The sequence below is a fragment of the Ignavibacteria bacterium genome (assembly GCA_017303675.1).
Classification (GTDB): Bacteria; Bacteroidota; Ignavibacteria; order Tepidaquicellales; family OLB5; genus OLB5.
In genome coordinates this window covers 1,036,790-1,267,475 of sequence record JAFLBX010000002.1, presented here as the reverse complement: position 1 = coordinate 1,267,475, position 230,686 = coordinate 1,036,790, and the positions used below count along the sequence as shown (strand labels likewise).

Genomic DNA, 230,686 nt, shown 5'->3' with positions numbered 1-230,686 from the left:
GAATTATACAAGTAAAATAGACACAGCCTCATTCTTAAAAACATCTGCATTGAAAAATGTTAAGATAACTTTCGGAACAACACAAAAAGCGTACAGGTACAGAGGAAGCAGTATTAATGCTCCTTACCAGGACTATGTAGATGTTCCGTTTAAAGTAGAATTAGATGATCCATTAGATACAAATTCCACGGTTCCGCGTCAGTTAAACGTTGCTTTCTATGACTATGACTCAAGCGGTACATGGAATCCAAAAAATACACCTGATGGCGGTTATGAATTTGTTTATATAATGTATTCAACATATGATGCTAACCCGAATACATTCTATACAACAAAGAATATCCAGGTCGGTGTACAATTCAGGTTAATGGATATTTCTTATATCTGGCAGCCAAGATTACTTACAAGCGGACCTGCTTACAATAACGGTGATGTTCTTGAAATTGTACCATATACAAGGTTACAGTATCAGCAGTCACCCGGAACAGTTACTGTTGTGGAAACCGGAAGTTCAACAGCTCCAACAATTGGAAGTACTGAATTAGCATCACAAAGAGGTGAGTTATCAGGCGTAAGAGTAGTACCAAATCCATATTATGGCGGTCATGCTCAGGAATCAAGCCCGTTTGACAGATTTATTAAATTCATGAATATGCCAAAAACAGCAACTATCTACATTTATTCATTGAATGGAAATCTTGTAAGACAAATCAATAAAGATGATAACTCAACAACGATCAATTGGGATCTATTAAATACTGACAGAATTCCAGTAGCTAGCGGAATTTATATAGCATTTATAGATGCACCGGGTATTGGAACCAAGACCATAAAGCTTGCGATATTTACTCCGCAGGAAAGAATTGATTCGTTCTAAACAGTATTGTAAATAAATCAATAAGGAGCTTAAAAAAATGAAATTATATCATAAAATAAAAACAGCTGCTAAATCAGCATTGATATTTACATTGCTGTTAGGCAGTATTAGTTTTGCAGGAGACCGCAGCAGATACGGTACTTCTGCAGCACCGGAATTACTTATTCCGGTCGGATCGAGAGGCACTTCTTTAAGTGGCTCAATGATCTCATCAATTTCCGGTGTAGACGCAATGTATTGGAATCCGGCAGGTCTTTCTTTAATGAATAATAAAACTGAGGTGCTGGCTTCTCACATGAAGTACATTGCAGATATCAATATAAATTATGTTGCAGGTGCAGTAGATATGGGTAATTTAGGTGTAATAGGGGCAAGTTTAAAATCACTCAGCTTTGGTGATGAACTTGTAACCACACTTGAAAGTCCCAACGGAACAGGTGAAGTATGGTCGCCAACATATCTTACTACATCAATTTCCTATGCTAGGAAAATGTCAGATAAGATTTTGTTCGGTGCAACTGTAAAAGTAATTTATGAGCAGGTTCTGACTGTATCATCTACAGGTTTTGCTGTAGATTTTGGTCTTCAGTATCTCGCGGGTAAATCTGGTCTTAAATTCGGTGTAGCGTTAAAGAATTTCGGCCCATCAATGACATTTGACGGTAGTGGTCTTGATGCTTACTATGAACCATATGGAACCCCTTCAGGTTCTACACCTGAGCCAAGAAGAATTGTTCTTAATGACTTTTCTTTGCCAACTACACTGGAAATAGGTATTTCCTATGATGTGCCTATTGGAAAGAAAAACAACGTACAGCTTTCTTCAACATTTCAGAATAATAACTTTTCAAGTGATGAATACAGAGTTGGTCTAGAATACAACTATAACAACTATGTATTTTTAAGAGGTGCTTATGCATTTACACCTGATTACAAAACTGAAGATGGTATTACAAAGAAAGATCAAAATCTCTTCGGTCCTTCATTTGGTGTAGGCTTACAGTATCCTTTTGGAACAGTAAAACTTGGACTGGATTATTCATACAGAATGACTGAACGTTTTCAGCCTAACCAGTGGTTTTCTTTCACGATGGGCTTTTAGTTCTGTGAAAAAATAAACTTTTTAAACGAAAATGCCATTTACAAATGTAAATGGCATTTTCTGTTACTTAAATTTTTTCTTATTATGTCGAACCCGTTAAAAAAACTCTCAATTCTATTTTTTTTAGTCTCAACAGCTATATTTGCTCAAAATGATTTTTCATTTGATTACGATTATGCAATTTTCAGGGATGAAGGAACAAAAGTATTTCTTGAACTATATTACTCATTTTCACCCCAGGAGATGTTATTTGTAAAAACTACAGGCGGATTTGAAGCCAGTGGGAAATTACAGCTTGATGTATCGGAAAAGAACACCGGCAAGATCTACGTCGCAAAAGACTTTAAAGTACCTGTCATTCTTGATGATACATCGGGAAATAAAAAGGATTTTAAATTAACCGGGCAGATAAACCTGCTGCTTGATTCCGGAACGTACATCGTAAAAATGACAGCTTCTGATTTTAATAACAGTTCAAAAGTTAATAAAGCTGAAGAGGAAATCATTTTAAAGCCATTTCCATTAAATAAAGTAATTATGAGTACGGTTGAACTGAGTACAGGTATATCCAAAAGTACCGATGAAAGTAATATCTTTTATAAAAACACTTTGGAAGTAATTCCAAATCCTTCCAATTTATTCGGTAACAACTTATCTAAGCTTTATTATTATATAGAGCTGTATAACCTGAATAATGCGGAGCTTGGTGATAAATATTCAATTGTTACCGTTATTGCCAATAAGGATGGCACTGAAATAAATTCAGAAACTAAAAAATATGAACTAAAATCCAGTTCAAAAGTTGAATACGGTTCAGTAGATATTAAAGGTTTACCTTCGAATACTTATCAATTACTGATAAAATTGCTGGATAGCGGTGATAATGAATTAATGAGGGCTTATAAATATTTTTACGTATTTAGCAGTGATTCTATAAGTTCCAATCAAAATTTAACCGAGCTTGAAAATCAATACTTGTTAAGTGAATACCCCAAGCTTTCCGAAAAGCAGGTTGATGATGAATTCAACAAAGTTATTTATTTAATGAGTGATCAACAGAAGGAAAACTATGAATCACTAAAAACATTAGATGAAAAAAGAATGTTCATGTTCAATTATTGGAGAGGTATTTCTGCATATATTTCCAAAAAAGAGTACATGTCCAGAATTGATTTTGCAAATAAGAATTTCAAAAGCGATCTTCGTGAAGGCTGGAAAACTGATAGAGGAAGAATTATGGCATTATTCGGAAAATATGATGAAATTGAAAGATTTCCCTATGAAGGTTCAACCAGGGCATATGAAATATGGACTTATAATAAGCTTCAGGGCGGTGTGATTTTCGTATTTATTGATAATAGCACAGGATTTGGCGATTTTATTTTGGCTCACTCAACTGCCCAAAATGAAATTAGTGATGAGAATTGGCGGGATAAGATAACTATCAGATAAATTTTAAAAAGCCCCTCTTAAGGGGCTTTTTTTATGAGATAATTTTAGGATTTAAACAAATAAATATAATACTGATATTTGTGAATATTCAATTTTATATAAAAAAGTGTTTAAATTCAGATACCATATAGTAATAGCTTCATTTATACTTTCGGCAGTCCTGTGGCTAAGCCTGAATTTAAACCAGGTGTATGAAATTGAAAAAACAGTACCTGTTAAGATCATTGTCAATAAGCCATATGCAGTATCCGGTAATATTCCCTTATACCTTGAGGTAAAATTCAGAGGAACAGGCTGGAACTTGATCAGGCTGTTTACTTCATTTAATCTGGAATTTAATTATGATGTGAATGCCAAAAAGAAGGATCAGTTCACTATCTTGACGAAGGAGTACCTTGATAATAATTTGGGTTTAAGCCAAAATTTACAGATAACTGCTGTTTTCCCTGAAACTCTGAATGTAAAGATAGATAATTATGAAGAAAAATACGTTAAGCTTAACCCCAAGCTTCAGATTAATTGCATGGAAGGTTACCAGGTTGTTGGAAAACCATTACTTGAACCAGATAGTATAAAAATAGGTGGAGCATTTGAAATTTTAAGGACACTTGACCATTTAAATACCCGCAATCTGATATTTGAAAATGTAAATGCTGGAATCACACGGAAGATCAATGTTTCTGACAGTCTTTCAAATATATTATGGTTTTCGCAAAACGAAATTAATCTGAAAGTTGAAATTGAGCCGACAGCTGAAAAAGTATTTAGTAATATAGAAATTAAAGTTTCAGAATTACCGGATGATAAAGAAGTACTCTTAATTCCCCAGGCAGTTACCATTCAGTTGAAAGGCGGAGTTAATCAGCTTGCTAATACAGATCCGGCTACAATTTCAGCTCAAATTGATTTCAGGAAAATTCTTGCAGATTCTACAGGTTCTCTGACGCCGGTATTTGAAATTCCACCCGGTTGTACTGTAATTTCAGTTAAGCCGGAAACCATTCAGTATGTTATTAAAAAGAAATATTAAATAATTATCAGAAATTCTTGAATTCCTTCAAACTTGAACTTAAATCCCTATTAGAAGCTGTTAAAACGCTCAGCTTCAAAGAAACTTTTATTTTTCTTTCAGTATCTGTCATTACTTTTCTTTCTATGCATTATGCTTCACCAAATTTCTTCAGGAAGGTATTTGATACCAGTGATGATAAGTTCTATTCTTTTTTGTATTGGTGTACAGCAGATGGTTTCCTGATGTTTATTATTCCCATTATACTGATACCACTTGTACTTAAAGGTAAACTTTCTGATTATGGTTTCAGGCTCGGTGACTATAAGTTTGGTTTAAAATCTTCACTTCTGTTTGTTGTCGTGATGCTTCCGTTTTTGTGGATAGTATCAGGTAACGAAAGCTTTGCCAGAACCTACCCGCAGGGCGGACCATTCGTAAGGGAAAATATTTCCGTATTGTTTTACTACGAGCTTTTTGTTGGATTTTATATGCTCGCCTGGGAATTTTTCTGGCGAGGGTATATGCTTTTTGGCTTAAAACAAAAATTCGGTTACTATGCAATTTTTATCCAAATGATTCCGTTTTTTATATTACACAGGGGAAAGCCGGATATAGAAACCTTTGCTTCAATATTTGCCGGGCTTATATTAGGTGTACAGGCTTGGCGCTCTAATTCTTTTATTTATTGCTTTCTCGTTCACTGGGCTGTTATGATCTTTGTTGATGTTATATCGGTATTAAGATATAAATCGCAGTCCTATGGTATCGGAATTGATGCATTTATTAAACTTTTTGTAAATTAATATTTAATAATTATGAGACTTTGTATAAATATTGATCATATAGCAACTTTAAGGCAGGCTAGGCTGGAAAAAGAGCCCGATCCTGTATTTGCAGCATCAATCTGCGAGCTTGCAGGGGCAGATGGTATCGTATGCCACCTGCGGGAAGACAGGCGGCATATGATAGACAGGGATATTTATATCCTGAAGGATACTGTACAAACAAAGCTTGATCTTGAAATGGCTGCAACTGATGAAATGGTTAAAATAGCCTGCGAAGTGAAGCCATATATGGTTACTTTAGTCCCTGAAAAAAGGCAGGAATTAACAACTGAAGGAGGATTGGACCTTAATGCAGTTGAATTTAAGATTACACCCGCAATAGAAAAGCTTAAAGATGCAGGTATAAAAACCAGCCTGTTCATTGAACCAAATCCGGAAAGTGTAGACCAGTCATTAGAGTTCGGCGCAGATATGATAGAGATACATACTGGAAAGTATGCGCGAATGACTTCCCCTGATGATATTATCGCTGAATTAGAGAAAGTAAGACAAACGGCTTCTATTGCCAAAGAACTTGGCTTAGGGGTAAATGCCGGTCATGGATTAAACTACCGTAATATAACTGCTATTGCCAATATTCAGGAAATTGATGAAGTTAGTATCGGGCATTCAATTATTGCAAGGGCTGTATTTTCGGGGCTTGATTCTGCTGTTAAGGATATGATAGAAATTATTCGAAGAATAAGACAATAATGAAATTTTCCGATACATTATTGAATCGTTTGAAATCAGCGGAAAATGTTACTGTTTTAACCGGTGCAGGGGTTTCGGCTGAAAGCGGAGTCCCGACCTTCAGAGATCCGGGCGGTATTTGGGAAAAATTCAAACCTGAAGAACTTGCAAATTTTGAAGCATTTATGCGGGACCCGGATTTTGTCTGGAGCTGGTACCAGCATCGCCGTGAAATAATGAGGGATGTTGAACCTAATCCTGGTCATTATGCACTTGCCGAAATGGAAACACTATTCAGCAATTTCAATCTTGTAACTCAAAATATTGATAATCTGCATTTCAGGGCAGGAAGTAAAAAGGTAACAGAGCTTCACGGTAATATAGAAAGGAATTTTTGTATATCATGCCGAACTTTTTATAGTGAAATAGATATTAAAGAAAAACAAGTATTAAAATGCGAAGCTTGCGGAGGATTGATAAGACCTGATGTAGTCTGGTTCGGTGAAATGCTGCCTTACAATGCCCTTCAGTTTGCAAATGAATGCGCCGAAAATTCAGATGTATTTTTTTCCATAGGTACTTCAGCTGAAGTTTACCCGGCAGCAATGCTGCCGGTTATTGCAAAAAGAGCCGGCGCATATACTGTGGAAATAAATATTAATCCAACAGCAATTTCATTTGAGCTTAATGAAACTTTAAAAGGCAGAAGCGGTGATATACTTGTTGAACTTGTAAATAAAATTAAAATACTAAGGAATTAAATGCCATCAATTTTAAAAGCTACTAACCTGGTAAAACAATACAGTAAAAGAACTGTTGTTGATGGCGTAAGTGTTTCCGTTAAACAGGGCGAAATAGTAGGTTTGCTTGGACCTAATGGTGCAGGCAAAACCACTACATTTTACATGATTACCGGCATGATCAAGCCAAATTCAGGTGAAATTTTGCTTGATAATGAAGATATTTCACTCGAACCTATGTATAAAAGAGCAAGGCTCGGCATCGGTTACCTTCCTCAGGAAGCATCTATTTTCAGAAAAATGAGCGTTTACCAGAATATTTATTCTGTTCTTGAATTCATGGCAATGGATAAAAGTGAAAGGGAAGATAAAGCAAATGAGCTGATGAAGGAGTTCGGAATAACTCATATTGCTTCCAGCAAAGGATTTGTTCTCTCAGGCGGAGAGCGCAGACGCACTGAAATTGCTCGTGCTATAGCAAGCGACCCAAAATTCATTTTGCTTGATGAACCTTTCGCTGGTATTGACCCTATTGCAGTAGAAGAAATAATGAAAATTGTTGCCAAGCTTAAAAATAAAGGTATTGGTGTTTTAATTACAGACCATAATGTCCATGAAACTCTTTCTATAGTGGATAGGGGCTATATCCTGATTGAAGGAAAGATCTTCAGGCAGGGTTCATCTGATGCCCTTGCAGGTGATGAGATGGTAAGAAAATTATATTTAGGAGAAACATTTAAGCTTGACAGATATAAAAGTTAAGAAAACTATTCTGGCTGTTTCTGCTCACCCGGATGATATTGAGTTTTCCTGCGGCGGTACTATGTTCAAGTATAAGCAAGAAGGTTATGAAATATATTTTGCTGTTGCCACTAATGGTGAAAACGGATTTAAAATAGATCATAAGCCGAGGGCTGAAAGAGTAAGGATCAGGCATGCAGAACAGCTAAGTGCAGCGAAAATATTGGGGGCTAAAAAGGTTTTTTTCCTGAATTATAAAGATTGTTTTCTTAAATATGATGATAACCTGAGAAAAAAACTTTCCATGATCATTAAACAGGTGAAACCTGAAATAATATTTTCCTTTGATCCTGCAAACAGATCTTTTGAAAGTGTTAACCTGCTGCATCGTGATCACAGAGTTATAGCTGAGGCGGTGTTTGATGCAGTTTTTGCAGCAAGGAACCGGTATTTATATCCGGGGCAATCCTTTGCAGTAAAACAGTTCAGGTTTTTCGGCTGCGATAAGCCTAATTATTACGAAAACATCACTAAGTTCATTAATGACAAGATAAGACTGATTGCAGCACACAGATCTCAATTCAGTGATCATGATTCAATGAGTGAATGGGTAAGAACCCATCTTTCAAGCTATACCGGGAAATACAAATACAGCGAAAAATTCAGAGTTGTAAATATAACGCAGCCTTTCATAAAATAAATATTTAAAAATATAAAGTTAGAATATGTATTCAGTAAGTGAAGAAAAATTCGGTGAAATGATGGAGGAAGCGCTGCATGATATACCAAGCCCTTTCAAGGAAAAAATAGAGAATCTTGCATTTATGGCTTTACCATATCCTTCTGAAAGTGACCTGGGAAGAGTTGGATTAGATGATAAATATTCGTTGCTGGGAATTTATTCAGGAGTACCTTATACTCACAGAAATACATACTATATGAATACTACCCCGGACAGGATCATTTTATTCCAGAAGAATATCGAAAGATTTTGTGACAATGAGGCTGAGCTTAAAGAAAAGATCAGGGAAGTATTAATACATGAAATTGCACATTATTTCGGAATGGATGAAGACCAGGTAAGGGCTGCAGGATATTAACAGCAACTAAATTTCAATTTGTGAACCGACCTCAAAAACCCTGTCGTTAGGAATATTAAAAAATTCAGTAACTCTTTGTGAATTTCTGGAAAGAAGAATAAAAAGCTTTTTGCGCAGCCTTGTAAATCCATATTTTTCTTTAGCTACAATTAATTCCCTTCCCAGGAAAAATGTTGTTTTATTGATATTAATTTCAATGCCTTTAGAATTAAGCGCTTCAATTACCTGCTGAATATTTGCATTATCCATAAACCCATACGAAGCAATAACCCTGTAAAACCCTTCGGTTGGATTTTCAATTTGTATTCCTTCTTCAATGCTGATGTGCGGTATTTTTTTGAAAATAATACTGAGCACTATTATCTGTTTATGAAGTACCCTGTTATGTTTCATGTTCTTAACCAGAGCCGGGGGAGTACCTTTTGGGTTACTAGACATATATATAGCTGTTCCCGGTGTAGTGACCAGCCTAACGCTCATTACTTCATTTATAAAGTTTTCAATAGGCTGAGTTTCCTCTTCAATTTTTTTCAGAAGCAGCTTTCTGCCCCAGTTCCATGTAGTCATGACGAGGTAAATGCCCATGCCAATTACAAGAGGTACCCATCCACCATGGAGGATCTTCAAAAGATTCGCTCCCCAAAAAGCCAGGTCAATTATTATGAAAAATACAGAAATAACTACGGCAAGAGGAAATGACCATTTCCATAATTTAGTCATTGCAACAAATGCCAAAACTGTTGTTATAACCATTGTTGAAGTAACGGCAATACCATATGCAGCAGCGAGGTTGCTTGATGTTTTAAAGCTCAAAACAAGCCATATAGTACCAATAAACAGCAGCCAGTTAAGCTGAGGAATGTAAATCTGGCCTCGTTCTTCCTGTGATGTATGAATTATTCTTACCCTTGGCAAAAATCCCAATTGCAATGCCTGCTGAGTGATTGAGAAAGCCCCTGAAATCAGCGCTTGCGAAGCGATTACTGTGGCCATTGTTGAAATAGCAACCATTGGATATAACGCCCATTCAGGTGCAAGAAAGTAAAAAGGGTTTAAAGCTGCTTTAGGGTCTTGAAGCATCATTGCACCCTGGCCAAAGTAATTCATCAATAAACATGGAAGGACAAGTGTAAACCATGCAAATCTAATAGGACGAGGACCGAAATGTCCCATATCAGCATATAATGCCTCACCACCTGTTACAACAAGGAAAACCGAACCTAAAATTACGAATCCATGAAAGCCATTTTCTATAAAAAATTTATAAGCGTATACCGGATTAACTGCCTGCAGAACTTCAGGGTTTTTAATAATAGCTCCAACCCCTAACAATGCAATTGATAAAAACCAGATTATCATGATAGGCCCGAAAACTGAGCCAACTTTGCCTGTTCCTCTTTTTTGAAAATAAAATAGCAGGAATAATATAATGATCGTAATAGGGATAACATAATGTTCAAGGGCGGGCGTGGCAATTTGTAAACCTTCTACTGCTGAAAGAACCGAAATTGCCGGAGTAATGATACCATCACCATAAAGTAAAGCTGCTCCGAACAAACCCAGGCTGATAATTATCATAAATCCGAGACCCTGTTTCTTGGGTCTGACAAGTTCCATTAAAGCTAAAATTCCGCCTTCTCCTTCATTATCTGCCCTCATCACTATCAGTAGATATTTAATACAAATAACAATGATCAAAGCCCAGAAAACCAGAGACAGAACTCCTAACACATTATCATGGTCAGGTTTTACACCATGAAGCGGTGAGAAACATTCTTTTAAAGCGTATAAAGGACTTGTACCAATATCACCATAAACAACTCCTAATGCGCCTAAAGATAAATAAAGAAGATATTTTAAGCTTTTCTTAGACTGGGTATTTTGCCCCGAATTACTATGTGTATGCTCAGTACTTATTACTTTAAAGTTTAGTTAGAAATAGTGTTAATTGAATAACACAATCAGTAAAGTTAACAAATTCAAATTCATTAAAAAACTTAAAATTATATACATATTTTTTGACTGTAAAAACAATAATTGTAATTAAACAATTACCTAAAAATTGCACTTTCAATTAAAAAATCATAAAATTATATTGCATTGCTATGAGCAGAATATTATTTCAAATAAATTACGATGTATATCCCGAGAAAAGGGATGAATACCTGGCAGCTGCCAAAGAACTTGAAGCTTACATGAGATCAAATACAGACCATAATTATATGGTTGTTGAAGATAAGAACAAAGCTAATAGTTTTACAGAAGTTTATATACTTAAAGATGAGGCTGAATTTGAAGGTCTGGAAGATGAAATGGATGATACCATTTACGGTCTTACCACTAAGATACTTAGCCAGTATGTAGTAGACGGAAAAACCAGGTATTTTACTTTTTACGAAGTTAACTGATAACTTAACTGTTTTTTCCGGAGATATTTGCAGAATTGGCTGAAATTGCTGCTATACCTTTATATCTGGACACATAAAAAATATTTTTATCATTAATTTAGTCCGGAAGTATCTATATAAATTTGGCAAAACTCAGCAAAAATAAAACGGATTTTAAAACCGATAAGACGGTAAAGTTCTTTATTGCCTTTATTACTGTGATCCTTATTACAGCTATGTTCCCTAAAACCGAAACTATTGAAACTGATTATATGACCGGTATGGTCTGGAGCAAAGAGGATCTCATTGCTCCTTTCAGCTTTCCTGTGTATAAAAGTGAATCTGTTTACCGTAAAGAGGTTGATGAAGCCAGGAGCAAGGTTTACCCTGTCTTTGATGTGAACATAAGTAAAGCTGCGGATAATAACTGGCTAGATTCACTTAACATTCAATTTGCTCGGCTGCTTAGGATCAGCGAATACGAAAATGAGCTTGAAAAAGAAAAAAGCCTTCCTGAAGAAAAAAGAACTACAAGTGAACAGGCACTGAACAAGCTAAAATCAGAGTTAAGCTTTACTTTGACTGAAGCGGAATGGAGCAGCCTTAAAAGTACATTAAGTAATCCACAAGCCGCAGATGCTTTCAAAAAAAAGATCATTCAGTCCATTAACCAGGTATACGATAAAAAGATAATTGACCTTTCAAAATCAAAAATAACATCAGGCAAAATTTCTTTTATTAAGAATAAAATAGAAGAAAGTGTTGACCTTGGTGAAGTTAGAGATCTTACTGAAGTAGAGAAAATATTAAATAACGATTTTTCCAGTTTCTATAAAAATCCAGAGCTTGTAAGTATATCACAGAAAATAGCCAGGCTTTATATCTACCCTGATTATGTATATAACGAAGCTGAAACTCAAAAGATCCTGTCATCAGTTACAGAGGCTGTTCCGAAAACATTTGGTTTAGTAAGGGAAAATGAAAGGATCATCAGCAAGCATGAACCAATCAATGAAGCAGCTAAATTAAAGCTCGAATCATACAAGAAGATCCGTAATGAACAAATGGGATCCCGTGATTTTTACCTTCAGCAGGTAGGCAGGTTTTTGTTCGTTACTTTAATGATTTTTCTGCTTGGAATATTCCTGTATAAAATGCGTTTTTCAATATTCGAAGATAACCTTAAGCTTATCCTGATTTCTACAATAGTGCTACTGCAATGCCTGCTTTCATATTTAAGCCTGCAGCTCCAGATAAATTATCCAATAGAATACATAATCTTTGTACCTGTAGCAGCTATGCTGCTTACAATAATTTTTGATTCACGTGTTGCCGTTTATGCCATTATGATAATATGTATACTGGTATCAGCTGTAAGGGGAGGAGATTATGATATCCTAATACCGAATTTTGCTGCTTCAGTACTTGTTGTTTATTCGGTAAGGGATATTAAAAAACGCTCGCAGATATTTGTATCCATGATCTACATTTTGGTGGGATATTATGCTGCAATTACTGCAATTGGACTTGAGCGATATGAGGATATCAATATGATAAAGAACCAGCTTATTGGTGCCGGTTTGAATGCAATGCTTTCACCAATATTAGCCTACGGTCTGCTGATATTTTATGAAAAAGTATTCAGGGTTGCTACTGACCTGGTTTTCCTTGAGTTAAGTGATTTTAATAATCCATTACTGCGTGATCTTTCATCAAAAGCTCCGGGAACATTTCACCATTCTATAATTATGGGAAATCTTTCAGAACAGGCAGCTAAAGAGATAGGGGCAAACCAGATCCTTGCAAGGGTAGGTTGTTATTATCATGATATAGGTAAAATCGTAAATCCCGATTATTTTGTCGAAAACCAGATGGATTCCAATAAACATGAGGAGCTTAATCCATCACTCAGCGCAAAGATGATCATCGCTCACGTTAAGAACGGGATAAAGCTTGCTGAAAGATACAGGCTGCCAAAGGAAATTATCAATTTTATCCCGATGCATCACGGTACAAACCTCGTTTCTTACTTCTATGAAAAAGCCAGGACAGAAGAAGGTGAAATTGATACAACGCATGAATATATATACCGTTACCCGGGACCAAAGCCGCAAACCAAGGAAACCGGTATTGTAATGCTTGCTGATTCTGTTGAAGCAGCAACACGCTCCATTGAAGACCCCACACCTGCAAAGCTTGAAACCCAGATAAGTGAAATTATCAGGGCAAGATTTCTTGACGGAGAGCTTGATGAATGCGACCTGACATTAAAAGACCTCATCAAAATAAAACAAAGCTTCCTGAAAACCATAGTCGGAATTCATCACCACAGAATAAAATATCCTGAATCCGCTGATGATGAAGAATGAAACGGTCAATAATAATGATTTAAAAAAGCGGCAAATTCAAAGCTTTATGCTTTTCCTCGAGCTGGAAAGATCCCTTTCTCCCAATACGATCAACTCATATAACTTTGATCTCGAAAAATTCCGGGATTTCCTGGACGGGCTGGATATCAGGGGATTTGAAGATGTTAATGATACACATATTGAAAAATTCCTTGCAAAGCTTAAAAAGGAATTAAGAGCTGCATCGACTGCAAGGCTGCTTTCAGCCTTAAGGCAGTTCTATGATTTTTTGATCGATTCCAAAACATGTGAAATTAAAATAAATCCGCTTAAATTTTTCGATTCACCCCGCCTGGCAAGAAAGCTGCCGGATGTTCTTACTGTTGAAGAAACCGAAACGCTGCTGGCGCAGCCTGATGAAAATTCAGTGCTGGGCTTAAGGGATAAAGCAATTCTGGAACTAATGTATGCCTGCGGCTTAAGGGTTAGCGAGGTATTGACCGTAAAGACCACAAATATTCTGTATTCAGATGAAGTTATACGTGTAACAGGTAAAGGCTCCAAGGAAAGAATTGTTCCTGTTGCATCATCTGCGCTTGAATGGATAAAGCTATATCTTGAAAAAGCCAGGGTAACACTGGCAAAACCATATTCTGAAGAATATTTATTTCTTAACTGGCGCGGCAGAAAGCTTTCAAGGATGGCTATTTGGGATATAATTAATAAATATACCAAAATGGCAAAAATACAAAAGCAGATTCACCCCCATATTTTAAGACACTCATTTGCTACGCATTTGCTTGAAGGCGGGGCAGACCTGCGTTCTATTCAGGAAATGCTTGGCCATGCCGATATCAGCACTACACAAATATATACTCATGTTGATATAACGTATCTTAAGCAGGTTCATAAGGAATTTCATCCCAGGGGATGATCATATACATCCAAAACGAAGTGGAAATTTTCAATTGTAAGCCAAAGTTCGCATTATCTATCCTTCAAAATATCATCTTTTATTTCATACAAATATTTTAATGCAGCATCGTAATCATTAGGAATAATACCGTCAAGAATTGCTTCTTCGATAGCTGTTTTAAGCATGCCTACAGCCCTTGAAGGCTCTAAATTACATATCTTCATTATTTCTTCACCGCGGACAGGTGACTGGAAGTTGCGAATCTTATCACGCTCTTCTACTTCAGCTACTTTCTTTTCAACAATATCAAAATTTTCCAGGTATTTTTTGACTTTAGATGGATCCTTGGAGGTAATATCAGCCCTGCACAATGTGAACAGGTCATTTATATCATCACCGGCATCAAATATTAGTCGGCGAATTGCGGAATCAGTTACCTTTTCATTTACCAGCGCTATTGGCCGTAAATGCAGCCTGACGAGCTTTTCTACATAGGGCAGCTTATCAAATGGAAGCTTGAGCTTTGTGAAAATTTTTTTCTGCCATCTTGCTCCAAGATCCTCATGCCCGTGAAATGTCCACCCAGTTCCTTCGATGAATTTTTTAGTAGGCGGTTTTGCTATATCATGCATTAATGCCGCAAACCTTAGCCATAAATTATCTGTCTTTTCAGATATATTATCAACAACCTGTAGTGTATGCCAGAAAACATCTTTATGATGAAAATCCTTGCGCTGGTCAATTCCTTCAAGGTTATGCACTTCGGGGAAAATAATTTCCATTAACCCTGATTTAAAAAGCAGCTTTAATCCAACAGAAGGCTTTTTTGATGCCAGTATCTTCAGGAATTCATCAGTAATGCGTTCCTGGGAAACAACATTATCACTGTTTTTTGAAATTCTAATCCGCTCACGCATCTGTTTTATTGCGTGGAAAGTATCGCCGGCTATTTCAAATCCAAGCTGTGAAGCAAACCTGCAGGCACGCATCATTCTGAGCGGGTCATCGCTGAAAGTTTTTTCAGGCTCAAGCGGTGTGCGCAGAATTTTTTCCTTCAGATCCGTAAGGCCGTCAAAAAGATCAATTACTTCATTGGTACCACTGTTTAGTGATACAGCCAGCGCGTTTACAGTGAAATCACGCCGCGAAAGATCAGCTTCAAGATCTGCGAACTTAACTACCGGTTTACGGGACGTGCTTTTGTAGCTTTCTTTTCGGGCAGATGCAAATTCAATTTTGGTATCATCAAGCTCCAGAAGAGCTGTTCCGAACTTTTTGTAAATTGCTGAAAGAGGTTTGTTCAGATCGCGGCTGACAATTTCAGCAAATGCTATACCATCACCTATAACTGTTATATCAATATCAGTTTTATCAAGCTCAAGCAGCTTATCACGTACATAACCGCCTACTACATAAGCGGTAATATTGTTTTTTACCGCTATGCGTGATATTCTGGCAAGATATTTATTTGAGCCTGTAAAATCCATCAATTGCTGTTAATTTCCTTCTTTAATTATCTGTATGATCTTATCGGCAACTTCGACAGCTTCTTTGCCGGCGCTTAAAGTTACTTTTACCGGCTGATTATTTATAATGCTGCTGAAGAACGATTCAAGCTCATTCTTTATAGGGTTGATATTTTCCGGGTTATCAGGTTTTGGTTCATCATATACTATTTTTTTTGTATCAGAAATATCGAATGTCATGCCTGAGGTTTCTGTATCTTTACCTGTTAGCCTGAAAACTTCTGATTTGTTGTTAAGAAAATCCACTGAAATATAAGCATTGTTCTGAAAAATTCTCATTTTTCTCATTTTTTTCAGTGAAATTCTGCTGGAAGTTAAATTAGCAACACATCCGCTTTCAAGCGTTAAGCGCGCATTTGCAATATCTATTTCATCTGATATGACAGCAACACCGTTAGCATCAATTTTCTTTACTTTTGATTTAGCAAGATGAAGTATAATATCAATATCATGTATCATCAGGTCCTGTATCACAGATACATCTGTACCGCGCGGATTGAACTGTGAAAGCCTGTGTGATTCAATGAACATAGGCTTGATCTCGAATTTATCAAGCGCAACCAAAGCGGGGTTAAACCTTTCAACATGCCCGACCTGTATCTTTACCTGCTTGCCTTCAGCTTTTTGTATCAATGACTCTGCTTCTTTCAGCGAGCTGGTAACAGGCTTTTCTATGAAAATATTTATATTCTTTTCAAGAGCTTTTACAGCAGTTTCATAATGTGTTGAAGTTGGCGTCACTATTACAAGGGTATTTATTTCTGAAAGCATTGCGTCAAGTGATTCATATGCCTTTACGCTGTATTGGGAACTCACTGATTCTGCTATGCTTTTATCCAGGTCATAAATACCCATAAAGTTAACACGGGGATCAGTGAGAGTGATTTCATTTATTAATTTTGAATGGATCTTCCCAAGATGGCCGCAGCCTGCTAAACCTATATTTAATCTTTTTTCTTCCAATTTAATAAGAAATTCGTTATGAAATATCGATGCTGACACGGTGCATAATAAACACTCCAAGAAGTGTTATTACTGAACCTATAATGAAATATAAAGAAATATACTCACCAAGAAATATAATAGAAAATAAAACCGTAAGCAGTGGAGAAATATTTGAGAGTGTTGTAAGCTTGCTTACGGCAATGCTCCGCAAAGCATAGTACCATACAAAATAAGCCAGGTATGCAACAACAACAGAAAGGTATATAAACCCAATTATCCCTTTGTAAGTTAAGTTTTCAAGCGTAAAATTCGGAAGATCGTATATAAAAAGGGGAATGTAAAAAACGCTTCCAGCCAAAAAAACGAACGTAGAAGTTTTAAGTGCGCCGTATTTTTCAATGGTTTTTTTGCCTAATGTAAGGTACATCGAAAAAGTCAAAACAGCGAACAAAAGCAGAATATCCCCTTTAATAACGCTGCTGTCAACATTCGCCTGCGTTAAGCCCTCGTAAAATATAAAAAAGATACCTGCGACAGTCAACAATATTGAAAACAGCTTGGAATAATAGAATTTTTCATATCGGAAAATTACAGCGATTACATAAGCATAAACAGGGTTTAATGAATATATTATTCCGCTATGCGATGCATATGAAAGCTTGATGCCGCTTAAGAAAAAGAACTGGTTTAGCGGAATGCAAAGCAAAGCCAGCAGTATTAACCTTGGATAATCTTTTTTTTCGAATTTAAGGTTTAGCTTCCGGAATTTTAATGTTAAATAAAACAAGACTGCTGCAAGTGAAAAACGGAAAAATCCCAGCGAAAGCGGGGATATTTCTGCAACACTTAGCTTGGCAAATATGGGTGTAAAAGTTGCTGCCAGTGTTATAAACACCAGCAGCATAATGTTTTTCATTATTTTTTGGTTGCTTTAGCTTTTGATTCTTTTATTTTTGCTTTAGCTTTTGCCTGTTTTTTCCTGTGTTTGCCTGCTACTTTTTTTAATTTTTTGTTCATTTTAATTTTATGGTTTATAAAAAAATTATTCTAAGCAATGGTTACATCTTTATCAATATAAACATCCTGTATTGCATGCAGTAATTCAACACCGTCTTTCATAGGTTTCTGGAAAGCTTTTCTGCCTGAAATAAGTCCCATACCGCCTGCGCGTTTATTAATAACTGCAGTTTTAACTGCTTCCTTCAGGTCAGAATCGCCCTTGCCTGTTGAAGCGCCGCCTGAATTGATAAGCCCGCATCTGCCCATATAGCAGTTTGCAACCTGGTAACGTGTCAGGTCAATCGGGTTATCGCTTGAAAGCTTATCATAAACCAGCTTGCTGGTTTTACCGAATTTCAGAGCATTGTAACCGCCGTTGTTTTCAGGCATTTTCTGTTTTATAATATCTGCGCCAATGGTAACACCTAAGTGGTTTGCCTGTCCGGTTAGATCAGCAGAAACGTGATAGTCTTTATCGCCCTTCACATTAAATGCTGAATTCCTTAAATAGCACCATAATATAGTAACCATTCCGAATTCATGCGCATACTGGAATGCTGCGGATATTTCCTGAATCTGTCTTGCTGATTCATCACTGCCGAAATAAATTGTAGCACCAATTGCTGCTGCACCCATGTTATAAGCCTGCTCAACACTGGCAAAAAGTATCTGGTCATATTTATTGGGGTATGAAAGGAATTCATTGTGATTAATTTTAAGCACAAAAGGAATTTTATGCGCATATTTACGGGAAACAGAACCGAGAACTCCAAGCGTAGAAGCTACTGCGTTGCACTCGCCTTCAATTGCCAGCTTTACGATATTTTCAGGGTCAAAATATATTGGATTTGGTGAAAAAGATGCTCCTGCAGAATGTTCAATTCCCTGGTCAACGGGTAAAATTGATAAATATCCTGTGCCTTTAAGCCTGCCTGCGTTAAAAATAGTCTGCATATTCCTTAAAACCTGAGGTGAGCGGTCTGAATCCTTCCAGATCCGGTCAACAAAATCGGGACCTGGTAAATGAAGTTCATCTTTGGAAATAGTTTCGCATTTATGTTCAAGAAGCGATGCATCGCTTCCCAATAGTTCTTTAATATTTACTGCCATTGTAGTATCTCTCCTGCTGTTATATATTTACATTGTAAAAGGCAGCCTGGTAAGTTTGCACTCAATGCTGCTTTCATTAATTTTTATTAAATAAGTTTTATCGTAGTTCAAAAAAATAGTTTTTACAAATCCTAATGCTATGCTTCCGAATTTTTCTGAATATGCAGAGCTTGTAATAAAGCCGCATTCTTTGCCCTCTATATATATCTTCCCGGAAGCTTCAGACAATACTTTATCCTGTGAATCAAGCCTCAGGCCGATAAGGTGTTTGCTTATTTTGTCATATGCATCAAGTCTTGCAATAACTTCCTGCCCTATGTAACATCCTTTTGTGAAGTTTACAAATCTTTCCATGCCGCATTCAAGCGGATTTGTCAGGTCGCTCATTTCTTTACCAAATGCCGGTATCCCAAGCTCAACTCTTAAGGTTTCATATTCATTATCACTTAATTCTTTTAGCGTATATTTACTGAAGTTTTCAGGGGTAAATAGAACTGAATCCCAGTATGCTTTATCATTTAATGAATAAATGAATTTGAAGCCGCCCGCAGCATTATTATTTTTAACAATTATGGCATCATGTGATGCTGTAACTGAAAATACATTTTCTCCCTGTTCAGAAACTTTAATCCCGGTTATATCTTCTAAAAAAGATGCTGCATTATTGCCGATAAAAAGTACAGCTTCATGAGAGCCGCTTAAATTCTCAGCATTAAAGTCATCCATTATAGTATACTTTTCAAGGTGAGTAATGACATTTGCCGAATTCCTAAAAGAACATTCTGCGAAAACCAGATCTCCAAGATCAAAAATCCCAAGCAGGTCTATAAATCTTCCTTTATCGGATGTTAAAACAGTATTAACATATTGAAATTTGCCGGCCGGTTTTACCAGGTTAGTTGAAAGCCTGTTAATAAGATCAAGCCTTTCATTTCCTGTGAATTTTAAATAATCCTGAGATAATCTATAAAAATTAAGCATTAATCTGTAAATATACCTGTTTTTGATATGTTATTCAATTTATTAAATTATATCGTTTATTCTGCATTGGTATTTTGTCAGATCGAATAAAAATTATCCTGAGGAAAAGGTAATTAGGTAACCTGAAAAAATTCTTTAAAAGTAACGATTTTCTCAATTAATCAATTGAAATTAAAATAAAGTTGCGTTATTTTTACCAAATTGATATTTTTTAAACTCCATCAAAAGTAATGAATGCTTAAGGAATTTGGACTGGATCTGAAAAAACTGCGCGAGCTAAAAGGTATTTCAATAGCTGAAATATCCGCAGAAAGCAGAATTAATACCAAATTCCTGCAGCAGCTTGAAGCCGGCAATTTTGATTTCCAGCCTGAAACATATATCCGTTCATTCATTAAAGCATATGCCAGAGCCCTTAACGAAAATGAAAACCAGATACTTAACGATTACGATAAAGCTAAAGCAGGTTTCTATGCTAGAAGGAAATTTGCAACCGATGATGCCAAGGATATCAGCGCACCTGATTCAAAGCTGCGCATTTCTGTTTTAGATCACCCGGTAAAAAAAGAAGATGAAACCGGCGATGAACCGGTTTATTCAAAAAGTATTGAGCAGGATAAGCCTGACTACATGAAGCCAAAGGCAGAAAGATCTTATGAAGACAGCTCACCGGAATTTTCAAACAGATCGATAACCCAGAAAATTTTACTGGGTGTACTTATTGCAGCAATTGGCGTAGGCATATATTTCCTCATAGATTATCTGAATAACAGCGGAGATAAAAAAAGTGATGTTAAGCCTAAAACATTCAACGAGATCTCCAGTGATTATGAAAATAAAATAAACAGCAAGCTTGTTGATTCTGCAAGGATCAAGGATTCACTTAAGACCCTGGCGGCTATGGATTCGCTTACTCTTGTAATAAAAGCTGTTAAGGATATTAAAATTAAGCTTTATATTGATGACGGCGCAGAACCTTATGATGAGAATATTTCAGCCAAAGATTCAATTGTTTTTACCGCTAAAGATAAATTCCGTTTCAGCGCAAATACCAGCCAGAATGTAGACCTGTACTTAAACGGCAAATACCTTAAAAAATCCGGTATCACACCGGGTTCTTCCATTAAAAATCTCATAATAACCAAAGAAGGCATCCAGCCGCAGTAAGCTTATTTGGGGATGCTTTGAACTAAACTCCTGAGCTAAACCTATGCCTGCAGATAAAAAGACCGCTGATAAAGCCGCGAAGCTTAAACAAAAGCTGATAGATGCTGATTATAAATATTATATACTTGCACAGCCTGATATTGATGATTATTCATATGATATGATGATGAAGGAGCTGCAGGATATTGAAGCTGAATATCCGGAGCTTAAAACACCTGATTCACCTACTCAACGAGTAGGAAGTGATCTCTCCAATGATTTCCCGACCGTTATTCACGATATCCCGATGCTCTCGCTTTCAAATTCTTATGATGAAAATGACCTGGATGAATTTGATAAGCGCATTAACAACCTGCTTAAAGGTGAAAAATATAAATATGTTTGCGAGCTTAAGTTTGATGGCATTGCGGTATCGTTAACTTATAAAAACGGACTCTTCGTACAGGGGGCAACCCGAGGGGACGGCTTCAGAGGAGATGATATAACTACAAATCTTAAAACTGTCCGTTCAATACCGCTTCAGCTTGATAAAAAAATTGATATTGAAGTGCGCGGTGAAGTATTTTTTATGCTTAAAGATTTTTTCCGTATTAATGAAGAGCAGGAAGCAGACGGCAAGCCCCGTTACGCTAACCCGCGTAACACTGCCGCAGGCAGTCTTAAGCTTAAGGATTCCCGCGAAGTAGCTGCCCGGAGGCTGAATATGTTCTGCTACTATATGCGTTACCTTGATGATAACCTTCAGAAAAAGCTTAAGACACATTCAGCAAACCTCGATTTCCTGAAGTCACTGAAATTCCCGGTCAACACATCAACAAAGGTAGTGAATAATATTGCTGAAGTGAAAGCGTTCTGTGCTGAAATAGAAGCACAGCGTGACAGCCTGCCTTACGAAATTGACGGTGTTGTTATAAAGCTTGATTCACTGGAACAGCAAAATAAAGTGGGGGCTATTGCAAAGAGCCCAAGATGGGCAATTGCATATAAATTCAAAGCCAAACAGGCTGTAACGAAGCTAAAAAGTATTACATTACAGGTTGGCAGGATAGGAACAATTACACCTGTAGCGGAGCTTGAACCGGTTTTTCTTGCCGGTTCAACGATATCACGCGCAACACTGCACAACAGCGATGAAATTGAACGCAAGGATATCCGCGAAGGCGATTATGTTAAAATTGAAAAGGGCGGCGATGTTATTCCCAAGGTAGTTGAAGTAGTATTGGAGCGAAGACCCAAAAACAGCAAACCTTTCAAAATGCCGGAGAAATGCCCGGTTTGCGGCACAGCACTGCACAGACCCGAAGGCGAAGCGAACCATTACTGCACAAATTCACTTTGCCCGGCACAGGTACAGGGCAGGATGGAGCATTTTGTAGCCCGCACTGCTATGGATATTGAAGGGCTGGGATTCCAGATCTTAGAAAAATTCATACAGCTTGGTTATTTAAAGGATATAACCGATATATATAAGCTAAAGGGTAAGATAAAAGAGCTGAAATCACTTGAGCGTTTTGGCGAAAAAAGCATTGATAACATTTTAAATTCCATAGAACGCTCTAAAGAGCGCCCGTTTGAAAAAGTCCTTTATGCTATTGGTATAAGACATGTTGGTGATAGAACTGCAAGAGTTCTTGCCAAACATTTTAAAAGTGTTGATAATATAATTGCTGCTTCTAAGGAAGAAATTGAAAGCATTCATGAGATTGGTCCAAGAATAGCTGAGAGCGTGTATGATTTCTTCCATACCAAAAGTAACCTTCAGATGGTAGAAAAGCTTCGTAAAGCGGGGCTGAATTTTGAAATGGAAGTTACTCCTAACGCTTCGAATAAGCTCGAAGGGCTGACCTTTGTAGTAACAGGGACACTGGAAAAATATAAGCGTGAGGAAGTCGAGGAATTAATCGAAACTCTCGGCGGCAAAGCCGCTTCAAGTGTGAGCAAAAAAACCAGCTATGTGCTTGCGGGAGCTGAAGCCGGCAGCAAATTGAAGAAAGCGGAATCATTAGGTGTAAAAGTGATAGATGAAGCTGAGTTTGATAAGATGATTAAGAAGTAAGGCAAAAGTAAAAAGACAAAAGTAAAAAGACAAAAGTAAAAAGACAAAAAGAAGCACTGTGACCGCCTTAAAAAGGTAAACATTCTCTTTTTTTGTGATTCCTGCGAAGGTAGGAATCTTTAGAAAATGTTCAACAAATCTTTTTGAATCTGAGCTTTTAATTAAGTATTTCTTTTAAACTCAAAATTCTCTTACTTCACAAAATTATAGCTGAAAACAAAAAATATCCCCCCGAAGCTTTTCATCTCAGCGGTGGATATACTCTGAATACCCTCCCCGAATAATCTTAAATAATAGTAGCGAAGGTTAAAGCTGAGACCCGAGGTACGGCTTGTCATGTAATCCAGGCCAACACCGGCGTATCCGCCAAGTGTATACTTGGCTCTTGCATATTTGAAGCTTGAAAAAAATGATTCATTATACGGAGTGTAAACAATTGCAGCCGGTGATACACCGAAATTTATAAACGGTCTCATATCAGAGGTGACTTCATCCCTGAACAGCCTGTACTGCATACCTATATTTAAAACCGGGAACATAAAAAGCCTGTTTACCTTGAATGGTGTAACTGAATTTCCAAAAAAATCAGACTGTTCAAATTCCCTGTCATCCTTAGCTCCTGAAAATAATATACCTGCCTGAAGAGAAATATCCCTTGATAAATTAAAGTATTTGGTAGCTCCAAGTCCAAATCCGTTATCAGAAAATGTTAAATTAATTGACCAGCTGTTCTGCGGTTCTTTTCTGAATTTAACTTTGGGCTTAAGTGAATCAGATGTTTGTGCAAAAACTGATGCTGAGAGGGCAAAAAATACTGTTAATAAAATTAATTTTTTCATATTAACTTTTTACTAATTATGTGATGAATGAATGTTATTTTAATGAACTAAGTTTGTAAAAACAATCCCTATATAAGGGTTATCGCAAAATAAATTGCGTTGTTAAAATAGCGAATAATCTTTAATTTTGGGTCTAAAATAAGAATACATTGAAGAATAAACCCGGCAGCAAATCAGCTAAACCGCTGTTAAAAAAGCAGGATATAAAGATCACTAACGGTTCAAAGACCTTTACTTTAAATAACACCAAAGATCTTTTTTTAATTGCAGGTCCATGCGTAGTTGAAACAGAAAAGATAACTTTTGAAATTGCCAAAAGGCTGAAAGATATTACAGCCCGTCTGAATATGCCGTTTATTTTCAAGGCATCATATAAAAAAGCCAATAGGACAAGCGGTTCGTCATTTCGTTCAATTGGTGTGATGGAATCACTCGATATCCTGGGTAATATACGCCAAAAGCTTAATATACCCGTACTTACAGATGTACATTCAGAAATTGAAGCGGAAATTGCTGCTGAATATGCAGATGTACTGCAGATACCTGCTTTTCTTTGCAGGCAAACCGAGCTGCTGGAAGCTGCTGCGGAAACCGGGAGGATAGTGAATATCAAAAAAGGCCAGTTCCTTGCACCTGAAGATATGCTGTACCAGTACAAAAAAGTTACCGCAGCAGGCAACAGCAAGGTTATGGTTACTGAACGCGGCTCAACATTCGGTTATAATAATCTTGTTGTTGATATGCGCTCGCTTGAAATAATGAAAAAATTCGGCTGTCCCGTAATTTACGATGCTACACATTCAGTGCAAATGCCTTCCAAAGAAGGCGGTGTTTCCGGGGGCAATCCGGAATTCATCGAGCCGCTTGCAAAAGCAGCGGTAGCAGTCGGAATAAACGGAATATTTATTGAAACACATCCAAATCCCGCAAAAGCATTAAGCGATGCAAGCAGTATGTTAAAGCTTGATAAGATACCGGCTTTGCTGAAGAAGCTTATTGCCATACATAAACTTTCACGCGGAGCTTAAATGTACAGCAAGGTAACTCCACAGATCATAGAAATGCTTTCCGGAATTGTTGGAAGCGAAAATATATTAAGCGATGATGAATCCCTTAAGCTCCATTCAAAAGATGAAACCGAAGATCTCAGCTTTCCCCCGGAAATAATTGTTAAGCCTGTTAGCGCCGAGCAGATTTCAGTTATTTTTAAAATTGCCAATGAGTATAATATTCCCGTTACTCCAAGAGGCGGGGGAACCGGACTCTCAGGTGGAGCCTTGCCGGTTCACGGCGGTATCTGCCTCAGTATGGTACGCTTCAATAAAATAATTAATATCGATACTCAGAATTTCCAGGCAACAGTTCAGCCAGGTGTTATCACTCAGGTGTTCCAGGAAGAAGTCGAAAAGCTTGGGCTGTTCTACCCGCCTGACCCGGCTTCAAGAGGTTCCTGTCATTTAGGCGGCAATCTGGCGGAGTGTTCCGGGGGTCCAAGGGCTGTAAAATATGGGGTTACCAAAGATTACGTGCTGGGTCTTGAAGCCGTGCTGCCCACAGGTGAAATTATTAACACCGGCGGGAGGGTATTAAAGAATGTTACCGGCTACAATTTAACGCAGCTTATTGTTGGCAGCGAAGGTACACTTGCTGTAATAACAAAAATAAATTTCAGACTGATACCTTTACCAAAGTACAAAAAAGTTATACTTGCTGCTTTCGGTACGCTTGAAGATGCAACCGATGCGGTTGCAAGGATCTTCCAGAGGGGGATAACGCCTTCGGCAATTGAGTTCATGGAAAAAGCAGCAGTCCGTGCAGCAGAAGAGCGGCAGAATAAAAAATTCCCCAACAGCGATGCTGAAGCGCAGCTTTTCATAGAAGTTGACGGCAACTACCCCGAACTGCTGGATAAGGATATAGAACAAATTGCAGAAGTAGTTGAAGAGTTCAACCCGCTTGATATGGTGCTTGCCGAAGATGAACAGAAGGTACAGGATGTGTGGTCACTCAGGCGCGGAATAGGCGAAGCGGTGAAGTCAATTTCAGCCTATAAGGAAGAAGATACAGTTGTCCCAAGGGCTAATATGACAAAGCTTATCCGGGGAGTTAAGGAAATTTCAGCACGTTACGGAATAACCACTATCTGTTACGGACACTCAGGGGATGGTAATATACATGTAAATATTTTAAAGGATAAGCTTGATGAAAAAAGCTGGGAAGAGAACCTGGATAAAGCAATACGTGAAATTTTCACGCTTACTGTATCGCTTGATGGAATGATATCCGGTGAGCATGGTATAGGTTATTCTCAAAAGTCATACCTGCCTATAGCAATATCAGAAGCAGAGCTCGGACTTATGCGTAATATCAAAAAAACCTTCGACCCGAATAATATTTTAAATCCGGGCAAGATATTTTGATGTGGATTGCGAAACAAAAGCATTAACCACAGAGGACACAGAGTACACAGAGAAAATATTGGATCATTTTGAAATTTAAAACAACTTTAGCTTAATCAGTTTTAATGAAAATTTATTTTTTAAGAGTTTTTTCAGGTCACAAGTGATTGCCAGATTAACGGTAAGGCCCTCCGTGGCCTCTGTGCTCTCTGTGGTAAAAAAACAGAACTTCGTAAAAACATAAATGCACGACCAGAAAAAAATACTAACAGATAATGAACTTACTGAATTAGTTATAGGACTGGCTATAAAGGTTCATAAAGAACTAGGTCCCGGACTCCTTGAATCAGTTTATGAGGCTTGCTTGTTTTATGAATTGATCAAAGCCGGTTTAAAAGCTGAAAGGCAGAAGCCTGTTCCAGTTAAATATTATGATGTTGTTATCGATGTTGCTTATAGAGCAGATCTGTTTATTGAAGATAGATTGATTGTTGAGTTAAAAGCAGTTAGAGCATTTTCACCTATTGATCCGGCTCAAATTCTAACTCACATGAAATTGATTAAATGCAATTTGGGTTTGTTAATCAACTTCAATGTAACTCTATTGAAAAACGGACTTAAAAGGTTTGTTCTTTGATCAATTCAGAAAACGGGCGAAAGTCAAAAGTATAAACCACGGAGAACACAGAGTACACAGAGAGCTTATTTGATCTTTAAAAATGAAAGAATGCATTAATTGTAAAGGATTAATGAAAATTTTTTTACTTGAGTTTATTCAGGTAAAAAAACTATGCAAACTAAAAGTAAAACCTCTGTGCCCTCTGTGGTAAAGTATTTTTATCTTTTAAAATGCGAATTATATGATAAAATCTGAAGTAAATATAAGAGTACTCTATGCGCATACCGATAATATGGGTATTGTGAATAACGGGCGTTACCTTGAATACTTCGAAGCAGGAAGGAATACACTGCTGCGTGAGCTGGGCTATCCTTACACTGAGCTTGAAAAGCTGAATTACGGACTGCCCGTTATCGAAGCGCACGCAAATTACATTTCCACAGCTAAATATGATGATATAGTTACCGTTAAAGCTATGCTGCAGGCCATGCCAGGCGTGCGCGTTAAAATAGATTACGGGCTTTATGTGAATGAAAGGCTGATAGTAACAGGTTATACCGTGCATTCTTTTATTAATCTCGGCACTATGAAGCCTGTTCGCCCTCCTAAGGATTTTGTTGAAATCGTTTCGCCGCATTTTAAATAAATATATGAACGAAGTAAAATTTACTGATGACCTGGTTTGCCCGCTCGGAAAGTATCCGCTGAAACCTGAAGGTGACTTTCTTGAATGTACCAATTGCGGCGCTAAATTTCCCGTAGCTGAAGGCATCCCATTGCTGCTGATAGATGACGCAGTACTGCCGGAAGGCGTAAGCAGAATTGAAGAACTTAAGTGTTATAAAAGATCATAATGGAATTAAAGCAGTATTACAAAATTAATGCCGGTGAAATTGAGACAAAAATAAAACAAGCGCTGGCTGAAGATAAAATAACCCGCGATGTTACAACAGAGCTTTTGCTTTCCGGTAAACCGGGTAACAGCAGGCTTAAAGCGGTTTTGCTTTGTAAGCAGGAGTGTATCTTAGCAGGTATTGAAATATTCAAACAAACATACAGGCTGATAGATAAAAATGTCAGGTTCATAGATTTTGCCAAAGACGGGCAGTTTATAAAAAAAGGGAAGAAGGTTCTGGAATTGACCGCAAGCAGGAGCGTTTTGCTGCGGGGTGAGCGTACCGCTTTGAATTTCCTTCAGCGAATGAGCGGTATTGCATCAATGACGAACTTTTTTGTAACGAAACTGAAAGATAAAAACGCAAAGATACTTCACACCAGAAAAACCACACCAAACTTCAGGGTTTTTGAAGCTGCTGCGGTTAAAACCGGCGGCGGTGATTTCCACAGGCTGAATTTAGGCTCAGCTGTAATGATTAAAGATAACCACATTGAAGCGCTTGGCGGAATGGCGAACACAATTGACTTCCTGCTGCGTAAAAATATTCCATACAGGCTGAAACAAAAATTTGAGATCGAAGTAAAAACAATGAATGAGCTTGAATTGGTAATAAAATTTGGCAGGGGAATCATAGAAATTGTAATGCTGGATAATTTCAAGCCTGCACAGCTTAAAAAGGCTATAGAGTTGCTTAAGGCAAATAAGTTTAAAATTGAGCTTTCCGGGGGCATAAATGCTTCAAATTTTGCAAAATATCAGCAAAAAGGGGTCGATTTTTATTCTCTGGGCGCTTTAACACATTCATACAAAAGCTGTGACTTTTCGCTCGAATTTTAATAAATCTGAAATTTTACTAAATATTACAATTCATTATTGATTATTTTCCAAAAAATGCATAATTTTGATTAGAATTCAAATCATTAACTCACATTTCTATAACGCATCACTTGGGGTATTTGCAAATTTTTAAATTATTTCAATTCAAAACAACTTTTCTAAAGGAGAAAACAAAATGTTAAACAACCACAAGTTAAAGTTTTTAATTGCTTTAATGGTTATGTTTGCGGTTGGCTATGTATGCAGCTCAAACAAAGATGACAAAAAAGAGGACAAAAAGGAAGATACAAAGAAAGAGGATACAAAGAAGGAAGATACAAAGAGCGATGAGAGAAAAACTGATGAAAGAAAGACCGATGAAACTTCATCAAGTGATGTAAAGCTGTATTTTGTTGAAGAATACACCGGCGGTAAAGAGATCGGCAGATCAGATGAGTTCATTATCGGAAAGAACGGCGGATATTTTACATGTATGATCGATATGAGAGGCACTGGCAAGAAGATCGGCGTAGGCAAGCTTGAGCTCAGAATTACAAAGCTTGGACCAAGCGAAAAAATTATTGCAACAGAAAAATTTGATGTACAGCCTGACTGGGATTATATCTTCTTCGATAAATTCCATACATTCTATTCAGCAGGCGACTACAAAGTTACAGCTTTAAAACCTGACGGCACACCGGTTGCATCAGGCGAAGTGAAAATTTCAATGAGGTAATAAGTTCGTATATTAACTGCAGGCATCTTTTAAAAAGGGATGCCTGTGGTGTTTAAACGGATAAAGTTTTACAACGAAACATATTAAAAAGGAAATTAATTCAGAAGGAAAGGATCATTTAATAAAATGATTAAAAAATTACTCACAGCTTCATTATTCGCGCTGGCGCTTATGCTTGTTGGGCAGAGCTCAAACGCGCAGTCAATCTATTTCTGTGAAGGCGTTACCGATGACGGTTACCCGATAACAGAAAGCTCCACATTCAATATCGGTTCAGGCGGCGGTTATGTTTACGTGCTCGTCAGGCTGCCGTATGAAGTTGCTTGCCGCTCAGTCAGATTTGAGATCTACAAAGACGGAAATTACGATAACACAGTTTATGTTGATACAGAAAAGAACTGGGTTTGGTTCTGGAAAAAGATCACATTTTATGATGCAGGCAGGTATTCATTTGATGTATATGACTGCTTCGACTACAGGCTTACATCAGGCAGTGTAAGAATTAACTGGAGATAGTATTTAAGTTTAGCTTATATTTCACAGCCCCGCTTGCGGGGCTTTTTTATTGGCAAAAAAAAACAAATGGAACTCTGATAACGCAGATTGTGCTGATAAACACTGATTAAATCCGCAAAAATCAGTCTAATCAGTGTCATCCGTGTTCTGTTTCCGGCTTTTTTGTATTTGCTTTCTGCATAACATCATCTTATATTTGAATAATAAAATTACCTAAAACCAGTATGATATTTACCCACAAAAATATCAACATCAAGAAATTCTTACAACAAATAAATTCTATTATTATTGTATTATTAGCATTATATACTTGCGCCTGCGGTGATGACTCTGTTACGGTCGTAGACGAAGAATTCGACCCGCCGAGATTTATCTGGAGGAGTGTTGATATTCCATATCATGGTTTTGCCGGGCTTTGGGGAACAGATACGAATAATATTTTTTTATTAAATAATAACAATAATTCATTATACAAAGTAGATAATGGCGTAACTACAGTAAACATTGTAAGTCCTGATTATTATCTAACAGATTTAAAAGGAATTTCAAATAATGAAATTTATTTATTTGGCACTAAATTCCCAGGTCGAAAATTATCTATCATTAAATACAACGGGGCAAGCTTTGAGTTTATTGATTCAGAAATTGATGCAATTGATGAATATCCTGTCAGAGGTTGCGTAAGAAATTCGAACGAGGTTTGGGCAATTTCTAAAGGAGGTATAATAAAATATGACGGCAGTAAATTACATTATTACTTATATGATGATCCGACATTAATTCCGGATTTGTTTTATGTCTCAAATGAAAATATGATTGAGTATATAGGTATTAGATTTGATACAGCATATACAAAACAATCACTTTACAGATTAAAGGATACCACTTTCGAAAACGTGTTTACTCAATATTTATATTCTTATGACACACCACATACTTATCTAGCTCATTTAAACGGTATGAAAATTGGTCTCCAATTCAATTCCAGTGAACAAACAATATGTCTGGATGGTTTTAACGGTATGAACTTTTATGATGCTATTTGTTTTAATAAGAAAATTGTTTATGTAGCCCCAACTTACGGAATTAACCCAGTAGGTGCAAATTTACAAAATTTTTTGTTTTTAGTGGAAGTTTCGGAGGATTTCCTTTTCGTACCGCCATACAGGAGAGGAATTACGCATTGGAATGGAAGTAAATTAAGTTTGGAAATGGGACTGAGTTATTATGCTAGCCCATCTCCATTTTTAAACTTTTTATCAAATATTATTGATGAAAATACATATACAGTATTACAAGCTTATTCAGAAATTAACATTGAAAATTCTACTTTATGGATTGGTAATAAAAAATGAAATTTCCCGCCGTCGTTGGTGTTTTCACCAACGACAAAATACTTAAGAGTTCTTTAGGATTTCGACTATCAAAAACTTTTGCTATTTTACTGCCACAAAATCTTAAAATCCAATATGTCAACAAATCTCTTTTTCTTTACTGCCACAATTCTTGAATGGAAACATCTATTAAAAAACGATGAATATAAGGAGATTATCACCCACAGCATGAAATTTCTTGTCAAAGATGAAAGAGTAAAGATCTATGCTTTTGTTATTATGCCGAATCATATCCATCTTGTCTGGCGGATCCATGAACCTCATTTACTACAAAATGTTCAAAGAGATTTTCTCAAATTTACTGCGCAAAAGATGAAAGCAAAGCTTGTAACAGAAAACCCTGAAAATTTGGAATCTTATAGGGTCAATGCGAAGGACAGGGAGTTTCAATTCTGGGAAAGAGATCCACTATCAGTTGAGCTGTTAAGTCTAAATGTGATTAAACAAAAGATCGATTACATCCATTCTAATCCAATTCATCCCAAGTGGAATCTTGCACAGACGATAGTTGATTATAAGTATTCGTCAGCTCGGTTTTACTATGAAGGTATAGATGATTTTGGTTTCTTGAGCAATCTTGGTGCAGAATATGTTTAATCGTTTACGGGTTAAAAACAACGGTTGCAACCTTGCATAAATGACGGTATATTCTGGTCGTTGGTGAAAACACCAACGACGGCGTAATAAACGACGAATACTTTTGGTCGTTGGTGAAAACACCAACGACGGCGAAACTGAATAAATCCGCGAAAATCAGTCAAATCAGTTCAATCCGTGTTCTAAATCCCTCCCGCAAAAACCGGCAACTTATAAAAAACCATAATTTTAGCTATATTTGTAGCTGAATGCTCGATAAAATTAAAAGTCTTTCCAAACAAACCCTGATATACGGCACAAGCACTATTATTGGCCGCTTTCTGAATTTTATTCTCGTACCGTTTTATACCAATGTTTTTCCGCCGGCGGAATACGGCGTTGTTGCCGTAGTGTTTGCCTACATTGCATTCCTTAATATCGTGTATTCTTTCGGATTCGAAGCCGGCTATTTCCGTTTCGCTTCTGCCAAAGAAGTTGGCGATGAAAAGCAAAACTTCACACACCCGTTTTTTCTCATCACAATAAACAGCCTCATAATATCGGGTCTAATACTTATCTTCCACAGCAGCATAGCTGCATTGATAGGGGTTAAGGATGAATCCATTGTTATATACTCAGCGTTCATTTTATTCTTTGATGCGCTTGCGCTGATACCTTTTGCATACCTCAGGCTTAAAAATAAAGCAAAGGTATTCGCTTCTATTAAACTTATAAATATTACAGTAAATGTAACCCTGAATCTTGTACTTATACTTATATTTAAATTCGGGCTCGAAGCTGTATTCATAAGTAACCTCGCTGCATCGCTGGTTACCCTGCTTATACTGCTTCCTAATATATTAAAGAACATTTCATTCAGTTATCACAGGCAGCTGTTCAATGAGCTTTGGAAATTCTCTATACCTTACCTGCCCGCTGCGCTTGCATCAATGGTGGTGCAGACCCTTAATATCATTATTCTGCGATACCTTGTTGATGTCAAAACAGTGGGAATCTATAACGCTAACTATAAGCTTGGCATTTTTATGATGCTAATTGTATCAATGTTCGAATATGCATGGCGGCCTTTCTTTTTGAATAATGCCAAAGACCCCAATGCCAAAGCGCTCTTTGCAAGGATCCTTACACTGTTTACCGGCGGAGCTTCGGTGGTTTTGATACTGCTTACATTCACGATCCAGGATATTGTGAAAATCCCGCTGCCATTTAAAGGGTATATTATTGGACCCGGTTACTGGAGCGGTGTTGTAATTGTGCCGATAGTGCTTTTTGCATATTTATTCCTCGGTATTTATACCAATCTTATTGCTGGAATTTACATTGAAAAGAAAACCAAGTACCTGCCGTTAATTACGGGATTAGGCGCGGTGCTGAATATCGCTTCAGCCTTTTTGCTTATCCCTGTTTTGGGAATAACCGGCGGTGCGGTATCAACACTTATCAGCTACATTGCAATGGCAGTGTATATCTATATAGTATCGCAAAAATTCTACCCGGTACAGTATCAAATCAACAAGGTTTTGCTGATACTTGCTATAGATACCGCGGCAATAGCAGTGTTCTTTTACACCTTCGGTGGACTTGATCTTATTTACAGGATAATTTTTGCGGCAGTTCTGGCAGGCGCGGTTATATCAATAGCAGAATTGTATAAGGTGAAAAGAGTTTTTAAAGCAAATAACAAATAACAAATAACAAATATCAAATATCAAATATCAAAATATCTCTACATCCAACTCACCTACTCAATCACTCACCAATTCCACAACTATACCATTTCACTTTCTCACTATTTCATTATCTCACCACTCAGTGGTGATGATCATGATGCTCATGATGAATTTCATCAAGCAGCTCGCGTTTATTGGCTTTTGAGCCTGCATTAATTGATACAATGTAACTTGGTACACCTATATCATTAAGTACACATGGTATCAGTACTGATACGACAAGTATCGGAAGGAAAATTAGAGCTTTTAGCGATATTACTTCTACTCCGTATGTTATCAGGTACATGCCTGCTGCTGTTGAGCTCAGGAAAATATGCAGTCCGTGTGTGTAGCGCGAGAGTTTCCTAACAGAATTTGAAAGCAGGAACCCCAACAGGGCTCCGCCAATAACAAAGCTCCATGCAGTTACCGGCTCTTCGATTATACAAACATGAAAGTGCATGTCATAGCCCAAAGCAAGCCCGCCAAGATAGGGCAGTACAATATCACTGAGGGTACAGGTTACAGAAGAGGTTGCAATAGCCACAAAAACCCCGAGCCAAAGCGCTTTTTTATATTTAGCCAGCAGTGATGCAGGTGTAAGCGCGGCAAAAAATAAGTGAGAGATAAAAAATCCTTCGAAAAGGTGTTCGGTTTCAGGCGCTGCTTCGGGGAAAATGGTGAGCTTTAATAAAGCAATAATTATACCTGAAATTACAACAGCTCCTGCTGTGAATTTCCAGTGTGTGCTTAACTCATCAATGAATATGTTATTGTGTGTGTGTTCCAAGGCGAGAAATTGTTTGTGAAACGTGAAACGTGAAACGTCAAAAGTGAAACGAAAGAATTTTTGAGTCTTTAACGAATTAATAGACTAATCAATTTATTAACTGATTAACTTGAAACCTGAAACTTGTAAACTTTAACTTATGGAGTATAATCCTTTAACTTTTCCTTTATAGCCGCTTTTTCGACGGTATTGCCCTCGTTAAGCTGTTTAACAATATCTTCGATTATCTGTTTTGCTTCTTCTTTTTTGTAATCTTTAATAAAGCCATCGAAGTAGCTTTCGCCCGCAAGCGCGCGGTTTATTTCAACATGCTTATTGTGCTCATTAAGTTCTGTATAATATACCACGTGGAATTTTTCGTTGTACTGCTTATCGCGGTATATTTCGAACATTATTTTATCTGATTCATACATAGGTATTTGACGGATGAAGAATTATTAATTTTTTGCTGTTTTTTATGATTTAGCTACAAATTTAGCGTAAAGTATGGATTTAGACAAGGCATTTACTTTAGAGCGGGTGAATACCGTTTTTTTATCAAAAGTATTATTTATATTAGTACATGGAAAGTACTAAACTAAAGGAATCACTTTTAAAGATCGCAGAAAGGGTTGAGCCAGAGACTACCCTTGAAGATATTTACAAACAACTTGCTTTCCTCTCAGATATTGAAGAGTCCGAAGAGCAGGAAGCCCGTGGTGAAGTAGTCACTCAGGAAGAGGTTGAGAAGATATCTAAGCAATGGCTCAGGTAATATGGACTAAAAAAGCTTTATCTCAGCTTGAAAGATCAGTAAAGTATATTGTGGAAGAACAAGGTCCTTCTTACGCTGAAATTGTTTTGAATAAAATTCTCACAGCCACAAGAAATCTAAGCGATTTTCCGAAAATGGGTCAAGCTGAACCCTTTTTATCACACAAGAAATTTGAATACAGGTATGTTGTTGCGTGGAGTTATAAAATTGTATACAGAATAAAGGGTACAAAAGTTACAATATCGAGAATATTCCATACTTCACAAGACCCCAAACAAATTCTTTCCTGATTTCCATTTTACGCACCTGCTATTGCCACAGCAATGGTTGTGCCTTTGATTTCAACAGCTTTTGTCCCCTCCTTACCAAGGAGAGGTGCATGCAGGGCGGGGTGGTCTGAAGTTAAATTATTTTGTTCATTGTTAAACTCCTCTTTCAACTCATCCCACTTCATGCCGATTTCAGTCTGATTCGGTACAAGCAATTCATCTGTTATCTCATCGCCATCTGAAAAGTTCAGCTCGCATGCATGTACGTTTTTGGGATTTTTATAATCATAAATCGGCATTCCAAATCTGCGGCAAATTACAGGGCGTGCTTCGTAGATTGTACATTCGCCTTCGGTGCCAAGAGCGGGGCAGGGGAGATTATTGCTCCCCTCCTTTTTTAAGGAGGGGTGGCTCGAAGAGCCGGGGTGGTCTGAACTAATTACCCCCTCTGCGAACATACCTGCGGTATGTTCTTTTTCTCCCCCTGTCAGGGGGAGATTTGTTAAATAATCCCTGGCCTTTTGCTGAAGTTCTTCACGCCGCTTTAGCGGCAGTGACCGGATGTGCTCCTTAATAATATAAGCGTCAATTAAAGTGATATGAAAAATCTGCGAGCAGCATTTGCTGCAGCCTTTGCGGCACTGGATCTTTTCGCCGTAAAGCTCCATATTGCGGTCAAATTCCTGCTGTATCAGCGAGGTAACATCATAGAATTTTTGTTTATAGTCCGGCATATATTGCGGAACAAATATAGCTATTTATGATATAATGATATATTCTATGTTTTACGGGTAGTATTCAAAATTATGTTAACAAACCTCTTCGCAATTGCATAAATGCAATTGCTCTTCCCCTCTCATAAGGGGAATCTGAATCTTAATTCTCCTCTCGAGAGGGGTGGACGCCGAAGGCGGACGGGGTGTGTTTCACCAATTTTAATTAATTTTACAGTTTACTCAGGAATTATCTATCATATTAATATGGTTTGAAATAGTGAGGAATTTAAAGTAAATTTACGGTTCTAATTTAAAAATATGTTAAAAAAGTCTTCAAAATTTAAGTTTTTCAGCATTTTTACGGTAATTATACTGGCAGGGCTTCTGTATACACAGGCTGATTACGGCCAGGAAGCCAATAAGTCCACAAAGATCACTGAACCGGAAGTAATTACAAACACTTCAAATGTTAAAGGTTATCAAAAAGTAACCCTGCCTATAGAAGATGTTGAAAACATCGATGCGCAGATTGAAGACTATTTGTTCGATCTCTGGCCTATAATGAGCGATGAAGAGATAGAAGCTATTAAAGGCAGCAAGGATATTTCCAAAAAGCTTGTTAACGATACATTGGGACATGTTGAGTTCAGCTTAACAATTAATGTGCCTGAGCATTACCTCGATCCAGCACCAACGATGCTGTGGGAGCTTAACATCCCCGAATTTACATCACGTATTTACCAGATATATAATAGCGATACAATATTAATAACAATCTGGCCAAATGTGGTTGGCGCACCTTCAACCAAAACCTATACCGGCTATTATAATATTTTCAGGCTTCGCAACTGGCCAACATGGAAGGACCCCGAAAGCGACCCGCTTGAACCGGGAACTCCGCCCGGACCGGGCAACCCGCTGGGTTTATTTGCCGCGCACTATGATGAGAACTCACTGCGCTATTTCCACGGCACAAATAAAAACGGACTGCTTAAGAATGAATACCGCGCTCTTTCTCATGGCTGTGTAAGGAATGATAACGGCAATATTGATAAGATGAAGAAGTTCATAGTGAAGAAAATGGTCACAAGCCAGGACCTCAGCTTTTGGGCTAACAGCAAAAAATCCATGATGTATAACTTCACCGAAGAAGAAAAACAGAAATTCCCGGTAAGGATAAAGTATAAAACTTTTGAGATAGGCACTGATTCATACGGTGATTATATTATTTTCTTTAAGGATGTTTACGGCTATGCCCGCGGAAACCGCTGGAGCAAGTTTGACAGGGAAGAACTTATGATATTTTCTACTGTTGAAAATATTGTTGCAGAATATAAAGCAGAACATAAACCAAACCAATTCCAGCTAAGTGATGATAAACTAATACCAATTGTTGAAAGCCTGATCTCAGATCACAAGGATTACGAAAAATACTATTTTGCTGATCTTCTTCAGGGTTCACAGACAAAATAAAAGGTAATTTTACATAACGGAATTACCTCAATTATCCGCTGGTATTATTTGAAGCAAATTCCCAAAATTGCGTTTTTTTTCTTTTTTATCATATCTGGAATAATCTATTCTCAGCCAAATACCTTTGGCGATATTAATTATAAAAAATTTGTAACTACCGTGGCGGGTGAAGATTCACTTATCTCGCTCCCAGATAAGTTCATTAAGTTCGGAAGCCTTACCTTGTATTCTGATTCTACCGAGGTCAGTCCTTCGAACTTTTACGTAGATTACCGCTTCGGGAAGATCAGGCTTTATAAATCTTTCATTGATGATATTATCAAAAGCGGTCAGCCTGAAAGGCTGCAGCTTATAATTACATACAAAAATTACCCTTTCGATATTGCCGATTCGTATTCGAGGTTTGAAGTTCTGAGCCGGCTTGATACTGCTACCGGCGACAGTGTTAAAGTAGCAGAAATCAAAAGTGATTTTGTTGAAGATATATTCGCAGGAACTGACCTGCAGAAATCAGGCAGTATTTTCCGCGGGTTCACCCTTGGTAATAACAGGGATCTATCCCTGCAGTCAGGCTTCCGCCTGCAGTTGAACGGCAAGCTCTCAAATGATATCGATATAACTGCCGCATTGACCGATGAAAATACTCCCATACAGCCGGAAGGCAACACTCAAAAACTGCAGGAAATTGACAAAGTATTCGTTGAGCTTCGCTCAAGCAATATTACCACAACACTTGGCGATATTGAAGTGAATTTTTCAGGAAGTGAATTTTTTAATTTCAATAAAAAGCTGCAGGGTGCAAAAGGCTTTGCGGGTTTTGATAAGACCGATATTTTCTTAACCGGCGCCTTAAGCAGGGGCAGATTCAACAGTAACTCGTTTAACGGGCAGGATGGCGTCCAGGGTCCCTACCGTCTTATCGGCGCTGATAATGAAGTTAATATCGTTGTTATAGCGGGAAGTGAGCGTGTTTACCTTGATGGTATTTTAATGACACGCGGCGAAAGCAATGATTACACCATCGATTATTCCAACGGTCAGATAAAGTTTACAAACTACAGGCTGATTACCAATGCTTCGCGAATTGTTGTAGATTTCGAATATTCCGATAAAAAGTATTCCCGAAGCTTTATAGCGGGTCAAACCCGCACTGCTGTAATTAATGAAAGGCTTAAACTCTCGTTTTCTTATATACGCGAGCGTGACGACCCCGATAAACCAATTGATTTTGTACTTTCTGATACCGATAAGACAATTATATCTGATGCCGGTGATAATAAATTTCTTGCATCAAAAAGCGGGGTGGTATTTGTTGGCAGAGATACTGCCGGAAATTCACTTGGATTATATATTCAGCGTGATACACTAATAAACTCACAAAGCTACACAAAATATATATATTCCCCGGGTGATACAAATGCCCTTTACCAGGTTACTTTTTCGTTCGTAGGCATTGGAAAAGGTGACTATAACAGTTTAAGCAGCAGTGCTTATGTATTTGCCGGATTGGGACAGGGAAGTTACCTTCCTTTAATATTTTTCCCCCTGCCTGTGGCATACCAGTCAGCGGATGTTGGCCTTAATTTCAAAATATCAAAGGACCTTTCACTTGTGATGGAAGGTACAGCCAGTGATTTTGATGCTAACCTGCTAAGCGATGCTGACGATACTGAAAATAAAGGCGGGGCATTTTCTTCAACACTTATTTTTAATCCCAAAAACCTGAAATTAGGAAAGCTTTCACTTGGTGAAGTTCAGCTGAACGTAAGGCAGCGTGTTGTGAATAAGCTCTATAATGCCGTTGACAGGCTTAACAGGGTTGAGTATAACAGGGTATGGGATATCCAGGATTCGAGTAAGCTGACAGAAGTTACTACAGAAGCAGGCTTAAGCATAAATCCCGGAAAGTATTTCCGTGTTGTTACCTCGGCAGGAAGGATCAAAAGGGGAGATACATTTAATTCATTAAGGGGGGCGGTTGATCTTAAGTTCGCAGGCGATAGCCTTTTGGTGCCATCGGTAGTTTATTATGCTGATTATATCACAAGCAAAGATAACTCACTTGATTACGGCGGCAAATGGATAAGGCAGTACGGTTCAGTTGATTATAAATTCAGGCTGTTCAAAGACCCAAGACTTGGAAAGTATAATCTAGCCGCTGAATTTAACGGGGAAGATAAACAAACACGTTCACTGAGTTTTGATACCACAAACACCGGCAGTTTCAGGTTTTATGAATTCAAGCCCCGATTTATAATTTCTGATCTGTTTAACATTGATCTTATTTACCAGTTCAGTTACAGGTTTGATGACCAGTTTTCAGCCGGCTCTCTTGCCAGGCAATCAAATTCTTACACCAGTACAGCCGGCATTAGGCTTAAGAACCTGGATTTTATTTCTGCAACAGGTGATGTGATAGTTTACGATAAAAAATATACTCCTGAGTTCCAGAGCAAAGGATTTGCAGATAGCCGCACAATTCTTGTTACCTCGCAAAGCAACTTATGGTTCCTTAACAGGGGATTTAATACTAACCTTTTTTATAAAGTATCCAGCGAGCGTACTGCTAAACAGGAAGTGGTATTTATTTCCGTGCCGCTGGGGCAGGGTAATTATAAATACATCGGAGATCTGAACGGCAACGGATTGCAGGATGAAAATGAATTTGTATTAACCAGTTTCGACGGAGATTATATAAAAATTTTAAGGCCAACCGATCAGCTCTTCCCCACAACAGATCTGCAAAGCTCGGCATCATTAAACCTTGTGCCTTCGAGATTTTTAGCTTCTATGGGAAGCGGAGCGGTGAAAACAGTACTTAATAACATAACCTCTGATACTTATGTAAGCGTATCAGAAAAGAGCAAAGATCCTTTGCAGAGAAATATATACCTGCTTAAGTTCAGCACTTTCCAGAATGATGAAAATACGATCACAGGCTCAACAACGGTTCAGCAGGATATAGGGATATTTGAAAATTACGATTACTTTGGCATTAAGCTGCGCTTTGTTCAGCGCAGAGGATTTATACAGTATTTTTCGGGGAATGAAAGGGTATTAAATGTTGAAAGAACCGGCAGGCTGCGCCTTTCATTTACTCCGGACCTGGCTCTTATTACCGATTATGTTACACAGATCGAACGCAATGCAGCCCCTGATGTTGAAATACGCAACTGGAATATCAACACAGAAGGTGTAACTTCGGAAATAATTTACAAGCCTAACCAGCTGATTGAAACCGGTTTTAAAGTTCAGATAAAAAGGGCAAATGATTTTTACCCGGCTTCGCCAACCCAGGCAGATATTAATGTGCAGACTTTCAGGCTTACGTACTCTCTTTCAGGCAAAGGAACATTGCGCAGTGAAATATCAAGGAATGAAGTAATATTAAATTCCAACCCGGCGTTTATTCCGTTTGATCTAACAAAAGGGCTGGTTGCAGGTAAAAGCTATTTCTGGTCAGTGAATTTTGAATACAGGATAAGTAATTTTATCCAGGCAACAATTAACTATTTTGGCAGGGCAGAAGACAGGTCAAAGGTAATTCACACCGGAACTGCTGAGATCAGAGCTTATTTCTAGAAATTTTATACACTTCAGCTTGTTAAAAGCAGAACACCCTTTTTTTTTGAGGGTAATTAAATTATTATTACATGAGAAAACTTACACACGAAGAAGTTGGGAAAAAACGAATTTCTCTAGATGAAACAAGGACAATTAAAAGGCATCCGATATATGCGGTGGCTGATAATATCCGCAGCATTTATAATGTCGGTTCCATTTTCCGCACAAGCGATGCAGCGCTTATCGAGAAGCTTTATTTAACCGGGTATACTCCATACCCCCCACGTCAGGAAATTGAAAAAGTCGCGCTTGGTGCAACAGAAGCTGTGCCATGGGAATATGTAAGAGATCCTGTTGAAGCAGTAAAAAAGATAAAGGAAAATGGAATTAAGATAGTTCCTCTTGAAATTACAAATAACAGCAGGAATTATTCAGAAATAGAAGCAGGTGACTTCCCGTTATGCCTGGTTTTGGGAAATGAACTTACAGGCGTATCTAATGAAATCATTGAAATGGCAGATTTTTCAATTGAGATACCTCAATACGGCTTTAAGCATTCAATTAATGTATCTGTTGCATATGGTATCGCTGTAATGGAGCTGGTAAGGAAGTGTCATCATCATAAGATTTTAGTCTAGATTCTTCACTCGCTTCGCTCGCTCAGAATGACAAAAATTATTTGTCATGCTGAACGAAGTGCTTGCCTTATAGTGCGAAGCACGAGAAGGAAGCATCCAGACGATAATTAAAGAAAACCTATTTATCAAAGATTTTAGTTTAGATTTAGAGGGGCATTTCGTGTCATAGCTTGCTTAGATTGGCAGAATTTTTTAGTAAACGGATTTACCCCCAACATACGTTTCCAAAACTTTAATTGTACTTATAGTTTCATCTTCCATTTCAAAAATATCCTCATTTAAGACTATAAAATCAGCAACTTTTCCTTTTGTTATACTCCCAGCGGCATATTCATTATGGCTTGCAAAAGCATTGTTGATAGTATATGCACGCAGGCATTCTTGAAGCGGTATACTGTGTTCAGGAGTGAATTCTCCATGCTCCGTATTACGGGTTACCGCAAGCCTTATGTTTTCAAACGGGTCAGCTTCAACTATTGGGAAATCAGTGCCGAAATTCATTACCCCGCCGGATTTTAATATATGAAAGTAATTATGTGTAAACGGGATCAATTTCGCAGGAATCTTCTCAAAAACAGTACGGGCATCATATTTAAGGTGCAATGGCTGCACCGATGCGATTATTCCATACTTCCCGAATTTTTCCATATCCTCCGGTTGAATATGCTGTGCGTGTTCAACTCTGTGCCGCAGCTTTTTAGTATTTGGCAGCCCCGCATATAACTCAAGTACTTCACTTACTGCTTTATCACCTATTGCGTGAATTATCATCTGCATACCTGCTGCATCTATTTTTTGGGCAAGTTCATAGATCCTTCCCGATCTGACAATTTCCGTCGTATATCCGTTATGATCTCTGCCTTTGTAGTTACGGGTGAACAGCGCGGTTTCTGAACCAAGAGCCCCATCCCAGAAAGCTTTAAATCCTTTAATGGAAAAGTAATCTTTATCTATTTCTGCTGTTTTATCCAGGAAATACTGCAGGTTATCAAATTCATCAAACGGAATGTAGGAGTTTATCCTTATATTCAGTCTGCCCTGTTTGTACAGATTTACATAAACATCAATATCTTCGGGTAAAGTAATATCACCTACTGAAGTAATGCCATATGAATGCAGCATCTTTATGCAGTCATATACCGCATCACATTTAACATTGAGTGAAGGCGGAGTAATGGTATTATAAACCCTGTACATTGTACCTTCTGTAACAAAGCCGGTAAATTTCCCCGTTGATGAAATTTCAATTTCATCTTTCGGCAAATTGTTATCGTTCACGTCAATGCCGGCCAAAGCCAAGGCTTTGCTGTTGCAAATTGCTGAGTGATAGTCGTAATTTGTAATATATAAAGGCAGCTCACTGAATATATCATCAATGATATTTCCCCGGGTTGTATCATGTCCGGTGAAAACTTTGTTAAGGTCCAGGTTTCCCCCAATAACCCAGCTTACTTTATTTCTGCTGGTATAATCGTTAATTGCATCCTTTAGCTCTGTTACTGAACTGATCAGGGAGCAATCCAGCCTTTTCATCATTATACCGCCGTTAACCAGGTGAAGGTGGCCGTCAGTTAATCCTGGTAACACAGTTTTCCCGTTAAGATCGATAATTTTTTTATAATTTTTCTTAAGGGTATCAGCTTCTTTATTTGAACCGGTAAAATCGAAATGCCCGCTGTTCACACCAAAGCATTCGGTGAATATACCATCGGGCTGCCATACTTTCGCATTTATATATAAGGCTGAAACAGGGGAGGGAGTTTTATTTTTCATCCTTCAGGTTTCGGGTCATAAGCTTTTCTGTTGCATGATGCGGGTCTTTACCCTGGAACAGTACTTTGTAAACCTGTTCAATTATTGGAAGCTCTACTCCCAGCTTTTTTGCGAGCTCGTGTGTCGATTCTGTAGTAGCAACTCCTTCTGCCACCATTTTCATTTCTGCCAGAACCTGCTTCAGCTTTTTACCTTTGCCAACTTCTTCGCCAACAAAGCGGTTGCGTGAGTGTTTGCTCATGCATGTTACAATAAGATCGCCTATGCCTGAGAGTCCCATGAAGGTATGTTCCTGTGCGCCGAATCTCATGCCAAACCTTGTAATTTCCCTTAAACCTCTTGTCATTATTGCGGCTTTTGTATTATCTCCGAACCCGGCACCATCGGCAATGCCTGCGGCTATTGCTATTACGTTCTTTAAAGCTCCGCCAAGCTCAACTCCAACAACATCGCTGCTTTTGTAAACTCGGAAATATTTATTGGAAAATGCCTTCTGAACTATTTCGGTGTTTTTTTCGTCAAAGCCTGCTGCTGCTACTGCAGTAGGTATCTGTTTAGCGGCTTCTTCTGCATGTGAAGGACCGGATAGTACTGTGATGTTACGTTTATCTATATTGTTAAAAACATTCTGAAAGATCTGTGAAACGGTCATTAAAGTATGATTTTCAATGCCTTTGGATACACTTAGTATCACCCTTCCTTTAAAATCAATATCTTTTATTTTTTCAATTACGCTGCGGATGTATTGTGTAGGGGTTGCTACCACTATTAATTCTTTACCTTCAATAGCTGAGTGGATATCACTGGTTATTGCAATTTTTTCGGGGATCTTTATCTTTGGAAGGTAATAAAAATTTTCGCGGAATTCACTTAAAGTATGGGCATATTCTTTATCGAACTCCCATAAAGTCACTTTATGCCTGTTATTGTGGAGTATAATTCCAAGGGCAGTACCCCAACCGCCTGAACCGAGTATGCAAATATTCATAAGCAAATTTATCTATAAAAATTTACTTATAAAATGTTAAATTGCGGCTCAAAAACTGCTATAAAGCCTATCAGACTGCTTTTCGTACAGCAGGATCAAGATGTTCAGTTTTTGAAAGGAGCCAGCTTCTCGAGGTAATATTTCTGCATTTTTTAAGCTGGAGAGCCAATGCAGAAAGATCTGTCTTGGAATTGGACCCCTGGTAATTTATAAGCTTTATAATGTATGTACAAAGGTTATCGTAACCGGTTCTTCTTTCATCGCTTATCATCTGGTTTTCTTTAAGGAATTTTTTGAATGCTTTAGCAGCCGATAAGGCTGATTCGTATTCTTCAAGCTCATAATAAATCATAATGTAAAGGCTTCGTATATCAAGATGAAAAGCGAACTCTTCCATACGGATCTTGCTCAGCCACTTTAATGAATCGCGGAAGTTGCCGCGGGCAAAATTCAGGAATGCATGGCTGTAGTTCTGAATATCCGTTTTCCTTGAAGGATGGAGCTCATTGCTGTATTCATCTATAAAATCTTCAAGCCATCTCAGCTCTTTCATTTTTACTGCCTGAAGCAGGATATTGCGGTAAAGATCTACAGGTACGTATTTATTAGCTTCGGTGGTATAATATTTATTCTCAAGCAGTATTTTGTATATCTCAAACAGCTCACCTTCATATCTCATATCATCGGGGTCAAGCTTTTCGCGCTTTAATATGCAGTACCCGCTGAGCTTTGAAAAAAGGAAATGTTTATCGGTCTGGCTGAACTTATCAAGATTTCTGATAACGGATTCTTTCAGCTCTCTGTATATATCGTCATTTTCAAAATAAAGATAAGCCTTTAATGAATTTATATAAGCGCGGACTATTTCTGATCCCGCCATTGAATGGGTCTTCATGAAGATCTCAAGCCTCTGGAAATCAAACAGGTTGAGAAACTGTGATATGAATTTCTTATTCCTGTTTATATTGAATGAACGCGAGTAGTTTAGCAGTGTATCATTATGCTTAATTGCCTCAAGCATAAAATAGCTGATAAAATAAGTGATCCCATTTATCAGTTTGCCTGCTTCGGTATCAACAAAGCTCTTTTTGGTTATTTTATCATTTATCATTCCGAAATAGAACTTTTCGGTCTCAAGCTTGAAATTATTAAGACATGTATCGGCATCAACAAGCTGAACCGATGATAGAAGCTTTTCAGCTTCGCGGATAGTTATTGCATGCATCCTCTCAGAGCCCCTTATTGCAAGCTCTTCAATGGTGTAAAGGGTTGATTCAGCCTCTTTGCGCTCAATATACTGCTGGCGGATAAATTTGGAGATCAATTGCTGCAGGTCATACAGCAGCCTTCTCATTGTAACTTCATTATATGGCAGCTCAGGGGATACTTTTTTATGTAGTTCCTCTTTTTTCAGCCTTGGATTTTCATAATTCGGGTGATATTTGATGATTGCATCAAATAATTTCACTACTTTAGCGCTTTTGTTAAAATAGGGCGAAATTATGAATTTTCTTAAAGATTTTATTTCTTCTCTGGTAAGGGATTCCAGCAATTCAATAAACGCGTAATCAAGCATTTTTAATTTTATTTATATGTAAATATAAGCAACTCAAATTCAGGAATCAATAGTAAATATTGTTAAAAATAATGATGAAATCAGCAAAAATTCGATAAAATTGTGTTCGTAATAGGAAAAAATAAGCAACTTAAGGTCTAAAAAGTGGTGGCAGGGTCAATCTTTAAGAGTTATGTTTGAACAGATAAGAAATTAAACAAACAAACAAATAATAAAACCCTATAATAACAAAAAAAATGAAAAAGACATTATTAACACTCGCTTTAACCCTTAGCCTTTTAACCGGATTTTCAGCAGTTAACACATTTGCATCAGAAACTAACGCAGCAAATACAGAATATTCAAACGGTTCAAGGATCTATGTAAAAGTATATGAAGACGGAGCAATATGGGTTTATGTTTATGAAGAAGACGGCACATTTGTAACAAAATATGTAGAAGAAAACTTTTAAATTAAAAAGATAAACTGATTTGTCAAAAATTAAATTCAGCATAGATAAGCCCGGAAATGTTACCCTTGAAATTTACAACCTGATTGGCTTAAAGATAGATGAACTTCCGGCCGGACATCTTGAAGTGGGGGATCACACGGTGTTCTGGAAGCCGAAATACAATCTTTCGGGCAGTGTGCTGAACTACAGGATAGAACTGAATAAACAGGTGATAAAAGAGAATATGTTCATTGTAAGATAATTTCTCTTAAAATGATTCAGGCCTTAATTAAACAAGTATTAGCAGTAATTATTCCGGATATATCGGATGCACCCGAAGAAGGCCTAGCAAGAAAAAAAGTCTCTTATGTGATAATTGACCAGACAGAGCAGTAAATGAAAATTTATTGCTCTGTTTTTATTTATATGCAGCAAATAAAAAGCCCGGTTTCCCGGGCTGTATATTTTTATAAATCCTTTACTTTTTTCTTTCGCTTAAACGGCGCGTCTATTTGTATCCAGCGGACCTTCCACCATTTTTCAAACCTGTTCTCTTCACCATACAGCAGCCTCTTTATATTTGCCCTGTGATTGTACGTTAAAAATATGCACACGGCAAGGCTAAAGTAAATAAGCGTATGGTAGCCGTCAATATCAACCCCGAAAACATTTTCCCTTATAAACATCGCGCTGGGGAAGGAATATGCGGCTACTATTGAACCAAGCGATACATATCCTGAAAACATAAGCACCACTATGAACATTCCAATAGCAATTGTCGCGTCAACCGGGGCAAGACTAAGCAGCATCCCCGCAGTTGTATTAATACCTTTGCCGCCTTTAAATCCCGCAAAGACTGTCCACACATGCCCAATGATGGCTGAAATACCTGCAATTAATTGTACTATTGTAATATCCTGGAACGGTGTGCGGTTTTCAAATGGAAGGCTTCCATAAAATAATTTGGATATCAAAAGTGTTGCTATGAATCCTTTGGCAATATCAACCAGCTGAACAAGTACGCCGATCTTCCAGCCAAGCACACGGAAAGCATTGGTGCTGCCCATGTTCTTGCTGCCATGCTGCCTGATATCAACACCTTTAAAAAGTTTGCCGAAAACAAGGGCTGTGGGGAAAGAACCCACAAGATAACTTAATGCAATTATTATAATTAAATATAACATACTCTAATATACAATACTCTTTAATTAAATAACAGTCTTAATATCACTAAAACGTTAGTTAAAACACTCAATTCTTTTAATTTCCGGGATTTCATGCATTAAAGCACGTTCAATTCCCGCTCTTAGTGTCATGGGTCTAAGCGGACAGGTATTGCAGGCACCAAGAAGCTTTAATTCTACAATTCCTTCATCACTTATCTTATCAAGCATTACATCACCGCCATCGATCTGCAGGTAAGGTCTGATACGCTCCAGCACTGAATTTATTTTAGCTTCAATTTCCGCTGTTTTTTCAGTCACTAACATTTAAAAGACCTTTGCTCCATCAGAGCATTAGCTCCGCAAAAATAAGAAAACTTTATTAAAAAATCATTAATGTAAATATACCTTATCACTCATGCTGCCAAATAAAACCAGTTATAAAATTTGCGAGCGCAGCGAAGCAATCTCAATCCAATATTAAATCAGATCTCTATAACCGGCAGCTTAGGCTGCAGCTTCGCTTTGGAAATAATATCATCTGTAAGGCGTTTTGCTATTGTTGTGAACTGCCATGCTTCTGCAGAATCAGGTTTTCCCAGTACAATAGGCTTTCCTTCATCTCCGCCAATCCTTACATCTGTATTAACAGCAATTTCTCCAAGGAAGTTTAACTTCATTTCTTCAGCAAGCTTTTTGCCGCCTCCTTCGCCAAAAATGTATTCCTTGGAACCATCCTTGTTTGAATAATAACTCATATTTTCAATGATTCCCAGCACGGGAACATTAACTTTCTCAAACATCTTTGCACCTTTGCGGGCATCTATCAGGCTGATCTCCTGGGGAGTAGTAACTATCACCGCGCCTGTAAGCGGCAGCGATTGTGTTAAAGTAAGCTGAATATCACCGGTGCCCGGAGGCATATCATATAACAGAAAATCCAGTTCATCCCACTCAACATCGCTCATAAACTGCTTTAACGCACTGGCTGCCATGGGTCCGCGCCAAACTACTGCTTCTGCTGCATCAACCAAAAAACCGATTGACATCATTTTAAGACCGTATTTTACTACCGGCAGAAGCCTGTTCTTTTCATTTATTTTTACCAGCTTCGGTTTTTCTTCAGTAACACCGAGCATTGTAGGAATTGAAGGTCCGTAAATATCAGCATCAATAATTCCCGTTTTATATCCTTCTTTTATCAAAGCGGCAGCAAGATTTACTGCAACTGTTGATTTACCAACTCCCCCTTTGCCTGAAGATACCGCTACATTATACTTAACTTTTGGTAATAAGCTCACTTTATACTGCTTTCAAATTAAATTTAAAACATAAAGCACAAATATAACAACAAAAAACCTCATTTTTGGGGTAAAAATGAGGTTTAAAAATCATTCCTAAATATGATAATTTACATATTCTTAAAAAAAAAGATATTCATTATTTTTCTTCCGGCGGAAGAGGTTCTTCCATATCTTTTGATGAACAAATATAATCTTTTACATAATTCCATGGATCAATGTAATCGCTGGATGCTTCTGAAATTCCCCTTGGTATCACTTTGTAAGCCCCATACTCTTCTGTATATTTAAATACCAATAAATGCTGCCATGATGAACCGCCAATAGTAGCAATGCAAACATCGCCGCCGGAATATATGATCTCGTAAAATTCAGGTGAGTAATTATTTATGAGATATTTTTTAACATTTAGCCTTTTGGATTCCAGCCAGTCTTCAGAAATATACTTGCGGAGCTTTTCTGAAGCGTTATCACCTTTAACCATCATTTCGAGGATTTCTTTAGTAGCCTGCTCCATCTTTTTTTTGTTCAGGTCATCTGCTTTTATATTCACATTTACAGCGAATATCAAAAGCAATAAAGCAATTGTAAATTTATACAGTTTCATATTTACCTTTCGTTTATTGTATATGATTTATTTTAATTTTTGTGCTATAATGAATTCCATACCTTTTAGCTTTTCTGAATGAATTAAATCTAACTCCGCAGTTTTTAGCATTTCTGATATTTCACCGGCTGAAAGCTTCAGCTTGCTGTATGAGCTTACCTTCATTTCCCACCTGCCATCAACAAATTCATGCAGAATGTCATTAACATTTACTTTTTCTTTCCCGAATTCCAGGAAACAGGTTAATATCCTCGTGGGTTCACTTTTTACGGGAATAACCCTTGATACTCCCTTTAACTCATTTGATAGATCCCTGAATGATAACACCAGCTTTCCGTTAATTATCAGGTTTTCTGCAGCATTTTTTATCATTTTGCGCACATCATCCGCAGTAGGAAGGTGAGTGATGGTATCACCCATGCACACTATCAATTCAGGCTTAATATTACCGGGATAGCTGAATTCTGCAATATCCCCGTTTATTGTTTTTACTTTATTTGATGAATTTTGTTTCAGCTCAGCCAGCAGTTTTTCACTTTGGTCTACGGCAGTTACATTAAATCCAAGTTCTATTAAGGCGGCTGACTGGATGCCGTGGCCTGAACCGAGATCTATAGCTGAGTGAGTTTCGGAGGGTTTTATATTATTTTTGATGAAATATTCGCGGGTTTGGTTTACCTGTACCCGGAAATCACCTGACATCCAGCTGTAAATATCTGAAAGTAAATAATCATAGTGATGTTTTACGCTGTTATTATTAGCAGATTTTTCTTCAGGATTTATTTCATTTTTCTCCATTCGATCTCACTTTCAGATTTATTATATATCTTGAATCCGCATTTTTCCAATACTTTTTGAGATGCGAAATTATTAATTTCTGTAAAGGCGTTAATAATTTTAACATTTTCATCAGAAAATGCCCATTGAATGATTAAACCCAAAGCTTCTGTTGCATAACCATTATTTTGAAATTCATCATATATCCTGTACCCAATCTCTGTCATTCCGTCTTTATCAGGATTCCCTTTAAAATGAAAATGACCGGTTATCCTGTTCAGTCGTGAATCAATAACCAGCCAGATAACCGCAAAAAGTACATAGTCAGGGTTTTCATCAATATATTTCAAAATCGGATCTTTGAAAGAATTCAAAAGACCCCGGGAGATAACCCGTTTGCCGGGATTTAAACTAAGCTTATCGGTAAGTTCATTATCATCTTTTATGTACAAAAACATTTCATCTCTGCTTAGCGGAAGCAGTTTGATCCTGCTGCTGAAGGGAATATCATTATTCAATCGCGTTCCCTTATATGCCAAAGCATTTTTACATCACTCATCATAGATGCAAGATGCGCAGGCTCAGGCGTTTTGGTATGTTTGAACTCATAAAACCCGTTCTTCTTTAACGCTTTAATTGAGGCTATATTATCTTCACGGGTTTCTGCAATTACAGCTTTTACTTCCGGGTGGGTGAATGCCCATTCAACCATTTGCCCGATTGCCTCTGTGATGTAACCCTGTACCCTGAAGCGCGGCTGGGTTGAATAACCTATTTCAATATAACCGTTACTATCAGCTTTTCTTTTGAACCCGATATCGCCGCAGATTGTGTTGCTTTGTTTTTCTGCAATTACCCATATGGTTGAAAATAAATAATTATCAGGGTCTTCTTTCATCCAGTTCAAAGTGTACTTTCTTATGGCATCACGGTACTGCAGGGTCAGCTCACGCTCTGCCCGCTCCAGCCCTAAGGAATCTTCTAGCCGGCTGTCTAAATGCGTGAACATTTCAGCCTGTTCAAGCGTCAAAGGGATAAGCTTCAGCCTTTCAGTTTCAAGTGTGATCATCTGCCTGCTGAAAATGTTATTGTCTCTATAACATCACCTAACTGGATCTTATCAACAACATCAAATCCATCCACAACTTTCCCGAACATTGTATACCTGCCATCCAAATGCGGCTGCGGTGAATGCGTGATAAAGAACTGGCTGCCTTCGGTATCTTTGCCGCTTGAAGCCATTCCCACCGTGTACTCATCAAAGGGCAGGGGGGAGAATTCGCTGCGTATTGAATAACCCGGACCCCCATAGCCTGTTCCCGTAGTGTCGCCGCCCTGTATCACAAAATTAGGCACAACTCGGTGAAATATTGTATTATTGTAATAACCTTTTTCTGAAAGCTTTACAAAATTCTGCACGGTGAAAGGTGCGAAAGTTTCATTTAGCTCAATTACAATATTACCCTTATTTGTTTTAATGGTTGCGAATTTTTTTTGATCAAGCTTTTCTATGAAAGCCCAATCAAAATCAGTTCGGTATTTGGGGGCTGTTATAATTTCGGATTTATCTTCTCCGGTAATTTTCTGCAAAGCGTCGCTTGACGCTTTGGCAATATCGTAGTCGCTGCTTTTTAAGTTTGCTGTCAGAATATCCTTTGCGCCGTCATACTTCACGTTACCCCAGGCTTCTATATACATCAGCATTACATCTTTATCTTTTGGCAGTGTAAATGATTGCCAGTCAAATGTCATTATCTGAGAGGTTTCTGCACGATACTCAAGGTAAATGGAATCCTGAAGGTTTGATAAGCAAATATCGGTTAACGGAGCGTCTTTTGATGAAGCGAATTCAGATAATATTAAACGTATAATATTTCGGTTTTCCTTATCCATTTTATCATCCAGCTCTGTAAGCGCGCTAACAAAAGCGCGGTACATTTTAGCAAGGTCATTAGAGCCTATCATAGAGCCGTCTTTATTCGGGTTAACTTCATTATACTCCATAACATCATTGCTGACATTTTCGCGCAGCTCTTTATATACCATCGGATCATCAAACGAGCCAAATGAACCAACTACCGCTGATTTTATATCGTAATTATCCGTTGCGTTGAATATCGCGAACATATCAGCTTTAGCTTCATCCTTAAAAATCTTAGCGTATGTTCTGATAGCTTCGGCTTTTATCTGCCAGTCATACGCCTTGCCGGGTGCTGTAATAAATAATATTTCCTGCTGAATTTTTCGTGCAAAGGGATTGCGTGTATCAGCTCCGGCAAAGATTTTACCCAATGCCTGCCAGCTTACTATTGATACATGGACCGAAGGATCTTTTACAGCAAGATCAACCAATGCGTTAACGGTTTTATCAAGAAGGGGAGAGTTCATATCAATTTTGTAATTCCCAAGCGCATTTATTATGCTGACCTTTACCCGCCAGTCGTTATCTTTAGCGAGTGCCTCGAGCAAAAATTCAATCGAGGATGTATCCTGTTGTTTCCCCAGTGATGAAAATGCCCACATTCTTGCGATCGGGTCAGGCGAGGTTGCTGATATAACAAGTTCAGTATTGTACGCTATCAATGCATCCTTATCGCCAATGCGGTTGAATGCAAAAATTACATTTCTTCGCAGAGTGGAATCAGCAGACTGTTCAAACAACTCAGCAAGTTTTCTAAAACCCGCATCATTTTTTATTTTGCGCATTCCAAATCTTGCAATTGCCATTGCAATCGCTGAATTTATCAGCCGATTTTCTGAATTCAATTTTACGAGTATATTCAGATCTTCTTCATTTCCTGTTTTACCCAGACTGTTAATGATTTCTATAATTAACAGTGTCTTGTTATCCTCATAAATAATTTCATTTAACTTCTTTTTAAGAAAAACCGGAGATTTGGGGCTGTAAATTTGTCCCAATGCAAAAGCTGACATTTTTGCTGCAAACTGGTCTGTTGAGGGATCCAGGAGTTTTTCACCAAGTATATCAATAATAGAGGTATCGTTGATGTTTGTAAGCGCAAACGCAGCCAGGGAAGCCTTATCATTATCAGAAGATCTCAGCATTTCAAGAAGTTGATTGTCTTTCCCGAATGTTCTGGTGTCTTTTAATTCGAGTATTAATTTTTCGTCACCATTTAGCTTTTGTGAAAATGCCGAAATACAGGTTAGTATTGTTAGTAGAAGGAGATACTTAGCTGCGCTCAGAAACAGGCTATTTTTTCTTAACATCACTTTTCTTTTTAGGTTCAGTTTTCTTTTTATCAACCGGTTTTTTTACATCAGTTTTTTTCTTTACGTCAGTCTTTTTCTTAATATCGGTTTTCTTTTCTGTTTTCTTATCAGTTTGCTTTTTTTCAATAATTTTCTTTTCGTTAAGTTTCTTCTGCTGTTCTTCTTTTATCTTTTCCTGCTTTTCGTTTTCTGCTTTTTCAAAAGCATCTTTTTTGGCTGAAAACTCAGCGAAGTTATAGAATTTGTAACCAAGCTTTTTCAGCTTTAGTACTTCATCATAAAATTTTTCAAAATCATCTTTATTTACTGAAATTGAAGTTACTATACTTTTTGCAAGACTTCCTTTTGTTCTTAGGTTTGATGCAAAAGCGCCGTATTTATCTTCGGCTTCTTCTTCGGCTTTTTTGAAAAGAGCTGAAAGCTCGTGATCATTTATGACACGGATCTTATATGAATTCAGCTCATTTTGAACCATGGTTAAAAATGCGGGATTTATATCGTTATCTTTCCTTGTTAATATAACCGTTGTAACGGTTGGGAAATCCACACTGAAGCTTTTAACACGCTCGCGAATTGCTTTTTCATCCATTGAAGCATTGAAATCAGTTTCGTAATTCTCTTTTTGTCCAACAGTCAGATTGATTATCACATCCTTTTTATGATGCAGCAACTTGTTCTGCAGGTCTATTTCATCCAGGTTCCGGGGGAATACAAAGCTGAACTCCTGCTTGTTCATAAGGAGCTTATCAATTTCTTCATTTTCATAATCAGTGATATTATTGATTATTACACAAACAATTGCGCTTTCCCTGTGAACTTTATCGGAGTGAATTATATTTAACTTTATAAGAGGCAATTTACCGGAAGTAGTATCTTTTTCGTTAACACTTATCATTACATCTTTTGTAATGATATCCTCGTAAACTGATGTAACAAAGCCATAATGATTAAAAAATGAGTTAAGTTCTGCATTTACTTCTATTGAAGTAAGATCATTTGGAATAAGTATGTTTTTAGAAAACAGTGATGCATCTTTAGACTCATTTTTTGCAGGTTTTTTCTGTGGTTTTTCTTCGTTGTTTAAAGTTACCCATTCACTTTTTACACCGAAATTCCTTAAAACTGAATCCACTCCCTGTGATAGAAAACTTTTAAGATGTTCAGGGTCTATTTTGCCGTTTGAATTCTGTTTATTTTCACCAGGAATATTAATAGAATTCGGTTTTTGATCAGTGCTTTCTGAAAGCATGTATTTTGAAATCAGAAGAGAACCTGTTACAGCAATTAAAGCAATAATTACTATTACTTTGTTACGGAACGATTTAAAGAAATCTTTTATTTTAGATATTATCACTATAATTAACTGAAATTACTACTTTTTAAATATAAATATGGCAGTTTTATATAACTAAAAATATTTATATTTTGTCATTAATACTACATAATTTTCAGTCTTAAATCAATTTAGAGGAGATTTTTATTATGGAACCAATTCCTGTAATGCAGGATTCATATACCGGGGCACAGGATTCAGCCAGAACATTCATACTTAAGGTATATATGTGGATGTCTTTGGGTCTTTTTATTACAGCTGGTGTTTCAGTTGCACCATTTTTAATACTTTCTGAAACACAATTTATTAATCTTATATCGGAGTATATATATGTATTCTACGGATTAATGATAGTTGAATTCCTTATTGTACTCGGGCTTTCTTTCCTGATAAATAAAATGCCTGCGATTTTGGGACTACTTGCATTCCTGTTCTATTCGTTCTTAAACGGAGTAACACTTTCACCTATCTTTATAATTTATACGGGTGCATCAATATTTTCTACATTTTTGATCTGCTCAATGATGTTCGGCGGAACAAGTATTCTTGGGTTCATTACTAAAATGGATCTTACTAAGTTCGGCGGATATTTGACTATGGCTCTCATCGGACTCATAGTTGCCATGGTTGTTAACCTGTTCTTGAACAGCAGCATGATGAGCTGGATTATTTCATTCGTTGGTGTCGTACTTTTTGTGGGCTTAACGGCTTACGATACCCAGAAGATCAAAAATATGGCTGGCGGAATTGACGCAGCTTCCGAAGACGGTAAAAAAGCATCCATCATGGGTGCATTAACACTTTATCTTGACTTCATTAACCTGTTCCTCTTCCTGTTAAGGCTGCTGGGCAGAAGGAACTAAAATTTTATTCTGAAAACAAATTAATTAACTATTTATACTAAATGATAAAAAATATTAAATTACTGCTTATCCTGTTGTTTTTCGCGGCGGCGCAGGTTTACTCTCAGGTAAACTTTGTGAATGCGTTCCCGAATCTTTCCTTTTCGCTTCCTTTGTTTTTAACTCATTCCGGTGATGGAACAAACCGCATATTTGTTGTTCAGCAGCGCGGACTTATCAGAGTTTTCCCGAATGATTCAATGACAACAAATGTGCAGACATTTTTGGATGTAACCAACTTAGTAAGCCAGTCCGGAAATGAAAGAGGCTTGCTCGGGTTAGCATTCCATCCCAATTATACATCAAACAGGTATTTTTATATTTACTATACCCGCTCAAGCGATGGAGCGTTAAGGATCTCAAGGTTCACAACCCAGTCAGGTAACCCGAATAAAGCTGATTCATTAAGCGAGCTTAACATGCTTACTATACTGCATCCCACATATACCAATCATAACGGCGGATGCCTGATGTTTGGCGGAGAAGGTAACCTTTACATCGGGACAGGTGACGGCGGCTCAGGCGGTGACCCGAACAATAATGCGCAGAATGTAAATTCACTATTAGGTAAAATATTAAGAATTGATGTTAACACTCCCAGCGGCGGAAACAATTACAGCATTCCGCCTACAAATCCGTTTGCAACAGGCGGCGGAGCGCCGGAAATTTATGCTACTGGTATGAGAAATCCATGGCGTTTTTCACGAGATGCAGTTACAGGCACAATTTACTGCGGTGATGTTGGCCAGGATGCCGTTGAAGAAGTGGATACTCTGGCAGTAGGTAAAAATTACGGGTGGAGATGTTATGAGGGCAATCAGCCTTATAATACCAGCGGCTGCCAGGCTATAGGTACTTATACTTTCCCGATAGCTACATATCCCAACTCGGGTTCTGATATATCCATTACCGGCGGTTACGTTTACCGCGGGTCCAGAGTTCCCTGGCTGGTAGGAAGATATATTTATGCAGATTACGGCAGCAGAAAAGTATGGAAATTATTGCTGAACGGCGGAACAGTAAGTGATAATTCAATAATAGGTATTGCTCCTCAGGGTGTTCCTTCTTTTGGTGTTGACCAGAATAATGAACTATATATTGTAGGTTCAAGCGGTACTATTTTTAAGCTGCAGGATGCTTTAATAGGCATAAACGGCAATTCAAATGAATTGCCTGCCGGATTTTCACTGGAACAGAACTACCCGAATCCGTTCAATCCCGCAACAAGCATTAACTTCAATATTGGTGATAATGCATTTGTTAATATCGCTGTATATGATATGACAGGAAAAGAAGTATCCGTGCTGCTTAATGAAACCAAAGCTGCAGGCAGGTATTCAATTGAATGGAATGCGCTTAATATGCCAAGCGGTGTTTATTTCTATAAGATGACAATTAATGGCAGCCAGTCTGTTGAAAAGAAAATGGTGCTGGTAAAATAATTTGTAAGTATAAGTAGTAATTATAAGCTACTAAACAAAAAAGCGTTCAATCCCTTTGAACGCTTTTTTTATTAATAAATAATCTGTATTTTATCCGAATTATTTATCTATATGCCAAAAATTTTTCACGGAATATTTCTTTTATTTATTCATTACTGTGTTTTTTCGCAGTCATATTCTATCGATACCCTGATCACAGGACTCCCAAAACCTGTTGCATTTTCCTTTATGGATTCAGATAAATTGTTAATAACTTTAAAAGACAGTACGGTAAGAGTATATAATCAAAACGGTTCCTTCATTAAAACCTTCTGGAATTTCAGAGATTCACTTTATTTTTCCGGCCAGGAAAGCGGAGTGCTGGGTGTCTGTACTGACCCCGGCTTTAACTCAAACCATTACGTATATGTTTATTATACACATCTCTCGCCGCCATCAATAAGGGTGATAAGGTTCACAGAAAATAATAATACCGGTACATCACCGGTAATAATACTCAATATTCTGCAGGCTCAATCGGGAATTCATTACGGGGGAAATATGCACTTTGGAGCTGATGATAAATTATATGTTTCTGTAGGTACCGGCAGCAATAACAATGATGCGCAGCTTTTGAACTCTCCGCGTGGTAAGATACTAAGAATAAACAGGGACGGTACTATACCTGTCAACAATCCGTTTTATGATGATGGTAATCCTTTGACCGGAAGTGATGACAGGATATGGGCTCGCGGCTTAAGAAATACCTTTGATTTTTGTTTCAGTCCTTTTAATGATTCTTTATATTCAACGGAAAACGGAAGCTCAGTAGATGAGCTGAATTTCATCAGAAAAGGGAAAAATTACGGCTGGCCTGTTTGCCAGGGGTATTGCTCACCTTACATTGATTCATTGAAACAGCCGATGTTCGCATTGAATGCTTACGTGCCTACAGGTATAATTATATATAATGGTACACAGTTCCCCACGCTTTCCGGTAAAGTGATATTCGGCAGCTATAGCTTTCAATCGTTATATACAGCCACTTTAAATTCTTCACTTGATTCTATTGAATACATAACTCCCTGGGCTGCTACAGGCAGGCCTGTTTCTGTTTCACAGGGGACGGACGGAAATATATATGTTCTTAATTATGGTTTTACAAATGAAGGCACTTTTATCAGGGTCAAGCCTTATATAACTTCAATTGGCAATAATAACTATATAATAAACTTTTCACTTTCACAAAACTATCCTAACCCGTTTAATCCTGTAACAAATATCAAGTATGAAATTCCTGTGAGTTCATTTGTTACAGTGAAGATTTATAATTCACTTGGAGTACAAATTAGTACCATTGTTAATGAAAACAAAAAGCAGGGCAGTTATGATGTTAATTGGGATGGCACCAATTTCCCAAGCGGTGTATATTTTTATGAGCTGAGTGCGGGTGAATTTACAGAAAGAAAAAAAATGGTATTGGTGAAATAAAATTTGTCGTTATTGCGGAAGCAGGAATCTTCTGTTTTAATGTTTAAAACCGCCTGCCGTATTTATGGCAGGCTTTTTATTTTTATGATGGGTATATTTGTAGATTATTATGGAAAAATCAACAAAATACAACAGGATCTTAGTTACAGCTGCTTTACCTTATACCAACGGAAATATCCATTTAGGGCACATAGCGGGAGCATACCTTCCGCCGGATATGTATGTCCGTTATTTACGGGCTGCAGGCAGAGATGTAGTTTTCATCTGCGGCTCCGATGAACACGGCACAGCCATTGAAATGTCTGCGCTGCAGGAAGGTGTTTCACCAAAAGAGATAATTGATAAGTATCACTTTGCCAATAAAAAGGCTTTTGAAGATCTGGGTATCGCATTTGATATTTATTCCCGTACTTCAACAGAAATGCATAAAAAAACCGCACAGGATTTTTTCCTTAATCTTTACAGTAAAGATCTTCTTTACAAAAAAACTGAAAAGCAGCTTTATTCCGAAAAGGAACAGCGCTTTCTGGCTGACCGTTATGTAATCGGCACATGTCCGGTCTGCGGCTTCGAAGAAGCCAGGGGAGATGAATGCGAAAATTGCGGAAGCGCGCTTTCACCGCTGGAGCTCATTAATCCGCGTTCCAAAATTACTGGTGATACACCTGTTGTAAAAGAATCAACTCATTACTTTTTCCCGCTGTCAAAGTTCCAGGATAGATTAAAGGAATGGATTGCTTCACACGGTGAATGGAAGCCAAATGTTGTGAATTACTGCAATGGCTGGTTTAAAACGGGACTTCATGACAGGGCAATTACACGTGATATGGCATGGGGAGTTCCTGTACCCGTTGAAGGAAACGATGGCAAAGTGATTTATGTCTGGTTCGAAGCGCCTATAGGTTATATATCTATCACAAAGGAATATTTTGAAGAACTGGGTACTCCTGAAAAATGGAAAGATTACTGGTGTAAGGATGATACTATGCTTGTTCACTTTGTTGGTAAGGATAATATTATATTTCACGCTATTTTTTTTCCGGCCATGATAATGGCGCATGGTGATCTTATTCTTCCAGATAACGTTCCGGCGAATGAATTCCTCAATTTTGAAGGCGGCAAGCTTTCAAAAAGCAGGGGACACTCGATAGATGTAGCTTATGCTGTTGGTAAATATAACCCCGATAGCGTCAGGTACGCTCTTGCAACAAGCCTGCCTGAGAATAAAGATTCCGATTTCTACTGGAAAGACCTGCAGGCTAAAAATAACAACGAGCTTGGTGCAATTCTCGGAAATTTTGTTAACCGTACATTCGTATTCGCGGAAAAATACTTTGAAGGAGTAGTTCCTGAAGCCGGTGAATACAAAGAAATTGACAGTAATATTATAAACAGCATAAAATCATATACATCAAGTATTGCATCTTATTATGAAAATTACAAATTTAAGGACGCAGTAAGTGAAACTATGAATCTTGTCCGCGAAGCGAATAAGTATTTTAATGATACAGAGCCATGGAAGGTAATTAAAGATGATAAAACAAGATGCGGTACAATTATAAATACCTGCCTTCAGCTTTGCAGAGCATTTGCCGTTTTATTCAACCCGGTTTTGCCTTTTGCATCAGAAAAGCTGTTCAGAATGCTGAATATATCTCCTGAAGGTAACAGCTGGAACAGCTCATATGAAATGCTTCTTAAAGGCGGCCATAAGCTGAACAAACCGGAAATTTTATTTACAAAAATTGAAGATACTGAAATTGAAAATTAATACAATAATCTAAATATAAAATCATTTAATGAACGATAATTATTCATATACATTCGGTAAAAAAGTTTACGATCTGAGCGCAAGGACCCATGTAATGGGTGTTATAAATGTTACACCTGATTCATTCAGCGATGGCGGAAAATTTATGGATCCTGCAGCAGCAATCGCTCATGGCAAAGAAATGGAAAAGCTTGGCGCTGATTTTATCGAAGTTGGCGGGGCTTCCACTCGACCCGGTGCAGATGAAGTATCCGCTGAAGAAGAATTAAAAAGGGTCTTACCTGTGATAACAGCACTTGCAAAAGAGGTAAGCATTCCCATAAGTGTTGATACCTATCGCGCTGAAGTCGCAGATGAGGCTCTGAAAGCAGGCGCGTTAATTGTAAATGATATCAGCGCATTCGGGTTTGAAAGCGTTATGGCTGAAACAATTGCAAAGCATAAAGCCTCAGCAATTGCGATGCACATCAAAGGTACACCTAAAGATATGCAGAATGACCCAAAGTATGATGACCTTATGGCTGAGATAATAACTTATTTTGAAAATGTTGCATGGAAAGCAAATGTAGCTGGTATTAAACAGGTAATTATCGATCCGGGAATTTGTTTCGGTAAAACGGTTGAACATAATCTGCAGATACTTAAAAATCTGAGTGACTTAAAAAGACTTGATACTCCTATAATGATAGGTGTTTCAAGGAAAAGCATGATTGCCAAGATACTTGATAACGAGGATGTTAATGACAGGCACGAAGGTACTATTACGCTCAATACAATTGGAGTATTGAACGGTGCTCATATTATCAGGGTACATGATGTAAAAGAAGGAGTTAGAACAGCAAGAATCATTGACGCATACAGAAAAGCATAGTAGTATATTTAAATTCAGATAACTAACCCGTTGAATATTTTCAACGGGTTTTTTATTTTTTTTCCCACTTCCAAATTAAACATGTTTCTTTCGAATTTAACTCTTATTTGAATTTCTACCGTAAAACTGTCATTTGAAATAAATCACGAAAAAAGCTAGGGTAAACTGTTGCTATCTGATACATAAAATATTATGTTTACATAAATCAGTTAGTGAATAACGTTACTTAGTATAGTATTATTCAGTAGTAATAATCAGTATAAATTTCTTTATAGGGGGAGAAATTTTATGAAAAAGTCTACAATCTTTGTTTTAGTTTTTTTTATTTTAGCATGTGTTAAACTTTATTCTCAGCCTTACGGATGGTTCACGCAGACTAGCGGAACAAGTAATAATTTAAACGGAGTTTATTTTGCCAGCGCATCAACCGGAATTATTGTAGGTCAATCCGGTACAATTCTGCGAACCACCAATGGTGGTACGAACTGGGCTGCAGTATCCAGCGGTACAAATGTCCATTTGTTCGCTGTATATTTCATTAACGGAAATACCGGCTGGGTTGTTGGAGATGTGGGTGTTATTCTGCGCACAACCAACGGAGGCTCAAGCTGGAACAATCAGCCGACAGGTGTGGGGTACCAGCTTCGTTCAGTAAGCTTTATTAACTCAGCCACCGGCTTTGCAGCAGGATGGTATGGTACTTTCCTTCGTACCACCAATGCCGGAACTAACTGGGTTTCTTACTCAACCGGTTTAACAACAAACCTGACAAGCGTAAGCTTTGCAGATGCAAGTAATGGGTTTGCAGCAGGGCAGTTCGGCAAGCTTATAAGAACTACAAACGGCGGTGTTAACTGGTCTGAGATCTCAAGCGGTACATCATCACAAATTGAAATGGTAAACTTTACGGCAACTAATGAAGCCGTTATAATTGGTGAAGGCGGATTTATTCGTAAATCAACTAACCTTGGCAACACATGGAGTGGCCAGTCCAGCGGAACAAGTAACTGGCTTATGGCTAATTCTGTAAAGAATCAGAATTTTTATGTACTCGTAGGTGATTACGGTACTATCAGGAAAACTTCCAACGGTGGTACCAACTGGTACAGCCAGACTAGCAATACATCTAGTATGTTAACTGCCGTATCATTTGTAGATACAAGTATAGGCTGGGCTGTTGGAATAAACGGAACGATCATTAAAACCACAACAGGGGGCTGGTTATTACCGGGTGCGGCATCACTAAGTGCTCCTTCAAACGGTGCAACATGTTTCAGTACTACAGGTACTCTTGATTGGTCTGATGTTTTCCCGCCGGTATGTAATTACAGGCTGCAGATAGCAACTGACCAGAACTTTACGAATATAGTTTATAATGTTGCAGGTATAAATGTTTCACAATATGTTATGCCTCCGGGAGTTCTTGCATACAACACTCAATATTACTGGCGTATCAGAGCTACCAACCAGGTGGGTGAAAGTGCAAGCTGGTCAAGCGTTCGCAATTTCAGAACAGCTTTGCCAGAAGTTTACGCGCCGAATCTGTTACTGCCTGCTAATAATTCTACAGTTAATATCACGCCTGTTTTAAGATGGGATACAATAACTATTGCTTCATCTTACAGGGTCAGAATTGCTACTGACACAGGTTTTACAAATCTTGTGCTTGATTCAAACAATATTGTTAACAGGCAGATAACAGTACCGGCAGGAAGACTGCAGTCAAATACAAGATATTACTGGAAAGTTTTATCAAATAATGTATGTATGTCAAGTCCGTACAGTACCAGGTGGAGCTTTACTACAGCAATTACAGGGCTAAGCCAGAATAACAGTGAAATTCCTGCAGAATTTAAGCTTTATAATAACTATCCGAATCCGTTCAATCCAAATACATTAATATCGTTCGATATTCCCAAAGCATCGAATGTTAAGCTAACTATATTCAATGTTCTGGGTGAAGCAGTTAATACTGCAGTAAATGAAGAATTAACTCCCGGTAAATATTCATTTACATGGAATGCATCAGATATGGCAAGCGGATTATATATATACAGGCTTGAAGCAAGCGGAAATGACGGAGAAAAGTTTGTAAAGACATTTAAAATGGTTTTAGTTAAATAATAATTTCAATTTGTAAAAGGTTTATATAAAAACTTGGTTTTTTAATGTTTAATTCAAACAATTGTATCTAAAACTACAGGGGGAAAGAAATGAAAACGATAATAAAAATAACAGTATTAACAATGCTGTTTATTACATCAGTTTCATTCAGTCAGTTGGTTACAAAGGTTCTTGTTTACAACGGTCCGGGCGGACAAATTGATAAATGTACCGGTATAACCCAGGATAACTTCGGGTTTGTATATGCAACCGGTGTCAGCTGGGGTTCAAACAGTACAAAAGAAGATTATGCAACCATAAAGTTCGGAGAGGATGGGGACTATATCTGGGCAGTCAGATATGACGGTCCAGGACATAACCTTGATTATGCTTCTGCTACAACAATAGATAATGCGGGAAATGTATATGTGACGGGCTGGAGCCGTTCAGGTGGAGATTACGGAAGTGAAGATTACTGTACGATAAAATATAACAACAACGGCCAGCAATTGTGGGTCGCAAGATATGATGGAGCAGTCGGTTCAGAATGCTATTATTATGATTATGCGAATGCAATTGTTGTTGATAATGCAGGTAATGTATATGTAACAGGTGAAAGCTGGGGAAATGATGATCTCAATGGTGATTACCTGACAGTAAAATATAATTCAAACGGTGTGCTTCAGTGGGCAAAGAGGTATAACGGTCCTTCAAGCAAAAATGATAAAGCGCTTTCAATAAATCTTGATGCAAACAGTAATGTTTATGTTACAGGCGGCAGTGAGCAGCAGGGTAAGGGCTATGATTACTTAACCGTTAAATATAATGCAAGCGGTCAGCAGCAATGGGCATCAAGATATGATGGTCCTGCATATCTTAATGATATAGCAAGTGAGCTTAGAGTTGACGGTATGGGTAATGTATTTGTAACAGGTTCTTCTCATGGCGGAAATTCAAAGCTTGATTACGCAACTATAAAATATAACACCTCCGGACAGCAGCAGTGGTTGAAAAGATATACAAATACTCCAATTAATGATACTGATGCAGCAACCGGAATTGACCTGGATGTTTACGGACATGTTTATGTTACCGGGTACAGCAAATCATCAGGAACAGCAAGCTATGATTTTGTTACAATTAAATACAATAATTCAACAGGCAACCAGGATTGGCTTAAAAGAAATGACGGCGGACTTTCTGATAAAGCCCGGGATATAAAAGTTATAAATAAAACCTGTATAGCTTCCGGTTCACCGGGCGGCGAAGGCGATGTACCTTGCTGGGATGTATACGTTTATGTTACAGGCGAAAGCTTTAAAACAGGACAGCAGAATGATTTTTTAACCTATGGTTACGGTGAAACCGGCAACCAGAGGTGGGAATGCAGGTTCAATGGTCCGACAAATGCAGGTGATGGAGCGTATAGTATTTCAGTAAAACCCGCATACCCGATAATATATGCAGGTGGTTTCTTTGGAAATGATTATGGTGTTATCGGGATAACTGAACTTACAAGGAATGGCTCAGGTGATTTTAAGGGACTCTCAACTAACTATCCCAACCCGTTCAATCCTTCAACAAATATCAGTTATAACCTTGTAAAAGAATCATTTGTAAAGATAAGTGTATATGATTTACTAGGAAGAACAGTTGCAGAGCTTGTTAACGGTAAAAAGCCGGAAGGTTTACATTCAGTTACCTTAGACGCTTCAAACCTGAACAGCGGTGTATATTTCTACAGAATTGAAACCGATTTTGCTTCAGAAACTAAAAAGATCGTTTTGATTAAGTAATATTACCAGAAATACCTCCGATTGAATTTTCCCGGAAAATGGCCGGGAAAGCTCTTCGAAAAAGGCGTTACCTGAAAAAGTAACGCCTTTTATTGTTAAAAACTGAATGTGAAGCAGAAATTATGTTACTGTTTAAGTATCTGCCTTAACATAGCGTTCATCCCTGAAAAGAAATACCCGTTTGGCTCTTCTGCCAGCTTTCTTTTTGCTTCGTTCTGCGCAGCTATTGGTGAATTTTTCACATCTGCATTAAACTGAGGCATGTTAAACAATGCTGTGTAAGGATTAAATACGGTATAGCTGTATTTATTAATTACATCCGCATTTTCAGGTGTTCTTTTAAGAAATAAAAATGAAAGATCATCAAAGTAGACAAGTGCCCACTCTTTGTTGCGGAATAAAAACTCGGTGATGTTCTGTTTGATCACATTCGGGAACCGTGTGAGCAACGGGTCAAAAAACATTACCTGGTTTATCCCGTACTTCTCAAGTTTGTTCTCAAAACCAGGCTGCATTTTAAGTATGGAATTATATTCATTGTATAACTCATCGCTAAGATTGCGGCTGTCGATAAATATATTCTCCTCTGGAATTTCCCATTTCAGGTAGCCGCCGGTATCAAAATTATTGAACGGTACACCTTTAATCTTATTTTCTTTAATGAATTTGTAAAGACCCAGAGGAAAATATCTGCCGCTGATCCCTGTTCCCGCTTCACGGTTATACTGGATAGATATGTAAAATTCATCCCTCTGGAACTGTACAGCTAAATAAATAAAAATTATCATCAAAACAATTAATGAAGGATACCCGTTTATTATTTTTCTGTACATGCTGCTTTTTATTCCGGATAGCATTCCATCAATGCTTATTATTAGTAAAGGAACAACAATAAGCTCAAAATCGACTGTGAATCTTATAGCGGTAACTGAATAAAACCCAAATACCAAAACCAATAATGCAAACAGGATATCCTTTTTTTTGTATGCAAAATATAGAACAGCAATAGAAGAAAACAATAATATTTTGTATATGGTTATAACAAACGTAGCATTTATTTTACTGCTGAAAGGGCTTATCCATTCCGCGATATTTTCCAGCATTTTCATATTTGTGTGCTGATAAATATATTGATATGTCGAAAAGCCATGCGGGTTTACAAGCAGTACTAACAATGAAATGAGTGTTATTATTACAAGTATTTTCAGCCTGCCGGCTTCTTTTATTTTATCAAAGCTTCCCAAAGCGGGTGAAGGAAATTTATATGTGAGTAATTCCGAAGATGTAAAGATAAGAAGAAAAATAATGCCTGTAATTACTCCCGGATGCAAATTGCCCCATAATAAAAAAATTACAGGCAATAGATACAGCCTGTTGAAATATTTATCACGGTCTATATACCTGTAAGTGAGCAACAGGTACAGCATTATTGCTAAAAACAAATATGTGAATAAATGCGGCCTGGGTGAAAACCTGTTAAACATCCCTGCAAGAAGAATGAATGACCCTAACAGATATATAATTAAATTGATCCTGAACTTTGAATATAATCTGAACAGGATAACAAAGATTATACAAAATACCACTGAACGGAAGATATAAATTCCGTTGTAACCAAAAGCCTGGAAAATTTTGTAAAATAGAATGTCAGAACCCCATTCAAACGGGATCCATTTTGTTTCCGGTGCTACATACCCGAAAACATCAGTAACAGGAATGCTCCCGCTTTCAGTAATATACTTACCGGTAGAAAGATGCCAGAAAAAATCATCATCTTCGATTTTATGTGTTGTTGCAGAAACAACAAGTATCATAAAAATAAAATATGAAAGCCATATGACATATTTATTCGTTTCTGATAAGGGTATTTTGACGGTCTTATTTTTATTTATATTTTTAGTATTTTTTCGCAATTAATCCAATAAAATAAACTACAATTTAATAAATTCTAAATTTAATTAAACCGATTAAAAAATAAAAAATTTTACATTTTCCTGTGTACATATATTGTATGATATAAATAATATTTTGATCCTATGCATGTAACTGTTACTTTAAAATTTAATTAATTTTTCTTATATTTGTTAGATTTTCTACAAAAATTGGGCAAAATAGTGCTTTTTAGCGGATATTATGGCTATTAAGATAAATATTGGTTCTTTAAACGAAGGTTCACAGGTTCTCGAGCTTATTTCTGACGGAAAAGAAATAGGTCTTGATGACGGATTTGTAAAGGATCCGCTCGAAATAAAGCTTGAGTTGTTTAAAACTACACATCAGCTTGATATAAAAACGCAGCTTAAAGGCACAATATTGCTTGAGTGCGACAGGTGCCTGGAAAAATTTGAAAAACCGTTAACTTCAGAATTTGAGCTAGTTTTTGTTCAGAAGTCTCCCCGTGAAGAGGAAATCAATGAAGATTATATAAGGACTTACAGTCCGCATATAAAATCAGTTGATATAACCAATGATATCAAAGAGGCTGTTATATTAACAGTTCCTATGAAAAAGCTTCCTGACGAAAAACCTGATGGTTCATGTTCATGGTGCGGAAGAACAAAGGAATTCTGGAAAGATATTATTGTTGAAAAAGAAGAAGATGACGATAAGTATTAAGTTACTGGGCATCAATATTAAAAGTTTATAAAAATAAGAAATTAATAATTAAGTAAAAGAATAATATAGAGGTGATATAATGCCGAATCCAAAGCGCAAACATTCAAAACAACGGAGCAGAAAAAGAAGAACTCATTATAAGGCTAGTGCTCCCAGCACAATGTCATGCCCCAACTGCGGCGAAACAAAGCTAATGCACAGGGTTTGTCCCGGCTGCGGCTTTTATGACGGTCGCTCAATAGTAATTCCCAAAAAATAAATTAAATAAACCGGTAAATTGAGCAAAGGGGCAAAGGATAAAGTCACCATTTCCCTGGATGCAATGGGTGGAGATAACGCTCCTGTAAACGAAGTTGCAGGAGCCGTTGAAACAGTGCGCACATGCGAAGGTATTAATATCACGCTTGTGGGTAAATTATCGCTTATAGAGCAGGAGCTCAAAAAACACACTTACGATAGTTCAAGAATAAATATACATAATGCCGAAGATGTTATAGGTATGGATGAAAGTCCAACCGAAGCTATTCGCAAAAAACCTGATTCATCGCTTGTTTCAGGATTAAAGTTATGCAAAAACGGTAAAGCCGATGGCTTTATCAGTGCCGGCAATACAGGCGCTGTTATGGCTGCATCACTTTTCACTCTCGGCAGAATTGCAAATGTATCCAGACCCACTATCGGATCAAGATTCCCGACTGAGCGCGGCATAACTATGGTTTTTGATGTCGGGGCCAATGTTGACTGCAAGCCTCTGCAGCTTGTGCAGTTCGCTGTAATGGGTTCGGTTTTTGCAAATCATATCTACGGGATAAATAACCCCAAAATTGGCTTGCTAAGCGTTGGAGAAGAAAAATCCAAAGGTGATGCTGTTACCGTTGAAACTTATGATCTGCTTGAAAAAAGCGGGCTGAATTTTATTGGCAATGTTGAAGGGCGCGATATAATGAAAGGCGAAACAGATGTTATTGTATGCGATGGTTTTACAGGGAATATTGTACTTAAATTCGCTGAAAGCGTTTTAAACCTGCTTAAAACTAAATTCAAAGATTACGCTGATAGAGGTTTTGTTAATAAGATGAAAGTCGGTATGGCATACGGCACGCTTAAAGATATATTAAAGGATTTTGATTACCAGGAATACGGCGGAGTTCCGCTGCTTGGTGTAAACGGAATTTCAATTATCGGACACGGCAGGTCATCGCCGCGCGCAATAATGAATATGGCAATTAAGGCAGAACAGATGGCAAGAGCGGGAATAAACGATATTATCGCAGAAAAGATCAAAGATATCAAGGATTTTTTGCCTGAAAACTGATATAATTTAAAAATTTTTATAGATATAAAATTTTATGGGAAAAGTAAGAGCCGCTATAACAGCTGTAGGACATTATGTACCTGAAACAGTCCTTACTAATGCTGATCTTGAAAAAATTGTTGAAACAAATGATGAATGGATCAAAACCAGAACCGGTATAAGTGAGCGCCGCATTTTGACAAATGGCGAGCCGATGTCTTTTATGGCTGTAAAAGCTATTGAAATGCTTCTTGAAAGGCGCGGAATTAAAGCTGAAGAGCTGGACCTGATATTGGTTGGCACTGTAACACCGGATATGCTGTTTCCTTCTACCGCCTGTGTTATCCAGGAAAAGATCGGCGCTAAAAATGCATGGGGATTCGATGTGCTTGCAGCCTGCTCTGGTTTTATTTTCACGCTAGTTGCCGGAATGCAGTTCATTGAAAGCGGAATGTATAAAAAAGTGCTGATAGTTGGAGCTGATAAAATGTCAACCATCACAAATTTTAAGGACAGGAACACGTGCGTTCTATTTGGAGATGGTGCAGGATGCGTTCTGCTTGAACCTTCTGAAGATCCGGAATACGGAATACTTGATACTAACATGCACGTTGATGGAGCGGGCGGAAAGTATCTGCATATGCTGGGCGGAGGAAGCCTGAATCCTTCATCTCACGAAACCGTTGATAAAGACTGGCACTATGTTTACCAGGAAGGCAAATATGTTTTTAAAGATGCTGTTAAGGGTATGGCTGATGTTTCCCATGAAATTATGGTGCGCAACGGACTTGAAGCTAAGGATATTTCTTACCTAGTGCCGCACCAGGCAAATATGAGGATCCTGACCGCATGCGCTGACCGTATGGGACTTCCGCATGATAAGGTAATGGTCAATATCCATAAATACGGAAATACAACGGCTGCAACAATACCGCTTTGCTTAAGTGAATACTGGGCAGAAGGAAAGATCAAAAAAGGTGATAACCTGGTACTCGCAAGCTTCGGTGCAGGTTATACTTGGGGGTCAATATTACTTAAGTGGGCATATTAACCTCCAAATCCTGAGCAAACTAACAAAGTTAGTTAGGGAAGGATCTCATTCGGTATAAAATATTCAGTGGTGTCAGGTATATACCTGACACCACTTTTTTTGCATTCATTCAAGTTCAGCGGAATTCAGAATATTTTTGTAAAATTTATACAGAAAAAGGACTCCAAAAGCCTGCTTTTTAATTGTTTGCCTCAAAAAGTCTCAATCCTTAATCTATTGTTTTTTCTAAAAAAAGCATTTAATTTTGATTAACTAAAATCCTTGGTTATGAAAAAACTAAGCATTCTTTCCTTTCTAATATTTCTCTCAATAAGTAATGCATTTTCTCAAAGTGGCTGGTTTTGGCAGAATCCTTTGCCTCAGGGGAATACTATTTATGATATTCTCATGATTGATAATAACAACGTTATTGCAGTTGGTGATGGAGGAACAATATTAAATTCTTCAAACTTAGGTTATAACTGGACAAATTCAAGTCATATCGAAGATGTGTACATGCGTTCAATTTGCTTTATAAATAATTCGACTGGTTTTGTTTCTTCTCAGGGAAAGATCTTACGGACAAGTAATTCGGGACATAATTGGACAGCTTTTAGTTTGAATTATCTTGTAACAATAGAGTCCATAATATTTGTAAATCCACAAACAGGTTTTGCAGTGGGTCATAATGGTAAAATATTTAAAACAACAAATGCAGGTTTTAATTGGGATTCTTCATCAAGCGGAACTCTTGAACCATTATTAAGCTGTTGTTTCAATGATGTAAATACCGGATGGGTTGTTGGTTGGAATGGCACGATCTTAAAAACTACAAACAGCGGTAATGTTTGGATTACAATTCAATCAAGTACAAGTAACCGGTTTACGGCTGTATTCTTTGCAAACAACAATACCGGCTGGATAACGAGTGAAAATGGGAATATTTATAAATCAGTAAACGGCGGATTAAACTGGACTTCTCTGAGTTTTGGTTCTTATCTTGGGTCAATTCATTTTTGTGATGTTCAAACAGGCTGGGCAGTTGGCTCATCAATTTTGAAAACAACTGATTCTGGAAATAACTGGATAGTTCAACCTGACCCATCGCCTGATGATTATAAGACAGTTAATTTTCTCAATACTCTCACAGGTTTTGCAGCCGGCAGCCTTGGTGTAATAGTAAAAACGACCAATGGAGGTTCAAACTGGATTCTTTTGACAAATAAAATAACCTCAAACAGTTTTGAAGATATTTATTTTGTGGATGATCAAAAAGGTTGGGCTGCAGGACTCAATGGAAGTTTGTTTAATACTTTGAATGGAGGCAGTGATTGGAGTAATCAATTTGATAATTCTGCTGTGAACTTCAGGTCAGTGAGATTTATTAACAATAATACTGGTTGGGCAGCAGGCACACATGTTATGAAGACCATCAATGGTGGCATTAATTGGAATATCGTTGCGGCAAATTACTCAATGAACAAAATATATCCGGTTGATAATTTGAATTTGTTCGGATTGGATTTCAACAATGCTATTGTTAAATCATCCAATGGAGGGGCTAACTGGAATGGCGTGAATTCAGGTTTTAGTGGAGGTTATTATGACATTTTTTTTATGAATGGGTTAACCGGATGGGCAGCGGGCAGCGGGCAAAAGATACTTAAGACAACTGATGGAGGTTCAACGTGGATCCTTCAATATGGTGGTAATTGGCCTGGATATATGAAGTCAATTCATTTTTGCAACAGTTTAACCGGTTTGGCTGCCGGTCTGAATCCGGGTAACAGTAATATGCTGTTAAAAACTACTAACGGTGGCTTGAACTGGAATGTTTTGATATTTGGACCACAATATAGTTTTAACAGAGTATTTTTACTCGATAGTAATAATGGTTTTTTTACTACAACAAATTATGCATCTAGTGATATTTATTTTACTACAAACGGAGGTATATCCTGGAATTTGCAATTTAGTACTGTATCCAATATAATTAGTTCAATTTGTTTTATTAATAATTCTATTGGTTGGATTGCTGGTAGTAATGGAATGATATTAAAAACAACGTCGGGTGGTACATTTGTAGGTATGCAAATATCTACTAATCAATTACCCCAGTCTTTATCACTCCAACAAAACTACCCAAATCCCTTCAACCCGGTTACAAAAATTAAGTTCGATATTTCATCTGCCCCCATCTCCTTCGGAGAGAGGCTGGGGGTGAAGTTGATCATTTTCGATCTCCTCGGAAGAGAAGTCACTACACTCGTAAATGAACAACTCAAGCCCGGCAGCTATGAAGTTGATTGGGATGGCACGGGTTTTGCAAGCGGAGTGTATTTTTGTTCATTGGTAACTAATGATTTTATAGAAACCAAGCGTATGGTATTAATTAAATAATCATTCTTTCCGTAACTTTGGAGTCATTGGTTACACAAGAAGATGAAACAATTATTTACATCTATTACTATTTCTTTTCCCTTAAGTATTGAGTATTTTTATTTAATTAAATAGGCTATCCCGTTGTTGGTCTTGCAAGACTTGTTTCTAAGTTGACCAACAACTGATTAAATTATTGATAAATGAAAAGAAAAATACTTTTTACATTATTCTCAATACTAACCTTACTAGTTCAAACCACAGCATTTGCAGGTAATATTGATCTCAAATTCTATTCAAGTGAAACCGGAGTATCCGTCATACCAGAAAAACTTATTATCTATAATACATCCACTGGTCAGGATATCATCACGCCTCAAGCTTTGCAATCGAATAATTATTCAGTATCACTTGCCGAAGGCACTTATTCCATTACGGTATTTAAATCAGGGTATCAAAGCTCACAGACTTCGTTTGATATCAAAGCTAATGCCATAAATTGCAGTATATTCCTCGATCCTTTAGCAGTAAGCACAAAGTTAAATACACTCCGTATCAAATCGCTGCTTAAGCCCGATGCAGCTTTGCTGCTTGGTTATGTGGTAGATGAAAATACAGGCGCTCCACTCGGCAATACAACAATTAAAGATGCCTCTTTAAGAGTATTGGGCACTACGGATGCTGATGGATATTTTGAGCTGTATTTTCCCGCCAACTGCGATAAAAGAACTCTTGTAACACTTAACTTTGAAAAGACTCCATACAGTACAAAAATTTATAAGGATTTCGAGATAACCCCAAACACCGATTTCATCTTTACCGTTAGACTAAAACAGGGGAGTGATAACTTTTCGCTAAATACTTTACCACATGATAGCAGGTGCAGTGACTGCACCCCGCAAACTCTGTTTCCTGATATGGCTGTAACGGGATTTGTTGTTCCTTTAAATATCAGAGTTGGGAGGAACTGCACAGGTACTAACTGCACAACTGTAGAAGTTTATTCGTTGCAAACTTATTTAAAATATGTTCTGCCCGCTGAAATATATGCCTGCTGGGGTAATCTATCAGGGGGCATGAATTCACTGCAGGCATGCGCAGTAGCTGCGCGGTCTTACGCAGTTTATTATGTTTATAATCCAATTAATTCAAACTATGATATTTGTGATAATACTTACTGCCAGTTTATGGGAAGCGTTACATCTACCAATACAAGTTCCGCTATAGATAATACTTTTGGCTATATATTAACCAATTCATCAGGAGTAGTGCGCTCTGAATACTCAGCTGAAAATAACAATAAAGGCTGCGGCAACGGATACTCCGGTACAGGTTCATCGTGGCCGTGTATATCAGACCCGGTTTGTACCGGATTTTCACCTAACGGTCACGGGCGCGGGCTGTGCCAATGGGGGACAGTTCGCTGGGCAACCGGCAGGGTTATAAGTACTTCAAGCCCATGCGGGCAGGGTACGGCGCACTCATACGGTACTAAAACATGGCAGCAGATTCTTGCTCACTATTACAACGTATCGCCTCAGAACTGGCAGGTAACTCTTGGTACCACGGCTGTAATAAATACATCTTCGCCGGTGCCGGTTAATTCAAATCCTTGCGCGCAGATAACAATCAATAATAACGTAACCTCAAGCGGCTCTGCTAGCTTAATGATAGGCGCATCAATTGCTCCGGCAGGCACAACAAACTGGATTAGCGATCCGGCAGGAGATGTAAAAAGAAATTTTACAAGCGGAACTGCAAATTATTCACGTACATTTAATATTCCGTGCAATACTGCACCCGGAGTATATGATATACTGACCGCACTTTGGTATGATAAAAACAATAATAACACTATTGATGGCAGTGATTTTGTGGTTAGCTCAAAACTTACAACAGGCGCGTTGACTATTTCTCCGTTAGGGGTTACTATCTTAAGTACAGAAATTCCTGATAAATTTGCCTTAGAACCAAACTATCCAAACCCGTTCAACCCGGTTACTAAAATTAATTTTGATATACCTAACCAGTCAAATGCTAAAATTATTATTTATGATCTTCTCGGTAGAGAAATAACAACCCTTGTAAACGAGCAGCTAAAACCGGGGAGTTATTCAGTTGATTGGGACGGCACGGGATTTGCTAGCGGAGTGTATTTCTATTCGCTGATAACAGAAGGATTTGTTGAAACGAATAGGATGGTGCTTGTGAAGTAGTTTCTAATGATACCTTCTTTATATGGTTGGACAAAAGATCTTGTCATCCTGAGCGAAGCGAAGGATCCAGACTGTTTTTCTCTAGATTCTTCACTTCGCTGCGCTTCGTTCAGAATGACAAAAAAATCCTATCCGCCTACTAAATTTTTGTAATCTTCCGGTGAGAGCAATGAATCCAGATCACCCATATTGCTGATTTCTATCTTAACCAGCCAGCCTGCGCCGTATGGGTCCTGGTTTACAATTGCGGGATTATCATTTACCGCTGAATTGAATTCAGCAATCTTGCCTGAAACCGGGGCATACATATCGCTCACTGTTTTTACAGCTTCAATCGTACCGAAAGTATCACCCATTGAAACATCATTACCTACAGTTGTCACATCTACATAAATTATATCGCCAAGCTCGCCCTGTGCATAATCGGTAACACCAACGGTTCCGGTGCTGCCTTCAACTTTTACCCATTCATGGTCTTTTGTGTATTTTAAATCTGCTGGAATGTTCATTTTCTTAAGTATTAAAGATTGATAAATAATATTTTAAATTTGAACTGAAAATTTTTGTTTAATTACAATTCTATTTTACTCGTTTTACTACTACCACGGTTTTATCATCAGAATATTTACCGCGGTTGGAAAATTTCTGTACATCTTCTATTATATGGGCGCAGATCTCTTTGGCTGAAAAATTCTTGCTGTTTAATATCACTTCTTTCAGCCTGTCTTCACCATAGAATTCAAATTTTGAATTTGCAGCTTCAACAATTCCGTCTGTATAAAGTACCATTACATCATTTTTGTTAAGGTAAAGCGAATCAGTTGTGTAATCCTGCTCTGGTGCGGGACCTAGTACGGGGCCAGTCGCATCAAGCGTATCCATGCTGTTTGTTTCATAGTTTAAATGTATTGGCGGATTGTGACCCGCATTTACATATAAACACAGTCCTTTTGTATCCTTATAAAGCTCCATATAGAACAGGGTTAAAAATCGCTCATCCGGGAATACCCTGTGAACTAAGGAGTTGATCTTTTTCATAACCGCAGTCATCTTCAGCTCGTTCTCTGTTCCCATTTTTAAAGCCCCAGATACATACAGCGCCTGCGCTGCCGCTGAAAATCCCTTTGAAGCGGCATCACCTATTGCTATACCTATTTTATCCTTTTCATTCCCGAAAGTAAGGTAATCAAAAAAATCACCGCCTACAATTCTATCAGGAATTGAAATACCGAAAATTTCATAGTTGGCGAAGCTGTGTTCATGTTCAGGTAGAATACTTCTCTGGATCTCTCTTGCTTTAACAAGATCCTTTTCAATTGCACGCGCTTTTTTTTCAATACCGCGCGTGCGCAGCATAGAGCTTACTGAGGTACTTATAATGTTCATCGTATTCATAAGGTTTACATTCATTTCACGTGAATTGAATGCCATGATATACTGGTATAAATACTGGTCTTTGCCATGAATATCTTTAACTTTGAACCTGTCGCCTATTCCGGTGGCTGAATACAAATGAATACCTAAATTGCTGAGATACTTATCGGTTTCTTTTGCCAGCACAGAACGGTTTTTGCCTACTTCATAAAATATAGTATAATCAGCCAGCTTTAAAGCATAGCCTTTTCTTATTTTTTCAACTTCTCCATGCTGCTCAGCCATAATGTAAGAAGTTTTTGAATCATTAAGCTCCCACAGCCTGCCGCCTGTGATCTCAATATTTTCATGATTGATCACCTCTTTCAGTACATAGCTTAAAAGCTGCTTGTCGCTTTCAAAATCAGGAAAATGCTTAAAAGCATTTTCCAGTGTTTTATATAGTTTTCTCTGTTCCAATAAATCTAAGTATCAATTGTGATTTTAAATATTCATTACTGAATGTTTATTCGCCTAAGAGTTTTTTTTCCTTGTATAATTGACCTGCTTCTGCGCCGATTACAAATGTTAAAGATGAATAATAAAGCCAGAAAATTACTGCGACAATCGCTGCGTATGTTCCGTAAACCCGCTGGTAATTTGCAAATGAAACCAGGTAAATAATGAACAGGTATTTCAGGGCTTCATAAAGTATTGAAGCGGTGATACTCGAAATTATGGCGACTTTCTGGCTTACAAATCCCTGAGGTACAAGTTTAAAGATTAAATAGAACATTATAAATGTAAATATAAGTCCAATTGTATGCGTAAGCAGGGTAGTAGTGAAGCCAAGCTTCAATATTGTATCACCAAAAAAGGATTCATCCACAGCCTGGAATATGGAAAGTATGAATGTTGATGAAAAAGAAAGCAGAAATACTGTTAAAATCAGAAAAACCATCCCCATATCACGCAGTTTAGCCCATAGATAAAAAGTATCGCTTCTGGTTTTGTAAATCCTGTTCAACACGTCACGAATTGTACTGAATAAACCGCTGGCTGTCCACAAAATTCCGATTGAACCAATCACTGCGGTGAGTGTTGAATTCTTGGAAAGCTCATCTATTGCACCAAGCACAAGATTTATGATCTTAGTTTTGAACTCCGGGGTCAATCCGACCACTTTGTTCAAAGCATCATTTAAATATGACTCTGCTCCTTCTCTTTGGAGGTAGAAACCGAGGATTGAAGTTAAAATAAGTGTTATCGGGATTATACATATAATAATATTGAAAGCAATGCTTGCAGACATTATCCATACATGATCTTCATCAAATTTATTATAAAAACCTATGGCGTAATATTTAAGCTCACCATAAACTTTCTTCAGGTCAAATTTCTTTGATTTCTTGGTATTTGCTTTTTTCAATGAAGCATCCCGCCGGATTTTTCTACATTGTTTATAAAATCATCATGGAATATCACATCACAAACTGATTGGATATGATCATTCATTAAAATATCTTCATCAATATGGCTTACATGTTTTCGTATCATATCATATGCGGCTGCTGTACCACTGCCGCATTTAAGCGGTTTCAGGAAATCGATTCCCTGGCATGAGCATAATATTTCAATGGCTATTACTTTTTCTGCATTGTTCAGCACTTCAAAACATTTCCTTGCAGCTATGCTGCCCAATGAATTGTGATCTTCCTGGTTAGCGCTTGTTGGTATTGAATCAACCGAAGCAGGATGGCAAAGCACTTTGTTTTCAGAAACCAGCGAAGCAGCAGTATATTGAGCGATCATTAAGCCTGAATTCAGTCCGCCTTTTGATGTTAAAAAGCGCGGCAGTCCGCTTAATGAACCGTCTACAAGTCTCGCTGTTCTGCGCTCACTTATATTTGCAAGCTCACTCAATGCTATCTTCAGAAAATCCATTACCAAAGCTACAGGCTCACCGTGGAAATTACCGCCTTCGATATGTTCGTTTGAATCCGCAAAAATTAACGGATTATCAGTTGCTGAATTTACCTCGGTAGTTACAACACCGCTTACATATTCAATTGTATCTTTAACTGCGCCGTGAACCTGGGGCATACAGCGCAAAGAATACGCATCCTGAACCTTACCGCAATCAATGTGAGAAAGCCTTATCTCACTGCCTTTTAAAAGCTTGCGCAGATTTGCAGCAGTGTTAATCTGTCCTTTATGAGGTCTGACCTGCTGTAATATATCTTTAAATGCAGTATCAGTGCCCTTTAATGCTTCTATGCTGAGCGCGCCGGAAATATCTGCTAGCTTGGATAGTCTTTCTGCGCGGTTGAGTATTTCAACAGCGTACGCTGTCATCATCTGTGTGCCGTTTATGAGTGCAAGACCCTCTTTTGCCATCAGCCTGAACGGCTTTAAGCCGTGCTTAGCAAGCACTGCTTTAGCAGGCAGAACATCTCTACCATCATAGGCGTAGCCTTCACCTATCAGAACGCATGCAAGATGCGCAAGAGGCGCAAGATCACCGGATGAGCCAACAGAACCCTGTGAGGGAATATAAGCGGTAATACCGAGGTTAAATATTTTTATCAGCTGTTCAATAAGCTCTAATCTAACGCCGCTGTAGCCTTTTACAAGTGAATTTATTCTTAAGAGCAGCATCAGTCTTACAATATTCTTCGGCAGTGGTTCGCCGACTCCCGCGGCATGAGATATAATTAAATTATGCTGCAGTTTTTCAATATCTTTTTGCGGTATTTTTACATCTTTGAATTCACCGAACCCGGTTGTGACCCCGTAAATAACCTCGTCATTTTTTATCCATTTTTCAATAACACTTCTTGATCTTTTAATACGGGTTATTGCATCTTTTGAAATTCCGATTGGTAAAAAATTATCAACAATTTCCTTAGCTTCTGAAATCGTTAAATTTTCACCGTTAATTAGCGTTTTTTTCATATCAACAAATATAATTTAATATGTTTAAACATTAAAGATAATAACAATTTAGCTTGTTTAATTTGTTTGTATTATATAAGTTTAGGTAACTAACTTCCTTTGGGTTATGAAAAAAATATCATTACTTTTTCTTCTAACGTTCATAATAACTTTCCCTATATTTTCCCAAAATGGTTGGGAAACTGTATTCAACACATACATCTCAAATGATATTAAGTTTATAACAAGTAATAAAATTATTGCTTCGGGCGATGATGGCAAAATATACCGTTCTACTGATGGAGGTTTGAATTGGAATATGCTTTCTATCGGTACAAATGGCCAAAGATTCTATCAGATATTTGTACTCGATTCTTCAAATGTTTACATTTGTGGTTTCAATAATGCCGTTTACAAGTCAACTGACTATGGTTTGAGTTGGTTAAATATAAAACCACAAAATTTCTTCGGTCACTATTATACGATATCATTTGTAAACCCGCTTAATGGAGTGTTGGCTGGCAACTCAAAAATTGCAACAACCACTAATGGCGGGAGCACATGGGAGTTAAAACGACAGATTCAAAATACAGTATTTACAGGTTCATTTTATACCGGAAACTCAGATATTTTTTTGGCGGGGGATAGCAGCGTTGCTTTGCCTAATCAGCATTTTGGTATCATAGAGTATTCCTCCGATAATGGTAACTCATGGAGTAGAAAATTTAGTTTTGAAAATATATACGGAGGCTTAAACGGACTGAATTTCTTTGATGCAGATAATGGTATCGCAACAGCAAAACGATATGTTATTATTACATCAAATGGGGGAATGAACTGGATAAAACAGGACTTTCAGGGGGTTAACTTAACAAATGGACTAATACTGGATGAAAACATTTTATATCTCACGGGGTTTAATGGTTTGATAATGAAATCAATTAATGGTGGATTATCCTGGAGCAACCAGACAAGCGGCATAAGTTCTACGCTAAGAAATATTACTTTTATCAATGCCGATTTAGGATTTACTTCAGGTGATACTCATATACTTAAAACTTCAAATGGCGGTGTAACAGCATTAATCTCAGATATCGAAAATATCCCCTCACAATTTTCACTATCCCAAAACTATCCCAATCCGTTTAACCCGGTAACAAAAATTAAATTTGATATTCCTGCTTCTGTAGAGACGACCCGGTGGGTCGTCTTCTTGAAAATCCACGATATCCTCGGCAGGGAGGTCGCAGTGCTGGTTAATGAGCAGCTCCGCCCGGGATCATATGAAGTTGACTGGGATGCCTCAGCCTTACCAACCGGGATTTATTTTTATACTATAAATACGAGCTCATTTGATGAAACTAGAAAAATGGTTTTGCTAAAATAAACCGCCTTAGTCATGAAAAAAATAATCTTAGTATTAATCTCATTCAGTTCTTTAACTAATATTGCCCTTTCGCAAAGTGGTTGGCAAGATATGTTGATTACTAACGACCCAACTACATATACTTCAATAAATTTTATAGATCAAAATACAGGGTGGGCTGTAGGATGGTTTCCAGGTTTTGCTGTTGGTTGCAGAATAGCAAAGAGCACAAATGGCGGCGTGAACTGGGAGTGTCAGTTAAGCGATCCATACCCGGCTTTATTTGATGTGCATTTCCTAAATAGTGCTACAGGATACGCGGCTGGCTGGCAATTCTGGAAAACAACTAATGGCGGAAATGTATGGTCTTCTATTTTTACACCTGCAGGAAGCATCAATTCAATTTTTTTCATTAATGAAAATACAGGATTTGCTGCGGGTTCAAGAACAGTATCTGGAAATTCATTAGGAACGTTATTTAGAACTACTAGTGGTGGATTAAACTGGGATACCGTTTCAGTTCTATCAAGCACTTCTTTAAACGAAGTCTTTTTTATTAATAATACAACAGGATGGTTCTGTGGCAATAACGGAGTGTTGTTAAAAGCTACCAATGCTCTTAATTTTACCTTTTCTAATTCTGGGATAACCAATGATCTCAAATCAATGTTTTTTTTGAATGAACAAACGGGATGGACTGGTGGAAATGGGCTATTGTTGAAAACAACAAACGGGGGTGTAAACTGGTCAAATCAGATAGAGGGTTTTGGGTTAAGAGTTAACTCCATACAGTTTATAAACGCCAATGTTGGATGGATTTCGGGTGATTCTTTAGCAGGCGTAAAGGTGTATCATACAACCAACAGCGGAAACTCATGGAACCAGCAATTTATTGCGGGAGGTGTGAATCCAAAAATATTTTTTATTGATGCTAATACAGGCTGGTTTGTTGGAGGAATAAACAGGAAAACAACTAATGGTGGTGTAACTAGTCTTACTCCAATTTTTACATATATCCCCCAGCAGTATTCTCTTTCACAAAACTATCCCAACCCATTTAACCCGGTAACAAAAATTAAATTTGATCTCCCAGCCTTTGTAGAGACGACCCGGGGGGTCGTCTCCCTGAAAATCCACGATATCCTCGGCAGAGAAGTTACTCTGCTGGTTAATGAGCAGCTCCGCCCGGGGACGTACGAAGTTGACTGGGATGCGTCAGCTTTCCCAAGTGGGATTTATTTTTATACTATAAATGCAGGCTCAATCAAAGCGACCAGGAAAATGGTTTTACTAAAATAAACTTTCAGTTAAAAATGAAAAAAATATTAATAATATTATTCTCATTTTTAGGGCCGTTTACTCTGTATTCGCAAAGCGGATGGGTTCAGCAATATTTTGGTATGAACCGGGGTATCAACTCCATTCATTTTATTGACGAAAATACTGGCTGGGCAGCTTATTACGGAACAAACGGTTTTACATCTTTTGGGCACATAGAACGAACTTCAAACGGAGGCGGTAATTGGAATTCAGTCTTTGGTTTAAATGCTGAAATAAAAGATATTAAATTTGCCAATAGTCAAACGGGCTGGGTATTGGCTAATGGGTATGTTGATACCGGAATTATATTCAGATTAATTTATAAATCTACTAACAGCGGTTTTAATTACACATTGCAATATGTTGATTCATTGAACCCATATTTTATAAGTTTATCAGTTATTGACCATAATAATGTAGTTTGTATAAAAAGCAACGGCACAATAATTAAAACCTCAAATGGCGGAATTAACTGGAATAGTATCTATGTAGATAACATAGGTTTTGATATGCAGTTTATAGGTCAAACAGGGTGGATAATAGGAGGGAACAATAGAATTTATAACTCTGCGAATAGTGGCGGCAGCTGGAAACAAATTTCTCAATACCCCGGAAGTTTTTCCGGTTACATTCATTTCATAAATTTACATACAGGGTTTATCGCCAACGAAAATCTTTATAAAAGTTCTAATGGTGGTTTAAATTGGTCTTTGATTTCCCCTCTTGGTATTACAGCCAAAGATGTCTTTTTTGCAAATGAAATTCAAGGCTGGGTATCTGGTGCTAACGGAGTAATCAGGTACACAAGTAACGGCGGATTAAATTGGTTTACTCAGAGTATGCCCAATAATTATTCCTCTATAACTTTCAACAGTATACAATTCATTAACTCAAATACAGGTTGGTGTTCAGGATTCGGAACATTGGTTTATCCTGATTTGTTAGGCGCAATAGTTAAAACCACCAATGGGGGAGTGACAGGTATTAACCCAATTTCTTCACACATACCCTCACAATTTTCACTATCCCAAAACTATCCCAATCCGTTTAACCCGGTAACAAAAATTAAATTTGATATTCCGGCTTCTGTAGAGACGAGCCGGTGGGTCGTCTCCTTGAAAATCCACAATATTCTCGGAAGGGAAGCAGCAATGCTTGTTAATGAACAGCTCCGCCCCGGCACTTACGAAGTTGACTGGGATGCCTCAGCCTTCCCAAGCGGGGTCTATTTTTATACAATTACTTCCGGTGAATATTCAGAAACCAGGAAAATGGTACTTCTAAAATAACTGTTATCAAAAAGTATTCCGTTTATTAAGCGCCCCGCCTAAGTTATTTATATCGTCTGCAGTTCCGTCTACAGCTTTACGGTTATCCATTTCATAAGATTCCTTTAATTCTTCATCTTCATCTTTATGATCTCCGCGTTCGGGTTTTGGTTTTTCAGTTGTATCATCCTTGATTAATGTCCCGGCATCGGCTGGTTTGTTATCAGTGGATCTGTTTTCCTCCTCTTTAAATTCTGCTTCTTTATGTTTTTCCAGCTTCCCGGGTTTTGTTTTTACGTGATATCTCTTTTCCTCGCTGATAAGCTTTACATCCTGTTTACTGATATCAGTTCTATGAACTGTTGGTCTTGAAATAATGGTTGCGCGGTTGGTATTGTGTGATTTAGACATAATTATCTCTCCTTCTTACTTTAAGTATTTAATAAACCTACAAAACCTATGCCATTTAAAATTATCTTTTTTGGTAATTTTATCAATAAATTTTGTACATCCAATCAAAAATATTGACAAAAATGTCTTAAAAGGTTTATGAAAAAATAAAATTATATTTATTACACATTTAAATAATTATATTACTGATCAATACTATCAATTTAGAAAATGAAAAAATTTACTTTTGCTGTAATTATTTATTTTATTTCCAATTCTTTATCAGCAGCTCCCGGGGATACAACATGGGTTAATGCTTATACAAATGATTTTCATAACTGGGCTACTGTAAATTATGCATCAGTAACATTTCCTGATACAACTCAGCACTTTGAAAAAATATTGATGAAATATACTATCGGCTGCCCGACTGCGGGCTGTGACCCGTGGGACAGGCTCGGATGGGTACGCCTTTATACAGATACTGCAACTGGTGCCGGTTATGAAATTGGCAGAATAATCACTCCCTATAATATTGTTGGCGGCGGTTATCCCGGCACATGTACATTTTGGCTTGATGTAACAGATTATATGCCGTTGCTTCACGATACACAGATATTGGGTCACTACATAGAAAGCTGGATAGGCGGTCAGCGCGGCTGGCTATCAACAATATCATTTGCTTTCATAGAAGGTGAAGCTTATTATAAGCCTTATAAAGTTATTAACTTATGGCAGGATCATTATATCGTTTATGGTGATACTGCAGACCCGTTTGAAAATTACCTGCAGCCTATCAGGTTTTTTGCAGACCCCAATGCTGTTAAAGTAAAAGGTAAAGTTATAACAACCGGACACGGTCAGGGTAATTCACATAATGCTGCGGAATTTTCAGTGAAGTATCACCAGCTGATAGTCAATGATGATACGTTGAGCCATAACCTGTGGCGAAGCGACTGCAGCGGAAATCCCTGCAGCCCGCAGGGTGGAACCTGGCCTTATGCAAGAGCAGGCTGGTGCCCGGGTGCCAGTGTAAATCCATGGGACCTTGATATAACACTGCTTGTTACTTTAGGAGACAGCAATACCGTGAATTATGATATCGAGCCGTATGTGAATCTTTGCAGGCCTACTAACCCAAATTGTACTACAGGTGTAACTTGTGCTGACTGTAATTACAATAATAACGGACATACAGAACCCAACTATAACATCGAAAGCCAGATAATTTTATACAGGCTTAATCCGGCTATTGGGATAAATGATCCCGGAACAATAGCCCCTGCACTGTTCACTTTGCAGCAGAATTATCCGAATCCGTTTAACCCTGTTACCAGAATAAAATTTACACTGCAAAAGTATTCACATGTTACTATTAAAGTTTTTGCAGGTAACGGAACTGAAATTGCGGTTCTGATTAATGAAGATATGAAAAATGGTGAGTATGAAGTGGAATTCGACGGAAAAAATTTATCCAGCGGTGTTTATTTTTATCAAATGGAAGCAGGAGACTTTAAGGAAACCAGGAAAATGCTTTTAATTAAATAATGCTTTAAAAATCCGCATAAAAAAGCGGATTAAATCTTAATAATAAAAAAGGAGGTAAGATGAAAGCCTTGAAACACTTTTTACCCGTTTTAATTTTTTTTCTAAGCAGTAATTTATTTTCTCAGTATTTCTGGACAGAACAGGTGACAGGTGTTACCCAAAACCTGACATCTGTATCAAACATTGACGCGAATAACGCGTGGGTTTGCGGTTACAACGGTACCGTTATTAAAACATCAAATGCAGGATATAATTGGGCAAATCTAAGCGGCGGTGGATTGCCTGCAAACATTTCCCTCATAAATATATTCGGTATCTCCCCAACTACAGCCCTAACAGCAGGATTTATTAACACTACAACATATGTTTACAGAACCTCAAATTCAGGAGCAAACTGGCAGCTTGTATTTACACAGCCAAATGGTTTTATAAACGGAATCTGGATGCAGACAGCCTCAAACGGATTTATGCAGGGCGACCCTGTTGGAGAAAGATGGTCTATTTTCAGGACTACAAATGGTGGTGTGAACTGGGATTCAACAGGCCAATACCTTGCTCAATCCAACGGCGAGCTTGGCTGGAACAATTCTGTTTGGGGGGTAAATAACGGGATATGGTTCGGCACAGATAAATCAAGGATATATTATTCCTCAACCGGAAATCTGCCCTGGGTGCAGCAGCCAACTGGAGTTAATGTGAATTTATATTCAATATGGATAAATCCGCAAAACGGGCTTGCAGGAATGACTAGCGGTGATTCCATTTCAAGAACCACCAATGCCGGAACTAACTGGATAGTTAATCCTTCTATCGGCACCGGGGCAATTACAGGTATTTCAGGTATTACAGGCACATTGAATTACTGGTATACCCGCAGCAATAATAATGTTTACTTTTCTAATGCAGGCGCACCGTTCGTTATTCAGTACACAGCTCCATCAGGTAATTTTAACCATCTTGCTAATTCCAGGACAGGTCCGGTTTGGGGACCCGGGGCTATTTACGCAGTGCGGAGCGACGGCGGTATATCGAGGCTGAATTTCTTCATCGAAGGTGTTACAATTATATCAAATGAGATCCCCGGTTCTTATAAACTGCATCAAAATTACCCGAATCCGTTCAATGCAACTACTGTTTTTAAGTTCGAAGCGCCAAAACTCAGCTCGTCTTTAGGAGGCGAAGTTCGCGGGGGTTATATCAGGTTAATTACTTATAACGCACTTGGGCAGGAAACAGGCTCACTGGTGAACGAAGTACTGCAGCCCGGAATTTATAAGGTCGAGTGGAGCGGGAATGATCTTGCAAGCGGGATTTATTTTTACAGGCTTCTGGTAACTGACCCTAATTCAGGCAGTATTGTTTATTCTGACAGTAAAAAAATGGTGATGATAAAATGAAAAAAATCTTAATTGTAATTGTGATTCTTCTAAATCAGTACCTGCACTCGCAGGATAACTGGTATTGGCTAAATCCATATCCGACCGCCAATTATTTAACATCTTCTCAATTTTTTGATTCAAAAACCGGATATGTAGTTGGGGAAAGAGGAGTCTTTCTCAAAACCAGTGATGCCGGTATTACCTGGCTGTACAGCCGAATTGATTCATTATATACTGATTACCCTGAATTGTTTTTCCTTGATCAGAATACAGGCTTTGTTTGCATTTATAACGTATGGAAAACTACCAATGCAGGAGCAAACTGGGGAAAAATCCCTTTTAGCGAAGGCAACGGAATACAGTGTATAAAATTCATTGATCAAAATACTGGTTTCGCGCTTACTAATGATACGGGGAAAGTATACAGAACTACAAATGCCGGTAATTCATGGCAGTTAAATAACATCCCTGGTGGAAAATTCTTTTCAAATATTGCTTTTGCCGGAAACAATACTTACATGACAGGCGTTAAGAATATGATACCCAAACTTGTGAGGAGTACTGATTCAGGACTGAATTGGACAGAAGTGAATATAGGTATCAATGATTCATTGTACATTGATAAAATAAATATTCCGGATAATCAGAACCTGATAATTTGCGGTCAAAAAGGCTACGGCTCCCCAACAAAAATTCTTAAATCAACAAATGCCGGTACAAGCTGGAATTTATATCAAATGAACAGTTTGGGTTATTTCATTACAGATATGGAATTTTATAATGCTCAAAACGGAGCAGCCGTTGGATATGAAGGTTACAGGCTTTATACAACAAATGGGGGAATCAACTGGATAGAAAACCGTTCCGCAGATACTTCAACTATCATCTTTGATCTCACCAAATCCGGCAGCAGTTTAATTTCAGTGGGCAGCGTTGGTTTTATTGAAAGAACAACGAATACAGGAATAGACTGGGAAAGGGTCAGCAGAAGTTTTACTCGTGATCATTTAAATTCAATATCGTTTGGTAATGCCAATACCGGGATTGTTACAGGCTTAAATGGAACACTTTTAAGAACAACAAATAAAGGATTGAATTGGTCAATTATTTCATTGCCGGGTATAAATGATATATTGAAAATAAAGATGGTAAATTCCCAGATTGCTTACTTAACCAGCCGGAACAATGTACTTAAAACCACTAATTCAGGTTTAAATTGGTTTGCTGTAATGGATTCTGTGAATTTTCAGTTTAGAAATATTGCAATATATGACTCAGAAAATATTATTGTAGATACATGGAATACACTATATAAGACTACTGATGGAGGCAATACCTGGAGCAGGATTTGGCAATGTATATCATTACCTCCCATTCAAACATCATGCTTTTCAATCCAGGATATAGCATTTCCTGCATCAGATAGAATAATAATGGTTGGAAGTATATCTCAGGGCCACAACCCAAGCAATGCAGCTATAATGCTCTCGACTAATGGTGGTAATACATTCAATGTAATTTTTGATGTATTTTCAGGTGGCTTTGGGATGAACACAGTACATATGTATAATGAAAATATAGGCTTTGCATCTGGTGGGTATGGTTACCGTTTAAAAACGGAAAATGGATTCAATACTTTTATTGATTATGGTAATAATACACCAGGCTATGGTTCGTTCTACGGTTTTTCATTCAATGATCATTTGAATGGAATGGCATTAGGTGGCAATATTTATCGTACTACAAATGGCGGTGTTAGCTGGAATTTTTCTACTTCTATTTACAACTCTTTAATTAATGTTGAATATATTGACTATAATACAGGCATTGGTGTTGGATTAAATGGTGCAATTGTTAAAATAGATAATTTGTTGATTGGTATTTCTGATCCGGGTTCAGTCCCATACAGATTTTTTCTTTATCAAAACTATCCAAATCCGTTCAACCCGGAAACATCCATTAAATACGAACTGCCTGAAACCGGATATACAACGCTTAAGCTCTATGATATGATGGGCAGGGAGGTAAAAAGTATTGTTAACGGTATTGGTACTCGAGGTATACATGAAGTGGAAAGTTCACTTAGTGGTTTGGCAAGTGGTATTTATTTTGTTCAGTTGCGCCAGGGACCGTATGTCATGTCGATTAAAATTGCTTTAGTTAAATAATTGAGTTACAGTTTTTGTTACCATTTCAGGTGTTAACTCCCTCATACACTTAAAATGACCTTTCGGGCATTTGGGTCTGCCGTAATGTGAGCATGGTCTGCAGCTTAAGCTGTTATTTTCCAAAACAACGGCTTTTTCATTTTGCGGGTAAAAGCCAAATTCCTTAACGCTGGACCCGGCTAACATTATTGTTGGAATGTTGAATGCTTCTGCTATATGCATCGGTCCTGTATCACCGCAAATTACAAGCGAGCTGCGTTTTATCAATGAGATCAGGTCTTCAATTTCCAGCCTGTCACAAAGGTCATATACTTTTTTATTTTTAGTTAGTCCTTTGATTTGCTGAATATTATTACTGTCCTTCCCTCTGCCTGTTAAAAAGAAAGCAGAATTGGCTTCAGGAAAGTTATTTATGATTTCAGCGTAGTATTCAGCAGGGTAAGTTTTAGTGAAATGAGCTGATACAGCAGGAATGCATATCAGCTTTGTCTGTTTATCCAGTTCAAGGCTATTCAGCATGTTATCAATTGACCGCTCTGAAACCGGGTCAGTGTATAACAGGGGAGTGGTAACTGAATCATTATCATTTTTACCGGAATATTTTTGTATAGTCTTTTGATATCTCTGGAGTACAGAAGGCTCCTGCTTAAGCATGTTAATTTTAAAATTAACCAAAAGGAACTTTTTAAATGAATGTTTATTAAAAACCTCTGTTTTTGCATCTTGTACTGTTCGAAGGTAAAACGAGCGTAAATTATTCTGAAGATCAATTATCATATTATAATTGCTCATTTTTATCAACAGCCTTAAGTCCTTTAATGCGCTGAAGGTAAGTTCATTTTTTGCCTTAATTACCTTATGTATTTTTGGATTTGACCTGACGAGATAGGTGAATCTTTCTTTTGTACAGAAATCGATACGCGCTAAGGGAAATGTCTTTGCTGCAAGCTCTATAAGCGGAGTTGTAAGAATTATATCTCCCATTGATGAAAATCTGATTATCAGTATTCTTCGGACCTGTTCGTTTTTCACATTAAGGATTTTTATTTACATTTCAATAACCTGGTGGTTGAAATTATTTATATCAATTTCATGGAACAGCTTTTTTATGAAAGACTCATCATATTTATTCATAAAATAAATTATGCTTATTACACGTTCCTGAAGGTTATGATTTGGGTAGATATTATTTGTAACTTTATCTATCTGGGTTGTAGTTGTTTCACTTTTTTTAGCTTGTGAATTAATCAGCTTGGTTTTGAAAATTTCGAGGCTTTGCTTGGTTTTTTCCTTCATATTATCAACCGCATTCAATAATGTCTGGTCAACTTTGACTGTCATATTCCTCATATCATAAAATATTTTGTTAAGCTCATCGATATATTTTGATATTTCATCTTCAACTTTTACTTCTGAAAGCTTATCAACCACTTTTGAAACCAGGAAGCTGTGATGGAAAATATCTTCAAGCTTAACATTGAAATTATTCATAAACTTGGCAATTTTACCCTCAATTATGCTTACTGATGCCCGGGGATATATAACCGGCATTGTAATATCGTAATGTTTGTAAGCCGGTTTGAACTGGGCAAAATAAGATATTTCTCCCGGACCGCCAATATATGCTGCCGTTGGCAGCAGGTAGTCCTGGCATATTGGTCTTAATACAACATTCGGGCTGAATAATTCCGGTGATTCCTGGAGTAAGTTCAGCATTTCTTCATTTTCAAACCTGCGTTTAGAATTTTTTAAAGCGAACTTACCGCCATCTCGCGGTTCTATTAAAAGCCTGTTGTTATTATGCAGGAAAAACATATTTATTACTTTGGGTTTAACCTGAAGGTCGTAATGTTTTTCGATCTCTGCGCTTTGTGTAATAATTGATTCACACAGCTTAGGGCTGCTTGTAAGCTCTTTTTCAAACACCGGTATTAACAGGCGTTTTATTTCATGATCTGAAGGGTCTATGAATACGATACCGTAACCTTTGAATATATCATTCATCAGCCCCGCAAATGCTGTTTTATAATCATTGCCTTCATGGTAATGTTTTGTGACCATATTCATTACCTTATCCTTAAAATCTGTATCTATCAATGAGCTTCGTAACTGTTCATTTATACTGTTTATCATTTCGCTGAATACAAGGCTTCCGACAGGAGGTGTGTTCTTTTTACTGTTGTCATCCTCGCCCGCAGATTCATCTTCAAATCCAACTCTCACAAGCTCGTTCTGTTTATCAATAAGGTAAGTATGATTCGCTTCTTCATAGTCGTGATCTTCACTTTCGAGCCAGAAAACAGGAACAAAATTGAACTGTGGAAACCTTTCTTTAAGCTCCCTGGCAAGTTTTATTGCGGAAATTGTTTTTAATATCGTATAAAGCGGACCTGTATATAAAGAGACCTGCTGGCCAGTAACGATTGTAAAAGTATTTTCCCCGGTCAGCTGTTCAATATTCGCTGCTGTAAATTCATCCCCTCCAAATGTAACATTCTGCCTTTTCAGAATATCGATAAGTACATTTTTATCGAAATATCTGCTTGTGTTATAGTTATGGACCTTTTCATCAATTACCTTGAAGAAATCTTCATTTTCCCTGAACATCGCATTGAAAAACGGCTTAAGCTTTGCTGAATCTTCTTCAGACTGTGAAATATAATCAAGGTACAGATTGTTGAAATTGGGAAGTTTATTGAATTCTACTGAGTACATTATTTATTGTTTTCTTTCTTTGAAGGTGACTTTTTTTCTGCGGATTTTGATACCTTAGACGCGCTATCTTCAGTTTTATTTTCTGCTTTAGATGTATCTGTTGTTTGGGTTTCTTTGGCTTTGCCGGAACGGCTTCCGCTTTGCTGTTTGTTTTTATAATCAGTAAGATAAAAACCGCTGCCTTTGAAGATCAGTCCCGCTCCGGTGCCGATAAGTTTTTTCAGAGTGTTCTTTCCGCATGCAGGGCATTTTTTAAGCGGAGGATCGCTCATCTTTTGAAGCTCTTCAAGTTCGTGTCCGCAATTGGAACATTGGTATTCGTAAAATGGCATATAATTATTTTATAAAGTTAAATTTATTTAAAATTTCATAAACTGAACCATCCTGAGTAAGAGTGCTTTTCATCAGGTAAAAGGAATCAAAGACAATGTTTTCTGAAGGGAAAGAAACAGTTAACTCTTCATCTATCTTTTTTCTTTTATTTCTGCTGAATCTACCCAGTGTTATGTGTGGAATAAATCTTTTCTCAGGTTTTACACCAAAATTCAGAATGATCCTGTCAATAAAACTCACAAGCTTATCGGAATTGTTCCCTTGTTCTATTAACCCTGCAAATATCACGTTCGGATACCGGCTGTTTGGAAAATACCCGATCTTATCTGAAGAAAATCCAATATTTTCAAAATCAAATTTTAACCTGTCCAGGGTAGATGCTAAAACAGTGGTTCTTTCTTCATCAATATCACCTAAAAACCTTAATGTTAAATGGAATTTATCAGGTTTCTCCCATTTGATATAATGATCTTTAAATCTGTTTTTTAAATCCGGAAGGATTTTTTTCAGTTCTTTAAGATCCTCTTCTGCCGGATTTAATGATAAAAATAAACGATTTTTAGCCAATAAGATAAATTAATTACCTGATTTACAAAATTATCGATTATTGTTTTAATATTCAAAGTAATATACAAATAAAAAAGCCTCTGAAAATTCAGAGGCTTTAAATAATCTGCGAAAAATGAATTATTTTACTAAACTCATTTTGTTGGTTTTGATATTACCATTGGATTCAAGCCTGTAATAATAAATACCGCTTGAAAGATTTGAAGCATCAAAATCTACGGTATATTTACCTGTTGTCAGGTTATCTGATACCAGTGTTGATACTTCTGAACCGGTAGCATCATAAACTTTTAAAGTTGTAAATCCGTTTTTCGGTATATCAAACTGGATCTTGGTAACCGGGTTGAACGGATTTGGATAGTTCTGATGTAATTCAAATCTTGTTGGTACAGCGTTCGGATCCTGAACTATTCCGGTTGCAGCATTGCCGAATACAGCGATACTGTCTAATACCATACCATGTCCGTCTGAATCTTTATGAACGAATGATAAGAAAATGTTCTGTCCAGCCCATGTTGTAAGCGGGAAGCTGTATCTTCTCCAGATTATTTCAGTTGCACCAACGGGAATGCAGTGTACGCAAACGCTGCCTGCATACTGTGTAAAGCTTGACTGCAATGAATCGGTTGTTGATACCCTTACTAGCAGTGAATCATATGGATACGGGCCATCACTAAACTGCTTTACAAGCCAGAATACGACTGAATCACCTGCAACGATACCGTTAATTCTTGGTGAAACGAGCCAGTCTTCACCATTAGGTGCCTGGTACTGTATAAATGCAACAGCTGAACCGTGTTTTGCAGGAAGTGAACCAAAAGAAGCTGTAAGCGGAGCAGTAACCCTGTTCCATACATTAGCTCCAACAACATTAATGCTTCTCCAACCTGCAGGCGGAACTGACGTTTCAAAACTTTCAAAAAGTTTTGTAACCTGTGAATTGATCGAAATTGTGCTTAAAACCAAAAACAAAAAAATAGTTAATTTTTTCATTGATCCTCTTTCTTTTTTAAAATTGAGTAGCTAATTTAAGTGTAAAAACAAGCTAAAAAAAGGCTTAAATTTGCATTATTAGTAGTATTTTTTATTAACTGAATACAGTAGAAAAGAAACTATTAGTCATATTTTATGACTTTAAAAATTTTTATATTTGCACTTCCCGATAAATAATACGCAAATTATAAATTTTACACTATATAATATGGATACATTATCACCTGAAGCAGCAACAGCAACAAACGGAAAACCAGTTGATTTTCTTCCCTTAAAGAACTGGGATCACATTGAGTTTTATTGCGGTAATGCCAAACAATCCGCAATATATTACCAGTATGCTATGGGATTTAAATTAACAGGCTATAGCGGTCTGGAAACAGGTAACAGAGAAAAGGCATCATACCTGCTGGAACAGGGAAAGATAAGATTTGTATTGACTACCCCTTACCATCCCGAGAGCTTTATTTCGGAACATATTAAACAGCACGGAGACGGCGTTCGTGATATAGCACTGGAAGTTGATGATGCGGAAAGCGCTTTCAATGAAACAGTTAAAAGAGGAGCTGTACCGGCATTAGAACCGACAAAAATCGAAGACGAAAACGGATTTATAATACGTTCGGCTATTAAAACATACGGTGATACGATCCATTCGTTTATTCAGAGGAATAATTATAAGGGATTATTTCTGCCCGGATTTATTGACGCTTCTGCAAAAGCTGTACAGGGAATAAAAGATGCCGGTTTAAGATCAGTTGATCATATGGTAGGAAATGTTGAGCTTGGAAAAATGAATTACTGGGTAAAGTTCTACGCTGAAACAATGGGATTCAATCAACTGTTATCATTTGATGATAAGGATATATCAACCGAATATACCGCTCTTATGAGCAAGGTTATGCAGAACGGTACGGGTAAGATAAAATTCCCGATAAATGAACCTGCTGCAGGTAAAAAGAAATCTCAGATAGATGAATACCTTGAGTTTTATCACGGCGCAGGCTGCCAGCATATTGCTATGAACACGACAAATATTGTTGAAACAGTAAGCGACCTTAAAAAAAGGGGAGTGGAATTCTTAAGAGTACCAACAACTTATTACCAGGAGCTTGAAGCGCGTGTCGGAAAGATCGACGAAGATATTGATGAGCTTGCAAAACACGGTATACTTGTTGACCGTGATGATGACGGTTACCTGCTTCAGCTTTTCAGCAAACCAATTGAAGACAGGCCGACAGTGTTTTTTGAGATAATTCAGCGCAAAGGTGCAAAATCGTTTGGTAAGGGGAACTTCAAAGCCCTTTTCGAAGCTATTGAAAGAGAACAGGCTGTTAGAGGAACACTTTAACAATTGACAATTAGCAGTGAACAATTATCAATGAACATTTTTCTAATGTATTTTTCGTTCATTTACTATTCACTATTCCGCAAATTCACTATTTAAAAATTAATGGCATATTATCATAAACTGGGAAAATTCCCGCAAAAAAGACACGTGCAGTTCAGACAGGCTAATGGTGAGCTTTACCAGGAGGAAGTTATTGGAACTGAAGGGTTTTCCGGAATTTCTTCAATTCTGTATCATATAAATCCGCCTACAAAAGTAAAGAAAATAGATAAAACTGAGGATATTTCATTTAAAGAATGGAATGATGGTATATTAAGGCATGTGCATCTTCATACAATCGATTCCAAAGCTGAAGGTGATCCAATTTCCGGTAGAAAAGTCATGATATTCAATAATGATGTATCAATGGCTATCTGTAATCCTTCCAGACAAATGGATTATTTTTATAAAAACGGTGAAGGCGATGAGGTGATCTTTGTTCATTACGGCAGCGGAACAATGGAATCACAATACGGTACACTTGATTATAAAGATGGAGATTATATTGTAATTCCCCGCGGTATAATTTACCGGATAATTACCAAAAGCGAAAAAACCAAGTTCATGGTAATTGAATCACCCAGCCCGGTATATACACCGTCTAGGTATAAAAATTCCTACGGACAGTATCTCGAGCACTCGCCTTTTTGCGAAAGAGATTTCAGGGTTCCGCAGGAATTAATAACTGTTGATGAAAAAGGTGATTTTCTTGTAAAAATAAAGAAGTTCAATAAGCTGCATCACTATATTTTTGATTTTCATCCATTGGATGTTATCGGGTGGGATGGATATTTCTATCCCTGGATATTTAATATCAATGATTTTATGCCTATTACAGGTAAGATACATCAGCCGCCCCCGGTACACCAGACTTTTGAAGGAAGGAATTACGTGATATGCTCATTCTGCCCAAGGCTGTTTGACTATCACCCCGATGCTATACCTGCTCCTTATAACCACAGCAACATTGATAGCGATGAAGTACTTTATTACGTTGAAGGCAATTTTATGTCACGCAAGGGCGTTGATGTCGCTTCATTTACATTGCATCCCGGTGGAATCCCTCACGGTCCGCATCCGGGAACAATGGAAGCTTCAATTGGCAAAAAAGAAACTCTTGAGCTTGCCGTAATGATTGATACCTTCCACCCGCTTAAGCTGACTGAGCATGCTAAACAATTTGACCTTCCTAACTATCCATACACCTGGAATGAAGAAGGTCATGAAGCTGAAATAGAATAACCGGGATATGAGTTAAAACTATGTAATTTTTGGATTAAAAGGCTGTTGTAAAACAGCCTTTTTTAATATGTAAAAACTATCTATATTTATTTTACTCAAAAACCTAAATAGGAGTAAATATGAATCTCATTATCTTAAAAACAATTACCTTTATAGTATTATTCAATACATTTACTTTCAGTAACTGGCAATGGGTTTCAAGCGGTCTTGGCGGTAACTACCCGGTCCAGGCAATTACATCCTTTGGAAATTATATTTATGCTGGGACCAATCTTTTCAGCAACGGTTCAATGTATTACTCTACTAATTTTGGCAGCCAATGGCATAACATGTTTACAAATAATGCTGATGTTTTAGCTGCAGTTTCTGATGATAGTTTTGTTTACTTAGCAACAGATAAAGGTATTTTCAGAACAAAAAATCTTGGGCAAAATTGGGAGCATTGTCTTAACAATAACCATGTATTCTCTTCGATAATTACAGTTAATTCCGCATCGACTATTTTAACTTGTTGTTACGATAATGGCAACGGAAAGATATTTCTTTCAAATGATTTTGGTGTTACATGGACCCAGACACTTTCACTTGGTTATGAAATCGTTACTCTTTTTAAAACAGAAAATGTTATTTATGCCGGTACAAATGGGGCAGGGGTATACAAGTCGACAAATAACGGGCTGAACTGGAGCCAGACACCGCTATATGATGAGAATGTTAATTCTATTACTGCTTATGGCAGTACAGTTTTTGCCGGTACTATGAATAATGGTGTTTTAAAATCTACTGATTACGGGCAAACCTGGAGCCGATCATTAAACATCACTGACCTTATTTTTACTGTAGCTGCTCACGGTAATTATATTTTTGCGGGAGTTTATGAATTTAAAAATTTTTATTACAGTTCAAATAATGGACAAAGCTGGAGCCATTTGAACAGTGGAATATTGGATCCTGCACATTCTTCAGTCAGAACTATACATATCGCGGGAGATTATATCTATATTGGAGTATCAAACTCAATGTATAATGGTGTTTACAGGAGACCTTTAAGTGAAATAATTTCGGTGCAGCCAATTTCAACAAATATTCCTGATCACTTTTCTCTTTCCCAAAACTACCCGAATCCTTTTAACCCGGTTACAAAAATAAAATTTGATATCAGCGGAACTTCAGTGGCACAGACATTCCTTTCTGTCTACGATATTATGGGGCGGGAAGTCGAAATTCTCGTGAATGAAATGCTTAAACCAGGCAAATACGAGGTTGATTGGAATGCAGCAAACTACACAAGCGGTGTTTATTATTATAAAATTACTTCCGGTGATTTCACTGAAACCCGAAAAATGGTTCTTGTAAAATGATCTGCCCAATGGGTTGAACAATTAGCGTAATTCGAAAAATTTGTAGTTATTTTTTATAATTTTTCTAAAAGGCTGTTTGCAAAACAGCCTTTTTTGTTGTTTACCAATGATTTATTTTTGCAGTCTATGAAACTTTCAGATCAAACTCAGCTAAATATTCAAAAAGCGCATTTTGTGAACGGAATTGCGCCGGATAATTATCAGGTAAAATACCGCAATATTTATGAATTGCTGCAACACCGCGTGCATTTACAGCCGGATGATATTTATATTACATATTATCCGGATAGCGGAATTAAACAATCGCTTACGTACAGTCAGTTTATAACTAAAGTATTTAAAACTGCGAATTTTCTGATTTCAAAAGGGATTAAACCCGGCGACAGGATCTCAACTATTTCACATAATCATATAAACACAGTTATACAGTATTTTGCAGCCTGGTGTATGGGTGTAACAGTCGTACCATTAAATATAAGCGAAGAGCCGGATAGAATTGAGTATATTCTGAAAAGTTCACTTACTAAACTTGCATTTATAAAGCATGAATACCTGCCTAAATTTACTGAAGTACTGAAAAAGCTCTCCGTTATAACTGTTGTACATTCAGCTGAAGCAGGTGTTGATAATGGTGATATTATTATTTATGAAAATGAAATTGAAGGTCAGAGTTCTGATTTTGTACCGGATAAATCTGTCAATCAGGAAACTGAGTCACTCATAGTATATACCTCTGGTACAACCGGATTGCCTAAAGGAGTAGTATTAACTCAATATAACCTGATGGCAGATGCTGATGGAATCAGTAAATGGCACGGGATTGAACAGGGTACAATTATGATGTGCGTACTACCCATTCATCATGTGAACGGTACCGTTGTTACTATAATGACCCCGATGTATGCCGGCGGTACTCTGATACTTAATCAGAAATTCCACACCGATGTATTTTTTCAAAGACTTGCGGATGAAAAAGTTAATATTGTCAGCGTTGTGCCAACATTGCTGCAATTCTTATGTCATGATTTTGAACAGGAAAAAAGTAACAACCTGCAGATTTCTGACCTTCCGGTTTTTCGCCACATTATATGCGGCGCGGGACCATTAACTTGCGAGCTGGTTCAAAAGTTTGAGACTATGTTCGGTTTAAAAATCGTACACGGGTACGGACTTTCTGAAACGACATGTTATTCATGTTTTATTCCCGTTGATCTTAATAAAACCGAACATAACAAATGGCTTCTGGGATATGGCTTTCCAAGCATTGGTATTGCTATTGAGCCCAATGAAATGGATATCCATAATGAAAAAGGTGAATCTATGCCTGAAAATTCGCGGGGCGAGATAGTAATTAGGGGACATAATGTTATGAAGTATTATGACGAAAATGCCGAAGCTAATGATAAAACTTTTGAGTTCGGCTGGTTCCGAAGCGGAGATGAAGGCTTTTATTTAAATGATAACTCGGGGAGGAAATATTATTTTATTACCGGAAGGTTAAAAGAGCTTATCATCAGGGGAGGTGTAAATATAGCCCCGCTGGAAATTGATGAAGTCCTGATGTCAATTCCTGAAGTAAGATCTGCTATAGCCGTTGGATTTGATAATGACTGGTACGGTGAAGAAGTTGGGGCACTTGTTTTGCTCAAAGAGAATATTAAACCGACTGAAGAGCTTAAAAATGAAATACTCGATCATTGCAGAAAAAAGCTCCCCGCGTATAAATCACCCAAAACTGTTGTTTTCAGCGATACAATACCGGTAACATCAACCGGTAAATACCAGCGTAATAAGGTGAAACATCTTTTTGCAGAATTTAAAACAAAACAGTTTAAATGAAAATTATCAATTCAACCGGCAGAGAAGACCTTGCAATTGTGCATATCGCACAGGCAGCCGGCGGAAATTATGTTGAGTTCGTTGAATCACTTTATCCCCCTAAATCCCGGGAAGAAAAATGGATCCTGACTCTTTCTACGTTATACGGATGTCCTGTAAGCTGTACTATCTGCGATGCAGGACCATTTTATTTGGGCAGAATAAGCAAAGAAGGTATGTTCTGGCAGCTTGATTACATGCTGTCAAAAAGATACCCTGATGGTTGTATTCCCGTTAAAAAGTTAAAAGTTCACTTCACCCGTATGGGCGAGCCTGCATTTAATATGAGCGTTCTTGAAGTAATTGAAGAATTTGATCTTTATTTTAATGCACCCGGATTTATGCCTTCAATATCTTCCATTGCTCCGAAAGGAAGTGAAAAATTCTTTAAAGAATTACTCAGAATTAAGAATGAAAAATTTTCGGGAGGAAAGTTCCAGCTCCAGTTTTCCATTCATACAACAGATATCAAAAAAAGAGATGAACTCATCCCCGTTAAGAAATGGAGCTTTAATGAAATTGCTGCTTATGGTGATAAATTTTTCAGGGAAGGGGAAAGGAAAATTACTCTTAGCTTTGCTCCTTCAAATGAATATATCATTGATCCCAATAAGATTGCCGCGATATTTGACCCGCAAAAATTCATTATCAAGCTTACTCCGCTTAACACTACTTCATCAACTGTGAAAAACAATTTAACGTCGCTAATTAGTCCGCTTAATACTGAAGGAATTGAAAGCCTGGCAAGTGAATTCAGAAATAACGGTTATGAAGTGATAATCAGCATAGGAAGTTACGAAGAGCTTAAAATTGGCAGTACATGCGGACAAAACCTGGTAACCAACCTGCAGAATGAAATGAAAGATTGATTATCATTTAGTTTCTTAAATCATGTAAATAAAAAAGCCATCCTGTTTAACAGGATGGCTTTTTGTTTGCAGCAAAAATGCTGCAAAGGTAATATTATTTTACAAGTAACATCTTCTTTGTTTCTACAAAGTTACCTGATTCTAATCTGTAGAAGTAAGCTCCGCTTGAAAGCTCTGAAGCATTGAAATCTACTACGTAGTTTCCGGCGGGTTTAACATCGTTTAACAATGTTTTAACTTCTCTTCCGAGTATATCAAATAATACAAGCTTAACATTTCCTGCTACAGGAATTGAGAACTTGATATTTGTTACAGGGTTGAACGGATTAGGATAGTTCTGGCTTAATGAATAAACCTGAGGAACCTGGTTGTTAACAGGGTTAACACCAACTAAGTTGCCGAGTAAAGCTGCAAGAACCGGCTGGAATCCGCCTGCTCCAGAGAAATATCTGGGGTCACAGAATAATGACCTAACTTCATATGTTGATGTAAGCCTCATTATACCGGCAAGTGTATCTGCTGCTGTGTGGTTGCCGTATCTGTAAAGACCGAATGAACCGTTGCTGAATCCGGCGCCATCAGGATAGTAGTTAGCGCCCGGTGTTGTGATATTTCTTGTATTGCCGTTATCTACAGCCAAACCAACAATATTACCCGGTGAAGGGAAAGCGTTATCGAGTTTATATGTGAAGCCTGCAATTGTACCTGAGAAGTTAGCGTCTAATCCGACGGAACCTGTTCTTGCATAGTTATAAGCAAGATCACCGCCGATAAGTACTAATGTTTTCCTGTTACCTGCTGTACCGCTGTTAAGCCATGCGATAAGATTGTTTCTTGCTGTAGCTCCAAGGAACCTGGTTGTAATAGCGTCAAATGCTGTTTCCTGTATGATAATTCTGTTATATCCTGATAAAGTAGGAAGTGTTGAGTTTGTATCAAATGTTACGAGATCATATCCGCCAACAATACCGCCCAAATGGGTGCGCATTGAATCTCTGTCTTTTTTTCTTTCAGCCTGTGTTGTTGCAATTGTTGAATCATGTACTAAAAGAAGCGTGGTGTTTGCTGCCGGAGCAGGTCCGAGTAATCTTATGAAATCAATACCGATAAAATCACTGTTTACGCCTGAAGGACCGCCGTTAACTACTCTGTAGTTGATAGCGAATCTGCCGTTAGCGCCTGCTGAAGGAAGAGTGAATCTTCTTTCTGCCCATGAACCTGTGAGTGTTGTTTTGAATCTGCCTAACTCAACCCATGAACCTGAGCCCGGAACTGTATCGCCGTTTGATGCCCAGTAAACTCTGATTGAATCGGGGAATGTTGAACCCGTAGGTCCTCTTTCGTAGAATGAAAGTGTATCGCCTGATGCACCGTTTACAACCGGTGAAATAAGCCAAAGATCGATCGGGTTTGCACCGGTAACGTTGTTGAAGTTAGCGGCAACATAACCTGTTGCGGGACCGTTGAATGCTGCGAAAACAGTACTGTTACCCTGGAACCAGTTGGGTGATGTACCTGCAGGACCGCCAGCGGGGCCTCTTTTTGGAATGTAGCCTCTTGTACGTAAAGCAACTGTATCATTTGCTCCGTTTAAACTGTCTACATACTTTACAATAGCGTTAGTGTAGGGAACAGTCGGCTGAATAGCGTCTGTTTCTGTTGTGCCTGATGTCTTTGAATTGAACGGATCTGACCAGATCAGCCCAAGAAAAAATACACCGATGGCAAAAACTGCGAGAATCGGGAATGCTTTTTTCATAAATTTGAATTAATGTAATAAAATAGTTAATTAAAGATAAATATCAGCCTTTAATATGATAATAATCATATAAAAATACAATATTAAAATTTTTTATAAATTGTAAATAATTGTAATTGTAAGTGTTAACATAAAAAAAGGCACCCTTTTTTCAAAGGATGCCTTAAATAATTAACTAAAAATGCTGTTATTTTACAAGTAACATCTTCTTTGTATCGGTGAAATCTCCTGCTTCTAAACGGTAAAAATAAACACCGCTTGAAAGAGCTGATGCATCATAATCAACAAGGTAATTACCAGCAGGTTTAACTTCATTAAGAAGTGTTGCAACTTCCCTTCCTAATATATCAAATACTGTTAGTTTTACTAATCCGGTGGTAGGAATTGCAAACTTAATATTTGTTATCGGGTTAAACGGATTCGGATAATTCTGTAATAAATTGAACTTATTCGGAATTTCACTGTTAATTGGAGTTAATCCTGTAAAAATGTTCGGTCCGCAGCCAATAACATCAAACTGTGCTTGCCCTGTACCATTATAACCGCCGGGTAAAAATATTTTTGCTGTATCATTTACAACACGTCCTGTTACTGCTGCGAATATATTTGACATACCGCCGCCCGGTTTTCCGGATATAACTCTTACCCATGCATTAGCAGTAATACTCCATACATGAACAGAATCGTGATAACCGGTTGCACCGCCTCTTTCTCCACCTACAGTATAGAAAGCGTTTCCTATTGCAAATCCTCCGATACGGCTTAAACCAGTAATTGCTGCCGGAACCGGAATATTAGGTCCTGCTGCCCATGTAATAGTAGAAGCATTTGAACCTATAGTCCCGATCTGGAATGAATTTGTGAATGGGAATCCTCCGGCTATGAATATTTTATTGCCTGAAAGACCTGCAGCATGAGACCTTCTGCCGGTTGCAAATGGGGTTGATGAGCCCCAGGTATTTGAACCAATTCTGTAAAAATTAACGGTGGTTGTACCGGATGCCCACGGACCACCTGTTACAAACAGAACGCTATCACCCCAGTTTACTGTTGCATGACCTGATACTGCTAATGGACCCGGTGCTTTTAATGTCCAAACACCGGCGCTGTATTCGTAAATATCAGTTGAACCTGTTGTTACAGAAGCACCTCCGCCAATGTAATATAGCTTACCGCCTGCTGCGGTTAATGTACCGCCAGCTTTTGCTACCGGAAGTGGTACTCCAACTGTCCAGGTACCTCCTAATGTATATCTTCTTATTGTAGTAGTAGCCAATCCTGTTGCATCGGGTGTATGAACAAATAATGTATCACCAAGCCATGCAGATTCCTGATAAAATGTTGCTGCCGGAAGTGACGGATAAGTGTTTGCCGGACACCAGTTTGAGCTATAGTAGTTAGGTGCCGGGGGCGGTCCTGAAGGACCAAGTAATCTTATGAAATCAATACCGATGAAATCACTGTTCACGCCTGAAGGACCGCCGTTAACTACTCTGTAGTTGATAGCGAATCTGCCGTTAGCGCCTGCTGAAGGAAGAGTGAATCTTCTTTCTGCCCATGAACCTGTGAGTGTTGTTTTGAATCTGCCTAACTCAACCCATGAACCTGAGCCCGGAACTGTATCGCCGTTTGATGCCCAGTAAACTCTGATTGAATCGGGGAATGTTGAACCCGTAGGTCCTCTTTCGTAGAATGAAAGTGTATCGCCTGATGCACCGTTTACAACCGGTGAAATAAGCCAAAGATCGATCGGGTTTGTACCGGTAACGTTGTTGAAGTTAGCGGCAACATAACCTGTTGCGGGACCGTTGAATGCTGCGAAAACAGTACTGTTACCCTGGAACCAGTTGGGTGATGTACCTGCAGGACCGCCAGCGGGTCCTCTTTTTGGTTTGTAGCCTCTTGTACGTAAAGCAACTGTATCATTTGCTCCGTTTAAACTGTCTACATACTTTACAATAGCGTTTGTGTAGGGAACAGTCGGCTGAATAGCGTCTGTTTCTGTGGTGCCTGATGTCTTTGAATTGAACGGATCTGACCAGATCAGTCCAAGAAAAAATACACCGATGGCAAAAACTGCGAGAATCGGGAATGCTTTTTTCATAAATTTTGATTAATTGTAATAAAATAGTTAATTAAAGATAAATATCATCGCTTAATATGATAATAATCATATAAAAATGCAATATTAAATTTTATTTAATTATCTAAATAGGGTAATATTATTGGTTTAGGTAAAAATAAAGGCATCCTTTTATTCAAAGGATGCCTCAAAAAAAACCTGGAAATATTGATTATTTTACAAGTAACATTTTCTTTGTATCTGTAAAGTTACCTGATTCCAGACGGTAGAAGTAAACACCGCTTGAAAGTTTTGAAGCATCGAAATCTACAGTGTAGTTTCCTGCTACCATTACTTCATTAACAAGTGTTTCTACTTCTCTTCCAAGTATATCAAATACTGAAATCTTTACAAGTCCTGTGTTAGGAAGTGCAAATTTTATATTTGTTACCGGGTTGAATGGATTCGGGTAATTCTGACTTAATTTGAATTGATTTGGAACTTCGTTTCCATTATGGGAAATTCCAACTATACCGCAACCGCTTAAATCAGAATTCCATGTTGCTGTAATTTCAGCAGGAGTTAATGCACGCCTGTAAAGCCTGAATTCATCCATTGTTCCTCTTAAACCGGCAGATGTTGAATAGCCTCCAACTCTGAAGCCTGATCCCAATGGCATGTTTGTGACCCTTGTGACAGAATTTGAAAAGACACCATTTTTATAAGCTCTTATCTGTCCTGCCGCTGAATCATGTACAATAGTAACAACAGTTGAATTGGGTCCGGTACCATTAATTAATATCTCATCTGTACTGCCTCCTGATGAAGTGAATCTTACTAAAAGGTTATCCGCTCCTGCTACACCACCGCTGAAACATCTGAAAGAATTTGAGCCAGCATCTCCGAATATATAAGATATACTGGTACTGGATGGCATAGTGAGCCAAAAACTAATAGTCCAGCTCGAAGTACCAAGATCCCAGTTCCAACCGGGAGTAACACCTGCATTGGTTAAATTTGTTCCTGCCAGGCAGCTATCGAATTGACCACCGGATGTTAAAGTCGTTGCTGCTATTGTAGGTGTCGGATTTCCTACTCCGGGTATTGCACAATTCAGCACTGTAGTTGAATTGGGGTTATTTTCAAATTTGTAATATAATAGATCAGGTCCGCTTCCGGGAGGAGGAGCAGCAGGTCCGAGTAATCTTATGAAATCAATTCCGATAAAATCACTGTTTACGCCTGAAGGACCGCCGTTAACTACTCTGTAGTTGATAGCGAATCTGCCGTTAGCGCCTGCTGAAGGAAGAGTGAATCTTCTTTCTGCCCATGAACCTGTGAGTGTTGTTTTGAATCTGCCTAACTCAACCCATGAACCTGAGCCCGGAACTGTATCGCCGTTTGATGCCCAGTAAACTCTGATTGAATCGGGGAATGTTGAACCCGTAGGCCCTCTTTCGTAGAATGAGAGTGTATCGCCTGATGCACCGTTTACAACCGGTGAAATAAGCCAAAGATCGATAGGATTTGTACCGGTAACGTTGTTGAAGTTAGCGGCAACATAACCTGTTGCAGGACCGTTGAATGCTGCGAAAACAGTACTGTTACCCTGGAACCAGTTGGGTGATGTACCTGCAGGACCGCCGTTAGGACCTCTTTTTGGAATGTAGCCTCTTGTACGTAAAGCAACTGTATCATTTGCTCCGTTTAAACTATCAACGTATTTTACTACAGCATTGGTAACCGGAACAACAGGATTAATAGCATCAGATTCAGTGGTGCCTGATGTCTTTGAACTGAATGGATCTGACCATATCAACCCAAAGAAAAATACACCAATTGCTAATATCCCAAGAAATGGAAATAATTTTTTCATCATTGTGTTTCCCTTTAATTGGTTTATAGAAAAAATATGTTAATTGATCATGATAATATGTAATATAATTTAGTCAAATTCAATGATATAAATGCTTAAATTTAATACATTTAGTGTAAATCTAAATTTCTGATAAAAAATATATGTTTCACAATAATGGAAATTATTAAAATTTTATATAAAAGCAGTTTGTAAACATAATAAAAAAGCATCCGCTTTATTGCGGATGCTTTTTTAAAAAACAATAATCTTTTATAGTCAGATTATTTTACAAGTAACATCTTTTTTGTCTGTGTAAAATTTTCTGCTTCAAGTGTATAGAAATATACGCCTGTTGCGAAGTTTGACGCGTCAAATGTTACATCATATCTGCCTGCGCCTCTTAATTCATTTACAAGTGTTTTAACTTCTTTACCTGTGATATCATACACTTTTAATGTTACAAGTGATGCTGTAGGAACGCTGAAGTTAATTACTGTAGACGGATTAAACGGATTTGGATAATTCTGAGAAAGCTCAAATTTATCCGGTGCTATTGTTGAGTTATTACCTGTGCTTGTAAATGTACCGGCCCTGGTAATATGGAACAGATCTGTTGCAGCTCCTGTACCTATACCGCCAACTATACCATAACCTGCAGGGCAGAATAAGCTCAATGTATCATTGATACATTTTGCTGTTATATGACCCATAATGTTTGATCTTGGGAAAGGTAATCCGCTTATCTGACCGCTCCATGTATTAGAAGTAGCGTTGAATACGTATGTTATATCAGAATAACCTGTTGTTGTACCTCTTTCACCGCCAACTAAGAAGAACCAATTGCCGAACGATGTTGATCCCGGTCTGCTTAGCCCGGATTCTGAAGTAGGAACATCCGGTGCAGCTACCCAGGTTATTGTTGATGCGTTTGAACCTATTGTGCCAACATAAGTTGATTTTATAAACGCAGTATTGAAACCGCTGCTTACTATAATTTTGTTGCCGTTAATTCCCATTGCAAAAGTTCTTCTACCCTGGCCTGAAGGAAGTGAAGTTGCCGTAGTTCCCCATGTATTACTGCCTATGCGGTAATAATGATGAGCAAGATTGGTTCCTGAACCAGTCCACGGACCGCCAACAACCACAATAACGCTATCACCCCAGTTTACAGCCTGGTGACCAGATAGTGCAGTTGGTAAAGGAGCCATAGTTGTCCAGCCTGCTCCGGGTGTGTATGAATAAACTGTAGTTCCTCCGGTTGTTACGCCGGTTGCGCTGCCGCCAATATAATATAATTTACCGCCTGCTGAAACCATAGAACCGCCTACAAGTGCGCCCGGCATTGGTACGCCTGTTGACCAGCTTCCATTATATGTATATCTGTAGATTGTAGTTGTTGCCGCACCGGCGCTTGTTGGTGCCTGGAAATATAAAGTATCGCCTATCCATGCTGATGCCCCAAAATACGCAGCATTGGGTACTACGGGACGAGTTGTCCACTGATTGGCTGTTACATTACATGTTACAACCGGAGCAGGCCCGAGTAATCTTATGAAGTCAATTCCGATAAAATCACTGTTTACGCCTGAAGGACCGCCGTTAACTACTCTGTAGTTGATAGCGAATCTGCCGTTAGCGCCTGCTGAAGGAAGAGTGAATCTTCTTTCTGCCCATGAACCTGTGAGTGTTGTTTTGAATCTGCCTAACTCAACCCATGAACCTGAGCCCGGAACTGTATCGCCGTTTGATGCCCAGTAAACTCTGATTGAATCGGGGAATGTTGAACCCGTAGGCCCTCTTTCGTAGAATGAGAGTGTATCGCCTGATGCACCGTTTACAACCGGTGAAATAAGCCAAAGATCGATAGGATTTGTACCGGTAACGTTGTTGAAGTTAGCGGCAACATAACCTGTTGCAGGACCGTTGAATGCTGCGAAAACAGTACTGTTACCCTGGAACCAGTTGGGTGATGTACCTGCAGGACCGCCGTTAGGACCTCTTTTTGGAATGTAGCCTCTTGTACGTAAAGCAACTGTATCATTTGCTCCGTTTAAACTATCGACGTATTTTACTACAGCGTTTGTAACCGGAACAACAGGATTAATTGCATCAGATTCAGTGGTGCCAGATGTCTTTGAACTGAATGGATCTGACCATACCAGTCCAAAGAAAAATACACCAATGGCTAATACTCCCAGAAATGGAAATAATTTTTTCATCATTGTGTTTCCCTTAAATTGGTTTAAAGAAAAAATATGTTAATTGATTATGTTAATATGTAATTTTTTTTAAAAAATGTCAATATATTAATTACTTTATACAAACTGTGTAAAAAACCGCTATTTATGTGTTTAAACTAGCAAATTGCATAAAGAATTGAAAATAAAAAAAGCGCTTTCTTTTTGAGAAAGCGCTTAATAATTATAAATAATTTGTTACTTAATCTGCTTTCGCAGAAAATTCTATAACTTCATTATTTTATCAACATCATCTTTTTGGTTTCTTTGTAGTCACCGCTTGTTAATGTATAGAAGTATAAACCGGTTGAAAGTTTTGAAGCATCATATGTAAATGAATAGCTTCCTGCTTCCATCTGTTTGTTTACTACTACATCAACTTCTTTACCCATTACATCATAAACTGATATTTTAACCTGGCTTGCTTTTGGAACGTCAAATGAAACGTTTGTAGCCGGGTTAAACGGATTTGGATAGTTCTGTTTTAAGCTGTATGATGAAGGAATACCAGTGTTGTTATTATTGATTGCAACAAGCTGTGTTCCGTAAATTACAAATGGTAAGCCCTGTCCATTTGTTCCGTCTAATGCATTACCCCAAACGCCTGCTAATTTCTGTTTTGCATTTCCGGTAATTGGTGTGTTTAAGATAGTTCTTGGCGGAGCCCATGGACCTGAAGCAAGTGAACCTAAAAATGTTGTCTGTAACCAGTAGTATCCCGGGTTCAATGTAACATTGATGGTATCAACAATTGCCATTATAGGTCTGGTTGTCTGTGTGTTGTATGGAGGTGTTGCTGTTGTTCTGTATATGTTTGACCAGTATGTAGCTCTCATTCTGTTTGTTGTTGTATCGCCGGCTCTTAATGTAACACCTGCGCTGTCAACTCTGCCGTTCCATATTGCAACACGTGAAGCTGTGTATGTTGATGTTAGTGTTGAACCTGTCTGGTAGCTGTAGAATTTAATTGAATCGATCTGCCACTGCTGTCCTGCAGGAACTGTGAAATCATCACCCATCCAGTTAAATAAGTTACCCTGGCTTCCGAAACCGAATAAAGTTCCCGGAGCTGTGATAAAGCTTACATCTGCGCCGCCCTGGCCCTGGCCTGCTGCGTTCACTAATTCATTGTAAGTAAATAAAACTGCAAGCGGGTTATCCCAGTTATAGCCAGCAAAACGCTCTATATCATGATTGTATAAAACATTGCTGCTGCCCTGGTTAACGCTGTTAACGGTTTCTTTATCGTTACCATCGTTTGAAAACCCAAAGCTCATTACAATTGCTGTAATAAGTACTGCGAAAATTGAAAGATTTTTCTTCATGGTTTTGTTACCTTTCGTTTAATTTAGTTAATTACCCTGCGAAATATGTATTATTTTCTGTGGTTAATCAAGTCTAAAATGATTTTTTTAAAAAAAATTATAAAATATTATTATTTTGTAGATTTCTCAAATTTAATTAATACTAAACTTCAAACAATAGAACTTTAAATCCCTTTTTTGATATTTTAAAAATCCCTATATTTGAAATTCCTGTGATTTTATCACTTCCTGTTTAAAAAACTAAAATAAATATATAATATATAGAGGGGATTATTCCTATGGCAGAGAAAATTGCTGCAGAAAAGAAATCAAAAGGCACTAATGGGGCTGCAAAAGATACCAACGGGTCAAAAGTATCCAATGGTACCAAAGAAAGCTTGCAGTATGATTTTCATAAGGAAACTGTTAAGAATCACGGATTATCAAATGAAGAGATGATCCACGCTTATAAAGCTATGCTCCTTTCCAGGTTCACAGATGACAGGATTGATATGCTGATTAAACAGGGCAAAGCTACATTTTTAATTTCCGGTTCAGGACATGAAGCTATCCAGGTTGCATGTGCTATGGCTATGGAAGGCGGTAAAGACTGGTTCTTTACATACTACAGAGATAATGCTATTGGTACCGCACTTGGAATTACACCAATAGAGATATTCAGGCATATTATGGGTAAGGCTACAGATACTTTCACAGGCGGCAGGCAGATGCCTATGCATCTTGGTTCAAAAGAGCTGCGAATGCCCACAGCATCTTCACCAACAGGCTCTCAATACCTGCAGGCAGTAGGCGCAGCGCTTAGCTGTGTTTACCGCGGAACCGATGAAGTTTCTTATGTTGGCGGCGGCGAAGGCTCAACCAGCGAAGGCGAGTTCTTTGAAGCTATTAACTGGGCTGCCAGAGAAAAGCTCCCCACAATTTTCTGCATTCAGAATAACCGCTTCGCTATTTCTGTGCCAATTGAACAGCAGACTGCAGGCGGATCAGTATATAAAGTAGTTCAGGGATTCGAAGGAATTCACAAATTCCATATTGATGGAACTGACTTCCTCGAAAGCTACGCCACAGCTAAAGAAGCTGTCCGTCTTGCAAGAAACGGCGAAGGACCAAGCTTTATTTATGCTGATGTTGTAAGGCTTCGTTCACACTCCGCATCAGACTCACAGGATAAATACCGTTCTAAAGAAGCAATTGAAAAAGATACTTTAAGAGACCCGATAGCACAGTTTGAAAAAGTTCTTGTTGAAAGAAACATCATGACCGCAGAAGATATAGCGGCAACAAGAAAAGAGTTAAATGACCTCGTTATCAAGTCAGCCGAAGAGGCTTATGCTGAACCGCTTCCCGATCCATCAACTGTAGAAGATAATCTCTTCTGCCCTGATGACCAGCAGACAAAAATAGCTTACGAAGCTACACAGCCTTCCGGTGAACCTATTGTTATGGTTGATGCAATTAACCATGCGCTTATGGAAGAGATGGAAAAAAATCCGAATATGCTTGTTTATGGTGAGGACGTTCAGGATGGCAAAGGCGGTGTTTTCACAGCAACAAAAGGACTTTCAACAAAATTCGGCGTTAAACGTTGCTTTAATTCTCCGCTTGCTGAAGCTTCAATATTAGGAACTGCAGTAGGCGCGGCATTAAGCGGATTAAAACCCGTTGTTGAAATTCAGTTCGCTGATTATATTTTCCCTGCAATGATGCAGATAAGAGATGAGCTTGTTATGTACCGTTACCGTTCAAACGGCGCTTTTGAATGCCCTGTTACTATCAGGGTTGCAACAGGCGGATACATTGGCGGCGGACATTATCATTCACAGAATATCGAAGCAATTTTTGCAAAATGCCCCGGCTTATATATCGCATATCCTTCCAATGCAGCTGATGCAAAAGGATTGCTTAAAACTGCTTGCCAGCTTAAAGACCCTGTAATGTTTTTAGAGCATAAATTCTTATACAGGCAGGGTTATGCTAAATCACCGGAGCCGGATGCAGATTACTACCTCCCATTTGGCAAAGCCGCTGTTAAGAAGGAAGGTAATGATCTTACAATAGTAGCTTACGGCGCAATGGTAGAAAAAGCGCTTAAGACCTCCAGGGAGATGGAGAAAAAAGGATACAGTGTAGAAGTTATTGATATTAGAACCATAGTTCCGCTTGATACTGAAACAATATTAAACTCAGTTAAGAAAACCGGAAAAGTAATAGTATTCCATGAAGATACAAAATTCATGGGCTTTGGCGCTGAAATAGCTTCGCAGATTGCTGAAGCAGCATTTGAATATCTTGATGCCCCGGTTAAACGTGTTGCCGGACTTCATATTCATATTCCGTTCAGCCTTGAAAGCCATGCGCTTCCGCAGGATAGCTGGATCTTAAAAGCTGCCGAAGAAATGCTTGCTTACTAAAAGTGAAAAAGAAATATTGAAATAACGAATGAATATAAAGCGGAAAGATAAATAACTTTCCGCTTTTTTTTAGTATTATTAAAGAACAAGGGGCTGATTTATATTTTAAAATTAATTTGTCATTCCTGCGAAAGCAGGAATCTTAAAAAAGTAATACCGAAAATAATTTTAGTACCTGTTTTACTGATTGAAGGTAAAGAATCTAAAGTTTAAATTTAGTAATAAAATGAAAGAACCAATAATATCAATTTCGGGTATCAGGGGAATTTATGGTGAATCTTTAACTCCCGAAAATATTGTGAAATACGCTTCGGCTTTTGCAGTTTACAACAAAAGAAAAAAAATCGTTTTAGGCAGAGATGGCAGAATGGGGGGAGAACTTGTTGAAAAGCTTATTGAATCCACTCTTCTTTTCTGCGGATGCGAAGTCGTGAATATAGGTGTTGCTCCTACGCCAACCGTTTCCTTAGCGGTTGAAACACTAAAAGCAGCAGGGGGAATTGCTGTAACCGCTTCCCACAATCCGCAGGAATGGAACGGTATGAAATTCATAAACAGTAAAGGTATTTTTCTTGATGCAGATGAAAACGCTGAGTTATGGAAGCTGATTGATCTGAAAGAAAACGTTTATGTCCCCGCCGATAAGGTAAAGCATGTTGAATACTACCCGGGTTTTGGTGATTATCATATTTCCAGGGTATTGAGCATCAGCTCGCTTAATATCAGCAAAATTAAAAAGAGGAAATTCAAAGTTGTAGTTGATTGTGTGAATGCTTCAGGATCAAAAATTATTCCCGCCTTGCTTGAAAAGCTGGGCTGTAAGGTGATAAAGATAGATTGTGATCCCAGCGGAGTTTTTACCCGCAAACCTGAACCTTTGCCTGAAAACCTGAAAAGAACTTGCCGCGAAGTAAGAAAGCATAAGGCTGATATCGGCATTGTCATTGACCCTGATGCCGACAGGCTTGTGATTATTACCGAAAAAGGCGAACCCTTTGGCGAAGAAAATACTATCACTGCTGCTGTTAAACATGTGCTATCTAAAACCAAACAAAAAAACAGAATAGCTGCCATCAATCTTTCAACATCGCGTTCAGTTGATGATGTGGTAAATTCACTTGGAGGCAAGCTTTACAAAGCGCCGGTTGGTGAGATCAATGTTATCAAAAAAATGAAAGATGTAAAAGCTGTAATTGGCGGCGAAGGCAGCGGGGGAGTTATACTGCCGGAAGTTCATTACGGCAGGGATTCACTTGTTGGCACAGCTCTAATTCTCAGCGAAATAGCTGAATCGGGTTTAAAGGTATCAGAATATAAAAACTCACTTCCGCAATATTTTATCCGGAAATCAAAAATTCAGCTCGAAAATATTAATGCTGATTCAATTTTTGAATTTATGCGCAGGAAGTACAGTGACAAAAAACAAAATTTTGAAGATGGCTTAAGGCTTGATTTTGATAACCGGTGGGCAAACTTCAGGAAATCAAATACTGAGCCAATTATCAGAATAATTACCGAAGCATCAACAGTTAAGGAAGCAGAATATTTACAGGTTAAATTTAATAAAGAAATAGCTGATTTTTTAAATTAACGTATAAATCCCTTTATTTTATCAATTATTTTTAGCTAATTTGCCAAGAACTTAAAATGAATATTATATATGACCAAGTTACTTGAAGTAAAGAACCTCAAAACATATTTTTATACTGATGACGGAATTGCCAAGGCAGTAGATGATGTATCATATGATCTTGATCGCGGTGAAACATTGGGGCTGGTGGGAGAATCAGGCTGCGGAAAAAGCGTTTCCGCACTTTCAATAATGCGCCTGATACCAAACCCGCCCGGTAAGATAGTTGGAGGTGAAATACTTTTCAAGGGTCAGGATCTGACCAAGTTTGATGATAAAAAAATGCAGGAGATCCGCGGAAACGATATTGCTATGATTTTCCAGGAACCGATGACTTCTTTAAACCCTGTATTTACATGCGGTGACCAGATCGATGAAGCCGTTATGCTGCATCAGCAGGTTTCCAAAGAAGAAGCTAAAAAGCGTTCTATTGAAATGCTGCGCCTGGTTGGTATTCCCGCTCCTGAACAGAGATATTCAGAATATCCTCACCAGCTTTCCGGCGGTTTAAGGCAAAGAGTAATGATAGCTATGGCGCTCTCATGCAATCCCGAAATTTTAATTGCGGATGAGCCAACCACTGCCCTTGATGTAACAGTTCAGGCGCAGATACTTGAGCTGATAAAAAAACTGCAGGATGAGCTGGGTATGGGTGTAATTATGATAACCCATGACCTTGGTGTTATTGCCGAAGTAACCAAACGTGTTGCTGTTATGTATGCATCAAAGGTAGCTGAGTATTCTGATTCATCAGAGATTTTTTACAATCCCAAACATCCATATACACTTGGTTTATTGAATTCAATTCCAAAGCTTAATAAAGGCCACGGAAGACTGGCAACTATCGAAGGTAATGTACCTGCTGCCACAAACTATCCTGCAGGCTGCCACTTCTGCACAAGATGCAAATATGTTGATAGTAAGCTTTACACAACAGACAGCAAATGCTGGAATGTAGAGCCTGTTCTTGAACAGGTTAGCGGCACAAGCCAGATGCATACTGTTGCATGCCATTACTGGAAGGATATTGAAACCCGCCGATTAAAAGAAGGTGACAGGATTCCCGCTGAAATGGCTTAGATTTTTTAGCCCCGGAACTTTCGGGGCTTTTTAATTATTAATATAGAAATGATAAATATCCCAAAACCCGGCAAAACAAAACAGGAACTTCTGCAAAAGCTTGAAAGCATAAAAACCGAATACTGTAAAGATATTGCAGATAATGATGTAAAGATTGCCAATATAACAGATGGCTTCAATATCAGGGCAGAAAAACAAGTATTGTTCTTAACTTTCCACGTTGATGCAAATATTATAGCAAAAGATGGAAGTTATGAAATTACATGGGAATCAAATGCCCCCGAAAACAAGGTCAACGAAGCCCTTGAAAAAGTAAAAGCACTTCTCGAAAAGTAGCAGTGCGAGTCTCTCCATACATCATACTTTAATATGATTTTTATCCCTTGCCTTAAAACCAAACGCAAATCATTCTTTATTTTAACTTTCCGGTGTAATTTTGTATAGGTGAATTATACTTATTAATGGAAATGTTATGAACACAGAAACTAAAAAGCTTGCCCTTCGCAGCGGAAATCAAATGACAGCGGAAGGAGCAATAAAAGCAGGTTGTAAGTTCTTTGCCGGTTATCCAATTACGCCTGCTTCCGGAATTTATAAAGGATTAATTGATCTTCTGCCTCTTAATAATGGAATAGCAATCAGCTCACCTGATGAGATCTCTGCGCTTGCCTACTGTGTAGGCGCTTCAATGCGGGGAGTTAAAGCAATGACAGCAACATCCGGCCCGGGCTGGGCTTTAATGATAGAAACTGTACAGTATGCTTTGATAACTGAAACACCCGTTGTTATCAGCGTAGTGCAGAGGCTCGGACCATGCACCGGCGGAGCTACCCAGGGAGCGCAGGGTGATATACTGATCACAGAATTTGCGACAAGCGGCGGCTATACTATCCCGGTAATTTATCCTTCTACTGCCAAAGAATGTTATGAGATGACCATAGAAGCGTTCAACTGGGCTGAAAAATACCGTACACCGGTTGTGCTGCTTAGCGATAAAGAGATAGGTATGACAACCGAAAGCGTAGATTACAGTAAGCTTAAAATTTCTGCGACTGTTCACAGGCATTTGATCTCTGAAAACGATGCGGATTTTAATAACTGGAAAATGTATGGATTTGACTCTCCTGAGATGATAGCCAAATTTGCACCGGTTGGGTCAAAAGTAAAAGTAACAGCAACGGGCTCAGCCCATAACACCAAAGGCAGCCTGAAAAAAAATGACCCCGAAACTCTTGCTGTTCTTAAACATCTTGAAGAAAAGATACAGGCTTACCGTGATGAAATGGTTCTGGTAAAAGAGGATCACGAAGAAGGCTCAGATAACCTTTTAATAAGCTTTGGAATAACAGCCAGGACAATGAAAGATTCTGTGAAAAAAATAAGGAAACAGGGCAAAAAAATATCTTCGCTTACTATATTCAGCATGTTCCCTGTACCCGATAAAGCAATACTCAAAGCAGCCGAAGGCTGCAAAAATATTTTTATAGCTGAAGAGAATTTTTCAGGTCAGTACAGAATGATAATTGAGCCCTTGCTGAAAAATTATAATGTATTGGGTATTAATAAGCTTGGTGCTATGATAACTCCTGATGAAATTACAGAAAGGATCATGAATTTATGAATACAATAGAGCAGTGTTCTTATATGACTCACGGTGCAGTAATGCCTTTTTGCAAAGGCTGCGGGCACTCAAATATCCTGAAAAAATTAAATGACGCGCTGGGACTATTACAGATTGATCCGCATGATGTTTGTCTTGTAACCGATATAGGCTGTATCGGACTTGCAGATGCGCTGTTTGATAAAGTGCATACAGTACACACTACACACGGAAGGTCAACAGGTTTTGCTACAGGCATTGCCGTTGCTGATAAAGTATTGGCATCAGGTAAGCTTAAAACTATAGTCCTTATCGGTGATGGCGGCTCAATGATAGGATTGCTCCATATCGTAAATGCTGCGCTTATGAATGTGGATGTAACTGTAATTGTTGCCAATAATTTCCTGTTCGGTATGACAGGAGGGCAAACCTCATCGCTCACACCTGAACACTTCAATACAATAACATCTCCGTTCGGCAGTATGAATCCTTCGCTTGATATTTGCAGCATTGCAGATGCATCAAAAGCAGGCTTCATTGCGCGTAAAACCGCTACTGATAAGGACCTCACAGAAACAATCAGCAATGCAATTGCTTTTAACGGATTTTCAATTGTTGAAGTTCTTGAACTGTGCACAGAACACGGCACTAAACGCAATGATATAAAAGGCAATATGCTTGTTAAAATGGCTGAAGAAGAAGGACATACAGTCGGGCAGATCAAGAATTCAGATTCCAGGGCTGAGTTCAGTAAAAAATATCATACAGATGTGCATGCGCATAAAGGAGAAATTAAGGCTTTAAAATATATTAATCCTGCTTATGAGCATACATTGAAATTTCCAAAGGAGATCATAATATCAGGAAGCGCCGGTGAAAGGGTGCAGTCAACAGCAGCTATGTTTGCCGAAGCCGCACTGATGTGCGGACTTGAAGTGACGCAAAAGAATGATAACCCTGTTACTCAAGGCTCAGGATTTTCATTAAGTGAAGTAATTATTTCACCCGGTGAAATTAATTTCACGGGAGTATCTTCTGCGGATTTCGTTGTAGCGGTATCTGAAAACGGCTTAAAAGAAATTAAAGCCCAGGATATTTTTAACAGGATTAATGAAAAAACAATTTTTATTATTGATGAATCTTTAAATATTGAAAAAAAAGGTCTGAATATCATTACTCTTCCGCTTCGCAGGCTTTGCGGCGGCGATAAAGCGGCCATAGGTGCCGTTGATTATATATTGATGCATTATGATATTTTAGACCATAATGCTTTCAAACTCCTTCTTGAAAAACGATTCGGTACCTATGATAAAATTTTTAAAGAGGAGTTTTATAAGTTATAAACGTATTATTAACCTTTTAACTATTGTAGTTTTAAAATGAATTCTGAATTTTGTCGCGCTGAGCGGAGTCGAAGCGCAATTTCGATACTTCATTTCCAAATACAGTTGAAATAAATCTAATACATCCGGTACGCTAAATTTCTTGCGAACTATGTTAGCTTAATACCGTTTATCTTTAAAATCCAGCTAAGCTGCCCGATATGCATCGGTTCATGCCTTATGGCATGCATAAGCACGTGGAATTTATCCTTGCTGCCTCCAAAATTTGCTTCTATATTATTTTCAGCCTCCATCAGCTCATCTGTCATACTGTTAAGTATATCCATTGCTTTTGTGTGTACTTCTTCAAACCTTTTCCTTACTTCTTCAATAGAAGGCTGATTTTTAATTTCATCCGGTACTGAACCAAACCCGTAATCATTCAGCCATTCAATACCAAGGCTTTCGCCTCCAATACCTTCAATTACCAGGAAGTGTTCTGTCCATACCAGGTGAGCGAGTATCCAGTAAGCGCTGTTCATTTTCACACCGTTTACTTCGTAAACTTTATGGATATCTATTGATTCCATTTTAGAAATATAATAGTTCGAAAGATTACGTGCCATTTGGTAAGCTTTTATCAGTGTTTGTGTTTTTTCGTTTGTCATATTGTTATAATTAATGTTACGCAATTATACATTTCAAAAATTAATCATACTTCTTGGATATTGCTATAATTGTAATAACAAGTGGTGTCAGGTATATACCTGACACCACAAAAGTGTCTACTTCAAATCCAGCCTTACAATATTTTCAATGTGAAATGTATGCGGAAACATATCAACAGGCTGAATTTCGCCGATATTGTACTTTCCCTTTAGCAGTGCTGTATCCCTGGCTTGAGTTGCCGGGTTGCAGGAAACATAGATTATCTTCCTCGCTTCGTAATTCAGCAGGTATTCCGCTGCTTTAGGGTGAATACCGCTTCTTGGCGGGTCAAGAATTACAGTATCAAATCTGATTTCTTTTGTATCGCCAATCAGCTTCTCAAGGTAATCCTTAACATCCATTGCTTCAAATGTGCAGTTATTAACACCGTTCAATTCAGCATTTTCACCTGCCATATCAATTGATTCATTGCTTAATTCAACTCCGTGAACTGAATTAACCTTATCTGAAATATACAGGGATATAGCTCCGCAGCCGCAGTACAGGTCCAGGACATTTTCCTCTTTTGTAAAATCTGCAATAACAGCGGCTGCTGCAAAAAGCTTTTCACACTGTTTTGAATTTGTCTGGAAAAATGTATTGGGTGTAATTTTAAATCTGCAGCCGCCAATTTTTTCTTCAATATAACCGGAACCGTAAATAATATTAAAGTTATCAGCCAGCGCTACCTGCGCTTTGGATTGTGTTAGTGAATTGACCAGGGTCGTTACTTCCGGTATTTCCTTTTGTATTACGGCACTATATTCATTGATCAGTTCCGGGTTATCATCATACGTTATTAGATTTACCATTAACCCGTTGTTATAAACGGATCTTCTTACGGTTAAAAATCTTAAATACCCGCTGTGTGATTTAGTGGTATATATTGTAGTGCCTTTTGACTTAAAAAAATCTCTCGTCAGGTTAAGGATTTTGTTTGTTACAACAGACTGCAGGTAACATGCTTTGATATCAAGTATTTTTTCTATGAATCCGGGTATATGATAGCCCACTGCAAAGCTTTTATCGATATTCTCAGCCTGCATATCTTCCTTTGTTAGCCACCTGTCGTTAGAAAATGAAAACTCCAGCTTATTGCGGTAAAAATAAATATTATCAGAACCCATTACAGAAGGAATTACAACATTTTCAAATCCGCCGATTCTTTCAAAAGCATTTTTTACGATGTTCTGTTTAACTTCAAGCTGTTTCGCATATTCAATATGCTGCATTTTGCAGCCGTTGCAGGTCCCGAAGTATTCACATTCAGGCGTGATCCTGAACGGTGAAGGCTCTATTACTTCAATTAACTCAGTTTCTGCATATTTCTTTTTTTTCTTTTTTATCCTTGCCTTTACTTTATCACCCGGTACAGTTTTAGGTACAAAAACCACATATTCGCCGTTATATCTGCCTATTCCGCTTGATTCTGCCCCAATATCATCAATTGTTACCTCTATAATATCGTCTTTTTTCAGATTTTCCAAAACTTTCCTTTTCTTAAATGTAATTTATATGAAGTAATATTAGCTTTAAATAAAATTCTAATTTTATTATAATGTACAAATATAATTATAATATTCAGGATAATTAATTTGATAATTAGTGAAAAATAAAGCTATATCCGATGCGAAGCGTGTGATACAGATTGAACGTAAAGCATTAAGCCTTCTCGAAAAAAGACTCAACGGAACATTTTCTGAAGCGGTTGAAATAATTTATAAATGCAAAGGCAGGGTAATCGTTACCGGGTTGGGCAAATCAGGTATAATTGCGCAGAAAATTGTTGCAACCTTAAACTCTACAGGTACCCCTTCAATTTTTCTGCATTCAGCTGATTCTGTTCATGGTGATCTTGGTATAATACGCCGCGGTGATGTTGTAATTTGTATCTCAAAATCAGGTGATACTTATGAGCTTATTCAGCTTCTGCTGGCTATTAACCAGTTCGGTGTTAAGGTTATTTCAATAGTCGGTGATGTTGATTCAAAACTAAAAGATCTTTCCGATGTTGTTATAGATGCTTCCGTGGAACAGGAAGCATGTCCGTATAATCTCGCGCCTACTACATCAACAACTGCAGCGTTAGTCATAGGCGATGCATTGGCTATTGCGCTGCTTAAGAAAAAGGAATTTACCAAGGAAGAGTTCGCTATGCTTCACCCCGGGGGAATTCTCGGAAGAAAGCTTCTGCTCAGGGTAAGTGATCTTATGGTAAGTGACCAGCAAATTCCCAGGGTTAAAGAAAATGCACTGTTCAAGGATGTAGTTTTTGAAATTTCATCAAAAAGGCTGGGATGTACCTGTGTAATTGATAAAACCGGCAGGCTAAAAGGCATAATAACGGATGGTGATATCAGAAGAACTCTGCAGAAATATGAGAATGTTGCCGATATTAAAGCGAAGGATATTATGAATACTTCACCCAAGCTGATTAATGAAAATATGCTGGGTGAAACTGCCCTTGAGCTTATGGAAAAATATACAATTACACAGCTTATAATTACCGATAAGAAAAAAATGCCTACAGGAGTTGTGCATATGCATGACCTTGTTAAGGCGGGTTTGGGATAGCTGATATAATTTGAATTTAAATACAGCATTGTTTAAACAAATTATTTATTTTATTGTCTTATCCGGAGCTTTACTCGCAGCCGGAGGCTGCTCAGGTGATAATAAAATTGAGCCTCCCCGGATAAATTTAACATCAACCGATAGTATCCCTTCACAGGAAAGCTTTAATACCACAGTTACTTTTTCTGATTCAGGCAAAGTTAAAGCTGTTTTAACTGCCGGCAGGATAAGGATCTTTTCTAAATTCAACTATACGCTGATTGACAGTAATGCAAAAGTGGATTTTTACAAAGATGGTGTTTACAGCTCAACTTTAACAGGCAGGCGCGGTAAAATTTATGATGCGACTAAAGATGTTGAAGTATATGAAGATGTTAAGCTCGTTTCTACTGATGGCTCTGTGCTTACAACAAATAAGCTATATTGGGTGAATAAAACCCAGCGGATAAAATCCGATGAGTTCGTTCATATTACAACTAAAACCGAAGATATCCAGGGATACGGTTTTGAAGCGGATCAAAACCTGAAAAATTATGTTATTTATAAAGTGAGCGGGCAGGTCCAGAAATAATAGATGAAACAGAAGTCAATTATTAAAATATCAGTTTTTATTATCCTGATTTTTGCTATGCATATTAATGCTCAGGATAAAATTACCATAAATCATGCTGATAGCCTTGTTGGAAAAACCATTGATGGTGAACAGGTCAGGGAAGCTGTAGGGAATGTATCGCTTTCACACAATAACGTTCATATCACCTGTAACAGGGTGATACAGTATTTTAACCAAAATAAAGCTGACCTTTACGGGAACGTAAAGGTTGTGCAGGATACACTTTCAATTTTCGCTCCGCAGGGAACGTATTACGGCAATGAGTCAAAGGTTGTATGTCCCGCCGGAGCTACTTTAACTGACCCTAAAACTACCTTAAAAGCTAATTACGGTGTATATTTATTTACACAGGATCTGGCAAATTTCCGCGGAAATGTCAGGATTACTGATAACACTTCATATACCATTACTTCTGATGAACTTGATTATTACAGAAGCGTTCAGAAATCATATGCACGCGGGAATGTTAAGGTGGTAAGCGATTCATCTGTTATATATTCGGATAACCTGGTTTATGAAAAGCTGATTGGTATATCTACAGCAACAGGAAATGTAAAAATTGAAAGCGACTCTACGGTTATTACTTCGAAGAAAGCCACTTATTATGAGTTTGAAAAAAAATCAATAGCTGAAGAAGATGTAAAGATCGACTTCCTCACAGAAAACGCCGTTGTTTACGGCAGCTACGCTGAAAATTACGAAACCAGGAATTATTCATTTGTACGGGGCAGGGCCCGGCTTGTACAGATAGAAACCAAAGATGGAAACACAGATACAACATTTATTTTCAGTGAAAAAATGGAATCATTCAGGAATATACCTGAACATTATATCGCTAGAGACAGCGTCAAAACTATCAGGAATGATTTTTCCTCTGTATCCAATTCAGGTTATTATTTCAGGGATATAAGCGGTAAAGGCGGTGTGATATCCCTGGCTGGAGAGCCTGTTGTATGGAAAGAAGAGATGCAGGTCACAGGTGATTCAATTTACGCTTACTTCAGGGATGATATTGATGATATATATATTATCAAAAGCGCATTCGCGCTGCAGCTTAATGATTTGAACTCATCAAGGTATGACCAGATATCGGGAATATTTATGCATATTAAGTTTATTCAAAACCAGGTTGATTTTATTCAGGTGGATACGAACGCTGCAAGTATTTATTTTGTTTATGACAGCAATTCTCCCAACGGCGCTAACCGTTCAAACGGAGATGTGATCAAGCTTCATTTTAAAGAAAAGAAAGTTGATAAAGTAAATATTTACGGTAAACCAACCGGTACATACTTTCCTGAAAATCTGGTGAACACAGATGAACTAAGATTGCTCGGATTCAGAATAAGGACGAATAAACCGCAAAGACCCTCGCAATAATCTAAATCAGTTAAAATTATCAACTAAATAGAATCCCGGAAAATGTGAATTTTCGCTTATTTTTGAGGTTTCTATTTTTTTTGTTTTTTTGCCTATTTGACAATAAAAAATAAATTATTATATTAGTGCAGTTAGTATAACGCTTTAAAGTAAAGGTTTATATAAGAAGTATATAATAGAGGGAAAGAAACTTATAAAACCGTCAATAATGAAATACCGTTGTTTGTGTAGTCAAAAGTCACTTGTTGTACTATTGCAAAATAATACCAAAAGGGGTATCTTTAATTGGTTTTCTATATCCAATTAAATATTTTTATATGACAACAATTGATCTGATAAACAAACTGGCAGTAGATCATAACATAACAACCGGGCGCGCGGAAATGATACTCAGCATTCTGGTTGAAAGGCTGGTTGAAAAGCTTAAAAAAGACGGTGAAGTAAGCATAACCAATTTCGGTACTTTCACAATAAAAAGAAAAGAAGCAGATTCATCATCTTTTATGAAGCTGAACGAACCGATCCCAATGGCTAAAAACCATGTTACTTTCTTTCCTGACAGAATATTTCTTGACACAATAAATTCTCGTTAAATTACCCAATTAAATTCAAGGGTTATGATAAAACAGGAAATAATAGAAAAGATCAGCAAGTATTTTAAGCTCACAAACTTTGAGGCTGAAAAGATATATGACGATATCTTTGCCGGAATTATAAAAGGAGTAAAAGAAGAAAATATTGCTGATGTAACAAACCTGGGTGAGTTTATCATTAAGTATAACAGCGGTGATGAGAATGATAAAAAGACTGTCGAATTCCTTCCGACACTTTCACTTGAAGAAGAAATAAATCAGCGTGCATTTGAAGAGAACAGACAATTTGAACCTGAAAAGATTACTTCAACTGAAGCACAGGAAAAGATATCTGAAACGCCGGTTGTTAAGCCAATTACTGAAAATCCTGTAATTTTTAAACCTGCTGAAAATGAACAGTTCAGCTCTTCAAACGATATGAAACCTGAAGATAAAGAGAATTTATCAGTAGAAGATGAGATCAGACGCAAAAGGGAAGAGATCCTTAATAAAATAACAACACCCAAAGTAGAACAAAAATCAACAGAAAAAGAAACTTTTTCTGCTCCTGTAGTTCCCCCGGTCGTTATTCCTCCGGTAAATGAGGCAGAAACATTTAAAGTTAACGAAACTTCTGAGATCATATCAGAAAAAACCGAAGAAATCAAAAAAACCGCTGAAGAGATATCTTCAAAGACGGATATTTTAAGCACTAAAGCAGAAGAATTGAATAATAAGACTGAAGAATTGAAATCAAACTTAAAAGATACTGAAAAAGAAGTTGAAGAAGTGACTGAAAAGTCATTTTCTGATTATTTCACGGAAGTATCCAATGAAGAGAAAAAATTCTCGGGTGAGATCAATAAAACCAATATTCCGCCGGTTCCACCGGTTATTGAAAGTAACGTGATCCCCCCGGTTGAGACAGTTATTCCGCCAAGTGCTGTAGAGCTGCATAACCTGATAACAGGCGACCAGGGTAAAACCAACGAGTATCAGACCACAATTACCCCGATGCCATTTGCTAACGGAAACGGCAATGGTAACGGCAACGGTAATGGTGATGGCTATGAACATAAGCTTCAGGATAATTCATATTACATATGGTATAAAGATAGCGAACCTAATACGACAGATACTCAGACAATGTCATATGAGTATGAGCTGTTATACCAGGCTACCAAAGAAGCTGAATATAAGTCAAAGCTGAGAATATATGTAACAACCTTTATTATGTTCTTCTCAATTGTACTCATATTGCTCATATTTTCACCGGTAATCTATAAATATTTCTTTACACCTTCAGAAGAAAATACTGAAGAAGTACAGCAGGAAACCAGTCAAACTGAAGAACCTCAGAATACTGCTCATAATAATAATCAGGCTTCTGTTAATTCGCTTGATAACCAGCAGCCAACACAGCAGCAGCCGGTTGAACAGCAAAACACTGCTCCGCAGAACACTACCCAGGAACAGCCTAAACAGGAACAGCCAACTCAGCAGCAGCCTGTTACCCAGCAGCCTGTTCAGCAAAATACACAACAGGAAGCTCCAAAACAGGAACAGCCTAAACAGGAAACAACCGGTCAGCCAAATTCAAATCCAAACGTCCCCGGAGTTACAAAAAGCTCAATGGGCTGGCTTGATGATTATAATAAAGTTATATATATTCAGCTTGATAATGGCAAGTTCACCATACAGGAATCTGCATGGGATTCTGATGCAAAAGCCAATAAACGTATCAGCGCTGTTGGCGGCTTAATCCCCGGGTTAAAGGGTAATGTTGTTAAAGTTGATCTTGGTTCAAAAGGAACATGGTTCAGGGCCAGGTTTGGTGAGTTTGCTTCAATTGAAGAGGCAAGAAAAAAAGCTGAGGAATTAAGAACTAAGGAAAAAGGAAGGCTTCAGGCTTTGCTCCTAAGTTTCCTTTTATACGCATAAAAAATTATAGAGCCGGCTAAGCTTAATATGCCGGCATAAAATCCCGTTACGCCTATTATATCTCCGTGTTGTACATAGAAAGTTTTTTCTGTATTGGCGATTATATTTCTGTCAATAACACCTTCTTTCCAGTAGGAAATTGGGTCGTAAATATTACCAAGTGGATCAATAAAGCATGAAACCCCCGTTTGCGCGCAGCGAACGATCCATTTTCTGTTTTCAACAGCTCTTAATACAGCATATTGATTATGCTGTTCAGGTCCCGCATTATCACCCCACCAGCCATCATTGGTGACAATCACAAAATATTCAGCGCCTGCTTTGGAGAACTCCGAGAAAAATTCACTGAATACAGATTCATAACATATCAAAGCTGCAAATCTCGTATCAATATTCTTTTCCTTATCCTTAAGCTCAAACAGGTTCATATCATTTCCCAGCTGCCAGCCGCTGATACCAACACCCCATGTAAACCATTTTTTTGCGAACGGTACTTTTTCCTGGTAAGGCATTCTTTCGCTGAAGGGAACCAGCTTAACCTTTTTATGAATAGTAAAATTTCTGAAATGTTTATTAGGCTCTATTAAAATTGCGGAATTGAAAACATCAAATTTCCTTTTTGAACCGTCGGTTACTCTGTGATCCGGAGGAGGAATGACAGAGTCAGGGTAATAATACTTATGCGGAATACCCATTAATATATATTTACCGGTTGAATCTGCAAGGTCAAAAAATCGTTTTGATTTCAGGAGGTTTATATCCTCAAGGAAATAATACGGTGTTGCTGTTTCGTGAAGCACAAGCATATCAGGGTTGAATTTCAAACCTTCATGTAAACCGTTTATATAAGTATCTATTATCTCTTCATGTTTCCCGCCCCATTTCTTAAAAGGGTCTGTATTTGTCTGAACAATAGCTGTATTTACTACCTTTGTACTGTCACTTAAATTAAAATAACCGGTATTATCAGTTCCATCCAGCCTGTAAATAGAGTAAAAGTTCGGGATTAATAACAGTATCAATATCAGCATGTAAAGCGGAACGGTTTTAACCGAAAGAACTTTCCATTGCATCCGGTAAATTTTGGAAATTATATAATAAAGCAAAGCGGAAATCAAACATATCATAAAAGTTAGACCGTGTACTCCCGCAATTTCCGCTATCTGGATCCTGCTTAAATTATACGTTTCAGTGTTCCCCAGCTCAAGCCAGGGGAAGGCAAATTGCCAGACATTATCGAAGTATTCATAACCTACCCATATAAACGGGAATAAAACCAGTGCCAGCTCTTTTTTTATTCTTGATACCCCGTATGTTATTAATACCGGTATAAGCATGAAAAATGAATGTACAATAACAGTAGCAACTCCGCCTATCTTAAGGAATGTGTCATCACTGTGCCAGCCTGATATCCAGTAAAGGGTTATTTCATTGAAAACCAGCATAACTACATATGCTCTGCCCAAAGCGTGACGGAATCTTGATGCGCTCAATACCAGATATAACAATATCATTAACCCGAAGTAAACAAAGAACCATGTTTTAAACGGAGGGAATGAAAGCCCGAGAAATGCTCCGCTTAAAATACATAATAATAAAGCTCTTAATTTCGGGTTGTTGGGCAGTATATTCAATATTTTGCGTGGATGTTATTTTAGATTTATTTATGCAGGTGTATTGGCAGATTTATTTCAAAAGGCAAACAGCATACGCTGAACACCCCTGTTTTTTACCGATAAAACCCAGGCCTTCGGCAGTTGTAGATTTAATGGAAATTTGAGTTGACCTAATACCAAGTGTCCCGGCTATATTCTTTTTCATCTGGTCAATATATGGACTTATCTTTGGCTCCTCCAGTATCACCGTAATATCAATATTGCCAATTTTCAGCTTTTGTTTTTTAATCAGCTTTAGGCATTCTGCTAGTAAAACCAGGCTTGATATATTTTTCCATTTAACATCCTTATTGCTGAAATAATGCCCGATATCTCTCAGACCTGCTGCGCCTAAAATTGCGTCACATAATGCATGCAGCATCACATCCGCATCTGAGTGTCCCAGCAGTCCTTTTTTATGCGGAATCGTAACCCCTCCAAGGATCAGTTTCCTGCCTTTTACAAGCCTGTGAACGTCGTAACCAAAGCCTATCCTCATATAATGTAAATATATAAATAATGAAAGATTGTTTTAAGCCATAATAATTGGACGTTAAATTCATTCATTAATGTGATGATTTTCATACGGCTATGCAGTTAATTAATGGTTAGTAAATAATTGAGTATTTAAGTAATTTTGCAAATTAATTACTTATATGGCTAAACCGGTTACAAAGTATATTTGTCAAAATTGCGGTTATGTTTCACTTCGCTGGCTGGGTAAATGCCCTGAATGCGATTCATGGAATACATTTGTAGAAGAAATTGTGCAAACCGATAAACACAAGCTTAAATCCAGAAGCAGTGATATCGTTAGTGCAAAATTAACAAATCTTTCAAAAGTTGCTGATATAAATATTACTGAAGATAAAAGAATTGTAAGCACAATTGAAGAGCTAGACCGTGTTTTGGGAGGTGGAGTTGTACCGGGTTCAGTTGTTCTTGTTGGCGGTGATCCCGGAATCGGTAAATCTACACTTATGATGCAGCTTAGCGATAAAATAAAAAACAATACAATTCTTTATGTAAGCGGAGAGGAATCTCCCAAACAGATAAAGCTTAGATGTGAACGACTCGGCTTTGCTCATGATGAATTTTACATACTATCAGAAACCAGCCTTGAAATTATAGCTGCAGTTGTTGATAAGCTAAAACCTGATATAGTTATCATTGATTCTATACAGACTATCTACAGAAGTGAGCTTGAATCCAGCCCTGGAAGTGTTTCACAGCTTCGCGAATCAACCGCTGCAATTATTCAGATTGCCAAAGCTAAGAATATTTCATTCTTTCTTATCGGGCATATTACCAAAGAAGGCTTTATAGCCGGTCCCAAAGTGCTTGAACATATGGTTGATACTGTTCTTCAGTTCGAAGGTGAAAGAACACACTCTTACCGAGTTTTACGGGCTATAAAGAACAGGTTTGGCTCTACAAATGAGATCGGGATATTTGAAATGACAGGTACCGGGCTTATGGAAGTCCGAAACCCCAGTGAAGTATTCCTTTCTCAGCGTTCAAGAGGAATTTCAGGCAGCACGGTTTCTGCAAGTATGGAAGGAACACGCCCGATTTTGATAGAAGTTCAGGCACTGGTTTCTTCATCCGGGTATTCAGTTCCGCAGCGTACTGCAACCGGGTTTGATTATAAAAGGCTGGCAATTTTAATTGCCGTGCTTGAAAAAAAGATCGGGATCCATCTTTCTAAATTTGATGTTTTCCTGAATATTGCAGGCGGTATTAAAATTGATGAACCATCCATCGATCTTGCTGCTGCGATCAGTATATGCTCAAGCTTTAAAGATACTTCAATTGACGCAGATATGCTTATACTTGGAGAAATAGGCTTGAGCGGAGAAATTCGCGGAATAAGCTTCGCTGAAAGGCGCATACAGGAAGCGCTTAAGCTTGGTTTTAAAAAAGTAGTGCTTCCTAACAGCAATATGAAAAATTTTAAACCCTCCAAAGAAATTGAATATATCCCCGTTGAAAGCATCCAGGATGCTATCCGGTTAATTTTGTAACTTATCAAATGCTCAAGATCCAGTGAATATTGAATTCCTTAAAAAGCTTAAACAAAAACTACAGGTAGGCAATACCCGTTCTATTCACCTGAATTCCTATCCCGGCAGGCTCGCATCAAGGCTGGATATTTATGAGCTGAGCTATATCAGCAAAAATCTGCCTGCAGATTTCATTAATAAACTTCTTGGCAGCCCCTCTTTTAATTTTAAATTTAAAATTGAAGCTGTTGATCCTGAGTTTGCTTCCGTTAAAAATGAAGAAAATCCCGGGCAGGGGATGCCTGCGCCTGAACATGCCGGTTTAGAAGTACATTCACCTCATCATACAGATAAAGATACAATAATGCGGCAGAACCTTATTTCCAAAAGATTATCATCTGTATATTATGAAAATGAAGATACATATCTTGAACATGGAGTAAAAACATTTGGTTTTGGATACCCGACACTGTTATACCGCACAAAAAATGATCCATCAAGAATAATAAATGCGCCAGTATTTATTTGGATGCTTGATCTTAAAAGAGATAAAAATGAATGGATAATTTCAAGGGATGAAGAACATAGTATCAGCATTAATGATGTACTGCTGAACTACCTTGAAGGTGACATGGGTTCATCGGGATTTTCAAAATTAAATGAAGAATATCTTTCTGATTCCCTTTTGGATAAAATTGAATTTCTTGAAATAATTAACAGGCTTTTACAACAGATCAGTTCAAATGCAATTAAGTACGATGTTCCTTTACAGATCGAGCAGATGCTTGATAAGCAAAAGCGGTCTGAATATGTAAAAAAAATCGGCAGTCCGGTTGTGTATAATTCTGGTGTATTTGGTCTATTTAAAACACCAAAAGAGCCGCTTATTAAAGATATCAAAACACTCATAGATAAATCAGGTGAGCTAAAGTATGATAAGCTGCAAATTGACCCCTACCAGGAAGTAAAATTTTCAGGGATAGATACAGATCCGGCGCAGCAAAGAGCTTTAAAAAACCTTGGAATAAGCAGCAGGCTTATTATTCACGGTCCGCCCGGTACTGGAAAAAGCCAGACCCTGACTGCAATTATAGCTAATGCTTTATTTAACAATGCTAAGTGCCTGGTTGTGTGTGAAAAAAGAACAGCACTGGAGGTAATACTTAAAAACCTTACAGCCCTGGGTTTAGGAAGCTTATGCGGGCTTATTGAAGATGTTAACCGTGACCGCAGAAAAATAGTAGATGCTGTCCGTGACCCTAAACCGCAGGTTAATCCCGTAAACAGAAGTATTTTAAATAATATTTTTACTGAAACAAATGAAGCTATCAGTGTTGTAAACAATAATCATGTTTTTTACGGCAAAAATCTTTTGAATGATATGTCATGGGGCGATCTTGTTGGGTTATTATTAAAGAATAGTGATGATGATAAAAATTATTTAAAGCTCTACCGTAAATTAAAAAACCTGCAAATTGATTTTACTGCTGAAAATATTTCAGAAAAATATAATACTGCTCTGAACAATGTTTCAAAAAACAGTAAGCTGTTTAAAGCTGCTGAAGCTGAACTGGATATATTCAAAATACTGAATGACGATTTATTTAAAACCCGTTCAGCCAGGGATATTGTTCTGGAGCTTGCCGGGGAAATTAAAAAACTCCACGCAGATATAAACAGTACCCTGGTTAAATTGAATACTGTCCATTCAGATTACGCAGCTTGCCTGGATAAATATTATAATACCTATTATAATGATCTTCAACGCATTATTGATAATATTTCAGTATTGTACCATGAAAATTGTTCGTTAAACAAAAATCTGTTTACTGAATTAAATGGATGGGTGAATTTTAAGCTATCGGTTCTTTCTTTATTTTCAAAAAAATATAAAAAACTTAAAACTGATAAAAAAGATATCTTACCCTTATTTTATGGAGTGAGGGAATTCTGTAAACAAAATTATTTTGAATTTAAAATTACCGAAATACAGCAAAGTTTAACCGAAATTGAACCGCAAATTGACACCTTATCTGCAAAATTGAAAAGCTGGTATGATAATATTGAAGAATACAGGGTTTCAAAGTTAGGGAATTATTCATCATCTGATTTTGACCAATTTGCATACAATAAGCCTGAAATTTTACATGAAGCTGAAAAATCAGCAGAGAATATTCTGAGTATTATTAATAATTCCCGTTTATTTTCTGAAGCTTATTATTTTGGAGATCATTCAATTAAGCAGAAAATTGATAAATTAAGTACGATATCCGGAAAACTTGAATTAATAAGTAAAGATATAAATTCATTATATGATTACTTTTACTGGCGTTGTGACTACCTTGGCTGCAGTGAAATTTCAAAAAAATTAATTGATGAATTTATTGATCTGAAAATTAATCATGAAAAATGGGAAGCTGATACCGAACAGTTTTTTATTTTTAATATACTTGTGGCAAATGAAAACAGTATAAAATTGAGGGATGACAGCTTATTGGATGAAATATCAGGAAACCTTGATAAAATAAAGGAATACCAGTCTGCATTGATCCTGGAGTACTGGCAAAAACGGCAGGAAAGATCTGCAGCTGAGTTTGAAAAACGAACCGGGATCAGCATAAATGCCTTATATAACAAATCACGTAACAGTAAATATCAAAAACGGAATTCCCTGCGTAAGATAATTGCCGCAGATCACGAGGTATTTACAGACCACTTCCCCGTAATGCTTGTTAACCCTGTAGTATGCAGCAGTCTATTTGAAATGAGTGAAGGTTTGTTCGATATAGTTATTTTTGATGAAGCAAGCCAGCTTAGAGTTGAAGATGTTTACGCTGCAAAACTGCGCGGAAAGCACCGGGTTGTATCAGGTGACGAGAACCAGATGCCCCCATCTAATTATTTTGCATCTTCACAAATTGTGATCGATAGTGATAATATGAATGAAGAGGAAGATGAAGTAATATTAACCACTGATCCGCGCAATCTGGCTGATTCTGAGTCACTGCTTGAATTTGCGATCCGCAGAGGCTACAGCCAGTCATTCCTGGATATTCATTACCGTTCTAAGCACCCAGATCTGATAGAATTTTCCAATGCGGCATTTTACGGCTCACGCCTTAGTCCAATGCCGCCGGCAAATAACTATAAAGCTATGCGGTATTTTAATGTTTGCGGTATCTATAATCAGGCTGATGGAATAAATAAACAGGAAGCCGAGAAAGTTATCAGCCTTATCAATGAGCTGATTATTCCTGAAAAAGGCGAAAATAACCCAAGCATTGGAGTAGCAACATTTAATATCTTTCAAAGGAATTATATCCTCGATATGATAAATTATGCTGCCAATAATAACAGTGATTTTGCCCAGAAGCTTGGAATAATTATGAATAATCCTTCTGAGCCGTTCTTTGTAAAAAACCTTGAAAATATTCAGGGTGATGAGCGTGATATAATCATAATATCAACAACTTTCGGTAAAAGGGCAGATGGAAGTTTTCTTCAAAACTTCGGTCCGGTTAACCAGGAAAAAGGCTTCAGGCTGCTGAACGTAATTATTACCAGAGCTAAACATATGATGATAGTCTGTACTTCAATACCTAATGAATATATCAGGGAGTTTCCTTCGCTTATTGCTCATTCAGGTAATAAAGGAAAAGGTATATTCTATGCTTATCTAGCTTACGCTAAAGCTATAGAGGAGTATGACCTGAAAAGTAAAAATTCTGTATTAGATCTTATAAGCGCTGAAGCCGAAAAAAGTGCGGGCAAAAGCAATATTAACAGGGGAACCGGTTTTGAAGATGAAGTTTACAGGAACCTTAGCTTATTAGTGCCTCCGGAAAGATTAATTAAAAATTATTCAACAGGCGGCTTTATAGTTGATATTGCTGTTTTACCTGCTGAAAGATCAGGCAGTATAATAGCTATCGAATGTGACGGCAGCTCTGAACATTTTTCTGATGAGGCTTACGCATGGGATATATTCAGAGGGAAATATTTGCAAAAGTTCGGTATGAAGTTTATCAGGATATGGTCTGTAAATTGGTGGAATAACAGCGAGCGGGAGCTTAAAAGGCTAAGGGAATTCATTGAGCAGGCAAATTGAAAGCTATTTTAATTATATTTAATTTACTCATTATAATCAGTAATTTTGTAAAAATTAATTAATTTATATAATGCTAAGAAAATTTACAACATTATACAGGCATATTATTGATGAAGAAAGAAAGTACCCTGATGCTACAGGAGAGCTAAGCGACCTTCTTGCAGATATTGCATTGGCATGTAAGGTAATATCACTCGAAGTAAACCGCGCAGGATTAATAGATCTTATGGGAATTACCGGTTCTGAAAATGTCCACGGAGAGCAGGTTAAAAAGCTTGATGAATATGCCCATGATACTCTTGTAAAGGCAATGGAAGTCAGCGGACATTTATGCGCAATAGCTTCCGAAGAAAGCGAAGATTTTATACCCGTTAACGAAAAATTCATGGGTGAGCGCGCTATGAGCAAATATATAATTCACTTTGACCCCCTTGATGGTTCATCCAATATTGATGCTAATATCAGTATCGGTACAATATTTTCAATTTATAAGAGAAGATCCAAAAGCGGACCCGGTACCCTGGAAGATTGTTTGCAGCAGGGCACAAACCAGGTTGCTGCAGGTTATGTTATATACGGCTCAAGCACAATTATGGTTTATACTACAGGCAGGGGAGTACATGGTTTTACACTTGACCCCACTGTTGGAGAATTCCTGCTGTTCTATGAAAATATCCAGATACCGAAACGTTCCAAAACCTACAGTATTAATGAAGGAAATTATTCCAGGTGGTCTCCGGGGTTGCAGAATTATATCAATGATCTCAAGACGGATAATAAAGCTGCAGGAAGGCCTTATTCAGCGCGGTATGTTGGTTCGTTAGTTGCTGATTTTCACAGGAATTTGCTTTATGGCGGGTTATTTATGTATCCCGGAGATAACAAAAATCCTAATGGCAAGTTAAGGCTGCTTTATGAAGCAAATCCGCTGGCAATGATAGTAGAACAGGCAGGGGGCAGAGCAAGTAACGGCTCTCAGCGTATTTTAGAAATAGTGCCGTTGAACCTGCACCAGAAGACACCGCTTTTCATAGGAAGCGAAGAAGATGTACTCGAAGCTGAAAAATTTTTAAATTTAAAATGATCTGTTATCAGCCCTGTTAAAATAAATATTAAAGATTCACGGTATTTGCATATTGAATGGGATGATGGCAGTGATTCATTGCTGCAGCTTGCTAACCTCAGAAAAAGCTGCCCGTGCGCAAACTGTATTTCTGAAAAATTGAATAAACCTGCAACTTATATCCCTTTGCTGGCATCACCTCAGCTTACGCTGAAAGATATCAGAATAGTTGGAACATATGCAGTGCAGCTGGTTTGGCAGGATGGGCATGATTCCGGGATTTATACATTTGAAAAGCTTAAAGAAAATAAATATTAACTAATTATAATATGAAAACCAAAATATTATTCAGTCTCCTTTTATTTATCGGTATAACTGCCGCATCTTTATCTCAGGATACAGTATCATCAAAAGATGCTAAGAATTTCATCGGTGAAACCAGGATCGTAAAAGGTATTGTTGCTTCAGTATTTGTATCTAACAAAGGAACTGTGCTGATTAACTTTGATGAACCATATCCAAACGCAACATTTGTTGCAGTTATTAAAACAGGAAGTTCAGGTGTAAGTTACGCTGATGTTAAGAAGGGCTCTGTATTGACTATTTCAGGTAAAATTGAAGAATATAAAGGTAAGCCTGAAATTATAATAACTGAACAGTCTCAAATCATCAAAGTAGAATAACTGTTTATTGAGAAAAGTTATTTTCATTTCAAGCGGCATACTTTTTATTCTTATAGCAGCCGCATTGATAATTACCGGAAGCGGAGAAAGTGACAGCTTGTTTATAACACTTTCTGCCGCTGCTGTTCCATTTCTGTTTACTTCTTACTGGAATTTCTACTCAGTCTATTATGAAAGCCGCATCAATTATAGCAATGAATATTTTACCGCGACTGCTGCTGGTAAAGCTTCAATTGGTGTTTTTTATCATAAAAATATAACAATCCCGTTTTTCCTGGTTTTATTTGGGTCAGCAGTATTCGCTATTACCACAGCCTTTCTTGCTTCCGGAAGCTCGGAAGATATTGCAGCTCTTTTGCTGGCTCTCAGTATACTATACTCATTATTTGTTACGGTTTTTTTTACTGTTAAATTAGGCAAGGGGTTGAATGTCAGCTCTGCAGAATTATCAGAAAACTCATCAGACGAGTTAGGTTTTAAAATTGCATTCTTTTTTGCTTCTGTGGCAACTTTGGGGTTATTTCCAATAATATATTTTATAATAAAATCTGTAAGGAAAAAATAATTGTAAACATCAGCTTTTTATAACGATCATTGTTAAGTCATCATGAAGCGGCCTGCCGGCACAATGCTCAATTGCCTTATCCTGAATAGTTTTTACAATTTCTTTTGATGAAAGATGTTTACACTGCTTGAGAATTTCAATAATTCGTTCCTGGCCGAGAATATCACCTGCTGGGTTCATAGCCTCTTCTAAACCATCAGTAAATATAGCTATTACCGAACCCGGTTCTATATGAATGATTTTCCTTTCATATTGCTGCCCTGGCAGTACTCCCAAAATAAGTCCCGTTGCATCAAGTGTAGAAATATTCCCCATACTATCAATCATAACCGGTGGATTGTGTCCGGCATTGATATAGTGAAATGATTTGGTAGAAGGTTCCCATGCGCCGATGAAAAGGGTAATAAATTCTGAAGATGATGTGTTCTTGTAAACGTGGTTATTAATTCTTGCAATAAATTCCGAGAAATCCTCAGTAATTTCCAGCCCAACTCTTATCGATGCCTGCAAATTTGCCATTATCATTGCAGCCCCTGCGCCTTTACCGCTTACATCAGCAATTACCATAAAGGTGTTGCCTTCATCATTGCTGATTATATCATAATAGTCACCAGCTACTTCAAAACATGGTCTTGATTCACCGTAAACTTCCAGGCCGTTAACATCAGGTATTTCCTGCGGCATCAGCCTTCGCTGAATATTACGGGCCATTTCAAGCTCTTTATCCATGCGCTTTTTATCAATATAAACTGACTGGAGGTTTAGATTCTGCAGTGCCAATGCAGTTTGTGCAGATGCCTGTGTAAGAATTTCCATATCTTCAGCCGAAAAATCTTCCTGGTTTTGTTTCTTGCCTAGATTCAAAACTCCTATCAATTCACCCTGGGATATCATAGGAATTGTAACGGATATATCATTATCTCTTACCCATTCAATTTCATTTTCGTCCACAGTAATCCTGGAGCGTTCTGAAATTTCATCCCAGTAAAACTTGTTGCCGCTTCGTATTCTGTGTATTACGCTTTCACTGTCATTATATCTGAATGGAATGCTGCCGCTGAACTGAGGGTTAAGCGCAAAAGGAATTACCGGGTTTATACCTATTGTATTGCTTACCCATTTCCCTAATTCCCGCAGGAGCTCAGTAGATTCGATTTGTCCGGAAATGCTGTTGTTATATTTTTTCAAAGCTTCAGCATATTTCGTCTTTTCCGGGTAAAATGTCTCGTCTATCCAGGTCAATATTCTTTTGTTTATCGGCGTGAATGTTAAAGAGAGCAGCAGAACTGAAACAATTATTACGGTTGGATCTCTAAGCTCAAAGAGGCTTACTGAAAGTCTTACAATTACAAATATTACAAACAGGTAAACACCAATAACTCCCACTGTAACAACAAAAACCCTGACTCTTCTTTTTAAAGCGCTTTCAGTTTCAAGAAGCTTATTCTGGAAAAATGAATTGAGGAATGTAAACGGTATGATCAATCCCCCGATCTCACAGATCAGAAATATTAACAGACTGATTAGCAAAAAATTGGCTCCCAGCTTGTTCTGTAAAATGAACTGAGTAACTATAACCAAAATCCACCCTATGCCAATTGAAATCGCCCCGAATTTTACCCCGAACAGCATTAGCCTTACCTGTCTTTTTTCAAGGGCTGTAGAAACTTTTTTCAGGTTATTTGAAAGCAGCAGCACACCAACACTCATTTGCAAAAAAAGCATCAGGAAAATTAAAAATGTAAGGATCCGGCTGTCAAAATTCATAAGTGAAGAAATTATTATAATTAACGGCAGCAGAAATATAAATAAGAGTGAAATAAATTTATTTTTTTCATAGATCCTGTTTCTGCGGGGAAAAGTAGCGAAAAGCAGAACCCAAAAACTTGGCGCAAGCCACATTATGTAGGTTATGAGCTCACGCAGAGAATCAAAATACAGGTAATTTTTTATAAATGTATCAGATGTATCACCAACATTTACAGTAGCATACATAAAGCTTCCGAAACAGAAACAAAAAAGGGCTATTAAAATAGTTTCTGTAGCATATGGACTCTTAAGTATTCCCCAAATCCCTACAAGCAAATAACTCATTAATAAAAAAACTGGAACCGTTCTGAATAACAATACCATAAGTTTTTCAAGGGGGAGAAGGGGGGCAAGCGTTAATTCATATTCTTTAATTTCAGGTCCCCTTCTTACTGTATAAATAACTTTTTCACCAATTTCTTTTCGGTTCAGATCACTTCGAATAGCGCTTAGATCTGTGACAGGTTTTCCGTTAATTTTTATAAGTGTGTCACCTGGCTGAATTCCGGAAGTATATGCAGGGTAATCTTCAGATACAGTTGTGATGATGAGGTAATCAAATTTTTCAGTTTCATTTACATACCTAACACCGGTCGAACCATCCTTATTGATATTAAAAACTGAAATAAATCCCTGTATTGCAGCCATAACCGCAAAAATTATCAGAAATAAACCGAGAAATCTGCTAAGGTAAGAAATTATCAATTTTGGGATAGAAACTTCATTCATATAATACAAAAGTAAGCAATAAAATGTAATTTTCAAGTGTAAATAATTGTTGAAAAAGGGATGAAATTGTAAATTGATTTTATTTAAAATTTTGGGGATATTTGTGTTTTATGGTAGTTTTCAAACCAATGGACAGGTAGCTCAGTAGGTAGAGCAACGGCCTGAAAAGCCGTGTGTCGCCGGTTCGATTCCGGCCCTGTCCACATACTTGGAGCAACTGCTCCTTTTTTGTTTAGTATTTTGTAAAAATGCCAATGTTTAAATTTTTCAAAAATATCAAAAACAACAATAAAGTTTGGCAGATATTGACTGAAAAGTATTTGAACGGGTTAAACGGCAGGTTTGGAAATACTGTAATAAAAATTTCTCAGGATTCATTAAAAGGAAATTTACTGTTAGTAAAAACTGATAATTCTGATGTTAGTAGTATTTTGCAAAAAAAGGAATCAGAAATATTAGCTGATATTCACAAGGAAACAGGTATTTTATTAAGCAAAATTGATTTTGTTTAATTTGTTTTCGGAATAGTTTTTTAACATTTCGGGATGTAGCGTAGTCCGGTTATCGCGCCTGCTTTGGGAGCAGGAGGTCGCAGGTTCGAATCCTGCCATCCCGACAGATTAAATATACTCCCTAGCTTAATTTTACAACTCGTTAAATCATTTTAATTCAATTCAAAGTTTTTTAAGGCTATCGCGTCCCGACACAAAGTGTCGGGGAAGGTCGTCACACCTGCTGGGTGACCATCCCGACAGATTTTATAGCCTAACAAAAAAGGACGCTTTGGCGTCCTTTTTTTGTAATCGAATTATTTAGAATGTTAAAAATCTGCTCCTATTGATATCATATATTTAGGCTTTGACCAGTTCTGCATATCATAGGTCCACGCTATATCCAGCTTCATCGGGAAATATAAGAAAAACAATCTTGTACCAATACCGGCACTCAACAGCAGATCTTTTGTTTGCAGGCTTCCGTTATTTTTATGAAAGAACTGAAGTTTTTTGGTGTCACTCCAAACTGAACCTGCATCCGCGAAAATTACCCCTTGTATATTCTGAAATCCAAGCGGTAATAAACCTAATATCAGGTATCTGAAAAGCGGGAATCTGAATTCAGCATTCATTAACGCAAACTTACTCCCTGAACGGTAGTTATAGTTGTAGCCTCTTAGCGGCATTACCGCTGTTGAAAATGCAAAGTCCTGAATATCCTCAATAGGCAGAATATCATTTTGGACTTCATAATTGATCCAGCTTTCTGTACCGCCTATATAAAAACGCTGGGGATTCTTACCGAAGCTTGCCCCGCCGTTCAGCCTTAACACAAAGTTATAATCATCAGCAATTTCAAAATAGGTCCTGTAATCTGCCAGTGCACTGAAGAAACTAACGCCGTTAGAGCCTATTTTTGGTGTTCCAAGTAATGTCAGTTTATAACGTGAACCTTTAATTGGTGCTGTATAACCCCATAAAGTGTTATCATGAACATAACTTATAGCGGGAAGTATAAAATCCAGGTTCTGCGAAGGTTCTGCCGGGTTATCCAGATTTTCTTTGGTTAAATGATTGTAAGAAAGCGCTCCTTCAATACGCTTAAATTTACTTATCGGGTATGATAGACTGATATCTCCTCCGAATGTCCGGTAACGGTATAACTGTGAAGTCGAAAAGTTTCTTCCGATAAGTAAAAACCTTGCAGAGTGGTATGCGCTTATACCCCAATCGATCCTTTTGGGAAGATAGTAATATGCAAACGCGTAATCACTGTTTTTAAGATCCAGTACAAGACTTGTTGCTACATATATTCTGTGATTTCCCAATACATCGCTGAATGCCATTTGCGCAGTTCCCTGGACTCCGTAAAAACTGCTGTAATTGGCATTACTGTAAATAAGATCAGGTGAAAATTTGATCTTGTAATTATTTACTTTGTAGCTGCCGTCCGGATTGGTGTTATCGGTCAGCTGGAATTTACTTTTATTCTTTTCCTTCAGCTTCAGGCGCTGAGAAGGTGATTGTTTAGTTGAATCAACCTTTTCAGGATTTAAATTTAATGCAACATCATCACCGTAAAGTGATTTTGTTGAGTCAGTAACAGTACTGTCAGATACAGTGTAATCAGAATTCACACCGGTGGTATCACCTGTTAAATTCATAAGTGAATCCGCAATAACCCGCATTGAATCTGTAAAAAGCTTAAGAGAATCTGACGAAGTAAGCTTTTTCATCTCGTCAATTCGTTTCTGTACAAATTGTGTATTCGGCAATTCAGTCATTGCTATATCAATTTCAAACGGATTTTCAAGATAAAAAATATCATAGCCGCCCCTGTTTAAAGCTGTAAATGCAAGCCGTTTCCCGTCTGCAGAAAGCGACAGCAGGCTTATCGGGTCCAGGGTGTTAGTTATGGGCTTTTCTTCTCCTGTTTCTAAATTACGCATCCAAATATTATCAATCCCGTTTCTGTCAGAAATATAAAGTACCTTTTTGCCGTCAGGTGAAGTAACTACACTTGATTCATTCGCATTTTTATCTTCAGTAAACCGTGAAAGCTTGCCGGCTTCAACATCATAAACATACAGATCTTTATCCTTGTAATCGTATGAATTCATATCAAAATCTGTCGGTATATCATTAAGGTTTGTATAAGTGCTTCTGTCAGAAGAGAAATATATAAGTTTACCGTCTCTTGACCACTTGGGATCTATATCGGTGAAAAGATCATTGGTTACTCTTTGTTTCTTTTTTGTTTTAAGATTGTAGATCCATATATCTGACTGCTTTGCATTATCACCGCGGTAAACTAATGAATTGTTAACCGGATTCCAGTCAACAGAAAATATTCCGTCATGTTCGATAGGCAAAACATCTTCATCGCCATCTTCAGCATCAATTATATATATTGCATCTTTATCGCCGCTTTTTACCGATATGGCTACTTTTTTACCGTCAGGTGACCAGCATAAACCCGGTGTGAGTAAATGCAGCTCTTCAAAATCAGCGGTCTGGTTCCCGCCAATTAGCTTTTTTAAAATTTTACCTGACTTGATATCTGCTATATATACACTGAAATAATCGTCACGGTTTGAAATAAATACAACCTTATCTCCTTTGGGTGAGATCGATGGAGCGGTATTGTAAAATCCGTCACCTTCACGTGAATTTGTCAAACGGTTCGCGAAATCACTCAGCTCCTGTCTTGTATTGATATCCGGCCAATATGTCTGCTTTAATGATTTATGCCATTTTTCAGATAGCTTTTCAATGCCCATATTGTAAACATCAACAAATCCTTCATCTACATCTCCCAGCGCTTTAATCTGTATCATCAGGTCGCCTATCTTTTCTTTTCCGTATTCATCAGCCAGCCATGAAAAAAAGCTCTGGCCTCCGCGATATGAAAGATACCCGTCAATATAATCAAGCGGAGGCAGGTAATCATAAATTACAGCGTCTCTAATGAACATATCATTAGCTTTATCCATTCCACCTATTGACTGGTATTCAGCCATACCCTCAGAAAACCACCCGGGGAACTGAAGAGCTATATTCTGCGAAATTATGTTCTGCAGTGAACCGCCGTAATACATATCATTCATATATGCATGAAGTAGCTCATGGTGGATCACATGGCGGAATTTTTCATAATCTCCTTCAAAGGGAACTACTATTCTGTTCTTGAAAAGCTCAGTTACGCCGCCAATTCCTTCAGATAGATATTCATCAACTGCATTATTCTGCTGGAACTCATTATGAGAATTGAATAATATGATCGGTATCCTGTTCTTAATTCCGTACCCGATATTATTTTCCAGGCTTACCAGTGAACTCTCAGCAGCAACTGCCGTGAATTGTGCAATAAACTCACCACCCTGGTTAAAATAAATATCAAAATGCTGTGATTGCAGGTATTTCCATTCAAATACCTTGTACTGCACTTTGTTTTGCCCAAACTGGGAATAGACATTTCCGGTAAGTATTAACAAAACAAATGCTGTAAGTATTGATCTTAGCAGGAATCCCGGGCTTAAAATATTTTTTAACTTCATTATTACCATTTAGTTTGGTTAATATTATGAAAATTTTTGTTAAAAAAACATATAATTATCAGAAAATATTATTTTAAGTATATTATCATTTAGTTCTAAAACCTTGCGTTTACTCCTATAGTTGGTAATACAGGGAATTGCCCAATGGGTTTCAGCTTTACCTCTAAATTTTCATCTATATAAAAATCATATCCTATAACATTCTGCCTGTTATAAACGTTTATCACATCTATATAAAATCCCCAATCAATTCCCCAGAATTTTGTATATGCTGTCGCTCTTAGATCCAGCCTGTGATAAACCGGTTTTTTATCGGCAAATTTATTTTCATTGCCTCCAAATTCAAAATCGAACTGGACAAGGTTTAGTATTGGCAATACTGCAAGTGAGTCACCAACAACTCTTGGACGGATTCCTTTAGGAAGTGTGACAGGGAAGTTTGAAGAATAATTGAACCTTGCCCCAAGCTCCAGCCAGCTTAAGAGCTTGTAGTTTGCAACAACATTTATTGAATGCCGCTGGTCATACCTGAAAGGTGTTTCAAGTCCGTTGCGCAAACGGTTTGCATAACTAAGAGAGTAGCTCAGCCACCCTGAAAATTTAGAGCTTGGGTTTACAGCCTTTTTTTCTATATAGAATTCAAAACCGTATGAATACCCGTTTGCTCCGTTTACTGGAGTAGCGGTTACAGAATCATACGGCAGCTTCTCAGAGCTGCGGTACCAGTTATCCGGGTCACGCAGATATTCTGGGTCATTATTATTTGGGTCGTACCTGTAGAATTCATACCTGTAGCCTGTTAATTGTTCCTGGACTATTAGATTTGTAAACTGCTTATAGTATGTTTCAAATTTAACAAGCAGGTCATTAGAAAGCCATCTTTCAGCTCCTAGTATATAATGTACTGAGCGCTCAGCTTCTAGCCTTTTAGCTTTTTCTTCACTTAGGTCAAAAAATATCTGGGCATCAATTAATTTTTCGTAACCGGGTGACTGGTAATAGATACCGGTTCCGGCACGCACCGTTGTAACTTTATCTATAGCATAAGATAAATTTATCCGTGGCGAGAGGTATGCTTTTTTATTAATTGCAAAATAATCAAAACGGGCTCCGAACTGTATATAAAGCTTGTCTGAAAGCTTCAGTCTATCCTGAATATAAAAATTTGCTCGGTAATAATCTTTGCCATCAAGCTGACCGTTAGAAATTGCATTAAAATTCGGGTTGTTCTGAACTATTGCTTTAAGCCTGTCATCAAGATCAAGTGTGAATTCAAGATCAGTCCGAAGTATATCAATCCCTGCGCCAATTTCAGTCTTGTGCGCACCTGATATAAAAATTGTGCTGTTCTGTATCGCATACTTTCGGAAAGTGTATTTGGATTTAAACCCTATTCCTAAAAATAACCCTAATGCCCGCAGGCTGTCGCGAACTTCAGGTGTGTATGTTTCCCTGTCAAGCACCGGGTCAAGCAGTTCGCCTCCAAACTGGGCATCACCTTTATTACGGTACCAGGAAAAAGTGGTTTTAGTAAGGAATTTTGTATTTGGCGCATAATGCCAGGCTAATCCCAATACATCATTTGATGACTGGTCACGCACCGAAACTGAGTCTTCAAGCTCTTTTGAATCACCTGGAATAATATTTACTCCGTCACGGGAATAAATTCCGTTAAGAATTAATTTATGGTCTTTAAACGGACCCAAAGTTATTTTCCCCTGTACATCTTCAAAAGAAGGGAAGGATGCGCTTTCATCTATTAAACCGGATTTCTTTGCGAATGGGTCGAGGATAAGATCGTAATAACTCCTCCTTGTTGAAACTATCCATGAACCCGGAATATTTTTAAATGGTATTTTCCCGCTGAATACCAGGTTTGCGTTCGCTATATTAACATTTGTCTGACCGGTGAAGTATTTTGTCTTGCTGCCTTCGCGGTTTGCTACTTCCAGAACTGCAGAAAGCCTGTCACCATACTTTGAAGGAAAACCGCCGGTAATTAAATTTATATCCTCAAGCGTTTCAGGGTTGAACATACTGAATACTCCGTACAGCCTGTATGGATTAAAGATCTCTATGTTATCCATTATTATAAGGTTCTGGTCAGGACCTGAACCGCGTACTATCAGCTGTGAAGAAAAATCATTCGGCGCACTTACGCCGGGTAATGTTTGTAAAGATCGCAATACATCTTCACCAACTCCGGGGATCACCCTTGTTGTTTTGGGTGAAAGATTCTGAAGACTTATCCTCATATCGTTTTGTGCCTGTCTGAAACGGTCTGAAACTACATCAATTTCTTCGGTGGAATAGCTTTCATCATCAAGAATAATATCAGTCTTTAATGTATCACCTGCAAAAACTGTGAGATTTTTCCGTTCCGCAGATTTATAACCAATTAATTCTGCTTTTAAATTATAAATACCGGGCTGAAGGTTATCTAAAATAAACTTTCCCGAGACATCTGTTTCTGTTCCTGCTTCTCGTGTATTCTCAGATGTCAATATCAGGATTGCCCCTTCAATTGCGGAACCATCAGGTTTAGTAATGGTCCCGGTTATGGTGCCTGTTTCCGGATTATCAGAATTCCGGTTTTGAGCTAAAACCAGTTGAGATAGCAGAAGAGTAAAGAAGAATAATTTGATAATATGATATGGATACATTCAGCAGATATTTACTATCAATAATGACCGAAAATAGGATTTAGTTCCTTTTTCATCATTAATTATCCAAATTTACTAAAAAATCATTGAATTTTAAGTAAATTAATGTAAATTTAACACTTTATTTATAAGATTTCTTTAAATTTTAATTTGAATAAAACTGAATATTTCATATTCACCGGTGCAATGGGAGCGGGCAAAACCACAGTTTTGAATGAACTTAAAAGCTGCGGCTTTTTGTGTATCAATGAACCTGCAAGGATTATTCTAAAAGAACAGCGTTCAGCCGGCGGCAGGGGAGTGCCGGAAACCGATCCGGAATTATTTAATGAGTTAATGCTTGAAAAAATGATCGGTGATTTCAACGAAAATCTGAATTCCGGTGAACCTGTTTTGTTTGATAGAGGTATCCCCGATGTAATTGCCTATGCAGAGCTGCTTGGAACAGATGCCTTGAAATCTAAAATTGCATCAGAGAAATATATTTATAACAGAACAGTTTTTGCTTTTAATGCCTGGAAAGAAATTTATACTAATGACGAAGAACGGAAAATGAGCTTTAATTTAGCTGAAAAGTTCGGGATAAATGTAAAAAAAATCTATAAAGATTCAGGGTATGAAATTATTGATGTTCCTTTTCTGCCTCTAAAAGAAAGAGCTGATTTCATAAAAAATATTATTATTGAAATTTATAAGGCTAAATAGAACAAAATTGTTTTAAAAAAATCCTTATAATTGAACTATAATGGATTTTTAAGTGTTATGATTTAAAACAACTCGACTGAAATTTAAACAGAATTTAGTAATTAATATTATAATGACCATTGAAAATTACAATTCTTGATGCAAGCTGCTATCTGAAAGGCTTAATGCTGCTTATCAGAAAAGACCGCAAAATTACTGATACTGAAAATTTATTATTAATGAGAATAGGCAAGTCGCTTGGGTTTGACCGGGAATTCTGCGAAAACACTATAAAGGATATCCTGAACAACAAATATGTTGAGGATTCTCCGCCGGTGTTTTCAAATAAAGAACTTGCCGAGAAATTCATTAAAGATGGACTTGCTGTAGTTTTTTCTGATAACAATATTCATCCTGAAGAAGAAAACTGGCTGATTGCAGTAGCAGAAAAAAACGGGATAGATAAGGCAGCTTATTTGGAATATAAGAATAAATATTCCGGTATTGATACTATGCTTGCAAAGCTGGAAGTTGAAGACCTTATTGTAAGCCAATAATTTATTATTTTTCCTGGATAATCTTATCTGAATTATTCCGAAAATATATTATATACCTTCATTTGTGAACCCTTTCATTAATTTAAAATGTTTATTATTATATAAATAGAGTGAATAATTTAATATGAACGATAAGAAAAAGCTTGCTCAGTTCATCCTTTTGATGGCGATCACATTCCTGATGATCTATCTTTGCTGGCTTATGATCAAGCCTCTGGTATCTGTACTGTTATGGTCATCAATACTTGTGATCATCTTTTTCCCTTTATATAAAAAGCTGGTTTCAAAAATAAAAAATCATACCTTAAGCGCAATTATAACAATACTTGCCTCTTTGCTTATATTTATTATCCCGCTTACTCTCATTTCAGCTGCGGTAGTAAATGAGCTTGCCGGAATTGCATCCACTACTGTGAGCAGCGTACAGGAAATGATCAACCATCCTGAAAGCGGGCAGCTGAAATATATATATGAATATATCAGCCGTTACGTTAATATCGAAGAATTTGTAAAATCTGATGAACTGAAAAGCCTTGCTGCCCGTTTAAGTGAAACAGCGCTCCAGGCTTCCTGGTATGTGCTTGGCGGGGTAGCAGGCACGCTGGTAAGTATCTTTTTTGCTATTTTCACTATGTATTATCTATTCAGAGATGGTGAAAAAATTGTTGCCGATCTTCCAAATATCCTTCCGCTTGAAAATGACCAGGCAAAAGAGCTGATAAAAAGTACAAGCGATCTTATTAGCGCAACAATTCGGGGTTCACTTATGGTAGCATTAATTCAGGGCGTCCTTGCAGGCTTTATGTTCTGGATTCTTGGTATCCCAAGTTACCTGGTGTTGGGTATGGTAACAATGATATTTGCACTGATACCGACAGGAGGTACTGCTTTTGTAACCGGTCCGGTAATAATAATACTTGCGCTGACTGGCGAATACTGGAAAGCCGGAGTCCTGCTTATTTATGCCTCACTGGTTATCGGAATGGTGGATAACTTCCTGCTGCCAAGGCTGATAAAACAAAAAGCTAAAATGAATGAGCTTTTTGTTTTCTTCTCAGTAATTGGAGGTATACAGTTATTCGGAATACTGGGATTATTCCTCGGTCCAATAATACTTGCAATTGCAATTGGATTACTTACAGTATTCAAAGGCGGTAAAATAAATAAGGAACAGATCACGGTGCAGTAATCAAAAGGCAAAAGAAAATTCATAAATACAAAAAGTTATTTATATTTAGACTATTGTCTGTTTACTTTTTTGTTATATAAAATGACCTGTTTACCTTGTTGTGCGAGAATGTATGTTTTGAAGTTAGCTTTTCAGTTTTTTTTGTATTCTTGTTGACCGCAATCCCCATTTTATTTATGGACTCCTTAATTTTTTGATCATCTCCGGTCTTATCCTTTATCAACTGTTCCATAGCTGAATTTTCATCTGAATTATCGGTTCCTGTTGTATTTTTGATTGCAGGGTTATTTTTATTAATTTTTTTCATTTCTTACCTTTTATATTTCCATCAATATACGTCCAATAAATACAGTAAACCACATATTAAAAAAGGCGGTCTTTAAAAAGATCGCCTTTTTAGAAATTCAATTTATAATTTGTTTATGCAGCCTTCATATCCTTTGTAGGGTAACTTTCAGGATACAATAAGCATTTAACTTCATGAGTTGACTGGTTCAATGATGCAAGCAGCGGCCTTATGTGTTCGCATTCGCCTTTAATGATTTTCGGGCAGCGCGGGTGGAAATAACATCCCGTTGGAACATTTGCAGGAGAAGGAACATCACCTGTCAGAATGATACGTTTGCGTTTTTGTTTCGGGTCAGGTATTGGAACAGCTGAAAGCAGAGCTTCTGAGTAAGGATGTTTGGTATTTGCATAAAGCTCTTTACAGTCAGAAATTTCTACTATCTGCCCGAGATACATTACTGCAACCCTGTCACTTATATGTTCAACTACAGATAGGTCGTGTGAAATAAACAGGTAAGTTAAGCCTAATTCTTTCTGCAGGTCCTGCAATAGATTTATGATCTGTGACTGAATGGATACATCCAAAGCTGATACAGGTTCATCGCAAACTATGAATTTCGGCTCTACAGAAAGCGCTCTTGCTATCCCGATACGCTGTCTTTGTCCGCCTGAAAATTCATGGGGATACCTTCTTGCATGAAGCCTGGATAAACCAACTCTTTCAAGCAGGTCCATTACCATTTTTTCAGCTTTTTCGCCTTCGGCAATTTCATGATATTTTAAAATTTCAGTTATCATACCGCCTACAGTCATTCTTGGATTAAGCGATGAATACGGGTCCTGGAAAATGATCTGCATATCTTTGCGGAGCTTTTTAAGATCATTGTTATCCATTGCGGTAACATCTTTGCCCTCAAACTCAACTTTTCCGCCGGTAGGCTCTATAAGCCTTAAAAGTGTTCTGCCGATAGTTGTTTTTCCGCATCCTGATTCACCAACCAGCCCAAGGGTTTCACCCTTGTTGATCTTGAATGATACGTCATCCACAGCTTTAACATAACCAACGGTTTTTGAAAGAAGACCCTTTTTGATAGGGAAGTACTTCTTGAGGTTTTCTACATTCAGCAGGATTTCAGGCATATTTTATCACTTTTTATCTATTTTTATAAAATATATCATTTAATATATGTTTTATACTTAAAAATTTCAATGTTATTTTCAGTTTTTACGCCTAGACGGCTTTAATCGTATTAAGTCTGTTCTTCAGCAGCTTAAGGTTTTCATTGATTTTATTCAGGTCTTCGGAGATCAGGTTTATTTCTTCTTCAACTGTAATGTTCTTCAGCTGTTCACGGATTTTTGCAAGCTCCTTAATTTCTTCTTCTTTATTGGTCTCTTCCATACCGTTTATGATAACACCGATGAATAAATTCAGCATGATCATTGTACCTAGCAGTATAAAGCTTACAAAATAAACCGGGGCTGCTATCGGGTGAGCCGAAGGAACCCTGGCAACATCAGGAAAATTCTCATAACCGTAAACATCTGAACCGAATACCTGAGTGTTCATAAAATCTATCCATCCTTCAAGAGTAATGGTCTTGAACAGGGTCATCATGGAAACCTGAAGTGTGCCGAAATGCATCGGGTCATTCTGACCGAACATGAATGTTCCAATTACCGCGTAAATGTAAAAAAGAAGTGAAAGCAGTATTCCAACATAACTCATAGAAGGGATACTTTTAAGCAATGCGCCGACAAGTATCTGCAGCTTTGGCAGCGCGCTTACCAGCCTGAATACCCTTAATATCCTCGCAAGCCTTAGTACTGCAATGTAGGCTCCGCCTACGGGCATAAAACATACTGCCACAATTATGAAATCAAATACATTCCAGCCGTCGTAAAAAAATTCCCATGGCTTAGAGCCTTTTGCACCGATCTTTAACAGGATCTCAGCAACAAATATGTATAAAATTATCTGGTCAAGCAGGTGCAGTAGCGCACCGTGGGTTTCCATCAGCCCATGGTAAGTTTCCAGTCCCACAACAACACCTGCGGCAACAATAACCCCTATAATAAAATACTGGAAGCTTTTTGAATCAACGATCTTTCTGAAATATTCTGCCATAATTTTTAAAAATTTTATTACGAATATATTTAAAAAAGGGAACAACTTTCAACGAAAAACTGTGTGTAGTTTAGAAGTTAATACTTAATAAGGTTCGAAATTGTATAAACCGAAGCAGTTTCACTGCGGTATTTTCGCTTCCCAAGATCCAGAACTTTAAATCCTTTTGAAACTGCAAGCTCTGTTTCTTCTTTCGTAAAACCGCCTTCCGGACCTATGAACAGATCAATTGAAGTCAAGCCATCGGGTATATCCTCTAACTTTATCCTGCTGTGTATTTCTTTTTCATCTGCAATCAGCCTTAAACCGGCATTGGAATTATTTACAGATTCGGAAAAATTAACCGGTGAATACACTATAGGCAAAATGCAGCGCTGTGACTGCTTCATTGCAGAAAGAGCAATAGCCTGCCATCTTTCGGTTTTATCTGTGGTTTTGTTTATAGTGTTTTCAGTTATTACTGTATGAAATGAATTTACTCCAAGCTCAACTGATTTTTCAATTGAAAACTCCAGCCTGTCGGGATTTTTTATCAATCCCTGGTAAAGATTAATCTTGGTTTTTGGCTCATTAATAAAACTGAAGCTTTCTTTTATGCTGCATTCAATAATGTTCTTTGCTATTGCGCCAATATTACATTTATATACCATTCCGCAGCCATCAGTCACAAAAATTTCTTCACCGGATTGTTTACGCAGAACGCGAGCAAGATGTTTTGCTTCATCATCAACAATGGTTAATGAGCTTTGTGATATATACTGCTTAGATGTATAGTAATATTCCATTTTAAAATTTAGCTGATAAGCTGAACCCAACCTGGCCTACTGTAGGCTTTCCAAGTCTGAAAACCCAGTCAGCCCTTAATACATAACCAAAAGGAGCAATAACATTTAACCCTATTCCTGCCCCGTTGTAAAACCGTTTTGATGATATTTTTTCATCCTTATACCACACCGTGCCGATATCGTAAATCAAAGTAAAATAAAGCCCGTGCCGTATATCAAGATTTTTTACAATCGGGATATCCTTAACTATCATCATATCCTTACCACGGATATATCTTGGCTTAATTATCGGTATCCTTACTTCATTATAAATTGTAAATACATTATCACCTTCATAGGCTTTACCTTTCCATCCGCGAACGTAATCTTCGCTGTATCCAAGATATTCATGGTTGTATACCGGAATATCTGCGCCAACAGCAAGACTGGTATATAGTCTTGAAGCCATAGTAATATAATAATTTTTTGAAAAGTGAACGGGAATGAAGCTCTGGCTTTCCAGTGAATACCTTCCAAAATTTACTTCTTCATCAATAAACCCGAACCTTTCAAATTTTGTGCTTAGCAGCAAACCTTTTGTTGCATATTCATTTATATCCCTGCTGTCCCATCCAATTCCGGCACCAAGTGTTATATACCTGTCAACTCCGTCATCTGATACAGTTCTTCCTGGTGCGAATTTAGTAACGCGCAGATGATTGAACTTGAATTCTGTGAATACTGAAAAATTCTTGCCAAAATACCTGCCTAGGACTAATTCAGCTTTATATTGAATATTTTCATAGTTGCTGTCATTATATGCTATAGTATTTGAACCGCTTTCTCTTCCCACTGCTGAAAGGCTGCGGTTTCTTTGGCGCTGCCAGGCGCCGTTTATTCCCATAAAAAGGTGCAGCTTTTCGCCTATCCATGGTACGTAGTAGCCAAGGTTAACGGACGGATTATAAAAAACCCTGAACCCTGCATTAACCCTTTCATTCCTTCCCCTGAAATTATCCCATCTTAAATTTAAGCTTAGCCATATTTTCTTCCATTCACCTTCCTCGATTCCTGCATTAGGCAGGGGCAGAATATACCACCTTTCTTTTACATCTACATTCAGAGCAATTTCTTTTTCTCCCATTGGAACAGGTATAATATCTACCTTTGTGAATAAAGCCAGGTTATATATGTTCAGCAGGTCTTCGGAATATTTTTCCAGCGTGAACTTGCTGCCCTTTTTAAGGCTCATCTCACGGGTAATGATATCATCCTTTGTAGTTTTGTTGCCGGTGATAATAATGCTGTTCACTTTCAGGTTAAGTGAATCAACCGTCAGCGCGCTTTTTTCAAACTGCTGCTTCAGCGAATCATTAAGCTCTTGGTTATACGGGTCAATGTTATTTTGCGCAAATAAGATGAAAGGGGAAATGAGTATTAATAAAAATAGATATTTCAAATTAATCCTATTATAAATTATATTTCTTTTTTAGTTCAAGGGCATGGGGGAAATTAGGGAATGCCTTCAATGCAGTTTCTATATATTTTTTAGCATCTTCATTTCTGCCGATACTCAGCAGGTATGAAGCAGATGCTGAAAGCATCATTGCATAAGAACGCATCAGTGTTTCATAATAATAATCTTTAGGCGGGGCAGGGGAGAATTTGAAATCATAAATACTGTAATCCTTTACAGTATTGTTTACAAATTCATTTTTAGGAACTAATCTGAAAAGCAGCCCGTCAGGAAGGCGTAAATAATCCTGTGCGAAAGGCTCATTTTTATTCTGTTCTATTTCCCATGTAATGTAGCTTCTTCTGTTCGGATTATTTTTAACAAAGCTGGTCATCATTTCTTCGAACAGCCGCATTATATTACGTGTATCGTAGGGAATATCATGCTCAAATTTATACAGCTCAGGCAAAAATCTTTCGATTTCTGCGCGTGAATTATTGTAAACTTCAGGGTAATTGTTTTCAAGGTACTTAAAGTACCAGCTTCTGCGAAGCAGCTCTTTATCTATAATTACAAGGTCAGGTCTGATCTTTTTTACGAACTGGTAATACCAGCTTGCCGATACCCAGAAATCCCATTGCGATGAAATTACTATGCTGTTTGGTTCAGCATTTTTAAAAACATTCATTGTGAACTCTTCGATATAGTAATTTTTGCTTTCATCGTTGCCTGCGTAATTTGTGTTAATGGCTATAAAGGAAGCGAATATTATCACCAGGCCGAAGGCCAGACGCTGTGCATTTGTTTTAAGCATCACAGCAAGCTTTGTGTAAATGAAAACAGCTCCGAAACCCATCCATACAGCAAGTGTAATGTATGCTAACAGGAAGTATGAATATATATCATTGATATCATAGTTTATTGAATAAAACAGGCAGCCGAAAAATGTCAGGAATGTAAAGTAATATATACGTGTGTTGAACCTTGATAGGAAGTAAATTCCCAGGATCGAAAGAAGTACAAGCCCTGAACCGAATTCACCCCAAAGTGAAGCCGAAAACTTTTTAAATTGTGTACTTACAATTTCCGCGGAGCCTGATATCAGCAGGTAACCAAGTACACATACAATTACAAAGAAAACAAAATGCAGGTTTGCATTAAGCGTTTTCTGTTTTACAAGTCCATATACTGCCAGACCCACCGTAGTGCCTGTGAGGAGTAAAAAGGCGGGTATTGAGCCTTTTGCGCTGAAGATCCAAACCGAGAACTGTTTGCCTGTTACATGCCAGTAAAAACGCTCAAAGTTATACGGGTTGCCCCATATGAATGTCGGGTTCATGTTCGCTCGTATAGGCAGGTAAAGGTAAACCGAAAATCCAACAATAAAACAAACTGCCATGAATGCGAGCAGTTTATAGAGCCTTTGTTTATCATATACATTTGTATAGAAAAACAGTGTGAGGCAGGCAGGAGCTAAAAGAATTGTTGTTAAATGATTTGTGAATGAAAGTCCGAGTAAAAAAGAAAAGATCAAATAGTATTTATTCTGCTGAATGAATGTTCCTTCATTTGAGCCTCGCTTTGTGTTCAGTACAGCTTTAAGGAATACAAGCATTAATGTTACCAGGAAAAAAACATGCAGCGGGTAAACTTCAACAGAGTTTGCTGAATTCCAGTATGTCTTGCTGAAAGCAAGCACAAGCGCTGAAAATCCGGCTACAGTATATACTATAATTTCAGGGATTGAAGAAACTTTTTCTTTTACTGCTGCTGCAGGTGATTTAGCGCTTTTATTTTTAGGCTGCTTTGAAGCCGGTTTATCTTCGGGTATACTGCCGTTTTGCATCAGGAATTTAACAAGTATGTAAAACATAAATACCCCAAGTGAACAGAAAAACGCGCTCATTAAATTGAGCCTGTATATTTCACTCGAGCCTATTGGCAGCAGTGTGAATATGTGACCAACGATAGTAAATAACGGGTAACCTGTTGGGTGTGCTATACCAAGTGTAGTAGCAACGGCAGCTAGCTCGCCGCTATCAATAAACCAAACTGTCGGTGCAAGTGTCATAATATAGACCGTAAAGGCTATAATTCCAGCAATTATACCGTATATATAAGTAAACTTTTTCATCAATATTCTGCAAATATATACAGATTTTTATTAATTTAAAGGCTATTCAAACAGTGTCGGCAGAAATATGATGTTGTATTGAGCGCTGGCTCGCCCATGGCTTGGGAGTCGAATGTATAACATGTAAAACATAAAAAAAGAGACGACCATTTGGTCGTCTCTACAAAAACAAATTCCCTCCCTTTCGGGAATGGTTTGGGTGGGGTCATTAATTTACATAAACCCCGTCAAGCATCTGCCAGTATAAGCCGGCTGATCTTTCAGCAGCGTCTAATACCTTGTTCTGATCTTCCTCAGTTTTGCAGCTTGCTATAATAGCATCAAGCTCTGCTTTGCTGTGATATATATCAGCTTCGTGGTGAACTGCGAAGAACTCCAAAGCTTTTTCACTATCTATGTTATAGAATTTCTTTAAGCCGTCAATTTTAACCTGTGATACTTCAGGGATCTGTTTTTCGTAGCCGAATAAAGCTGCGAGTCCGACCCTGTAATCTTCATTTCTGCAAAGCTCATAGAATCCTTTTATTGATCTATTTACTTCATCAACCACTTCAACATTTTCAGCTTCTTCTTCGCTTACGCCAAGTGAATTAGCGAAATTCATCCATAAAGTGGGATGATCGCTTATGCCTGTTTTATAGCCGTCTTCATCTGCAATGTTTTCAACCAGCATTTTGCGGATTTCTGTATCCATGCAGTTTGAGTGAACTGAGCTTACGAACATCGGGAAATGCTTTACGAAATGGTAATATTGCTTAGCATATTCCTGAAGTTCGCCGATTGTAAGCTTGCCTTCATTCCATTTCTGGTAGAACGGATGTTTTAAGATACTTTTTTCTTCAAGTATCCTGTCTAATTCTTTTGTGAGCTGCTCGTTTGTCATCATTTGTTGTTTTCTCCCCGCAGATATTTTTTCTTTGTAATTTCTGCTTGTATTATTTTCATTAATTTAATTCAATACTTAATAAACCGCAATAGAAATGTTCAAGTGTATCTTAGTATCCTCCAAGTTTTTTTACATACTTTGCGGCAGCTTCAATTTCCTCAGGTGTAAGTTTCCCTTTGAATGAAGGCATATCTTCATCATCATCGGTTTTTCCTTTTTTGCCGTTTGTTATTATTTCTACAATTTTGCTATTGCTTTTATCAACTGTGAGTGGTAATGTCAGATCTGGAACACCTTCGAGTTTTCCTTTTCCGTTTAACCCATGACATTTGGCACATTTTTTTGACCAAATTGGTGCAAAATCCATCGTATTCACAGATGTCTGTTCCTTTTTCTTTTCTTCTTCTTTCTTCTTATCTTCTTCCTTCTTTTTCTCTTCTTCTTTCTTCTTATCCTCTTCCTTTTTCTTATCTTCCTCTTTTTTCTTATCATCGGTTTTTACAGAATCCTTTTTCACATCCTGCTGCTGTGTCTGCTGCTGGGTTTGCTGCTGAGTGATAGTCTGCTGCTGGGTTTTATTTGTATCCTGCGTAGTAGTAGTCTCATCTTTTTTCCCGCATGACTGGAAAAAGAAAGCTCCGCTTACAAATGAAGCAAGTACGATGAAGGTAAAAAATTTTGTTTTCATTTTCATTGAGTGATTCCTGTATATATTGTTATAAAATAATCGCTTAATTTAGTTAATGAGTTAGTAATATTCAATGCAAAGATATTCTTTTTGCTCACGCCTAAAAACTCGTGAAAATTAAACCTGTTACTTATCTTAATTTGATAAATGAATTTCCTTATTTAAAAATTCCTGAATTTAAAAGTCCAAAATTAAAAACTTAATTTTTAAACAGTTTCTTTTAATAATTTTTTAACTAAATTTGGTTTAATTCCTAACAATAAATAAGTAAGTTACTGTTTAATTATATGTATTTGATAATACTAGGTCCCCCGGGCGCGGGGAAAGGGACTCAATCGATCCTTATTGCCGAAAAGATGGGTTTGAAGCATTTATCTACAGGAGAAATTCTGCGTAAAGCTGTCACAGATGGAACACCACTGGGTCTAAAAGCTAAGGAAGTAATGGATTCCGGGAATTTAGTCTCTGATGAAATAATGGTCGGCATTATCAAAGATGCAATTTCAGCCGATGATGCGAAAAATGGATTTATCCTGGATGGCTTTCCAAGAACAATTGAGCAGGCTAAGGAGTTAGATAAGATAATGGAATCCCTTGGGTATTCAGCAGCCAGGGTTATCAACATAACCCTTGATGATGAAGAGCTTGTGAGAAGAATGCTTGGCAGGGGAAGGAAAGATGATACTGAAGAAACCATTAAAAACAGGCTTAAAGTATATAAAGAGCAAACCGCTCCGGTTAGAGAGCATTATAGCTCAAAATCCGCTGTTTTTGATATATACGGAATAGGCAGTATCAGTGAAATAAATAATAAGATCCTGGAAGTGCTGAAATAACCTTTCGGTAAATTTTTTAATTAGCTTTTTTAGTTAACGGTGCAGTTAATTTGCTCTTTAATATTAGTTAAAAAACATCAATATTTGATTGCAAATAATAAAAAATCAGTTTATCTTTGCCATTAGACAATCCAAATTTATAATATCTACTATAATACAATATGAGTTCACACATTAAAGAGTCATCTTTACAGGATGGGAAAATTCAGGTTTTGAAGCTAAAAGGTAATTTTGTTGGCGGTGATGAAACAGATGAACTGCAAAACACTATTAAAAAGCTCTCAGATGAAGGCAATACAAAACTGGTAATTGATCTGGGTGAGGTCTCGTATTTAAACAGTTCTGCATTAGGTGTCCTTATTTCTGCGCACGCAAATTACACAAAAAGAGAAGGAAAAGTTAAGCTTTGCCAGCTTAATAAAAATTTAGAAAATTTATTTGTTATAACTAAGCTCAGTTTGATTTTTGATACCTACCCGTCAGAAATGGAAGCTGTTGCGTCATTTTCAGATTAAATATAAATACTAAGAAAAAGAAACTCAATAATCTATTGGAGGAATAACTTAACTATGAAACAATCCGTTTTTATCACTATCGTCCTTGTAGTTGCACTGGTTGTATCTTTTGCAGTATTTCAGTTTGTATTCGGAAGCCCGAATAATTTCAAAGGCGGAGATACAGTTGCAGGAACACCTATCAATGTTTTCGGCCAGATCTACAAAGGCGGACCCGTTGTTATAGCGCTTATGACCATCAGTATCATGGTTATAACTTTTATTATTGAAAGACAGCTCTCTTTAGGCAAAGCTAAAGGCAGAGGACCCATTGAACCGTTCGTTAAAAAAGTCCAGACACTTGTTATGGATAATGATATAGATGGAGCTATTGCCGAGTGCAATAAGCAGAAGGGCTCGCTGGCCAATGTGCTGCGGCTTGCACTGGAGCGCTACAATGTGGTTAAAAATGACCCCATTGACGGCGAAAAGAAAATGGCTGAAGTTCAGCGCGCTATCGAAGAAGCTATGATGCTTGAAGTTCCTCTTTTAGAAAGAAATTTAGTTGCGCTCTCAACCATCGCTTCAATTTCAGTGTTAGTAGGTCTTTTCGGTACAGTACTTGGTATGATTCGTTCATTCCAGGCGCTTGCTACTGCAGGTACACCTAACGCTACTGAGCTTTCAACAGGTATCTCTGAAGCGCTTATCAATACCGCTTTCGGTATCTTCGGAGCTATTGTTGCTATTATTGGTTATAATTACTTTTCAACACGCGTAAGCAACTTCACATATATGATTGATGAAGCTACTTACAATATTATGCAGATTTTGACTGTAAAATCCAAATAAGGCATTTTTTAATTAAAGAAACCATTTACTTAAAAAAATTAGTTTAAGATTATAAGAAAGTAAAAAATATGCCAGCAGTCAAAAAACGCAGAAGACCGGCCCAGGCCATAGATATGACGCCGTATGTTGACGTGATCATGCTTATATTGACATTCTTCATTCTAACAGCCCAGTTCAAAGCTGAGCTTGCTGAAGATATACAGGTTAAGCTTCCGAATTCAGGCAATGATACAACAAAGCTGCCTGAAAGGAACGTTATGACACTGGTTATCAACCGCTTCGGTGATATTTTTGCCGATGTTGATAACATCAATGTAAGAGAAGACGTTCTCGGCGATCCTATCGGACTGGCTGCTTTTCACCCTGATAGCTCTACTCAGCCCGGCTGGAATAATCCCGCCAACCTGAATGATAAAGGCCAGATGAAACGGCCTATCATAGCTTTTAATGACAGGGAAAAGTTCAAGAAACTATTGATCGATTTCCGCCTGTCATCTAAAAGTAATGTAGGTAAAGATCTCAGAATTGTAGTGAAAGGCGATAAAGAAGCCGATATTGGTGCCGTACAGGACCTGATGGAAATACTTAAGGAAACCAAAAATACCAGGTTCTCTTTTGTAACAGATCTTGAAACGGACGAAAAAGAGAAAAAGTAATTATCTTTTTTAAAGTTTATAATTAAAAGTATATAGCTGTTTTGTCCTGCAAAGCAGTTTATAGGAGAAATTTATAATGGCAAGTGTTGAACAGGCCGAAGGCGGCGGCGAGAAACGCGGACGCAAAAAAAATAAATGGCAGCAAAGGAAGCGCGTAGGGTTCCATATCGATATGACTCCCTATGTGGATGTTATCATGCTTTTGCTTACATTCTTTATCATGACATCAACATTGAACCAGCCGCAGGTTATGCAGATCAATCTTCCCAAGGGAGATGAGAACACTACCGTTAAGGTTGATATGGGTAATGTTGTATTTGTCAGAATATCAGAAAAAGGCAACATCGGGCTTTCTAAAGGTAAATCAGATGGCACTGAAGAGCAGCCTATTAAGGTGAACCTTCAGCAGCTTAAGCAGTACCTTGAAGGATGGGGAACGCAGAATAAGGATATGATCATGATCCTTAAGTTCCACCGCAAAGCCAAATATGATATGATGATATCTGTTCTTGATGAGATAAACCGCGCAGCCATAGAAAAACGCTATAGCTTTTCGAAAATGGAAGAGCCTGATTTCAAGGTTCTCGAAGCTATAGGCGGATAAATATAATTAAAACGGGGTTACAATTCCCGTGTTTTATGTTTCACGGATTGTTTCAAAATTATAAAGGGCATTCTATTTAATAGAATGCCTTTTTATTTTTACTTAATTCTGTTTGAATTGACTGCCTTACTGTAGACTTAAACTTCACCTTTAACTTCAACTTCTGTTAACCTGTATGAATTGATCACATCATTTGCTGAATAAATTATTCCTGTCAGGACAAGCAGCATTCCGAGTGAAAAAAATACCAGCGGTGTATTCTTTATTAATTCTGTTGATATAAAAATATTTACACCGATAAGCAATGAAGCCAGTACAAAAAGCATTATTGCTGCCATCATTGATAGTATAGCATTTCTCAGAACTCTGCATCTTTTAGTAAGTATTTTAAGCTGGCTTGAAATACTTGAATACCTGATGCTTTCATATGCTCCTGTTTCAACATTATCTGCTATTTTGGCATGGTAGCGCCTTTTTTCTTCGTTAAGCAGCCTTAGCCTGTTTATAATTATTGAAAACCGGTTGTGCATACTCAGCAGCAGCATTGCTGTTGCTGATATTCCAAGCGCAGGTGCAAGCATAGATTGTATAGCTTCAATACCCGTAATTATAGTATTATTCATTTTTAATAATTTTTTGTAATGGTTTATTTCTTTAAAAATAATCAATATAAAGTAAAGGAACTATGTTTAATTTAATACCGGAAGAATTTACCGGATATTGAGTTAATTCTGATTCATAATATTCAAATTTCTAAAGGGCAACCTATAAAAATAGATTGCCCTTTTTGTTTATCTGACAGAAAATTGACCTGCTGTTTTATGACATTTCTGTCACATTTTAATTTCCTTTAATCAAAATCATACCTTTATATATTCTTTTCATTAAAATTTCGGGCACGGTATTTGTAACTTAAAAAGATAAAATGATTATTAATTTTATTTAAAACACCATGAAAATAAAAATAATACTGGGTTTGGTATTTATTTTTGCTGTATCTGATTTATCGTCACAATCTTACCAATGGTGGTCTGCCCGTTTCAGCTCACCGGCTTCAGGTTCTCAGGATACTTCTGTAGCAATTAAGCAGGATAATGCAGGGAACATTTATGTCACAGGCTGTGTGAATGGTAATAATACAGGCACAGATATAATATTGCTGAAATATAATACCGTGACAGGTGATACAGTTTGGGTAAGATATTACAGCAGCCAGGGCTTAAATGAGGATAAAGCAACAGCCCTGGAAGTTGACGCACTTGGCTCTGTTTATCTCACCGGTTATACTTTCCAGTCCAGCAGGGATATCATAACTCTGAAATATGACCCTGCGGGGAACCTTGTTTGGGCTAAAACATTTAACGGTTCCAACAACGGGGGAGATTACGGTCTTGCGATCGAAATTGATGCTGCCGGAAATGTATATGTGGGGGGCCGTAGCGATGATGCCGGAGACCAGCACTTTACCGCTGTAAAGTACAGCTCAGCAGGCACCCAGTTCTGGGCATCTGTATATAACGGACCCCTCTCACGCTCGTTCGACCAGCCTGATGATATAACAATTGATAACAACGGAAATATATACCTGGCAGGATTTTCAACTGTAATGCAGGACCTGCATACGTCAGACTATCTGACCGTAAAATTTAACAGCAACGGAAACCTTCAATGGGCGAAAAGATATAACGGGACAGCGAATGATGAAGATGCGGCAACCGGCATTATTTATGTAAACAGTGCAGTTTATGTTACAGGAAGAACTGACAGCCTGAACGGGAATTATAATTATTTCACGATTAAATATAATGATGCTAACGGTGATAGCCTTAAATCAGCTTTTTATTCGGGACCTCCGCTAAGGCAGATAGATAATGCAGTAAGGATAAAGGCGGACAATGCAGGGAATGTTTATGTCACAGGCTTAAGCATGGGTGTAAACAACACCTTTGATTATGCGACAGTAAAATATAACTCTGATCTCGATCTGCAATGGGTTTCAAGATTTGAAGGAACAGGTTTTGATACCCCGTCTGATATGGTAATTGCCGGTTCAGATATTTATGTGACAGGGGCAAGTGATGGAGTATCTTCAAAAGATTACTTAACAGTAAAATATAATAGTTCCGGTTCTGAGCAATGGACTATGAGATTCAACGCGCCGGCAGGTGAAAATGATTTTGCTTCTTCAGTTGCAGTTGACCAGTTTGAAAATGTTTATGTAACAGGTTATGCAGGTGTTACCGGCGGAGAAAATGATATTTTTACGTTGAGATATTCTCCTGTACCAATAGGTGTAGAGCCAGTTTCAGGAAGTATCCCTCTCAGTTATAAGCTGTATCAAAATTATCCGAATCCGTTTAATCCTTCGACTAATATAAGGATCGATATTCCTGCAGGCAATGATAGATACACGAAGCTCGAAATTTTCGATGTGTTAGGTAAGCTTATTTCTGTGCCTGTAAATGATGATCTGAAACCGGGTACTTATATTGTTAACTGGAATGCTTCAGGTACAGCCAGCGGCGTATTATATTACAGGTTAAGCTCAGGTGATTTTATACAAACAAACAAAATGATACTGATTAAATAAATAATATTTGTATTAATTCCGTGATTTAATCAAAAGGTAATTAATACGGAACACTTTCATTTTAAGTTACCGTTAACAATTCAGTTTATCCGTAAACAAGGGGCGTCAGCCCCTTGTTTCGGTTTACACCTGTTTTGCCCTTCAGAGTATATTTAAATTGACTCTGGCGTAATAAAATATCACATTATCACACATAACATTGCTTCGAAAGAAACTCTATATAGACGATGATTTAGACAGCTACCTAAAATAATGCTGCAATATCTACATCATCTATAAGCCCGAATACTTTGCTGATAATATTGTTGATTCCCAGGAAATACTGCGCTGACATGGCAATACAGTTAATAGTAATGATTGTATACATGATAAACCAGAAAAAATTTTTGAAGATGGTCATTTTTTACTCCTTTTTGCAAATTTTAGATGCTTTTGCACTGCTTGTTTATATAAACCATGCAGACTAAAAGAGAGACGTTTCTGTTATGTTACCTTTTGTTAAAAATTGTAACGGGTTTTTGGTGTAATTTTATGCAGCTTACCTTTTGCTGTTGAGATATCTTTTCAGCCAGCTCAGGTCATAAATCAGGGTAGTTAAATTAACCATAGAAGTACGTGAAAGTGATAAAAATTTATCTTCAAATTCCTTACGGTCAGCCTCATCTGCATCCAACAACAGGTCTTTTAAATAATTGGTGAATTTTATCATATTGGCTTTGTATTCACCCATAATTTTCGCACGCGCTTCTTCTGCCGAAGGCGGCTCTTCGCCGTTTTCGCCGGGCTTTTTCTGTGTGGTAATTGCCACATTGCTCTGTAAGATCCTGCCTAAACCGTTTAAGTATTTAGCTGCAAACTGGATATCGTAGAATAATTTATCCTTGCCTGACTGCTCTGCCAGTTCAATAAGTACCATCAGCTCAATAACATTCTTAAGCTTATTGCCTGAATAAATATAAAGCTCTTCTATAGTTTTTTTTGTTTTATCTGAAATTTTCATGTATTCCCAAAATCCCCGCGCTTGCCTGCCGTAACAGCAGTCGAGGCAGGAAAGCGGTGTTCTCTGTTTGTGAGGTTTAGTAGTTAACTTTATATCAAGTTCTCATCTTTGTTCTCATACACATGCCTCATCATATTTTCGTAAGCCTCTGTCATATTCACATTTCTTCTACCCATAGAAGTTCTTGCCGTGCTGATAGCTTTTTCGATTTCGTATGAAATTACTTCGTTGTTTGATGCGTCTTCCCAGCTGTATGAGTTTATTTTTTTATTATGATAGCCTGCGCCGTATAGATTTGAAGATATCCCCACCATTGTCCCGGTATTCAGCATAGTCTGTATCCCTGTTTTGGTGTGATCTCCAATTATGCTGCCGAGAAAAATAGAATTGGTATTTATCTTTTGTCCGTCAATATTCAGAACAATTTTGGAATAATTGTTCTTTAAATTACTTGTAGTAGTTCCTGCGCCAAGATTTACCCATTCACATAAATAAGAATGACCCAGAAAGCCATAATGCTGTTTATTCACATACCAATGAAGTATCGAACAGGTTATTTCGCCTGATACCTTGCATGAACCGCCTATTCGTACCGGACCGTATAGCTGTGAACCTGAACGGATAGTGCTGCCTTCACCAATATATACCGGACCCTTAATATAGGTAAAGGGTTCGATTGTCGTATTATCGTTAATATATATCCTTCCTGCAGATGTATCAAAAACTACATTCTTGCCAATACTGCATTTTTTACCGATATGAAGTTTTTTCTTTCCCTTCATTTCACGGTTCAGGTCGTAATTAAGCTGGTCTTCGTTATATAAAATAAGGTCAGAGGAATAATTTATAAACCGGTAACTGCCTGATTCGGATTTATTCAGGCCCAGCCATTCTATGTCAGCAGATGATACCAGGTTATCATCATCGGGATTTATTATCTCTTTATACTGCCGGGCTTTTTCCTTTGATAAATGAAAAGCTACAACAGATTTATCCTGAAGTATTGCGGTATTATTATCTTTTTTGAATAATTTTATGATGGATTTCAGTTCTTCGGCTTTGAAGATAACACGTGAATTCAAAAAAATATATTCACAATCAGAAAGCTCATTTATTTTTGCCTTCGGAAATTTTTCAGCCAGGCTGGGTGCTATATATTTTCTTGAGTGGAGCGTGAGCGGAGTTTTAGCCGGGAAAAAATTAACAATTTTTTCCAGTAATGTATCAGCCCCGCAAATAAGCTTTGATGTATGTCTTAAATAGTTTAAAGGGGCAAGCCGGGAAATAAAAAGATCCTCAAATATACAGATATTCATAATTTGAATTGATATTTGAGGATCATAAAATAATTGTGATTTTGTAAAGCTTTTTAAGCTTATGCTTTTTTAAGCCTTATAATGTATGAACTATGATGCTGTTTCTTCAGTCTTAACTTCAGCAGTAACCGGTTTTTTCTTTGCGTATTTACGGTTAAATTTCTCAACACGTCCTGCGCTGTCAACAAGCTTCTGTTTGCCTGTAAAGAAAGGATGGCACTTAGAGCAGATTTCCACCTTTATCTGCGGTACTGTGGAGCGGGTTGTGAATAAAACGCCGCGGTTTTCACCGCAATTGCAGATTACGTCACATTTCATATATTTTGGGTGCGTTCCCTTTTTCATGGTTCGTTTAGTCCTGTTCCTTGTATATTATGATATTAAAGACTACAAATATACAAATTTCATTGAAATTTTGCAATTATTTAATTGATTATAATGACATTTTTGCGTATTTTTGCATAAAATCAATAAAATTCCGTGTACGTTGGGTTTGAATTTATGTGTTTTTGCCTCAGGCAGCGGCTCAAATTTAAAAGCAATTATTAAAGCCTCTCTTTCGGGATGGATCAGTTCCGGGGTCTCCCTGGTTATAAGCAATAATTCAGGATCAGGAGCTTTAAAAACTGCAGCTAAATATAATATCCCTCACAAACATCTGTCGCAAAAATTATTCACAACACAAAAAGAATTTACAGCAGAAATATTAAGATCACTTAAAAAACATAAAGTGAATTTTATTCTGCTTGCCGGTTATATGAAAATGCTTGACCCTGTAATTATAAAAAAATTTAAGAACAGGATAATCAACATTCACCCTGCGTTATTGCCAAAGTTTGGGGGCAAAGGAATGTTCGGAATCCATGTGCATGAAGCTGTTATTGCAGCAAATGAAAAAACAACCGGCGCAACAGTGCATTTTGTAAACGAAGTTTACGACAGCGGCGCTGTTATTCTGCAAAAGCAGGTGAGAGTTAAACCCGCAGATGATGCAGAATCATTGCAGAAAAGAGTTCTGCGCGCTGAACATAAATTGTACCCCGAAGCAATAAAGCTGTTTGAAGAGAAAAGAGTCAGGGTGAGAAAAAATAAAGTGACGATTTTAAACCTCACCCCCAACCCCTCTCCTAAAAGGAGAGGGGAGACAAGCCTGAAACTTTTGGGCATTTGCCTATCCAAAGGATAGGGATCGCTTAGGGAGTCAAGAGTTCAGGCTGCAATTAGGTTCTTGTATATAAGCAGATAAATTCCCCTCTCGAGAGGGGTGGCTCGCCGAAGGCGAGTCGGGGTGTGTAATCAACAAATTATTTAAAACAAAACAACAAATGAAAAGAGCATTAATAAGCGTTTACGATAAAACCGGTGTTGTTGAGTTTGCAAAAGAACTCTTATCACTTGGTTTTGAAATAGTATCAACAAGCGGTACCGCAAAGCTGCTTAAAGAAAGCGGTATTGCGCTTAAAACCATAGAAGAGATCACCAAGGCTCCCGAAGTGCTTGGCGGCAGGGTTAAAACCCTGCAGCACCTCATTTTTGCAGGAATTTTGGCTGATAAAACCAATCCAGATCACCAAAATGAGGTGAAAACTCACGGTTTTGAGCTTTTTGACCTCGTCTGCGTAAGCCTGTACCCCTTCAAACAAACTATCAGCAAGCCTGATTGTACCAAAGCCGAGGCTATTGAGCAGATAGATATCGGGGGAGTTTCACTCATCCGTGCTGCAGCTAAAAACTTTTCAAGCGTAAGCGTTTTGGTTGACCCCAATCAGTACGGCATTTATTTAAGCGCTGTAAAAGAAGGAAAAGATATTAACAGGCTTCTTGCGGCAGATGCGTTTGAATACATAGCAAGTTATGATATAAGCATTGCGAATTATTTCCGAAGGATCAATAAACAGGCCAGCGGAATATTTGATATTTATTACACAGGCTATGAACAGCTCAGGTACGGCGAAAATCCGCACCAGCGCTCCGGATTATACGATGTTGGTCAAACAGGTTTCTCTCAGATATTCGAAAAGCTGCACGGCAAGGAGCTTTCATACATAAATATAATTGATATTGATGCGGCATATAATTTAATTAATGAATTTACCGAACCAGCCTGCGCAATATTAAAACATACCAATCCTTGCGGTGTTGCCGAAGGCGCCGATGTTAAAGATGCTTACTTGAAAGCATTCGCGACTGATACAGTTTCGCCTTTCGGTGGAATAGTTATTGTTAACCGCAAGCTTACACTTGCTGCCGCTGAGGAAATGGATAAGATATTTACTGAAATAGTTATAGCGCCTGAGTACGATGAAGATACACTTGCCTTTTTATTTAAAAAGAAGAACAGGCGTGTTATCAAATATACTCATCCGCAATTTGCTAATGCAATGGAGCTTAAATCAGTAACAGGCGGCCTGCTTGTGCAGGATGTGAATGATATGCTGGTTAATGAAAAAGAAATGAAGACCGTCACCGAAAGAACACCAACTGATGAGGAAATGAAAGATTTGCTTTTCGCAATGAAGGTATGCAAACATACAAAAAGTAATGCTGTAATTTACGCAAAGGGCGGCAGAACATTAGGGATAGGCGGAGGGCAGCCTTCAAGGGTTGATTCCAGCATGCTTGCCGTCAACAAAGCAAAACGCTTCGGGTTTGATCTTACCGGCTGTTCGGTCGCCTCCGATGCATTCTTCCCGTTCCCGGATGGCGTTATTGAAGCCGCTAAAGCCGGCGCTAAGTCCGTTATCCACCCGGGCGGCTCTGTTAAAGATGAAGAAGTTATCCAGGCGGCTAATGAGCACGGTTTAGCTATGGTTTTAACTGGAGTTAGGCATTTCAGGCATTAGCCCAAAAAAACTTTAAAAAAGTATAAATAAGTTCACTTAAATAAATAAAATTAAACCTTATATTTGCAAATTGGTTTTTTAAGATTTTCGCATTTTACAGTCTTTTTAGCATTGAACTCTGAATTTCATTTTATATAATTTTAATCTTCACCGGGGTACCTCAAATAAATGGCTTTATTCGGATTTTTATCAGCTGATATTGCAATTGACTTAGGCACAGCTAATACACTCATATACATTAAAGGCAAAGGAATAATTCTGAACGAACCTTCCATTGTTGCTTTTGATGAAACAACAAAAAAAATTATCGCTGTCGGCCACGAAGCGAAACAGATGCACGAGAAAACACACAAGGGTATTAAAACTATCAGACCCATGGGTGACGGCGTTATTGCTGATTTTGAAATTGCAGAAGGCATGCTGCGCGCATTCATAAAAAAAGTGCATTCAAGTATTTTCCCAAGCTCGCGAGTTGTTATCTGCGTGCCAAGCGGTATCACCGAAGTTGAAAAACGCGCCGTGCGCGATTCAGCAGAACATGCAGGTGCGAAAGAAGTTTACCTATTGGCTGAGCCTATGGCTGCTGCAATTGGCGTCGGACTTGATGTATCATCACCAGTTGGCAACATGATAATTGATATCGGCGGCGGCACAACTGAAATTGCGATCATATCGCTTTCAGGTATCGCAAACGGCGCATCAATAAGAGTAGCAGGTGATGAGCTTAATGTTTCTATCGTTGAATACTTCAGAAAAAATTATAACATCTTAATTGGTGAAAGAACTGCTGAGGAGATCAAATGCCAGGTTGGTTCAGTTATGCCGCTTAAGGAAGAAGTTATCATTGAAGTAAAAGGGCGTGACCTTGTTTCGGGTCTGCCTAAAATGACTGAGGTAAGCTCTATCGAGATCCGCGAGGCACTCAGCGACCCTGTCAACCAGATGATCCGTGCGGTAAAAGTTGCCCTGGAAAATACTCAGCCTGAGCTTGCATCTGACATCCTCGATAGAGGTATCATGCTCTCCGGCGGAGGCGCGCTTATAAAAGGGCTGGATGAGCGTATCAGGCTCGAGACCAATCTGCCAGTTCATGTAGCCGAAGACCCCTTAACGGCTGTTGTACGCGGAGCCGGTAAGGTACTCGAAGACCTGCAAAAGTACTCAAAAGTGCTTATTAAGAGCAAAAAGTATTAACAGTAACAAATGTCATCATAATTTTGCGGGCGAAAGCGCTTGTCTGCCGCAGGAATGAAAGCAATCCCATTAGGAGAGCATAAGAGTAAGTATAAAGAGATTGCTTCGTCGCTCACGCTCCTCGCAAATGTATAAAACATAACCACAAATTCATTAAATTTTTTAAAACTCAACTCCACTCCATTTAATGAAGATCCTTCTTTCATATTTAGGAAATCTCAAAGAGTACATAATATTTTCAGCCCTTATTGTTATCAGCTTAATTTTAATTTTCCAGAACGATAACGTACAAATTCGGTTTATACGCGTAATTGCTGTGAACGTTATCGGTACTATCCAGGATGGGTTTTCATTCATACCAAATATATTTGAGCTTGAGCGTGAAAATAAAACCCTGCGTGAAACCAATATCGATCTTTCAAAAGAAGTCAGCATGCTGAAAGAAGCCAAGCTTGAAAACCTCAGGCTGATACATATGGTGGAGTTCAAAAACCGGACAAACTATCAAACTGTTACCGGTAAGATAATTGGAAAAACCTTAATTCAAACCCGCAACAATATTACAATTAATGTCGGCGAAAATGATTCTGTAAAAATTGGAATGCCTGTTATTACCGATAAGGGTCTTGTAGGCAAGATCGTTGCAACAAGCGGTAATTACAGTATAGCACAGATACTTTTTAATAAGGATCTTAAAGTAAGCGCTAAGATTCAGCGAAGCAGGGTTGATGGCATCATAGCATGGGATGGCGAAGGCAAGATCAGGATGAAGAATGTTTCTAAGAGCGCTGATGTAAAAGCAGGTGATGTGGTCATCACCTCTGAATACAGTAATTCATTTCCTGCCGGTATACCAATTGGTTATGTAACTACAGATAACACACTAGATAACCTGTTTAAGAACATAGAAGTCGAGTGTTTCGTGAATTTTGAAACCGTTGAAGAAGTGTTTGTGTTGAAATATCTTTCTGATGACGAAAGAAAAGAGCTCGAAAAGAAGTTCGGTGAGAAAAGTAAATGAATGAATACCTGAAATACGGCGGGATACTTTTAGTACTGATACTTCTGCAGAAAACAGTTATTAGCTTTATCGATGTAACTGAATTCCGAATAACTCCGGATCTTGTACTGATAGGGCTGGTATATGTTGGCATAAAACGCGGCAAGATAACAGGCAGTATTGCAGGCTTTGTATCCGGGCTTATACTCGATATTTTCAGCTTTTCTTTCATTGGGCTTATGGCGCTTTCTAAAACTGCCGCAGGTTTTGTTTCAGGCTTTTTCAACAATGAACAGAAAACTGAGAGATATCTTAACAGCTATATTTTCATAATAATTGTTTCAGTATGTTCTGTCGTAAATAACATTGTTTATTTTACGTTTTATTTCCAGGGAACGAATTTAACCTTTATTGATATTCTAATAAGATATGTACTTCCCACAACAGTATATACTGCGCTGTTCAGCATTTTCCCTGTAATTTTTGCAAGAAGAAGGAGATTTGCACGTTAATAAATGGATCTGAGCAAAAGAAAAAATTTCTATTATATATTTTCGCTGATAATTTGTATAATTATCGGGGGAAGGCTTGTGCAGCTTCAGATCATTAATCCTGATAAATTCGATAAAGATGCCGAACGCAATTCAGTTAAAACTATAATTACCACGCCCGCGCGCGGGCTTATTTTTGACCGTAACGGCAAGCTCCTTGTTGATAACAAGCCCTCATACAGCGTTACCGTTGTTAAAAAAGAATTTGATACTAATAATATTTCTACTGTATGCGGGCTGCTAGGTATAGAACCTGATTACCTTAGAGCTGAGCTTAAAAAAATTGAAGGCACAAACCGGTTCATCCCTACCAGGATTCAGCGTGATGTTGATTTCAGGATAATATCTTTCATTGAAGAAAATCGCGAGCTGCTCAAAGGTATAGATTACAGTATCGATCCCATCAGATTATATCCAACGGATTTCCGCGGTTCACACATGATTGGTTATACCAAAGAGATCTCAGAAAGCATGCTGAAAAAACAGCAGGGTGATTATTACAAGCAGGGAGATCTTATCGGCACCACGGGACTCGAAGCAGGCTACGAAAACTACCTGCGCGGTGAAAAAGGTTTTGAATTTATCCTTCAGGATAATAAAGGCAGGGAAGTGGGTCCCCTTAACGACGGAAAGAACGATGTAAAAGCTATCAGCGGATATGACCTGATATTAAGCGTTGATGCAGATGTACAGAATTTTGCAGAAAAGCTGCTTGAAGGTAGGACCGGCGGTATAGTGGCTATGGACCCCAATAACGGTGAAATAATCTGTATGGTCAGCAAGCCTGATTATGACCTGAACTATTTCAGCGGTAAGCTTAAGCCTGAAATATGGACTGCGCTCAACACTGATAAAAAGAACCCGCTTTTCAACCGCGCTACGCAGACTAAATATCCCCCGGGCTCAACTTATAAAATGGTTTCCGCGCTTTCAGCGCTTCAGGAAGGTTTTCTCAAACCGAACTCAACAATTCCTTGTGAAGGCAGCTTCAGGTTCGGAAATAAAGTATTCGGAGATCACGGTGCGTTCGGATCAATTACTATACCTACAGCTATTGAACACTCATCAAACGTATTTTTCTACAAGCTTGTTCTGCGTATTGGACTTGATAACTGGAGCAAGTATGGCCAGATGCTCGGCTTTGGTCAAAAAACCGGAATTGATATCCCGGAAGAAACCAAGGGCCTTCTTCCTTCAACTGAGTATTACAATAAACGTTACGGCTCAACAGGGTGGACCCAGGGATATGTTGTAAGTCTTGGTATTGGCCAGGGAGAGCTTGGTGTATCACCGCTGCAGATGGCTTTGCATACGGCAATTCTATCCAATTCAGGTACATTTGTGCAGCCGCACCTTGTGCGTTCACTTAAAAATCCTGTTACAGGCGAGTTAACTCCGGTACAATATAAAAAGCACGATGTGCCAATTGATAAAGAATATTTCAAGATTATTCAAAAAGGTATGTATCTTGTTGTTAACGGAAACGGCACAGCCAGATCGATAAGAACAAGTGACGTAAATATAGCCGGTAAAACCGGCACTGCGCAGAATCCGCATGGACAGGATCATTCCTGGTTCATAGCTTACGCGCCTTATGAAGATCCTAAGATCGCTATATGCGTGCTGGTGGAAAATGCAGGCTTCGGTGCAACAGTTGCCGCCCCTATTGCTCAGAGAATAATTTTGAAATACCTACTCGGTTTAACTGATGAGAGTGAAGTTAAAGATTCATTCGGTGAAAGATAGTTTAATTTATAACATTAAATTTTAATGCAGGCAAAGATTTTTGAAAGGTTCAATTTCGTAGTTTTCATTTCGGCATTTGCGCTCATAAGCATCGGCCTCGTTGCTATTTACAGCGCAACTTTCGGCAATGAGCTTGTTTCCGGTAACTTTACCAAACAGCTTGTTTCAGCATGCATTGGCGTTGTTGTTGTGCTTGCAATAATGTACACGCCGCCCAAATATCTTGCTATGTCTTCCTATATTGTTTACGGCCTTGTATTGATACTGCTTATTGCCGTTATTTTCCTTGGGAAAAAGATCAAAGGGCAGACAAGCTGGTTCAGCGTAGCGGGATTTGGTGTGCAGCCTTCTGAATTTGCCAAAGTTGCAGTTGTTTTGGCGCTTGCTTACTTTCTCTCTAACAAGAACAAAGAAGCTGATGTAACCAAGCTTCGTGATTTTATGTATGCAGTGGCAATATGCCTTGTGCCTGTAGCGCTTATCATGCTGCAGCCGGATATGGGTACAACCCTGGTATTTCTCTTCCTGCTTCTGCCGGTTCTATACTGGGCTGGTATGCCGAATTATATAATGTTCTTTATCGTAGCGCCAGCTATTACTGCTATTTGCGCATTCCTTGGTACGTGGTATTTTGTCGCAGCAATTGTATTTATTATAGCTATGATGATGGTTTTCAAGAAAAATATCCTTATCTCTGCAGTAGTGGTATGTATAGCCATAGCTTCGGGCTTTTCTGTTAATATGATATACAGCAAGCTTCAGCCCTACCAGCAAAAGCGCATTCAAAGCATGTTTGACCCTGAATCAGATCCTTTAGGCGCCGGTTATAACGTTATCCAGTCTAAAATTGCTATCGGTTCAGGCGGATTGACAGGTAAGGGATTCCTGCAGGGTACGCAGACCCAGCTTAAATATATTCCTGAACAGTGGACAGATTTCATTTTCTGCATGGTTGGAGAGGAGTTCGGGTTCGTTGGCTCTATTGCTGTTGTCCTGCTCTTCCTGATCTTAATTTGGCAAACAATACATATTGCATTTATTTGCAAAAATCAGTTCTTAAGTATTTGCTGTATCGGATTTGCAACTATTTTCTCGTTCCATATATTAATTAATCTGGGAATGATAATGGGTATTATGCCCGTTATCGGGATTCCCTTGCCATTTATGAGCTATGGTGTTTCATTTTTACTTAGCAATCTGATAATGCTTGGTATTATATTGAATGCGTACCGTAACCGTAAAGATTATGTTTAGATGTGAAACATCAAATTTGAAATGTAAGATGTAAGGTATCAACTATCAACTATAAACTTTCAACTAAACTATATTGCACTTTTCCAAAAAATTTAAAGGGGCTTTAAGAGAATCAAACTCACATTTGGTTGTTGGACTCGATTCTGATATCACAAAGATCCCCGAATTCCTCAAAACAGAAGTGAATCCGATTGCCGCATTCAACAACCTGGTTGTTGAAGCTACAAAAGAATTTGCCTGCGGATATAAGCTTAACATTGCTTTCTATGAGCGGGATACTGACCGCGGATTTGCTGCAATCCGCTCAACTCTTGCGGCAATTCCGGAAAACCTCATAACTATCGCAGATGCCAAGCGCGGTGATATTGAAAACACTACCGAGCTTTACGCTCAAGCCTTTTTTGATGAGCTGAACTTTGATTCCATTACAGTACAGCCATATATGGGACAGGATTCAGCCAGGCCATTTCTGCGCCGAAAGAACAAGTTCGTATGGATACTTGCGCTCACTTCTAATTACGGCGCTAATGATTTCCAGTTCCTTAAGGTAAACAATAAGCCGCTTTGGGAAGTTGTGGTTGAAAAAGCGCTTTCCTGGAATGACCACAAAACAGGTTTTGTGTTCGGCGCAAGCCATACCAAGGAAATTGCCAAGATGACGAAGAATTTCCCCGAAGTTCCGCTGCTTATTCCCGGTATTGGAGCGCAGAAAGGCTCACTTGAAAAAACCATTAATTCACTGAACCATTCTTTATTTGTAATTAACCAAAGCCGTTCGATAATATACGCTGCGCCAAAGGCGGAAACCGCCGAGGAGTTTAAAGCCATTGTTGGCGAAGCCGCTATGAAAGCCCGCGACGAAATTAACGGCTTTTTAATGATGAAGAAGTAGTTCGTGGCAAAGATACTTCAGTCTGGGCTTTAAAAATCAATCATTTACTTATATCATCTGCTTTTGCATTAATATTAAGAAATTTTACCTTTTAAAATCATTGAAACCCAAACTAAACATCAATGAAGATTTTATCTGCCGCATCTGGGAAAGCGGCGATTCCTATTATAAAGCCCTTGTAACTGATTCCGGCGACGATGTTGAAGTAATTGACCTAGGCAAACGCAACTATGATGCAGGTCCTGATTACAAAGATGCAAAAGTCAAAATCGGCGGCAAACTGTATGCAGGGGATATTGAAATTCACCGTGATTATAAAAACTGGGCTGAGCACTCCCACCCCAAAGACCGCAGGTATAACTCCGTTATACTGCATATAGTAATGTGGGATTCCGAAGAGCGCACACCTCCAAAGCTCCGGATAAAACGCAGCCTTCCGACAGTAATACTTTCTCATCATTTAACAGCCTCGATACATGATATCTGGCAGGATATCATATCAAATCCTTCTCCCAAATTCCGTTTGCCTTGTAATGACCAAAGTTATAAAGCAGATCCGGATGTTATCACTAGTTGGCTCGAAAAGCTTGCTTATGAAAGGCTATCTCTTAGAGCAGGCAGAATAAAAAACCGGATAATTGAGCTTTCCGGGAAATCTGCAGTAATACCAAAAAGTAAAGCAGTTTGGGAACAGGCTTTGTATGAGTTCATTTTTGAAGCATTGGGCTTTACTAAAAATAAAGAACAGATGATGAAGCTGGCTTCAAATCTGCCTTTGAAATTATTTGATAAACATTCAAATAAAAATGTAACAGCAATTCAGGCAATGCTTTTTGGCGCAGGCGGCTTATTGTTTGATGTGCGTGTGAAAGAGGGCTATATTGATGAGATCAAGAATGTTTGGAGGGAATTAGAGCCAAAACTTAAAGTACCTTTAATGGAGCGCAGTATGTGGAATTTTTTTGGCCAGCGCCCGCAGAACTTTCCAACAATAAGACTCGCTTATGGCTCGCAAATTGTTTACAAGCTGCTTTACAAAGATATGTTCAGAAGTATTATCAATATTTTCAACAATCCCGGGTTCAGCGTAAAGAACGCTTATCCACAATTACAGGATTTACTGCATCCGGGAATTGATGATTACTGGAAATCACATTATGACCTGGGAAAAAGATCAGCAGGTGAAAAGGTACTGGCAGGAAAACAGAGGATCGGTGATATGATCATAAATGTAATTTTGCCAACAGCGTTGCTGTATGCTGATGAATTTAATAAACCTTTAATAAAAGAAAATGCTTTGAATATCTATACCCGGCACAGGGTTAAAACTGATAACAATATCACCAGAATTTTATCTTCTCAGCTTCTTGGTGATAAGGACATTCGGCTTAATTCGCCTTCAATGGAGCAGGGCGCAATTCAGCTTTACAATTTTTACTGCACCCGTGAAAATTGCGGGAAGTGTGAAATAGGCAAGCAGGTATTTGAAAAGAAAGGGTATGATTACAGGATAATTTATTATTAATTCCTGTCATCCTGAGCGAAGCGAAGGATCCAGGGGAGGTAAGCTATAATGTTTAATTTTATTAAGATACAATGACCTCACAAATTTAAGAAAACTCAAAGCTAATGGTCTAGATTCTTCGTTCGCTTCGCTCACTCAGAATGACAGAGTTTAACGATAAGTATTGTCATCCTGAGCGCAGCGAAGGATCCAGGGGAGGTAAGCTATAATGTCTAATTTTATTAAGATATAATGACCTCACAAATTTAAGAAAACTCAAAGCTAATGGTCTAGATTCTTCGTTCGCTTCGCTCACTCAGAATGACAGAGTTTAACGATAAGTATTGTCATCCTGAGCGCAGCGAAGGATCCAGGAGAGGTTAGCCTTTATGTTTAATTATATTAATTTACGTTGACCTTCCGAAATTTAAGAAAACTCAAAGCTAATGGTCTGGATTCTTCGTTCGCTTCGCTTCCTTAGAATGACAGAACTTAACAATAAGTATTGTCATCCTGAGCGCAGCGAAGGATCCAGGAGAGTATTTCATTTAAACCAATCTTGGCTTAAATCTTTCCAGTTGGGATTAACTGATTCGATCAACTTCATCTTTTTAATTCTAGTCCAGCCTTTAATTTCTTTTTCTCTCTCAATTGCTGCATAAATATCACCGGTTTCTTCATAATAGACCAACCTGTTTACTCCATATCTTGACGTAAACCCTTTCAATAAATTATTCTTATGTGAATACATCCTTTGTAGTAGGTTGTTGGTTACACCAGTGTATATCGTACCATTTCTTCTGCTGGATAAGATGTAAACATAGTATGAGTTGGACATTTGATACTGTATATTAAAGTTAACTGGAATGTTAAATTTTACACTACTATAAAAATATTCGTCTAGATTCTTCGTTCGCTTCGCTCACTCAAAATGACAGAGTTTAACGATAAGTATTGTCATCCTGAGCGCAGCGAAGGATCCAGGGGATGAGCGCGTTTAATTTTAAGCTTTTTATATTCTATGACCTTCCAAAATTTCTGAAAACTTATATTCTATCGTCTGGATACTTCGTTTGCTTCGCTCACTCAGAATGACAAATATTAACGTATTGGATGTTTACCTGCACTCGCACTTCCTCAGAATGACAACATCAAAAATCATTAACCAGCCCGAAGTGTATCTTACCCTCTAAAATAGAATCACCCCTGCCAAGGGCGTAGCTTACACCGAACATTCCCAGGGAAGTCTCAATCCTAACTCCAAGACCGTAACCAAAAATGAATCCTTCCTGCGAGGGAATATTATAGATATCATCTTCAGGCTTCAGGTAATAGCCTGCATCATAAAATATTGCAGCAAAGCTGCGGCGGGTGAGTGAATAACGCAGCTCAAAATTTCCCCATGCCGCCCGTGAAGCTAAAAATTGCCCTTCACGGTAACCTCTTACTGTACTGTTTCCACCCAGCCTGAAAAGGTCAGCAGCTTCAAAACGGGGTGAGCGTATTTCAACGCCGTGAAGCCCAAGCAGTGAGCTTTGGCGTTTGAAGAAGCTGTAGTAAAAATCAAGGTGCATTGCACCGTTCTGCACTGTAAAATCTCCGGGTATATCCAGCAAAGGGAATGAGGATGAATTGTAAATTTTTTTCTGACCAACTGAATAACTCGTACGGTATAAAATTCCTGAAAGCGGATTGTAAACATAATCCCTGCTGTCATATTTTATTTCAATTCCTGCGCCTAAAACGCGGCTGTCAAAAATAGTGAAAAAATTACTTTGTGATGTCGGTATTACCCGTTCATAATCAAAGATTGCCGAAACAGTTATCTTTTTAGTGATCATAGCGTCAGTTTTAAAGCTAAGATCTCGTTTAATATAAGATGAATCCTCGATCCTCTGAAGAAATGCAAAATTCATATTTACCGGGTAGCCTAAAACCCATGGCTCAAGATAGTTCAGTTCAAGCTCCTGTGTGGTTTTTATCTCTTTTTTAAATCTTGCTTCAACTTTTCTTCCGGTACCAAATAAGTTTCTTATCGATAAATTCACAAGTCCTGTAAAATATCCCTTATCTTCAGTCTGCGAAGGAGGAACATAGCCTAAGATCCCGTCAAATGTATTGGTATTACCTTCCTTTACTTTAATTAAAAGTACAGTGGAATTCTTATATTTCAGTATCTTTGGTTGTTCAACACTTTCAAAGTAACCCAGGTTTTCAAGTCTGCGTCTTATTTCGATCAGATTTTCCCTTGAAACAGTGCTCCCTTCTCCCAGGGTAATTTCACGTGTAATTACTTCTTTGCGTGTATTTGTATTTCCTTCAACAGTTATATTATCAATTTTTATTTTTTCATTTTCATTAATTATTATTTTTATCCTCAGTTTTTTCCCGGAGCCATCATTATATTCTGAAATTTCTGCAACTTCTATTGAAGCAAAAGTGAACCCTTTGTTCTCGTAAAGATTTAACAGGTCGCTCATATCTTTATTCAAAGTAACAGCATTCAATACTTCACCTGTTTTTGTATCCATATTATCTTTAAGGAAGTTAGTCGTAAAAATCCTGCTGCCTTCTATTACAATATCTCCAATAAATATTCTTGCTCCTTCATCAACTGAAATATCCAGCGCTACCCCGGTTGAATCGAAGTTGTATTTATACCCTGAAGATGTGATCTTACAATCTGTGAAGCCGTTATCCTGGTAAACTTTAATTATATATCTCTGGTCAAGCTCAAATTGAGCAGGTGAAAAAAAAGCGCCTGGTTTGGATGCAATAAAATTCTGAAGCTCTTTATCGGAAAAAAAATCATTCCCGGTAATTTCTAAAAAATTTATCTTTGCCTGTGGCTGGCTTAAAACCGGATCGGATAAAAATAAAATTAAAAATCCGATAATTATCGTAATATTTCTGTAAATTTGTAACATTATTCAGCTAATATTTGCCTGATGTATTGAATATTCAAGTCATTAATAAACCATTTGTTTATGTGAGGCATCATATTCCTGAATCCAAAAACATTGAATTACCGTCAAAATTAATATTGTGATCAAAGTATGAAAACGAAAAGTTTAATCGTATTGGCCATTTTGTGCTTATTTAGAGTTGATTTGTACTCTCAGGAATCCTTATCCGGTGATACTGTAAATACTAACACCAGGCCTGAAATAACAATTTCAAAGTGTGAAAATTCATCAGTTAAAATTGACGGCGTATTGAATGAAATTGTTTGGGAGACCTGCCAGACTGCGGATGGCTTTGTGGAAATTCAACCCGGTGATAATCTGCAGGCATCAGTGAATACAGAAGTAAAAATGACTTACGATGATGATCACCTGTATGTTGCATTTACATGTTATGATGACAGAATATCAAAGCTGCGTGCAAATTTATCTGACAGGGATAAAATGTACCAGGATGATTATATCGGCATTTTACTGGATACATATAATGATCATAAGCAGGCGTATGAAATATTCCTGAATCCTTTTGGAATTCAGGGTGATGGAATTTGGACGAAACAGGGCGAAGAAATGAATTTCGATATGCTCTATGATGCGGAAGCAAAAATTTATAAAGATAAATGGATAGTTGAGCTGGCAATACCCTTTAAAAGCCTTAGGTTTCCCGATAAAGATGACCAGCAGTGGGGTGTGCATATAATCCGTACGCGTCCGCGTGAAAGCCGCACACAGTTTTCCTGGGCTAAAGTATCAAGGGATAATTCCGAATTTTTGAGCCAGGCGGGAATACTTAAAGGTTTTAAAAAACTAAAAAAAGGTAAACAGCTGGAGCTGCTGCCGTATGTGATAGGCTCGCAGTCCGGTCAAAGAGAAGATACATATAACCCGGAGTCACCTTTTGTAAATGAAAAATTCAGAGGTGATCTTGGGATCGGAATTAAATACGGTTTTTCATCCAACCTTACCGGAGAGCTTTCATTTAATCCTGATTTTTCACAGGTTGAAAGTGATGCAGCACAGATAAATGTTAATTCCTCATCTGCCGTTTTTTACCCTGAAAAACGGCCGTTCTTTCTTGATGGAGCAAATATATTTAATTCTTATATTAATGTAGTTTATACAAGAATGTTAAATAACCCTTTATATACTGCCAAGCTTATTGGAAAGATAGATGATATTGATGTTGGCTATTTGATGGGGTATGACCAGAATACACCTTTTATAATACCTACAAAATATGGCAGTGATTTTATTTTAACGGATCTTAAATCTTTCGGGAACGCACTCAGATTAAAAAAGAGCCTTAGCGGATCTTCATTTATAGGTTTTATAGGAACAGACCATGAAACAGGGGATAGCTATAACAGGGTAGCGGGTTTTGACGGTTCATTTAATTTTGCTGATAAGTATTACTTCAATTGGGAAGCGCTTGGCTATTTTACTAAAGAGCTCAATGATACAGGATTATATTCCAATTCCACCAGTATAAATAACAATGGTAATGATGCCGGGTTTAACGGTGAAAAATTAAGCGGGTTTGGGGGTACTTTTTCGCTTGTGCGTAGTTCACGCCACTGGAACGGGGAGATCTTTCTTAACATAGCACCGCCTGAAGCAAGGCGGGAGCTGGGCTACATGAGCAAAAATGATTTCAGGGAGCTTGGCATATGGCAGGGATTTACCATTTATCCTAAAAATTCAGTCTTCCTCAGAATTGAACCGAATTTTAACGGGGGAGTGCAGTATGATTATGACGGAAGAATAAAAGAACAATGGTTCATTCCTCAATTTTATATTCAGTTTAAGCATCAAATAAACTTAAGCGGCGGATTCCTGGCTGTTAATAATGAAAATTATTACGATGTATATCATAAAAATGTAAACAGGGGCTGGCTGAACATTAACATCAATACTTACAGCAAGGCAACAGGAGGCGCTTTTTTTGAGCTTGGTAAATATATTGTCAGGTTCGAAGAGCCTTCATATGTAGGCTGGGGTTGGAATGCCGAGGCATGGCTTACTATTAAACCGCTTAATAATTTGGTAATGGAAAATAACTACAGTTACTTTGAGCTGGCAAAAGAAAAAGGCGGTGAAAAGCTTTATACCGGTTATATCTTCAGAAATAAAACTTCATTCCAGTTTACAAGAAAATTCTTCCTGAGACTTGTTGTACAGTATGATTCATTTTCCAAAAGCTTCGATATAGACCCGCTTTTAAGCTACAAATGGAATCCATTCACTATATTTTATATCGGCTCAACACATAATCTTGCTGATATAGGTCCTTCGCCAAATCACAGCAGATTCCTGGAAACAAGAAGGCAGTTCTTTGCCAAGTTTCAATATCTGATAAAGCTGTAATAATTTTAATTAATATTGGTATAAGAGTTTTTTCGTGGTAAAACGGAGGGTCTTTATGATTAAAAGATTCTCCGTTTTACTTTGCTACTACGTTCAGAAGGTTCTGAACTGTTCCGTATAGTGACCAGAAATATTGTACATTATAAAATAAAATGTATAATACTACTATTGTTACCTGGAACATCGAAATTACAAAATTTACTGCTTTCATTATTCTTTCCCTTAAAGTACTACTGTTTTATACTAGTCAAAATTAAGGGTTTCAGCTAGTTATCTCAATACCATATATTAGGGATATTAAATTTATAACAGCTAAATATGTGAATAGTAATGAAAAAATGCGTATAATTGTAAACTGCGCATACCGTCTACACGGTATCGAGTTAAAAAAAAGCCGATCGACTCGGCTTTTTCTACAAGAATAATTAGATCTTTAACGATATTTATTTTATCTAAACAGGTTTATTTTGCTAGGATCATTTTCTTAGTTTCGGTATAACTATTAATTCCGTCATTAAATCTTAAAGTATAAAAATAAATTCCGCTTGCGAGATTATTTGCATCAAATTTTACGGAATGTTCTCCTTTAACTTGTAGCTTATTTACCAGACAATCTATTTGTTTGCCTGCCATATCATAAACTGTTAAAATTACGTTCCCGCTGCTTTTTAAAGAATAATTTATCATTGTAACAGGGTTAAACGGATTAGGATAGTTTTTCAGGCTTACGCTATGATCTTCTTTGGAATTTAATGATGTATAGGGCTGTGTAAATGTAACCCAGTTTATTCCGCCGTTTGTTGTGTATAATAATGAATCAGTCAAACCTCCTGCGATTCCGTAAGTACTGCTGCCAAATCCTAATCCGGTTAAACTATGCGAAAACGGAGAATTAATAATTGCCCAATTTAAACCGCTGTTTGTTGAACGCAAAATTATACCTGAGCTTGTTGTCCCTGTTAAATCATTCTCACCGGCAAATTCAAGACAATATATTTCCGTTGAAATTCCTGTTAATACTGCCTCCCATGTAACACCCCTGTTAACTGAACGTAAAATTTTCCCGTTCTCAGTCCCGCAAACAACAATGTTACCCCTCGAAGTTATAGAAAGTATATCTTCCTGTACCGGCATTGTTACAGTAAACCAGTCTGAATTATTTATTGTTGCCAGGCAGGTACCGCTTTCGCCAACTGCAATAATATTTATGACCCTTGATGAGCCCGGCGGAAATGATACCATCTTGTTTAAGTTCAAAGATGTCTTTAAAGAAACCTCATTCCATGTACCACCATGATCTGTTGAGCGAAGCATTGTGCCGCTGCTACCGCATATATAATAATTATTTTGATCATAGATCAGTATATCATGAAGATCGTTATATGTAAAACCGGTTGAAATATTCCATGTGCTTCCCGCATCACTTGATCTTAAAATTATCCCGTTTTCACCTGCTGCAAGCATTAAGGCAGAGGAGTTATGGTTTACAAGGTATTCTGCAAATGTGCAGGTATAAATTACGTTTGTAATATTTGCTGAAATATCAGCCCAGGTTACTCCGCTGTTATCTGATCTCATTAACAGGCCATTTTCCCCTGAAAGCATAACCGTTTGCTCATTTTTGAAGCTTATATCAGTAATATTACCAGGGTTTTGCGCAGATATTGATATTTCTAAAAGTATCAATATTAAAGATAAGAGTACTGTTCTGTAAATAAATGTGTCCAATGATTTGTTCTTTTTAATGCTGCTCATGTGCAATAGGGTTTTATTTTTATTGCAATAATACGCCGGTAAAATTACCGGCGTATTATCTGGATTGGTTAGAATGATGAAGCGAAAATTATTTAGTTTTTCAAATATTATTTCGTTAAGATCATCTTCATTGTTTTGGTGATCTCATTTGTGCCTGTGTTCACTCTTAAAACATAGAAGTATATTCCGCTTGCAAGGTTTGATGCATTAAAGCTTACTGAATAAGTACCTGCACTGTGGAATGAATTAACAAGCGTGCTTACTTCTCTTCCTGTCATATCGAATATCCTGATATTCACATCGGCATTATCGTTAATTGAATAACTTATAAGTGTTGAAGGATTGAACGGGTTCGGATAGTTTTGATTAAGCTTTGCCTGTTCATTTTTAGAAACTTTGAATCTGTCACCTGCGGGATTTTCTGACCATGTTAACCCGCCATCTGTAGTGTAAAGCTCGGTTCCGGCTTCACCGGTTGTGATACCAAAATCACTGCTGCCAAAGCTTACTGAATACAGATCGTTTGTAGTCGGGGTTTGAACAACGGTCCAGTTATCACCTAAATCATTGCTTATAAGCATTATACCGTTCTCTGCTGATGCGATCAGGTCCTGTTTATTCTCGTTCCTTATATATTTTATAGAAAATATATTAACATTTGTGCCTGAATTTACAGCTATCCATGTTAAACCGCCATCTATGGATTTTATTATTTCACCGTTATTGCCGGCTGCAATTACAACCTGTTCATCTGCAAAAGCAACAGCATTCAGGTTGGTAGTTGTCCCGCAAACAACCGGGGTCCAGTTTCCTGCTAGATCACTGTTTACAAGGACAGTTCCGCTGTCTCCAACAATAACAGGCATCCTTTTGTTTATTTCCGGTACATCCGGTGCCATTGCCATCATTTTCAGGTTTTTATCAGTATTAACTTCAATACTTGTCCATGTTTCACCAAGGTCCTGTGAAAATAATAATGTACCATTGTTTCCGCAAACATATATCTCATCAGATTTACGTGCATAAATGTAATTCAGATTTTCGGTTGTGCCTGTTGTCAGTAAGCTCCAGTTTGCTCCGCTGTTTAGTGATTTAATAATTACACCGTTCTCTCCGCATGCAAAATGCACGGTTTGAATTCCGCCTGTGGGATCAGTGTAAACAAATGATTCATTGCTGAAAAGCACATTTGTTATACCAGCATCCAGAACAGACCAGTTCAAGCCGCCATCTTCAGTGCGCATAACAAGGCCATCCTGGCCCACCATTGTTGCTGCAACAGAGGTTTCAAACTTAATGCTGAACTGGTTCAGCGGAGTCTGAGAGAATAACCTGACAGCGGTTAAAATAAATAACATAATAAATAAAGCTGCGATTGTTTTGTTGAGTCTCATATTGGATCTCTCTTTCATATAGGGTTTAAAGTTGTTTAATTTTGCTGAAATTACAGGTTAATACCTTGTAATATTTAAATATCTTTATTGATGATTTAATTTGTAAGTGTTCAGCATTCTGATGCAACATAATTGTAAGTTATTATAAACTCAATAGCTGATTCAGCTATATTGTATCATATAAAAAAAATGCCGCTGTTAAAAAGCGGCATTTTTAAGTTATTTAATTTTATTTTATTTTGTTAAGATCATCTTCATTGTTTTGGTGATCTCATTTGCACCTGTGTTAACTCTTAATACATAAAAATATATTCCGCTTGAAAGGTTTGATGCGTTAAAGTTCACAGAATAAGTTCCGGCATTATGGAATGAATTTACAAGTGTTCTTACTTCTCTGCCTGTCATATCGTATATCTTGATATTTACGTTTGAATTATCGTTTACAGAATAGCTTATTACTGTTGAAGGATTGAACGGGTTAGGGTAGTTCTGGCTGAGCTTTATGGTCTCTTTTTTGCCGGTATTTACGGGATTCAGCTCAACTCCATTGGTCCACGTTAATCCGCCGTCTGTTGTATATATCTCTGTTCCTTCTGACCCGGTAGAAATTCCGAATGTGCTGCTGCCGAAGTTCACTGAGAACAGGTCGTTTGCTGTTGGTGATGTTACAGAGGTCCATGTATCTCCAAGATCTGTTGAAATTAAAATTGTTCCGTCTTCGCCTGTGGCTATAATATCACGTTTGGTTTCATCTGTCAGGTATTTTATATCAAACAGGTTAAGAGTTGTTCCTGTTGTTACAGCTGTCCATGTCATACCGCCATCAATTGATTTTAATATCACACCTGTGTTGCCTGCTGCAAATACTGTCTGCCCGCCTGCAAACGTTACTGCATTAAGGTCAGTTGTAATTCCGGATACACCTGCTTGCCAGGTTACACCAAAATCTTTGGTATAAAGTACTGTGCCTGCTGTTCCTACTGCTAATGCTTTTACATCTTCAATATTCGCATCGTTGCCTGCAAGTGCCATTTTCTTTAATGTCTCTGTAGTATTTACAGAAAGCGGTAACCATATTGTCCCCATATCATAGGATACAAGCATTGTACCGTTAGCGCCGCATGCGTACATTTCATATTGCGAACGTGTAACTATACAGTAAAGATGCTCAGTTGTGCCGCTTGTAACAGTCTGCCATGTTGTGCCTTTATCGAAAGTTGCAAGAATAATACCGTTTTCGCCTGCTGCGAACTGGTATATCTGCTCTCCGCCTAACGGATCAACAAATGTGAACATATCATTGCTGTATAACACATTTGTAATTCCTGAAGACTGTGTACTCCAGGTTAAGCCTGCATCAGTTGTGCTTAATATCAAGCCATCCTGGCCAACAAGCGTTGCTGTTGTCGGATTTTCGAACTTAATGCTGTTTTCATTAAGCGCAGTCTGTGAATAGATCTTAACTGCTGCTAAAATAAAAAATACTGCTGAAAAAATAATAAAGGTTTTAGTGAGTTTCATAATGTTACCTCTTTCATAATGGGTTTGTATAAATGTTTTAATGTATTAGACTACCGCTTTTTCAGATATTCTAAAAATTATAAATATTTGTTGTTATTATCAATGTAAGTGTTCATTTTTAATACTTAACAAACTTAAGATTATAAACTTAACAGCACAATAACGAAATCCGTTAATTATGAATTTACGGCAAATAAAAAAAGCCGCATTTAGCGGCTTTAAACAATAGTTAACTAGATTAAGTTATTTCGCAAGTATCATTTTAACTGTTTTTGTAAAGCTTCCGGTATTTATTGTATAAAAATATACGCTGCTTGAAAGTCCTTCAGCATTGAAGTTTACTGTGTGAAATCCAGCCTGGAATTCACTATTTGCAATAACAGCAGCTTCTCTGCCTGTGATATCGTATACTTTTATGCTTACTTTTGAATCAACCGGCAGGCTGAAATCGATCTTTGTTGAAGGATTGAACGGATTAGGATAATTCTGGGAAATTGAAAATTCTGAAGGAATGTTTGAATTTGTGTTAACTGTATTTCTGCCATTAATACCTGTATTTACAGGATCAGATTTTGAGCCATTGAAAGGATTGCCGAATTCAGGATTATAAGTGAACTCAAAACCGTTTTTAATGATCTCAAACCTGTTCATTTTAACCGGGCAGTTTACAGCAAGATTTCTCTGTAAAGAAATTGTGTTGTTTAATTCAAATTTTTCAAGATTTGAAGGAATTATAATTGCTCCGTTTCCTGAAATGTTCTGTATGCCTGTGCCGCAGAATACTATTCTGAACTTGCTGTCTGTAAACTCTGAAAACTTTAATGTGCCTTCAGCATTAATATTTCCGTGTATCCTGAATGAAGGAGTATAAGACGGGTTTGTATTTTTAATCGTTAAATTTGCGTTGTTTTTAACAGTGATATTGTTGATGTTAATATCTGAGCTAAAGGATTCAGTTAAATTAACAGTTGTACCGGCTTCAATTGTAAGATCAGCAATGTTTCTGCCTGCAAGCGGTAATGAACCTATATTGTTAATAACCAGGTTGCTTGATTCTTCAAATGTTACTTTTGAGTTCGGAGCGTTTACGCCGAAAGGATTTACTGCGTTTGAATTATCTATCTTGAATGTTGAGCCGCTTTCAAAAACCACAGCGTTATTTACGCCTATTGTATTAAAAATACTTCCGGGGCAGCGCTGTGTGAAATTTGAGCCCTGTTTGAATTTTAATGCCATTGCATCAGCAGCATTTATGTAATGTGCTATTGAACCTTCAAAGCTCAAATTTCCGCTTATTGAGCCTGTTGCACCGGTACCTAAATAAACGTTAAGTGCAGGGTCATTACCTGAAATTTTTAAGCTGGAACCTGATTCTACAACCAGATCTTCGCCTTCAGCTCCTTTAATTGTAACTAATTTTGCATTTCCAGTTGCCGGAGAAAGAACCAGATTGGTGTTGTTCTTTACAATCAGCTGGCCTATTGTTACCTGGTAAACGTTGGTTACGTTAAGTGTTCCTGAATTTTCAAATACAAGAATATCGGTTACAAGCCCGATCTGGCGAAATGGAGTCCAGTTTCCTGCTGTTGAAAAATTGGAATTAACGGAACCGTTCCATGTATAAACGGTCTGTGAAAATGAAAAATTTGATAAAATTAAAAAAAGAAGTGTGAAAGAAAAGAGTTTGGTTGTTTTTGTCATTTGAAAAGATTAGTTATTAATGGTTTTTTAATCTTTTCTGCATATTCCCTTGCTAATTATGTACAAATATAGCATTCAAAGTACATACGAAACAATTGCCCAAAAGTGTATTTTTATGTCACTTATAGCCCTAGTGTATCCCTAAAAATACTACTACTCTCTCGGGTAATTAGTTAGTATTTTATTATGCGAAATATGAACGTAATTGAGGTTTTTAAGGGGTGGATTACTGAATTACGGCAGTAAAATTAAAACGCCGCTTTTTTAAGCGGCGTTAGCAGTAACAATACGAAGGAGGAACAAGAATAATTTTGTTGAAAGGGTAAAAATTCCTCTATTTCGTAAGGATCATTTTATTTACTTTTGTGATGCTGCTTGTTCCTTTTAGTACAAATAATTTATAGAAATACACTCCGCTTGAAAGTCCTGATGCGTCAAATCTAACTGTATGATTCCCCGTGGTCTGATATGATGAAACCAGATTTGCGACTTCGCGTCCTGCAGCATCATATACTTTCAGGGTTACATTAGCGTCATAAGGCAGCTCATAACTGATATTAGTTGATGGATTGAACGGATTCGGATAATTCTGTTTTAAAATGAGGTTTTGTGATTTGCTGCCGAATACAATATTAAATGAAGGGGAAATGTCATCCCATGTGGCTCCGCCGTTAGTAGTATATGCTTCAATCCCGTCTCCGCCAACTGTGATACCATTGTTTGCATCATAAAACGAGACTGAGTTCAGATCATAGTTATCACCAGAAAAACCTTTGGAAGCTTCATTCCATGAATAACCGCCGTCAGTAGTCTGTAAAATAAGGCTGTTATCACCAACAATTATTCCGTTAGTTGAATTAAAAAACACTACATCGTTAAAATCAACGTCATACATTAGCATACTTGGTCCAAACCAGCTGATTCCGCCGTCATTACTTAAGAATATTGAACCCTGGTCGCCAACAACTATTAAATTATCTGCATCAATTGCTTCAACAGAATTAAACTTGTTAAATGTAAAACCAAGATTTAAAGTTGTCCAATGCTGTCCGCCATCTTCAGTTTTTAATAATGTTCCGTAATCTCCTGTTACAAACCCAACAGTAGAATTAATAAATGTAACATCATAAAGATCCTGGGTTGTATTGGATACAGCTACTGTCCATGTTTCGCCTGCATCTACGGAATAATAAATAACTCCGTTATTGCCGCATACTACTGCGTTTGTATTTTGAATTTCAATATCATTCAGGTTTTCAATAGTTCCGGGTAATATTGGTTCCCATGTGGTTCCATTATCTACTGATCTCATAATTATACCGTTTTCACCGGAAGCCAAAGAAACGCCATTACTGATCGATGCACCAAACAGTACTGATGAAATATTTGTTGATTGCTCTGTCCATGAAACTCCATTATCTGTGGACCTCATGATCAATCCGTTTTCTCCTACTAGAGAAATTGTAGTAGAATTTTCAAATTTTACAGCATGTTCATTTAAAACCGGATTTTGAGCAAATAATGTAAATGTTACTAAAACTAAAAGTAATGTGAATTTGAAGTAAGTGGTCAACATTTTTTGATCCTTTCGTATTGGGATTTTTAAAATTTAAAGAGTCCTTGTTCTGCTGCTTATCTTGTTCTAGAATTTTTTACATAGGGTAAACCTTATATACAAAGTTAACTTAAAGGAGGTGTCTACGCAATAACGAAATCTGTTATTTAATTAAAAGGCAGTTCAACTGAACTGCCTTAGAAGGTTTATGAATGAAATTTTGTTATAAACTCATTTTACTAATATCATTTTATTTGTTTTACTGTAGTTTCCATATTCTGACCTAACGTATAATGAGTATAAGTAGATTCCTGCGGCAAGTTTATTTGCGTTAAAAGTAACAGAATAATTACCTGCTAACCTGAAACCATTTATTATTGTTGTAATTTCTCTTCCTGAAATATCATAGACTTTTAAACTTGTATTCCCATTTACAGGTAAGTAAAAGTTAATCTTTGTTTCAGGGTTAAATGGATTAGGATAGTTTTGTTCAAGTTTAAAATTATTCGTTACCATATTTTCATAGTGGCTGGTTTTAGGCTCATCTAATTTGTGAAGTGTGTAGTTTATAACTTCCCAGCTAAAACCCCCATCAACTGTTTTAAGCATTACACCGTTTTCTCCGGCAGCGTAACCTGTTAAATCATCTGCAAAATTCAGACAATAAAGATCTGTGCTAATGCCAGAGTTGATTTCTAGCCAAGTCTCACCCATATCTTGTGAAATGATTATTTTGCCATTATCACCAACGCAAACTATATTCCCGCGTACAAAATTAACTCGATATAAAGCGTCATGTGCTGAATTGGAATATACAATGTTCCATGAGTTACCGCCGTCTATACTTTTAATAATATCTCCTACTGTAGAAGTTGCAAAAACAGTGGTGTGGTCAATAACTCTTACAAACCTGAAACTTAATTCAAACGGTAAAACAGTATTTGGTGCATTCCATGTTGCGCCCGCATCTGTTGTGAAAAATATGTGATTTTTATCACCAACAATCACCCCATTATCAGCATACATTGAAATAGCCCTAAGGTCATTACCGTGATTCTGTATAACAACTTCCCAGTTGGAACCGTGGTCTGTTGATTTGAAAATAGAGCCGTTTCTGCCAACGGCAAAACCTGTACCGTCTTCCCTTGCGTAAACACCGAAAAGATCAGTAGTTGTGCCACTCTGCATGGGTTGCCATGTAGTTCCCGCATCGGAACTTTTTAAAATAGTACCGCCGTTGCCGACTACAACTATGGTATCTCCATCAACAGCGCTTGTTTTCCAAAGATTTTGCACTGTGTTTGATTGAATCTCAAACCATGTCTGTCCACCATCTTCGGTCTTCATCATCATACCGTTATCACCCACTGTTATTCCGATTTCTGGGGTACTGAATTCCAGACATCTAAATGTGTTTTGTGCAATAAGTAACTGTGTTGTTACAAATGCTAAAAAAAACATGGTTGTTTTAAATATTAAGTTAAGAGTTCTCATCCTGTAAACCTTTCTTTTAAGAGTAAATATTGATTCTGCTTTTATTGGGAATTCTTATTATAAGTGTTTATTTTGTATTTATTAACTGCTTTACAATTATACAAGAAGCCATAAGTTGTTGCAATACCTTGTTCTAGTGATAGGCACGCAAAAAAATTGGAATGATCTTCAAATTAGTATTTAATTTCAATAATTATTTTGAAATAACAGTAGTATTTTTTTACGAGGGTATTTTTATTCACTTGTTGCTTAAGTAATCATGCATGAAAATAATACTGGTATATCATAAAAAAAGCCCGGGTTTTTAAGCCCGGGCTTTCGCTATTTCTCTATATCACAAAAACAATTACTTGACTAAAATCATCTTCAGTGTCTTTGTGAATTTCTGGTTATCGCCTTCAGCAACAATTCTGTAGAAATATGTTCCGCTGGCGATATTTGAGCCGTCAAATTCAACGGTATAGAAATCAGCTGATTTAAATTCATTTACCAGTGTTGCTACTTCTTTACCGAGTATATCATATACTTTTATGCTTACCTTACCGTCAAACGGCATTGCGAAATCTATTTTTGATTTCGGGTTTGAAGGATTCGGGTAGTTCTGGCTGATATCGAATACTCCGGGTTTGCCGATTATAACATCGCTGTTATTTGTCGGCTGGTAATATTCAACATTATTGCTGAAATCAACCTGTTTTAGCCTGTATTGGTATGCACCCGTAACTAGTTTTGAATCTTTAAATGTATATTGATGACGCTCTGTAGTTGTTCCGTTACCGTTGACGAATCCAAGCTCTTTCCAGTGAGTGTATCCGCCTTCTGTTTTCAGCCTGCGCTCAACAGCAAAGCCTTTATTGTTGATCTCACTTAATGTTACCCAGCTCAGGTGTGCATCCCTGCTGTTAACAGAGATATCAAATGATTCCATAGTCACAGGTAATGCTGAACCGTCATCTGTTAAAGCAAAAGATGAAAAATCAAACAATCCGTTTACAACTACATTAAAAGTCTGGGTTGATGTATTGTATGTTAAAGTTGAATTATTAGAAGGCTGTGTTAAATGAAATACTTCCCATGTCCCTCCGCTGCCATATTTTGCAAGGATTGTGCTTGCTCCCGGAGTTCCTATTGTATAAGTTTCATTATCGCCAAAATAATATGTAATATCATATGTAGCGCCGGTTAAATTACCCGTAGCATTTACTGTTGTATATGAATTGGAATAATTTCCGCCCAGTACATTTGGAGGATTCACGCCGGAAAAATACTTAACATCAAGTGATGGGTATTCAGTGCCGCCGGTACCCCAGGCAATTCTTGTAACTGGTCTGCCCCATAATGTGTATGTTGAAATTACTCCGTCTCCGGGAGGATTATCAACAGTTGCAGAAGGCGGTGTCATTCCAAGAGCCCCGAATTCATCCGCTCCAATATCTGTTGTACCGCTTCCAACAGAAACAAACCTGCTGTTCCCGCTAAAATCAGATGATTGCCCTGCTATTGCTATTCCTTTGCCTGATACAATCCATGCTTCGGTATTCGCCGTATTAATATTCAAATTACCTGTAGTTATATCCTGTAAAAGGTTTGCGGGATTAATATCTGATGTGACTGTGCTCCATGACTGCTGGTCTCTTGCAAGTGATGTTTTCCACTGAGCAAATGTCTGGTCTGTTGTGTTCCACAAGCCGATCGTGGCAGCGTTAGATCCTATATATACATTGTAGTTGGCATTCAGTGAGCCGGCTGTTGTGCTTGTTGAATAAACAACGTAATGTTTCCCGGTAGCTGAACCGCTGTTTGTTCTTGCATTCACAAACAGGTTGTTTATCATATTATGAGTAGGTGATGCCTTACGTAAAGCATAGGAATTATTTGTACCTGTTGATGCAGATCCGCCGACGTAAACAGAATTATAATACATGTTTTGTATTCCTGTTGCATCGTTCAAGATTCCGTAAATAACCAGCCCGTTTGTGAAATCGGAATTTGAGCCTATATATTCTTTATATGGATTTTCATTGATTACTTCTTCGTTCACACTAACTAAACCTGTTTTGTTGTCATTATTTCCATCCTTATCATTTCCGCTGTTGCCTGAGCCTTCACCTGTCTGTTTTTTCTTTTCTATTACATTAGGCTTTATAACAGGATTTTGCTGAACAGGGTTGGTGTTTTTATTTATTTCCTGTTGTTTAATATCGTAAGTGTTAATGTATTTCTTGCCAACATTGTTATCAGCAGTAGTTTCACCGTTGGTTAATGTAACCATGTTATTGGCTATTGTGCAGCCGGCAGCTCCCCAATACTGGTTAATACCTATAACATGCGGGGCTGTACCCGTGCTTTGATTAGTTAAGCCGCGAATTGAGTTGCCTAAAACACTTACAGTAGAAGAGCTGCTTGTCACCAATGTTCCGTATACACCGGTATTACCGGTTCCTGTAGTTGTTCCGTTTATATTGTAAATAATATTATAATTGATATTAGCTCCTAAGCCTGTTGATGTTAGTGAAATTCCGCACATAGAAAGTGTTGTTCCCGGAATAGTTGCAGAAAGCTGTGTTGCACTGTTCATGTTATATATCTGGTTGCCTGTTATCTGTGCGCTTGCTGTACCGGAGTGTGAAATACCTGTCATAAATCCGGTAGTCGTTGAAGTCGTACCTGTACCAGGTCCAATATCAGTGAAGTTCCTTACAATATTATTTGAATAATTTGGAAGCAAACCAACGCCTGCCTGTGATGACCTGATGCCTGTCATCTGTGCAAATGCTGTTCCGCCTCTGGAATCATACATGCTGTTTGCCACTGAACCGCCTACAGTATTGTTAGTTACATTTATAGCAGTAGTTGCTGTTGAGCCTTCATTAATGCCCACCATTATACAAGCACCTGTATTAGTACCTGCCATTGTGAATCCGCCAACATTATTGTTAGTTATCGATCCAAGTGCGCCCCTCATATCAATTCCGAAAAATGCCGTGCCTACAGTACCTGTGTTTACAGTCATCGTTATGTTGCCGTTTGCTGACTGTGAACCAATTGTATTGCCTGTAATATTATGGTAACCTGCAGCAAGTATCATAGCGTCAAAGTATAAAGTACCCGCTGTTACAGGATTATCAAGTGTTAAGCTGTAATTTGCAATTGTATTGTTTGAAATTGTATTGGCGTTTGTTACTGCGCCTGCAGTAAATCTTATACCGTAAATAAAGTTAGTCACACTTGCAGTAACCGTATTCATTGTCCAAGGTGAGCCGCCGCAGTTTGGAGCTGAGCCTCCGATATTATTACCTGAGATATTGAAGCCGTCTCCAAGTGAATTTGTCATAATAATAATATTCATACCTGATGAAACAGTAGTTGTCCTGGTTGTAGTTTGATATATATTATTATTGGTAATAGTCCATGCAGTTGTACCAGTGTTCATATAAACAGCTGCAACTGCAGTACCGCCATTTAAAAAGAAATCGAAGATGTTACATCCTGTAATTATATTATCACTGTTTCCTTGAGCCACAGTACTGGTTGAACCTGATGAAAATATTGCTATTGCAGGTGTACCGGATGCGTCACTGTTATCCCTGATATCACAGTCGCTGATCGTATTGCTGTCATTTCCGTCTGAAAGCGTAGTTGTACCGAAAAGTATGGTACCCGGTGCAGTCGAAACGTTCGCGTTATTGCTTTCTATATAACAGTTTGTAATTGTATTTCTTCGGGAATCATTAAAGAAAGAAAATGTCGGGTTAGTACCGTTCGTATTTCTGAATCTTAAATATTTCGTACCTGCTGCGTCTAATCCGTTGTTTCCGTCTATTGTTACATAATCATTGCCGTCAAACCTGATAAGTGCGTTAGCTACTGAGCCTGAAATTAATTTTTCGGTAGCATCCTGAGGAACTATCCTTAATGTATAATTTGCGCCTGAAACATCATAACTCAGTGAGTTCAGGTCATTTGTTCCGTCTTCAGTTAAGCTTGTTGTTATAACTGCGGTAATATTACCTGTCATAACACCGGCGTTTAAAGCCGCAAACAAACCGCCTGCGCCGGTTAATGTTGTGAAGTTATCGCCAAAATTCGTACCTACTGTATAAACACCTGAATAAGTTGATGAAATTAAATACTGGTTTATTGTGCCGCCTAAGGGGAACATATTAGCGTAATCTGCAACTGATGTTGGCGAACCTGCATAAGTTCCTGAATTTATCCCGATATTCGGCGTTGAAGCAAGATCCTGTGCTGTTACAAAATATTGGATCACATCACCTGAAGTAACTGAACCGCCGTTTAATATAGTGTAATCTATAGTAAAGTCATATGGTGACGAAGATCCATTGGCTTCTACCCATTTCCACCCGTCATCAAAAAATGTATTGCCATTATATGCGTTTGCATCTGTTGACTTTTTGTAATAACATCTTGGCTTTGTACCTGCTGAATTATTTATACCGCTGGCATCTGTGATCGTAATATTCGGGAAACTCCTGTTTGAACCTGCTGTGCCGTTGCCTAACGCAGTATAGCTTATTGTCGGTCCTACCGCGTCAACACCAACACCTCCAAATTCATCAGCTCCCATATCCGGTGCAGTTGCTGTGAATGTTGAACACTGCGGATAACCTGCATTATTATACCTGGCATTACCGTCAAAATCTGTTGTAATAGAAATTGGTGATGAAACAATTGCGCCGTTGCTTTCTACCTGAGTAGAAGTACATGCAGCAATATGCAGGTCATACGGTGATGAGCTTGTATTTACAAATGTTGTGTTCTCTGTAACCGAATTTGCGTCTTTAGGTGAAACTCTTGTTTTGTATGCTGAAAGTGTCTGGTCGCTGTTTGTACCATCGTAGTATATCAGATTGTTTGCCCCGGGTGTACCAGCGTACAAATTATTCCTGTCTGATGTTGTCTGGTAACTGGTAAGTGTTGTGGAACTTCTGTGATGAACAACAGATATTCCTGTGCCGTTTGGCGTTGATTTATTTATGAGAATGTTATTTCTCATATCAAGATTATATGTTGTGTTTGAATATACTGCGGCGGAACTGAAAACAGCCCCTGTTCCTGTTGCATCCAGATATATTGTATTATAAAAGAAATTTGCAGCACCGAAATTGTGCATATATCCAATTATTGATGTACCGGGAAGTGCTACCGAAGCATTTGGCGCTTTTAATTCATGAATATAATTGTTATATATGTTAAATGTTGTTCCTGATGTTACAGTTGCCATACCGAATGTTGCCGGAGATAAACCTGTTGCATTGTAACTTATGAGGTTATATATCTTATTATTAAATATACTTGCAGTACCCACGTAACCGACCTGTAAACCCGCTGCCTGACCGCCTGCAGCACCGGTACCGGCAGTAATATTATATATTAAATTATTGGAAATATTTTTCGAGGGGCTGCCGCCTGTCTGGCATAATGCACCCATTACTAAACCAGTTCCATTGCTCGAGAAATTGTAAAATGAATTATTTACCAGATTTTCAGTTGTTGTACCTGATCCGTTATTGTAATAGCCATATGTTGCATTTGTTGATGTAGTAGGAGTAGTGCTTAAACCATAAACTGTATTGTTATATGTGTTTGCTACAGGTGAACTTTGGCTCGCGTATATACCATATAAAGCACCTGAAGTTGTTCCTGTGCCTTTTGTTAACGTGTGTATAGTGTTGCTGTATATTGCCACGCTGTCTGCAGATGTAGCTGTTAAATACAATCCGGCTAGCACACTCGAAGTTGAGTTATTTGTGTTATTATTTATTGTATTGTTATATACTTTAAATGTTCTGCCGGAAGATGAATTATATATACAGTACATAATACCAGTACCTGCAACAGATTGTGACCTGCTTAAATTCGTTACTGTATTGTTCCCTAGTAGCCACTGGCTTCCGGCATTTGAATTGCCGCCAAATGTATATATACCGTAGATTCCGCCGGTGGATGTTGTCGTTCCGTTTCCCGCAGTGAAGTTATCAACTGCGTTGCCGGTTATATTGACATTATATGCTGATGAAGACTGGTAAATGAAATAAATTGATCCGGTTGTAACAGTATTCCAAACACAATTCTGAACAGTATTATTGGTTATGTTTATCGTATTTGTCGTTCCGGTCCCGCCCATTGCATTGTTTATCCCGTAGGTTGAACTTGTTGTTGAATTGCTGGTTAGTGTTACAGTATTATTATGAATATCTGCATTTGAGTTAACACCCGTTGATAAAAATATTCCATATAATGTTGATGTATGCAGAAATGTTCCGTGTGAACCTCCAATAATTGTGTTGTTTTCTACTTCCAGATCATTCTGGTAAATAGCGTAAACACCATAACCTGTAGATGAACTGCCTCCAAAACTATTAATTGTATTTGCTCCTGCTACTCCTATATCATTATTTTGGTCATAAAGAGTATATGGTGAAGCTGCATTATATCCGTTTAATTCAATACCCACATATGCTGTATTAATTGTATTGCTGTAAAATTGACAGTTTGAGATTGTACCTGAAGCTGCTGTAATTGTCAATGATGTAGTAGAAGTTGTCAGATGGTTGCCTGTGTAAATACCTTTTGTGTTTGTGTATATTGTTGTATGAGTATTAATATTGATTACACAGTTTCTTATTATAATATTCTGTGAAGCATCTGTTGCTGATGCTTTAAGAATAGCATAGCCCCACTCCATTTTAGTCGTAGTTGTAATATTTGTTGTCGGGTCTGTAACATCAATACCGTCAAAAGTTACATAATCAGTTCCGCCAAACTTTACTATTCCATCAAGTGTAGTTGAAGTCCCTGCAGCTGCCGTAATTAACGGATTAGCTCCGGCTCCTGATTTCTGGAATGTTACAGTGTTAGTTGAATTTGGAGTTGTATTTGTAAATGTAATGTTTGCTGAGGTTTCAGTATGCCCGGCAGCAACATTAAATACAACAGGTCCTGATACTCCTTGAGTATTCAGTGCAGTTACAGCTGCAGAAATTGTTGCATAGCTTCCGGGAATAGTGTAAGTTCCGCTAAGCTGTGAAAAAGAAGTTTGAGTAAAAATAGCAGTTAAAGCGATAACTGCCAACAGAGAGAATAGCTTTTTCATATAGATAGTAAATTAAATTTTAAAATCGTTATTATACGGCAAAACAAAGCCTTAGCTTTATTCTGCCAAAACTTAAATATGAATGAAATTTTAGTTAATTTGCTGTTACCCCGTTCGCTATTTACAAAACAAACTCAATATTTTCAAGGGTTTTTGACAGAATTTTGAAAAATACCATCTAAAAGTTATTACTTTTGCATTGACTTTATATATCGCTTGAAATATCATTTGCAACTAATATATTTTATTCATCTTATGTTAAGATTGTTTTGCAAGGAGTTGTAGGAATATTTGGTATATGGATTTGTCGCATATTACGTTTTCACGGTATAATTTTTGCAACGTACTGTTTTAAAGACAGTTTTAGTTGAAAAATACTATGATAGGATAATTTTATAAAATCTGGTCAGGCTAATATAAAAAAGGCTTAAAAATAATTTGTTAATTACTTTTAAGCCTTATATAAAATTCTGTTTGTTTCTTAAATTTTACTTCACTAATACTAATTTTTTTACTGCAGTAAAATTATCCGCAGTCAATTTGTATATATAAATTCCTGAGGCCAGATTTGAGCCGTTGAATTCTACTGTATGATAGCCTGCTGTTAAATTTCCGTCTGCTAAAACTGAAACTTCCTTACCCGTGAGGTCATACACCTTCAGTGAAACGCGGGTATCATAGGGGACCTGGAAATCAATTTTTGAAACAGGGTTTGATGGATTCGGGTAATTCTGCGAAATCTCAAAATTTACCGGTTTGCCAATTACCAGCTCAGCGCTGTTTTGAGGCATAAAATATTCATAGTTCCCGTTCAGGTCAATTTGTTTGATCCTGTATTTGTAAACGCCGTCAATTAGTTTCCTGTCAGTGAATGTATATGAAGTCTGAGTATTAGTGTTTCCGCTGCCATTTACAAATCCAATTTTTTCCCATTGTGAATATGAACCGGTGCTTTCCTCTTTTTTGCTGCGCTCTACTTCAAAACCTTTATTGTTAATTTCTATCGAAGTTACCCAGCTTAAAACGGCATCTCTTTTAAAAGCAGAAGCTGTAAAAGATTCCATTGTAACAGGTAACGGGTTGCCGTTTGATGCACCGATTGAAAATGTATTGCCTGTTCCGCCTGTTCCTCCCAGGTCTGTTATGCTTAAGCCTGTTCTGTTAACTTCAGGCTTATCAGTTGAGCCTGTTGCGCTGATAAATGTACCGCCTGCCTTAGCATTATTTTTTACTATAGTTAGTCCGCTGAGATCAATTACACCCTCAAGGCCATCGGCTTCTATTTTCATAGATACTGTCCTTGATCCTAAATTCCAGTTATTTGATTGTGTAACGCTCCAGTACATGTTGCTTTTTTTATTTATCGTAAGTGTGCCGTCAGTAAACGGTGTAATTGATGTTGAACCGGGAATATCATTATGTGATACGGTTAACTTTCCCCCTGAAGTTATTGAGTTGTTTGAAAAAGCTATTGAAATCCCGCGGTCCTTAGTGCCTGAACCCATTGGAAAAGCGTAAGTGAAGGTCGTTGGAAGGCTGCTTTTACCGAACCACCTGCTGAATGAACCGCTGCCGGTGAAGAATCCGGATGAATATGATAAACTCCCCGGTTCTGTTGAGTTGGAACCAAGCGTAATAGTGTTTGTTCCAAGAGAAATATTTCCGCCATCCATTGTTAATACATTCCCTGAACCGTTTGAAAGCAGAATATCTGAGCTTCCTCCGGTTTCAGATAGCGAAATTCCTGCAGGATTTGTAACCTTCATGCTGTTGATCTGCAGGTCAATGCCGTTCATTCTGATTACCTGCTGGTTATTGCCGTTGAATACTAATTCAGCCAGATTTGAAAAACCGCTTGTAAGTGATGCAGCGGAGCTGAATGTTAAATTTCCGCCTAACTGGAACCTGAATTTTTCAGAACCGTTTACGTTTAACTTGGTATTTATGATCTCAAAGTTATTTTTTATAAGTATATCCGGTGAGCTGATATCGAAAAGATATGTATGTCCTCCTGCTGAATTAAGCAGAAGGTTCTCATATGTTACCTCTGCAGGCAGGTTGCTCATAGAGGATGTAAAATTATATTCTAAATAAGAAGAAGGGTAGAGCGTTCCGAAATCAGGGAAATTGGATGTTGACTGGCTTAAGTTAAGCTTAGAGCCCGGAAAAATATCCACAATTGCGTTAAGCTGGGCGCTGTTTATAGTTTTAAGGCTTACGTTTGAAGATTCAGTGCCGATCACAACCTTTGAGTTTGTTCCTGTGACAGCCCATAACTCACTGAAATTGATTGATGAAGGCTTTGTTATCATAAAATACTGGTAATCTGTTGTGAAATCTGAAGGATTTTTACCCGTACCATCCGGATTTGATGTCCAGCTTGTTATAGATGCAAAATTTCCGGTGCCTTTGTAATAATAGTATGATGATTTGCCTTTTTCTGAAACTTCCACATCGTCAATTGCGAATGATGGGAAGCTTCCAATTCCGCTGATCTCCCTTGAGACCCACCTGATCTGTACAACAGGCTGGTTACTGCATTCTGCAGGTAAGAACACTGAAAAAACTTTTCTGTTCTGTTCGGTAGTTGTTGTACCGGTTTGATTGGTTGTATTATTTATATAAACCCTGGAGTTAATGGATTTGAACTTTCCGCTTGTGCCTATTCTGTACTGAAGTTCAACACCGTTTATTCTTGTGTTTGTTGAACCGTTATATGGATTCCTGAGTGTCATAACAGCATATTCAACTACAACGTTTGAATTGCCTGTGGTTTTAACTGAAAGTACAAGTGAATATTCGCCGTCAGAAGCATTTAAGAATCCCAACTTGCTGCTGTAATTGTAGATCCCTTTTGTAGTGCTTGATGCATATCCCCTGGAAGTTAATGATGAGCTCGAGGAAGGAGCGGAAGTGTTAAAATTACCGTCTGAAAGGCTTGAAATTTTCCAGCCCTGCCATCCTGCCGGATATGTTGTGGAATTATGGCTTAGCGATGAAAAATTGCTGTAATAAGGCAATTCCTGCGCTGTTGGATTAGATTGTGAATAAGTTAATGTTTGGATGAATGAAAGTGTAAGAAGTGTGATTAATGCTAATACGTTTTTTTTGATCATTTAGTAAGTTGATTAATAGATAGATTTATAAGAATAATCTTTCTGCTATTTTTTCCCTACTAAATTTTAATGACATACAAAAATAGCTTGCCGTTGACAACTTTTTCAATCAGAGGCAAAAGGAGTTTTATAATTACTCTCCAAACTGATTTCATCATTCTTTAACGGGTGATATTTTGTATGGGTATCAGGTAACTGAAAACTTTAGTCTAAATAGTAAGGTTAGCCTTAAGTCAGTTATTTACAGCAATTAATGATTTTGTCATCCCCATATATTTTTCCTTTATAATTCTGCAATTTCTAAAATAACCCCGAAGCTCATTTTCCGTAAGCAGCTTGTTATAATTGAGGATTTCTTCAGCTTCGCTTTTAGTACTGCATTTTTTATACCAGCCCATATTGAAATTCTTCAATAGAAAAATTTTCAAAAATTTTGGCAAAAACTGGTAAAAAGGGAATAAAAAATGCGGTTCAAACGGAAAGTAATAATTCGGGGTTTGTACAAAATAATTTTTACCTGTTCGTATAATTTCATCAGCCATTTTTTGCCGGTTTTTATCCAGGGGGATGTGTTCAATAACAGAATTTGAAAAAACCACGTCAAATTCATTATCACTGAATTGCGAAAGGTCAGCGGCATCGCCGCGAGTATAAGTGAAATTATCCTTTTCGAAGTTTTTGGTAATATCCAGATTTAAAAGGGTTATGTTGTAATCTTTATTTCCCGCTTTCCCCATCTGCACCCAGAAATTTTCAGTTCCGCCTACATCAAGTATCTTTACCGGCCGGGGTAGCTCTTTTAGATGCTCTTCAAAATATTTGAATCTTTGCAGCCTGAATTTATTGGCCTTCGAACCCGGGTCAGTATTATCAAGTATTCTTTTGAACAATATTGAAATTTATTTTCCTCTTCGTATTAAAGAATTTACATTGATTATTGTTTCCCTGAGTTGAAATCATGACTCCCTGTGCGGGAATAATGTCGCCCTGAGCGGAAATCATGTCGCCCTGAGCGGAGTCGAAGGGCTGAACTAATTGATGTTTACATTTTCTGTTACTTCACTACAACCATTTTTTTAATATCACTGAATCTGCCTGATTCCAAACGGAATAAATAAACTCCGCTTGCGTAAGCTGAAGCATCCCATTTCACACTGTATTTTCCGGGTCTTAGCTCTTCATCTATCAGCTCTGATATAACCCTGCCTGTCAAATCGTAAATTATAAGCTTAGTGTTCGCATTTTCCGTGCTTGTGGGAATATCAAAATTAATTGTTGTTACCGGGTTAAACGGATTCGGGTAGTTATCATACAGCCTGAATGCTGACGGCACAATCCCGCTGATAGGTTCAATACCTATTATTTGTGTTGTAAACTTCCATGTAACGCTCCACGGACCGAAACCGCCGACATTAAAACCTCTCACACGCCAGTGATATACTGAGCTGCCCGAAAGCAATCCTGAGCGAACAACCATCTGTGATGCAGTTATAGTTGTATCAAGCAGTGTAGTATTAAAAAGCGAATCTGTTGAAAGCAGTACTTTGTACCCGGTTGTACCGAATACATCGTTCCAGTCAAGCGTTAAATTCAGTGGCTGGTTAACCGCGCCATTTGGCGGCGCAAGCAGCGTAGGCGCTGCTACCGGCGGTGAAATTACTGTTGTGAAATCAAATACCTGGGAATACGGACCCGTACCTGCATTATTAGATGCATTTACACGCCAGAAATACCGTGTATTATTATTCAGTATTCCGCCCGGTACATTGTATTGAGAAAATACAAGTCCCGAAGAATTAATCAGTGTAGTTGCAAAAGTTGAATCGGTAGAAAGCTGGATCCTGAATGATGCAGCATACTGTACGCTGTCCCAGTTCAATGTCGGTGTCGTAGAAATTTCTATTGCACCGTCGGGCGGGTCAACAAGCTGAGGCGCCACAGGAGGTATAAGTAATGTTGTAAATCTGAAGGGCTGTGCCCATGGACCCGTTCCGATCGGATTGGTTGTTCTAACCCGCCAGAAATATGTCTGTACATTTGTAAGCAAGCCGCTTCTTACTGTTACCTGTGAAATATTAAATCCGCTGGTATCCCACAATACTCCTGCAAAGGTTGAATCCTGTGAAACCTGCACCTGGTAAGAAGTTGCTGAAATATCCTCAACCCAGTCCAGCAGGGGAGTGAGGTTTACGCCTGTTGCAAAATTTACCGGCAGAAGTAATCCCGGTGCAGCAGGCATTCCAAGCACTGTCGTAAAATCATGCACTTCAGACCATTCACCAGTGCCGGCAATATTTGTGGCATTTACACGCCAGTAATACCTGAAGTTATTCTGTAGCTGCGGGCTTACTAAATTTAAAAATGATTGCGTTATGCCTGAAATAAATACTGCCGGGTTTGAGAACGATGTATCCAGCGAAGCCTGTAATGTATATGAAGCTGCAGGTGAAGTGCTGTCCCAGTCAAACAGCGGCGTCAGTGATACATTCGAAGCTCCGTCAACCGGTAATAACAATCCAGGGGCATTTGGTATTGCTACAATTGTTCTGAAATTAAAGCTGTAAGACCACGGTCCGATTCCTCCTGCGCTTTCACCCCTTACACGCCAGTAATAGCGTGTATTGTTCAGCAGCCTGTTAGGCGGTACGCTCATATTGCTGTTATCGATCAATGCAGAATCAAGTATCGGAGATGAGTACGATGAGTCTTCATCTATCTGTACCTGGTAAGTTTTGGCTGTTGTTATGGAATCCCAGTCAAGCAGGGCAGTAACGCTTACATTCACAGCGCCGTTAACCGGCGCGGTTAATACCGGCATTGTCGGTATCTCAAATCCGCCGTTTGATGTTTTTATGATATTACCCGCGGAGCCTGCAATAAAACCTGTATTGATATTAGCGAATGATACTCCGTTCCAGTCCTGCCCCGAAAGCGGGCTTACCTGTGAAACCCATGTGCTGCCGCCGTTAGTTGTGCGAATAATAAAATTACCGTTTGCGCTTCCTGTGCCGGTATTCGCATTCAGAAAGCTGAAATTGGTTATTCTGCCTGTAATTCCGCTTGTTAAATTGCTCCAAGTCGTGCCTCCGTTCGTTGTTTTTATAAGCTTTCCGCTTTCGCCCCCGGCATATACAACATCAGCATTTATAACTGCCAGCGCAAACAGGTGGTCTGTTATTCCTGTTGAAAGCAATAACCAGCTCGAGCCGCCATCTGTAGTTTTAAGCATCGTACCGTTATAACCTGAAACATATCCGGTTGATGCATCCGCGAATTTAATGTTATTCAGATTTTGCGTTGTGCCTGAGCTTAATACAGTCCACGCTGCGCCGCCGTTTGTGGTTTTATCCAGCGCGCCAACGCCTGAACAGGTGTAGCCTGTATTTGCATCCGTAAAAAAAATCCCGCGGTGCAGCCTGACCGGACCCCCGGGGTCAACCCAGGTATTGCCGCCATTAGTTGTTTTGTAAAAAACCGCGTCACCGCTTATATAACCGGTGCTGCTGTTAAGGAAATATATACCGTAAAGATTATCAGCAGGCACTGTCTGCGTTATCCAGTTCACTCCGCCGTTAGTTGTTCTGCGTATTGTACCTGAAAGCCCGATAGCCGTTCCCGTATTTGCATCAACAAAGAAAATATTTGTGAACGGCTGCGAGGTACCGCTTGATTGTGTGAACCACTGCGCCTGGGCGCATGCTGTTACCAGCAAAAGCTGGAATATTATAAATAAATTTTTCAATTATTTTAATATAGCTAATTTCTGGATCGATGTTTCGGTTTTGCCGCTGCCTTCCAGTATAAGTTTATACAGGTAAATTCCGTTTGCCATTGTTTCTCCATCGCCATCTTTGCCGTCCCAGTATATATGGTTAAATCCTACCCTGGCCTGGCCCTCAACATCCCTTACCAGCCTGCCGGCTACTGTGTATATCTTTATCAGGCATTTCTGGGGAGCTTCTGCCGCAAACAGGTCAAAAGTAAAATAAGTATCACCCTGCATCGGGTTCGGATAGTTGAACAGGTTCCTGACCGCGAAATCATAGCTTATGTAAACATTGTTTATGAGAGTATCTTTATTCCCGTCTTTATCTGCGCCGTAATACTGCAGCAGGTGAGTGCCTGCTGGTAGCTCAGGCTTATAAAGTACGCTTGTCTTCAGGCTGCCGTCATTAACAGCGGTGAAAGTAATTTCCGGGTTCTGCACGCCGGAAGTAAAATAATTTATCCTTCTGCCGTCAAGCCTGATAAATATGCCGGCTGTATCAGTGATTGAGTATTCAAGCTTGCTCTCATCGTAAAACCTGAAAAGTATTTCAGGTTTTGCGGGGATAAGATCCCCGTCAAGGATCTTGTTGCCGTTATATGTCACATCAATTGCCGGACCGGTTGAATCTCCCATTATAACAATTTCTGTGAATGCGAAATTATTGAACGGGTAATAATCGTTCTGATCGTTCAGCATAGATACTTCGAAGTTGATATCCAGTGTATCAATTGTTGATTGCGGATTTTTTAATCCCTGTGTATTAAATGTTACCTGTGAAAGGTAAACACTGTCCGGCATAAGGGGGGTGAATACTGTATCTGTCCTTAAGTTAATAAGCCCGTTATAAGCATTGGCTGTCCATTTATACACAACCGTGCCTGCCGGCACAAAGCCAATATTATAGTTATTAACACTGATATTTACCTGCGCGCCTTCATCAACAATTGAGTCGCTTCGTATAAAAGAATAATTATCCGGTATAATTTCTGCAGGCGGTGTATACTTAAAGTATAAAGACCTGAACTCCGGTGACTCTATTCCGCTTAATGTATCAATTTCTATATTGGCTTTAAGCCTTAGCTCAGGATAAATAAAGCTGTTAACCGTATCTATGGGCGTGAATGTGCTTGTGTTCAGGTTGGTAAATAGCGGAACCTGCGTACCCGCTGCATTTATTCCTGTTACATCAAAATTCACAAATGACCCGGCAGGAAGTGTCCTGTTCCATGAAAAATATTTCCAGCGGTGGGCCGGACCCATCGCGAAATCAATAGTGCCCAATGTGTTTAAAAAAGTAGAGCTTAAATTGGCAAAAGAAGGGCAGTAATTGTTCGGACATGAAGGATGCGGTCTCGCAAATCCCTCAGCGCCGGCTATAGGGGGAGAGTTGAGAACCCCTATAAACGCCCATGTATAAAACGCCGCAAATGTTGTAACTGAATCAACCATTGTGCTGCCGAATTGTTTGAATTTAAGCCTGCAGTTAAGACGTAAACTATCGGAATTGGGAGAATAAGATGAAACCGCAACCAATAAATAATGCGTGGTATCAAATGTGTTTAAGAAATTCAGAACTGAATCAGAAGACGTAGCCGAATTCATATAAAAATTACGGAACTCAATTAATTTTCCTGTCAGCCTTCTTGCTTTAATAATATTAAGTCCGGGATTACTTCCTCCGTCTATGAAAAGCTGGTATCCCGGCATGCTGAAGTATGAAGCTTCATTGCCGTTGTTACCGTGAGATTTAACCTGAAGCTGTCCCTGTGAATTGTTCAGCTTGAACCCGGAACCTGTATAATATAAGCCGTTATATGAATTTGCCGGGAACTGCCCAAACAATCTTGGGTAAAGTGTTACAATTGAATCACTGTTTATCATTTTACTTCCGGCAAGGCTTATTGCTGGATTATAAACAAACTTATTGGTCTCAGACCAGCCGGCTGAATCACCGTTTATTACAGCATTAGTTCTCCAGTAATACACAATATTTGAATCAGCTATTGGTATTCTGTATTTAACTTTATTGGCAACACCGCTGATATTGGTATTAGCATAATTCAGCAAAGGATTCCCGAATGCTGCCGTTGTATCAACCTGTAGAATTACTTTTACGCTGTTTGTTCTTAGATCAACCTGCGGATTTAATCCTACAAACTCAACTGAATCCTGGAATATCACTGAATTATTTATTGGCTTAAGCGGTGTGTATGAAATATTCCTAAGCGGAAGCGGGATCACCAGCACATTGTTTGATGGGTCCTCGTCAGGATACAGGTTGTTCGGGTCAAGTGTTGCCCGCAGTGAGTAATTACCGATCGTATCAATGCTGAATACGTAAGAGAGTGTATCGAAAATTTTGAATGAATTTATAATTGTATCTTTAGTTCTGAATGCATTCCCGTTCTTAAGTATTTCAAATTTCACAGGGCAGTTAATAGCGAAGAGTCCATAGTTTTTTGGAAAAATTTTCCATGTAACAACCTCACCCACTAGCGGGTATTGATTACTGATCCTGTAATCAGTCTGCCCGATAACAAATTCCGGACCCTCAGGCAATAACAGCTTCGAAGCAGGGTCGCCCAGCAGGTTATAGCTGTTTATCATATTGCGCACCTGGAAGTTGCCTGAATCCTGAACCATCCTGTTATTGGCATATTTTAAAAGCGTGCCAAGTCTTCTTAATGTATCCTGTGCAAATCCTGTAAATATGAACTTATTGATTTCATTGCCGGCGCCTGAAAATGACCAGCCCGTTGAACCCAGAAATCCAAGAGCGCCGCGGTTAGGCGCATAAAGGAATTTTTCACCGAACCCGCGCAAATTCGCTTCTGCGTTTTTACCTGTAAAGCATGTCATGCTCAGTACAAACGGCAGCCTGTTCCCGTTATTTAAAGTGAAAGGATCTTCAAGCCCTAGCTCCCAATCCTGGCTGGCTGCGTGACCGATAAAATTCACGAACAGCCCGCCGCGGTTTATTGCGTTTTTTATGGAATCAGCATAATTAAATGTAATATACCCTGCGGAATCATTCCTGTAAATTTTTTCCGTAATACCCGCAACGGGGTTGGGTAATATAAAATTATTTACAAACTCATTTGATTGTGTCTGGTACTGTATCTGCTCAATGCGGTTCGGACCCCCGGTTATCATATTGAAATTTTTCCACCATCTCTGCGGCGGTTCATTATCATATGCTATTATCTTATTCACAGCATCCTGCGCTTCCTGTGGAGTGTAAACAGGCAGCCTGCCAATTGCCGCTTCGTGGAAATATGTAAAGCCGTTCAGATTGAAATTTACAAAATACCCGTCACTCGGAGGGTTGCCGTAAACGGGAATAAAATTCCTGAAGTAATTTGGGGAAAGCCTGTTATTCTTTGGGTCAAGTGAACCCCTGCCAAGCAGCATTACATAACTTACTTTTGGCGCCTGCCAGGTATCATATACGTGCTTGATAAATCTGCGTATAGCTGCCGGACTTTCCATCCCGTAATTGAAAATATCTATGATATCATCTACCGGGGCTTTGAATGAACGGAAGTTATCCCTTACCTGTCTGTGTGAGCGGAGCTGCTCTGCCTGTGATTCAAACAGCCTGTTATAGATTACTAGATAATCTGCAGCGTTGGAAGGTGATACCAGGTTCTGAACCTGCCGCTGCTGTGACCTGAAGGGTCTTGTTGTTATTGATTGATTATATATTTCAAAGTCACCGTTCTGCTTACCGGTAAAAAATAATGTGTCTGAATCTGAACTGATATTGGTTATCTTTATATTGTTTTTAAGATCATATATTGAAAATGGTGAAGATGAATTAAAGCCAAGTACCCTGAAAAGCGCGCTTGATGTATCGGTGGAATTAAGTGTTATCCTGCAATGACCGTTCTGAAACCTGAACTGCTTCGGATAAGTTAGCTCGATAAGATCAAAATACAGGCTTGGGGTTACTTCAGGCATTGTGAAAGTAGGTGTGTAAGTAACTGTGACTGTATTCTGCGAGCTGTTAAACAAGGTGCTTTGGAAGCCAATGGTTGTATCGAACCTTGTGTAGTCATTGCGCGCAAGCGTGGTGATCGGGGTGGAATTCAGCGTTAATACAAGCTTATGCTCGTTAAATGATGTATCGCGTGAATTTGGAAACGCAAATACCCTGAACGTACAGCCCGCCGGCAGTGAGTTCAATAGCGGCAGTGAAAAATTCCTTGTGATTGTAAACCCGTTCTGCGCCGTAAGGTTCTTCCAGTACCAGCCTTCTCCTGAAATTTTTTCTGTGTTAAAGAACCTGAAATCCGAGTTGGCGTTAACAGTCAAACCAAGGCTGTAAACAGAATCAACTTCAAAATGTATCTTTTCAAATGAAAAGTTCTGCGGGTATTCATTTGTTACTGTATAAGCTGAAAGTGTATATCTTGAACCGAGTGTGCCGTCCCAGCCTATCCAGTAAACGCTTGTATCTGAATAAAGATCATAATACTCATCAGTTTGGTAATCAAATGTTGTTGGTCCGAAGCTGGCAAGGTAAGTAGTTGTTAAACCGCCGCTGTTTTTTCTTCCGTAAAAATCTATGTAATCATTGGCATCAAAAGAGCCATCCTGCTCACCTTCAAAATAAACAGGTATTTCGGAGCCTTTATAGTACAGCTTTACTGTTCTGGGGTCAATAATAGAAGTGTTAATGCCTGCCTGCGTAAATTCATTGCGGGTTACGCGGTAAATACCGTCTGAAGCAACATACATCTTCAGATATGTTTTATTTGGAGTTATCCAGTCATAATTCTGGCTAATAGCCTCTGAGCTGAACAACAGAAATAATGCTGCAAGTACGCTAAATTTCAGGGCATTCATGCCCTCAATTTACGCATTTTTAATATAATAATTCTATATAAAAATAAAGGGTTTCCTATGATATACCTGTTAAAGTACTTTAATGGCGAAGTGCTGAATCTGTAAAGCCATTCAAGCCCAAGTTTTCTTAATAAAACGGGACCCCTTTGTTTTATTCCGGCAAATACCCTGATACCTTCACCTGTACACATTATTACTTTTACATTGATCTTTCTGCTGTTTTCGAAAACCCATTTTTCCTGTAGCGGGGTGCCGAGCCCGATAATCAATATATCAGGCTTTGATGCATTAATATCTGTAATAAGCTTATTATTATCATAGTCATAGCCCTCCTGCATACCGCATATTTTCAGTTCTTTGTGGGTTAAGGGTATTTTTGAAAGCACATCGTCAGTGTGTCCGAAAAAAAACAGCTTATAATTATTTTTTATGGAGTTATTAATAAATACAGGGTAAAAGTCTGAGCCGGTAAATCTTGTTATCTTATAAGCACCCGGATACACAAAGTTTATTGCTGCTTTAATACCTGCACCGTCAGGGTGAATGAGATCAAATGAGCCGAGATATTCCTTTAGCCTGTGGTTTCTGAAAGATAAATTTATTGTATTAGCGTTGGCGTAACCGATTTTTAAGCTTTCACCTGTGCTTATTGCTTTGCTGATGAGTGAATTTAACCCACGGTAGTCAGTTATATTTATTTTGATACCGTTTATTTCAACAGGTTCATTCATCATTGTTTAACGCTTTATTAACGACCTGTAGAGATGATCAATACGAGGTACAATGAATTCCTGTGTATAATTGTTAAGAACATCTTCATGCAGGTTTACTGCGCAGTTTTCAGCAAGCTTTTTATTACCCCTGAAAAGAAGTATCTTTTCTGCCAGCTCTTTTTCATCGCCTGCTTTAAAAAGGAGGCCGTTTACCCTGTCTTTTATCAACTCACCAATGCCATCAACATTCGCGCCGATAAAAGGTACCCTGTGCATACCCGCCTGAAGCATAAAATTCGGGAATGGGTCACGGGTTGAAGGCAGTACGCAAAGATCTGCTACTAAGAAATACTGCAGCAGGTTTTTCTGGGGGACTATAATTTCAACATTAAGATTATTCTTCGCAATATACCTTCTGTAGTCAATATCATTATTACCTTCGCCAACAAGTATTAGGCCTATGCGCTCCTTTTTCAGAATGTTCAGCGCTTTGAGCAGTGTTTCAAAATCCTTGTCATTATGAAATCTGCCGATAGCAAGAATTATAAAAAATTTCCCGTGGTCGCGCATTCTTGGTGAAATAATCTCAAGCTCATGTATCTCATCGGTATCTGTAAAATTATTTATAACGCTTATTTTATCCCGGTCAATGCTGAACTTATCAAGCAGCATGTCCTTAACGGAATTACTTACAGCAATAATTTTATCTGAGCGGTATTCAATATTATATTTCCGCTTAACAATGCTTAATGAAGTAAATACAGATGCGGTTTTTTTCTTTTTAATTCTCTTTAATGCCTGCAGCGCCAGCACTTCTGCAAGCCTGTGATGTGTGTGGACTATATCAATATCATTTTCTGCAATGATATCCTTTATTGCAGAAATATTGCCTGCAATTGTTAACGGATTTTTTGACTTAAGCCCTTTTAGAATTTTATAGGTGATGCCTTTTTCTTCAAGCCTTTCAAGCGAGTCACCGCCATTTGTAATTACCGTTACTTTGTGCTTTTTGCCAAGGTATTTGGCAAGCAGGTAAACGTAATAAGACCTGCCGCAGGCGTAGTTGAAATCAGGAGTAATATGCAGTATGTTGAACTTCATTTTTATCAATATATCTTTCTGAAACCAAGCTCTTCTCCCAGGTAACAAGATATCTTATCCGAAAGGATTTTAAGAGTTAGCTTTATTGGCTTATCAACAGTATTGAATTCCGTGAATTCAACGGATATATCGCTGTTCTTAAAGCCTGTACGTATCCTTTCGCTGTTATAGCCTTCAATGTAAAAGAACTGTTTCGGGGCAATTGCTTTTATTTCGAATTCAGCGGGTGAAATTTCCCTGCATTCCAGTTTAGCGCCTATGGAGCTTTCCTGGAATGCCGCTGTCTGTATCACATCATTTATTGTATCTTTTATAACAAATTTCTTTTCCTTCCAGAATCCGTATGCGCCTGTCATCTTATCGAACATAAATGTCTGTTTGAATCTTCCCGGGTTACCTATCAATACTATCTTCTTCCCCGGCTCTATTGGAGTAGTTATGAGCTTTCCCACATTTATTTTTGCTTTTTCATATGATGTTACCCAGTCACTAACAGTACCGGCTGACCATATACACCAGAATATTACTGCTGCTGAAAAAGAGAGCCTCAATATATTGCGGTTCAGCTTTATGCTTAATCTTTTCTGTTCGCTGTATATATAAAGCACGAAGACAGTTAGTATTACGAATGGCAGCAATATCATCTGCGGCCTTATATAGCCAACAATTGCATAGGGAGTTATAAGTACGAAAAAGAAAGCAGTAAGCTGTCCAACTATTCTATATATATCAGTTCTTACTGATTTCCATATCAAATAAAATCCTGAACCGTAAAGTATAAGCAGGTACAGGATTATTAGCTTATTATCATTTCTAAGCTGGAAGTTTATTGTGATAAAATCAAGCGGAATAGAAAGCGCAATTAATGCGCGGGCGTAAACTCCCGGTGCATTGCTCAAAGGGAAAGACTGGTATAAAGTTGCTATTTCAGTTACATTATTGCCCAGTACAGCGATCCTGAAAATAAAATAAACAACAAGTAGACCAAATGATGTTATAACCAATGGCATTGTTTTTTTAAGCCCTGTAATTCCTTTCCTGAAATACTCAGTTAACAGCAGGACTAATGGCAGGGTAATGGCAAGCTCCTTGGTTAACAGTGCAAGTATAAATGTAATTACAGAAAGTATAAAAAATGAACGTTTGCCTGAATCACTGTAAAGCAAAAAAAGCAAAATTGAAATTACATAAAAGAAACAGCAGATAAGATCAACTCTTGCAGCCATCCAGCAAATATTGTTTATGTTATTTGGATATAAGAGTATTGCAGCTGAACATACCAGCGAAACTGATGCTCTTTTTGTAAGGTAAAATAATGTTAAGCCTGCGGTAAATGCTATGAAAAGCAGCAGTAGCAGGTTCTGTATCCTGAACCATATAAAATTATCAGGCGCAAAACCGAAAAGTGTGCTTAAGCTTACGCTTTTTTCAAGTGATAAATAATAAAACGGCCTGATGTGAAACGCGTTGGTGAAGGGGAGGGTACCTGTCAGCTTCTGGTAAAAAGTTGAATTAATGGCATCGTAGATGTTCATGTAATCATCTGATAAGAGCCCGATGCTGAAAAATCCGAATACATAAAGCATTGCTGTATAAACAGCGTATAAGCCTAATGAATAAAAAATGAATTTTCCGGATTCTTTCAAGTTATTTAAGTAATGAATTCAGCTCTTTTTGATATTCTGACTTGATGGTAAAAATGCCTTTTATCCTGTACTTTAAATGTGAATTTATAAACTTAAAGAAATATTTATCAGGTAAAAATGTAGTAAGATATGCTGCCGTATTCTTAAGCGAAAACGAGTTTTTAAAATATCCCCGGGCTTCATATCTTGACCCGTAAAAATAATTAAGCCATGCAGCCACCGAAGCCCAGTAAAAATGGTCTCCCTTTGATTTTGAATCCACCATTTTACGGAATGCATCCGTATGCATCCTGTTCAGAATGTTTTCACGGTTTCCTGTTAATGTGCGGGAATCACTCCGCAGCCTTGTGTAAACAAGGAATTCCGGAACCAGCGCGAAACGCACCTTATCCCTCAGCCTGTACATCAGTTCGTAATCTTCGTTGCAGTCAAGCGTTTCATCGAACCTGTGTTCTGCAAAGATACTTTTTTTAAAAATCATTGCTGATTGGTTTACCGGGTTATGAAGATTCAGATATGTATGTATATCATTATGATCAACTGGCTCTTTCAGCAGAAAAAGTATCTTTGCTGGATCTTTAAAATAAACTGACCATGATGAAAGTATATCGGTTTCCGGGTTTTCGTTTAAGAATGCTATTTCTTTTTCAAGCCTTACAGCAGTATTAAGGTCATCAGCATCAATTCTTGCTATCCATTCATTCCTGCATAAGCTTATGCCGTAATTCATAGCTGCTGAAGTGCCCTTATGCTCTGTTTTTTTGTAGACTATTCTGCTATCGCTTATTCTAGATACAATTTCTTCAGTATTATCAGTCGAGCCGTCATCTATAATTATGAATTCAAAATTTTTGAATGACTGCCTGAGGATACTGTTTATTGACTGCCTTATATACTTGCCGCAATTATAAGCAGGCATAAGCACCGATATTTCCCTTATTTCTTTAAACATTCAGTATAAAGTAATATATGCTTTGATATCATTTCATCTATTGAAAACTCTGTTTTAATTTTATTGTACAGATTACCTGCTGCAGGCTGGTAATCTTTATAGCCGGTAATTACCTTCTTCAGCAGTTCTGATAATTCTTCGGGACTATCGCTTTTGTAGATCAGGCTGTTTACTCCATTTTGCAATACATCATCATGCCCGTTAAAATCAGAGCTGATAACCAGCGTGTTTGATGCTCCGGCTTCAGTAATTATTGCCGGGAAACCTTCGGCCTCAGAACAGGTTGGATTTACCAGGACATGAATATTTTTTAGGTAACTGTACATATCTGTTACTTTGCCCGGAAACTTTATCCTTCCGCCTGCTGCTTCATTTAATTTTTTTAATTTTTCTTCAAGCTCGCCTTCGCCCGCAATTATAAATTCTGCATTTTTATGTATTTCTTCCGGCAGCAGGCTGACGGCCTTGATAAATATATCAAGTCCTTTGCCGTAAGTAAACCTTGAAGCCGCAAGTACTCTGATAATATCTCCTTCATTTTTTACCTGCAGCTTATCTGGAGATGGTATTCCGCAGCGGATAAAAGTGATATTTCTTTCTGCTGCAATTTTATTTTTTAACAGATGGTCATTAATATGTCCGTTTATAGCAATGTATCTATCCGCATTAAAATGTTTAAGCCTGCCGGTATCTGCAAGCAGGCCGTGGTTTGTCTGTATCGTGGTTATTCCCGTCAGCCTGGAGGCCCTTTTGGCAATGGCTGCGCCGTAATGATAGTGCGAATGGATTACATCTATTTTATTCTGCCTGATAAATTTTACCAGGAAGTTTATAGATGAAATGAACCCTGAAAATGTCCTGGTTAAATGCAGGAATCTTTCATCTGTAATTATATTTACGTTTATATCGCTGAACCTGTTTACACCATTGCCGCCGCCGCAGATGATCCATAAATTAACTTTACGTGTGCCTGTTAATCCGCGTGATAAATGCAGTAAATGGTTTGTTACACCGCATGTATACCTAAGCTCATTGGCTAAGAGCAGGATATTCATTTAACACACTCCCTGTATAGCTTTAAATACCTGCTGAATATTTTATCTATCCTGAATGCTTCTGCTGTTTCTTTTGCTTTTTGGGTTAACGATATTATTTCATCTGAATTCATCGAAGAAATCCTGTCTAATATTTCTCCAAGCATTGAAGTATCACCGTAAGCTATCTTAAAGCCGTTTACGCCGTTGTTAATATATGCTGATATCCCTGTTTCATTTGTTATTATCGGGATTAACCCTGAAGCCATTGCTTCTGCAGTTGAAATTGAAAATGTTTCATAGCTGTTTAAAGATAAAAATACATTTTTATCTGCATAAAATTCAGCCAGCTTATCCTGCGGCATCATTACATGCACATATAATTTGGGAAATATTCCTCTCTGAAAACCTGTTAACTCATTTGTCAATAAATATATATCTATATTGCTTTTAAGCAGATTTATAGTGCCCAGCAGCATCTCATACCCGCTTTTGTTCAGGCTGTTCTTGTAATGTATAACTGCCTTTATTGGCTGCGATTCGGAATTAATTTTAGCTATATCGTAAAACAATCCACCGGCAATGTTGGGAATGATAACCGTTTTATCCTCAGGTAATTTATAATATTTACCAGCAGTATTTTTTGCTTCCTCCGAAGGAAATATTATTTTATCTGAGTACCTGATAAAAATCCTTTCGCAAAAATTATCCTTGTATATTTTTCTTCCGCGTAGCTTTTTTATTACAGTGTTTTCAAATTTTATTATTCCGTGTGAGCTGTATATTACGGTTGTTTTAAATACCAGCCTGTATAAATACAAAATAACGGCAAATCGTTCATAATTTAATAAATGTATAATTTCAGGCCTGTATGATACCAAAAAAGGAATTATTCTGAAAATCCCGAGTGTAAATACTTTACCTCTGCCATATTCAGTGGTCTGTTTTCCGAACAGTTTTTTAAACAATGAAAATTTCCTGCCGTCAAAAAAATATTGTAAAAAAACTGCACTATGATTTGATGCATATTCATCAAATATATCTTTTGAGGTCCGTTCAGGACCAGAAAGTATTTTCTCTTCTGAATACCTGCCAGCAAAGAGTATTTTCACATTATCTTCTTTTCTTCTCATACCGTTCTATCAGACCCTTTAAGCCAAGCCTGTGTTTCAGGAAATTTTTAATTCTGAAGAACCGGCCGTATTTATTCGTATACTTTATCCTGCTGTTTGAGATCAGCACAACACTGAATTCCCTTGATTCCGCGTCATAAAATGTTTTAATTTTATAGTATTTATATTTTGTAAAATCGTTGTTGTACCATATACTGCGGTGAGCTTCAAACGGATTATCAGGTGTGCCTTCCTGCGGCCAGAATTTTCCGATCGGAACATTTACCAGCACATACCGGCTCTTTGTCAGAGCGTCTTCAAGCATCTTTATGCCGGCAGGCTTATCCAAATGCTCTATAACATCGCCAAAGTTTATCAGGTCATACCTGTTCCTGGTTGATTCAATGAATGATGCTGCATCTTCAATAAAAATATTATTATAAAAGTAGTGGTGGTAATCTTTGATATAGCCGGGGTAAATTTCAACTGCATCTATTTTTCGCTGCCAATTGCCGCCATACCTGGCTCCGTCCCAGATCTCAAGAAATTCCCTGAATAAAATTCCCCACCTGCCGAATCCGGCACCCACATCCAGTATTGATTGCGGGTCAAGCTTTCTTATCAGCTCAATATTATATGATATATTCTGCCAGTTTGATGTGCCCATTTATTGCTTAAGTTCTCATGCCTTTTTTGCTTCAAGCGCTTTTAAAATTTTTACCAGGAAAACCCATTCCGTAACAAGTATAAAATATTCCGTAATGATTGATATTACTGCCGCAGCTTTAATCCCGTAAACAGGAATAAAAAGTATATTAAGCGATGCATTCATTATTAAAGCGTATAAAGTAATATACATTACAGCTTTAAAATATCCCATGCCGTTTAAAATAACACCTGTCAGGTTGTTTAATCCCATTGCTATCAGTGCAATAGAAAGTATCCTTAATACTGATGCTGAATCTGTAAACCTGCCGCTGTAAAGCAGCCCGATAATATATTCGGGGAATATAAAAAGTATAACAGAACATATTATGCAAATAACGGCTATAAGCTTCGCATGCTCCTTAAAGAATGCTCTGACCGGCCCCGGATCCCTTTTCATTTCTGCAATTTTGGTAAAGCCGCTTACTAGCAGAAATGAAAAAGCAATTGATGATGATTTAAATAAACCATAAGCAATGCTGTAAACTGCCGCTGAATCATAATCTGTTATCCCGGAGATCAGCAGCAGGTCGATTTTATCATAAAGGAAATTGAAAACAACTGCTAAGCCAAGCGGAAGAGAAACGGCAATTATTTTTAAAACTGAATTTAACTGAAAATATGAAAGTGATATTCTTACATTATTCCTGTAAAGATAAAAAACTGCAAGCAGCAGGTTTACAATTATACCCCCAAGCATAATTGTAAACAACAGTGAAGCGCTTAGCTCAAAATAGTAAATTCCCGCAAAAAAAATTATTAATACTGCTGCTCTTGGTAAAATAAAAGCAGTGAATTGCGACCTGTATTCATTTAAACCGGCTAAAGCTTTATTCGATATTGTCACAAGGAATGAAATATACATCATAACAGAAATTACTGAAAATAATGTGTAAGGAATATCTGGGTAGATGATCTTCAGTGTTAGCAGGCTTGCTGAATAGTATATCAGAATTAATATACTACCCAGGGTGAAAACCCTGCTGAATACAGCAGAGACGTTTAAGGGTGATTCAGCTATTTCACGCTGTATGAATATCGGGAGCCCAAGATCGAAAATAGATATAAATACCATACTTAATGCTATCAGTGTAACTATCTGCCCGTAAACTTCCGCCGGAAAATTCCTCGCAAGCAGCAGCATGATCACAAATGAAAAAACCTTATCAGTAACATTCAGCAGAAAAATATATTTGCTGCCGGAAATTAAACCTCTATATTTCTTTATATTTATAGCCAATATTTAAAATTAACGATGTTTTAGCTATTTAGAAATGATATTAGGTTTCTTAAAAGGATTCGGAGTATTTTAAAAAACTGTTGATTTTTCTGAATTAATAATTTCCGATTTTATAGTTGAAAAACCATTATAAATACCTTAAATTAAAACAAATTATCTTAGATATGAAAAAAATAATATTGCTGTTGTTATTGGCTGTTTCAAACCCGGTTTTATCCGATGGTTCCGGCTGGCTTGATCTGGGCGGCGGAACAAGCTCATCTGTGAAAGCTTTATGCAGCTACCAGGGTATCCTTTTTGCCGGGGGTACTTTTATAAATGCGGGTAATGTACCCGCAAGCAGGCTTGCTGTGTGGAACGGAATTTTATGGAGCGATGTTGGCGGCGGTCTGAACGGCGAAGTTTCATCACTCGTTGTTTTTAATAATGAGCTTATTGCTGCAGGTACTTTCACATTAGCCGGCGGCTCGGTTACAGTATCCAATATTGCCAAATGGAACGGCAGTTCATGGTCTGCCCTCAGTTCAGGTACTGGCGGACCGGTTTATGCATTAGTTGTATTTAATAATGAGCTTATTGCTGCAGGCTCATTTACAACAGCAGGAGGCAATAACTGCAATAATATTGCCAGGTGGAATGGATCAACATGGCAGCCGATGGGCTCCGGATTTAATTCATTTGCCCGTGCTTTAACTATTCATAATAACCAGCTCATAGCAGGGGGATTTTTCACTGCATCTGGCGCAGTGACTGTTAATCGTATAGCTCTGTGGAACGGTTCTGCATGGCAGCCATTAGGCGATGGATTCAACAACCAGCTGTATTCGCTGGCTTCTAACGGTATTGAGCTTTATGCAGGCGGCAATTTTACCCAATCAGGAAGCATTTCTTTAAACAGAATAGCAAAATGGAACGGCTCTGCCTGGCAGCCCCTTGGCAGCGGTCTGGATGGCATAGTCAATTCACTTTATTTTAACAACGGCTTGCTATATGCCGGCGGAAGTTTTTCTAATTCCGGCTCTTCTGCCTTAAGCAAAATTGCATGGTGGGATGGAAATACCTGGTATCCATCAGGACAGGGATTCAATAATCCAGTGCTTGCTTTTTTAAAGATAGGAACTAATTTTTATTGTGCAGGTGATTTTAATGTTTCCGGTAATGAGCAGATAAAATATATCGCCGTTAGTGATACAAGCTCCAGGGTTTGGTCTCAGATAGAAAATGGTTTTGATAATTCTGTACTTGCTTCTATATTATATAACGGTTCATTGGTGGCTGCAGGCAGTTTTACTGCTGCCGGAATAGATTCAGCAAAACATATTGCTATATATAACGGTTCTTCATGGCAGCCATTGGGTTCTGGAATGAATGACGATATTTACGCTCTCACTGTTTTTAATTCAGAGCTTATTGCAGCCGGTAATTTTACATCAGCAGGCGGTGTACCTGCAAACCATATAGCCAAATGGAACGGCTCTGCATGGGTACCTTTGGGCAGCGGTATGAATAATTTTATAAACTCTTTGATAGTTTATAACGGAGAGCTTTATGCAGGGGGAGCTTTTACAACTGCCGGAGGCAGCGGTGCAAACCGCATTGCCAAATGGAACGGCTCTTCATGGGCTCCGCTTGGCGCCGGGGTAAACAATGTTGTGACTTCAATGGCTGTATTCAATAATGAGCTTATCGCCGGCGGTACGTTTTCAACAGCAGGCGGCAATACAGCATTAAGGATAGCAAAATGGAACGGCTCGGTTTGGTCAACTCTCGGCAGCGGCATGAACAGCGCGGTATTTTCATTGGCTGTATACAACGGAGAGCTTATTGCCGGCGGTACTTTTTCTTCTGCCGGCGGCACAGTTTCAGACAGGATATCTAAATGGAACGGCACAGTTTGGAGCTCATTTAACAATCATACTTTCGGAGGCAGCTCACCTGTGGTGAATACTATTCATATTTACAATAATTCACTTTACATCGGGGGCTTTTTCACTTCTATAAATAATGCATCGATCAGAAATATTGCCAGGTGGAACGGTACAGGCTGGAGCCCGACAGGCAATATGAACAGCGCAGTATATACATTGAATACATATAATTCTGATCTTATTGCAGGCGGTTCTTTTACTTCAGGCGGCGGCAATGCTGTTAGTTATATCGGGAAATACAGCGTCAAGGTTATCGGTATCTCTCAGGTTTCACTAAATGTACCTTCCGGCTTTTCGTTAAAGCAGAATTATCCCAACCCGTTCAATCCTTCAACTGTAATTGAATTTGATATACCGGAGTATTCTGATGTTTCCCTGGAAATTTACGACCTGCTCGGGAGGTTGGTTTTAAAGCCGGTGAATGAAAATATGGGTCCCGGAACTTACCGTTATAAATGGAATGCATCATCTTATTCCAGCGGAATCTATATTTATGTATTAAAAAATAAAACCAATATTTTATCAGGAAAAATGATCTTAATTAAATAAATATTGCTATGAATACTTCTAATTTTAAAATCACATTTATTTCTTTACTCCTGCTTGCTGTAAATCTTTATTCCCAGACCTGGCAGGTGCTTCCATCTCTAGTTCCATCTGCAGGCAGGTATGAAGACCTTTGGTTCATTAATGTTAACACCGGCTGGGTTGTTGAAAACGGCGGAGAAAAAAGAATACTTAAAACTACTAACGGCGGATCTTCATTTAATGAACAGTACCGGCTGACAGCTTCAGATTCTGTTTCATTCGGTTTCCGCAGTGTCGCATTTAACAATCAGCAGCTGGGCTGGGCAGGATCTACTTCCGGTTTACTGTTAAGAACCACGAACGGGGGAGTAAACTGGTACAGGGTTGATACAACAATAGTGCCTCCGCCAATCGGTATCTGTGATATTGCAGTTGTTGGCGATTCCGTTTTCTACGGTTCTGGCAGGCTTAACGGACCCTCAAATCTTATCAAGTCAACAAATGCCGGCTTAACATATGAAAATATCGATATGGGGGCATATACCAATTACCAGATAGGTGTATATTTCCTTACCAAAGATGCCGGCTTTGTTGCCGGTAGAAGCAACATCCTTACTGAAGGTGCGGTTGTCTGCTATACTTCAGATGGCGGAAATACATGGGTAAAAAGATACCGTTCATTTATACAGAATGAACATGCATGGAACATTACTTTTGTTAACTCGCAAACTGGTTATGCTACTATTGAAAAGTTCATTTCAGGTTCAGGCAATATAATCAAAACCACTAACGGCGGTGTTAACTGGGAGCGTCTGACTGTATCAAACATCAGCGGTGTAAATATGGATCCGGTTGGTTTTGCAAATGCAAACAAAGGCTGGATAGCAAACCACTATCTCACCGGACTCTGGCAAACTACCAACGGGGGTTTGAACTGGACAAGTATTCCTGTAGGTTCATCTATACACGGAATATTTATACTCAATGATACTCTGGGCTATGCAAGCGGTAATGAAGTGCTGAAATATACAAATGATATGGTCGGGATCTCAGGGTATACGCAAACCACCTCACCTTTCAGAAATACACTTGAACCAAATTTCCCGAATCCGTTCAATGCTTCAACTAAGATAACCTATAAGCTTGTGAACAGGATGACGGTAATACTTGAAATCTACAATGCGGCCGGGGAGTTCGTTGAAACGCTTGTTCACGGTTACGCTGATGCTGGTGAACATTCAGTGATATGGAATGCCGATAACTACCCAAGCGGGGTATATTTTTATTCATTAAGGACTGATGCCGGAAACCAGTTCGGCAAGGCTATGCTTGTGAAATAGATTAGTCTTTTTTCTCAAACGGAATCCCGTCTGCTGCAGGGGGAGTGGCTTTACCGATAAATCCGGCAAGCACTATAATAGTAAGTACATAAGGCAGCATTTGAATGAATTGTGTGGGAATACCTGAATCCTGGAACTGAAGTGTAAAGCTTTCAGCCAGCCCGAAAAGCAAACATGCTGCCGCTGCGCCCAGGGGATTCCATTTGCCGATGATCATTGCTGCAAGAGCAATGTATCCGCGCCCGGCTGACATTCCGTCGGTAAAGCTGTGCTGGTCTATTGCCAGCCATGCGCCGCCTAAACCGCCCAAAGCTCCGCTTATGAGCACACCTAAATAACGCACATTAGCTACATTTATTCCAAGTGAATCTGCTGCTTTTGGATTTTCGCCAACTGCCCTAAGTCTTAATCCGAACCGGGTTTTATATATGACAAAGTAAGTTATCCCAAGAATTATTACGCATAACAGCAAAAACGGGTTAAAAGGAAGCCCTAATGTTTCCAGCCCCGGTATACGTTCGGAATTGCTTGAGCTTCCGAACAATATCTTGCAGAAAAATTTCGTTAAGCCGAAGGCGAATATGTTCAGAGCTATGCCTGATACTATCTGGTTAGCCTTGATTGTTATTGTAACTATGCTGTGTATCAAAGCTATCAGCATTCCTGCAATAATTCCGCATACCACCCCGATCAATATATTCCCCGTATAAAAAGTGCCTGCCGCTGCTGCGAATGCTCCGCTTAATAATATTCCCTCTAGTGCTATATTTACAACACCGCCTTTTTCAGAATAAACCGCTCCAAGAGAGGGCAGCAGGTAGGGGATAGTTATCCTGAGCGTTTGAAGTACAAATGTTAATGTAAGTAATTCTTCCAGTTTTTTATACCTTCCCGGATCTTAAGCCTTCTTTAACCTGAATTTATGATCGAAAAACTTAGTTACGGTTATGATAAGTAAAATAATTATTCCCTGTAATATTGTCACTATTTCCTTCGGAACAAGTGTGTTCACCGTAAGCTCACCGTATTCCAGTATCCCGAAAAATACCGCAACTGCTATGATTGCGAACGGGTTATTCCGTGATATCAGCGCAACAGCTATTCCAACATAACCCGCATTTTCAGAAAACCCAAGCTCGAAGTAATGTTTGTACCCGTTCACAAAGTTCATGCCTGCAAGTCCTGCAAGTCCGCCTGCAATAACCATTGCTGAAATCGTAATTCGTTTTACATTCATTTTCGCATATTCAGCTGCGTTTATATTGAACCCGGCAGTATTCACCCTGTAACCGAACCTTGTTTCTTTATTTATATAAAATATAATAATGCAGGCAGCGATGGCAATTAAAAAGCTGAGATTAAAAGGTGAGCCTTTGAACATACCTGTTACAGCGTCAAATCTAAGTAATACTGCATTGGGTGAAATTTCAGGCGTATGTATCGTTGCGGGCACAACATAAATATTGTTCACAAGGTAACTTACCATTGCAAGGGCTATAAAATTTAGCATAATTGTATTTATAACTTCATGTGAGCCGAACCTTGCCTTCAGGTAACCGGCAATTGCCGCCCATAATGCCCCTGCCAGAAATCCGCTGGCTATGCATACTGGTATCAGCAATACCCAGGGCAGTGATACAAATGTAAATCCGGCCCACGCAGATGCGAACGCGCCTACTGTCATTTGCCCTTCAGCGCCTATGTTGAATAAACCTGCCCTGAATGCGAAAGCTACAGATAACCCGGTTAATATAAGCGGTGTTGCTTTAAACAGCACCTGCCCGATACCGTATGAGTTACCCAGTGTATCAGCGAACATTTTTGTATACACTTCAATTGGATTTTCCCCAATAAGCAAAATAAATATACTGCCTATTATCAATGATAATATCACTGATATTACCGGACCTGCTGTGTATTTTAAATATCTTCCCAATTTATTTAGTTATTCCTTCGCTTCCGTTTAACCCGAGCATATAAGCGCCTATTTCACGTTCATTGGTTTTTTTGGCTTCAAGTATTGCGGTGAATTTCCCGTTAAATATCACTGCTATTCTGTCGCTTAGTTTCAATAATTCATTCAGATCGCTTGATACAAGTAATACAGCCTTACCTTTTTTGCTTTCTTCCAGCAAAACTGAATGCACAAAATCTGCAGCTTTGATATCAAGACCCCTTGATGGATGGCTTGCCACAATTAACCCTGTATTTTTTGTCATTTCTCGTGCAGCAACTAATTTTTGCTGGTTCCCCCCGGAAAGTCCCGCAATAAGCAAATTGGGATCACCAGGCCTTATATCATACCTGCTGATAAGCTTATTTGTAAATTTTTTAAGATTCTTTTTCTTAAGCATTATTCCCGCAGAAAACTCCTCTTCACTTTCACGGCCAAGCAGCATATTTTCAGTTAGGTCATACTCCATAACTATCCCGTGTTTATGGCGGTTTGCGGGAATATGCGCAACCGGGTCCTCATTTTTTAGCGGCTTGCCGTTTAAATTTATCACTCCAGAATATTCCCTCAACCCGCAAACAGCTTCAGTCAGCTCATGCTGGCCGTTTCCTTCAACGCCTGCAATGCCCAGTATTTCGCCTTTTCTTACTGTAAAAGAAATTTCTTTTACAGCAGCAATTCCTTTATCACCATATACTGTAAGCCCATTTACTTCGAAAATAATTTTTTCCTCAGGCGCATTCTCTTTATTCTTTATCCCCTCGAAGTTCGCGCCGATTATCATAGCCGCCAGCTCATCTTTATTCGTGCTGCCGGTAATTACATTACCGGTAACCCTGCCGTGCCTCAGCACTGTAATGCTGTCGCTCACTTCAAGTACTTCGTTCAGCTTATGGGTTATAAGGATTATAGTTTTACCTTCGTTCTTCAGCTCCTTAAGTGTTCTGAATAGCTCGTCAGTTTCCTGTGGTGTAAGTACTGCTGTCGGTTCATCCAGTATAAGTATATCAGCATTCCTGTATAACAGCTTTAATATCTCCACCTTTTGCTGCATACCAACCGTCAGGTTTCCGGTCAGCTCATCAGTATCAATTTTTATATCAAAGCTATTCAGAATATATTTTACTTTCTGCCTGCACCGTTTTATATCTAAAATATTCAGCGCACCGGTAACTTCATCGCCTAAAATAATATTTTCAAGTACTGTAAGCGTATTTACCAGCATAAAATGCTGGTGGACCATTCCTATCCCAAGCTTTATTGCCTCCTGCGGAGAGGGAACAGCTGCAACATTTCCGTTGATTTTTATTGTTCCTTCATCAGGGTGGTACATACCGTAAAGTATGTTCATTAAAGTAGATTTACCCGCACCGTTCTCGCCAACAACAGCGTGGATCTCTCCTTTTTTAACTATAAGATCAACTGAATCATTTGCTCTTAATTCACCAAATGTTTTGGTGATACCCTTCATTTCAACAGCAGGATGAACAGTCATGTCTTTTATATTATGGCTTTAAATTAATAAAGGTTTTTTAATGTCAAACGCCAAAGATCAAATGCCAAATTATTTTTTAAAAGCATACCATTGAGATTTGGATTTTGAAATTTGACATTTTATTTAGTGGGAATCGTAATTTTTCCGTCAATAATTTCCTGCCTTATAGCTTCTACCTTAGTTCTTACTTCTTCAGGTATCAGGTGCTTGTTTTTATCCGTGTATGCATAATCAACACCTTTGGTCTTCAAGCCGAAAGTTTCAACTCTTCCGCCTTTAAATTTGCCCTCTTTAACTTCTTTTATCACTTCATATACAGATACATCCACAACCTTAACCATACTTGTAATTATGTAGCCGGGTGCTTCATCGTTCTGGTCTGAATCAACCCCGATTGCGAACTTTTTCATTTCACGAGCTGCTTCAAAAACTCCCAGCCCGGTCACGCCGGAGGCGTGGTAAATGATATCAACACCATCATTATACTGCCCGAGCGCTATTTCCTTTCCTTTGCCCGGATTCTTGAACGCGTCACCCGTCACTCCAGCATAACCTATAAGTATTGTGCCGTTCGGATTTACATGCTTAACCCCGGCTTCGTATGATACCTGGAATTTTTTTATCAAAGGTGATTCCATACCGCCAACAAAACCTACTTTATTCGATTTTGTCATCAACCCCGCAATAGCTCCAACCAAAAATGAACCTTCTTCTTCCCTGAATTCAAGTGCAACAAGGTTTGGGGGAATTGTCTTAGACGGATCAACGGTATAATCAACACATGCGTATTTTTTATCGGGGAATTCCTGTGCTATCTTTGTGATTTCATCTGTGAAAATAAATCCGATACCGAAAATTACCGCAATATCCTTCCTGCTTGAAAATTGCCTCAAAGCGGCTTCTCTGTCAGCGCCCGGACCCGGCTCAATATACTCAAACTCTATCCCAAGCTCCTGCTTCGCCTTTTCTAAGCCGCGGTAAGCTGCATCGTTAAACGATTTATCTCCTCTTCCGCCAACATCAAATACCAGTCCAACTTTAAGCTTCCCTGTATTATTTTCAGTGTTTTCCTTTTTACCGCAGGATGTTATCGTTAATGCTAATATGAATGATAATATATAATTTATTGTTGTTTTCATTTTAATTTTCTTTATTCCGCTCCCTTCGGGAAGGGCAGGAAGTAGTCATAAATCTCTAATTTTTATCAAAATTACAGCATTTTTATAACAGGTGCAATTACATAATAATTGAAAAGAATTATTACATCAACTTATCTCTTTCCCTATCCCTATGGGAGAGGGGAAGTGGTGAGGCACCTTGAAATAAAATCATTAACAAACCTTTAACCTAAAATCATTATATTTGTACTTCAAATCTAAAATAATCTATGAAAATATTATTAATTGTACTCTCAGCAATATTTGCTTTCAATTCCTTTGCACAGGAGCTAAAAGAAGTCACCATTTTACACTGGAATGACTTCCATGCGCGCAACCAGCCCTATAAAGTATCAAAAAAAGATACAGTAACCGGCGAGCCGGTTTATTACTGGGTAGGGGGAGTTGGCAGCATGACAGGATACCTGAAAAAATACCGCACTCCTAATTCACTTGTGCTGAACGCAGGCGATGATTTCCAGGGAACGCCTATCTCGAACTTTACCCGCGGAAGGTCGCAGATTGAAATTCTGAATTCATACAACATTGATGCATTCGTGCTTGGCAATCATGAATTTGACTACAGCCAGTATTCGCTTGATTCCGCGCTTGCGCTCGCTAAGTTTGATTATTTAAGCAGTAACGTTTATTTGCAGTCTCAGAATAAGCTTATGGGTAAACCATATGTAATAAAAGAAATTAACGGTGTTAAGTTCGGTATCATCGGATTAACATTACCCGATCTGTTCGAAACATCGCTTCCCGCCAATGTAACTGATCTAGTAATGCTGAATGTTGATTCAGTGTTAACCGTTAACATCAATGAAGTAAAATCGCGCGGGGCAGATGTTGTAGTGCTGCTTTCACACTCCGGACTTGATGAAGATAAACTGATTGCTGAAAAATTTTACTCTGATATCGATATTATTGTCGGGGGACACTCACATTCCACATTATTCAAGCCGGTCCGTAAAAACGGCGTTGTAATTGTACAGGCAGGCTCCTACGGCAGAAACCTGGGCAAGCTTGACCTGAAAATAGATACTGAAAAAGATACAGTAACCGATGCTTACGGTATGCTGATAGAAACCGTTCTTGATTCCGCAATTTACGATAAAGACGCTGCTGCGAAAGTTGATAATATGATAGAGGAGTATCTTCCCCAGCTTAGTGTTAAGATAGGTACCCTTGAAACTGACTGGCGCGCCTCCTACAGCGATGAAAGCAATCTTGGCCAGTTCGAAGCCGATGCCTTCAGAATGAAGACCGGGGCTGATATAGGGTTCGTCAATGGCGGGGGACTTCGTAAAAGCCTGCTCAAAGGGGATATCCTTGTCGGCGATATATGGGAGATCAACCCCTTTGGAAATGAGATACAAACCATTACTGTTTCCGGCAAAACCCTGAAGCAGATGATGAAGAATAATATAAAAATAAGACTTGAAAAGATAAGTAAAGGTGAAGGTGCTGAGCTGCTTCATAATTCAGGCTTAACATACAGCTATGATTCCAAAAAAGCCAATGAAGGTTCTGATGATTTTATTGTAAGCATGAATATAGGCAGGTCTGAAGTTGCCGATGACCAGATGTACACTATTGCTACGAATAATTACGTTCTGAGTCAGTTCAAAAAATTCTTCGGTGAAATTCCAGAAACAATCACTCCAAAAGATACCGGGTGGAATGACCGCGACCTTATTATTGAAGTTGTTAAGGAAATGAAGGTAATAAACAGCGTTGTTGAAAAAAGAGTAGTTGATGTATCAAAGCAGTAAAAAGTCAAAAAAATATTAATAATTTTCTGTAAAGACGCCCCCCTGGGGCGTCTTTTTTTTAGTTTATTTTTAACTTATTGTATGATTATTAGGTCTGTTGTATAACACATTAATGTGTTGTCAGGTATATACCTGATAACACTTCTTTAAAATTAACGGTAGATAATTATTGAGCTTTTTTATTGATCAGGTATTCATTTACCCATGCAGGAATTACATTTTTCTGGAACGTAATTTCTTTCTTTGGGTTTATTGAGAGTATAAGTTCCAGGTCAGTTGAATTATCAAAAACATAGGTTCTGTAACATAATAAAGATGCTGCTTTTAATTGAAGCATTGTGTTATAGTATCTTGATCTTACCTTTGCTGCAGAAACATTGTGTCCGCCTTTTTTAACTCTTAGCTTAACCCGGTTTTGGTTAATTGAAAAATCATCTGTCGAAATAAAATATAAATAAATTTTATAACCGCTTCCTGCTGCTTTGGATATAAATTCAATTTTGGAAGGATGAGACATGACGGTTTCGAATGTAAATGTAAGCCCTGCTTCAATAAATTTATATCGAATGTAATCTGCAAGTATTGCAGAATCGTATGACTGTATTTTTGATTTTTGTATTGAAATGATATTTCCGCTTATCTTCATTTTACCGGTGTAATCCCGTTCTTTAACGTACTTATCCCACCCTGATTTGAAGAAATAAGACTTAATGGAACCTAGATCAGTTTTCAATTCAAATTTTTCCAGATCTATGAAACCGTTTTTAATCAGCTGCTCATGGAGCTCATCTGCATTTAGATAATATCCAAACCTAAGATTGAACTCTTCCTTAATTTTGTGGTATAAAGTACTCTTGCCTGACCCATTCGGTCCTGCAAAAATTCGAATACGTTTTTGAAGTGTTCTCTCAGCCAAGTTTTAATGGGCGGCGTTTTACTTTAACGGGTGAAAAGTTTCCTTTTTTTACCAGCTTCATTTTTTTACCGGGAGCAGTTAAATATAATCCGGAATCTCTGACAACAATAACTTCTAACCCTAATGCTTTATTCTCTCTTTTTGCGTCTTGTGTCGCAAGTTTTGCAGCCTCTTTTAAAATTGAAATTTCACTTTTTCTGTTTGATCTTTTCTTCATAAATACAAATTATATAATTTAGTGATAACCTGAAAGGGTAAAATAAATTTACAATAACATTTTGTTATCTGATAAAATACAGCACTGAAACAGCGTCGCAATTAATTCATCCTATGACTTCAAGTCATCGGATGAATATTATTGTGATGTTGTTATATTTATATTTGTGATGACAAGTATATATCTGGCAACAATTCATAGATTTGAAATGTGATTTATGAATAGAAAAAATTTGCGGGGAGCGAAGCGACGAAGCAATCTCATGAATTAGCATCAATCACATTAAAAAAGCAGACATTGAGCCTGCTTTTTTTTATTTTTGCCTTTTCACTTTTCACTTTTTACTTCACTAAAACCATCTTCTTGGAATCAACCCTCACACCGTCAGCTTCCAGTGTATAGAAGTATATTCCAGAGGTCATATCAGTTCCTTCAAATTCAACCGAATAGGTTCCTTCAGGCTGAAGCTTGTTAACAAGGCTTTTTACTTCTCTTCCAAGCGCGTCATACACAGTAAGCTTAATCAAGCCTGAATTTGCCACCTGGTATTTTATGGTTGAGCTTGGATTGAACGGGTTCGGGTAATTCTGGAAAAGCCTGAACTCCGACGGGATTTCGCTTGAGATCTGTGTTATGCCTATCGGGTTCGTTCCGCCGCCATCACGGTAACGCATGCTGAATTCCTGCAAATACAGGTTTGCAACCCTCGCATCATATATAACCAGGAAATTCTCATCATTATCAAATGTTGCGTTATTTGAAAAATTGTATGAGCCTGTTACTGTTACCGGGCTGCTGGAAGGTGTATATGAATCAATTAAAATGTATTTGTGATGAAGCTGTCCTGCGCGGCTATCAAGCCATACATCTGCCGGTGGAGCCCATAACGGGTTGCTGCATCCGCCGCCTGTTAAACCCTTCATGGTTTTATACACGCTTGATGTACTGTTGCCTTCGGAGTCATCGAAAACTCCGCGCACATTTTTGCCTGCGTCATATTTTACCTTCATCCTGTTCATAATATTGCACCTTGTGAATGATAGTACGCTGAATAAAATGCTGTTATCCGTCTGCAGGTTTATCACATCTTCGATCCTTGTCGAAGGGTTATCGCTTGGCGCAAAATAAACTTCAACCCTTTTGCCTGCAATGTTCAGCAGGTGGGGTGTGTTGTCTGATTTCTGCGGACCGAACTTAGCACGGGAGGGAATAGGCACTTCATTTGCGCTCCCCCACATTTCTTCAAACTCACGTGTGTAAATAGTTGCAAGTGTCTGGTCCTGAATCTCTATCACATTGTTGGCATCATCAAAAAGCTGTGCCTGTGTTATGTTTGTTGAGCCTGTCCAAAGCCAGTCATCAGTAGCTGATGTGAAATCCCTGTTATCAAATATAAAGAACTTGTTATGCATATAATCAGCATTCGGTCTTTTGCTCATTAATATTCCCGCTGCAAGCAGGTCCTGTACTAATTGCTGATTTGAACCGTTCTCGCGGTAATCATATACAAGCCTTATTTTTACGCCGCGTATCTTTGCGTTTATTATAGCATCACGTATCTGTGTCAGGTCATTAAAGCTGTATATCGCTATATCAAGTGAATACTGCGCCGCATTTATGCGCTGCAGCAGCTTTGTCTGGAAATTTACATTGCCCTGTGCGTTTTCGCCTGTGCTGAGCAATGTATCAACTGAACGGTTGAAATAAACGTTCATTGTGCCGGTTGAGTTCGACCCTGTGCAGAAATACTGCTGTGGACTGGTCCCCGTGCCGCTGCCATCTGTTGAGCTTACATTGTAATAATAAATTCTGCCCGGCTGAAGACCGTTCAGTGTTACAGAATGTGTTGTAACATTCGCGCCGTCACTGGCGGAATCAGTATAGCTAATAACCTGGTAATTTGAATCAGCCCTCTGCCAGCGTACTTTGGAATTTGATGCTGTTGAGGTCTGCCAGTTAATTGTAACGCTTGTTGGCTGTATGTTTGAATACGTTATCGAGCTTAGCAGTGGTCCCGAGCCGCCGCTTACTATAAAATCATTTAATGACCTGGGCAATATCTGGTAGCCTGATGTATACGGCGGTGATGAATCAAACTGACTTACCAGCGCAACCACATCAAACGGGAAAGGCGGGATAGGGGAGTTCGCAATATTGGTTGAGGAGTATATCCTTATTTCAACTGAATCATTGCCCACAAGTATTCTGTAGTTTGTTCCTGAGCCTGATGTTGTCCATGAAGTAACATTTGCCCCTGATGTATTATGCACTGCAGTAACACCGTTAATTCTTACAAGCTGCGCTTCGTATGTTTCGCCGTTCAGCCTAACGTTGCTGCATGTTACAATTCTTGGTGTGTACGGAATGTTTGATGCAAGTACAGTCGAACTGTTAACCGGGGTAAATTCCGTTAATCCGTTAAATTGTGTAACAACACCTGTTACCTGAACGCTGTCTCCTGCATTTGTGTTGCTCCAGAATGTTCCGTCATAGCCTATTGTGCCGCCTGTGGGATCCTGCAGGTAAACCAGGGGAGTGCCAAGCTCCTGTGACATGGTCACAACTCCGCGCACAGTTACAGTCTGCCCAAGCAGCAGGGGTACGCCGTTTGCATCCTGCCTGCGTATTGAATCAATTGGTATTACCTGTGCATACACAGATACGCACACCATTAAAAATAAAATTATTTTTTTCATAGCGAAGCTTATTTAGATTTTAATTATTATCAGTAGAAAGTATGAATCGTAAAATGCGGTTATTGCCGGTATCGCAGATGAAGAGCGTTTTATCGAAGAATGCAACACCAAGCGGATTCGAGAACTGTGATGGTGAAATACCTTCACCGCCGAATGATTCAGATCTTAATTTGCCCAGGGAATTGAATTTATAAAGCGAATCTTTGAATGAATCAATTACATA

The 230,686-nt window shown here is 38.1% G+C and carries 184 protein-coding genes and 2 tRNA genes (2 of these 186 cut by a window edge); 99 read left to right on the top strand and 87 right to left on the bottom strand.

All coding sequences use genetic code 11. The features are described from left to right. The 10 genes from J0M37_15090 to J0M37_15045 all read left to right on the top strand — a co-directional run. Nucleotides 1-877, top strand: the 3' portion of a protein-coding gene (locus J0M37_15090; GenBank protein ID MBN8586414.1) for a hypothetical protein. It extends 2,411 nt beyond the left edge of the window; only the last 877 of its 3,288 coding nucleotides appear in the window; its start codon lies beyond the left edge, outside the window; the stop codon is at nucleotides 875-877. Between the two features lie 37 nt (nucleotides 878-914). Then, nucleotides 915-1,979: a PorV/PorQ family protein gene (locus tag J0M37_15085; GenBank protein ID MBN8586413.1), complete on the top strand. Its 1,065-nt coding sequence runs from the start codon at nucleotides 915-917 to the stop codon at nucleotides 1,977-1,979. An 84-nt stretch (nucleotides 1,980-2,063) separates the two neighbouring features. Further along, complete coding sequence (locus J0M37_15080; GenBank protein MBN8586412.1) at nucleotides 2,064-3,431, top strand: GWxTD domain-containing protein; 1,368 nt, start codon at nucleotides 2,064-2,066, stop codon at nucleotides 3,429-3,431. 106 nt (nucleotides 3,432-3,537) lie between these two features. Then, nucleotides 3,538-4,461: a hypothetical protein gene (locus tag J0M37_15075; protein ID MBN8586411.1), complete on the top strand. Its 924-nt coding sequence runs from the start codon at nucleotides 3,538-3,540 to the stop codon at nucleotides 4,459-4,461. A 17-nt stretch (nucleotides 4,462-4,478) separates the two neighbouring features. Further along, nucleotides 4,479-5,246, top strand: coding sequence for a CPBP family intramembrane metalloprotease (locus J0M37_15070; GenBank protein ID MBN8586410.1), 768 nt, complete (start codon nucleotides 4,479-4,481; stop codon nucleotides 5,244-5,246). Between the two features lie 9 nt (nucleotides 5,247-5,255). After that, the gene (locus J0M37_15065) at nucleotides 5,256-5,981 is read left to right on the top strand and encodes a pyridoxine 5'-phosphate synthase (protein MBN8586409.1); all 726 of its coding nucleotides are present in this window, start codon (nucleotides 5,256-5,258) and stop codon (nucleotides 5,979-5,981) included. Next, nucleotides 5,981-6,721 (top strand): NAD-dependent deacylase, encoded by a 741-nt coding sequence (locus J0M37_15060; protein MBN8586408.1) that lies wholly within the window; start codon nucleotides 5,981-5,983, stop codon nucleotides 6,719-6,721. The genes J0M37_15065 and J0M37_15060 overlap by 1 nt, the downstream gene beginning before the upstream one ends. Beyond that, nucleotides 6,722-7,462 carry an LPS export ABC transporter ATP-binding protein gene (gene lptB, locus J0M37_15055; GenBank protein ID MBN8586407.1) on the top strand — a complete coding sequence of 247 codons (741 nt, stop codon included), beginning with the start codon at nucleotides 6,722-6,724 and terminating at the stop codon, nucleotides 7,460-7,462. After that, nucleotides 7,443-8,141 (top strand): PIG-L family deacetylase, encoded by a 699-nt coding sequence (locus tag J0M37_15050; GenBank protein ID MBN8586406.1) that lies wholly within the window; start codon nucleotides 7,443-7,445, stop codon nucleotides 8,139-8,141. Before lptB ends, J0M37_15050 begins: the two co-directional genes overlap by 20 nt. Nucleotides 8,142-8,166: 25 nt before the next feature. Then, nucleotides 8,167-8,541, top strand: a complete 375-nt coding sequence (locus J0M37_15045; protein MBN8586405.1) for a metallopeptidase family protein — start codon at nucleotides 8,167-8,169, stop codon at nucleotides 8,539-8,541. A gap of 6 nt (nucleotides 8,542-8,547) precedes the next feature. On the opposite strand, the gene J0M37_15040 is transcribed toward J0M37_15045, so the two are convergent. Continuing rightward, entirely contained in the window at nucleotides 8,548-10,458 is a 1,911-nt protein-coding gene (locus tag J0M37_15040; GenBank protein ID MBN8586404.1) for a potassium transporter Kup, read from the bottom strand. A 188-nt stretch (nucleotides 10,459-10,646) separates the two neighbouring features. Here J0M37_15040 and J0M37_15035 point away from each other — a divergent pair, with 188 nt between their 5' ends. The 3 genes from J0M37_15035 (at nucleotide 10,647) to xerD (ending at nucleotide 14,210) form a co-directional block, all read left to right on the top strand. Continuing rightward, nucleotides 10,647-10,949: a hypothetical protein gene (locus tag J0M37_15035; protein MBN8586403.1), complete on the top strand. Its 303-nt coding sequence runs from the start codon at nucleotides 10,647-10,649 to the stop codon at nucleotides 10,947-10,949. A gap of 122 nt (nucleotides 10,950-11,071) precedes the next feature. Then, nucleotides 11,072-13,297: an HDIG domain-containing protein gene (locus J0M37_15030; protein ID MBN8586402.1), complete on the top strand. Its 2,226-nt coding sequence runs from the start codon at nucleotides 11,072-11,074 to the stop codon at nucleotides 13,295-13,297. Further along, the gene (xerD, locus tag J0M37_15025) at nucleotides 13,287-14,210 is read left to right on the top strand and encodes a site-specific tyrosine recombinase XerD (GenBank protein MBN8586401.1); all 924 of its coding nucleotides are present in this window, start codon (nucleotides 13,287-13,289) and stop codon (nucleotides 14,208-14,210) included. Before J0M37_15030 ends, xerD begins: the two co-directional genes overlap by 11 nt. Before the next feature lie 53 nt (nucleotides 14,211-14,263). Here the strand turns inward: xerD and J0M37_15020 are convergent, their stop codons facing one another. The 5 genes from J0M37_15020 to J0M37_15000 form a co-directional block, all read right to left on the bottom strand. Continuing rightward, complete coding sequence (locus tag J0M37_15020) at nucleotides 14,264-15,679, bottom strand: HD domain-containing protein (protein ID MBN8586400.1); 1,416 nt, start codon at nucleotides 15,677-15,679, stop codon at nucleotides 14,264-14,266. Between the two features lie 9 nt (nucleotides 15,680-15,688). Next, nucleotides 15,689-16,681 carry a Gfo/Idh/MocA family oxidoreductase gene (locus J0M37_15015; GenBank protein MBN8586399.1) on the bottom strand — a complete coding sequence of 331 codons (993 nt, stop codon included), beginning with the start codon at nucleotides 16,679-16,681 and terminating at the stop codon, nucleotides 15,689-15,691. A gap of 16 nt (nucleotides 16,682-16,697) precedes the next feature. Further along, on the bottom strand, nucleotides 16,698-17,579 hold the full coding sequence (locus J0M37_15010) for an EamA family transporter (GenBank protein MBN8586398.1): 882 nt from the start codon (nucleotides 17,577-17,579) through the stop codon (nucleotides 16,698-16,700). A 131-nt stretch (nucleotides 17,580-17,710) separates the two neighbouring features. Continuing rightward, a complete protein-coding gene (locus J0M37_15005; protein ID MBN8586397.1) occupies nucleotides 17,711-18,772 on the bottom strand; it encodes a class I fructose-bisphosphate aldolase in 1,062 nt (353 codons plus the stop codon). A 27-nt stretch (nucleotides 18,773-18,799) separates the two neighbouring features. Beyond that, a complete protein-coding gene (locus tag J0M37_15000) occupies nucleotides 18,800-19,753 on the bottom strand; it encodes a hypothetical protein (GenBank protein ID MBN8586396.1) in 954 nt (317 codons plus the stop codon). Between the two features lie 234 nt (nucleotides 19,754-19,987). Between J0M37_15000 and J0M37_14995 the strand changes: the two genes are divergently transcribed. Together J0M37_14995 and ligA are read left to right on the top strand one after the other, a co-directional pair. Continuing rightward, complete coding sequence (locus tag J0M37_14995; GenBank protein ID MBN8586395.1) at nucleotides 19,988-20,920, top strand: helix-turn-helix domain-containing protein; 933 nt, start codon at nucleotides 19,988-19,990, stop codon at nucleotides 20,918-20,920. A gap of 43 nt (nucleotides 20,921-20,963) precedes the next feature. Next, a complete protein-coding gene (gene ligA, locus J0M37_14990; GenBank protein ID MBN8586394.1) occupies nucleotides 20,964-22,976 on the top strand; it encodes an NAD-dependent DNA ligase LigA in 2,013 nt (670 codons plus the stop codon). Nucleotides 22,977-23,167: 191 nt separating this feature from the next. Here the strand turns inward: ligA and J0M37_14985 are convergent, their stop codons facing one another. Further along, nucleotides 23,168-23,815 (bottom strand): hypothetical protein, encoded by a 648-nt coding sequence (locus J0M37_14985; protein MBN8586393.1) that lies wholly within the window; start codon nucleotides 23,813-23,815, stop codon nucleotides 23,168-23,170. A gap of 209 nt (nucleotides 23,816-24,024) precedes the next feature. Here J0M37_14985 and kdsA point away from each other — a divergent pair, with 209 nt between their 5' ends. The 11 genes from kdsA (at nucleotide 24,025) to J0M37_14930 (ending at nucleotide 33,478) form a co-directional block, all read left to right on the top strand. After that, nucleotides 24,025-24,843: a 3-deoxy-8-phosphooctulonate synthase gene (kdsA, locus tag J0M37_14980; GenBank protein ID MBN8586392.1), complete on the top strand. Its 819-nt coding sequence runs from the start codon at nucleotides 24,025-24,027 to the stop codon at nucleotides 24,841-24,843. After that, nucleotides 24,844-26,235: an FAD-binding protein gene (locus J0M37_14975; GenBank protein ID MBN8586391.1), complete on the top strand. Its 1,392-nt coding sequence runs from the start codon at nucleotides 24,844-24,846 to the stop codon at nucleotides 26,233-26,235. A 223-nt stretch (nucleotides 26,236-26,458) separates the two neighbouring features. Continuing rightward, nucleotides 26,459-26,851: a GxxExxY protein gene (locus J0M37_14970; protein ID MBN8586390.1), complete on the top strand. Its 393-nt coding sequence runs from the start codon at nucleotides 26,459-26,461 to the stop codon at nucleotides 26,849-26,851. A 223-nt stretch (nucleotides 26,852-27,074) separates the two neighbouring features. Next, nucleotides 27,075-27,479 carry an acyl-CoA thioesterase gene (locus J0M37_14965; GenBank protein ID MBN8586389.1) on the top strand — a complete coding sequence of 135 codons (405 nt, stop codon included), beginning with the start codon at nucleotides 27,075-27,077 and terminating at the stop codon, nucleotides 27,477-27,479. Between the two features lie 4 nt (nucleotides 27,480-27,483). Further along, the gene (locus tag J0M37_14960) at nucleotides 27,484-27,687 is read left to right on the top strand and encodes a hypothetical protein (protein MBN8586388.1); all 204 of its coding nucleotides are present in this window, start codon (nucleotides 27,484-27,486) and stop codon (nucleotides 27,685-27,687) included. Then, nucleotides 27,687-28,568: a carboxylating nicotinate-nucleotide diphosphorylase gene (nadC, locus tag J0M37_14955; protein MBN8586387.1), complete on the top strand. Its 882-nt coding sequence runs from the start codon at nucleotides 27,687-27,689 to the stop codon at nucleotides 28,566-28,568. The genes J0M37_14960 and nadC overlap by 1 nt, the downstream gene beginning before the upstream one ends. 175 nt (nucleotides 28,569-28,743) lie before the next feature. Continuing rightward, nucleotides 28,744-29,283, top strand: coding sequence for a hypothetical protein (locus J0M37_14950; GenBank protein ID MBN8586386.1), 540 nt, complete (start codon nucleotides 28,744-28,746; stop codon nucleotides 29,281-29,283). 126 nt (nucleotides 29,284-29,409) lie between these two features. Beyond that, nucleotides 29,410-29,799 carry a hypothetical protein gene (locus J0M37_14945; protein ID MBN8586385.1) on the top strand — a complete coding sequence of 130 codons (390 nt, stop codon included), beginning with the start codon at nucleotides 29,410-29,412 and terminating at the stop codon, nucleotides 29,797-29,799. A 224-nt stretch (nucleotides 29,800-30,023) separates the two neighbouring features. Further along, entirely contained in the window at nucleotides 30,024-31,154 is a 1,131-nt protein-coding gene (locus J0M37_14940; protein ID MBN8586384.1) for a hypothetical protein, read from the top strand. Between the two features lie 114 nt (nucleotides 31,155-31,268). After that, nucleotides 31,269-31,790, top strand: coding sequence for a transposase (locus J0M37_14935; GenBank protein ID MBN8586383.1), 522 nt, complete (start codon nucleotides 31,269-31,271; stop codon nucleotides 31,788-31,790). 248 nt (nucleotides 31,791-32,038) lie between these two features. Next, nucleotides 32,039-33,478: an oligosaccharide flippase family protein gene (locus tag J0M37_14930; GenBank protein ID MBN8586382.1), complete on the top strand. Its 1,440-nt coding sequence runs from the start codon at nucleotides 32,039-32,041 to the stop codon at nucleotides 33,476-33,478. 121 nt (nucleotides 33,479-33,599) lie between these two features. On the opposite strand, the gene J0M37_14925 is transcribed toward J0M37_14930, so the two are convergent. Both J0M37_14925 and J0M37_14920 read right to left on the bottom strand, forming a co-directional pair. Continuing rightward, on the bottom strand, nucleotides 33,600-34,289 hold the full coding sequence (locus tag J0M37_14925; protein MBN8586381.1) for a hypothetical protein: 690 nt from the start codon (nucleotides 34,287-34,289) through the stop codon (nucleotides 33,600-33,602). Between the two features lie 137 nt (nucleotides 34,290-34,426). Continuing rightward, nucleotides 34,427-34,681 (bottom strand): hypothetical protein, encoded by a 255-nt coding sequence (locus tag J0M37_14920; protein MBN8586380.1) that lies wholly within the window; start codon nucleotides 34,679-34,681, stop codon nucleotides 34,427-34,429. A gap of 170 nt (nucleotides 34,682-34,851) precedes the next feature. Between J0M37_14920 and J0M37_14915 the strand changes: the two genes are divergently transcribed. Both J0M37_14915 and J0M37_14910 read left to right on the top strand, forming a co-directional pair. After that, nucleotides 34,852-35,043 carry a hypothetical protein gene (locus J0M37_14915; GenBank protein ID MBN8586379.1) on the top strand — a complete coding sequence of 64 codons (192 nt, stop codon included), beginning with the start codon at nucleotides 34,852-34,854 and terminating at the stop codon, nucleotides 35,041-35,043. After that, a complete protein-coding gene (locus J0M37_14910; protein MBN8586378.1) occupies nucleotides 35,031-35,333 on the top strand; it encodes a type II toxin-antitoxin system RelE/ParE family toxin in 303 nt (100 codons plus the stop codon). Before J0M37_14915 ends, J0M37_14910 begins: the two co-directional genes overlap by 13 nt. A gap of 8 nt (nucleotides 35,334-35,341) precedes the next feature. Here the strand turns inward: J0M37_14910 and J0M37_14905 are convergent, their stop codons facing one another. Further along, nucleotides 35,342-36,046: a YkgJ family cysteine cluster protein gene (locus J0M37_14905; protein ID MBN8586377.1), complete on the bottom strand. Its 705-nt coding sequence runs from the start codon at nucleotides 36,044-36,046 to the stop codon at nucleotides 35,342-35,344. Nucleotides 36,047-36,346: 300 nt separating this feature from the next. Here J0M37_14905 and J0M37_14900 point away from each other — a divergent pair, with 300 nt between their 5' ends. The 3 genes from J0M37_14900 (at nucleotide 36,347) to J0M37_14890 (ending at nucleotide 41,703) form a co-directional block, all read left to right on the top strand. Further along, a complete protein-coding gene (locus J0M37_14900; GenBank protein ID MBN8586376.1) occupies nucleotides 36,347-37,501 on the top strand; it encodes a L,D-transpeptidase family protein in 1,155 nt (384 codons plus the stop codon). A 48-nt stretch (nucleotides 37,502-37,549) separates the two neighbouring features. Next, nucleotides 37,550-41,083, top strand: a complete 3,534-nt coding sequence (locus tag J0M37_14895; GenBank protein MBN8586375.1) for a hypothetical protein — start codon at nucleotides 37,550-37,552, stop codon at nucleotides 41,081-41,083. 71 nt (nucleotides 41,084-41,154) lie between these two features. Further along, nucleotides 41,155-41,703, top strand: coding sequence for an RNA methyltransferase (locus J0M37_14890; GenBank protein MBN8586374.1), 549 nt, complete (start codon nucleotides 41,155-41,157; stop codon nucleotides 41,701-41,703). 192 nt (nucleotides 41,704-41,895) lie between these two features. Here the strand turns inward: J0M37_14890 and J0M37_14885 are convergent, their stop codons facing one another. The 3 genes from J0M37_14885 to J0M37_14875 all read right to left on the bottom strand — a co-directional run bounded on the left by J0M37_14885 (nucleotide 41,896) and on the right by J0M37_14875 (nucleotide 46,040). Continuing rightward, nucleotides 41,896-43,476: an amidohydrolase gene (locus J0M37_14885; protein ID MBN8586373.1), complete on the bottom strand. Its 1,581-nt coding sequence runs from the start codon at nucleotides 43,474-43,476 to the stop codon at nucleotides 41,896-41,898. After that, entirely contained in the window at nucleotides 43,466-44,470 is a 1,005-nt protein-coding gene (locus J0M37_14880; protein MBN8586372.1) for an NAD(P)H-dependent glycerol-3-phosphate dehydrogenase, read from the bottom strand. Before J0M37_14880 ends, J0M37_14885 begins: the two co-directional genes overlap by 11 nt. A 64-nt stretch (nucleotides 44,471-44,534) precedes the next feature. After that, nucleotides 44,535-46,040, bottom strand: coding sequence for a hypothetical protein (locus J0M37_14875; protein MBN8586371.1), 1,506 nt, complete (start codon nucleotides 46,038-46,040; stop codon nucleotides 44,535-44,537). Between the two features lie 236 nt (nucleotides 46,041-46,276). On the opposite strand from J0M37_14875, the gene J0M37_14870 reads away from it, so the two are divergent. Together J0M37_14870 and J0M37_14865 are read left to right on the top strand one after the other, a co-directional pair. Then, entirely contained in the window at nucleotides 46,277-46,492 is a 216-nt protein-coding gene (locus tag J0M37_14870; GenBank protein ID MBN8586370.1) for a hypothetical protein, read from the top strand. Nucleotides 46,493-46,511: 19 nt separating this feature from the next. Then, nucleotides 46,512-46,733 (top strand): hypothetical protein, encoded by a 222-nt coding sequence (locus J0M37_14865; GenBank protein MBN8586369.1) that lies wholly within the window; start codon nucleotides 46,512-46,514, stop codon nucleotides 46,731-46,733. A 205-nt stretch (nucleotides 46,734-46,938) separates the two neighbouring features. On the opposite strand, the gene plsY is transcribed toward J0M37_14865, so the two are convergent. The 9 genes from plsY to J0M37_14820 all read right to left on the bottom strand — a co-directional run bounded on the left by plsY (nucleotide 46,939) and on the right by J0M37_14820 (nucleotide 54,907). Beyond that, the gene (gene plsY / locus J0M37_14860; protein MBN8586368.1) at nucleotides 46,939-47,655 is read right to left on the bottom strand and encodes a glycerol-3-phosphate 1-O-acyltransferase PlsY; all 717 of its coding nucleotides are present in this window, start codon (nucleotides 47,653-47,655) and stop codon (nucleotides 46,939-46,941) included. 54 nt (nucleotides 47,656-47,709) lie between these two features. Then, nucleotides 47,710-47,961 carry a NifU family protein gene (locus tag J0M37_14855; GenBank protein MBN8586367.1) on the bottom strand — a complete coding sequence of 84 codons (252 nt, stop codon included), beginning with the start codon at nucleotides 47,959-47,961 and terminating at the stop codon, nucleotides 47,710-47,712. Nucleotides 47,962-48,119: 158 nt separating this feature from the next. Next, nucleotides 48,120-48,935: an Mrp/NBP35 family ATP-binding protein gene (locus J0M37_14850; GenBank protein ID MBN8586366.1), complete on the bottom strand. Its 816-nt coding sequence runs from the start codon at nucleotides 48,933-48,935 to the stop codon at nucleotides 48,120-48,122. A gap of 139 nt (nucleotides 48,936-49,074) precedes the next feature. Then, a complete protein-coding gene (locus J0M37_14845) occupies nucleotides 49,075-49,542 on the bottom strand; it encodes a hypothetical protein (GenBank protein ID MBN8586365.1) in 468 nt (155 codons plus the stop codon). Nucleotides 49,543-49,569: 27 nt separating this feature from the next. Next, nucleotides 49,570-50,340 (bottom strand): methyltransferase domain-containing protein, encoded by a 771-nt coding sequence (locus tag J0M37_14840; protein ID MBN8586364.1) that lies wholly within the window; start codon nucleotides 50,338-50,340, stop codon nucleotides 49,570-49,572. Then, the gene (locus J0M37_14835) at nucleotides 50,322-50,837 is read right to left on the bottom strand and encodes a GNAT family N-acetyltransferase (protein MBN8586363.1); all 516 of its coding nucleotides are present in this window, start codon (nucleotides 50,835-50,837) and stop codon (nucleotides 50,322-50,324) included. The genes J0M37_14840 and J0M37_14835 overlap by 19 nt, the downstream gene beginning before the upstream one ends. After that, a complete protein-coding gene (locus J0M37_14830) occupies nucleotides 50,834-51,388 on the bottom strand; it encodes a GNAT family N-acetyltransferase (protein ID MBN8586362.1) in 555 nt (184 codons plus the stop codon). Before J0M37_14830 ends, J0M37_14835 begins: the two co-directional genes overlap by 4 nt. Continuing rightward, nucleotides 51,385-53,550, bottom strand: coding sequence for a peptidylprolyl isomerase (locus tag J0M37_14825; GenBank protein MBN8586361.1), 2,166 nt, complete (start codon nucleotides 53,548-53,550; stop codon nucleotides 51,385-51,387). Before J0M37_14825 ends, J0M37_14830 begins: the two co-directional genes overlap by 4 nt. Continuing rightward, nucleotides 53,534-54,907 (bottom strand): hypothetical protein, encoded by a 1,374-nt coding sequence (locus J0M37_14820; GenBank protein MBN8586360.1) that lies wholly within the window; start codon nucleotides 54,905-54,907, stop codon nucleotides 53,534-53,536. The genes J0M37_14825 and J0M37_14820 overlap by 17 nt, the downstream gene beginning before the upstream one ends. A 146-nt stretch (nucleotides 54,908-55,053) precedes the next feature. Between J0M37_14820 and J0M37_14815 the strand changes: the two genes are divergently transcribed. From J0M37_14815 to J0M37_14785, 7 genes are all read left to right on the top strand, one after another. Further along, entirely contained in the window at nucleotides 55,054-55,749 is a 696-nt protein-coding gene (locus tag J0M37_14815; protein ID MBN8586359.1) for a Bax inhibitor-1/YccA family protein, read from the top strand. 41 nt (nucleotides 55,750-55,790) lie between these two features. Further along, the gene (locus J0M37_14810; GenBank protein ID MBN8586358.1) at nucleotides 55,791-57,230 is read left to right on the top strand and encodes a PQQ-dependent sugar dehydrogenase; all 1,440 of its coding nucleotides are present in this window, start codon (nucleotides 55,791-55,793) and stop codon (nucleotides 57,228-57,230) included. A gap of 111 nt (nucleotides 57,231-57,341) precedes the next feature. Beyond that, nucleotides 57,342-58,700 carry a PQQ-dependent sugar dehydrogenase gene (locus J0M37_14805; protein MBN8586357.1) on the top strand — a complete coding sequence of 453 codons (1,359 nt, stop codon included), beginning with the start codon at nucleotides 57,342-57,344 and terminating at the stop codon, nucleotides 58,698-58,700. Between the two features lie 109 nt (nucleotides 58,701-58,809). After that, nucleotides 58,810-60,471, top strand: coding sequence for a methionine--tRNA ligase (gene metG / locus J0M37_14800; protein ID MBN8586356.1), 1,662 nt, complete (start codon nucleotides 58,810-58,812; stop codon nucleotides 60,469-60,471). A gap of 28 nt (nucleotides 60,472-60,499) precedes the next feature. Then, entirely contained in the window at nucleotides 60,500-61,342 is an 843-nt protein-coding gene (folP, locus tag J0M37_14795; GenBank protein MBN8586355.1) for a dihydropteroate synthase, read from the top strand. 288 nt (nucleotides 61,343-61,630) lie between these two features. Beyond that, the gene (locus J0M37_14790) at nucleotides 61,631-63,466 is read left to right on the top strand and encodes a T9SS type A sorting domain-containing protein (protein MBN8586354.1); all 1,836 of its coding nucleotides are present in this window, start codon (nucleotides 61,631-61,633) and stop codon (nucleotides 63,464-63,466) included. A gap of 89 nt (nucleotides 63,467-63,555) precedes the next feature. Beyond that, entirely contained in the window at nucleotides 63,556-65,241 is a 1,686-nt protein-coding gene (locus J0M37_14785) for an SBBP repeat-containing protein (GenBank protein ID MBN8586353.1), read from the top strand. A 125-nt stretch (nucleotides 65,242-65,366) separates the two neighbouring features. Here J0M37_14785 and J0M37_14780 read toward each other — a convergent pair whose 3' ends face one another. Then, the gene (locus J0M37_14780) at nucleotides 65,367-67,055 is read right to left on the bottom strand and encodes a hypothetical protein (GenBank protein ID MBN8586352.1); all 1,689 of its coding nucleotides are present in this window, start codon (nucleotides 67,053-67,055) and stop codon (nucleotides 65,367-65,369) included. A 319-nt stretch (nucleotides 67,056-67,374) separates the two neighbouring features. Here J0M37_14780 and J0M37_14775 point away from each other — a divergent pair, with 319 nt between their 5' ends. The 6 genes from J0M37_14775 to J0M37_14750 all read left to right on the top strand — a co-directional run bounded on the left by J0M37_14775 (nucleotide 67,375) and on the right by J0M37_14750 (nucleotide 74,776). Next, nucleotides 67,375-67,857: a DUF177 domain-containing protein gene (locus J0M37_14775; protein ID MBN8586351.1), complete on the top strand. Its 483-nt coding sequence runs from the start codon at nucleotides 67,375-67,377 to the stop codon at nucleotides 67,855-67,857. Between the two features lie 79 nt (nucleotides 67,858-67,936). After that, nucleotides 67,937-68,116: a 50S ribosomal protein L32 gene (gene rpmF, locus J0M37_14770; protein ID MBN8586350.1), complete on the top strand. Its 180-nt coding sequence runs from the start codon at nucleotides 67,937-67,939 to the stop codon at nucleotides 68,114-68,116. Between the two features lie 18 nt (nucleotides 68,117-68,134). Continuing rightward, complete coding sequence (gene plsX / locus J0M37_14765) at nucleotides 68,135-69,172, top strand: phosphate acyltransferase PlsX (protein ID MBN8586349.1); 1,038 nt, start codon at nucleotides 68,135-68,137, stop codon at nucleotides 69,170-69,172. A gap of 34 nt (nucleotides 69,173-69,206) precedes the next feature. Beyond that, on the top strand, nucleotides 69,207-70,202 hold the full coding sequence (locus J0M37_14760) for a ketoacyl-ACP synthase III (protein ID MBN8586348.1): 996 nt from the start codon (nucleotides 69,207-69,209) through the stop codon (nucleotides 70,200-70,202). Between the two features lie 267 nt (nucleotides 70,203-70,469). Next, nucleotides 70,470-72,581 carry a T9SS type A sorting domain-containing protein gene (locus J0M37_14755; GenBank protein ID MBN8586347.1) on the top strand — a complete coding sequence of 704 codons (2,112 nt, stop codon included), beginning with the start codon at nucleotides 70,470-70,472 and terminating at the stop codon, nucleotides 72,579-72,581. A 182-nt stretch (nucleotides 72,582-72,763) separates the two neighbouring features. Next, nucleotides 72,764-74,776 (top strand): T9SS type A sorting domain-containing protein, encoded by a 2,013-nt coding sequence (locus J0M37_14750; GenBank protein ID MBN8586346.1) that lies wholly within the window; start codon nucleotides 72,764-72,766, stop codon nucleotides 74,774-74,776. Between the two features lie 128 nt (nucleotides 74,777-74,904). Here the strand turns inward: J0M37_14750 and gcvH are convergent, their stop codons facing one another. The 4 genes from gcvH to hutH all read right to left on the bottom strand — a co-directional run bounded on the left by gcvH (nucleotide 74,905) and on the right by hutH (nucleotide 79,084). Next, nucleotides 74,905-75,285, bottom strand: coding sequence for a glycine cleavage system protein GcvH (gene gcvH, locus J0M37_14745; protein ID MBN8586345.1), 381 nt, complete (start codon nucleotides 75,283-75,285; stop codon nucleotides 74,905-74,907). A 70-nt stretch (nucleotides 75,286-75,355) separates the two neighbouring features. Then, the gene (locus J0M37_14740) at nucleotides 75,356-76,609 is read right to left on the bottom strand and encodes a serine/threonine-protein phosphatase (GenBank protein MBN8586344.1); all 1,254 of its coding nucleotides are present in this window, start codon (nucleotides 76,607-76,609) and stop codon (nucleotides 75,356-75,358) included. A gap of 46 nt (nucleotides 76,610-76,655) precedes the next feature. Beyond that, nucleotides 76,656-77,558: a YihY/virulence factor BrkB family protein gene (locus J0M37_14735; GenBank protein MBN8586343.1), complete on the bottom strand. Its 903-nt coding sequence runs from the start codon at nucleotides 77,556-77,558 to the stop codon at nucleotides 76,656-76,658. Beyond that, complete coding sequence (gene hutH / locus J0M37_14730; GenBank protein ID MBN8586342.1) at nucleotides 77,555-79,084, bottom strand: histidine ammonia-lyase; 1,530 nt, start codon at nucleotides 79,082-79,084, stop codon at nucleotides 77,555-77,557. Before hutH ends, J0M37_14735 begins: the two co-directional genes overlap by 4 nt. Nucleotides 79,085-79,190: 106 nt before the next feature. Between hutH and J0M37_14725 the strand changes: the two genes are divergently transcribed. From J0M37_14725 to J0M37_14715, 3 genes are all read left to right on the top strand, one after another. Then, nucleotides 79,191-80,450: a T9SS type A sorting domain-containing protein gene (locus tag J0M37_14725; protein MBN8586341.1), complete on the top strand. Its 1,260-nt coding sequence runs from the start codon at nucleotides 79,191-79,193 to the stop codon at nucleotides 80,448-80,450. Nucleotides 80,451-80,540: 90 nt separating this feature from the next. Beyond that, on the top strand, nucleotides 80,541-81,728 hold the full coding sequence (locus tag J0M37_14720; protein ID MBN8586340.1) for a T9SS type A sorting domain-containing protein: 1,188 nt from the start codon (nucleotides 80,541-80,543) through the stop codon (nucleotides 81,726-81,728). A gap of 14 nt (nucleotides 81,729-81,742) precedes the next feature. Next, the gene (locus J0M37_14715; GenBank protein MBN8586339.1) at nucleotides 81,743-83,038 is read left to right on the top strand and encodes a T9SS type A sorting domain-containing protein; all 1,296 of its coding nucleotides are present in this window, start codon (nucleotides 81,743-81,745) and stop codon (nucleotides 83,036-83,038) included. Between the two features lie 6 nt (nucleotides 83,039-83,044). Here J0M37_14715 and J0M37_14710 read toward each other — a convergent pair whose 3' ends face one another. Then, nucleotides 83,045-83,428 carry a hypothetical protein gene (locus J0M37_14710; protein MBN8586338.1) on the bottom strand — a complete coding sequence of 128 codons (384 nt, stop codon included), beginning with the start codon at nucleotides 83,426-83,428 and terminating at the stop codon, nucleotides 83,045-83,047. A 210-nt stretch (nucleotides 83,429-83,638) separates the two neighbouring features. Here J0M37_14710 and J0M37_14705 point away from each other — a divergent pair, with 210 nt between their 5' ends. The 3 genes from J0M37_14705 to J0M37_14695 are packed head-to-tail and all read left to right on the top strand — an operon-like array spanning nucleotide 83,639 to nucleotide 88,502. Continuing rightward, nucleotides 83,639-84,955, top strand: a complete 1,317-nt coding sequence (locus J0M37_14705; protein ID MBN8586337.1) for a T9SS type A sorting domain-containing protein — start codon at nucleotides 83,639-83,641, stop codon at nucleotides 84,953-84,955. Between the two features lie 59 nt (nucleotides 84,956-85,014). Beyond that, nucleotides 85,015-86,352 carry a hypothetical protein gene (locus J0M37_14700; GenBank protein MBN8586336.1) on the top strand — a complete coding sequence of 446 codons (1,338 nt, stop codon included), beginning with the start codon at nucleotides 85,015-85,017 and terminating at the stop codon, nucleotides 86,350-86,352. Then, nucleotides 86,349-88,502, top strand: a complete 2,154-nt coding sequence (locus J0M37_14695) for a T9SS type A sorting domain-containing protein (GenBank protein ID MBN8586335.1) — start codon at nucleotides 86,349-86,351, stop codon at nucleotides 88,500-88,502. Before J0M37_14700 ends, J0M37_14695 begins: the two co-directional genes overlap by 4 nt. On the opposite strand, the gene J0M37_14690 is transcribed toward J0M37_14695, so the two are convergent. The 5 genes from J0M37_14690 to J0M37_14670 all read right to left on the bottom strand — a co-directional run bounded on the left by J0M37_14690 (nucleotide 88,491) and on the right by J0M37_14670 (nucleotide 93,110). Continuing rightward, a complete protein-coding gene (locus tag J0M37_14690) occupies nucleotides 88,491-89,534 on the bottom strand; it encodes a glycosyltransferase family 9 protein (GenBank protein MBN8586334.1) in 1,044 nt (347 codons plus the stop codon). The two genes, J0M37_14695 and J0M37_14690, sit on opposite strands and share 12 nt — an antisense overlap. 15 nt (nucleotides 89,535-89,549) lie before the next feature. Next, the gene (gene bshC / locus J0M37_14685) at nucleotides 89,550-91,217 is read right to left on the bottom strand and encodes a bacillithiol biosynthesis cysteine-adding enzyme BshC (GenBank protein MBN8586333.1); all 1,668 of its coding nucleotides are present in this window, start codon (nucleotides 91,215-91,217) and stop codon (nucleotides 89,550-89,552) included. Then, the gene (locus J0M37_14680) at nucleotides 91,217-91,549 is read right to left on the bottom strand and encodes a zinc ribbon domain-containing protein (GenBank protein MBN8586332.1); all 333 of its coding nucleotides are present in this window, start codon (nucleotides 91,547-91,549) and stop codon (nucleotides 91,217-91,219) included. The genes bshC and J0M37_14680 overlap by 1 nt, the downstream gene beginning before the upstream one ends. Nucleotides 91,550-91,553: 4 nt before the next feature. Further along, entirely contained in the window at nucleotides 91,554-92,117 is a 564-nt protein-coding gene (thpR, locus tag J0M37_14675; GenBank protein MBN8586331.1) for an RNA 2',3'-cyclic phosphodiesterase, read from the bottom strand. Between the two features lie 120 nt (nucleotides 92,118-92,237). Further along, complete coding sequence (locus tag J0M37_14670) at nucleotides 92,238-93,110, bottom strand: choice-of-anchor J domain-containing protein (GenBank protein MBN8586330.1); 873 nt, start codon at nucleotides 93,108-93,110, stop codon at nucleotides 92,238-92,240. Nucleotides 93,111-93,318: 208 nt separating this feature from the next. Here J0M37_14670 and hppD point away from each other — a divergent pair, with 208 nt between their 5' ends. From hppD to J0M37_14645, 5 genes are all read left to right on the top strand, one after another. After that, a complete protein-coding gene (hppD, locus tag J0M37_14665; GenBank protein MBN8586329.1) occupies nucleotides 93,319-94,461 on the top strand; it encodes a 4-hydroxyphenylpyruvate dioxygenase in 1,143 nt (380 codons plus the stop codon). Between the two features lie 102 nt (nucleotides 94,462-94,563). Then, nucleotides 94,564-95,742: a homogentisate 1,2-dioxygenase gene (locus tag J0M37_14660; GenBank protein ID MBN8586328.1), complete on the top strand. Its 1,179-nt coding sequence runs from the start codon at nucleotides 94,564-94,566 to the stop codon at nucleotides 95,740-95,742. Between the two features lie 119 nt (nucleotides 95,743-95,861). After that, nucleotides 95,862-97,103: a T9SS type A sorting domain-containing protein gene (locus tag J0M37_14655; GenBank protein ID MBN8586327.1), complete on the top strand. Its 1,242-nt coding sequence runs from the start codon at nucleotides 95,862-95,864 to the stop codon at nucleotides 97,101-97,103. A 126-nt stretch (nucleotides 97,104-97,229) separates the two neighbouring features. Continuing rightward, the gene (locus J0M37_14650; GenBank protein MBN8586326.1) at nucleotides 97,230-98,942 is read left to right on the top strand and encodes an acyl--CoA ligase; all 1,713 of its coding nucleotides are present in this window, start codon (nucleotides 97,230-97,232) and stop codon (nucleotides 98,940-98,942) included. Then, nucleotides 98,939-99,850 carry a radical SAM protein gene (locus tag J0M37_14645; protein MBN8586325.1) on the top strand — a complete coding sequence of 304 codons (912 nt, stop codon included), beginning with the start codon at nucleotides 98,939-98,941 and terminating at the stop codon, nucleotides 99,848-99,850. The genes J0M37_14650 and J0M37_14645 overlap by 4 nt, the downstream gene beginning before the upstream one ends. 94 nt (nucleotides 99,851-99,944) lie before the next feature. Here J0M37_14645 and J0M37_14640 read toward each other — a convergent pair whose 3' ends face one another. The 5 genes from J0M37_14640 to J0M37_14620 form a co-directional block, all read right to left on the bottom strand. Continuing rightward, nucleotides 99,945-101,609 (bottom strand): T9SS type A sorting domain-containing protein, encoded by a 1,665-nt coding sequence (locus J0M37_14640; GenBank protein ID MBN8586324.1) that lies wholly within the window; start codon nucleotides 101,607-101,609, stop codon nucleotides 99,945-99,947. Nucleotides 101,610-101,796: 187 nt separating this feature from the next. Continuing rightward, nucleotides 101,797-103,713: a choice-of-anchor J domain-containing protein gene (locus J0M37_14635; GenBank protein MBN8586323.1), complete on the bottom strand. Its 1,917-nt coding sequence runs from the start codon at nucleotides 103,711-103,713 to the stop codon at nucleotides 101,797-101,799. 190 nt (nucleotides 103,714-103,903) lie between these two features. After that, a complete protein-coding gene (locus J0M37_14630; protein ID MBN8586322.1) occupies nucleotides 103,904-105,550 on the bottom strand; it encodes a choice-of-anchor J domain-containing protein in 1,647 nt (548 codons plus the stop codon). 260 nt (nucleotides 105,551-105,810) lie between these two features. After that, nucleotides 105,811-107,751, bottom strand: coding sequence for a choice-of-anchor J domain-containing protein (locus J0M37_14625; protein MBN8586321.1), 1,941 nt, complete (start codon nucleotides 107,749-107,751; stop codon nucleotides 105,811-105,813). Between the two features lie 251 nt (nucleotides 107,752-108,002). Then, nucleotides 108,003-109,091 carry a T9SS type A sorting domain-containing protein gene (locus tag J0M37_14620; GenBank protein MBN8586320.1) on the bottom strand — a complete coding sequence of 363 codons (1,089 nt, stop codon included), beginning with the start codon at nucleotides 109,089-109,091 and terminating at the stop codon, nucleotides 108,003-108,005. 278 nt (nucleotides 109,092-109,369) lie between these two features. Between J0M37_14620 and J0M37_14615 the strand changes: the two genes are divergently transcribed. From J0M37_14615 to J0M37_14590, 6 genes are all read left to right on the top strand, one after another. Beyond that, entirely contained in the window at nucleotides 109,370-111,502 is a 2,133-nt protein-coding gene (locus J0M37_14615; GenBank protein ID MBN8586319.1) for a dehydrogenase E1 component subunit alpha/beta, read from the top strand. A gap of 226 nt (nucleotides 111,503-111,728) precedes the next feature. Then, nucleotides 111,729-113,093: a phosphoglucosamine mutase gene (gene glmM / locus J0M37_14610; GenBank protein ID MBN8586318.1), complete on the top strand. Its 1,365-nt coding sequence runs from the start codon at nucleotides 111,729-111,731 to the stop codon at nucleotides 113,091-113,093. Between the two features lie 69 nt (nucleotides 113,094-113,162). Next, a complete protein-coding gene (locus J0M37_14605) occupies nucleotides 113,163-114,212 on the top strand; it encodes an ABC transporter ATP-binding protein (GenBank protein ID MBN8586317.1) in 1,050 nt (349 codons plus the stop codon). Nucleotides 114,213-114,260: 48 nt separating this feature from the next. Beyond that, a complete protein-coding gene (locus J0M37_14600) occupies nucleotides 114,261-114,548 on the top strand; it encodes a hypothetical protein (GenBank protein MBN8586316.1) in 288 nt (95 codons plus the stop codon). A gap of 136 nt (nucleotides 114,549-114,684) precedes the next feature. Next, nucleotides 114,685-115,833, top strand: coding sequence for a pyruvate flavodoxin/ferredoxin oxidoreductase (locus J0M37_14595; GenBank protein ID MBN8586315.1), 1,149 nt, complete (start codon nucleotides 114,685-114,687; stop codon nucleotides 115,831-115,833). Continuing rightward, on the top strand, nucleotides 115,830-117,155 hold the full coding sequence (locus J0M37_14590) for a 2-oxoacid:acceptor oxidoreductase family protein (GenBank protein MBN8586314.1): 1,326 nt from the start codon (nucleotides 115,830-115,832) through the stop codon (nucleotides 117,153-117,155). Before J0M37_14595 ends, J0M37_14590 begins: the two co-directional genes overlap by 4 nt. Nucleotides 117,156-117,304: 149 nt before the next feature. Here the strand turns inward: J0M37_14590 and J0M37_14585 are convergent, their stop codons facing one another. Together J0M37_14585 and rlmD are read right to left on the bottom strand one after the other, a co-directional pair. Next, nucleotides 117,305-117,802 (bottom strand): DinB family protein, encoded by a 498-nt coding sequence (locus J0M37_14585; GenBank protein ID MBN8586313.1) that lies wholly within the window; start codon nucleotides 117,800-117,802, stop codon nucleotides 117,305-117,307. Between the two features lie 117 nt (nucleotides 117,803-117,919). Further along, the gene (gene rlmD, locus J0M37_14580) at nucleotides 117,920-119,329 is read right to left on the bottom strand and encodes a 23S rRNA (uracil(1939)-C(5))-methyltransferase RlmD (protein MBN8586312.1); all 1,410 of its coding nucleotides are present in this window, start codon (nucleotides 119,327-119,329) and stop codon (nucleotides 117,920-117,922) included. A gap of 118 nt (nucleotides 119,330-119,447) precedes the next feature. On the opposite strand from rlmD, the gene J0M37_14575 reads away from it, so the two are divergent. The 5 genes from J0M37_14575 (at nucleotide 119,448) to J0M37_14555 (ending at nucleotide 124,922) form a co-directional block, all read left to right on the top strand. Beyond that, nucleotides 119,448-120,416 (top strand): KpsF/GutQ family sugar-phosphate isomerase, encoded by a 969-nt coding sequence (locus tag J0M37_14575; protein MBN8586311.1) that lies wholly within the window; start codon nucleotides 119,448-119,450, stop codon nucleotides 120,414-120,416. A 28-nt stretch (nucleotides 120,417-120,444) separates the two neighbouring features. Further along, the gene (gene lptC / locus J0M37_14570) at nucleotides 120,445-120,987 is read left to right on the top strand and encodes an LPS export ABC transporter periplasmic protein LptC (protein ID MBN8586310.1); all 543 of its coding nucleotides are present in this window, start codon (nucleotides 120,445-120,447) and stop codon (nucleotides 120,985-120,987) included. 3 nt (nucleotides 120,988-120,990) lie between these two features. Further along, a complete protein-coding gene (locus tag J0M37_14565) occupies nucleotides 120,991-122,409 on the top strand; it encodes a hypothetical protein (GenBank protein ID MBN8586309.1) in 1,419 nt (472 codons plus the stop codon). A 317-nt stretch (nucleotides 122,410-122,726) separates the two neighbouring features. Further along, entirely contained in the window at nucleotides 122,727-123,002 is a 276-nt protein-coding gene (locus J0M37_14560; protein ID MBN8586308.1) for an HU family DNA-binding protein, read from the top strand. A 24-nt stretch (nucleotides 123,003-123,026) separates the two neighbouring features. Beyond that, nucleotides 123,027-124,922, top strand: coding sequence for an SPOR domain-containing protein (locus tag J0M37_14555; GenBank protein ID MBN8586307.1), 1,896 nt, complete (start codon nucleotides 123,027-123,029; stop codon nucleotides 124,920-124,922). Here the strand turns inward: J0M37_14555 and lnt are convergent. Continuing rightward, nucleotides 124,886-126,556: an apolipoprotein N-acyltransferase gene (gene lnt / locus J0M37_14550; GenBank protein MBN8586306.1), complete on the bottom strand. Its 1,671-nt coding sequence runs from the start codon at nucleotides 126,554-126,556 to the stop codon at nucleotides 124,886-124,888. The two genes, J0M37_14555 and lnt, sit on opposite strands and share 37 nt — an antisense overlap. A 52-nt stretch (nucleotides 126,557-126,608) precedes the next feature. Further along, a complete protein-coding gene (locus J0M37_14545) occupies nucleotides 126,609-127,076 on the bottom strand; it encodes a 2-C-methyl-D-erythritol 2,4-cyclodiphosphate synthase (GenBank protein MBN8586305.1) in 468 nt (155 codons plus the stop codon). 157 nt (nucleotides 127,077-127,233) lie between these two features. Here J0M37_14545 and radA point away from each other — a divergent pair, with 157 nt between their 5' ends. The 6 genes from radA (at nucleotide 127,234) to J0M37_14515 (ending at nucleotide 134,999) form a co-directional block, all read left to right on the top strand. Beyond that, the gene (gene radA / locus J0M37_14540; GenBank protein ID MBN8586304.1) at nucleotides 127,234-128,601 is read left to right on the top strand and encodes a DNA repair protein RadA; all 1,368 of its coding nucleotides are present in this window, start codon (nucleotides 127,234-127,236) and stop codon (nucleotides 128,599-128,601) included. Between the two features lie 22 nt (nucleotides 128,602-128,623). Further along, nucleotides 128,624-132,688: a DUF4011 domain-containing protein gene (locus J0M37_14535; GenBank protein ID MBN8586303.1), complete on the top strand. Its 4,065-nt coding sequence runs from the start codon at nucleotides 128,624-128,626 to the stop codon at nucleotides 132,686-132,688. 70 nt (nucleotides 132,689-132,758) lie between these two features. After that, nucleotides 132,759-133,772, top strand: coding sequence for a class 1 fructose-bisphosphatase (gene fbp, locus J0M37_14530; GenBank protein ID MBN8586302.1), 1,014 nt, complete (start codon nucleotides 132,759-132,761; stop codon nucleotides 133,770-133,772). Between the two features lie 45 nt (nucleotides 133,773-133,817). Then, nucleotides 133,818-134,069 carry a DUF971 domain-containing protein gene (locus J0M37_14525; protein MBN8586301.1) on the top strand — a complete coding sequence of 84 codons (252 nt, stop codon included), beginning with the start codon at nucleotides 133,818-133,820 and terminating at the stop codon, nucleotides 134,067-134,069. Nucleotides 134,070-134,080: 11 nt separating this feature from the next. Next, nucleotides 134,081-134,434 (top strand): hypothetical protein, encoded by a 354-nt coding sequence (locus J0M37_14520; GenBank protein MBN8586300.1) that lies wholly within the window; start codon nucleotides 134,081-134,083, stop codon nucleotides 134,432-134,434. Between the two features lie 7 nt (nucleotides 134,435-134,441). Further along, nucleotides 134,442-134,999, top strand: coding sequence for a hypothetical protein (locus J0M37_14515; GenBank protein MBN8586299.1), 558 nt, complete (start codon nucleotides 134,442-134,444; stop codon nucleotides 134,997-134,999). A 9-nt stretch (nucleotides 135,000-135,008) separates the two neighbouring features. Here the strand turns inward: J0M37_14515 and J0M37_14510 are convergent, their stop codons facing one another. Then, the gene (locus J0M37_14510) at nucleotides 135,009-137,456 is read right to left on the bottom strand and encodes a SpoIIE family protein phosphatase (GenBank protein MBN8586298.1); all 2,448 of its coding nucleotides are present in this window, start codon (nucleotides 137,454-137,456) and stop codon (nucleotides 135,009-135,011) included. A gap of 211 nt (nucleotides 137,457-137,667) precedes the next feature. Between J0M37_14510 and J0M37_14505 the strand changes: the two genes are divergently transcribed. The 3 genes from J0M37_14505 (at nucleotide 137,668) to J0M37_14495 (ending at nucleotide 138,153) form a co-directional block, all read left to right on the top strand. Then, nucleotides 137,668-137,740, top strand: a tRNA-Phe gene (locus tag J0M37_14505). 45 nt (nucleotides 137,741-137,785) lie between these two features. Further along, complete coding sequence (locus tag J0M37_14500; GenBank protein ID MBN8586297.1) at nucleotides 137,786-138,049, top strand: hypothetical protein; 264 nt, start codon at nucleotides 137,786-137,788, stop codon at nucleotides 138,047-138,049. A 29-nt stretch (nucleotides 138,050-138,078) separates the two neighbouring features. Next, nucleotides 138,079-138,153 (top strand) — tRNA-Pro (locus J0M37_14495). A 204-nt stretch (nucleotides 138,154-138,357) separates the two neighbouring features. On the opposite strand, the gene J0M37_14490 is transcribed toward J0M37_14495, so the two are convergent. Both J0M37_14490 and J0M37_14485 read right to left on the bottom strand, forming a co-directional pair. Then, nucleotides 138,358-141,588 carry a PD40 domain-containing protein gene (locus tag J0M37_14490; GenBank protein MBN8586296.1) on the bottom strand — a complete coding sequence of 1,077 codons (3,231 nt, stop codon included), beginning with the start codon at nucleotides 141,586-141,588 and terminating at the stop codon, nucleotides 138,358-138,360. Nucleotides 141,589-141,683: 95 nt separating this feature from the next. After that, nucleotides 141,684-144,251: a TonB-dependent receptor gene (locus tag J0M37_14485; GenBank protein MBN8586295.1), complete on the bottom strand. Its 2,568-nt coding sequence runs from the start codon at nucleotides 144,249-144,251 to the stop codon at nucleotides 141,684-141,686. Between the two features lie 150 nt (nucleotides 144,252-144,401). Between J0M37_14485 and J0M37_14480 the strand changes: the two genes are divergently transcribed. The 3 genes from J0M37_14480 (at nucleotide 144,402) to J0M37_14470 (ending at nucleotide 146,681) form a co-directional block, all read left to right on the top strand. Next, nucleotides 144,402-144,956, top strand: coding sequence for an AAA family ATPase (locus J0M37_14480; protein ID MBN8586294.1), 555 nt, complete (start codon nucleotides 144,402-144,404; stop codon nucleotides 144,954-144,956). Nucleotides 144,957-145,075: 119 nt separating this feature from the next. After that, nucleotides 145,076-145,492, top strand: coding sequence for a hypothetical protein (locus J0M37_14475; protein MBN8586293.1), 417 nt, complete (start codon nucleotides 145,076-145,078; stop codon nucleotides 145,490-145,492). Nucleotides 145,493-145,616: 124 nt separating this feature from the next. Then, nucleotides 145,617-146,681 carry an AI-2E family transporter gene (locus tag J0M37_14470; GenBank protein MBN8586292.1) on the top strand — a complete coding sequence of 355 codons (1,065 nt, stop codon included), beginning with the start codon at nucleotides 145,617-145,619 and terminating at the stop codon, nucleotides 146,679-146,681. Nucleotides 146,682-146,742: 61 nt separating this feature from the next. Here J0M37_14470 and J0M37_14465 read toward each other — a convergent pair whose 3' ends face one another. From J0M37_14465 to J0M37_14430, 8 genes are all read right to left on the bottom strand, one after another. Further along, the gene (locus J0M37_14465; GenBank protein ID MBN8586291.1) at nucleotides 146,743-146,988 is read right to left on the bottom strand and encodes a hypothetical protein; all 246 of its coding nucleotides are present in this window, start codon (nucleotides 146,986-146,988) and stop codon (nucleotides 146,743-146,745) included. A 113-nt stretch (nucleotides 146,989-147,101) separates the two neighbouring features. Beyond that, complete coding sequence (locus tag J0M37_14460) at nucleotides 147,102-148,109, bottom strand: ATP-binding cassette domain-containing protein (protein ID MBN8586290.1); 1,008 nt, start codon at nucleotides 148,107-148,109, stop codon at nucleotides 147,102-147,104. Nucleotides 148,110-148,200: 91 nt separating this feature from the next. After that, on the bottom strand, nucleotides 148,201-149,097 hold the full coding sequence (locus tag J0M37_14455; protein ID MBN8586289.1) for an ion transporter: 897 nt from the start codon (nucleotides 149,095-149,097) through the stop codon (nucleotides 148,201-148,203). A 77-nt stretch (nucleotides 149,098-149,174) separates the two neighbouring features. Beyond that, complete coding sequence (locus J0M37_14450) at nucleotides 149,175-149,882, bottom strand: 16S rRNA (uracil(1498)-N(3))-methyltransferase (GenBank protein ID MBN8586288.1); 708 nt, start codon at nucleotides 149,880-149,882, stop codon at nucleotides 149,175-149,177. Nucleotide 149,883: 1 nt separating this feature from the next. Next, nucleotides 149,884-151,320, bottom strand: a complete 1,437-nt coding sequence (locus J0M37_14445) for a hypothetical protein (GenBank protein ID MBN8586287.1) — start codon at nucleotides 151,318-151,320, stop codon at nucleotides 149,884-149,886. 10 nt (nucleotides 151,321-151,330) lie between these two features. After that, nucleotides 151,331-153,451, bottom strand: a complete 2,121-nt coding sequence (locus tag J0M37_14440; protein ID MBN8586286.1) for a DUF2723 domain-containing protein — start codon at nucleotides 153,449-153,451, stop codon at nucleotides 151,331-151,333. 208 nt (nucleotides 153,452-153,659) lie between these two features. Continuing rightward, nucleotides 153,660-154,337, bottom strand: coding sequence for a CADD family putative folate metabolism protein (locus J0M37_14435; GenBank protein MBN8586285.1), 678 nt, complete (start codon nucleotides 154,335-154,337; stop codon nucleotides 153,660-153,662). Between the two features lie 109 nt (nucleotides 154,338-154,446). Then, a complete protein-coding gene (locus J0M37_14430; GenBank protein ID MBN8586284.1) occupies nucleotides 154,447-154,704 on the bottom strand; it encodes a cytochrome c in 258 nt (85 codons plus the stop codon). A 608-nt stretch (nucleotides 154,705-155,312) separates the two neighbouring features. Between J0M37_14430 and J0M37_14425 the strand changes: the two genes are divergently transcribed. The 5 genes from J0M37_14425 to J0M37_14405 all read left to right on the top strand — a co-directional run bounded on the left by J0M37_14425 (nucleotide 155,313) and on the right by J0M37_14405 (nucleotide 158,467). After that, entirely contained in the window at nucleotides 155,313-155,861 is a 549-nt protein-coding gene (locus tag J0M37_14425; protein MBN8586283.1) for an adenylate kinase, read from the top strand. Nucleotides 155,862-156,022: 161 nt separating this feature from the next. Then, entirely contained in the window at nucleotides 156,023-156,376 is a 354-nt protein-coding gene (locus tag J0M37_14420) for an STAS domain-containing protein (GenBank protein MBN8586282.1), read from the top strand. Nucleotides 156,377-156,430: 54 nt separating this feature from the next. Then, nucleotides 156,431-157,207 (top strand): MotA/TolQ/ExbB proton channel family protein, encoded by a 777-nt coding sequence (locus J0M37_14415; protein ID MBN8586281.1) that lies wholly within the window; start codon nucleotides 156,431-156,433, stop codon nucleotides 157,205-157,207. Between the two features lie 68 nt (nucleotides 157,208-157,275). Beyond that, nucleotides 157,276-157,863, top strand: coding sequence for a biopolymer transporter ExbD (locus J0M37_14410; GenBank protein MBN8586280.1), 588 nt, complete (start codon nucleotides 157,276-157,278; stop codon nucleotides 157,861-157,863). A gap of 76 nt (nucleotides 157,864-157,939) precedes the next feature. Continuing rightward, nucleotides 157,940-158,467 carry a biopolymer transporter ExbD gene (locus tag J0M37_14405; protein ID MBN8586279.1) on the top strand — a complete coding sequence of 176 codons (528 nt, stop codon included), beginning with the start codon at nucleotides 157,940-157,942 and terminating at the stop codon, nucleotides 158,465-158,467. A gap of 137 nt (nucleotides 158,468-158,604) precedes the next feature. On the opposite strand, the gene J0M37_14400 is transcribed toward J0M37_14405, so the two are convergent. Next, complete coding sequence (locus tag J0M37_14400; GenBank protein MBN8586278.1) at nucleotides 158,605-159,090, bottom strand: DUF2721 domain-containing protein; 486 nt, start codon at nucleotides 159,088-159,090, stop codon at nucleotides 158,605-158,607. A 329-nt stretch (nucleotides 159,091-159,419) separates the two neighbouring features. On the opposite strand from J0M37_14400, the gene J0M37_14395 reads away from it, so the two are divergent. Next, entirely contained in the window at nucleotides 159,420-161,057 is a 1,638-nt protein-coding gene (locus J0M37_14395; GenBank protein MBN8586277.1) for an SBBP repeat-containing protein, read from the top strand. 244 nt (nucleotides 161,058-161,301) lie between these two features. Here J0M37_14395 and J0M37_14390 read toward each other — a convergent pair whose 3' ends face one another. The 4 genes from J0M37_14390 to rpmE form a co-directional block, all read right to left on the bottom strand. Next, a complete protein-coding gene (locus tag J0M37_14390; protein MBN8586276.1) occupies nucleotides 161,302-161,457 on the bottom strand; it encodes a hypothetical protein in 156 nt (51 codons plus the stop codon). 138 nt (nucleotides 161,458-161,595) lie between these two features. Continuing rightward, nucleotides 161,596-162,057, bottom strand: coding sequence for a hypothetical protein (locus J0M37_14385; GenBank protein MBN8586275.1), 462 nt, complete (start codon nucleotides 162,055-162,057; stop codon nucleotides 161,596-161,598). Between the two features lie 89 nt (nucleotides 162,058-162,146). After that, a complete protein-coding gene (locus tag J0M37_14380; protein ID MBN8586274.1) occupies nucleotides 162,147-163,373 on the bottom strand; it encodes a hypothetical protein in 1,227 nt (408 codons plus the stop codon). Between the two features lie 90 nt (nucleotides 163,374-163,463). Continuing rightward, entirely contained in the window at nucleotides 163,464-163,718 is a 255-nt protein-coding gene (gene rpmE / locus J0M37_14375) for a 50S ribosomal protein L31 (GenBank protein ID MBN8586273.1), read from the bottom strand. 148 nt (nucleotides 163,719-163,866) lie between these two features. Here rpmE and J0M37_14370 point away from each other — a divergent pair, with 148 nt between their 5' ends. The 9 genes from J0M37_14370 (at nucleotide 163,867) to J0M37_14330 (ending at nucleotide 174,378) form a co-directional block, all read left to right on the top strand. Continuing rightward, complete coding sequence (locus J0M37_14370; protein MBN8586272.1) at nucleotides 163,867-164,559, top strand: phosphoribosylglycinamide formyltransferase; 693 nt, start codon at nucleotides 163,867-163,869, stop codon at nucleotides 164,557-164,559. A 139-nt stretch (nucleotides 164,560-164,698) separates the two neighbouring features. Then, the gene (purH, locus tag J0M37_14365) at nucleotides 164,699-166,216 is read left to right on the top strand and encodes a bifunctional phosphoribosylaminoimidazolecarboxamide formyltransferase/IMP cyclohydrolase (GenBank protein ID MBN8586271.1); all 1,518 of its coding nucleotides are present in this window, start codon (nucleotides 164,699-164,701) and stop codon (nucleotides 166,214-166,216) included. A 168-nt stretch (nucleotides 166,217-166,384) separates the two neighbouring features. Beyond that, complete coding sequence (locus tag J0M37_14360) at nucleotides 166,385-167,410, top strand: rod shape-determining protein (protein ID MBN8586270.1); 1,026 nt, start codon at nucleotides 166,385-166,387, stop codon at nucleotides 167,408-167,410. Nucleotides 167,411-167,597: 187 nt separating this feature from the next. Next, nucleotides 167,598-168,431, top strand: a complete 834-nt coding sequence (gene mreC, locus J0M37_14355; GenBank protein ID MBN8586269.1) for a rod shape-determining protein MreC — start codon at nucleotides 167,598-167,600, stop codon at nucleotides 168,429-168,431. Continuing rightward, nucleotides 168,428-168,922 (top strand): rod shape-determining protein MreD, encoded by a 495-nt coding sequence (gene mreD / locus J0M37_14350; protein ID MBN8586268.1) that lies wholly within the window; start codon nucleotides 168,428-168,430, stop codon nucleotides 168,920-168,922. Before mreC ends, mreD begins: the two co-directional genes overlap by 4 nt. Before the next feature lie 3 nt (nucleotides 168,923-168,925). Then, on the top strand, nucleotides 168,926-170,707 hold the full coding sequence (gene mrdA / locus J0M37_14345; GenBank protein MBN8586267.1) for a penicillin-binding protein 2: 1,782 nt from the start codon (nucleotides 168,926-168,928) through the stop codon (nucleotides 170,705-170,707). A 24-nt stretch (nucleotides 170,708-170,731) separates the two neighbouring features. Then, nucleotides 170,732-171,961: a rod shape-determining protein RodA gene (rodA, locus tag J0M37_14340; GenBank protein MBN8586266.1), complete on the top strand. Its 1,230-nt coding sequence runs from the start codon at nucleotides 170,732-170,734 to the stop codon at nucleotides 171,959-171,961. 73 nt (nucleotides 171,962-172,034) lie between these two features. Beyond that, nucleotides 172,035-172,853, top strand: coding sequence for an orotidine-5'-phosphate decarboxylase (gene pyrF / locus J0M37_14335; GenBank protein ID MBN8586265.1), 819 nt, complete (start codon nucleotides 172,035-172,037; stop codon nucleotides 172,851-172,853). A gap of 100 nt (nucleotides 172,854-172,953) precedes the next feature. Then, a complete protein-coding gene (locus tag J0M37_14330; protein ID MBN8586264.1) occupies nucleotides 172,954-174,378 on the top strand; it encodes a DUF2851 family protein in 1,425 nt (474 codons plus the stop codon). Nucleotides 174,379-174,901: 523 nt separating this feature from the next. Here J0M37_14330 and J0M37_14325 read toward each other — a convergent pair. Together J0M37_14325 and J0M37_14320 are read right to left on the bottom strand one after the other, a co-directional pair. Then, nucleotides 174,902-175,195: a GIY-YIG nuclease family protein gene (locus tag J0M37_14325; protein ID MBN8586263.1), complete on the bottom strand. Its 294-nt coding sequence runs from the start codon at nucleotides 175,193-175,195 to the stop codon at nucleotides 174,902-174,904. Nucleotides 175,196-175,508: 313 nt separating this feature from the next. Further along, on the bottom strand, nucleotides 175,509-177,284 hold the full coding sequence (locus J0M37_14320; protein MBN8586262.1) for a BamA/TamA family outer membrane protein: 1,776 nt from the start codon (nucleotides 177,282-177,284) through the stop codon (nucleotides 175,509-175,511). 183 nt (nucleotides 177,285-177,467) lie between these two features. Here J0M37_14320 and J0M37_14315 point away from each other — a divergent pair, with 183 nt between their 5' ends. Next, nucleotides 177,468-179,684: a carbohydrate binding family 9 domain-containing protein gene (locus J0M37_14315; GenBank protein ID MBN8586261.1), complete on the top strand. Its 2,217-nt coding sequence runs from the start codon at nucleotides 177,468-177,470 to the stop codon at nucleotides 179,682-179,684. Between the two features lie 462 nt (nucleotides 179,685-180,146). Here the strand turns inward: J0M37_14315 and J0M37_14310 are convergent, their stop codons facing one another. From J0M37_14310 to J0M37_14220, 19 genes are all read right to left on the bottom strand, one after another. Next, complete coding sequence (locus J0M37_14310; GenBank protein MBN8586260.1) at nucleotides 180,147-181,412, bottom strand: T9SS type A sorting domain-containing protein; 1,266 nt, start codon at nucleotides 181,410-181,412, stop codon at nucleotides 180,147-180,149. A 134-nt stretch (nucleotides 181,413-181,546) separates the two neighbouring features. Further along, nucleotides 181,547-182,833: a T9SS type A sorting domain-containing protein gene (locus J0M37_14305; protein MBN8586259.1), complete on the bottom strand. Its 1,287-nt coding sequence runs from the start codon at nucleotides 182,831-182,833 to the stop codon at nucleotides 181,547-181,549. Nucleotides 182,834-183,067: 234 nt separating this feature from the next. Further along, nucleotides 183,068-184,129, bottom strand: coding sequence for a T9SS type A sorting domain-containing protein (locus J0M37_14300; protein ID MBN8586258.1), 1,062 nt, complete (start codon nucleotides 184,127-184,129; stop codon nucleotides 183,068-183,070). Nucleotides 184,130-184,597: 468 nt separating this feature from the next. Then, entirely contained in the window at nucleotides 184,598-186,055 is a 1,458-nt protein-coding gene (locus tag J0M37_14295) for a T9SS type A sorting domain-containing protein (GenBank protein ID MBN8586257.1), read from the bottom strand. A 334-nt stretch (nucleotides 186,056-186,389) separates the two neighbouring features. Then, nucleotides 186,390-187,631: a T9SS type A sorting domain-containing protein gene (locus J0M37_14290; protein MBN8586256.1), complete on the bottom strand. Its 1,242-nt coding sequence runs from the start codon at nucleotides 187,629-187,631 to the stop codon at nucleotides 186,390-186,392. A 210-nt stretch (nucleotides 187,632-187,841) separates the two neighbouring features. Further along, nucleotides 187,842-189,104 (bottom strand): T9SS type A sorting domain-containing protein, encoded by a 1,263-nt coding sequence (locus tag J0M37_14285; protein ID MBN8586255.1) that lies wholly within the window; start codon nucleotides 189,102-189,104, stop codon nucleotides 187,842-187,844. A gap of 346 nt (nucleotides 189,105-189,450) precedes the next feature. Continuing rightward, nucleotides 189,451-196,221, bottom strand: a complete 6,771-nt coding sequence (locus J0M37_14280; protein MBN8586254.1) for a T9SS type A sorting domain-containing protein — start codon at nucleotides 196,219-196,221, stop codon at nucleotides 189,451-189,453. A 488-nt stretch (nucleotides 196,222-196,709) separates the two neighbouring features. Next, nucleotides 196,710-199,337, bottom strand: a complete 2,628-nt coding sequence (locus tag J0M37_14275) for a T9SS type A sorting domain-containing protein (protein ID MBN8586253.1) — start codon at nucleotides 199,335-199,337, stop codon at nucleotides 196,710-196,712. 233 nt (nucleotides 199,338-199,570) lie between these two features. After that, a complete protein-coding gene (locus J0M37_14270; GenBank protein MBN8586252.1) occupies nucleotides 199,571-200,227 on the bottom strand; it encodes a class I SAM-dependent methyltransferase in 657 nt (218 codons plus the stop codon). A gap of 164 nt (nucleotides 200,228-200,391) precedes the next feature. Then, nucleotides 200,392-203,079, bottom strand: a complete 2,688-nt coding sequence (locus tag J0M37_14265) for a T9SS type A sorting domain-containing protein (protein MBN8586251.1) — start codon at nucleotides 203,077-203,079, stop codon at nucleotides 200,392-200,394. Further along, on the bottom strand, nucleotides 203,080-207,954 hold the full coding sequence (locus tag J0M37_14260) for a hypothetical protein (GenBank protein ID MBN8586250.1): 4,875 nt from the start codon (nucleotides 207,952-207,954) through the stop codon (nucleotides 203,080-203,082). It lies immediately after the preceding gene. Continuing rightward, complete coding sequence (locus J0M37_14255) at nucleotides 207,951-208,688, bottom strand: WecB/TagA/CpsF family glycosyltransferase (GenBank protein ID MBN8586249.1); 738 nt, start codon at nucleotides 208,686-208,688, stop codon at nucleotides 207,951-207,953. The genes J0M37_14260 and J0M37_14255 overlap by 4 nt, the downstream gene beginning before the upstream one ends. 3 nt (nucleotides 208,689-208,691) lie before the next feature. After that, on the bottom strand, nucleotides 208,692-209,768 hold the full coding sequence (locus tag J0M37_14250) for a glycosyltransferase family 4 protein (GenBank protein MBN8586248.1): 1,077 nt from the start codon (nucleotides 209,766-209,768) through the stop codon (nucleotides 208,692-208,694). A gap of 5 nt (nucleotides 209,769-209,773) precedes the next feature. Further along, on the bottom strand, nucleotides 209,774-211,414 hold the full coding sequence (locus tag J0M37_14245; protein MBN8586247.1) for a hypothetical protein: 1,641 nt from the start codon (nucleotides 211,412-211,414) through the stop codon (nucleotides 209,774-209,776). 1 nt (nucleotide 211,415) lies between these two features. Then, nucleotides 211,416-212,366, bottom strand: a complete 951-nt coding sequence (locus J0M37_14240) for a glycosyltransferase (protein MBN8586246.1) — start codon at nucleotides 212,364-212,366, stop codon at nucleotides 211,416-211,418. Beyond that, the gene (locus J0M37_14235; GenBank protein MBN8586245.1) at nucleotides 212,351-213,421 is read right to left on the bottom strand and encodes a glycosyltransferase family 4 protein; all 1,071 of its coding nucleotides are present in this window, start codon (nucleotides 213,419-213,421) and stop codon (nucleotides 212,351-212,353) included. Before J0M37_14235 ends, J0M37_14240 begins: the two co-directional genes overlap by 16 nt. After that, nucleotides 213,418-214,533: a glycosyltransferase family 4 protein gene (locus J0M37_14230; protein MBN8586244.1), complete on the bottom strand. Its 1,116-nt coding sequence runs from the start codon at nucleotides 214,531-214,533 to the stop codon at nucleotides 213,418-213,420. Before J0M37_14230 ends, J0M37_14235 begins: the two co-directional genes overlap by 4 nt. Next, entirely contained in the window at nucleotides 214,514-215,179 is a 666-nt protein-coding gene (locus J0M37_14225; protein ID MBN8586243.1) for a class I SAM-dependent methyltransferase, read from the bottom strand. The genes J0M37_14230 and J0M37_14225 overlap by 20 nt, the downstream gene beginning before the upstream one ends. 15 nt (nucleotides 215,180-215,194) lie before the next feature. After that, a complete protein-coding gene (locus J0M37_14220; GenBank protein ID MBN8586242.1) occupies nucleotides 215,195-216,457 on the bottom strand; it encodes a polysaccharide biosynthesis C-terminal domain-containing protein in 1,263 nt (420 codons plus the stop codon). Between the two features lie 164 nt (nucleotides 216,458-216,621). Between J0M37_14220 and J0M37_14215 the strand changes: the two genes are divergently transcribed. Both J0M37_14215 and J0M37_14210 read left to right on the top strand, forming a co-directional pair. Further along, nucleotides 216,622-218,934 (top strand): T9SS type A sorting domain-containing protein, encoded by a 2,313-nt coding sequence (locus J0M37_14215; protein ID MBN8586241.1) that lies wholly within the window; start codon nucleotides 216,622-216,624, stop codon nucleotides 218,932-218,934. Between the two features lie 8 nt (nucleotides 218,935-218,942). Next, on the top strand, nucleotides 218,943-220,253 hold the full coding sequence (locus tag J0M37_14210; protein MBN8586240.1) for a T9SS type A sorting domain-containing protein: 1,311 nt from the start codon (nucleotides 218,943-218,945) through the stop codon (nucleotides 220,251-220,253). Between the two features lies 1 nt (nucleotide 220,254). Here the strand turns inward: J0M37_14210 and J0M37_14205 are convergent, their stop codons facing one another. From J0M37_14205 to J0M37_14190, 4 genes are all read right to left on the bottom strand, one after another. Next, on the bottom strand, nucleotides 220,255-221,130 hold the full coding sequence (locus J0M37_14205; GenBank protein ID MBN8586239.1) for an ABC transporter permease: 876 nt from the start codon (nucleotides 221,128-221,130) through the stop codon (nucleotides 220,255-220,257). Between the two features lie 21 nt (nucleotides 221,131-221,151). Further along, entirely contained in the window at nucleotides 221,152-222,072 is a 921-nt protein-coding gene (locus tag J0M37_14200) for an ABC transporter permease (GenBank protein MBN8586238.1), read from the bottom strand. A gap of 118 nt (nucleotides 222,073-222,190) precedes the next feature. Beyond that, complete coding sequence (locus tag J0M37_14195; protein MBN8586237.1) at nucleotides 222,191-223,702, bottom strand: ABC transporter ATP-binding protein; 1,512 nt, start codon at nucleotides 223,700-223,702, stop codon at nucleotides 222,191-222,193. Between the two features lie 119 nt (nucleotides 223,703-223,821). Next, nucleotides 223,822-224,841 (bottom strand): BMP family ABC transporter substrate-binding protein, encoded by a 1,020-nt coding sequence (locus J0M37_14190; GenBank protein MBN8586236.1) that lies wholly within the window; start codon nucleotides 224,839-224,841, stop codon nucleotides 223,822-223,824. A 248-nt stretch (nucleotides 224,842-225,089) separates the two neighbouring features. Between J0M37_14190 and J0M37_14185 the strand changes: the two genes are divergently transcribed. Next, complete coding sequence (locus tag J0M37_14185) at nucleotides 225,090-226,634, top strand: bifunctional metallophosphatase/5'-nucleotidase (protein MBN8586235.1); 1,545 nt, start codon at nucleotides 225,090-225,092, stop codon at nucleotides 226,632-226,634. Nucleotides 226,635-226,800: 166 nt separating this feature from the next. On the opposite strand, the gene J0M37_14180 is transcribed toward J0M37_14185, so the two are convergent. From J0M37_14180 to J0M37_14165, 4 genes are all read right to left on the bottom strand, one after another. Beyond that, on the bottom strand, nucleotides 226,801-227,550 hold the full coding sequence (locus J0M37_14180) for a zeta toxin family protein (protein ID MBN8586234.1): 750 nt from the start codon (nucleotides 227,548-227,550) through the stop codon (nucleotides 226,801-226,803). After that, the gene (locus J0M37_14175; protein MBN8586233.1) at nucleotides 227,543-227,767 is read right to left on the bottom strand and encodes a hypothetical protein; all 225 of its coding nucleotides are present in this window, start codon (nucleotides 227,765-227,767) and stop codon (nucleotides 227,543-227,545) included. The genes J0M37_14180 and J0M37_14175 overlap by 8 nt, the downstream gene beginning before the upstream one ends. A 341-nt stretch (nucleotides 227,768-228,108) precedes the next feature. Continuing rightward, nucleotides 228,109-230,463 carry a fibronectin type III domain-containing protein gene (locus tag J0M37_14170; protein MBN8586232.1) on the bottom strand — a complete coding sequence of 785 codons (2,355 nt, stop codon included), beginning with the start codon at nucleotides 230,461-230,463 and terminating at the stop codon, nucleotides 228,109-228,111. Nucleotides 230,464-230,482: 19 nt separating this feature from the next. Next, a protein-coding gene (locus tag J0M37_14165; GenBank protein MBN8586231.1) for a hypothetical protein crosses the window boundary here: on the bottom strand, nucleotides 230,483-230,686 show its end. It continues 915 nt past the right edge of the window; the window shows 204 of its 1,119 coding nt (coding positions 916-1,119); its start codon lies beyond the right edge, outside the window — the gene reads right to left on this strand; it ends in the stop codon at nucleotides 230,483-230,485.

Excerpts from the sequence above, each read along its gene's own strand:
- J0M37_14970 (MBN8586390.1), top strand. The coding sequence starts at position 26,459 with ATGCACGACCAGAAAAAAATACTAACAGATAATGAACTTACTGAATTA.
- J0M37_14815 (MBN8586359.1), top strand. The coding sequence starts at position 55,054 with ATGCAGGATTCATATACCGGGGCACAGGATTCAGCCAGAACATTCATA.
- J0M37_14415 (MBN8586281.1), top strand. The coding sequence starts at position 156,431 with ATGAAACAATCCGTTTTTATCACTATCGTCCTTGTAGTTGCACTGGTT.
- J0M37_14215 (MBN8586241.1), top strand. The coding sequence starts at position 216,622 with ATGAAAAAAATAATATTGCTGTTGTTATTGGCTGTTTCAAACCCGGTT.
- fbp (MBN8586302.1), top strand. The coding sequence starts at position 132,759 with ATGCTAAGAAAATTTACAACATTATACAGGCATATTATTGATGAAGAA.
- J0M37_14450 (MBN8586288.1), bottom strand. The coding sequence starts at position 149,882 with ATGGAATATTACTATACATCTAAGCAGTATATATCACAAAGCTCATTA.
- J0M37_14655 (MBN8586327.1), top strand. The coding sequence starts at position 95,862 with ATGAATCTCATTATCTTAAAAACAATTACCTTTATAGTATTATTCAAT.
- J0M37_14585 (MBN8586313.1), bottom strand. The coding sequence starts at position 117,802 with ATGACAAACGAAAAAACACAAACACTGATAAAAGCTTACCAAATGGCA.
- J0M37_14985 (MBN8586393.1), bottom strand. The coding sequence starts at position 23,815 with ATGAAAAAATTAATTTTATTAACAGTATTTTTTGCCCTCTCAGCATCA.
- mreD (MBN8586268.1), top strand. The coding sequence starts at position 168,428 with ATGAATGAATACCTGAAATACGGCGGGATACTTTTAGTACTGATACTT.
- J0M37_15010 (MBN8586398.1), bottom strand. The coding sequence starts at position 17,579 with ATGAAAAACATTATGCTGCTGGTGTTTATAACACTGGCAGCAACTTTT.
- J0M37_14950 (MBN8586386.1), top strand. The coding sequence starts at position 28,744 with ATGTTAAACAACCACAAGTTAAAGTTTTTAATTGCTTTAATGGTTATG.
- J0M37_14910 (MBN8586378.1), top strand. The coding sequence starts at position 35,031 with ATGGCTCAGGTAATATGGACTAAAAAAGCTTTATCTCAGCTTGAAAGA.
- J0M37_14705 (MBN8586337.1), top strand. The coding sequence starts at position 83,639 with ATGAAAAAATTTACTTTTGCTGTAATTATTTATTTTATTTCCAATTCT.
- J0M37_14715 (MBN8586339.1), top strand. The coding sequence starts at position 81,743 with ATGAAAAAAATATTAATAATATTATTCTCATTTTTAGGGCCGTTTACT.
- J0M37_14905 (MBN8586377.1), bottom strand. The coding sequence starts at position 36,046 with ATGCCGGACTATAAACAAAAATTCTATGATGTTACCTCGCTGATACAG.
- J0M37_14720 (MBN8586340.1), top strand. The coding sequence starts at position 80,541 with ATGTTGATTACTAACGACCCAACTACATATACTTCAATAAATTTTATA.
- mrdA (MBN8586267.1), top strand. The coding sequence starts at position 168,926 with ATGGATCTGAGCAAAAGAAAAAATTTCTATTATATATTTTCGCTGATA.
- nadC (MBN8586387.1), top strand. The coding sequence starts at position 27,687 with ATGGAATTAAAGCAGTATTACAAAATTAATGCCGGTGAAATTGAGACA.
- J0M37_14590 (MBN8586314.1), top strand. The coding sequence starts at position 115,830 with ATGAATACAATAGAGCAGTGTTCTTATATGACTCACGGTGCAGTAATG.
- J0M37_14230 (MBN8586244.1), bottom strand. The coding sequence starts at position 214,533 with ATGAGAAGAAAAGAAGATAATGTGAAAATACTCTTTGCTGGCAGGTAT.
- J0M37_14760 (MBN8586348.1), top strand. The coding sequence starts at position 69,207 with ATGGGAAAAGTAAGAGCCGCTATAACAGCTGTAGGACATTATGTACCT.
- J0M37_15020 (MBN8586400.1), bottom strand. The coding sequence starts at position 15,679 with ATGGATTTTACAGGCTCAAATAAATATCTTGCCAGAATATCACGCATA.
- rpmE (MBN8586273.1), bottom strand. The coding sequence starts at position 163,718 with ATGAAAAAGGGAACGCACCCAAAATATATGAAATGTGACGTAATCTGC.
- J0M37_14875 (MBN8586371.1), bottom strand. The coding sequence starts at position 46,040 with ATGCTTGATTACGCGTTTATTGAATTGCTGGAATCCCTTACCAGAGAA.
- glmM (MBN8586318.1), top strand. The coding sequence starts at position 111,729 with ATGAAAGAACCAATAATATCAATTTCGGGTATCAGGGGAATTTATGGT.
- J0M37_14755 (MBN8586347.1), top strand. The coding sequence starts at position 70,470 with ATGAAAAAACTAAGCATTCTTTCCTTTCTAATATTTCTCTCAATAAGT.
- J0M37_14900 (MBN8586376.1), top strand. The coding sequence starts at position 36,347 with ATGTTAAAAAAGTCTTCAAAATTTAAGTTTTTCAGCATTTTTACGGTA.
- J0M37_14295 (MBN8586257.1), bottom strand. The coding sequence starts at position 186,055 with ATGACAAAAACAACCAAACTCTTTTCTTTCACACTTCTTTTTTTAATT.
- J0M37_14790 (MBN8586354.1), top strand. The coding sequence starts at position 61,631 with ATGAAAAAGTCTACAATCTTTGTTTTAGTTTTTTTTATTTTAGCATGT.
- bshC (MBN8586333.1), bottom strand. The coding sequence starts at position 91,217 with ATGTACTCAGTAGAATTCAATAAACTTCCCAATTTCAACAATCTGTAC.
- J0M37_14605 (MBN8586317.1), top strand. The coding sequence starts at position 113,163 with ATGACCAAGTTACTTGAAGTAAAGAACCTCAAAACATATTTTTATACT.
- lptB (MBN8586407.1), top strand. The coding sequence starts at position 6,722 with ATGCCATCAATTTTAAAAGCTACTAACCTGGTAAAACAATACAGTAAA.
- ligA (MBN8586394.1), top strand. The coding sequence starts at position 20,964 with ATGCCTGCAGATAAAAAGACCGCTGATAAAGCCGCGAAGCTTAAACAA.
- J0M37_14555 (MBN8586307.1), top strand. The coding sequence starts at position 123,027 with ATGATAAAACAGGAAATAATAGAAAAGATCAGCAAGTATTTTAAGCTC.
- J0M37_14885 (MBN8586373.1), bottom strand. The coding sequence starts at position 43,476 with ATGAAAAATAAAACTCCCTCCCCTGTTTCAGCCTTATATATAAATGCG.
- J0M37_14380 (MBN8586274.1), bottom strand. The coding sequence starts at position 163,373 with ATGAATATCTGTATATTTGAGGATCTTTTTATTTCCCGGCTTGCCCCT.
- J0M37_14385 (MBN8586275.1), bottom strand. The coding sequence starts at position 162,057 with ATGAAAATTTCAGATAAAACAAAAAAAACTATAGAAGAGCTTTATATT.
- J0M37_14290 (MBN8586256.1), bottom strand. The coding sequence starts at position 187,631 with ATGTTGACCACTTACTTCAAATTCACATTACTTTTAGTTTTAGTAACA.
- J0M37_14775 (MBN8586351.1), top strand. The coding sequence starts at position 67,375 with ATGGCTATTAAGATAAATATTGGTTCTTTAAACGAAGGTTCACAGGTT.
- J0M37_14320 (MBN8586262.1), bottom strand. The coding sequence starts at position 177,284 with ATGTTACAAATTTACAGAAATATTACGATAATTATCGGATTTTTAATT.
- J0M37_14940 (MBN8586384.1), top strand. The coding sequence starts at position 30,024 with ATGATATTTACCCACAAAAATATCAACATCAAGAAATTCTTACAACAA.
- J0M37_14780 (MBN8586352.1), bottom strand. The coding sequence starts at position 67,055 with ATGATACTTGTTGTTTCTGCAACAACACATAAAATCGAAGATGATGAT.
- J0M37_14255 (MBN8586249.1), bottom strand. The coding sequence starts at position 208,688 with ATGATGAATGAACCTGTTGAAATAAACGGTATCAAAATAAATATAACT.
- J0M37_14545 (MBN8586305.1), bottom strand. The coding sequence starts at position 127,076 with ATGAGGATAGGCTTTGGTTACGACGTTCACAGGCTTGTAAAAGGCAGG.
- J0M37_14920 (MBN8586380.1), bottom strand. The coding sequence starts at position 34,681 with ATGTTCGAAATATACCGCGATAAGCAGTACAACGAAAAATTCCACGTG.
- J0M37_14305 (MBN8586259.1), bottom strand. The coding sequence starts at position 182,833 with ATGAGACTCAACAAAACAATCGCAGCTTTATTTATTATGTTATTTATT.
- J0M37_14710 (MBN8586338.1), bottom strand. The coding sequence starts at position 83,428 with ATGTCTAAATCACACAATACCAACCGCGCAACCATTATTTCAAGACCA.
- J0M37_14280 (MBN8586254.1), bottom strand. The coding sequence starts at position 196,221 with ATGAAAAAGCTATTCTCTCTGTTGGCAGTTATCGCTTTAACTGCTATT.
- J0M37_14695 (MBN8586335.1), top strand. The coding sequence starts at position 86,349 with ATGAAAAAAATCTTAATTGTAATTGTGATTCTTCTAAATCAGTACCTG.
- J0M37_14670 (MBN8586330.1), bottom strand. The coding sequence starts at position 93,110 with ATGAAAAAATTAACTATTTTTTTGTTTTTGGTTTTAAGCACAATTTCG.
- J0M37_14635 (MBN8586323.1), bottom strand. The coding sequence starts at position 103,713 with ATGAAAAAAGCATTCCCGATTCTCGCAGTTTTTGCCATCGGTGTATTT.
- J0M37_15035 (MBN8586403.1), top strand. The coding sequence starts at position 10,647 with ATGAGCAGAATATTATTTCAAATAAATTACGATGTATATCCCGAGAAA.
- J0M37_14400 (MBN8586278.1), bottom strand. The coding sequence starts at position 159,090 with ATGAATAATACTATAATTACGGGTATTGAAGCTATACAATCTATGCTT.
- J0M37_14435 (MBN8586285.1), bottom strand. The coding sequence starts at position 154,337 with ATGATGACAAACGAGCAGCTCACAAAAGAATTAGACAGGATACTTGAA.
- J0M37_14995 (MBN8586395.1), top strand. The coding sequence starts at position 19,988 with ATGCTTAAGGAATTTGGACTGGATCTGAAAAAACTGCGCGAGCTAAAA.
- J0M37_14960 (MBN8586388.1), top strand. The coding sequence starts at position 27,484 with ATGAACGAAGTAAAATTTACTGATGACCTGGTTTGCCCGCTCGGAAAG.
- J0M37_14620 (MBN8586320.1), bottom strand. The coding sequence starts at position 109,091 with ATGAAGAAAAATCTTTCAATTTTCGCAGTACTTATTACAGCAATTGTA.
- J0M37_14470 (MBN8586292.1), top strand. The coding sequence starts at position 145,617 with ATGAACGATAAGAAAAAGCTTGCTCAGTTCATCCTTTTGATGGCGATC.
- rodA (MBN8586266.1), top strand. The coding sequence starts at position 170,732 with ATGCAGGCAAAGATTTTTGAAAGGTTCAATTTCGTAGTTTTCATTTCG.
- gcvH (MBN8586345.1), bottom strand. The coding sequence starts at position 75,285 with ATGAACATTCCAGCAGATTTAAAATACACAAAAGACCATGAATGGGTA.
- J0M37_14520 (MBN8586300.1), top strand. The coding sequence starts at position 134,081 with ATGAAAACCAAAATATTATTCAGTCTCCTTTTATTTATCGGTATAACT.
- J0M37_15060 (MBN8586408.1), top strand. The coding sequence starts at position 5,981 with ATGAAATTTTCCGATACATTATTGAATCGTTTGAAATCAGCGGAAAAT.
- J0M37_14440 (MBN8586286.1), bottom strand. The coding sequence starts at position 153,451 with ATGAAAAAGTTTACTTATATATACGGTATAATTGCTGGAATTATAGCC.
- metG (MBN8586356.1), top strand. The coding sequence starts at position 58,810 with ATGGAAAAATCAACAAAATACAACAGGATCTTAGTTACAGCTGCTTTA.
- J0M37_14175 (MBN8586233.1), bottom strand. The coding sequence starts at position 227,767 with ATGAAGAAAAGATCAAACAGAAAAAGTGAAATTTCAATTTTAAAAGAG.
- J0M37_14465 (MBN8586291.1), bottom strand. The coding sequence starts at position 146,988 with ATGAAAAAAATTAATAAAAATAACCCTGCAATCAAAAATACAACAGGA.
- J0M37_14560 (MBN8586308.1), top strand. The coding sequence starts at position 122,727 with ATGACAACAATTGATCTGATAAACAAACTGGCAGTAGATCATAACATA.
- J0M37_15005 (MBN8586397.1), bottom strand. The coding sequence starts at position 18,772 with ATGGCAGTAAATATTAAAGAACTATTGGGAAGCGATGCATCGCTTCTT.
- J0M37_14870 (MBN8586370.1), top strand. The coding sequence starts at position 46,277 with ATGAAAAAGACATTATTAACACTCGCTTTAACCCTTAGCCTTTTAACC.
- J0M37_14360 (MBN8586270.1), top strand. The coding sequence starts at position 166,385 with ATGGCTTTATTCGGATTTTTATCAGCTGATATTGCAATTGACTTAGGC.
- J0M37_14650 (MBN8586326.1), top strand. The coding sequence starts at position 97,230 with ATGAAACTTTCAGATCAAACTCAGCTAAATATTCAAAAAGCGCATTTT.
- J0M37_14810 (MBN8586358.1), top strand. The coding sequence starts at position 55,791 with ATGATAAAAAATATTAAATTACTGCTTATCCTGTTGTTTTTCGCGGCG.
- J0M37_14235 (MBN8586245.1), bottom strand. The coding sequence starts at position 213,421 with ATGAATATCCTGCTCTTAGCCAATGAGCTTAGGTATACATGCGGTGTA.
- J0M37_14390 (MBN8586276.1), bottom strand. The coding sequence starts at position 161,457 with ATGACCATCTTCAAAAATTTTTTCTGGTTTATCATGTATACAATCATT.
- J0M37_14805 (MBN8586357.1), top strand. The coding sequence starts at position 57,342 with ATGCCAAAAATTTTTCACGGAATATTTCTTTTATTTATTCATTACTGT.
- J0M37_14240 (MBN8586246.1), bottom strand. The coding sequence starts at position 212,366 with ATGTTTAAAGAAATAAGGGAAATATCGGTGCTTATGCCTGCTTATAAT.
- J0M37_14785 (MBN8586353.1), top strand. The coding sequence starts at position 63,556 with ATGAAAACGATAATAAAAATAACAGTATTAACAATGCTGTTTATTACA.
- hppD (MBN8586329.1), top strand. The coding sequence starts at position 93,319 with ATGGATACATTATCACCTGAAGCAGCAACAGCAACAAACGGAAAACCA.
- J0M37_14185 (MBN8586235.1), top strand. The coding sequence starts at position 225,090 with ATGAAAATATTATTAATTGTACTCTCAGCAATATTTGCTTTCAATTCC.
- J0M37_14260 (MBN8586250.1), bottom strand. The coding sequence starts at position 207,954 with ATGAATGCCCTGAAATTTAGCGTACTTGCAGCATTATTTCTGTTGTTC.
- J0M37_14190 (MBN8586236.1), bottom strand. The coding sequence starts at position 224,841 with ATGAAAACAACAATAAATTATATATTATCATTCATATTAGCATTAACG.
- J0M37_14975 (MBN8586391.1), top strand. The coding sequence starts at position 24,844 with ATGTACAGCAAGGTAACTCCACAGATCATAGAAATGCTTTCCGGAATT.
- J0M37_14455 (MBN8586289.1), bottom strand. The coding sequence starts at position 149,097 with ATGGCAGAATATTTCAGAAAGATCGTTGATTCAAAAAGCTTCCAGTAT.
- J0M37_14680 (MBN8586332.1), bottom strand. The coding sequence starts at position 91,549 with ATGCCATTTTACGAATACCAATGTTCCAATTGCGGACACGAACTTGAA.
- J0M37_14645 (MBN8586325.1), top strand. The coding sequence starts at position 98,939 with ATGAAAATTATCAATTCAACCGGCAGAGAAGACCTTGCAATTGTGCAT.
- J0M37_14275 (MBN8586253.1), bottom strand. The coding sequence starts at position 199,337 with ATGATCAAAAAAAACGTATTAGCATTAATCACACTTCTTACACTTTCA.
- J0M37_14965 (MBN8586389.1), top strand. The coding sequence starts at position 27,075 with ATGATAAAATCTGAAGTAAATATAAGAGTACTCTATGCGCATACCGAT.
- J0M37_14200 (MBN8586238.1), bottom strand. The coding sequence starts at position 222,072 with ATGTTCGCTGATACACTGGGTAACTCATACGGTATCGGGCAGGTGCTG.
- J0M37_14225 (MBN8586243.1), bottom strand. The coding sequence starts at position 215,179 with ATGGGCACATCAAACTGGCAGAATATATCATATAATATTGAGCTGATA.
- radA (MBN8586304.1), top strand. The coding sequence starts at position 127,234 with ATGGCTAAACCGGTTACAAAGTATATTTGTCAAAATTGCGGTTATGTT.
- J0M37_14195 (MBN8586237.1), bottom strand. The coding sequence starts at position 223,702 with ATGACTGTTCATCCTGCTGTTGAAATGAAGGGTATCACCAAAACATTT.
- J0M37_14405 (MBN8586279.1), top strand. The coding sequence starts at position 157,940 with ATGGCAAGTGTTGAACAGGCCGAAGGCGGCGGCGAGAAACGCGGACGC.
- J0M37_15080 (MBN8586412.1), top strand. The coding sequence starts at position 2,064 with ATGTCGAACCCGTTAAAAAAACTCTCAATTCTATTTTTTTTAGTCTCA.
- J0M37_14595 (MBN8586315.1), top strand. The coding sequence starts at position 114,685 with ATGAACACAGAAACTAAAAAGCTTGCCCTTCGCAGCGGAAATCAAATG.
- J0M37_14170 (MBN8586232.1), bottom strand. The coding sequence starts at position 230,463 with ATGAAAAAAATAATTTTATTTTTAATGGTGTGCGTATCTGTGTATGCA.
- J0M37_14855 (MBN8586367.1), bottom strand. The coding sequence starts at position 47,961 with ATGTTAGTGACTGAAAAAACAGCGGAAATTGAAGCTAAAATAAATTCA.
- J0M37_14890 (MBN8586374.1), top strand. The coding sequence starts at position 41,155 with ATGAGAAAACTTACACACGAAGAAGTTGGGAAAAAACGAATTTCTCTA.
- purH (MBN8586271.1), top strand. The coding sequence starts at position 164,699 with ATGAAAAGAGCATTAATAAGCGTTTACGATAAAACCGGTGTTGTTGAG.
- J0M37_14490 (MBN8586296.1), bottom strand. The coding sequence starts at position 141,588 with ATGAAGTTAAAAAATATTTTAAGCCCGGGATTCCTGCTAAGATCAATA.
- J0M37_14210 (MBN8586240.1), top strand. The coding sequence starts at position 218,943 with ATGAATACTTCTAATTTTAAAATCACATTTATTTCTTTACTCCTGCTT.
- J0M37_14700 (MBN8586336.1), top strand. The coding sequence starts at position 85,015 with ATGAAAGCCTTGAAACACTTTTTACCCGTTTTAATTTTTTTTCTAAGC.
- J0M37_14640 (MBN8586324.1), bottom strand. The coding sequence starts at position 101,609 with ATGAAAAAAGCATTCCCGATTCTCGCAGTTTTTGCCATCGGTGTATTT.
- J0M37_14600 (MBN8586316.1), top strand. The coding sequence starts at position 114,261 with ATGATAAATATCCCAAAACCCGGCAAAACAAAACAGGAACTTCTGCAA.
- J0M37_14615 (MBN8586319.1), top strand. The coding sequence starts at position 109,370 with ATGGCAGAGAAAATTGCTGCAGAAAAGAAATCAAAAGGCACTAATGGG.
- J0M37_14410 (MBN8586280.1), top strand. The coding sequence starts at position 157,276 with ATGCCAGCAGTCAAAAAACGCAGAAGACCGGCCCAGGCCATAGATATG.
- J0M37_15000 (MBN8586396.1), bottom strand. The coding sequence starts at position 19,753 with ATGCTTAATTTTTATAGATTATCTCAGGATTATTTAAAATTCACAGGA.
- J0M37_14325 (MBN8586263.1), bottom strand. The coding sequence starts at position 175,195 with ATGTCCAACTCATACTATGTTTACATCTTATCCAGCAGAAGAAATGGT.
- J0M37_14460 (MBN8586290.1), bottom strand. The coding sequence starts at position 148,109 with ATGCCTGAAATCCTGCTGAATGTAGAAAACCTCAAGAAGTACTTCCCT.
- J0M37_14830 (MBN8586362.1), bottom strand. The coding sequence starts at position 51,388 with ATGATCACACTTGAAACTGAAAGGCTGAAGCTTATCCCTTTGACGCTT.
- J0M37_14300 (MBN8586258.1), bottom strand. The coding sequence starts at position 184,129 with ATGTTCACATTTGTTGATCCGTTAGGCGGAGAGCAGATATACCAGTTC.
- plsY (MBN8586368.1), bottom strand. The coding sequence starts at position 47,655 with ATGTTATATTTAATTATAATAATTGCATTAAGTTATCTTGTGGGTTCT.
- J0M37_14625 (MBN8586321.1), bottom strand. The coding sequence starts at position 107,751 with ATGATGAAAAAATTATTTCCATTTCTGGGAGTATTAGCCATTGGTGTA.
- J0M37_14425 (MBN8586283.1), top strand. The coding sequence starts at position 155,313 with ATGTATTTGATAATACTAGGTCCCCCGGGCGCGGGGAAAGGGACTCAA.
- folP (MBN8586355.1), top strand. The coding sequence starts at position 60,500 with ATGAACGATAATTATTCATATACATTCGGTAAAAAAGTTTACGATCTG.
- J0M37_14660 (MBN8586328.1), top strand. The coding sequence starts at position 94,564 with ATGGCATATTATCATAAACTGGGAAAATTCCCGCAAAAAAGACACGTG.
- J0M37_14930 (MBN8586382.1), top strand. The coding sequence starts at position 32,039 with ATGCTCGATAAAATTAAAAGTCTTTCCAAACAAACCCTGATATACGGC.
- J0M37_14285 (MBN8586255.1), bottom strand. The coding sequence starts at position 189,104 with ATGAGAACTCTTAACTTAATATTTAAAACAACCATGTTTTTTTTAGCA.
- mreC (MBN8586269.1), top strand. The coding sequence starts at position 167,598 with ATGAAGATCCTTCTTTCATATTTAGGAAATCTCAAAGAGTACATAATA.
- J0M37_15045 (MBN8586405.1), top strand. The coding sequence starts at position 8,167 with ATGTATTCAGTAAGTGAAGAAAAATTCGGTGAAATGATGGAGGAAGCG.
- J0M37_14565 (MBN8586309.1), top strand. The coding sequence starts at position 120,991 with ATGAAACAGAAGTCAATTATTAAAATATCAGTTTTTATTATCCTGATT.
- J0M37_14915 (MBN8586379.1), top strand. The coding sequence starts at position 34,852 with ATGGAAAGTACTAAACTAAAGGAATCACTTTTAAAGATCGCAGAAAGG.
- J0M37_14395 (MBN8586277.1), top strand. The coding sequence starts at position 159,420 with ATGAAAATAAAAATAATACTGGGTTTGGTATTTATTTTTGCTGTATCT.
- J0M37_14725 (MBN8586341.1), top strand. The coding sequence starts at position 79,191 with ATGAAAAAAATATCATTACTTTTTCTTCTAACGTTCATAATAACTTTC.
- rpmF (MBN8586350.1), top strand. The coding sequence starts at position 67,937 with ATGCCGAATCCAAAGCGCAAACATTCAAAACAACGGAGCAGAAAAAGA.
- J0M37_14825 (MBN8586361.1), bottom strand. The coding sequence starts at position 53,550 with ATGTTAAGAAAAAATAGCCTGTTTCTGAGCGCAGCTAAGTATCTCCTT.
- J0M37_14750 (MBN8586346.1), top strand. The coding sequence starts at position 72,764 with ATGAAAAGAAAAATACTTTTTACATTATTCTCAATACTAACCTTACTA.
- J0M37_14845 (MBN8586365.1), bottom strand. The coding sequence starts at position 49,542 with ATGAAACTGTATAAATTTACAATTGCTTTATTGCTTTTGATATTCGCT.
- J0M37_14840 (MBN8586364.1), bottom strand. The coding sequence starts at position 50,340 with ATGGAGAAAAATGAAATAAATCCTGAAGAAAAATCTGCTAATAATAAC.
- J0M37_14485 (MBN8586295.1), bottom strand. The coding sequence starts at position 144,251 with ATGTATCCATATCATATTATCAAATTATTCTTCTTTACTCTTCTGCTA.
- J0M37_15085 (MBN8586413.1), top strand. The coding sequence starts at position 915 with ATGAAATTATATCATAAAATAAAAACAGCTGCTAAATCAGCATTGATA.
- J0M37_14510 (MBN8586298.1), bottom strand. The coding sequence starts at position 137,456 with ATGGCTGCAATACAGGGATTTATTTCAGTTTTTAATATCAATAAGGAT.
- hutH (MBN8586342.1), bottom strand. The coding sequence starts at position 79,084 with ATGAAAAAAACGCTAATTAACGGTGAAAATTTAACGATTTCAGAAGCT.
- xerD (MBN8586401.1), top strand. The coding sequence starts at position 13,287 with ATGAAGAATGAAACGGTCAATAATAATGATTTAAAAAAGCGGCAAATT.
- J0M37_14500 (MBN8586297.1), top strand. The coding sequence starts at position 137,786 with ATGCCAATGTTTAAATTTTTCAAAAATATCAAAAACAACAATAAAGTT.
- J0M37_14935 (MBN8586383.1), top strand. The coding sequence starts at position 31,269 with ATGTCAACAAATCTCTTTTTCTTTACTGCCACAATTCTTGAATGGAAA.
- J0M37_14420 (MBN8586282.1), top strand. The coding sequence starts at position 156,023 with ATGAGTTCACACATTAAAGAGTCATCTTTACAGGATGGGAAAATTCAG.
- J0M37_14430 (MBN8586284.1), bottom strand. The coding sequence starts at position 154,704 with ATGGATTTTGCACCAATTTGGTCAAAAAAATGTGCCAAATGTCATGGG.
- J0M37_14630 (MBN8586322.1), bottom strand. The coding sequence starts at position 105,550 with ATGATGAAAAAATTATTTCCATTTCTTGGGATATTAGCAATTGGTGTA.
- J0M37_14945 (MBN8586385.1), top strand. The coding sequence starts at position 29,410 with ATGATTAAAAAATTACTCACAGCTTCATTATTCGCGCTGGCGCTTATG.
- J0M37_14250 (MBN8586248.1), bottom strand. The coding sequence starts at position 209,768 with ATGAAGTTCAACATACTGCATATTACTCCTGATTTCAACTACGCCTGC.